The 227,979-nt window shown below is 71.1% G+C and carries 212 protein-coding genes, 4 tRNA genes and 3 pseudogenes (1 of these 219 cut by a window edge); 109 read left to right on the forward strand and 110 right to left on the reverse strand.

Annotated features, from left to right (window positions below; all coding sequences use genetic code 11):
- The 3 genes from PSH03_RS30505 to PSH03_RS30515 form a co-directional block, all read right to left on the reverse strand.
- Positions 1-740, reverse strand: partial view of a DUF1963 domain-containing protein gene (locus PSH03_RS30505; RefSeq protein ID WP_238691135.1) — the 5' portion only. The gene continues 94 nt to the left of window position 1, outside the view; 740 of the gene's 834 nt are visible here — the first part of the coding sequence; it begins with the start codon at positions 738-740; its stop codon lies beyond the left edge, outside the window.
- 139 nt (positions 741-879) lie between these two features.
- Positions 880-1,248 carry a DUF4180 domain-containing protein gene (locus tag PSH03_RS30510; protein ID WP_238691136.1) on the reverse strand — a complete coding sequence of 123 codons (369 nt, stop codon included), beginning with the start codon at positions 1,246-1,248 and terminating at the stop codon, positions 880-882.
- Entirely contained in the window at positions 1,241-1,693 is a 453-nt protein-coding gene (locus PSH03_RS30515) for a helix-turn-helix domain-containing protein (RefSeq protein ID WP_238691137.1), read from the reverse strand. The genes PSH03_RS30510 and PSH03_RS30515 overlap by 8 nt, the downstream gene beginning before the upstream one ends.
- 168 nt (positions 1,694-1,861) lie before the next feature.
- On the opposite strand from PSH03_RS30515, the gene PSH03_RS30520 reads away from it, so the two are divergent.
- The gene (locus PSH03_RS30520; RefSeq protein ID WP_238691138.1) at positions 1,862-5,155 is read left to right on the forward strand and encodes an ATP-binding protein; all 3,294 of its coding nucleotides are present in this window, start codon (positions 1,862-1,864) and stop codon (positions 5,153-5,155) included.
- 118 nt (positions 5,156-5,273) lie between these two features.
- Here the strand turns inward: PSH03_RS30520 and PSH03_RS30525 are convergent, their stop codons facing one another.
- Genes PSH03_RS30525 through PSH03_RS30535 form a run of 3 tightly spaced genes read right to left on the reverse strand, consistent with a single transcriptional unit; the run spans position 5,274 to position 7,723 of the window.
- Positions 5,274-6,131, reverse strand: a complete 858-nt coding sequence (locus PSH03_RS30525) for an ABC transporter permease (RefSeq protein ID WP_238691139.1) — start codon at positions 6,129-6,131, stop codon at positions 5,274-5,276.
- On the reverse strand, positions 6,128-7,141 hold the full coding sequence (locus PSH03_RS30530; protein ID WP_238691140.1) for an ATP-binding cassette domain-containing protein: 1,014 nt from the start codon (positions 7,139-7,141) through the stop codon (positions 6,128-6,130). Before PSH03_RS30530 ends, PSH03_RS30525 begins: the two co-directional genes overlap by 4 nt.
- A 27-nt stretch (positions 7,142-7,168) precedes the next feature.
- Positions 7,169-7,723 (reverse strand): NADPH-dependent FMN reductase, encoded by a 555-nt coding sequence (locus tag PSH03_RS30535; RefSeq protein ID WP_238691141.1) that lies wholly within the window; start codon positions 7,721-7,723, stop codon positions 7,169-7,171.
- Positions 7,724-7,853: 130 nt separating this feature from the next.
- Between PSH03_RS30535 and PSH03_RS30540 the strand changes: the two genes are divergently transcribed.
- Positions 7,854-8,369 carry a GNAT family N-acetyltransferase gene (locus tag PSH03_RS30540; protein WP_210786837.1) on the forward strand — a complete coding sequence of 172 codons (516 nt, stop codon included), beginning with the start codon at positions 7,854-7,856 and terminating at the stop codon, positions 8,367-8,369.
- A gap of 25 nt (positions 8,370-8,394) precedes the next feature.
- Here the strand turns inward: PSH03_RS30540 and PSH03_RS30545 are convergent, their stop codons facing one another.
- Positions 8,395-9,381: an aldo/keto reductase gene (locus tag PSH03_RS30545; RefSeq protein ID WP_238691142.1), complete on the reverse strand. Its 987-nt coding sequence runs from the start codon at positions 9,379-9,381 to the stop codon at positions 8,395-8,397.
- A gap of 82 nt (positions 9,382-9,463) precedes the next feature.
- A complete protein-coding gene (locus PSH03_RS30550) occupies positions 9,464-10,216 on the reverse strand; it encodes an SDR family oxidoreductase (RefSeq protein WP_210786841.1) in 753 nt (250 codons plus the stop codon).
- Between the two features lie 102 nt (positions 10,217-10,318).
- Here PSH03_RS30550 and PSH03_RS30555 point away from each other — a divergent pair, with 102 nt between their 5' ends.
- Positions 10,319-11,161 (forward strand): helix-turn-helix transcriptional regulator, encoded by an 843-nt coding sequence (locus tag PSH03_RS30555; RefSeq protein WP_238691143.1) that lies wholly within the window; start codon positions 10,319-10,321, stop codon positions 11,159-11,161.
- Here PSH03_RS30555 and PSH03_RS30560 read toward each other — a convergent pair.
- Positions 11,119-12,126 carry an ArsR/SmtB family transcription factor gene (locus PSH03_RS30560; protein ID WP_238691333.1) on the reverse strand — a complete coding sequence of 336 codons (1,008 nt, stop codon included), beginning with the start codon at positions 12,124-12,126 and terminating at the stop codon, positions 11,119-11,121. The two genes, PSH03_RS30555 and PSH03_RS30560, sit on opposite strands and share 43 nt — an antisense overlap.
- Positions 12,127-12,255: 129 nt before the next feature.
- Here PSH03_RS30560 and PSH03_RS30565 point away from each other — a divergent pair, with 129 nt between their 5' ends.
- The gene (locus tag PSH03_RS30565) at positions 12,256-12,786 is read left to right on the forward strand and encodes a nuclear transport factor 2 family protein (RefSeq protein WP_238691144.1); all 531 of its coding nucleotides are present in this window, start codon (positions 12,256-12,258) and stop codon (positions 12,784-12,786) included.
- 68 nt (positions 12,787-12,854) lie between these two features.
- On the opposite strand, the gene PSH03_RS30570 is transcribed toward PSH03_RS30565, so the two are convergent.
- Together PSH03_RS30570 and PSH03_RS30575 are read right to left on the reverse strand one after the other, a co-directional pair.
- A complete protein-coding gene (locus PSH03_RS30570; protein ID WP_238691145.1) occupies positions 12,855-13,706 on the reverse strand; it encodes an aldo/keto reductase in 852 nt (283 codons plus the stop codon).
- 96 nt (positions 13,707-13,802) lie between these two features.
- Positions 13,803-14,768 (reverse strand): LysR family transcriptional regulator, encoded by a 966-nt coding sequence (locus PSH03_RS30575; RefSeq protein ID WP_238691146.1) that lies wholly within the window; start codon positions 14,766-14,768, stop codon positions 13,803-13,805.
- A gap of 52 nt (positions 14,769-14,820) precedes the next feature.
- Between PSH03_RS30575 and PSH03_RS30580 the strand changes: the two genes are divergently transcribed.
- Together PSH03_RS30580 and PSH03_RS30585 are read left to right on the forward strand one after the other, a co-directional pair.
- Positions 14,821-15,744 carry a serine hydrolase gene (locus PSH03_RS30580; protein ID WP_238691147.1) on the forward strand — a complete coding sequence of 308 codons (924 nt, stop codon included), beginning with the start codon at positions 14,821-14,823 and terminating at the stop codon, positions 15,742-15,744.
- Positions 15,745-15,897: 153 nt separating this feature from the next.
- On the forward strand, positions 15,898-16,875 hold the full coding sequence (locus tag PSH03_RS30585; protein WP_238691148.1) for an MBL fold metallo-hydrolase: 978 nt from the start codon (positions 15,898-15,900) through the stop codon (positions 16,873-16,875).
- 134 nt (positions 16,876-17,009) lie between these two features.
- On the opposite strand, the gene PSH03_RS30590 is transcribed toward PSH03_RS30585, so the two are convergent.
- Positions 17,010-17,678 carry a response regulator gene (locus PSH03_RS30590; protein WP_238691149.1) on the reverse strand — a complete coding sequence of 223 codons (669 nt, stop codon included), beginning with the start codon at positions 17,676-17,678 and terminating at the stop codon, positions 17,010-17,012.
- The gene (locus PSH03_RS30595) at positions 17,675-18,832 is read right to left on the reverse strand and encodes a sensor histidine kinase (protein WP_238691150.1); all 1,158 of its coding nucleotides are present in this window, start codon (positions 18,830-18,832) and stop codon (positions 17,675-17,677) included. The genes PSH03_RS30590 and PSH03_RS30595 overlap by 4 nt, the downstream gene beginning before the upstream one ends.
- A 169-nt stretch (positions 18,833-19,001) precedes the next feature.
- On the opposite strand from PSH03_RS30595, the gene PSH03_RS30600 reads away from it, so the two are divergent.
- The 3 genes from PSH03_RS30600 to PSH03_RS30610 are packed head-to-tail and all read left to right on the forward strand — an operon-like array spanning position 19,002 to position 23,245.
- Positions 19,002-19,751: an ABC transporter ATP-binding protein gene (locus PSH03_RS30600; protein WP_238691151.1), complete on the forward strand. Its 750-nt coding sequence runs from the start codon at positions 19,002-19,004 to the stop codon at positions 19,749-19,751.
- Positions 19,745-22,168: an ABC transporter permease gene (locus PSH03_RS30605; RefSeq protein ID WP_238691152.1), complete on the forward strand. Its 2,424-nt coding sequence runs from the start codon at positions 19,745-19,747 to the stop codon at positions 22,166-22,168. The genes PSH03_RS30600 and PSH03_RS30605 overlap by 7 nt, the downstream gene beginning before the upstream one ends.
- Positions 22,169-22,210: 42 nt before the next feature.
- A complete protein-coding gene (locus tag PSH03_RS30610; RefSeq protein ID WP_238691153.1) occupies positions 22,211-23,245 on the forward strand; it encodes a hypothetical protein in 1,035 nt (344 codons plus the stop codon).
- Between the two features lies 1 nt (position 23,246).
- On the opposite strand, the gene PSH03_RS30615 is transcribed toward PSH03_RS30610, so the two are convergent.
- Genes PSH03_RS30615 through PSH03_RS30630 form a run of 4 tightly spaced genes read right to left on the reverse strand, consistent with a single transcriptional unit; the run spans position 23,247 to position 26,285 of the window.
- Positions 23,247-23,810 carry an SOUL family heme-binding protein gene (locus PSH03_RS30615; RefSeq protein ID WP_238691154.1) on the reverse strand — a complete coding sequence of 188 codons (564 nt, stop codon included), beginning with the start codon at positions 23,808-23,810 and terminating at the stop codon, positions 23,247-23,249.
- A gap of 32 nt (positions 23,811-23,842) precedes the next feature.
- Entirely contained in the window at positions 23,843-24,592 is a 750-nt protein-coding gene (locus tag PSH03_RS30620; protein ID WP_238691155.1) for a YqeB family protein, read from the reverse strand.
- Between the two features lie 2 nt (positions 24,593-24,594).
- Positions 24,595-25,392, reverse strand: a complete 798-nt coding sequence (locus PSH03_RS30625; protein WP_238691156.1) for an ABC-2 transporter permease — start codon at positions 25,390-25,392, stop codon at positions 24,595-24,597.
- Positions 25,389-26,285, reverse strand: a complete 897-nt coding sequence (locus PSH03_RS30630; protein WP_238691157.1) for an ABC transporter ATP-binding protein — start codon at positions 26,283-26,285, stop codon at positions 25,389-25,391. Before PSH03_RS30630 ends, PSH03_RS30625 begins: the two co-directional genes overlap by 4 nt.
- A gap of 132 nt (positions 26,286-26,417) precedes the next feature.
- Between PSH03_RS30630 and PSH03_RS30635 the strand changes: the two genes are divergently transcribed.
- From PSH03_RS30635 to PSH03_RS30650, 4 genes are all read left to right on the forward strand, one after another.
- On the forward strand, positions 26,418-27,671 hold the full coding sequence (locus tag PSH03_RS30635; protein WP_238691158.1) for a sensor histidine kinase: 1,254 nt from the start codon (positions 26,418-26,420) through the stop codon (positions 27,669-27,671).
- Entirely contained in the window at positions 27,650-28,390 is a 741-nt protein-coding gene (locus PSH03_RS30640; protein ID WP_210787387.1) for a response regulator, read from the forward strand. Before PSH03_RS30635 ends, PSH03_RS30640 begins: the two co-directional genes overlap by 22 nt.
- A gap of 200 nt (positions 28,391-28,590) precedes the next feature.
- Positions 28,591-29,910 (forward strand): ATP-binding protein, encoded by a 1,320-nt coding sequence (locus tag PSH03_RS30645; RefSeq protein ID WP_372494926.1) that lies wholly within the window; start codon positions 28,591-28,593, stop codon positions 29,908-29,910.
- 145 nt (positions 29,911-30,055) lie between these two features.
- Positions 30,056-30,409 (forward strand): hypothetical protein, encoded by a 354-nt coding sequence (locus tag PSH03_RS30650; protein ID WP_225855057.1) that lies wholly within the window; start codon positions 30,056-30,058, stop codon positions 30,407-30,409.
- Positions 30,410-30,510: 101 nt separating this feature from the next.
- Here the strand turns inward: PSH03_RS30650 and PSH03_RS30655 are convergent, their stop codons facing one another.
- On the reverse strand, positions 30,511-31,290 hold the full coding sequence (locus PSH03_RS30655; RefSeq protein ID WP_238691159.1) for a D-Ala-D-Ala carboxypeptidase family metallohydrolase: 780 nt from the start codon (positions 31,288-31,290) through the stop codon (positions 30,511-30,513).
- Positions 31,291-31,595: 305 nt separating this feature from the next.
- Between PSH03_RS30655 and PSH03_RS30660 the strand changes: the two genes are divergently transcribed.
- Positions 31,596-32,234, forward strand: a complete 639-nt coding sequence (locus PSH03_RS30660) for a DUF6642 family protein (RefSeq protein ID WP_091393643.1) — start codon at positions 31,596-31,598, stop codon at positions 32,232-32,234.
- Positions 32,235-32,276: 42 nt separating this feature from the next.
- A complete protein-coding gene (locus tag PSH03_RS30665) occupies positions 32,277-32,741 on the forward strand; it encodes a PPOX class F420-dependent oxidoreductase (RefSeq protein ID WP_112582263.1) in 465 nt (154 codons plus the stop codon).
- A gap of 15 nt (positions 32,742-32,756) precedes the next feature.
- On the opposite strand, the gene PSH03_RS30670 is transcribed toward PSH03_RS30665, so the two are convergent.
- Positions 32,757-33,989 carry a serine hydrolase domain-containing protein gene (locus PSH03_RS30670; protein ID WP_238691160.1) on the reverse strand — a complete coding sequence of 411 codons (1,233 nt, stop codon included), beginning with the start codon at positions 33,987-33,989 and terminating at the stop codon, positions 32,757-32,759.
- Positions 33,990-34,085: 96 nt separating this feature from the next.
- On the opposite strand from PSH03_RS30670, the gene PSH03_RS30675 reads away from it, so the two are divergent.
- The 3 genes from PSH03_RS30675 (at position 34,086) to PSH03_RS30685 (ending at position 36,258) form a co-directional block, all read left to right on the forward strand.
- On the forward strand, positions 34,086-34,679 hold the full coding sequence (locus PSH03_RS30675; protein WP_238691161.1) for a pentapeptide repeat-containing protein: 594 nt from the start codon (positions 34,086-34,088) through the stop codon (positions 34,677-34,679).
- A 199-nt stretch (positions 34,680-34,878) separates the two neighbouring features.
- A complete protein-coding gene (locus PSH03_RS30680; RefSeq protein WP_238691162.1) occupies positions 34,879-35,811 on the forward strand; it encodes a hypothetical protein in 933 nt (310 codons plus the stop codon).
- Between the two features lie 117 nt (positions 35,812-35,928).
- Entirely contained in the window at positions 35,929-36,258 is a 330-nt protein-coding gene (locus PSH03_RS30685; protein ID WP_238691163.1) for a hypothetical protein, read from the forward strand.
- Positions 36,259-36,303: 45 nt separating this feature from the next.
- On the opposite strand, the gene dacB is transcribed toward PSH03_RS30685, so the two are convergent.
- Entirely contained in the window at positions 36,304-37,887 is a 1,584-nt protein-coding gene (dacB, locus tag PSH03_RS30690; protein WP_238691164.1) for a D-alanyl-D-alanine carboxypeptidase/D-alanyl-D-alanine endopeptidase, read from the reverse strand.
- Positions 37,888-37,953: 66 nt separating this feature from the next.
- Positions 37,954-38,670 carry an MIP/aquaporin family protein gene (locus PSH03_RS30695; protein ID WP_091393624.1) on the reverse strand — a complete coding sequence of 239 codons (717 nt, stop codon included), beginning with the start codon at positions 38,668-38,670 and terminating at the stop codon, positions 37,954-37,956.
- Between the two features lie 13 nt (positions 38,671-38,683).
- Between PSH03_RS30695 and PSH03_RS30700 the strand changes: the two genes are divergently transcribed.
- Both PSH03_RS30700 and PSH03_RS30705 read left to right on the forward strand, forming a co-directional pair.
- Positions 38,684-39,853 carry an NAD(P)-binding domain-containing protein gene (locus PSH03_RS30700; RefSeq protein ID WP_238691165.1) on the forward strand — a complete coding sequence of 390 codons (1,170 nt, stop codon included), beginning with the start codon at positions 38,684-38,686 and terminating at the stop codon, positions 39,851-39,853.
- A 192-nt stretch (positions 39,854-40,045) separates the two neighbouring features.
- Positions 40,046-40,327 (forward strand): adhesin, encoded by a 282-nt coding sequence (locus PSH03_RS30705; protein WP_091393621.1) that lies wholly within the window; start codon positions 40,046-40,048, stop codon positions 40,325-40,327.
- Between the two features lie 8 nt (positions 40,328-40,335).
- Here the strand turns inward: PSH03_RS30705 and PSH03_RS30710 are convergent, their stop codons facing one another.
- On the reverse strand, positions 40,336-41,403 hold the full coding sequence (locus tag PSH03_RS30710; RefSeq protein ID WP_238691166.1) for a beta family protein: 1,068 nt from the start codon (positions 41,401-41,403) through the stop codon (positions 40,336-40,338).
- Positions 41,404-41,494: 91 nt separating this feature from the next.
- On the opposite strand from PSH03_RS30710, the gene PSH03_RS30715 reads away from it, so the two are divergent.
- The 4 genes from PSH03_RS30715 (at position 41,495) to PSH03_RS30730 (ending at position 46,473) form a co-directional block, all read left to right on the forward strand.
- Positions 41,495-42,373, forward strand: a complete 879-nt coding sequence (locus PSH03_RS30715) for a sulfotransferase domain-containing protein (RefSeq protein WP_210780938.1) — start codon at positions 41,495-41,497, stop codon at positions 42,371-42,373.
- A 246-nt stretch (positions 42,374-42,619) separates the two neighbouring features.
- Entirely contained in the window at positions 42,620-43,012 is a 393-nt protein-coding gene (locus tag PSH03_RS30720) for a cupin domain-containing protein (RefSeq protein WP_091397116.1), read from the forward strand.
- 37 nt (positions 43,013-43,049) lie between these two features.
- Positions 43,050-44,849 carry a glycoside hydrolase family 15 protein gene (locus PSH03_RS30725; protein WP_238691167.1) on the forward strand — a complete coding sequence of 600 codons (1,800 nt, stop codon included), beginning with the start codon at positions 43,050-43,052 and terminating at the stop codon, positions 44,847-44,849.
- 256 nt (positions 44,850-45,105) lie between these two features.
- Complete coding sequence (locus tag PSH03_RS30730) at positions 45,106-46,473, forward strand: pectate lyase (protein WP_238691168.1); 1,368 nt, start codon at positions 45,106-45,108, stop codon at positions 46,471-46,473.
- A 51-nt stretch (positions 46,474-46,524) separates the two neighbouring features.
- Here the strand turns inward: PSH03_RS30730 and PSH03_RS30735 are convergent, their stop codons facing one another.
- Positions 46,525-47,715, reverse strand: a complete 1,191-nt coding sequence (locus tag PSH03_RS30735; protein ID WP_238691169.1) for a threonine synthase — start codon at positions 47,713-47,715, stop codon at positions 46,525-46,527.
- Between the two features lie 14 nt (positions 47,716-47,729).
- Positions 47,730-48,779, reverse strand: a complete 1,050-nt coding sequence (locus PSH03_RS30740; RefSeq protein WP_238691170.1) for a DNA polymerase ligase N-terminal domain-containing protein — start codon at positions 48,777-48,779, stop codon at positions 47,730-47,732.
- Positions 48,780-48,873: 94 nt separating this feature from the next.
- Between PSH03_RS30740 and PSH03_RS30745 the strand changes: the two genes are divergently transcribed.
- From PSH03_RS30745 to PSH03_RS30755, 3 genes are all read left to right on the forward strand, one after another.
- Entirely contained in the window at positions 48,874-49,662 is a 789-nt protein-coding gene (locus PSH03_RS30745; RefSeq protein WP_238691171.1) for an aldo/keto reductase, read from the forward strand.
- 125 nt (positions 49,663-49,787) lie between these two features.
- Positions 49,788-49,940 (forward strand): hypothetical protein, encoded by a 153-nt coding sequence (locus tag PSH03_RS30750; RefSeq protein WP_238691172.1) that lies wholly within the window; start codon positions 49,788-49,790, stop codon positions 49,938-49,940.
- Positions 49,940-50,905, forward strand: coding sequence for a golvesin C-terminal-like domain-containing protein (locus PSH03_RS30755; protein ID WP_238691173.1), 966 nt, complete (start codon positions 49,940-49,942; stop codon positions 50,903-50,905). The genes PSH03_RS30750 and PSH03_RS30755 overlap by 1 nt, the downstream gene beginning before the upstream one ends.
- 56 nt (positions 50,906-50,961) lie before the next feature.
- Here the strand turns inward: PSH03_RS30755 and PSH03_RS30760 are convergent, their stop codons facing one another.
- Complete coding sequence (locus PSH03_RS30760) at positions 50,962-52,083, reverse strand: glycoside hydrolase family 12 protein (protein WP_238691174.1); 1,122 nt, start codon at positions 52,081-52,083, stop codon at positions 50,962-50,964.
- 299 nt (positions 52,084-52,382) lie between these two features.
- On the opposite strand from PSH03_RS30760, the gene PSH03_RS30765 reads away from it, so the two are divergent.
- Positions 52,383-53,489 (forward strand): FAD-dependent monooxygenase, encoded by a 1,107-nt coding sequence (locus PSH03_RS30765; protein WP_210780946.1) that lies wholly within the window; start codon positions 52,383-52,385, stop codon positions 53,487-53,489.
- 130 nt (positions 53,490-53,619) lie between these two features.
- Positions 53,620-55,380: an aa3-type cytochrome oxidase subunit I gene (gene ctaD / locus PSH03_RS30770; RefSeq protein WP_210780947.1), complete on the forward strand. Its 1,761-nt coding sequence runs from the start codon at positions 53,620-53,622 to the stop codon at positions 55,378-55,380.
- Between the two features lie 421 nt (positions 55,381-55,801).
- On the opposite strand, the gene PSH03_RS30775 is transcribed toward ctaD, so the two are convergent.
- From PSH03_RS30775 to PSH03_RS30790, 4 genes are read right to left on the reverse strand one after another with little or no spacing between them, the layout of a single operon-like run.
- The gene (locus PSH03_RS30775) at positions 55,802-57,049 is read right to left on the reverse strand and encodes an MFS transporter (RefSeq protein WP_238691175.1); all 1,248 of its coding nucleotides are present in this window, start codon (positions 57,047-57,049) and stop codon (positions 55,802-55,804) included.
- Positions 57,050-57,089: 40 nt separating this feature from the next.
- Positions 57,090-57,671, reverse strand: coding sequence for an isochorismatase family protein (locus PSH03_RS30780; RefSeq protein ID WP_112672439.1), 582 nt, complete (start codon positions 57,669-57,671; stop codon positions 57,090-57,092).
- 49 nt (positions 57,672-57,720) lie between these two features.
- Entirely contained in the window at positions 57,721-59,007 is a 1,287-nt protein-coding gene (locus PSH03_RS30785) for a nicotinate phosphoribosyltransferase (RefSeq protein WP_210780949.1), read from the reverse strand.
- A 16-nt stretch (positions 59,008-59,023) separates the two neighbouring features.
- Positions 59,024-61,702, reverse strand: a complete 2,679-nt coding sequence (locus PSH03_RS30790; protein ID WP_238691176.1) for a LuxR C-terminal-related transcriptional regulator — start codon at positions 61,700-61,702, stop codon at positions 59,024-59,026.
- A gap of 194 nt (positions 61,703-61,896) precedes the next feature.
- Here PSH03_RS30790 and PSH03_RS30795 point away from each other — a divergent pair, with 194 nt between their 5' ends.
- The 11 genes from PSH03_RS30795 (at position 61,897) to rdgB (ending at position 71,073) form a co-directional block, all read left to right on the forward strand.
- Positions 61,897-63,447 (forward strand): P-loop NTPase family protein, encoded by a 1,551-nt coding sequence (locus PSH03_RS30795; RefSeq protein WP_210780951.1) that lies wholly within the window; start codon positions 61,897-61,899, stop codon positions 63,445-63,447.
- Positions 63,448-63,595: 148 nt separating this feature from the next.
- Positions 63,596-63,886, forward strand: coding sequence for an ATP-dependent Clp protease adapter ClpS (clpS, locus tag PSH03_RS30800; protein WP_088946433.1), 291 nt, complete (start codon positions 63,596-63,598; stop codon positions 63,884-63,886).
- The gene (locus tag PSH03_RS30805; protein WP_210780952.1) at positions 63,883-64,383 is read left to right on the forward strand and encodes a DUF2017 domain-containing protein; all 501 of its coding nucleotides are present in this window, start codon (positions 63,883-63,885) and stop codon (positions 64,381-64,383) included. Before clpS ends, PSH03_RS30805 begins: the two co-directional genes overlap by 4 nt.
- A 52-nt stretch (positions 64,384-64,435) precedes the next feature.
- On the forward strand, positions 64,436-64,924 hold the full coding sequence (locus tag PSH03_RS30810) for a M67 family metallopeptidase (protein WP_210780953.1): 489 nt from the start codon (positions 64,436-64,438) through the stop codon (positions 64,922-64,924).
- 65 nt (positions 64,925-64,989) lie between these two features.
- Entirely contained in the window at positions 64,990-65,361 is a 372-nt protein-coding gene (locus PSH03_RS30815; protein WP_210780954.1) for a MoaD family protein, read from the forward strand.
- 11 nt (positions 65,362-65,372) lie between these two features.
- The gene (locus tag PSH03_RS30820; protein ID WP_210780955.1) at positions 65,373-66,338 is read left to right on the forward strand and encodes a PLP-dependent cysteine synthase family protein; all 966 of its coding nucleotides are present in this window, start codon (positions 65,373-65,375) and stop codon (positions 66,336-66,338) included.
- A gap of 223 nt (positions 66,339-66,561) precedes the next feature.
- Positions 66,562-67,305 carry an MBL fold metallo-hydrolase gene (locus tag PSH03_RS30825; RefSeq protein WP_030331266.1) on the forward strand — a complete coding sequence of 248 codons (744 nt, stop codon included), beginning with the start codon at positions 66,562-66,564 and terminating at the stop codon, positions 67,303-67,305.
- A gap of 110 nt (positions 67,306-67,415) precedes the next feature.
- Positions 67,416-68,558, forward strand: a complete 1,143-nt coding sequence (locus tag PSH03_RS30830; protein ID WP_238691177.1) for a glycosyltransferase family 4 protein — start codon at positions 67,416-67,418, stop codon at positions 68,556-68,558.
- Positions 68,555-69,724: a glycosyltransferase gene (locus PSH03_RS30835; RefSeq protein WP_238691178.1), complete on the forward strand. Its 1,170-nt coding sequence runs from the start codon at positions 68,555-68,557 to the stop codon at positions 69,722-69,724. Before PSH03_RS30830 ends, PSH03_RS30835 begins: the two co-directional genes overlap by 4 nt.
- 9 nt (positions 69,725-69,733) lie before the next feature.
- The gene (gene rph / locus PSH03_RS30840; RefSeq protein ID WP_238691179.1) at positions 69,734-70,459 is read left to right on the forward strand and encodes a ribonuclease PH; all 726 of its coding nucleotides are present in this window, start codon (positions 69,734-69,736) and stop codon (positions 70,457-70,459) included.
- Positions 70,456-71,073, forward strand: a complete 618-nt coding sequence (rdgB, locus tag PSH03_RS30845) for an RdgB/HAM1 family non-canonical purine NTP pyrophosphatase (protein ID WP_238691180.1) — start codon at positions 70,456-70,458, stop codon at positions 71,071-71,073. Before rph ends, rdgB begins: the two co-directional genes overlap by 4 nt.
- A gap of 61 nt (positions 71,074-71,134) precedes the next feature.
- Here the strand turns inward: rdgB and hutH are convergent, their stop codons facing one another.
- From hutH to PSH03_RS30875, 6 genes are all read right to left on the reverse strand, one after another.
- Positions 71,135-72,673, reverse strand: a complete 1,539-nt coding sequence (gene hutH / locus PSH03_RS30850; RefSeq protein ID WP_210780959.1) for a histidine ammonia-lyase — start codon at positions 72,671-72,673, stop codon at positions 71,135-71,137.
- Positions 72,670-73,857 carry an imidazolonepropionase gene (gene hutI, locus PSH03_RS30855; RefSeq protein ID WP_238691181.1) on the reverse strand — a complete coding sequence of 396 codons (1,188 nt, stop codon included), beginning with the start codon at positions 73,855-73,857 and terminating at the stop codon, positions 72,670-72,672. Before hutI ends, hutH begins: the two co-directional genes overlap by 4 nt.
- Positions 73,854-75,215 carry a formimidoylglutamate deiminase gene (locus PSH03_RS30860; RefSeq protein WP_238691182.1) on the reverse strand — a complete coding sequence of 454 codons (1,362 nt, stop codon included), beginning with the start codon at positions 75,213-75,215 and terminating at the stop codon, positions 73,854-73,856. The genes hutI and PSH03_RS30860 overlap by 4 nt, the downstream gene beginning before the upstream one ends.
- Before the next feature lie 220 nt (positions 75,216-75,435).
- Entirely contained in the window at positions 75,436-76,638 is a 1,203-nt protein-coding gene (locus PSH03_RS30865) for an allantoate amidohydrolase (RefSeq protein ID WP_238691183.1), read from the reverse strand.
- Positions 76,635-78,320 carry a urocanate hydratase gene (gene hutU / locus PSH03_RS30870; RefSeq protein WP_238691184.1) on the reverse strand — a complete coding sequence of 562 codons (1,686 nt, stop codon included), beginning with the start codon at positions 78,318-78,320 and terminating at the stop codon, positions 76,635-76,637. The genes PSH03_RS30865 and hutU overlap by 4 nt, the downstream gene beginning before the upstream one ends.
- Before the next feature lie 17 nt (positions 78,321-78,337).
- A complete protein-coding gene (locus PSH03_RS30875; protein ID WP_112582219.1) occupies positions 78,338-79,189 on the reverse strand; it encodes a MurR/RpiR family transcriptional regulator in 852 nt (283 codons plus the stop codon).
- A 132-nt stretch (positions 79,190-79,321) separates the two neighbouring features.
- Here PSH03_RS30875 and PSH03_RS30880 point away from each other — a divergent pair, with 132 nt between their 5' ends.
- Complete coding sequence (locus PSH03_RS30880) at positions 79,322-80,932, forward strand: DUF6541 family protein (protein ID WP_238691185.1); 1,611 nt, start codon at positions 79,322-79,324, stop codon at positions 80,930-80,932.
- Positions 80,933-81,022: 90 nt separating this feature from the next.
- Positions 81,023-83,002: a trypsin-like peptidase domain-containing protein gene (locus PSH03_RS30885; RefSeq protein WP_238691186.1), complete on the forward strand. Its 1,980-nt coding sequence runs from the start codon at positions 81,023-81,025 to the stop codon at positions 83,000-83,002.
- Here PSH03_RS30885 and PSH03_RS30890 read toward each other — a convergent pair.
- On the reverse strand, positions 82,999-84,027 hold the full coding sequence (locus PSH03_RS30890; protein WP_238691187.1) for an acyltransferase family protein: 1,029 nt from the start codon (positions 84,025-84,027) through the stop codon (positions 82,999-83,001). The two genes, PSH03_RS30885 and PSH03_RS30890, sit on opposite strands and share 4 nt — an antisense overlap.
- A 181-nt stretch (positions 84,028-84,208) precedes the next feature.
- On the opposite strand from PSH03_RS30890, the gene PSH03_RS30895 reads away from it, so the two are divergent.
- Positions 84,209-86,347 carry a sialate O-acetylesterase gene (locus PSH03_RS30895; protein WP_210780967.1) on the forward strand — a complete coding sequence of 713 codons (2,139 nt, stop codon included), beginning with the start codon at positions 84,209-84,211 and terminating at the stop codon, positions 86,345-86,347.
- Here the strand turns inward: PSH03_RS30895 and PSH03_RS32970 are convergent, their stop codons facing one another.
- From PSH03_RS32970 to PSH03_RS30925, 6 genes are all read right to left on the reverse strand, one after another.
- Entirely contained in the window at positions 86,348-87,691 is a 1,344-nt protein-coding gene (locus tag PSH03_RS32970; protein WP_238691188.1) for an O-antigen ligase family protein, read from the reverse strand.
- A gap of 1 nt (position 87,692) precedes the next feature.
- On the reverse strand, positions 87,693-89,054 hold the full coding sequence (locus PSH03_RS30905) for a lipopolysaccharide biosynthesis protein (protein ID WP_210780969.1): 1,362 nt from the start codon (positions 89,052-89,054) through the stop codon (positions 87,693-87,695).
- On the reverse strand, positions 89,051-90,118 hold the full coding sequence (locus tag PSH03_RS30910) for a glycosyltransferase (RefSeq protein WP_210780970.1): 1,068 nt from the start codon (positions 90,116-90,118) through the stop codon (positions 89,051-89,053). The genes PSH03_RS30905 and PSH03_RS30910 overlap by 4 nt, the downstream gene beginning before the upstream one ends.
- A complete protein-coding gene (locus tag PSH03_RS30915) occupies positions 90,118-91,083 on the reverse strand; it encodes a glycosyltransferase family 2 protein (protein WP_210780971.1) in 966 nt (321 codons plus the stop codon). The genes PSH03_RS30910 and PSH03_RS30915 overlap by 1 nt, the downstream gene beginning before the upstream one ends.
- 90 nt (positions 91,084-91,173) lie before the next feature.
- The gene (locus PSH03_RS30920; RefSeq protein WP_238691189.1) at positions 91,174-92,808 is read right to left on the reverse strand and encodes a sugar transferase; all 1,635 of its coding nucleotides are present in this window, start codon (positions 92,806-92,808) and stop codon (positions 91,174-91,176) included.
- Positions 92,809-92,895: 87 nt separating this feature from the next.
- Entirely contained in the window at positions 92,896-94,107 is a 1,212-nt protein-coding gene (locus tag PSH03_RS30925; protein WP_308194410.1) for an LCP family protein, read from the reverse strand.
- A gap of 101 nt (positions 94,108-94,208) precedes the next feature.
- Here PSH03_RS30925 and PSH03_RS30930 point away from each other — a divergent pair, with 101 nt between their 5' ends.
- The 3 genes from PSH03_RS30930 to PSH03_RS30940 all read left to right on the forward strand — a co-directional run bounded on the left by PSH03_RS30930 (position 94,209) and on the right by PSH03_RS30940 (position 96,960).
- Positions 94,209-95,042 carry an O-methyltransferase gene (locus tag PSH03_RS30930; protein ID WP_210780973.1) on the forward strand — a complete coding sequence of 278 codons (834 nt, stop codon included), beginning with the start codon at positions 94,209-94,211 and terminating at the stop codon, positions 95,040-95,042.
- Between the two features lie 4 nt (positions 95,043-95,046).
- Entirely contained in the window at positions 95,047-95,865 is an 819-nt protein-coding gene (locus PSH03_RS30935) for an MOSC domain-containing protein (protein ID WP_238691190.1), read from the forward strand.
- A gap of 111 nt (positions 95,866-95,976) precedes the next feature.
- On the forward strand, positions 95,977-96,960 hold the full coding sequence (locus PSH03_RS30940; RefSeq protein ID WP_238691191.1) for an expansin EXLX1 family cellulose-binding protein: 984 nt from the start codon (positions 95,977-95,979) through the stop codon (positions 96,958-96,960).
- A 4-nt stretch (positions 96,961-96,964) separates the two neighbouring features.
- Here the strand turns inward: PSH03_RS30940 and PSH03_RS30945 are convergent, their stop codons facing one another.
- From PSH03_RS30945 to bcp, 4 genes are all read right to left on the reverse strand, one after another.
- Complete coding sequence (locus PSH03_RS30945) at positions 96,965-97,492, reverse strand: GNAT family N-acetyltransferase (RefSeq protein ID WP_210780976.1); 528 nt, start codon at positions 97,490-97,492, stop codon at positions 96,965-96,967.
- A gap of 109 nt (positions 97,493-97,601) precedes the next feature.
- Positions 97,602-97,675 (reverse strand) — tRNA-Leu (locus PSH03_RS30950).
- Positions 97,666-98,262 (reverse strand): HNH endonuclease signature motif containing protein, encoded by a 597-nt coding sequence (locus PSH03_RS30955; RefSeq protein WP_210780977.1) that lies wholly within the window; start codon positions 98,260-98,262, stop codon positions 97,666-97,668. Before PSH03_RS30955 ends, PSH03_RS30950 begins: the two co-directional genes overlap by 10 nt.
- Before the next feature lie 30 nt (positions 98,263-98,292).
- On the reverse strand, positions 98,293-98,769 hold the full coding sequence (gene bcp, locus PSH03_RS30960; RefSeq protein ID WP_210780978.1) for a thioredoxin-dependent thiol peroxidase: 477 nt from the start codon (positions 98,767-98,769) through the stop codon (positions 98,293-98,295).
- A 200-nt stretch (positions 98,770-98,969) separates the two neighbouring features.
- Here bcp and PSH03_RS30965 point away from each other — a divergent pair, with 200 nt between their 5' ends.
- The 4 genes from PSH03_RS30965 to PSH03_RS30980 are packed head-to-tail and all read left to right on the forward strand — an operon-like array spanning position 98,970 to position 101,648.
- Complete coding sequence (locus PSH03_RS30965; protein WP_238691192.1) at positions 98,970-99,686, forward strand: energy-coupling factor ABC transporter permease; 717 nt, start codon at positions 98,970-98,972, stop codon at positions 99,684-99,686.
- The gene (locus PSH03_RS30970) at positions 99,683-100,108 is read left to right on the forward strand and encodes a PDGLE domain-containing protein (RefSeq protein ID WP_238678332.1); all 426 of its coding nucleotides are present in this window, start codon (positions 99,683-99,685) and stop codon (positions 100,106-100,108) included. The genes PSH03_RS30965 and PSH03_RS30970 overlap by 4 nt, the downstream gene beginning before the upstream one ends.
- A gap of 14 nt (positions 100,109-100,122) precedes the next feature.
- Entirely contained in the window at positions 100,123-100,893 is a 771-nt protein-coding gene (cbiQ, locus tag PSH03_RS30975) for a cobalt ECF transporter T component CbiQ (protein ID WP_238691193.1), read from the forward strand.
- Positions 100,890-101,648, forward strand: a complete 759-nt coding sequence (locus PSH03_RS30980) for an energy-coupling factor ABC transporter ATP-binding protein (RefSeq protein WP_210780981.1) — start codon at positions 100,890-100,892, stop codon at positions 101,646-101,648. The genes cbiQ and PSH03_RS30980 overlap by 4 nt, the downstream gene beginning before the upstream one ends.
- On the opposite strand, the gene PSH03_RS30985 is transcribed toward PSH03_RS30980, so the two are convergent.
- The 4 genes from PSH03_RS30985 to PSH03_RS31000 are packed head-to-tail and all read right to left on the reverse strand — an operon-like array spanning position 101,632 to position 104,597.
- Positions 101,632-102,744: a hypothetical protein gene (locus PSH03_RS30985; protein ID WP_238691194.1), complete on the reverse strand. Its 1,113-nt coding sequence runs from the start codon at positions 102,742-102,744 to the stop codon at positions 101,632-101,634. The two genes, PSH03_RS30980 and PSH03_RS30985, sit on opposite strands and share 17 nt — an antisense overlap.
- Complete coding sequence (locus tag PSH03_RS30990) at positions 102,741-103,457, reverse strand: DsbA family protein (protein WP_238691195.1); 717 nt, start codon at positions 103,455-103,457, stop codon at positions 102,741-102,743. Before PSH03_RS30990 ends, PSH03_RS30985 begins: the two co-directional genes overlap by 4 nt.
- Positions 103,450-103,974, reverse strand: coding sequence for a MauE/DoxX family redox-associated membrane protein (locus PSH03_RS30995; RefSeq protein ID WP_238691196.1), 525 nt, complete (start codon positions 103,972-103,974; stop codon positions 103,450-103,452). The genes PSH03_RS30990 and PSH03_RS30995 overlap by 8 nt, the downstream gene beginning before the upstream one ends.
- A gap of 32 nt (positions 103,975-104,006) precedes the next feature.
- Positions 104,007-104,597: a sigma-70 family RNA polymerase sigma factor gene (locus PSH03_RS31000; RefSeq protein WP_210780985.1), complete on the reverse strand. Its 591-nt coding sequence runs from the start codon at positions 104,595-104,597 to the stop codon at positions 104,007-104,009.
- A gap of 172 nt (positions 104,598-104,769) precedes the next feature.
- Between PSH03_RS31000 and PSH03_RS31005 the strand changes: the two genes are divergently transcribed.
- The 3 genes from PSH03_RS31005 (at position 104,770) to PSH03_RS33125 (ending at position 108,343) form a co-directional block, all read left to right on the forward strand.
- Positions 104,770-106,437: a copper resistance CopC/CopD family protein gene (locus tag PSH03_RS31005; RefSeq protein WP_238691337.1), complete on the forward strand. Its 1,668-nt coding sequence runs from the start codon at positions 104,770-104,772 to the stop codon at positions 106,435-106,437.
- A 17-nt stretch (positions 106,438-106,454) separates the two neighbouring features.
- Entirely contained in the window at positions 106,455-107,189 is a 735-nt protein-coding gene (locus tag PSH03_RS31010) for a YcnI family copper-binding membrane protein (RefSeq protein WP_238691197.1), read from the forward strand.
- A gap of 149 nt (positions 107,190-107,338) precedes the next feature.
- Positions 107,339-108,343 carry a hypothetical protein gene (locus PSH03_RS33125; protein ID WP_372494949.1) on the forward strand — a complete coding sequence of 335 codons (1,005 nt, stop codon included), beginning with the start codon at positions 107,339-107,341 and terminating at the stop codon, positions 108,341-108,343.
- A 120-nt stretch (positions 108,344-108,463) separates the two neighbouring features.
- Here the strand turns inward: PSH03_RS33125 and PSH03_RS31020 are convergent, their stop codons facing one another.
- Positions 108,464-109,747: a glycosyltransferase 87 family protein gene (locus tag PSH03_RS31020; RefSeq protein WP_238691198.1), complete on the reverse strand. Its 1,284-nt coding sequence runs from the start codon at positions 109,745-109,747 to the stop codon at positions 108,464-108,466.
- 72 nt (positions 109,748-109,819) lie between these two features.
- Between PSH03_RS31020 and orn the strand changes: the two genes are divergently transcribed.
- Positions 109,820-110,410, forward strand: coding sequence for an oligoribonuclease (gene orn / locus PSH03_RS31025; protein WP_210780988.1), 591 nt, complete (start codon positions 109,820-109,822; stop codon positions 110,408-110,410).
- A gap of 112 nt (positions 110,411-110,522) precedes the next feature.
- Positions 110,523-110,595: transfer RNA gene (locus PSH03_RS31030), tRNA-His, on the forward strand.
- A 113-nt stretch (positions 110,596-110,708) separates the two neighbouring features.
- Here PSH03_RS31030 and PSH03_RS31035 read toward each other — a convergent pair.
- Complete coding sequence (locus PSH03_RS31035) at positions 110,709-112,001, reverse strand: L,D-transpeptidase (RefSeq protein ID WP_238691199.1); 1,293 nt, start codon at positions 111,999-112,001, stop codon at positions 110,709-110,711.
- A gap of 249 nt (positions 112,002-112,250) precedes the next feature.
- On the reverse strand, positions 112,251-113,513 hold the full coding sequence (locus tag PSH03_RS31040; protein ID WP_210780990.1) for a L,D-transpeptidase: 1,263 nt from the start codon (positions 113,511-113,513) through the stop codon (positions 112,251-112,253).
- A 187-nt stretch (positions 113,514-113,700) separates the two neighbouring features.
- Between PSH03_RS31040 and PSH03_RS31045 the strand changes: the two genes are divergently transcribed.
- From PSH03_RS31045 to PSH03_RS31090, 10 genes and pseudogenes are all read left to right on the forward strand, one after another.
- Positions 113,701-113,776: transfer RNA gene (locus PSH03_RS31045), tRNA-Lys, on the forward strand.
- 64 nt (positions 113,777-113,840) lie between these two features.
- Positions 113,841-114,098: pseudogene (locus PSH03_RS33130) on the forward strand (IS5/IS1182 family transposase); the annotation flags it as partial.
- A 564-nt stretch (positions 114,099-114,662) separates the two neighbouring features.
- Positions 114,663-115,829 carry a nucleotide disphospho-sugar-binding domain-containing protein gene (locus PSH03_RS31055; protein ID WP_238691200.1) on the forward strand — a complete coding sequence of 389 codons (1,167 nt, stop codon included), beginning with the start codon at positions 114,663-114,665 and terminating at the stop codon, positions 115,827-115,829.
- Positions 115,830-115,849: 20 nt separating this feature from the next.
- Positions 115,850-117,154: an aromatic ring-hydroxylating oxygenase subunit alpha gene (locus PSH03_RS31060; RefSeq protein WP_210780992.1), complete on the forward strand. Its 1,305-nt coding sequence runs from the start codon at positions 115,850-115,852 to the stop codon at positions 117,152-117,154.
- Positions 117,151-117,678 carry an aromatic-ring-hydroxylating dioxygenase subunit beta gene (locus PSH03_RS31065; protein ID WP_210780993.1) on the forward strand — a complete coding sequence of 176 codons (528 nt, stop codon included), beginning with the start codon at positions 117,151-117,153 and terminating at the stop codon, positions 117,676-117,678. Before PSH03_RS31060 ends, PSH03_RS31065 begins: the two co-directional genes overlap by 4 nt.
- 233 nt (positions 117,679-117,911) lie before the next feature.
- Positions 117,912-118,298 (forward strand): carboxymuconolactone decarboxylase family protein, encoded by a 387-nt coding sequence (locus PSH03_RS31070; protein WP_210780994.1) that lies wholly within the window; start codon positions 117,912-117,914, stop codon positions 118,296-118,298.
- Complete coding sequence (locus PSH03_RS31075; protein ID WP_238691201.1) at positions 118,288-118,803, forward strand: hypothetical protein; 516 nt, start codon at positions 118,288-118,290, stop codon at positions 118,801-118,803. The genes PSH03_RS31070 and PSH03_RS31075 overlap by 11 nt, the downstream gene beginning before the upstream one ends.
- 144 nt (positions 118,804-118,947) lie before the next feature.
- Complete coding sequence (locus PSH03_RS31080) at positions 118,948-119,895, forward strand: glycosyltransferase family 2 protein (protein WP_238691202.1); 948 nt, start codon at positions 118,948-118,950, stop codon at positions 119,893-119,895.
- A 195-nt stretch (positions 119,896-120,090) separates the two neighbouring features.
- Positions 120,091-121,986, forward strand: a complete 1,896-nt coding sequence (locus PSH03_RS31085; RefSeq protein ID WP_238691339.1) for an ABC transporter ATP-binding protein — start codon at positions 120,091-120,093, stop codon at positions 121,984-121,986.
- Positions 121,922-123,763, forward strand: a complete 1,842-nt coding sequence (locus tag PSH03_RS31090; RefSeq protein WP_238691203.1) for an ABC transporter ATP-binding protein — start codon at positions 121,922-121,924, stop codon at positions 123,761-123,763. The genes PSH03_RS31085 and PSH03_RS31090 overlap by 65 nt, the downstream gene beginning before the upstream one ends.
- A gap of 470 nt (positions 123,764-124,233) precedes the next feature.
- Here PSH03_RS31090 and PSH03_RS31095 read toward each other — a convergent pair whose 3' ends face one another.
- The 7 genes from PSH03_RS31095 to PSH03_RS31125 form a co-directional block, all read right to left on the reverse strand.
- On the reverse strand, positions 124,234-125,172 hold the full coding sequence (locus PSH03_RS31095) for an oxidoreductase (protein WP_238691204.1): 939 nt from the start codon (positions 125,170-125,172) through the stop codon (positions 124,234-124,236).
- A gap of 42 nt (positions 125,173-125,214) precedes the next feature.
- The gene (locus PSH03_RS31100; protein ID WP_210780999.1) at positions 125,215-126,228 is read right to left on the reverse strand and encodes a glycosyltransferase family 2 protein; all 1,014 of its coding nucleotides are present in this window, start codon (positions 126,226-126,228) and stop codon (positions 125,215-125,217) included.
- A gap of 23 nt (positions 126,229-126,251) precedes the next feature.
- Entirely contained in the window at positions 126,252-127,394 is a 1,143-nt protein-coding gene (locus tag PSH03_RS31105) for a glycosyltransferase family 4 protein (protein WP_210781000.1), read from the reverse strand.
- Positions 127,395-127,449: 55 nt separating this feature from the next.
- Positions 127,450-128,562 carry a lysylphosphatidylglycerol synthase domain-containing protein gene (locus tag PSH03_RS31110; RefSeq protein WP_238691205.1) on the reverse strand — a complete coding sequence of 371 codons (1,113 nt, stop codon included), beginning with the start codon at positions 128,560-128,562 and terminating at the stop codon, positions 127,450-127,452.
- Between the two features lie 42 nt (positions 128,563-128,604).
- Positions 128,605-130,422 carry an AfsR/SARP family transcriptional regulator gene (locus PSH03_RS31115; protein WP_238691206.1) on the reverse strand — a complete coding sequence of 606 codons (1,818 nt, stop codon included), beginning with the start codon at positions 130,420-130,422 and terminating at the stop codon, positions 128,605-128,607.
- A gap of 97 nt (positions 130,423-130,519) precedes the next feature.
- Positions 130,520-131,545, reverse strand: coding sequence for a glycosyltransferase family 2 protein (locus tag PSH03_RS31120; RefSeq protein WP_210781003.1), 1,026 nt, complete (start codon positions 131,543-131,545; stop codon positions 130,520-130,522).
- A 203-nt stretch (positions 131,546-131,748) separates the two neighbouring features.
- Entirely contained in the window at positions 131,749-132,852 is a 1,104-nt protein-coding gene (locus PSH03_RS31125) for an endonuclease/exonuclease/phosphatase family protein (RefSeq protein WP_210781004.1), read from the reverse strand.
- Between the two features lie 513 nt (positions 132,853-133,365).
- On the opposite strand from PSH03_RS31125, the gene PSH03_RS31130 reads away from it, so the two are divergent.
- From PSH03_RS31130 to PSH03_RS31150, 5 genes are all read left to right on the forward strand, one after another.
- Entirely contained in the window at positions 133,366-134,397 is a 1,032-nt protein-coding gene (locus tag PSH03_RS31130; RefSeq protein ID WP_210781124.1) for an NAD-dependent epimerase/dehydratase family protein, read from the forward strand.
- 28 nt (positions 134,398-134,425) lie between these two features.
- Complete coding sequence (locus PSH03_RS31135; RefSeq protein WP_238691208.1) at positions 134,426-135,415, forward strand: UbiA prenyltransferase family protein; 990 nt, start codon at positions 134,426-134,428, stop codon at positions 135,413-135,415.
- A gap of 20 nt (positions 135,416-135,435) precedes the next feature.
- Entirely contained in the window at positions 135,436-136,590 is a 1,155-nt protein-coding gene (locus tag PSH03_RS31140; RefSeq protein ID WP_238691209.1) for a glycosyltransferase family 4 protein, read from the forward strand.
- Positions 136,591-136,641: 51 nt separating this feature from the next.
- Positions 136,642-137,604, forward strand: a complete 963-nt coding sequence (locus PSH03_RS31145; RefSeq protein ID WP_210781007.1) for an aldo/keto reductase — start codon at positions 136,642-136,644, stop codon at positions 137,602-137,604.
- A 157-nt stretch (positions 137,605-137,761) separates the two neighbouring features.
- A tRNA-Lys gene (locus PSH03_RS31150) sits at positions 137,762-137,837 on the forward strand.
- A gap of 105 nt (positions 137,838-137,942) precedes the next feature.
- On the opposite strand, the gene PSH03_RS31155 is transcribed toward PSH03_RS31150, so the two are convergent.
- The 6 genes from PSH03_RS31155 to PSH03_RS31180 all read right to left on the reverse strand — a co-directional run bounded on the left by PSH03_RS31155 (position 137,943) and on the right by PSH03_RS31180 (position 141,950).
- Complete coding sequence (locus PSH03_RS31155; RefSeq protein WP_238691210.1) at positions 137,943-139,361, reverse strand: NAD(P)-binding domain-containing protein; 1,419 nt, start codon at positions 139,359-139,361, stop codon at positions 137,943-137,945.
- A gap of 75 nt (positions 139,362-139,436) precedes the next feature.
- The gene (locus PSH03_RS31160; RefSeq protein WP_210781009.1) at positions 139,437-139,928 is read right to left on the reverse strand and encodes a GNAT family N-acetyltransferase; all 492 of its coding nucleotides are present in this window, start codon (positions 139,926-139,928) and stop codon (positions 139,437-139,439) included.
- Positions 139,928-140,278: an ArsR/SmtB family transcription factor gene (locus PSH03_RS31165; RefSeq protein ID WP_210781010.1), complete on the reverse strand. Its 351-nt coding sequence runs from the start codon at positions 140,276-140,278 to the stop codon at positions 139,928-139,930. The genes PSH03_RS31160 and PSH03_RS31165 overlap by 1 nt, the downstream gene beginning before the upstream one ends.
- Positions 140,268-141,521, reverse strand: coding sequence for a M28 family metallopeptidase (locus PSH03_RS31170; RefSeq protein ID WP_210781011.1), 1,254 nt, complete (start codon positions 141,519-141,521; stop codon positions 140,268-140,270). Before PSH03_RS31170 ends, PSH03_RS31165 begins: the two co-directional genes overlap by 11 nt.
- A complete protein-coding gene (locus PSH03_RS31175) occupies positions 141,518-141,778 on the reverse strand; it encodes a hypothetical protein (RefSeq protein ID WP_238691211.1) in 261 nt (86 codons plus the stop codon). Before PSH03_RS31175 ends, PSH03_RS31170 begins: the two co-directional genes overlap by 4 nt.
- A 22-nt stretch (positions 141,779-141,800) precedes the next feature.
- Positions 141,801-141,950, reverse strand: coding sequence for a hypothetical protein (locus PSH03_RS31180; protein WP_210781013.1), 150 nt, complete (start codon positions 141,948-141,950; stop codon positions 141,801-141,803).
- A gap of 85 nt (positions 141,951-142,035) precedes the next feature.
- Here PSH03_RS31180 and PSH03_RS31185 point away from each other — a divergent pair, with 85 nt between their 5' ends.
- The 5 genes from PSH03_RS31185 to PSH03_RS31205 all read left to right on the forward strand — a co-directional run bounded on the left by PSH03_RS31185 (position 142,036) and on the right by PSH03_RS31205 (position 145,532).
- Positions 142,036-142,413, forward strand: a complete 378-nt coding sequence (locus tag PSH03_RS31185) for an ArsR/SmtB family transcription factor (protein WP_210781014.1) — start codon at positions 142,036-142,038, stop codon at positions 142,411-142,413.
- A gap of 195 nt (positions 142,414-142,608) precedes the next feature.
- Complete coding sequence (locus tag PSH03_RS31190) at positions 142,609-143,307, forward strand: arsenate reductase/protein-tyrosine-phosphatase family protein (protein ID WP_238691212.1); 699 nt, start codon at positions 142,609-142,611, stop codon at positions 143,305-143,307.
- Complete coding sequence (locus PSH03_RS31195) at positions 143,300-143,956, forward strand: arsenate reductase ArsC (protein WP_210781016.1); 657 nt, start codon at positions 143,300-143,302, stop codon at positions 143,954-143,956. Before PSH03_RS31190 ends, PSH03_RS31195 begins: the two co-directional genes overlap by 8 nt.
- A gap of 47 nt (positions 143,957-144,003) precedes the next feature.
- A complete protein-coding gene (arsB, locus tag PSH03_RS31200) occupies positions 144,004-145,107 on the forward strand; it encodes an ACR3 family arsenite efflux transporter (RefSeq protein ID WP_308194411.1) in 1,104 nt (367 codons plus the stop codon).
- 17 nt (positions 145,108-145,124) lie between these two features.
- Complete coding sequence (locus PSH03_RS31205) at positions 145,125-145,532, forward strand: arsenate reductase ArsC (RefSeq protein ID WP_238691213.1); 408 nt, start codon at positions 145,125-145,127, stop codon at positions 145,530-145,532.
- Between the two features lie 75 nt (positions 145,533-145,607).
- Here PSH03_RS31205 and PSH03_RS31210 read toward each other — a convergent pair whose 3' ends face one another.
- The 15 genes from PSH03_RS31210 to PSH03_RS31280 all read right to left on the reverse strand — a co-directional run bounded on the left by PSH03_RS31210 (position 145,608) and on the right by PSH03_RS31280 (position 160,731).
- Positions 145,608-145,754 (reverse strand): hypothetical protein, encoded by a 147-nt coding sequence (locus PSH03_RS31210; protein ID WP_238691214.1) that lies wholly within the window; start codon positions 145,752-145,754, stop codon positions 145,608-145,610.
- A 76-nt stretch (positions 145,755-145,830) separates the two neighbouring features.
- On the reverse strand, positions 145,831-146,175 hold the full coding sequence (locus PSH03_RS31215) for a YnfA family protein (RefSeq protein WP_210781018.1): 345 nt from the start codon (positions 146,173-146,175) through the stop codon (positions 145,831-145,833).
- Positions 146,176-146,209: 34 nt separating this feature from the next.
- A complete protein-coding gene (locus tag PSH03_RS31220) occupies positions 146,210-146,659 on the reverse strand; it encodes a MerR family transcriptional regulator (protein WP_238691215.1) in 450 nt (149 codons plus the stop codon).
- A complete protein-coding gene (locus PSH03_RS31225) occupies positions 146,656-146,988 on the reverse strand; it encodes a hypothetical protein (protein WP_238691216.1) in 333 nt (110 codons plus the stop codon). The genes PSH03_RS31220 and PSH03_RS31225 overlap by 4 nt, the downstream gene beginning before the upstream one ends.
- 103 nt (positions 146,989-147,091) lie before the next feature.
- Positions 147,092-147,544 carry a MerR family transcriptional regulator gene (locus PSH03_RS31230; RefSeq protein ID WP_372494932.1) on the reverse strand — a complete coding sequence of 151 codons (453 nt, stop codon included), beginning with the start codon at positions 147,542-147,544 and terminating at the stop codon, positions 147,092-147,094.
- A gap of 1 nt (position 147,545) precedes the next feature.
- The gene (locus PSH03_RS31235) at positions 147,546-149,045 is read right to left on the reverse strand and encodes a SulP family inorganic anion transporter (protein ID WP_210781022.1); all 1,500 of its coding nucleotides are present in this window, start codon (positions 149,043-149,045) and stop codon (positions 147,546-147,548) included.
- 268 nt (positions 149,046-149,313) lie between these two features.
- Complete coding sequence (locus tag PSH03_RS31240) at positions 149,314-149,646, reverse strand: hypothetical protein (protein WP_238691217.1); 333 nt, start codon at positions 149,644-149,646, stop codon at positions 149,314-149,316.
- A 69-nt stretch (positions 149,647-149,715) separates the two neighbouring features.
- On the reverse strand, positions 149,716-152,838 hold the full coding sequence (locus PSH03_RS31245) for a hypothetical protein (RefSeq protein ID WP_238691218.1): 3,123 nt from the start codon (positions 152,836-152,838) through the stop codon (positions 149,716-149,718).
- Positions 152,839-152,911: 73 nt separating this feature from the next.
- Positions 152,912-153,628 (reverse strand): ABC transporter ATP-binding protein, encoded by a 717-nt coding sequence (locus PSH03_RS31250; RefSeq protein WP_238691219.1) that lies wholly within the window; start codon positions 153,626-153,628, stop codon positions 152,912-152,914.
- Positions 153,629-153,648: 20 nt separating this feature from the next.
- Positions 153,649-156,501 carry an FtsX-like permease family protein gene (locus PSH03_RS31255; RefSeq protein ID WP_238691220.1) on the reverse strand — a complete coding sequence of 951 codons (2,853 nt, stop codon included), beginning with the start codon at positions 156,499-156,501 and terminating at the stop codon, positions 153,649-153,651.
- Between the two features lie 87 nt (positions 156,502-156,588).
- Positions 156,589-156,807, reverse strand: coding sequence for a hypothetical protein (locus PSH03_RS31260; protein WP_210781026.1), 219 nt, complete (start codon positions 156,805-156,807; stop codon positions 156,589-156,591).
- 209 nt (positions 156,808-157,016) lie between these two features.
- Entirely contained in the window at positions 157,017-157,763 is a 747-nt protein-coding gene (locus tag PSH03_RS31265) for an AfsR/SARP family transcriptional regulator (RefSeq protein ID WP_238691221.1), read from the reverse strand.
- 20 nt (positions 157,764-157,783) lie between these two features.
- Positions 157,784-159,577: an ABC transporter ATP-binding protein gene (locus PSH03_RS31270; protein ID WP_210781028.1), complete on the reverse strand. Its 1,794-nt coding sequence runs from the start codon at positions 159,575-159,577 to the stop codon at positions 157,784-157,786.
- A 17-nt stretch (positions 159,578-159,594) separates the two neighbouring features.
- Positions 159,595-160,119, reverse strand: coding sequence for a TlpA disulfide reductase family protein (locus PSH03_RS31275; RefSeq protein WP_238691222.1), 525 nt, complete (start codon positions 160,117-160,119; stop codon positions 159,595-159,597).
- Positions 160,120-160,185: 66 nt separating this feature from the next.
- Positions 160,186-160,731: a MauE/DoxX family redox-associated membrane protein gene (locus tag PSH03_RS31280; protein WP_210781030.1), complete on the reverse strand. Its 546-nt coding sequence runs from the start codon at positions 160,729-160,731 to the stop codon at positions 160,186-160,188.
- Positions 160,732-160,892: 161 nt separating this feature from the next.
- Between PSH03_RS31280 and PSH03_RS31285 the strand changes: the two genes are divergently transcribed.
- Together PSH03_RS31285 and PSH03_RS31290 are read left to right on the forward strand one after the other, a co-directional pair.
- Positions 160,893-161,363, forward strand: a complete 471-nt coding sequence (locus tag PSH03_RS31285) for a S26 family signal peptidase (protein WP_255751229.1) — start codon at positions 160,893-160,895, stop codon at positions 161,361-161,363.
- Between the two features lie 197 nt (positions 161,364-161,560).
- Positions 161,561-164,545, forward strand: a complete 2,985-nt coding sequence (locus PSH03_RS31290) for a glycoside hydrolase family 3 protein (protein WP_238691223.1) — start codon at positions 161,561-161,563, stop codon at positions 164,543-164,545.
- A gap of 51 nt (positions 164,546-164,596) precedes the next feature.
- On the opposite strand, the pseudogene PSH03_RS33210 reads toward PSH03_RS31290, so the two are convergent.
- The 4 genes and pseudogenes from PSH03_RS33210 to PSH03_RS31310 form a co-directional block, all read right to left on the reverse strand.
- Positions 164,597-164,965, reverse strand: a pseudogene (locus PSH03_RS33210) (cellulose binding domain-containing protein); the annotation flags it as partial.
- A gap of 84 nt (positions 164,966-165,049) precedes the next feature.
- Positions 165,050-166,690 (reverse strand): annotated as a pseudogene (locus PSH03_RS31300) (CotH kinase family protein); the annotation flags it as partial.
- The gene (locus tag PSH03_RS31305; protein ID WP_210781034.1) at positions 166,687-167,508 is read right to left on the reverse strand and encodes a polyphosphate polymerase domain-containing protein; all 822 of its coding nucleotides are present in this window, start codon (positions 167,506-167,508) and stop codon (positions 166,687-166,689) included. The pseudogene PSH03_RS31300 and the gene PSH03_RS31305, both read right to left, overlap by 4 nt.
- Entirely contained in the window at positions 167,505-168,107 is a 603-nt protein-coding gene (locus PSH03_RS31310) for a DUF4956 domain-containing protein (protein WP_091393400.1), read from the reverse strand. Before PSH03_RS31310 ends, PSH03_RS31305 begins: the two co-directional genes overlap by 4 nt.
- A gap of 945 nt (positions 168,108-169,052) precedes the next feature.
- On the opposite strand from PSH03_RS31310, the gene PSH03_RS31315 reads away from it, so the two are divergent.
- Complete coding sequence (locus PSH03_RS31315; protein WP_372494934.1) at positions 169,053-171,725, forward strand: RICIN domain-containing protein; 2,673 nt, start codon at positions 169,053-169,055, stop codon at positions 171,723-171,725.
- Positions 171,726-171,769: 44 nt separating this feature from the next.
- Here the strand turns inward: PSH03_RS31315 and PSH03_RS31320 are convergent, their stop codons facing one another.
- A complete protein-coding gene (locus tag PSH03_RS31320) occupies positions 171,770-172,960 on the reverse strand; it encodes a DUF1996 domain-containing protein (protein ID WP_210781036.1) in 1,191 nt (396 codons plus the stop codon).
- Positions 172,961-173,149: 189 nt separating this feature from the next.
- Positions 173,150-173,452, reverse strand: coding sequence for an amphi-Trp domain-containing protein (locus PSH03_RS31325; protein ID WP_238691225.1), 303 nt, complete (start codon positions 173,450-173,452; stop codon positions 173,150-173,152).
- A gap of 153 nt (positions 173,453-173,605) precedes the next feature.
- On the opposite strand from PSH03_RS31325, the gene PSH03_RS31330 reads away from it, so the two are divergent.
- From PSH03_RS31330 to PSH03_RS31340, 3 genes are all read left to right on the forward strand, one after another.
- Positions 173,606-173,902, forward strand: a complete 297-nt coding sequence (locus PSH03_RS31330) for a DUF6582 domain-containing protein (RefSeq protein WP_210781038.1) — start codon at positions 173,606-173,608, stop codon at positions 173,900-173,902.
- A 65-nt stretch (positions 173,903-173,967) separates the two neighbouring features.
- A complete protein-coding gene (locus PSH03_RS33135; protein ID WP_372494935.1) occupies positions 173,968-174,636 on the forward strand; it encodes an FUSC family protein in 669 nt (222 codons plus the stop codon).
- Entirely contained in the window at positions 174,524-175,069 is a 546-nt protein-coding gene (locus tag PSH03_RS31340) for a hypothetical protein (RefSeq protein WP_238691227.1), read from the forward strand. Before PSH03_RS33135 ends, PSH03_RS31340 begins: the two co-directional genes overlap by 113 nt.
- Before the next feature lie 178 nt (positions 175,070-175,247).
- Here PSH03_RS31340 and PSH03_RS31345 read toward each other — a convergent pair whose 3' ends face one another.
- Positions 175,248-175,673, reverse strand: a complete 426-nt coding sequence (locus tag PSH03_RS31345; RefSeq protein ID WP_210781040.1) for a VOC family protein — start codon at positions 175,671-175,673, stop codon at positions 175,248-175,250.
- A gap of 165 nt (positions 175,674-175,838) precedes the next feature.
- Between PSH03_RS31345 and PSH03_RS31350 the strand changes: the two genes are divergently transcribed.
- Complete coding sequence (locus tag PSH03_RS31350; RefSeq protein ID WP_238691228.1) at positions 175,839-177,668, forward strand: glycoside hydrolase family 15 protein; 1,830 nt, start codon at positions 175,839-175,841, stop codon at positions 177,666-177,668.
- Between the two features lie 9 nt (positions 177,669-177,677).
- On the opposite strand, the gene PSH03_RS31355 is transcribed toward PSH03_RS31350, so the two are convergent.
- Positions 177,678-178,517: a DUF72 domain-containing protein gene (locus tag PSH03_RS31355; protein ID WP_502361704.1), complete on the reverse strand. Its 840-nt coding sequence runs from the start codon at positions 178,515-178,517 to the stop codon at positions 177,678-177,680.
- Between the two features lie 100 nt (positions 178,518-178,617).
- Here PSH03_RS31355 and PSH03_RS31360 point away from each other — a divergent pair, with 100 nt between their 5' ends.
- Positions 178,618-179,628: a glycosyltransferase gene (locus PSH03_RS31360; protein WP_238691229.1), complete on the forward strand. Its 1,011-nt coding sequence runs from the start codon at positions 178,618-178,620 to the stop codon at positions 179,626-179,628.
- A gap of 61 nt (positions 179,629-179,689) precedes the next feature.
- On the forward strand, positions 179,690-180,418 hold the full coding sequence (locus PSH03_RS31365) for a Clp protease N-terminal domain-containing protein (RefSeq protein WP_238691230.1): 729 nt from the start codon (positions 179,690-179,692) through the stop codon (positions 180,416-180,418).
- A 10-nt stretch (positions 180,419-180,428) separates the two neighbouring features.
- Here the strand turns inward: PSH03_RS31365 and PSH03_RS31370 are convergent, their stop codons facing one another.
- Positions 180,429-180,947 (reverse strand): hypothetical protein, encoded by a 519-nt coding sequence (locus PSH03_RS31370; RefSeq protein ID WP_210781043.1) that lies wholly within the window; start codon positions 180,945-180,947, stop codon positions 180,429-180,431.
- Positions 180,948-181,096: 149 nt separating this feature from the next.
- On the reverse strand, positions 181,097-181,291 hold the full coding sequence (locus tag PSH03_RS31375; protein ID WP_210781044.1) for a DNA repair protein: 195 nt from the start codon (positions 181,289-181,291) through the stop codon (positions 181,097-181,099).
- 169 nt (positions 181,292-181,460) lie between these two features.
- Between PSH03_RS31375 and PSH03_RS31380 the strand changes: the two genes are divergently transcribed.
- The gene (locus tag PSH03_RS31380) at positions 181,461-182,123 is read left to right on the forward strand and encodes a GNAT family N-acetyltransferase (protein ID WP_238691231.1); all 663 of its coding nucleotides are present in this window, start codon (positions 181,461-181,463) and stop codon (positions 182,121-182,123) included.
- 227 nt (positions 182,124-182,350) lie between these two features.
- Here the strand turns inward: PSH03_RS31380 and PSH03_RS31385 are convergent, their stop codons facing one another.
- From PSH03_RS31385 to PSH03_RS31400, 4 genes are all read right to left on the reverse strand, one after another.
- A complete protein-coding gene (locus PSH03_RS31385) occupies positions 182,351-183,049 on the reverse strand; it encodes a TetR/AcrR family transcriptional regulator (protein WP_210781046.1) in 699 nt (232 codons plus the stop codon).
- The gene (locus PSH03_RS31390) at positions 183,012-183,506 is read right to left on the reverse strand and encodes a thiol-disulfide oxidoreductase DCC family protein (RefSeq protein ID WP_238691232.1); all 495 of its coding nucleotides are present in this window, start codon (positions 183,504-183,506) and stop codon (positions 183,012-183,014) included. The genes PSH03_RS31385 and PSH03_RS31390 overlap by 38 nt, the downstream gene beginning before the upstream one ends.
- A complete protein-coding gene (locus PSH03_RS31395) occupies positions 183,503-184,057 on the reverse strand; it encodes a hypothetical protein (RefSeq protein ID WP_238691233.1) in 555 nt (184 codons plus the stop codon). Before PSH03_RS31395 ends, PSH03_RS31390 begins: the two co-directional genes overlap by 4 nt.
- 135 nt (positions 184,058-184,192) lie before the next feature.
- A complete protein-coding gene (locus tag PSH03_RS31400; RefSeq protein WP_238691234.1) occupies positions 184,193-185,647 on the reverse strand; it encodes a glycoside hydrolase family 3 N-terminal domain-containing protein in 1,455 nt (484 codons plus the stop codon).
- Positions 185,648-185,815: 168 nt separating this feature from the next.
- Between PSH03_RS31400 and PSH03_RS31405 the strand changes: the two genes are divergently transcribed.
- Positions 185,816-186,991, forward strand: a complete 1,176-nt coding sequence (locus PSH03_RS31405; RefSeq protein ID WP_210781049.1) for an ROK family transcriptional regulator — start codon at positions 185,816-185,818, stop codon at positions 186,989-186,991.
- 118 nt (positions 186,992-187,109) lie between these two features.
- Here PSH03_RS31405 and PSH03_RS31410 read toward each other — a convergent pair whose 3' ends face one another.
- Entirely contained in the window at positions 187,110-188,123 is a 1,014-nt protein-coding gene (locus PSH03_RS31410; RefSeq protein WP_238691235.1) for an ABC transporter permease subunit, read from the reverse strand.
- Positions 188,120-189,118: an ABC transporter ATP-binding protein gene (locus PSH03_RS31415; protein WP_210781051.1), complete on the reverse strand. Its 999-nt coding sequence runs from the start codon at positions 189,116-189,118 to the stop codon at positions 188,120-188,122. Before PSH03_RS31415 ends, PSH03_RS31410 begins: the two co-directional genes overlap by 4 nt.
- 131 nt (positions 189,119-189,249) lie before the next feature.
- Here PSH03_RS31415 and PSH03_RS31420 point away from each other — a divergent pair, with 131 nt between their 5' ends.
- Both PSH03_RS31420 and PSH03_RS31425 read left to right on the forward strand, forming a co-directional pair.
- Positions 189,250-190,092 carry an ABC transporter ATP-binding protein gene (locus PSH03_RS31420; protein WP_238691236.1) on the forward strand — a complete coding sequence of 281 codons (843 nt, stop codon included), beginning with the start codon at positions 189,250-189,252 and terminating at the stop codon, positions 190,090-190,092.
- Positions 190,093-190,115: 23 nt separating this feature from the next.
- Positions 190,116-191,012: a ribokinase gene (locus PSH03_RS31425; protein WP_238691237.1), complete on the forward strand. Its 897-nt coding sequence runs from the start codon at positions 190,116-190,118 to the stop codon at positions 191,010-191,012.
- 38 nt (positions 191,013-191,050) lie between these two features.
- Here PSH03_RS31425 and PSH03_RS31430 read toward each other — a convergent pair whose 3' ends face one another.
- From PSH03_RS31430 to PSH03_RS31445, 4 genes are all read right to left on the reverse strand, one after another.
- Positions 191,051-191,779, reverse strand: a complete 729-nt coding sequence (locus PSH03_RS31430) for a hypothetical protein (protein WP_238691238.1) — start codon at positions 191,777-191,779, stop codon at positions 191,051-191,053.
- A 47-nt stretch (positions 191,780-191,826) separates the two neighbouring features.
- Complete coding sequence (locus PSH03_RS31435; protein ID WP_210781055.1) at positions 191,827-192,216, reverse strand: DoxX family protein; 390 nt, start codon at positions 192,214-192,216, stop codon at positions 191,827-191,829.
- Entirely contained in the window at positions 192,213-192,695 is a 483-nt protein-coding gene (locus tag PSH03_RS31440) for a DUF6232 family protein (protein ID WP_210781056.1), read from the reverse strand. Before PSH03_RS31440 ends, PSH03_RS31435 begins: the two co-directional genes overlap by 4 nt.
- 412 nt (positions 192,696-193,107) lie before the next feature.
- Positions 193,108-193,587 (reverse strand): DUF6232 family protein, encoded by a 480-nt coding sequence (locus PSH03_RS31445; protein ID WP_210781057.1) that lies wholly within the window; start codon positions 193,585-193,587, stop codon positions 193,108-193,110.
- A gap of 98 nt (positions 193,588-193,685) precedes the next feature.
- Between PSH03_RS31445 and PSH03_RS31450 the strand changes: the two genes are divergently transcribed.
- Together PSH03_RS31450 and PSH03_RS31455 are read left to right on the forward strand one after the other, a co-directional pair.
- The gene (locus tag PSH03_RS31450; RefSeq protein ID WP_210781058.1) at positions 193,686-194,459 is read left to right on the forward strand and encodes an enoyl-CoA hydratase/isomerase family protein; all 774 of its coding nucleotides are present in this window, start codon (positions 193,686-193,688) and stop codon (positions 194,457-194,459) included.
- A 122-nt stretch (positions 194,460-194,581) separates the two neighbouring features.
- On the forward strand, positions 194,582-196,204 hold the full coding sequence (locus PSH03_RS31455) for an acetolactate synthase (RefSeq protein ID WP_210781059.1): 1,623 nt from the start codon (positions 194,582-194,584) through the stop codon (positions 196,202-196,204).
- Between the two features lie 48 nt (positions 196,205-196,252).
- On the opposite strand, the gene PSH03_RS31460 is transcribed toward PSH03_RS31455, so the two are convergent.
- The 3 genes from PSH03_RS31460 to PSH03_RS31470 are packed head-to-tail and all read right to left on the reverse strand — an operon-like array spanning position 196,253 to position 197,391.
- A complete protein-coding gene (locus tag PSH03_RS31460; protein ID WP_238691239.1) occupies positions 196,253-196,669 on the reverse strand; it encodes a PLD nuclease N-terminal domain-containing protein in 417 nt (138 codons plus the stop codon).
- A gap of 27 nt (positions 196,670-196,696) precedes the next feature.
- Positions 196,697-197,002: a DUF202 domain-containing protein gene (locus PSH03_RS31465; RefSeq protein ID WP_210781061.1), complete on the reverse strand. Its 306-nt coding sequence runs from the start codon at positions 197,000-197,002 to the stop codon at positions 196,697-196,699.
- Positions 196,999-197,391, reverse strand: coding sequence for a YidH family protein (locus PSH03_RS31470; RefSeq protein WP_210781062.1), 393 nt, complete (start codon positions 197,389-197,391; stop codon positions 196,999-197,001). The genes PSH03_RS31465 and PSH03_RS31470 overlap by 4 nt, the downstream gene beginning before the upstream one ends.
- A gap of 42 nt (positions 197,392-197,433) precedes the next feature.
- Here PSH03_RS31470 and PSH03_RS31475 point away from each other — a divergent pair, with 42 nt between their 5' ends.
- The 4 genes from PSH03_RS31475 to PSH03_RS31490 all read left to right on the forward strand — a co-directional run bounded on the left by PSH03_RS31475 (position 197,434) and on the right by PSH03_RS31490 (position 200,582).
- The gene (locus PSH03_RS31475; protein ID WP_210781063.1) at positions 197,434-198,231 is read left to right on the forward strand and encodes a GNAT family N-acetyltransferase; all 798 of its coding nucleotides are present in this window, start codon (positions 197,434-197,436) and stop codon (positions 198,229-198,231) included.
- A complete protein-coding gene (locus PSH03_RS31480; protein WP_210781064.1) occupies positions 198,228-198,641 on the forward strand; it encodes a hypothetical protein in 414 nt (137 codons plus the stop codon). Before PSH03_RS31475 ends, PSH03_RS31480 begins: the two co-directional genes overlap by 4 nt.
- Before the next feature lie 187 nt (positions 198,642-198,828).
- Positions 198,829-199,608, forward strand: a complete 780-nt coding sequence (locus PSH03_RS31485; protein WP_124862320.1) for an electron transfer flavoprotein subunit beta/FixA family protein — start codon at positions 198,829-198,831, stop codon at positions 199,606-199,608.
- 14 nt (positions 199,609-199,622) lie between these two features.
- The gene (locus PSH03_RS31490) at positions 199,623-200,582 is read left to right on the forward strand and encodes an electron transfer flavoprotein subunit alpha/FixB family protein (RefSeq protein WP_091393283.1); all 960 of its coding nucleotides are present in this window, start codon (positions 199,623-199,625) and stop codon (positions 200,580-200,582) included.
- Positions 200,583-200,674: 92 nt separating this feature from the next.
- On the opposite strand, the gene PSH03_RS31495 is transcribed toward PSH03_RS31490, so the two are convergent.
- Both PSH03_RS31495 and PSH03_RS31500 read right to left on the reverse strand, forming a co-directional pair.
- Entirely contained in the window at positions 200,675-201,508 is an 834-nt protein-coding gene (locus PSH03_RS31495) for an anti-sigma factor (protein WP_238691240.1), read from the reverse strand.
- Positions 201,462-202,064, reverse strand: coding sequence for an RNA polymerase sigma factor (locus PSH03_RS31500; protein ID WP_210781066.1), 603 nt, complete (start codon positions 202,062-202,064; stop codon positions 201,462-201,464). The genes PSH03_RS31495 and PSH03_RS31500 overlap by 47 nt, the downstream gene beginning before the upstream one ends.
- 230 nt (positions 202,065-202,294) lie before the next feature.
- On the opposite strand from PSH03_RS31500, the gene PSH03_RS31505 reads away from it, so the two are divergent.
- The 7 genes from PSH03_RS31505 to PSH03_RS31535 all read left to right on the forward strand — a co-directional run bounded on the left by PSH03_RS31505 (position 202,295) and on the right by PSH03_RS31535 (position 208,793).
- Positions 202,295-203,125 carry a DUF4397 domain-containing protein gene (locus PSH03_RS31505; RefSeq protein ID WP_238691241.1) on the forward strand — a complete coding sequence of 277 codons (831 nt, stop codon included), beginning with the start codon at positions 202,295-202,297 and terminating at the stop codon, positions 203,123-203,125.
- Entirely contained in the window at positions 203,122-203,775 is a 654-nt protein-coding gene (locus PSH03_RS31510; protein ID WP_238691242.1) for a class F sortase, read from the forward strand. Before PSH03_RS31505 ends, PSH03_RS31510 begins: the two co-directional genes overlap by 4 nt.
- Positions 203,776-203,880: 105 nt before the next feature.
- Positions 203,881-205,056 carry a cysteine desulfurase family protein gene (locus PSH03_RS31515; protein ID WP_238691243.1) on the forward strand — a complete coding sequence of 392 codons (1,176 nt, stop codon included), beginning with the start codon at positions 203,881-203,883 and terminating at the stop codon, positions 205,054-205,056.
- Between the two features lie 178 nt (positions 205,057-205,234).
- Positions 205,235-206,308 (forward strand): tRNA 2-thiouridine(34) synthase MnmA, encoded by a 1,074-nt coding sequence (gene mnmA / locus PSH03_RS31520; RefSeq protein WP_210781070.1) that lies wholly within the window; start codon positions 205,235-205,237, stop codon positions 206,306-206,308.
- A gap of 37 nt (positions 206,309-206,345) precedes the next feature.
- On the forward strand, positions 206,346-207,350 hold the full coding sequence (locus PSH03_RS31525; protein WP_238691244.1) for a methionine synthase: 1,005 nt from the start codon (positions 206,346-206,348) through the stop codon (positions 207,348-207,350).
- A gap of 36 nt (positions 207,351-207,386) precedes the next feature.
- The gene (locus PSH03_RS31530) at positions 207,387-207,752 is read left to right on the forward strand and encodes a VOC family protein (RefSeq protein ID WP_181539234.1); all 366 of its coding nucleotides are present in this window, start codon (positions 207,387-207,389) and stop codon (positions 207,750-207,752) included.
- 30 nt (positions 207,753-207,782) lie between these two features.
- Positions 207,783-208,793: an ADP-ribosylglycohydrolase family protein gene (locus tag PSH03_RS31535; protein ID WP_238691245.1), complete on the forward strand. Its 1,011-nt coding sequence runs from the start codon at positions 207,783-207,785 to the stop codon at positions 208,791-208,793.
- Positions 208,794-208,905: 112 nt separating this feature from the next.
- Here PSH03_RS31535 and PSH03_RS31540 read toward each other — a convergent pair whose 3' ends face one another.
- Positions 208,906-209,442 carry a type II toxin-antitoxin system PemK/MazF family toxin gene (locus PSH03_RS31540; RefSeq protein WP_238691246.1) on the reverse strand — a complete coding sequence of 179 codons (537 nt, stop codon included), beginning with the start codon at positions 209,440-209,442 and terminating at the stop codon, positions 208,906-208,908.
- A gap of 557 nt (positions 209,443-209,999) precedes the next feature.
- On the opposite strand from PSH03_RS31540, the gene ligA reads away from it, so the two are divergent.
- From ligA to PSH03_RS31580, 8 genes are all read left to right on the forward strand, one after another.
- Positions 210,000-212,135 carry an NAD-dependent DNA ligase LigA gene (gene ligA / locus PSH03_RS31545; RefSeq protein WP_210781075.1) on the forward strand — a complete coding sequence of 712 codons (2,136 nt, stop codon included), beginning with the start codon at positions 210,000-210,002 and terminating at the stop codon, positions 212,133-212,135.
- Between the two features lie 156 nt (positions 212,136-212,291).
- Positions 212,292-214,967 (forward strand): GGDEF domain-containing phosphodiesterase, encoded by a 2,676-nt coding sequence (locus tag PSH03_RS31550; RefSeq protein WP_238691247.1) that lies wholly within the window; start codon positions 212,292-212,294, stop codon positions 214,965-214,967.
- A gap of 145 nt (positions 214,968-215,112) precedes the next feature.
- Complete coding sequence (gene gatC, locus PSH03_RS31555) at positions 215,113-215,418, forward strand: Asp-tRNA(Asn)/Glu-tRNA(Gln) amidotransferase subunit GatC (protein WP_091393256.1); 306 nt, start codon at positions 215,113-215,115, stop codon at positions 215,416-215,418.
- Positions 215,415-216,908, forward strand: a complete 1,494-nt coding sequence (gatA, locus tag PSH03_RS31560) for an Asp-tRNA(Asn)/Glu-tRNA(Gln) amidotransferase subunit GatA (RefSeq protein ID WP_238691248.1) — start codon at positions 215,415-215,417, stop codon at positions 216,906-216,908. The genes gatC and gatA overlap by 4 nt, the downstream gene beginning before the upstream one ends.
- Positions 216,909-216,919: 11 nt before the next feature.
- Positions 216,920-218,311, forward strand: coding sequence for an AAA family ATPase (locus PSH03_RS31565; RefSeq protein WP_210781078.1), 1,392 nt, complete (start codon positions 216,920-216,922; stop codon positions 218,309-218,311).
- Entirely contained in the window at positions 218,311-218,940 is a 630-nt protein-coding gene (locus PSH03_RS31570; protein ID WP_238691249.1) for a DUF4276 family protein, read from the forward strand. The genes PSH03_RS31565 and PSH03_RS31570 overlap by 1 nt, the downstream gene beginning before the upstream one ends.
- Before the next feature lie 201 nt (positions 218,941-219,141).
- A complete protein-coding gene (gene gatB, locus PSH03_RS31575; RefSeq protein WP_210781079.1) occupies positions 219,142-220,641 on the forward strand; it encodes an Asp-tRNA(Asn)/Glu-tRNA(Gln) amidotransferase subunit GatB in 1,500 nt (499 codons plus the stop codon).
- Between the two features lie 126 nt (positions 220,642-220,767).
- Entirely contained in the window at positions 220,768-223,125 is a 2,358-nt protein-coding gene (locus PSH03_RS31580; RefSeq protein WP_238691250.1) for a thiamine pyrophosphate-binding protein, read from the forward strand.
- Positions 223,126-223,176: 51 nt separating this feature from the next.
- Here the strand turns inward: PSH03_RS31580 and PSH03_RS31585 are convergent, their stop codons facing one another.
- The 3 genes from PSH03_RS31585 to PSH03_RS31595 all read right to left on the reverse strand — a co-directional run bounded on the left by PSH03_RS31585 (position 223,177) and on the right by PSH03_RS31595 (position 227,918).
- Positions 223,177-224,775 carry a metallophosphoesterase gene (locus PSH03_RS31585; RefSeq protein WP_238691251.1) on the reverse strand — a complete coding sequence of 533 codons (1,599 nt, stop codon included), beginning with the start codon at positions 224,773-224,775 and terminating at the stop codon, positions 223,177-223,179.
- A 60-nt stretch (positions 224,776-224,835) separates the two neighbouring features.
- On the reverse strand, positions 224,836-226,008 hold the full coding sequence (locus tag PSH03_RS31590) for a PQQ-dependent sugar dehydrogenase (RefSeq protein ID WP_238691252.1): 1,173 nt from the start codon (positions 226,006-226,008) through the stop codon (positions 224,836-224,838).
- Between the two features lie 92 nt (positions 226,009-226,100).
- Positions 226,101-227,918, reverse strand: coding sequence for a SpoIIE family protein phosphatase (locus PSH03_RS31595; RefSeq protein ID WP_238691253.1), 1,818 nt, complete (start codon positions 227,916-227,918; stop codon positions 226,101-226,103).
- Positions 227,919-227,979 lie beyond the last annotated feature (61 nt).

Below are 227,979 nucleotides of genomic sequence, written 5' to 3' on the forward strand. Positions count from 1 at the left end.
TGTCTGCCGCCGTGGAACTCGGCCAGTACAACCCAGTCACCATGGTCCGACTCGTCCTGCCCGGACCGGCCCGAGGGGTGGGCACCCAACCACGCGGGGTTGAAACCGTTGCAGTCAGTGCCGTAGCCACCCAACAGCAGCGGCGTCGTCCAGCCTCCGTAGGAGAACGGGCCGTCCGGCACCTTGTCCAGGACTTCCTTCCACACCTCGGTCATCTCTTCGAACGGGGGATCCCCCGGCAGCGGCGGAGACCACGGGGGCCCCGGGATCGTCTTGACGTAGGGCAGAGAGATGTCGACAGTGAGGTGCAGATCGCCCTGCGGGATCTCCGCGTAGACCTCGGCGCACTCCTCGTCGTCCGGAGAGAAGCCCGGCGGATGCTGTTCTCGCTCCTCGACGGCCACGCCCGCCGGCACGTACATCACCTGGCCGTAACCGTGCTCTTCGGGCCAGCCGAACAGCAGCAGTTGGCCGTCGGCCGGTAGCGGAAGGTCGGTCACGTCTGCCGGAAGGGCAGCGCAGTCGATGGTGGCGATCAAGGGGAACTGGGGGTCCTCGGCCTCGGCCGGAAGCATCACCGGCCCACGGATGGCGCCCACGACCGGCCCGTCACCCCCCTGTGTCAGGAGGGCAGACGGCCGGGCGAGTTCCAGCCAGCGCTCCACCTCGGCAGCGGGGATGTCGCGGCGCAGAGCCTCGGCGCGGACCTGATCGATGATTTTCACGTTTCGGGGAAGCACGGGAGCACCGTAGGTCAACAGTGCGACGTTCACGACCCCGCTGGATGCTGGCTGCCCGCAAGGCAGGCGCCCCCGGGCTGTCGATACCGCGATTTGCCGTCGGCGGACGGCGGGCAGAAGTGCCCGACCCGTGAGGTGGCTATCGGGCGGCGCGGAGGCGGGCGTCGAGCGCGTCGAGGTCGGGGACGAACCAGATCTGCCCGCCCTGGTTCGACTCGTGCACCAGGGCGCGCAACGCGGAACTCTCGGCGAGCTGCGCCGAGATGTCGCCGACGACGGCCAGCCGCACCCGGTAGTTGACGAACTTCTGCATCACGTCGCCGGCGAAGCGGGTGCCCAGCGAGAAGAAGCGTTCGTCGAGCCGGTTGGCCGGCACGGCGACCACCTGGGCACCGAGGAACGCCGCCCCGATCAGGTCCAGCGCGTCCTGCTCGGTGGCCACTGGTGGCCCATCCGGGTCGCAGACCAGCACCGGCACCCCGGCGCGTTCCTGGATCTCGTCAGGCATCGTGGACCTCCCGGTCGAGCAGGCCGTTGTCGGCGTTGAGCACGGCGTCGAGCAGGTGCAGCAACTCGGCGGTGGCGGCCGGGTCACCCAGGATGATGATCTTCATGCGGTGGCGTTGCTCGTCGTACACGGTCTGCACCCGCAGCGGGTTGGCCTGGTCGTGGCCGGTGTTGGCGCTGGTGAGCACGAGCGTGCCGAGCCGGTCGGCGGCGGCTCTGTCGACACCGTCGATCTGCACGATGCTCGACACCTCCGCCTGCCTGGCGACGCTGGGCGCGGTCGGGGCCTGGCCGGTGAGCGCGTCGAGATCACCGGCGGCGATCCGGTACTGCTTGCCGATCCGCACGGCGCGCAGCCGGCCCGAGCGGATGTAGCCGCGCACTGTGCGCACGTGCAGGTTGAGCCGGTCGGCTACCTGCTCAACCGAGTACATTTCTTCCGTCATCGCTCCCTACGATACCCCGATAGGGAAGTATGAGGAGCGATGGGGTCGACTCGTTTACGGCATCAGCTCCAAAGGCTCCGAACCCACCTGGGCCGGCGAGGCCCCGCGAGGTGTTCGGGCGGCTAACTCGCTCGCGCTGTCGGACGGGTCCAGTACCGTCTGGAAACCATGGACGCGCTCGGCGACGCCATCATCGGGCGGGATCACCCCGCGGGTCTGCTGCGCGCCGAGTTGGACCGGGCCACCACCAGCCACGGCGGTCTCGCCCTGGTCACCGGCGAGCCGGGCATCGGCAAGACGACCCTCGTCACGTCGGCGGCCCGCGAGGCCCGGCAGCGAGGCGCGCTGGTGCTCGGCGCCGCCTGCTGGGATTCCGACAGCGCCCCCGGCTACTGGCCGTGGGTGCAGGTGCTGCGTGCCCTGCGGCGCTCCGCCGACGACTGGGCGGTGGCGCGGCAGTCCGCCGAGCCGGCCCTCGCGGCCCTGCTCGGGCAGTCCGGCGCCGGCGGTGAGCAGGCCGGTCGCCTTGCCAGCTGGGCCGGCGTCGACAGCGGCCCGGACGCCGCCGACCAGGAGGCGTTCGCGCTGTACGACGCGGTGACCGCCGCCCTGGTCGCCGTCTCCCAGCACCGGCCGGTAGTGGTCGTCCTCGACGACCTGCACTGGGCCGACCCCGCCTCGCTGCGGTTACTGAGCTTCGCCGCCCAGCACACCTGGTTCGAGCGGCTCCTGCTGATCGGCACCTACCGCGACGCCGAGGTCGAGTCGGGCGAGCATCCGCTGCGCCCGCTGCTGATGCCGCTGGTCGCGAAGGCCACCACTATCACCCTCACCGGTTTCACCCGCGACGAGGTGGCCGCACTGATGACCCGGACCGCGGGCCGGGAGCCACAGGCCAGCCTTGTCGACGAGGTGCACCGGCGCACCGGCGGCAACCCGTTCTTCGTGGAGCAGACCGCGCGGCTGTGGCACGCCGACGACGCGATCGGCACCATCGCACCCGGCGTACGGGAGGCGGTGCGCCGCCGCCTGGCCCAACTGCCCGCCGCCGTGGTGGAGGCGCTGACCGTCGCCGCCGTACTGGGTCGCGAGTTCCACCGTCAGGTCCTCGCGGCCTGCGCGGCCGCACCGGCGGCGCAGGTCGACCGGCTGCTCGACCGGGCGGTGACCGCCCGACTGGTGGTCGCCCGGGGCGGTGGCCGCTTCGCCTTCGCCCACGACCTGGTCCGCGAGACCCTCTACGACGGGCTGACCGACGACGACCGGCGGGCCCGCCACGGCGCTGTCGTCCGGGCGGTCGACGACCTGCGGGAGCTCACCGACCGGCTGATCCCGGCCGACCTCGCCCGCCACGCCTACCTGGCCGGCCCGGCGCTCGACCGGGCCCGGGTGGCCACGCTGCTGGTCGCCGCCGGGCGGGACGCGTTCGCCCGGCTGGCCGGCGACGAGGCGGCGGTGCACTTCCGCCGAGCCCTCGAGGTCGTCGAAGACCGGGCACAACGAGTGCGGATCCTGGTCGAGTTCGCCGAGTCGCACTATCACCACGCCGGCCGGGAAGAGGTCACGCGACTGCTGGCCGAGGCCGCCAGGCTGGCCCGATCACTGGACGACCCGGTGTTGCTGGCCCGGGTCGCGCTCACAGTGAACCGCGCCCGCCAGGTGGAGACCGCCCAGTCGATCGAGGCGGCGGAGTTGGTGCGCGAGGCGTACCGCCGGTTGATCGGCGAACCGGACGCCACCGCCACGGTCGGCGCCCTGGTCGCGGACCTGATCACCGCCAGCGAGACGATCGCCCGTCGAGGGCAGGACGACGAGGCGCTCACCTTCAGCCTCTGGGCCCGTCACGACACGACCTGGGGGCTGGGCACCGCCGCGACCCGAGCCGCGCTCACCGTCGAGATCCGGGACGTGGCCCGGCGGACGGGCGACCGGGAGACCGAGCTGTGGGCCACCTCGCTGCGCTGGGTGGCGCTGCTGGAGCTGGGTGACCCTCGCTTCGCCGAGGAGCTCACCACCTTCGTCGACGCCGAACGGCAGGGCGACTTCGCCCGGCACCGGATGGCCGCGGCCGTCGACAGCGGCATCATCGCGGCGTTCCAGGGTGACTTCGCCGCTGCCGACGCGCGGTTCGCGATCCTCACCGACCAGACCGACCCGGGCCACACCGAGTTCGGGTTCATGGGCCACCACCTGCGCTGGTCCCGACTGCTGCTCCAGGGCCGGGTCGCCGAGGCCGCCGCGCTGGTGGACGGGCTGGCCCCGATCGACTACCCCTACCGGGAGCTGTTGCGGGCGATCACCGCGGCGGAGCGGGGCGACGGCGAGACGGCGGTCCGGCTGACCGCCGGCATCGAGGCCGCCGCCATCCGGTACCCGCGCCCGGTGTCACCGCTCTGGCTACGGTTACGCGCGCAGGCCGCCGCCGCGTCCGCCGACCCGAAGCGCTGTGACGCCGCGCGGGCCGCGCTGGCCCCACACCGTGGAGAGTGGACGGTAGGGCTCTTCGGCTGCGACATCAGTGGCCCCGTCGACCACTGGCTGGCACTGATCGACGCCGCCCAGGGACGCTGGGACGACGCCGTCGCCGGCTTCACCGCCGCTCGGGACTCCGCCGACCGGCTGGGCTCGCGGCCCTGGTCGCTGCTCGCCCGCACCGGCCTCGTGAACGCCCTCGCCGGCCGAGGTCACCCGGGCGACACCGCGACGTCGACCGCGTTGCGCGCCGCCGCCGTCCAGGAGGCGACCGCCCTCGGCATGACGCAGGTGCTCCACCGGCTCGCCGCCCCGACGGCCCCCGACGCCGACCTCCCGGACCAGTCCGTCGGGTCGGGCCAGCTTGTGGCGTCGGGCCAGGTTGCTGGGTGGGGTCAGGTTGTCGCGCCCGGCCAGGCCGCGCCGGTCGCGGCTGCGATCGAGGGGTACGAGTTTCGGCGCGACGGGCCGGTCTGGCAGCTCGCGTACGAGGGTGTCGTCGTGCACCTGCCCGACGCCAAGGGTCTGCACGACCTGCATCTGCTGCTCAGCCGCCCGGGCACCGACGTACCGGCGGTCGAATTGCTCGACCCGGCGGCCGGGCCGGAGCTGGTCGCTGCCCGCCGGATGGGTGCCGACCCGGTCCTCGACGACGAGGCGAAGGCCCGCTACCGGCGGCACCTGGCCCGCCTCGACGAGGAGATCGATCGGGCCGCCGCCCGGGACGACGACCGGAAGGTGTCCAAGCTGGACGCCGAGCGGGGTGCGTTGCTCGACGAGCTGCGTGCCGCAGCAGGGCTGGCTGGCCGGAGCCGCCGCCTGGGCGACGAGGCCGAACGGGCCCGCAAGACGGTGACCGCGCGAATCCGCGACACGCTCCGCAAACTCGACGATCGACACCCGGCCCTCGCCGGCCACCTGCGCGACTCCGTCTCCACCGGCACCACCTGCCGCTACCTACCCCCCAACCCCCTGCCCTGGCGGCTCTGACCCCACCCCAGCCCTCCGCGATCTTGCACTTTCGGTCGCCGGTTCAGGTGGATCTGCCACCCTTGTCGGGACAGTAAGTGCAAGATCGCGGAGGTGGGGGCGGGGTGAGGGGACCTGGTTAGCGGCGGTTGTACCTGTACATGGTCAGGGTGCCGAAGACCAGGACGAAGCCGGCGCTCCACAGCAGCAGCCACATCGTGGCCGACGGGTCCGACTCGCCGCTCATCGCTCCGCGGATCGCGGCCACCAGCTGCGTCACCGGGTTGACCTTCACGAACGCCTGGAGCCAGCCGGGCATGGTGCTCGGCTCGACGAAGACGTTGCTCAGGAACGTCAGCGGGAACAGCACCATCATGCTGACGCCCATCACCGACTTCTCGCTGCGCAGGATCAGCCCGAAGAACGTCCACACCCAGGAGAACGCGAACGAGAAGACCACCAGCAGCCCGATCCCGACGACAGCCCCGGTCACCCCGCCTTCGGGGCGGAACCCGAGCACCAGCCCGAGACCCAGGATCACCACGGCGGCGAGGATGTAGCGCAGCACGTCGCCGAAGATCATGCCGACCAGGGCGGCCGGACGCCAGACGGGCAGCGTCCGGAACCGGTCGAAGATGCCCTTCTCGATGTCGGTGTTGAGGCCGATGCCGGTGTACATGGTGATCATGACGACGCTGGTCACCATGATGCCGGGCAGGAAGAACTGCAGGTATTCGCGCGGGCTGCCGGCGAGGGCGCCACCGAACAGGTACGTGAACATCAGCACCATGATGATCGGGAACGCGGTCACGTCGAAGAGCTGCTCCGGCACGTGCTTGATCTTCAGCATGGCCCGCCAGCCGAAGGTGAGCGACGCGCTCAGCGCGCTCGGCCGGGGCGGTCGGGAACCGGGCGCGAGCACTGTCGCCAGCGCCTCGGCGGACGGGACGTAGACGGTCGGCGCCCGTTCGGTAGTGGTGGCCGTGGTGTCGCTCATCGGGCTGCCTCCAGCTCGTCATCGCGCTCGTCGGTCGGCATGGCGGGGTGGTCGGTCAGGGCCAGGAAGACCTCGTCCAGGCTCGGCTGGCCGAGGGAGAAGTTGTCGACAACGATGCCGGCGCGGGCCAGGTCGCTGAGCACCCGAGCGGCCTGGGCGCTGGCGTCGAGGTCGGTGCCGGCGTCGCCGACGCGGGCGGTCAACGCCACCGGATCGGCGGCGAGCTGCACCGGCACGTCGAGCGCCTCCCGGAGCACCCGCTCCGCCTCGGGGCGCTGAGCGGGGTCGCGAAGTCGCAGGTGGACGGTGCCGGAGCCGATCGACGACTTCAACTCACCCGGGGTGCCCTCCGCGATCACCCGGCCGTGGTCGACGACAGCGATCCGCCCGGCGAGCTGGTCGGCCTCGTCGAGGTACTGGGTGGTCAGCAGCACCGTCGTGCCGTGCGACACCACCGCCCGGACGATCTCCCACACCTGGTTGCGGCTGCGCGGGTCGAGGCCGGTCGTCGGCTCGTCGAGGAAGAGCAGATCCGGGGTGCTCAGGATGCTGGCGGCGATGTCGATGCGTCGCCGCATTCCACCCGAATACTTCTTCACCTGGCGGTCGCTCGCCTCGGTCAGACCGAACGCGGCCAGCAGCGCCGCGGCGCGCTCGCGGGCGGCCGGCTTGCGCAGGCCGAGCAGGCGGGCGAGGAGCACCAGGTTCTCCGTGCCGGTCAGGTCCTCGTCGACGGAGGCGTACTGGCCGGTGAGGCTGACCCGGGATCGGACCTTGTCGGCCTCGGTGACCACGTCGTGCCCGAAGACCCGGGCCGAGCCGCCGTCGGGTCGCAGCAACGTGGCGAGCACCCGGACCGCTGTGGTCTTGCCCGCGCCGTTCGGGCCGAGCAGACCGTAGACGGTGCCGGCCGGCACCTGGAGGTCGATGCCGGCCAGCGCCCGGGTGTCCCCGAACGAGCGGGTGAGCCCTTCGGCCTCGATGGCCAGACCGGTGGTGCGTCTACTCATGATCCTTGCCTTTCGTGTTGGACGTGTTCAGGAAACGTAGGGTCGAGCCGCCCGGCCGTCGCGCAGTGCCAGCCCCCACCAGCGCAGCTGGTCGAGCAGGACGCCGACGTCGCGTTGCAGCTCGTCGGTGCACTGGGCGGTCGGCTCGCCGGCGAGCAGGTCGATCCCGACGACGTCGCGCACCGTCGTCGCGTGCAGTGCGGTGAAGACGGTACGTAGCTGGTCGACCGCGTGCAGGCCGGTGGACCGACAGCCGTACGACACGAAGCCGACCGCTTTGGCCTGCCACTCGTCGTACGCGTAGTCGATGGCTTGTTTCAAGGGTGCCGGGAAGCTGTGGTTGTACTCGGGGGTGACCACGACGAACGCGTCCGCGCGGCCCACCTCGCGGACGAACGCCCGGATGGACGCGGTCGGCTCGGCGGGGTAGCTGGCCGGGAAGTCGTACTCGGTCAGGTCAACGACAGTCACCGCCAGGTCGTCGTGCCGCGCGGCGTGCTCGACGAACCAGTGCGCCAGCCGGTCGCCGACCCGTCCCTCCCGGGTGCTGCCGACGATCACGGCGATCCGCAACGGTGCCATGGCCCACCCCCCTTCCACGATGAAGGCGCGAGGTGACGACACGCGCCCGCTAGATCCGATCTAGCGGGCGCGGTTCGGGGCGAAATGTCGGTGGGATCGGCTTGACTGGGGGTCGACGAACGGGGGCGCGATGGCACAGGTACGCATCGAGCCGTGGCACGAGGACGACCTCGACCTGCTGCGGCAGCTCAACTCACCGGACACCCGCAAGCACACCGGCGGCCCGGAGACCGACGAGCAGGTGCTCGCCCGGCACGACCGGTACGTGCACTTCTCCGGCACCGAGCAGGGCTGCATGTTCACGATGGTGCTGCCGGACGGGGTGCGGGCGGGCAGCGTCGGCTACTGGGCCCGCGAGTGGCGTGACCAGCCGGTGTACGAGCTGGGCTGGGCGGTGCTGCCCGCGTACCGGGGGCAGGGGCTGGCGACCGCGGCGGTGCGCGCGGTGGTGGACGTGGCGCGCGCCCGACGGGACCGGCACCACGCCCACGCCTACCCCTCAGTCGACAATCCCGCCTCGAACGCGGTGTGCCGTAAGGCAGGCTTCACGCTGCTCGGCGAGACCGGTTTCGAATACCCGCCGGGGCAGATGATGCGCGCCAACGACTGGCAGCTCGACCTGACCGCCCCACCGACAGTGAGCTGAGGTCGGCGGGGCGGCCGGCGACAGGTCACCAGGTGGTGTCGAGGCGGTGCCGTTGCTCGGCGGTCAGCTCCAGGTCGACCGCTGCCAGGCTCTCCTCCAGTTGCGCCACCGACGAGGCGCCCACCAGCGGGATGGACGGCAGCTCACCGCCCAGCAACCAGGCGAGCACCACCTGGTTGACAGTCGCGCCGCTCTGCCCGGCCACCTCCCGCAGCGCGGCCAGTCGCCGTGGCGCGCTCGGCAGGTCGTACGCCGAGCTGAGCGGCTTGTCCGCCCGGGTGAACGCCCCCTTGAGCAGCGGCGAGTACGCGACCAGGGTCAGCTCGGGCTCGGCACGCAGGTAGCTGAGCAGGTCACCGCTGACGCCGCCCGGCTCGCCGTCCGGGTCCAGTTCGCTGATCAGGTCGGTGCGGTTCGGCAGGTAACTGCGGTGGTACTGGAGCACCTCGTACCCCGGCAGGCCGGCGGCGGCGGCCAACGCGCGGGCCCGCTCCACCCGCCAGGCCCGGTGGTTGCTGGCGCCCAGCAGACCCACGGTGCCCTCGGCGACCAGCTCGGCGAAGCCCTCCACGGTCTCCTGGAGCGGCACGGTCCGGTCCTCGATGTGGGCGTAGAGCAGGTCCAGCCGCTGCACCCCGAGCCGTTCCCGGCTGCGCTCCGCGGACTCGCGGATCACCTTGGCGGAGAGGCCCTCGGCGTTGTCCAGGTAGCTGGTCCCCGGGGCCAGCGGTCGGGCGCCCAGTTTGGTGGCGATGACGATCTCGGCGCCGACGCCCCGGCTGTGCCGCCACCGGCCGAGCAGCTCCTCGCTCTGCCCGCCCTGGCCGCCGTCCACCCAGAACGCGTAGTTGTCCGACGTGTCGATGAACGTGCCGCCGGCCTCGACGTACCGGTCGAGGATCGCGTACGAGGTGGCCTCGTCGGTGGCGCTGCCGAAGAGCATCGCGCCGAGGCTGAGCACGCTGACGTCGCGCCGGGTCGCCGGGTCGGCGCCGATCGTGCGGTACCGCATGGGGATCTCCTCTCGTGCGCCCTACCGGTGGGCGCACAGGTCACCCTGCCGGCTGGAGCGCACTCCAGGTCAAGCGCTCAGGTCACCAGGGCAGCACGCCGTACCCACCGCCGGCGTCCATCTGGAAGCCCCAGAGCAGCCCGCTCGGCCCGTCGGCCGGCAGGGTCGCCAGGTGCACGCTCACCTCGGCGCCCTGCTCGGCCGTGCGGAAGCCGCTGTTGGCGTTCAGGTCGGTGGCGCAGTAGCCCGGGTTCGCGGCGTTCACAGTGATCGGGGTGTCCCGCAGTTCCTTGGCGTACATCGCGGTGAGCATGTTCAGCGCCGCCTTCGACGACGGGTAGGGCACGGAGGTCAGCTCGAACAGCGCGCCGTTCGGGTCGGTCATCACCGCGATCGAGCCGACCTCGCTCGACACGTTGACGATTCGGGCGGCCGGTGCCCGGCGTAGCAGCGGCAGCAGCGCGTTGGTCACCGCCACCACGCCGAAGACGTTCGTCTCGTACAGCCGGCGCAGCGTCGCCACTGTCGTGTCGCTGGGCAGCCCTCGCGCACCGTCGGCGAGGATGATGCCGGCGTTGTTGACCAGCACGTCCAGCCGGCCGTACTCCGCCTCCACCCGCTTCGCGGCGGCCGTCACCGACTCGGCATCGGTGACATCGAGCGACAGGAACACCGCGTCCGCGCCGCCGTCGCGCAGTTCCCGTTCGGCTGCTCGACCCCGCTCGGCGTCCCGGGCGCCCACCAGCACTGTCATCCCGAGGGCGCCGAGCTGCCGGGCGGTGGCGAAGCCGATTCCCTTGTTGGCCCCGGTGATCAGGGCGATCATGTTCGTCATGCCGTCGAGCCTCGCCGGGCTGGCCGCGCCCGGGGAGAGACGGGCCGAGGCTGGGACCGGCGGTACCACCCTCGCCGGCCCGGCCCGGGGCATGCTGGGGGCATGACGAGCAGCGGCCTGCGGCGTGACGAACTGGCGGCGTTCCTGCGTACCCGCCGCGCCCGGCTGCGCCCCGCCGAGGTCGGGCTCCCCGAGGGTGGACGCCGACGCACCCCGGGGCTGCGCCGGCAGGAGGTCGCCCAGCTCGCCGGCATGTCGATCGACTACTACATCCGGCTGGAGCAGGGCCGCGGACCGCACCCGTCCCGGCAGGTGCTCGCCGCGATGGCCCGGGCGCTGCTGTTGAGTCGGGACGAGCGCGAGTATCTGTTCCGGATCGCCGGGGAGAATCCGCTGCCGGCCGGCGGGCCGAGCCGGGAGGTGACCCCCGGGCTGCGGCACCTGATCGACGCGATGACCGAGACTCCGGCGTACCTCGTCGACGCCGCGTACCAGGTGCTGGCCTGGAACCGGCTGGCCACGTACTTCATGGGCGACCTCTCGGCCGTGCCGGACGCGGACCGCAACATGATCCGCTGGACCTTCCGGCATCCGGCGACCGACAGCCACTGGACCGACGCCGAGACCATCTGCTTCGTCCGTAGCACGGTGGCGGACCTGCGGGCCGCCTACGGCCGTTACCCGGCCGACCCGGCGATCCGCGAGCTGGTCACCGAGCTGCTCGGTACCTCGCCCCGGTTCGCGCGGCTCTGGGCGGAGCATGATGTCGAGGAGCGCCGCCCCATCGTCAAGCGGGTGCCGCATCCCGAGCTGGGGTCGTTGGAGTTCGAGTGCCGGGTGCTGCACGTTCCGGAGACCGACCAGCGAATGATCGTCTACGTCCCCGAGCCCGGCTCGCCCACTCAGGCGGTGTTCCGCCGGCTCGCCGAGCGCGTCGCGCCCTGACCTGGCCGGCAGCCGACCAGCCCGTCCCCGTCGTCGGACCGCCGGTAGAGCACGCTGTGCCGCTCCCTGGTGCGCACCACCAGACCGGAGCGCAGCAGCACCCCCAGGTGGTAGGAGATGGTGGCCGGGGCCAGCCGGTGCCGCTCGCTGAGCTGCCCGGTGGACCGGGGCACGTCCAGGTCCGCCAGGATCGCCGCCCGGCTCGCACCGACCAGGTCACCGAGCCGATCCGCCCTGCGCTGGACTGTCGGCCCGGCACCGACCGGGTAGACCAGCACGGCGTTGCCCTCGTCGCACAGCTGGGTGGAGAGCTGGGGCCAGGCCAGCGCCGACGGCGCGAGCACCAGCTCCGCGCCGGTCAGCGCCGTGGTGATCCGGTACGAGCTGTCGATGGTCAGCGACCTGCCGGTCCAGCCGACCTTCGGGTGCAGGCCGTTCAGCATGCTGCCCACTCCGGCGGTGGCCATCGCGGTGGCTCGCACGGCCAGCTCGGCCTCCAGCGTGGCCCGCACCGCCGGCCACTGCTCGGCGAGCGAGGTCTGCCAGAAGTGCCGCAGCCCATCGGTGACCCGCCGGGCGAGGGTGCCGTCCTCGACCGCCGCGCGGACCCGCGCCGGGATCCCGCCCGCCGGAAACCGCTCGTTCACCTGCGCCGCCACCTCGTCGGCGGGCGTTGCGGCCGTGGCCGCCAACTGCTGCTCGAAGGCCGCGTCGAGCGGACCCAGCGGCGGCTTCGGCGTGAGCAGGTCCGGCGTGTAGCCGAGCCGGCCGGGCGGCGTCACCAGCTCCGCGACCAGAGCCACGTCGGGGTGCCGCAGCGCGGCGCGGGCGGCCGGACCGGGATCGCCGTGCACCGGATGCCCGAACCGCGAGAGCGCGGCCCGCAGCCAGGACGTCACCTCCCAGGCCGGCGAGATCGCCAACCGGAGCCGGGCGAGGCTCGAACCGTCCAGGTGCGCGACCATCACAACGCGGATCGTACAAGCGGTGGCATCGATGTGCTGTCGGCATTCGAGCTGGTTCGAATCACTGGCCGACCGCGGGGCGGGCCGGTTTGCTGCGACGGCACAACCACTCGTCCGAAGGAGAACCCGATGCGTCCATCCGCCTCCGCCCGTCCCGCCGGCCGGCTCGGCCGCACGATCGCCCTGCTCGGGCTCACCGCCGGCCTGCTCGCCGCCGCTCCGGCAGCGGTGTCGGCCGCCACCCCCGGTCCGGGCGACACCACAACCGGGGACGCGGCGGCCCGCGGCTGCGAGCGCGCCTTCGACCGCGCCGTCCGGGCGTACGTGGAGACCACCGCCCGGCGCGACCTGGACGGCTTCGCCGCGCTGCTGCACCCCGAGGTCACCTCCGTCTTCGCCTCCGACGGGGAGGTGCTCGACGGCAAACGGGCCACAGTGGACTGGCTGCGCGGGTTCTTCGCCGACGATTCCTGGACCCAGTCGTTCAGTGTGGCGAAGCAGACCGTGGTGGGCTGCCGGACCGGGTTCGTGCTGTTCGACTCCGTCTACGCGGTGCCGGCCACCGGCACCAGGGTGCCGCTGCTGATCGGGGTCAGCTATACCTACCAGCACGGCCGGTGGCTGGTGCTGCAGAACCAGGACTCCGTGGGCCGGATCTGACCAGGGGGTCGTCACCCGGGGGGAGGGCGGGCGTCACCGCGGTGGCGCCCGCCCCTCGGCGGCTCAGGTCAGCTGGGCAGGTAGGCGAAGGTGTCCGGGTTCGGGCCCTGCCGGCCGGCCTCGCCCTTGTCCAGCACGGTGATCCGCTCCATCGCCGCGTCGTCCAACTCGAAGTCGAAGATCCGGGTGTTCTCCTCGATCCGCTTCGGGGTGGTCGACTTCGGGAAGATGATGTCGCCGCGCTGCACGTGCCAGCGGAGCACCACCTGCGCCGGGGTCCGGTCGAGCTGCTCGGCGATGTCGACGACCGTCGGGTCGTCGAGAACCTTGCCCTGCGCGATCGGCGACCACGCCTCGGTGAGGATGTTGTGCTCACGGCCGTAGGCGCGGACCTCGTCGTTTGTGAAGTACGGGTGCGCCTCGATCTGGTTGACCGCCGGCACGACGCTCGCCTCGGCGGCCAGCCGCTGCAGGTGCGACACCTGGAAGTTGGACACGCCGATCGAGCGGGCCCGGCCGTCGCGCTGGAACTCCTCCAGCACCTTCCAGGTCGAGACGTAGTCGCCGTCGTACAGGGTCGGCAGCGGCCAGTGGATCAGGAACAGGTCGATGTAGTCCATCTTCAGCGCCGCGAGCGTCGAGTCGAACGCCCTGCGGGTGTCGTCGGGGCGGTGGAAGCCGTTGTTCAGCTTGCTGGTCACATAGACCGAACCCCGGTCGAGGCCGGACACGCGTACCGCCTCGCCGACCTCGGCCTCGTTGCCGTACATCTCAGCGGTGTCGATGTGCCGGTAGCCCACCTCGAACGCAGTGGTCACCGCCGCGACGGTGTCCTTCGGCTCGATCTGGAACACCCCGAAGCCGAGCTGCGGAATGGTGGTGCCGTCGTTCAGGCTGATGTCGGGAATCGTGATTGCCACTGCGGCTCCTTCGCGTCTTCGTTTCCTGTCATCCATACCCGGGTGGGTGGACGATCCACCGCCCAATCGGGGTGACGGAGGCAACGGCCGGTCGGTTCACCCGGTCGTGTCGAACAGCACCGGCCACGGCCGTGCCGCCGGCACCGACGTCGCGGCCGGCGCGGGCGCTGTGGGCTCGGCGTCGGCCAGCACCTCCGCGGCGAGTTGGCCGAACATCGCCGCCGCCGGGTGCGCCGACCGGTCCGGCCAGGCCGCCGAGGTGCGCTTGGCCAGCGGCGCGTCGCTGATCGGCCGCCAGGCCATCCGGGGTTCCCGGCGGGCCACCGCCGCCGGTTCCACGGCCACCCCGCCGCCGGCCAACACCAGCCCGCACAGGAACTCCGGGTTGCGGGCCGGACGCACCCGGGCCGGGCGCCACCCGTGCTGCCGGCACACCGCCAGCAGGTGGTCGTGCCAGCCGGGGGCGGTGGCGCGGGGAGCGGCCACCAGATCCAGACCGGCCAGCGACGCGAGCGTCACCTCACGGCCGCGGGCCAGCGGGGAGGTCCGCGGCAGCAGCACCCCCAGGGGTACGTCGACCGGGGCGCCGAAGCGCAGCCCGTCTGCCGCCACCGGGTGATGTACGAGCCCCACGTCCAGGGTCCGCTCGGTGAGCATCCGCACCTGCTCGGCAGTGGTCAGCTCGTGCAGCTCCACGTCCAGGCCGGGTGCCCGGGTGGCGAGCCCGTCCAGCAGCGAACGCAGCGTCACGGCGGGCGTCTCCGGTGGCACCCCGGCCCGGAGTACGCCCAGCTCACCGGCGCGGATCTGCCCCATCAGGCTGCGGAGTCGACCCTCGCCGGCGAGCAGCTCCTCCGCCTCGCCGAGCAGCAGCTCACCGGCGGTGGTGAGGCGTACCTGGCGGCGGGACCTGTCGAACAGCTCGACAGTCAGCTCCCGTTCCAGTCGCTGGATCGACTGGCTCAGCGGCGGCTGGGCCATCCCGAGCAGCTCCGCGGCCCGCCCGAAGTGCAGTTCGCGTGCTACCACCACGAAGTGCCGCAGGTGCCGGAGCAGATCCACGGCCGGGACCCTACGCCAGCGCGACCACTGCGGCGCTGGATACCGTGCTGGCGTGGACGTGGAGGAACGGATCGAGGCCATCTTCGCCGCCGTCGGGGTGACAGCCAGCCTGCACGTCGTGGACCTGGACGCCGTCGACCTGAGCGCCGTCGAGGGCGGCGGACCGGTCGATGGCGCTCGTGAGGTCGGGGTGCGGGCCGACGAGCAGGTGGTGATCGCCTCGATCTTCAAGATCCTGTTGGTGTTGGAGTTCGCCCGGCAGGTGGAGGCCGGTCAGGTGGACCCGACCGAGCGGGTGGTGGTCACCGCCGCCGACCGGCTCGGTGGGTGGGGTCTGGCCGGCTGCGACGACGACGCCGAGGTGTCGCTGCGCGACCTCGCGTACTTCGCCATGTCGGTCACCGACAACACGGCAGCCGACCTGCTGCTGCGCCGGGTCGGCCCGGACCTGTTGCCGATGCTCGCCGTCGAGTTGGGGCTGACCCGTACCCGCGTCCTCGGTGGCCCTCGGGACCTGGTCGAGATGATGCTCGCCGACGTGGGCGCCCGGACCGAGGCGGAGTTCGCCCGGATCTTCCCCACGCTGCCGGCGGAGCGGGTCCGGGCGATGCGGGTCTTCGACCCCGCGCACACCACGTCCAGCACCGCCCGGGAGATCACCCGGCTGCTCACGTTGATCTGGCGGGACGAGGCCGGGCCGGCGGCGGCCTGCGCGATGGTCCGCACCTGGATGGCCCGGCAGATCTTCTGGACCCGGCTGGCCGCCGGCTTTCCGCCCGGCGTCCGGGTCTCCGGAAAGACCGGCACCCTGCCCGGGTTCCACCTGGAGGCCGGGGTCGCCGAATACCCCGACGGGGGCCGGTACGCGATCGCCGTCTTCGCCCGCGCGGAACGGTTGACCCCGCGCCGCATCGACGTGGACCTGGCGATGGGGGAGGCCGCCCGGACGGCCGTCGAGGCGCTGCGCGGCGACTGATTTTGCGACCCTCCGGGTGCCGCTACACCCCCGCTGAGCAGCACCGATATCCGCCGGCGTATCGAAGCCGACGGCGCTTGATCTTGGACCGTGGCCGGGTGCCGCTGGTTGGCTCGTGGTCGACACATCACCCGACCACGGGGAGTAATCCGCATGCCCAGTCTCGACCGCCGACGCTTCCTGCGCGACGCCGCCGCCACCACCGCCCTGGTCTCCGCCGGTGGCCTCGCCGCCGGCGTCGCCACCCCGGCCCAGGCCGCGCCCTCGACCGCCGCTCCCACGCCGACCGCTCGCCGCAAGGGCGCGGTCAGCTTCCGCTGGTGGGGTACGGCCGGCTGGCGCGCCGACATCGGCGACCGCACCCTTCTCGTCGACCCGTTCCTCAGCCGGATCGACACCGGGCTGTTCACCGGGGCCTTCAAGACCGACACCGCGTTGACGGTGCGCACCGACGTGATCGACCCGCGCGTCGACCGGGCCACGACGGTGCTGGTCACGCACACCCACTGGGACCACTTCATGGACGTGCCGTACATCGCCAAGCGCACCGGCGCACGGGTGTTCGGCACGCTTACCGCGTACCACCTGGGGTTGGCCTACGGGTTGCCGTCGACGCAGCTCAGCGCCGTCAAGGGTGGGGAGGTGCTGGACTTCGGGGACCACAGCGTCGAGGTGGTCGGCTCGCTGCACAGCCGCAACCCGTCGTACTCGGTGGCCTTTCCCGGGGTGCGGGTGAGCCCGCCGCCGCAGCCGGCCACCATCGCCGACCTGCCGGAGGGCGACACGCTGGGCTACCTGCTGCGGGTCGACGGCGGACCATCGGTCTACTTCACCGGGGCCAGCGACGTCGCCGAGCGGAACCTCACCGGCCTCGCGCCCGACGTGGCGATGGTGGCCATGCAGAACGCCACCACCACGGGCGACTACCTGCCCCGGCTGCTGGCCGGCCTCGACTACCCGAAGGTCGTGGTGCCGGTGCACTACGACAACTTCGAGACGGCGTTGCAGAACCCGCCGCCGGTCGCCCCGACCGACCGAACCCGCCTGAACGAGATGATCGCGGCGGTGCGCCGGATCTCGCCGCGCAGCCGCGTGCTGGTGCCCGAGTACGAGACCGCGTACCACTTCTGAGCAGCGTCGGTGGGGGTCGCCGAGCCGCGGCCCCCACCCCGGTCAGGAGGTGGTCATCTCCGCCAGGGCCCGCACCGACTTCCAGTTGCGGGAGTACCTGGTGATGGCTGCTGCTCGGGTGCGGACCGACCGGCTCAGCGTGGGCCGCCCCGCCCCACCAGGCCCGTCTCGTACGCGACGATGACCAGTTGGGCCCGGTCGCGTACCGCCAGCTTGGTCAGCAGCCGCCCCACGTGCGTCTTGACTGTGGCCTGGCTGAGGTTCAGGTGCGCGGCCAACTCCGCGTTGGACAGGCCCCGGGCGATCAGCGCGAGCACCTCCCGCTCCCGATCGGTCACCCCGTCGAGCTGCCGGGGCAGCGGCCGGGTCGGCTCCGGCTGCCGGGCGAACTCGTCGATCAGCCGACGGGTCACCGTCGGCGCGAGCAGCCCCTCCCCGGCGGCGACCACCCGGATCCCGGTCAGCAGGTCCGCCGGTGGGGTGTCCTTGAGCAGGAACCCGCTGGCCCCGGCGCGCAGCGCCCCGTAGACGTACTCGTCGAGGTCAAACGTGGTCAGGATGATGACCCGGGTGCCAGCCGTCGCCGGGTCGGCGCAGATCCGCCGGGTCGCCTCGATGCCGTCCATCTCCGGCATCCGGACGTCCATCAGCACCACGTCCGGCCGGTGCTGCTCGGTCAACGCGACAGCCTCCACGCCGGTGCCCGCCTCACCGACAGTGGTGCAGTCCGGGCTGAGATCGACCAGCAGCCGGAAACTGCCGCGCAGCAACGCCTGGTCGTCGGCGATCAGCACGCGGATCACGCGGCCACCCGGTAGGGGAGGCTGGCCGTCACCGCGAAGCCACCGTCGGAGCGGGGGCCGGCGCGGAACTCCCCGCCGTGCAACGCCACCCGTTCCCGCATGCCGATCAACCCGTGCCCCTCCCCGCCGAGCAGGACCGGCCGCTGGCCGTCGTCGGTCACCTCCACCCGCACCTCGTCGGGCAGGACGGTCACCGTGGCCCGGCAGGCGGCCGGCGCCGCGTGCTTCACCACGTTCGTCACCGCCTCCTGCACGATCCGGTACACGGCGAGGCCCACCGACTCCGGCACCGCGCCGGCCGGCTCGTCCCGCCGCACGTCGAGCCGCACGTCGACGCCGCCGATCGCCGCCTGACGGGCCAGCAGGGGCAACTCGTCCAGCCCGGGCGTCGGCGCGTACGGGCTGTCCTCGCGCAGCACGCCGAGCACCCGACGTACGTCGGTCAGCGCGGTGCGGCCGGTCTCCTCGATGACCCGGAGCGCGGCACCCGCCTCGCGGGGGTCGGCCTCGGCGACGTGATTGGCGACGGCCGCCTTCACCACGATGAGACTGAGCGTGTGCGCGACCACGTCGTGCAGCTCGCGCGCCACCCGCAACCGCTCCTCGGTGGCGGCCTGACGGACCAGCTGATCACTCTGCCGGGCGGCGAGGGCGCGTCGCTCCCGGATCAGCCAACCGATCACCCAGGCCGGCGCGACCATGACGGCGGCGTAGGCGACCGCACCGGTCCGCGACCAGAGGTCGCCCGCGGTCAGCACCAGGCCGACACTCACCAGCGCCAGACAACCGGCGGCGCAGAGCATCGAGCGGCGGGTGGGCGTCGCCACGGCCACCGTGTAGAAGGACAGGCCGATGGCGAACGCCGGCGCGGCGGCCGCGAAGTTGGGTATCACCCCGGTGATCAGGGCGACGGTGGCGACCGAGCTGATCACGACGGCCACCGCCATCGGCCACCGTCGCCGGACGGCCAACGGCAGCCCGAGGGCCATCCCGACCAGCACCGACACCCACAGCGGTTCGCGTACGCCGCCGTGCAGCGGCGACTCCAGCGCCGCGTACGGGCAGAGCAGCCCACCGACGGCCACCGCCAGCAGGGCGTCCACGGTGTACAGGTCCACCGGCCGCATCCGTCGGGTCAGCAGGAGAGCGGTCACCCGTCGAACGGTAACGGCCGGCCGGGTCGGCCGCGTCCGCCTGCGGGTGGTCATCCCGCAGGACGACGTGCCGGCGCGTGCGGGCCGTCGACTCCACCCGGGGGAGGGGCGGAAAGTGCCAGCCCCGGCACGACGCGCCGCACCCCCGGCATTCGGCACCGTAACGGTCATGACCACAGACACGGTGACCCTGACGGGGCTGCGCGCGGTGTACGGCACCGGAACCCGGCGGGTGACGGCGCTCGACGGCGTGACCACCGCCTTCGCGAGCGGCACGTTCACGGCGGTGATGGGCCCCTCCGGCTCGGGGAAGTCCACCCTGCTGCACTGCGCGGCGGGGCTGGACCGCCCGACCGAGGGGACCGTCACGATCGACGGCACCAGCCTCAACGACCTCGGTGAGGACGAGCTGACCCGGCTGCGGCGGGACCGGATCGGCTTCGTCTTCCAGGCGTTCAACCTCGTGTCCACGCTGACCGCCGCCCAGAACGTCGAGTTGCCGTCGCGCCTGGCCCGCCGCCGCCCGCCGGCCGGGGACGTCGCCGCAGCCCTCGACGCCGTCGGCCTCGCCGACCGGGCCGGGCACCGGCCGAGTGAGCTGTCCGGCGGGGAGCAGCAGCGCGTCGCCGTGGCCCGAGCGTTGATCACCCGTCCGGCGGTGGTCTTCGCCGACGAGCCGACCGGGGCGTTGGACAGCGCCTCCTCCCGGCAGGTGCTCCGGCTGCTGCGGGCGCTCGTCGACGACCACGGGCAGACCGTCGTGATGGTGACCCACGATCCCGCCGCCGCCGCGTACGCCGATCGGGTCCTCCTGCTGGCCGACGGCCGCGTCGTCGACGAGCTGACCGGCCCGATCACCGCCGCCGCCGTCGCCGCCCGGATCGCCGAGCGGGAGACCGTCGCGGAGTCGTCGTGCTGAGCGTCCGGCGATCGGCCAGCGCGTTCGTGGCAGTCGCCATCGGGGTCACACTGGTCGCGGCGGCCACCCTGCTGCTCGCTTCCGGCCGCCCGCAGGTGCCGGACCGGCTGGCGCGGGCGGCGATCGTGGTGCAGAGCCCCGAGGCGGGTGCGTCCGCTGACGAGTTCGTGCCGACCCGCCCCTGGTCCGCCACCACGGCGGCGGAGTTGGTCGGCGGGCTGGCCGGTCTGCCGGACGTGGTGGCGGCGGTGCCGGACCGCACCTTCTACGCGCAGCCGCTCGTCGACGGCCGGCCCTCGGTCGCCGACACCCGGCGGGAGGACGCCTACCAGGGGCACGGCTGGTCCAGCGTCCAGTTGGGTGGGCTGCGCCTCACGGCCGGCGAGCCACCCCGCCGGCCCGGCGAGGTGGTCGTCGACAGCACGCTCGGACTGCGCGCCGGCGCACCGGTCACCCTGCTGACCGCTGTGGGCCCGGAGTCGTACACAGTCACCGGTCTGGTCGACGGACCCGGCGTCCACGTCGCGGACGAGGTCGCCGCCGCGCTCGCGCCCGGTGTGCGGGCCATCGGGCTGGTGCTCGCGCCGGACGCCGATCCCGAGCGGGTCGCCACGGCGGCTCGCGGAGTCGTCGGCGGCGACGGACGGGTGCTCACCGGTGCCGCCCGTGGTGCGTTGGAGCCGCGCGGCGACGCCCGTACCCGGTGGATCGGCATGCAGGTGCTCACCGCCACGGCGGCCCTCGCCGGCTTCGTCACGGTGTTCGTGGTCGCCTCCACCTTCGCGTTCACCATCGCGCAGCGTCGCCGTGAGCTGGGCCTGCTGCGCGCCGTCGGCGCCACCGGGCGCCAGGTCCGCCGCATGGTCTACGCCGAGGCGCTCGCCGTCGGCGTAGCGGCAGGGCTCGTCGGCCTGCTGGTGGGCGCGGCGCTCGCCCCGTTGCTGGGTCGGCTGCTGGTCGACGTCGGCTACGAACCGTCGACCTTCCGGGTCCGCTACGAACTCTGGCCGGTCGCGGTCTCGCTCGCCGCCGGGCCGGTGATCGCGTTGCTGGCCGTCTGGTCGGCGTCCCGCCGAGCGGCGCGGGTCCGCCCGTTGGAGGCGCTACGCGAGGCCGCTGTGGAACAGCGACCGATCGGTCGGCTGCGCGGCGCCACCGGAGTGCTGCTCCTCGCGACCGGGGCCGCTCTCAGTCTGGGCACGGCGACCGCCGACGAGGCGCGGGTGGGGGCGCAGTACGCGCTCTACGCGGTGATGGCGCTGGTTGCCGGCACCACAGTGCTCGCCCCGGTGGTGGTCGGGCCGCTGGTGTGGCTTTTGCGTTCTCCGGTGCGTCGGCCCGGTGGCGCGATCGGGATGCTGGTCCGGGGCGGGGCGTTGACAGCAACCCGGCGGACCGCCGCCATCGCCGCGCCGGTGCTGCTCACTGTCGCGTTCGCGGTACTGGTGTCCGGGATGGTGCGCACCAGCACCGCCGCGTACGCGGCGGGTCGGGCGGACAACGTGAACGCAGGCTGGATCGTCGTGCCGGACCGCGCACCCGGCCTGTCCGACCGGGCCGTCGCCGCCACCGGTGGCACCGCGCTCCTGCCGACCACCGTCTACCGCACAGACCCCGGAACGTCGCCGCAGGACCGGCCGATGACCGCGCTCGGCGTGGACCCGGAGGGCTTCGCCGCCGCGAACCGGGTGCTCACCGTCGTCGCCGGTTCGCTGAACGACCTGAGGGGTGACGACACGGTGGTGGTCGGCGTCTCGGCGAACCGGCTGCCGTCCGAGCCGTACCCGGTGGTGTTCGCCGACGGGACGACGGTGTCGTTGCGCGTCGTCGCCGTGGTCGACGACACCTCGATCCCCGGCGATCTGCTCGTGCCCCGGGCCGTGGTGCGGGCGCACGACCCGTCTGCGCTGACGTCCACCGTGTACGTCCGGGACCGCGTCGATCCACCGCTCGGCGCGCGGATCCTCGACGTCCCGGGCTGGGCGGCCGAGGCGGACGCCGCCGAGGACCGCCTCGTCTGGCTCTTCACACTGCTGCTGATCGGGGTGTCCGCCGGCTACGGGGCCATCGCGGTGGCCAACACGCTGCTGCTGGCCGCCGCCGGCCGCGCCGCGGACCTGCGGCTGATCCGGATGGCCGGGGCGACCCGACGGCAGGTCATCTGGCTGGTCACGGCGGAGTCCGCACTGGTGGTCCTGATCGGCGCGCTGCTGGGTGGGGCTGTCGCGTTCGTCGGTCTGCTCAGCATCAGCGCCGGCCTCGCCGAGCAGGTCGGCGCACCCGTCGACCTGGTGATGCCGTGGTCGGTGGTCGCCGGGGTGGTGGGCCTGTGCCTGCTGCTCGCGGTGCTGTCCAGTGTGTTGCCGACGTGGCGGCTGCTGCGCCACCGTCCCGCCCGGTCACCGGTCGGCGGATGACCGCGCCCCCCGCACGGGCGGTTGGGCCGCTACCGTCCACGGATGCGATCCGCGCGCCCGGTCGGGCTGCTCCTCTCCGCCGCCGCCGTCGTGCTCTGGGCGTACGGCATGACCACGTGGCAACCGCTGACCGAGCCGCTCGGCCCGTGGTCGGAGCACCTGCCGGGCAACAACGCCTACTGGGCGCGCGACCTGCGGTTCATGGCGATCATGGCGGTGCCGCTCGGGTTGGTGCTGGCCGGGCGGGGGCAGATGCGGTGGAGCGGACCGGCGGTGGTGCTGGGCGGCTGCTGGGTCGCCGCCGACGTGGCGATCGACCGGGCCGACCCGATCGGCTCCGACGCGACGGTGCTGCTCGCCGTCGCCGGGTGCGCCGTGCTCGGTGTGGTCGCGGCGCTTCTGCTGTGGTGGGAGCGCCGCACCCCGCCAGCGCGGGAGCCTGACACGTGGTCGGGGCGGGAGCGCGGCACGCCTCCGGCCACCGACCGGCGGGTGCTGACCGGGGCGGCCTGCGTGGCCGGGGTCCTGACACTGGTGGCGGCAGCGATGGAGTCACCGACCGACCGGGAGCCGGAGCTGAACCAGGGCGCCCTGGCCACGGCGGCGCTGCTGGTGGCACTGGCCGTCGGTGCCGCGCTCGCGGCGGCTCCGACGCGGACCCGGGTTCGCGTCGGGCTGGCGGCCGGCCTCACCGTGGTGGCTCTGCTCGGCGTCGGGCTGGTCCGTGCCACAGCGCCCGGCACACGCCTCCTGCCGGAGGTCGCTCTCGGGGCGGTGCTGCTCACCGGGGTCACACTGCTGGCGTGGGACTGGCCCGGTGGTCGGCCGATCTGGTGGCACCACGCCCTGGCCGCGCTCGTCGCGCTCGTGGGCCCGTTGGTGTTTCTGGTGGCCACGGCCATCCCCATGATGATCATGATGCCGATCGGCGCGACGTTCACCGCGCTGGCCGGCAACAGCCCGATCCACGCCGCCGACTCCGATCTGCTGGTCTCCCTGGCCGGGCTGCTCTCCGGGCTGGGTATGGCAGTGTTGCTGGCTCGGCCGAGCGTCGAAGACCGTCGGCGGCTCCGCTAGCTCACTCGACGACCGGCAGCACTACCTCGTTTCGGCGCAGGAACCACGGCTTCCACGGCGGGTCGAAGCGCGCGTACCGGATCGCGCCGGTCGGTTGCAGCCCGGCCGCGGTCACCGACCGGCCGAGCATCGTGGCCCGCTGGCTGAACGCCTGCTCCGTCCACCGCCCGGAGAACCGCATCGCCGCCGCCAGCCGCCCGGGAACCGCGCGGATCCGCACCCGGGCGTCCACCGGCTCGGGCAGGGTGGCGGTGGTGAAGCTGGCCGGCATGACGAACTGGATCAGGTACGCGCCCGGCCACTCACCCTCGATCTGCACCACCGGCGCGGTCATGGCGATCTTCTCCGAGCCGCTGGCCGCCGCCATCGCCGGCGCGGCGGAGCCGATCGGGTGCCGGGCCCGATTGGCGCCACCGATGTACGCGGCCAGCGGCCGGAACGCCTCGATCGGCGCCCGGGTGAACGACGCCTGGATCTGCATCTCGGCCACCAGGTGGGCGGGGTACCGACGCAGCTCGAAGCCGGGGTGTCGGGACACCACCCGGTACGGCTGCTGTTCGGTCATGGCGCGGCTCCCAGGGTCTGCTGGGACAGACGCTACCGCCCGTCCGGCTCCCGCTCGGCCGAAGTGGGCCGCTCCGGCCCGGGGGCGAGGGCCCGGGTGGTCAACCGCCAGTACTGCCGCTTGCCCTCGTCGCGCAGCACCACCCCGATCTGGCCCAGCTCGCGGCGCAACTCCCGGGCGTCGTCGCGGCGGTCCCGCTCGACGGCCCGATCCCGGGCCCGCAGCAGCGCGTCCGCGCCGGCCGGCAACCCGGGCAGGTCCGGAACCCACAGCCGGTACGCCGACCGGTGCGGATCGTCGTCCGCCCAGCCCCAGCCGTGCGCCCGGAACGCCGCGGCCAGTTGGGCGGCCGGCAGGTCCGTCGACTCCCGGACCAGTTCCGCGCCGTCGGCGTCCAGCAGCACCAGGTGCTTGTCGGCGAGGAAGACCACCCGGGTGTCGACCCGGGCGATGGTCCGGTTCTCATCGGAGCGGCGCAGCTGGACCTGCGCCCCGTCGACGGTGACGATCAACCGTTCGGCGGTGCCGATCCCGGCGATGACCAGACCGGCCAGGACGCCCACCCCGATGGTGGCGGCGGTGGCCTGCGGCTCGGGCAGCCGGTCCAACCATTCGATCAGGTCGCCGAACGGCACCCAGGGCAGCCGGGCGAGCCAGCCCGTCGCCGCCGCGAGGAGCCATCCGGCGCCCGCGCCGAGCAGCGGGAAGCCACCCCACATGACCGCCAGCTCCAGCGGGCCGCCGCTGACCACGGTGCGCGGACGGTAGCTGGCCATGTCCATGGTCAGGACACCTCGCGGCGCATCGTCCGGAACAGGCCGGCGGCCAGCGGGAGGACCATCCAGACCAGCAGGGACACGACGATCCGCCCCCACTGCTCCCCGCTGAGCGCGTCGCTGCTGAACAGCGGTTCCATGGTCTTGCTGGTGTCCAGCCATTCGGACGGGCCGCGCAGGGGCCGGACCATCTCGCCCAGCACTCCCCAGACGGTGGGCAGCAGGAAGTAGCCGACGATGGCGAGCGGCGGGTTGAGCAGCAGCAGACCGAAGGCGGCGCCCATCAGCACGCCGGTGACCTGGAGGATCACCGCGTTCAGGATCAGTGAGCCGTCGAGCTGCCAGGTGCCCGCGCCGCCGGTGGCGGAGGCGACCAGCGTCCCGACGGCGGCGAGGGCGAGGCTGGCCAGCACCGAACCGAGCGCCGCCACCATGACCGCGACCAGCTTCGCGGTCACCACCCGCTCCCGGCGGGGCACCAGGGCGTACGTGGTGAGGGCGGTCCGCTGCGACCACTCACTGGTGATCGAGAGGATGCCGAGCACCGGCAGTAGCACGCCCACCGGCAGCAGCGAGGGGACGAAGAAGTTGCCGAACGTCTGGTCGGCCTCGTCGGCGTAGATCAACTGAAGGGTGACGACCACGGCGGCGATCAGGCCGATGGTGATCAACAGCCAGCGGCCGGCCCGCGTGTCGACGAGTTTGCGCAGTTCAACGCCGGTGAGGCGGAGCAGCGACGGTCGGCGTACCGGGGTGTGGTGCCGGGGCGCTACGGCGCCGGCAGCGGGCGCGGTGGTGGTGGTCATCGGACGGCCTCCTTCGTCGATTCGCCGGCGGTCAGGGTGAGGAAGAGCTGTTCCAGGCCGCCGCCGCTGGCGGGGCGCAGCTCGGCCAACGCGACGCCGGCATCGGCGGCGGCCTGGCCGACCGCCTCGGCGTCGGCCTGTACGAGCAGCCCCTCCGAGCTGTCGGCGGCGCTCAGGTCGGCCACCTCCAGCGCCCGGCGCAGCGCCGCGCCGTCGCGGGCCCGGACCACGGTGCCACCGCCGGCCAGCAGCTCGTTCTTGTCGCCCTGGGCCACGATCCGGCCGCCCCCGATAACCACCAGCCGGTCCGCGACCGCCTCCACCTCGCGCAGCAGGTGGGAGGAGAGCAGCACGGTGCCGCCCCGGTCGGCGAAGTCGCGCAGCAGGCCGCGCATCCAGAAGATCCCCTCCGGGTCCAGGCCGTTGGCCGGCTCGTCGAGGATCAACACCCGGGGGTCGCCGAGCAGCGCGTGCGCCAGCCCGAGCCGTTGGCGCATGCCCAACGAGTACGCCCGTACCCGACGCTTCGCGGCCACCGCGTTCAACCCGACCAGGTCGAGCTTCGCGGCGACCTCGCGCCGGTCCAGACCCATGGTGTACGCGGACAGCGTCAACGCCTCGCGGCCGGTGCGCCCGGCGTGCTGGGCGGAGGCGTCCAGCAGCACCCCGACCTCCCGCCCCGGGTTGGGCAGTTCCCGGTACGGGTGCCCCGAGACGGTGGCGCGGCCTGCGGTCGGCGCGGTCAGCCCGCAGATCATGCGCATGGTGGTCGACTTGCCGGCGCCGTTGGGGCCGAGGAAGCCGGTGACGGTGCCCGGCTCGCACTGGAACGACACGTCGTCCACGGCCGGGTGTGGCCCGTATCGCTTGGTGAGGTTCTCAACGGTGATCATGCGGTTGAGCCTGCCCGCGCCGCCCGGCCATCCGCTGCGGCCACCGGTCGGTGCCCCGTCGACCTTGGTCGATCATCGGATCTCGACTTTGGTAGCTGGTTGTCGGGCGCCGATGCTGCCTAGCATGGGCGCGTGACCAGCATCGCCGTCCCGGAGCACCCCTGGCTCTTGCCGGGGGAGCTGGCCGTGCCGGTCGACCGTGCGCGCACCCATCCGCGCCGCACCACCCGGGACTGGCTCGTGGACACCATCGCGTTCCTGGTCTCCCTGCTCTGGGTGCTGTTCGCCACCGCCGACGCCCTGTCGCCCGACCCGTCGATGGCCACCGCGCTGCCGCACGGCTGGATGACCGGCGCGGACGCCCTGATCGGGTTGGTCTGCTGCGGGCTGCTCTGGCTGCGCCGACGGTGGCCGCTCGGGCTGTTGGTGGCCACGACACCTCTGTCGCTGTTCTCGATGGCCTCGGCCATCCCACTGCTGATCTTCTACTTCACTGTGGTGGTGCACCGACGGACCGCCGTGGCGATCGCGGTCACCGGCGTCGGCCTCGTCACCAACATGGTCTTCAGTTGGCTGCGCCCGGACCCAGCCATGTCGTACTGGGCCACCGCGTCCTGGGGCGTGGTGCTCAGCTTCGCCGTGCTGGCCTGGGGGATGTTCGTCCGGGCCCGCCGGCAGTTGATCGTGTCGTTGCGGGAGCGGGCCGAGCGGGCCGAGGCGGAGCAGCAGCTGCGCGTCACCCAGGCCCGCCACCTCGAACGCACCCGGATCGCCCGGGAGATGCACGACGTGCTGGCCCACCGGATCTCGCTGCTCAGCCTGCACGCGGGTGCGCTGGAGTTCCGCCCGGACGCGCCGGCCGACGAGGTGGCCCGGGCCGCCGGGGTGATCCGGGGCAGCGCGCACGCCGCCCTCCAGGACCTGCGGGAGGTGATCGGGGTGCTCCGGGCCGAGGACGACGGTGCCGGCGACGCCCCCGAGCCACCGCAGCCCACCCTCGCCGACCTGCCGGCCCTGATCGCCGAGTCGCGGTCGGCCGGGGTGCGGGTGAACGTCAGCGACAGCGTCGCCAGCCCGGGGGAGGTGCCGGCGGCGCTGGGCCGGGCCGCGTACCGGATCGTGCAGGAGGGGCTGACCAACGCCCGCAAACACGCTGCCGGCGCGGCCGTCACCGTGGACGTGGCCGGCGGGCCGGGCGCCGGGCTGACCGTGGCGATCGGCAACCGGTGGCCGGTCGGGGCGCCGGCCGGCGGCACGCTGCCGGGTGCCGGCACCGGCCTGGTCGGCATCAGCGAACGGGTGACCCTGGCCGGCGGGCGGCTCGCCTACGGTCGGGACGACAGCGGTGACTTCCGGCTGGCCGCCTGGCTGCCGTGGCCGGCGTGACCAGCCCTGCCGGCGCAGCCGGACCGCCGGACGCGACCGGCGCGGCCGCTCCGCCGGTACGCGTGCTGATCGTGGACGACGACGCGTTGGTCCGGGCCGGGCTCTCGATGATCCTCGGCGGTCTGCCGGACCTGGTCGTGGTCGGCGAGGCGGCCGACGGTGGCGAGGTGCCGGCGGCCGTCGCCGCGTACGCCCCGGACGTGGTGCTGATGGACATCCGGATGCCCCGGGTCGACGGGCTGACCGCCACCGAGGCGCTGCGTGCCCAACCGCACCCGCCGGAGGTGCTGGTGCTGACCACCTTCGACGCCGACGAACAGGTGCTGCGGGCGCTCCGCGCCGGGGCGGCCGGTTTCCTGCTCAAGGACACCCCACCGGCGGAGATCGTGCGTGCCGTACGCCGGGTCGCGGCGGGCGAGGCGACGCTCTCACCGACGGTGACCCGGACGTTGATCGCCCACGTGACCGCCGCCGCCCCCGGCCCGGTCGGCCCGGACCCGCGCCGCGAACGGGCGCTGCGGCTGCTCACCGGGCTCAGCGAGCGCGAGCGGCAGGTGGCTGTCGCGCTGGGGCGGGGCCACACCAACGCGGAGATCGCGGGGGAGTTGTTCATGAGCGTGGCGACGGTGAAGGCGTACGTCTCCCGGCTGCTGACCCGACTGGAGCTGAACAACCGGGTCCAGGTGGCGCTGCTCGTGCACGACGCCGGCCTCGTCTGACGAGGCGTTGCCGGGGCCAATGGCCGGACATACCAACGCGGATGAGGTTACACTCATTTTTGGTTGTTTCATCGCTGGTTGTGTCAGGAGTGATCGTGGACGGCTTTGTCGGACGGGACCGTGAACTCGACCTCCTGGGCGGCATGCTTTCTCGGGTGCAACGGGGTGGCCGTGCTGGTCGGCCTGGGCGGGCCCTTCTCATGCGCGGTCGTCGGCGGGTAGGCAAGTCCCGACTGGTCGAGGAGTTCGTGGAGCGGGCCGAGGTGCCGTACCTCTTCTTCACCGCCTCCGCGCAGCCGACCGTCGCAGCCGAGCTCGCTCTCTTCGTGGAGGAGGCGGCCGCCTCGACACTGCCGGGTGCGCAGATCCTTCGGGAGCAGCAACCACAGACCTGGGACGCCGCGCTGACCCTGCTCGCCGCCGCGCTGCCGTCCGACCGGCCGAGCGTCGTGGTCCTGGACGAGATGCCGTACCTCATCGCGGGCGACCCGGGCTTCGAGGGAACGTTGCAGAAGGTCTTCGATCGCGAGTTGTCCCGGCGACCGGTCCTCCTGATCTGCGTCGGATCGGACCTGGCCATGATGGAAGCCCTCAACGACTACGGCCGGCCGTTCCACCAGCGAGCCACGGAGATGGTCATTCCGCCGCTGAGCCCGGCCGACGTCAGCGACATGCTCGGCCTGTCCGCCGCCGACGCGTTCGACGCCTACCTGGTGTCCGGCGGTCTGCCGCTGATCCTCGACGAGTGGCCGACCGGTGCATCCGTCCACGAGTATCTGACCGAGGCGGTACGGGATCCGACCTCTGCCCTGCTGGTCAGCGGCGAGCGGGCACTGGCGGCGGAGTTCCCGCCCCAGTCCCAGGCGGGTCTGGTGCTGCGGGCCATCGGCTCCGGTGAGCGGACCTTCTCGCTGATCTCCCGCGCGGCAGGGAATCTTCCGCAGGCGTCCCTCAACCGCGCCCTGCGCCTGCTGACCCAGAAACGGGCCGTGGAGGTCGCCGTTCCGCTGTCGACCAAGCCGTCCCGGGAGACCCGGTACGCGGTGGCCGATCCGTACCTGCGTTTCTGGTTGTCGTTCCTGGGGCCACACCTCTCCGAGATCGAGCGGGGGCGGGGCGACCTGACCCTGGACCGGATCGACCGTTCGTGGACGTCCTGGCGAGGGCGGGCCATCGAACCTGTCGTCCGGGAGGCGCTGCGCCGGCTGCCCGGTGACCATCTACCGGCGGAGGCGGCGACGATCGGCGGCTACTGGACCCGGACCAACGACCCGGAGATCGACATAGTCGGCGCCGACCGTGCTCCCGTCGCTCGGAGCATCAGCTTCGTCGGATCGGTCAAGTGGCAGGAGAACCGACCCTTCGACGCGCATGACCTGGGCCGGCTGCTCCAGCACCGGTCTCAGCTTCCCGGCGCCGACGAATCGGTGCCGGTCGTCGCCGTGTCGCGCAGCGGCACCGCCGTCGACGGCATCCGGGTGCTGTCGGCGGAGGATCTGCTTACCGCGTACCGGAATTGAACTTTCGTCCGGTGTCCGCCGTACCCATGGCCGAGGATGTCGGTGCGGTAGGTCCGCCGTACCGCTGCCGAACTGCGGGAGGCCTGCCGTGCGAGTTGGTGAGCAGTCGACGGATCCCATCGATCAGGTACTGGGTGAGGTGCCGATGCCGGCACCACTTACCCCGGAGGATGTCCGGCTCGCGGTCCGGGCGGTGGTCGTGCACACCGCCGAGGAGTGGCCCACCGGGCCGCTGTGCCGCAACGACGGCGCTTCCTATCCGTGCCGGCTGCACCGCTGGGGGCGTCGGGTGTTGGAGACACACGGGCTCAACGAGCGGCAGATCGAGGCGTTGATCCGGCATGGCAATCCGTTCGTGCACGTGCCGTTCCCGTTCACGGCGACCGGGCCGTCGCGGCAACAGGCCGCTCGGGTCGTCCCCCAGGGGGTACGGCCCACCGCTGCTGGCCGGCCGGTGACTCCCCCCGTCACCGCGCCGCGCTGGCCCCGGGCGAGCTGAGCGCGCTACCCCTCCGCCCACCCGACCCGGGGCGACACGACGTCGGCCCGACGCGAGGATTCCCCCTCCGCGTCGGGCCGACGTCGCTTCGAGCGGTGGGCTCAGTTGCCGACCCCGCAGTCCGGGGCGGACCAGCTCGTCGTGTTCGAGCTGTCGTCGCTGTTGTTCTCCCGACGCGAGTCGACGTGCACGTGGTCGTCGTGGTCGGGGTAGCCCGGCCCGTAGATCCCACTGAAGCCGTTGTTACGGGCACTGCGGGCGACCTGGCACAGCGAGGACGTCCGTGAGGTCACGTCGGCCGCGTTGCCGTACAGGTGTTGGCTGTCGGACGCGCCGCCGACCTGGTTGTTGCAGGCGCGACTGCGGAAACCGCTCGACACGTTGAGCGGCTTGTCACCAAGGCTCTTGCGCAGCGCCTCCAGCTTCCACATGGTGCGCAGCGCGTTCTGCTTGGTCTGGTTCGCCGACAGCGGGCCGCCGCTCCACCCGCTCCCGCCACACCCGTTGTCCAGCTCGCCGTAGGTGAAGTGCGCGGGCGTGCAGTCGTTGTCCTGGAGTTGGTACAGCTTGGCGAAGGTCTGTGGGCCGGCGATGCCGTCGGCGCGCAGCCCGTACGCCTGCTGGAACCGCTTGACCGCGGCGGCGGTCTTGGGCCCGTAGCGGCCGTCGTTCTCCACGATGTCCCGGTAGCCGGCCCACCCGGCGACCCGGATCTGCAACTGGCGGACGTCGTCACCGGAGCGCCCCTGGGTCAGGGTGCGGTTCCAGGTGTAACAGCCGTCCGCGTGCGCCGCCGGTGCGGCGACCACCGTGGCGATTGCGGCCCCGGGCAGTGCCAGGGCGAATGCGACGGCGACCCGCTTCAAGGTGTTTACGCGCACAGAAGTCCTCCCGATAGGAGAGCGAATGGGGTGGCTCCAGGACATCGACCGAGAAGTCCCGTGATTTCCACCCTCGCACCGATCAGTGCCGTTGGAGGTGATTAACGAGAATCGTGCTCACAATCTGCTGTCCCTGGGTATTGGCTGGGAATTCGGCTGATTTGCGAAACAGCCATTCCCGGCCGATCACCTCTCCTGCGGTCAAGGGCACCGAACGTCGCAATCTGCCACACGGTGGGTGATGTTCCCGGGGTGATGGCGGCCGGTACCGTCAGCTCCGGGGTGGCGGACTGGCGGAGGTGCGCATGGCACGCGGTGGCGTCTTCTGTGTCGAGGGTCAGTGGCACCGTGACCTCAACGAGCGGGGCTCGGTGCTGCCCACGCTGGAGCTGCTGGAGCGGCTGGGCAAGATCCGCTTCATCCACAAGGACGCGGCCACCCGCGACGAGTTGTTCTACTTCCTGGACCGTTGGCTGCTCAAGCAGTACGCCGACCACCGGGTCGGCTTCTTCGCCATGCACGGCGAGCCGAGCCGGCTCTGCCTCACCGACTGGCAGTCGGTGGAGTTGAACGAGGTGGCCGAGCTGATGGCCGGCCGCGCGGAGGGACGGCGACTCTATTTCGGCAGCTGCTCGGTGCTGCGCGCCTCGGACGCGGTGCTGCGCGAGTTCCTGGAGGTCACCGGAGCCGCTCTGATCTGCGGTTTCACCCGCGAAGTCGACTGGGTCGAATCGGCGGCCTTCGAAACCGTGCTCCTCGACGTGCTCGCCAACGGCCAACGACACAACGCCGCCGAGCTGCGGATGGGCTCCGCCCACTGGGCGCCGCTCGCCTCGTACCTCGGCTTTCGGGTGATTTACGCCAACGGTCGGGCCTGGCGTCCGTCCGGCCGTCCCCGGGTGCCCACCCAGGCGGTGCACCGCGCCGCGGCCCGACCCCGCTGACCCGCCGACCCCGCTGCGCCCGCACCCTGGTAGGAACGGGGAATGGCACGCAGCATCGCAAGGAACACCCGGGTCGACCGGGACGGCCTGCTCGACTTCCTCCGGCCGCGACACCGCGTCGTGCTGATGACCACCCGGGCGGACGGGCGACCGCAGTCCTCCCCGGTCTCCGCCGGGGTCGACGGGCAGGGGCGGCTGGTCGTCTCCACCTACCCGGAGCGGGCCAAGGTGAGCAACCTCCGCCGCGACCCCCGGGTCTCGGCCTGCGTGCTCAGCGACGACTGGAACGGCCCCTGGGTGCAGATCGACGGCACCGCCGAGGTGCTCGACCTGCCCGAGGCACTGGAACCGCTGGTCGAATACTTCCGCAGCATCTCCGGTGAGCACCCGGACTGGGACGACTACCGGGCGGCGATGGTGCGTCAGGGCAAGTCGCTGATCCGGGTCACCATCGACGCCTGGGGTCCGATCGCCACCGGTGGCTTCCCGGCCCGCCTCGCCGACTGACCGTTCCGTCAGCGCTCAGTCGACCAGGGCGGCGTAGACGAGCTGGCGCAGCTGGGAGCGGAGCGGGTAGGTGCTCGACGGCATCAGCTGCGTGAACAGCAGCGCGGTGATCTCCTCGGCCCTGTCGACCCAGAACGCGGTGCTGGCCACCCCGCCCCAGTAGTACTCGCCGAGGCTGCTCGGCACCCGGCTGGGGATCGGGTCGTCGACCACCGCGAAGCCGAGGCCGAAGCCGATCCCGTCCAGGGTGGTCTCGGCGAAGCCGCCGGTGGACAGGGTGCCCAGGTCCTGACCGCCGGGCAGGTGGTTGCGGGTCATGAACCGCACCGTGCGCGGCCCGAGCAGCCGCACGCCGTCCAGCTCGCCGCCGCGCAGCAGCAACTGCGTGAATCGGTGGTAGTCGGCGGCGCTGGAGATCAGGCCACCGCCGCCGGAGAGCAGCGCCGGCTTGTTGAACGCGAGCGACCCCAGGCTGTCGTAGCGGACGGCCCGGCCGCTGCGCGGTTCCGGTACGTAGAGCGCGGCCAGCCGGTCGGCCTCGTCGCCCTCCACCCACCAGCGGGTGTCGGTCATGCCCAGCGGGCCGAAGATCCGGTCGGCGAAGAACGCGTCGAGGCTCTGCCCGGAGATCACCTCGACGAGTCGGCCCAGCACGTCGGTGGCGACGGAGTAGCCCCACGCCGAGCCGGGCTGAAACAGCAGCGGCAGCTCGCCGAAGGCCGCGCAGGCGCCGGCCAGGTCGACGTCCGCCGGCGGGTACAGGTCGTAGCCGGCAGCCCGGTAGAGCCCGTCGACCACCGAGGTCTGCATGAAGCCGTACGTCAGGCCGGCCGTGTGGGTGAGCAGGTGCCAGACCCGGATCGGCTCGACCGCCGGCACCGTGTACGGCTTGAGCGCCGACCCCTTGGAGTAGACCCGCAGGTCGGCGAACTCGGGCAGCCAGCGGCTGATCTCGTCGGTCAGCTCGAACCGGCCCTCCTCCCACAGCATCATCGCCGCGACCGAGGTGACCGGCTTGGTCATCGAGTAGATCCGCCAGAGGGTGTCGGCCTCTACCGGTGCGCCCGACTCCCGGTCGCGCAGCCCGTACGTCGAGGAGTGCGCCACCTCGCCGCGACGGGTGACCACCACCTGCCAGCCGGCCAGTCGGCCGTCGTCGACGTACCGGCCGAAGTGCTCGTCGATCCGTGCCAGCCGCACACTGTCGAAGCCGATCTGATCCGGGTCCTTGCTCCGAGCCACACTCACGCCGCCGAACCTACTCGCCGGTAGACCGACACCGGAAGGGGGTCGGCGCCGGCCCGCCGGCCGTCGGCTGTCGGCGGCGCCCACTAGCCTGGCCGGATGCCGGAGTTGACCGAGGACGTGACCTTTCGCAACGAGGACTGGTACGGCGAGGAGCTGACCGACCGGCACTTCGTGGGTTGCGAGTTCTTCGGGATGGACCTGACCGAGGCGGTGAGCAGAGGCGCGGTCTTCACCGCGTGCACGTTCGGCAACGTGGCGTTCAACGCCTCCCGGCATGTCGACTCCGCCTTCACCCGTTGCGTCTTTCGGCGGTGCAACTTCTTCGAGGCCGAGTTCACCGGCTGCAAGCTGGTCGGCAGCACCTTCAGCGAGTGCGATCTGCGTCCGTTGACGGTGGACGGCGGTGACTGGTCCTTCGTCGCGTTGCCCGGTGCCGACCTGCGTGGCGTCCGGCTGACCGGGGTGCGCATGCGCGAGGTGGACCTCACCAGGGCCAACCTCACCGGTGCTACGGTCACCGGTGTCGATCTTTCCGGGGCGCAGCTGACAAACGTCCGGCTCGGCGGCGCCGACCTGCGGGGCAGCGATCTCACAGCGCTGGACCCGACGGTCGTCGAGCGGGCCGGTGCCGTGATCGACGTCGAGCAGGCCGTGGTCGTCGCGCAACTGCTCGGCTTCCGGATCGGCTGACCCGAAAGGCGCTGGTGGTCTGCCCAGGTGCCCGTCCGGGGCGGCCGGGTTGTCCGGCGGCGTCCCATTGTGGGCTGGACACGTCCGGCAGTCCGGATCTAGCGTGTCGTCCACGCCCGGGCAAACGTGAAACTGCCCACAGTGGATGGTGTGGTCCTCGGCGGTCCAAAACGGCCGGGCGGCGGAGTTGGAGGGGTCGGTGGCGGACGAAGACCGCACGCGGGCTGGTTCGAGGGCTGGCGACGAGCCGCCGAAGCACCGTCCGCGTGCCATTGCCGCCGGGACGACCCGCAGCGTGTTGCGCCGCGCCCGACAGCGGCGGCGCTGGGCGGTGGAGGGAGCCGCCGTACTCGTCTGCCTGGTGGTGTTGATCTCATACCTCGCCACCCGGTCCGGTCCGGCGCCGGACGACGACCAGGCCGGTCCGGGCGCTGTCCCCGCCCGTTCCCCCGGTTTTCCGGCCGCCGACGCGCGCACCGGCGAGGCGGGGCCGGCGACGCCCGGCCTGCGTCCGCGCCAGCGCCCACCCTCACCGGACCCGACGCCGTCGGCCAGCGCGCCCGCCCCGCCACCGCCGAAGCCCGGTTCGCCGGCGCTGACGGTGAGCCGGGGCGAGATGCCCGCCATCGTCGACCTCACCGCCGTGGGCGCCCGGGACTGGGTGCACTGGGGGGAGCGCGGCGGCAGGTCGACGAACCGCAAGCGTTCCGGCTCCGGCGAGATCGTCGACCGGGGTGGCCCGGGCCGGCGGGTCGGTTGGGACGGCAACCAGGAGTACGTGCGCTGGGCCGACGGCACGCCGGAGCGGTCGACGAACGGCAGCTCCAACGGCGTCTACGCCTGCGGTGCCGGGAACGGGTTCAGCGTCGCCGTCGCCGGCAGTGGTGAGCCGCGCACGGTCCAGCTCTACGGCGGCATCTGGATGGCGCGGGGGCGACTGGAAGCGCGGCTGTCCACCGGCGGGCCCGCCAGCACCGCCCGACTGGAAGACCCGTACACCAGTCAGAGCGCGCAGTTCACCATCCGCTTCACGGTGCCGAAGGGTGCCCGGTTGCTGCTGAACTGGACCGTCGAGAAGGTCTTCACGCCGCACTGCGGCAACGTCGGCCTCCAGGCCGTGGCGGTGCGTTGACTGACTGACTGATCGCTGTGCGTTCGGACAGCGGGACAGTTTGTCCGTCGCGGACCGTCGAATGCGCCGTAACTTTCTGCTGTCCCCATCCGACCATCCAGTGTGGAGGCAGCGGAGATGAGTAGCAGCACCGCCCACCGCGTCCGTCGTGCCGCTTCGTCCGGCAGCGGTGAAGCGTCCGGGGAGGTTCTTCGCGACATCCCCCTGCCGCCGTACGTGACGGGCGAGGACACCCAGTTCGCCGTACGGGCGGTGGTGGTGCACGCCCCCCGACGGTGGTCCGGGGGCGTGGTCTGCCGTAACGATGCCAGCCCGCACCCGTGCCGCCTGCACCGCTGGGGCACCCGGGTGCTGGCGCTGCGCGGGCTGCGGGCCGCTGAGATCGCCGCGCTCATCGAACGTGGTGACCCGACGGCGGTGGTCCCCCCACCGGACCGTCCGGCCTGAGCGCTCGCCGGGCCGGGAGGCGCGAACGCGCCTCCCGGCCGTCGCTCAGCAGGTGATCGGTTTGACCCAGGAGCACTCGACGCCCTCCGGGGTGCGCGGCGTCTCCGGCACCGCCGGCGCGGCCACCCGAGCCGTCGACGCACCACCCTCGCGGAAGCCGGCCAGTGCCACGGCGATCTGGTCCTCCAACGACTTCACCGACGCTGTGAGGTAGTTGTTCAGCAGGATGGAGAACGCCAGCAGCCGACCATCGGCGCTGGTGACGTAGCCGGAGAGCCCGGAGACACCGGTCAGGCTGCCGGTCTTGGCGTGCACGTTGCCCGCGGCCGGCGTGCCGGCCATCCGGCTGCGCAGGGTGCCGCCGACGAACCGCTCGGGCTGACCGGCGATCGGCAGCGCCGCGTACCAGGTCGCGAACCACGGTTCGGCGCGGACGGCGCTCAGCAGGTCGACGAATTCCGCCGCCGGGATCAGGTTGCGCCGGGACAGTCCTGAGCCGTCACGCTGGCGCAGTCTCCCGGTGTCCATTCCGGTGTCGGCGACGTACTCGCTGATCGCTGTGAGACCGGCCGTCCAGGTGCCTGAACCGGAGAGCACCCGGCCGATCTCCTTGGTCAACACCTCGGCGTGCCCGTTGTTGGACAGCTTCAAGAACGGCGTCATCAGCTCGCCCAGACTCATCGAGTCGTGGCGCGCCACCGGGTCGGCCGTCTCCGGGGTGGGTTGACCGAGCACGGTCCGGCCGAGCACCCGGACGCCGTGTCGGTGCAGCGCCGCCCGGAACACGTCGGCCGCGTAGCCGGTGGGTTCCCAGACGGTGACCCAGTCGCTGGCGGGCTCGTCGCCGACGGCGATCTGACCGGTCACCACGACTGTGTTGTCGCCGTGCTCGCGCTCGATCGAGATCGAGGTGTCGCCGTCGCTGACCGTCTGGGCGCGGTTGTCGACGCGGACGTACCCGGTGGCGGGGGTGGTGGTGACCACCGGCAATGCGCCGGCCCGGTCGGCCGGTGCGGCGTGCACGATCACGGTGCCCGCGTCGTAGTCGGTGTCCGGGGCGACGGTCAGCGCGGAGACCTGGGCGGCGTAGTAGTAGGGCTCGTCGTCCCAGGTCCAGTCGGGGCCGAGCCGGGTGCGGTCGTAGCGGGTGTCGTCGGCGACCAGGTTTCCGGTGACCACCCGTACGCCGTCGGCGGCGACCTGCGCGGCGAGCGCGTCGTAGTCGGCGGCGAGCATTGTCGGGTCGCCCCCGCCGCGCAGGTAGAGGTTGCCGGAGAGCAGGCCCGCCCGGCGCTTGCCGCTGGCCCGTACGTCGGTGCTGAAGCGGTGGCCCGGGCCGAGCAGCTCAAGGGCGGCCGTCGAGGTCAGCAGCTTGGTGTTGGACGCCGGGACCAGCCGGCGGTCACCGTTGCGGTCGTAGAGCGGCTGTCCCGTGCTGGTGTCGACCACGACCACCGACGCCTGCGCGCCGGCCAAGCGGGCGTCGGCGAGGATCGTGTCGATGGTGGCACGCAGGTGGGTCGTCGCGGGGGTGGGCGATTCGGCCGTGGCACCGGGCGCAGCGGCGGTGGCCGCAGTGGCTACCAGCGCGAGCAGCGCGAGGGCCCGGGGAAAGTGACGGCGATGCATCCGCTGATGCTGTCACGGAGATATTCGCCGGAGAAGGCCCTCAGGCGAAAGAAAATGCCGTCTGGGCTACTTCGGCCCACCGACCGTTTTTTCGTGGCCACCCCAGTAGTGCCGCTGCGCCCCCATGACCAGCGGCGCCACCAGTGCGGCGAGTGCCCCACCGAGCAGCGGGAAGACGATGAACACCCAGAGCTGCCGCAGCGCCACGCCGCCCTCGAAGACCGCCGGACCGAACGCGCGGGCCGGATTGACCGCAGCGCCGGTCAGCGTCACGCCCACCAGTTGGGTCACGGCCAGGGCCAGCCCGATGGCCAGCCCGGCGGTGCCCGGATTCTCGCTCCGACTCGTCACCACCAGCACGACCAGCACGAAGAGGAAGGTCAGCACGACCTCCAGCACGGCCGCGCCGCCCCGGTTGATGTGCGCGCCGTAACCGTTCGTGCCTAGCGCCCCGGTCTGGTCCGCGACGTCACCCCATCGGGTCAGCGCCCAGAGCACGAAGCCCGCTACGGTCGCGCCGACGAACTGCGCGATCCAGTACGCCACCGCCCCGAGCACCGAGATCTTGCCGGAGAGCAGCACACCGAGCGTCACCGCCGGGTTGACGTGGCTGCCGGAGAGTGGGCCGATCGTGTAGACGAGGGCCACCATCACGAACCCGAAGGCCAGCGCCACCACCACCACGCCACCCTGGACCCGTGCGGCGACTGCACTGCCCACCCCGAAGAACACCAGCAGCAGGGTGCCGAGGAACTCGCCCGCGTACCGACGGAAGTCGCTCATTCACTCAGCGTAGGTGCAGGTCAGGTGGCCGAAGCCGGAATGGCCGGCTGTGATCGGCGCGACGGTCGAGGACGGGCACAGCGGTGACGGCCGGCGCGTTGTAGCCCACGTGGACACCCACTCCGCGGACGTCGTGGTGATCGGCGCCGGGCAGGCCGGCCTGAGCGCCGGCTACCACCTGCACCGCACCGGCTTCGCGCCCGGCGGCGGCTTCGTCATCCTCGACGCCGACAACGGGCCCGGTGGCGCCTGGCAGCACCGCTGGCCGACGCTGGTCTTCGATCGGGTGCACGGCTTCCACGACCTGCCCGGGCTGCCGCTCCCGCCCACCGAGCCGCATCGCCCGGCTTCCGAGCAGGTCGCCGCCTACTTCGCCGCGTACGAGAGGGCCTTCGACCTGCCGGTGCGGCGGCCGGTACGGGTCCGTGGGGTGCACTCCCGCCCGGACGGACGACTGGACGTGCACACCGACCGGGGCACCTGGACCGCCCGCGCCCTGATCAACGCCACCGGCACCTGGACCCGACCGTTCTGGCCGCACTACCCGGGCCGGTCCACGTTCCGGGGACGCCAGTTGCACACCGCCGACTATCGAGGGCCGGTCGAGTTCACCGGCCTGCGCGTGGTGGTGGTCGGCGGCGGCACCTCGGCCGTGCAACTGCTCGGCGAGGTCTCCACCGTTGCGGCGGCCACCACCTGGGTGACCCGCCGGCCGCCGACGTTCAACGACGAGGAGTTCGGCCCGGAACTGGGCCGCGCCGCTGTGGCTCGGGTGGACCAGGCGGTCCGCTCCGGCCGGCCGCCGGGCAGTGTGGTGGGCGTGACCGGGCTTCCGGTCACCCCGGAGGTACGCCGACTGCGCGAGCGCGGCGTCCTCGACCGGCTACCCATGTTCGACCGGATCACGCCCGACGGGGTGGCCTGGACGGACGGGAGGTTCGTGCCGGCGGACGTGATCCTGTGGTGCACCGGCTTCCGGGCGGCCATCGACCATCTCGCCCCGCTGGGGCTGCGCGCGCCCGGGGGCGGTATCACGATGGACGGCACCCGGGTGGTCGCCGATTCGCGGGTTCACCTGGTCGGGTACGGCCCCTCGGCCAGCACGATCGGTGCCAACCGGGCCGGCCGCGCGGCGGTCAACGAGATTCGCGCCTGGCTGGCGCCGGCCGCCGCTCTCCACTGACCTGGCTCTATTTGACGGATGGTCGGCCAGCGGGCACGGTGGGAGTGACGGGGCCGTCAGCTGCCCCGATTCGATGCGACGGTGATGACCGTTCGCCCCTCTGTCGCCTCCCACGTGTGCTCGTACGCGGGCCGACTGTCCGGTCCGCGCGGTTTCCGACCGCGAGCCGACAATTCACGAGGAGTTCCATAAATGCTCACCATGACCGATAACGCCGTGCTCGTCATCCGTGACCTCGCCAACCAACAGGACGTCGCCCAGGACGGCGGCGTGCGTATCGCCGCCGACACCGAGGCCGGCTCGCTCACCGTCGAGCTGGTGCCCGAACCGGTACAGGGCGATCGGGTGGTCGACAACCAGGGCGCCCGGATCTTCCTGGACGAGGACGCCGCCGAACTGCTCGGCGACGCGTCGGTGGACGCCACCGTCGATGACGAGGGCATCATCCAGTTCGGCTTCACCGAGAAGCAGTAGACCCGGCCTCACCGCAGCGATCGTCCCCGCTGCGGTGGCCCCTGCCCGGGGTGCCACCGCGGCGCGCTCTCCCCAGCCGGGTGCAACAGCGTGGTCAGCACGTGGGCCAGGTGGTGCGAGGTGCTCCACGCCGCCCAGTTGGCGGTCGAGCCGGCCCCGGCGCCCCGGCGGGCCCGGCGCAGCAGCTCATGGTCACCCCAGGAGAAGGCTGCCCCGGTGGTCGGCCAGTGCGGTGCCGACACCAGCGTGCGACACAGGTCGGCGAACCGGTCGTCGCCCCGGCCGCCGCGTCGCGCCCACCGGTAGACCCACCAGCTGCCGTCGTCGGTGTAGCGCACGGTCGGCAGCCGGTCGCCAGGGTCACCGGTGCCCGGCCCTGCCGGGTGGACGCCGTAGTCGCCGTAGTCGACCCCGGCGTCGGCCAGTCGTCGCCACAGTTGCCAGTCCCAGCGGTCCAGCCGGACCGGCTCGTCGGTGGGCAACCGGGACAGCGTCGGCGGCATACCGCCCGCCGCCACCGTCACCGACCGCCAGGCGTGTCGGCGTGCCCAGTCCAGCAGGTGGCGTACCCGGGGCTCGGCGGTCCGTACGTCCGCCGGGCAGCAGACGTCCCCCGCGTCAACCAGCAGGTCGCACTCCTCCGGTGCGAGGCCGGTGAACCGCCAGATTCGTTCCACAGCTGTGGTGCTCGCGTCCGGCCCGGCCCGGTCCCGACCGGCCCGCAGCCGGACGAGCGCGCACCGGCCGTACGCCCGCGCCGCCGCGCCGTGCGCGACCAGCCGGTGGTCGCTCTCGGAGAGCCCGATCACCGGCACCACCGGTACGCCCCAACGGGTCAGCTCCGCCTCGGGGATGTCGGGCAGCGCGCTGACGTCGATGGCGGGCAGCAGGCCGGACGGCAACCGGCGAATGGCGTCCATCGTGGACCGACCGATCGCGCCGATCTCCAGGACCGGGGCGACCAGTGCGGCGTACGCGGGATCGAGGTGGCTCAGGGCCTCAAGCTCGCCTCGTCGGTTGGCGAGGATGGGGCGGTAGACCGGTGTCGCCGCCCGGCCCCCGTGGGCGGGCACCATACTTCAATCTAGCCAGGCATACGCACATGCCCCAGGAATGTAAGCCGGAATTCGGCTGCTCGACTGTCGGTTCGGCGACTACCATCCACCGGTGCCCACGCCGATTCGCCGTTACCAGTCCGACGAAGAGGACAGCGCGCGATGGACCGGTTTCCCGTTCCGCGACGGCGACCTCGTGATCAGCACCCGGTCCAAGAGCGGCACCACCTGGATGCAGATGATCTGCGCGCTCCTGGTGCTTCGTACCCCGGAGCTGCCGGCGCCGCTGACCGTGCTGTCCCCGTGGCTGGACTGGTTGGGCGAGCCGCAGGCCACGGTGTACGCCCGGCTGGCCGCCCAACCACACCGGCGGTTCATCAAGACGCACACCCCGCTGGACGGGGTGCCGCTCGACCCTCGGGCGCACTACGTGGTGGTGGCCCGGCACCCGCTGGACCTGGCGGTCTCCCTCTACCACCAGAGCGCCAACCTGGACCGGGCGCGCATCGCCGAGCTGACCGGCCAACCCGCCCCGGACGGGCCGCCCCGGGAGCGGCCCCCGGTGCGGGAGTGGTTGCTGAGCTGGGTCGACCGGGAGGTGGACCCCCGCGCCGAGCTGGATTCGCTGCCCGGGGTGCTGATGCACCTCAGTGACGGGTGGGCCCGCCGGCACGAGCCGAACGTCGAGCTGGTGCACTACGACGACCTGCTGGCGGATCTGGGCGGTGAGATGCGCCGGCTGGCCGACAGGTGGAGACTCCCCAGCCCGGGGCCGGAGTTGGTTGAGGCCGCCACCTTCGCTCGTATGCGGGAGCGCGCCGACCGGCTCGCACCGGACACGCTCGGCGTGCTGCGTGACCGACAGGCGTTCTTTCGCCGGGGAGGCTCAGGCCAGGGACGCGACCTGCTGGACGAGACCGGTCTGGCCCGCTACCAGCAACGGGTCGCGGCGCTGGCCCCATCCGATCTGCTCACCTGGCTGCACCGCTAGGCCCCAGGCCCACAAGAGCGCACGGCGCCGTTTCGACAGTGGTCGGAACGTCGCCGTGCTCTGGCCGTCTCCCACCACCGCAGCCGTTCGGCGGTACGTCGGCGGGGACCTGGCTCGACCGGCCGTTCGCGCCGGTCAGCGTTGTCGATCCCCGGTCCGGGAGGATCCAAACCCGCCAGCAGTGGGGAATTGCACCATTCGCCAGTCCCGGCGTGACGCGCCCCCGGACGGGGTATGAGCGTGGACATGGAGCATTTCACTATCGCGACTGTCGCCGAGAAGAGCCCGGATTTCCGGCGCGTGCTGTGGACCGGTGAGCACACCCAGCTGGTCATCATGACCATCCCCGCCGACGGCGAGATCGGCGAGGAGGTGCACGAGGACATCGACCAGATCCTCACCTTCGTGAGCGGCGTCGGCGAGGCGCGGGTCGCCGGGGCGAAGCGGAAGGTCGTCGCGGGCGACCTGGTAGTGGTGCCGGCGGGCACCAAGCACAACTTCGTCAACACCGGTCCCAACCCGCTGGTGCTCTACACGGTCTACGGGCCGCCGGAGCACGCCGACAAGGCCGTGCACAAGACCAAGGAAGAGGCCGACGCGGCCGAGGCGGCGGGCGAGGACGAGCCACCGACCGAGTGATCCGTCTGATCCGGGCCGATGCGGGTACCCCCGGCGGGTGGAGCAGCAGCCGCAGATCTCCGACTACGGGTTCCTCTCGGACTCTCGTTCGGGTGCCCTGGTCGGCAAGGACGGCTCGATCGACTGGTGGTGCCCGCACCGGTTCGACGGGTCGTCCGTGTTCGCGCGGTTGCTCGACCCGGGAGCCGGCCACTTCCGGCTGGCGCCGGTCGGGGTCGGCGGCCCGGGTCACCGGATGGAGCGCGCGTACCTGCCGGACACGTTGGTGCTGCGGACGGTGCACCACACCCCGCACGGCAGCGTGGCGGTCACCGACGCGCTGGCCGCCGAGGTCGGTGCCCGCGCCCACGAACTGGGCAAGAACTCACCCGCCGTGCTGATCCGGGTGGTCGAGGGGCTCTCCGGGCGGGTACGGATGGCGTTGGACTTCGCGCCCCGCCCGGAGTACGGCCTGCTCACGCCGTACCTGCACGAGCAGCCGGACGGCGGGGTGCTGGCCGGCGCCGGCCCGGTGGTGCTGATGTTGCGCGCCGCCGGTCTGCACCTGCGGGCGGGCACCGACCGGGTGACCCACGAGTTCGAGGTCTCCGCCGGTCAGGTGATCGGGATGGACCTCGCGTTCGGCGAGGCGTACGGCGACCCGCCGGCCCGGGTGGACCCGCTGACCACCCTCGCCGAGACGACAGAGGCGTGGCAGGCGTTCCGGAAGACGCACGGGTACTCCGGCCGCTACGCCGAACTCGTCAAACACAGCTCGACGGTCCTGACCGGCCTCACGTACGCCCGCAGTGGCGCTGTCGCCGCCGCGTTGACCACCTCGTTGCCGGAGCAGATCGGCGGCGACCGGAACTACGACTACCGCTACTCCTGGTTGCGGGACTTCTCGTTGACCATGCGGGCTCTCTGGGTGGCGGCCTGCCCCGACGAGACGTCCCGCCTGTTCGCCTGGGCGACCCGCTCGATCGGCCGGTTCGGCGATGAGCCCGTGCCGGTGATCTTCGGGTTGGAGGGGGAGCGTGACCTCTCCGAGCACCACTGCGACCACCTGCGCGGCTATCGCGACAGTCGACCCGTGCGGGTGGGCAACGACGCCTGGCGGCAGCGGCAGCTCGACGTGCCGGGTGAGGTGATGTCGGCGGTGTGGCGGTTGCGCGACTATCTGGGCGCGCGGTTCGAGGAGGAGCTGCGGGAGATGGTGCTCGGGCTGACCGAGCAGGTGGCCGCGACGTGGCACCTGCCGGACCGGGGCATCTGGGAGACCCGCGACGAGGAGCGCCACTACGTCTCGTCCAAGGTCTCCTGCTGGTTGACGATGGACCGGGCGGTGGGGCTCGCCGACCGACTCGGTGATCGGGCCGACCTCCATCGTTGGGCGCGGATACGCGACGAGATCCGCGACACGGTGCTGCGCGAGGGGTGGAACGAACGGATCGGGGCGTTCACCGGCGCGTTCGGATCGGCGGAGCTGGACGCCTCGGTGCTCGCGTTGCCGGTCACGCACTTCCTGCCGGCCACCGACCCGCGGATGCGCTCGACGATCGCGATGGTCGAGCGCGAGCTGGGCACCGAGGACGGCCTGCTGCGGCGCTGGACGACCGACCCGGCCGGATTCCTGCTGTGCTCGTTCTGGCTGGTGGAGTGCCTGGTGATGACGGGTGAGCCGCAGCGCGCCGAGGCGCTCTTCGAGCGGGTCGTCGGGTACGCCAACGACGTGGGGCTGTTCAGCGAGCAGATCGACCTCACCACCGGCGCGCAGCTCGGCAACACCCCGCAGGCGCTCTCGCACATCGGGCTGATCAACGCGGCCTGGCGGATCACCGAGCCGGAGAGCTACTGATCGGTCCGGGTTTCGTCCCGGCCGGAATCCTGCAACAGACCTGCAAGCGCCAGGCATTGACGCTTATGGTTGGGCGGTCCTAGCCTCGAAGGAGTGGGAAAGCCCTTTCCCCAGGGCTTTGATCCCACTTCGCTCCGCTTCGGATCCGGGCGTCCGGCGGGGCGCACACCGATCCCGTTCAGCGCAGCACGCCGTGCCGACACGTCTCGGTACGGCCGCCGAGGGATCGCCACCACATGCGTCAAGGAGGACACCTGTGCAGAAAAGACGACTCTCCGGCCGCCGACCACTCCTGCTGGCGGTCGGCGCCGGGGTGACCGCGGCGGCCCTCGCCGCCGGCATGACCTCGGCCTTCGCGGCCACCGTCTTCAGCGACGACTTCACCGACGGCGACACCTCCGGCTGGTCCAAGTCCGGCGGCACCTGGACCGTCGACGGCTCGGGCGTGCTCAACCAGTCCAACGCCGGCAGCGAGCTGGCCCGGCAGTTCGCCGGCCAGACCAGCTGGACCAACTACTCCGTGCAGGCCCGGGTCAGGCCGACGAGCTTCGGCTCGTCCAGTGCCCTGGTCGGGCTCGCCGCCCGCTCCACCAGCAGCACCAAGATGTACCGGCTGGCCCTGCTCGGCTCCGGACGCGCCGAGCTCCAGGCGGTCAACGGCAGTTCCGTCACGGCGATCGGTTCCGCCGCGCTGAGCATCGGCACCGGCGCCTGGTACAACCTGCGCATCGAGACCAGCGGCAGCACCATCCGTGGCTTCGTCAACGGCACCCAGATCGCGTCCGGCAGCAACAGCCTGGCCGGCGCGGGCCGGATCGGCCTGGTCACCGCGTACGCCAGTGGCGGCTTCGACGACGTGCTGGTCGACTCGTCCGGCGGAGGCACCCCGACCACGCCGCCGCCGACCACCACTCCGCCACCCACCACGCCACCACCGACCACCACACCTCCGCCGGCTGGCTGGCCGACGCCCACCGGCAGCCAGAAGGTGGACGCCACGATCCCGGTCTCCGGCTCCTTCGACGGTGGGCTCAAGCGCTACTACGGCATCGGCGACGGCGGGCAGAGCGAGAGCCAGGACCCGATGTTCGAGCTGGCCGCGGGAGCCACCCTGCGCAACGTGATCATCGGTGCTCCGGCCGGCGACGGCGTGCACTGCGAGGGCAACTGCACCCTGATCAACGTCTGGTGGGAGGACGTCGGCGAGGACGCGGCGACCTTCCGCGGCGGCACCACGTACACCGTCGACGGCGGCGGGGCCCGCTCCGCCAGCGACAAGGTCTTCCAGCACAACGGCTCGGGCACCGTCCACATCAAGAACTTCCGGGTGGAGAACGCCGGCAAGCTCTACCGCGCCTGCGGCAACTGCTCCACGTCGTACCAGCGGCACGTGGTGATCGACAACGTGATCGTCCGGAACACCGACGCGATCGCTGGCATCAACACCAACTGGGGCGACACCGCCCGGTTCAGCCGGATCACCATCGTCGGCGACCCGGACCGGGAGACCTCGATCTGCGTGAAGTACAAGGGTGTGCCGAAGGGCAGCGAGCCGACCGAGATCGGCGAGGGCGCCGACGGCGTCAACTGCCTCTACTCACCCTCGGACATCACCTACCAGTAGAGCGGCACGACGGCGCCCCGCGTACCGCCCGGTCCGCGGGGCGCCGCCACCTCACCCCATCAGGGGTACGCCGGAGACGTCGACAGTGTCCGGATACTTCAGCCCGGCACCGGTGTTGAGCACCACCACCCGTTCGCCGGCCCGGATCCACCCGCCCGCGCGCAGTTGCCGGGCCGCCGTCAGGCAGGCCGCCCCCTCCGGGCAGAGCAGCAGCCCCTCCCGGGCGGCGAAGTCCCGCAGATCGGCCAGGATGTCCGCGTCGTCGACGGCGACCGCCGTGCCGGAGGACTCCCGCAGCGCCGCCAGGATCAGCTCGTCACCCAGCGGGGCCGGCACCGTGATGCCGAACGCCACAGTGTGCGCGCCCGCCCACGGCTGCGCCCGATCCTCGCCGGCGGCGAAGGCCCGCACGATCGGCGCGCAGCCGGTGGACTGCACCGCCACCAGCCGGGGCAGCTTGTCGCCGATCCAGCCCAGCTCGCGCAACTCGTGCAGCGCCTTGTGAATGCCGATCAGGCCGACCCCACCGCCGGTCGGATAGATGATCACGTCCGGCGTCTGCCAGCCGAGCTGCTCGACGATCTCGTACCCCATCGTCTTCTTGCCCTCCAGCCGGTAGGGCTCGCGCAGCGTGCCGGCGTCGAAGAACGCCCCGTTCGACTCCGCGATCAGCTCGGCCACCAGCCGACCGGCGTCGCCGATCAGCCCGTCGACCAGGCGCAGGTCGGCACCGGCGGCCACGCACTCGCGCCGGCAGATGCTCGGCGCCTCCAGCGGCATGACGATGGTCGCGCCGATTCCGGCCCGCGCGGCGTAGGTGGCCCAGGCCGACCCGGCGTTGCCGTTGGTGGGCATCGCGATCCGCTCGACGCCCAGCTCGCGGGCCCGGCTCACCCCGACCGCCGCGCCCCGGGCCTTGAACGAGCCGGTCGGGACCAGCCCCTCGTCCTTGACCATCAGGTCCGCGATGCCGATCTCGGTGCCGTACGCCGGAGCCCGCAACAGCGGCGTCCAGCCCTCACCCAGCGTGGTGACGTGCCGAGGGTCGGCGACCGGCAGCACCTCCCGGTAACGCCACAGGTCGGCCGGGCGCAGCGGAAAGCGTTCCGGGGTGACCGCCTTCGCCACGGCCGGCAGGTCGTAGCGGGCCAGCAGTGGCGACCCGCACCCGCAGAGATTCTGTAACCGGTCGGCGGCGTACTCCTTGCCGCAGCGCGGGCAGTCCAGGTGAGTCAGGTACACGTCGCTCCTCGCCGTCACACCGCGTCGATGCTCAGCCAGTGCCGGCTGCGCCGCCCCGGCTGGTAGACCGAGTCCAGTCGCTTGGCGACCACGCCCGGCAGGCCCTGTTCCCGCCCGGCACGCAGGGCCTCGTCGCCCGCGCCCGGGAACCACGGCGGAGTCTGCCAGTGCGTACCGGACAAGACCAGCCCATCGAGCAGCTCCCGGCGTTGCGCGTACGGCACGTCTACGCTGCTCACGCCCTCCAACCAGAGCAGGTCGACGATCAGGTACTGGGCGCCGGCGGGGACCCGGCTGCCGGTGACCGGCCGGACCGGGCGGACCCGCCCGGCGCCGTCGATGCGGACCAGCACACCGTCGAGCACCGCCTCGGTGGGCGCGAGCGCCTCGGCCATCGCGCGTAGCCACTGATACCCGCCGGTGATCTCCTCGTCGGTCTCGGAGAGCAGCCGCAGCCGCCCACCGGAGACGTACGCCATCGCCCGGACGCCGTCCCAGCGCAGCTCGTACCCCCAGGCGGCGCGGTCGCGGGGGAGCCCGGCGGCGGGCGTGGTGTGCATCGGTCGGACCACGTCCGGCATCGGCGTCCAGCCCGGCGGCGCGGGGTCGGTGCGGCGGACCATCCAGTCCCGTCCTCCGGTGGCGAAGAGGACGTAACGGCCGGCGGTCCGCTCTCCGGAGAGCGTCACGATCACCTCGTCGTCGCGCCACTTCTCGCAGCGGTAGGTGCCCCGGTCGTGAATCAGCATCCGGCCGCCGCCGTACTCACCGGCGGGGATCTCACCGGCGAAGTCGAGGTACTCCATCGGGTGGTCCTCGGTGTGCACGGCGAGGTGGTTGCGACCCGGATCGCGGGGCAGGCCGCGTGGCACCGCCCAGGACGCGAGCACCCCCTCGTGCTCCAGGCGCAGGTCCCAGTGCAGGCTGCGGGCGTGGTGCTGCTGGATGACGAAGCGTTCGGCGTCGGCGTCAGCGCCGGACGGCGACGGGCTCTCCGACGGCACCGGCTCGGGTGTGCGGGCCGCGTCCCGCCGTCGCCGGTACTCGTCCAGCCGGTCGGTCACACCCGCATTCTCCGGCAAACCGGACCGGTGCGCTGGACGCCGGAGTGTCCGGTTCGCTCGGCGGCCGGGGGCGCGGCGGGGTAGAACGGACCTCATGGACCTCACCGACCAGCCCACCGCACTGCTCCCCGGTGACGTGCGGATGCCCCTGCTCGGCTTCGGCACCTGGCAGGCCACCGGCCAGGCCGGTTACGACGCCGTGCTGGCCGCGCTCGACACCGGCTACCGGCACCTCGACACCGCCACCGTTTACGGCAACGAGCGGGAGGTCGGCCGGGCGGTACGGGAGAGCGGGCTGCGTCGGGAGGACCTCTTCATCACCACCAAGCTCCCGCCGGACCGGGTGGGCCGGGAGCGCGTGACGCTGGAGGCCAGCCTGGAGGCGCTCGGCGTCGAGCACGTGGACCTCTGGCTGATCCACTGGCCGCCGTCGTCGCCGGGGGACAGCATCCCACTCTGGCGCGAGCTGCTCGCCGCTCGTGACGAGAACCTGGCCCGGGCGGTCGGGGTGAGCAACTACAGCACCGCGGAGATCGACGAGCTGATCCAGTCCACCGAGGAGAACCCGGCGGTCAACCAGATCCGGTGGAGCCCGTCGCTGTACGACCGGCAGCGGCACGCCGAGCACCGGGACCGGGGCGTGGTGCTGGAGGGGTACAGCCCGTTCAAGACCAGCGACCTCAGTGACCCGGTGCTGACCAGGATCGCCGGCGCGCACGGCGTGTCCCCGGCGCAGGTGGTGCTGCGGTGGCACATCGACCACGAGATCGTGGTGATCCCGAAGTCGGTGACCCCGGAGCGGATCACCGCCAACTTCGACGTCCTCCACTTCTCGCTCACGGCGGAGGAGATGCGCGACATCGACGCGCTCGGCGAGGTCTGAATCGGCGAATTCCTTCAGCGCGTGACCCGGCAATGAAGGGTATCGACATCGACGCACGTGACGGTATAGCGTCCCGTCATCACGTTCGTCGATCCGTTCGTACCCGCCGTCGCTGGAGGATCGCCATGGCCCGAACCCCGTCCATCCGTCTGCCCCGCCGAGGGGTGCTCGGCATCCCCGCCCTGGTGGTCGCCGCGCTGACCGTCGTCACCCGACCCGCCTCCGCGAGCGCCGCGCCGAAGGCCGAGTGCCTCGCCGACCTGCTTCAGGACGCCTGATGGCGACCATTCCCTGGCTGGTGGACGTGCTGCGCGCCGCCGGGGTCCAGGTCGTGGTCGAGGGGGACTGGCTCAACCGGATGCGGCCCGGCTCGTTCGACCCGATTGGGGTGCTCTGGCACCACACCGCCTCGACCTCCAGCGCCAGCAACCCGCACCCGGCGCTCGGCATCTGCATCAACGGCCGGTCCGACCTGCCGGGCCCGCTGTGCCAGGCGCTCGTCGACTACAACGGCGTCTTCCACGTCATCTCCGCCGGCCGGTGCAACCACGCCGGGGTCAGCGGCGGCAGCGGGCCGATCCCGGCCGGGGACGGCAACACCCTGATGATCGGATGGGAGATCGACTACAACGGCGTCAACCAGGAGATGACGGCCGCGCAGTACAACGCGTCGCTCGCCGCCACCGCCGCCGTGCTCACCCGGCTCGGCCGGGACAGCAGCTACGCCCGGGGCCACCGGGAGACCAGCACCACCGGCAAGATCGACCCGTCCTTCATCGACCTGAACGTCATGCGCGCCGACGTGGCGGCGAGAATGGCCGGTGGCGGCGCGGCCTGGTCTTCCACTGTGGACAACACGACCACCGGTCGGTTCGCCGCCAGCGCCAACTGGGGCGTGTCGTCGTACTCCAGTCAGCGCTACGGCGCCGACTACCGCTACGCGGATCCGGTCGCCGCCAGCGACGTCGCGTGGTACAGGTTCAACGTCCCGGCCACCGCCAGCTACCGCGTCGAGGCATGGTGGCCGGCGAACTCCGGCTACAACAGCGCCGCCCCGTACATCGTCGCCACCAGCGCCGGCAACCAGACCGTCCGGGTCGACCAACGGGCCACCGGCGGGCAGTGGCGGGTCCTCGGCACGTTCACACTTCCGGCCGGTGACGCCAACCGGGTGGGCGTGAGCCGGTGGAGCAACACCGCCGGCCTGGTCATCGCCGACGCCGTACGCCTCACCCGGGTCTGACCCCGGCCTCGTGAGCGGTGGGGGCGCGACCGGATGGTCGCGCCCCCACCGTCAGTTCACGAGCGGGAGCAGGTTGCCCCGTTGAGCGAGAAGCTGGTCGGCGACGAGTACGAGCCGCTCAGCGTCCCCTGGTAGCCGAAGCTGGCCGTGCCCCCGGGTGCGACCGACCCGTTGTGACCGACGTTCCGGGCGGTCACCGTCGACCCGCTCTGGCTCACCGTGGCGTTCCAGGCGTTGGTGACCTGCTGCCCGCCGGGCAGGCCGTAGGTGAGCGTCCAACCGTTGATCGCGCTGGACCCGGTGTTGGTGATCTGCACGTCGGCCGTGAAGCCGTTGTTCCACGAGTTCGCCGTGTACTTCACAGCGCAGCTCGCGCCACCGCTCGGCGGCGGGGTCGTCGGGTTGGTAGGCGGCTGGCCGCCCCCGTTGACGTTGGCCGAGAACGAGGTCACCGCGAGGCCGACGCCGCCCTGCCACGGCTCGAAGCCGGCCTGGATGCTGGTCAGGTACCAGGAGTTGGTGATCGCGCCCCGGTTGCGGGTGTCGTTGATGAAGTCCAGCACGCTGAAGTTCAGGCTGGAGATCGCCGACGACGCCACGTAGGAGATGACGTTGTTGGAGCCGTTGCTGCCCCGCCAGACCTCCCAGGTGCGGCCGGCCAGGTTCGTGGTGCCGACGACCGAGCCGATGGGCTGGATCGGACCCTGCCGGTTGAGCCAGATCATGATCTCCATCTGGTTCACCCCGTCCCGCTTCGGCGACGGGTCCAGCCAGATGTCGTACGACGCGTTGTAGGTGGCGCCGCTGACGTAGCGGTAGGAGATGCTGCTGGTGGCGCTGCTGATCTGACTGACCTGGATCGGCAGGTTCGTGCCGGGGGAGCAGTTGGTGTAGTGACAACCGAGGAACACCGAGGGGTACGCGGTGGGCGCCCCGTTGGTGGGGCTGCTGCCGTTCTGAGTAATGATCTCGAAGCCGTTGTTGGTGGCGTTGATGCACTGCTGGGCGGTGGTGCCCCAGCGGTTGTTCTGCACCACGTAGCGGCCCTGGATGACTGTCGAGCCGTACTGTTCGCAGATCTGGGTGTCGGCGGAGGCGCTGCCGCCGAGGGCTACTGCCACCAGCGAACTGGCGACCAGCAACCCGGCGGCGGCCAGGGCCCGAAGTTGACGTTTCATGACACTCCTCGACTCGGCGCGTGCCGGGCGCCGGATGTGGTGGGGCAGTGCGGGAGCGCTCCCACGCTCAACGACACATTTACATGTCTGAAACTGCTGCGCAACCGTCCGCGTCGAACTGGTGAATTGTGAGGATTGCCATGCCCCGCCGGACGGCTGGCCACGCACGGCCAGCCAAGCGGCGCGGCCCACCGACGAGCGGCGGGGTACGGGCCGATTGGGCCTGGTGTGCGCCGATCGCTCCGAGTAGCGTGTTGCCTCCAACGCGTGCCGCTCCCCCTCCGGAGGCGTACACCACCATGGGTGGCTCCCCCCTGCGCATCCTCGTCGTCGGCGCGGGCATCGCCGGCCTGGCCGTCGCCAGGGCACTGCGCCTGGCTGGCTTCCGGCCCGACGTCACCGACAAGCTGCCGCCGGGGGAGTCCACCGAGACCGGTCTCTACCTGCCCGGCAACGCCGCCCGCGCGCTACACCGGCTCGACCTGCACGACCCGGTCCGGCCGATCGGTCAGGTGATCCGCCGGCAGCGGTTCTTCGACGCCGCGGGCGCGCAACTCTGCGAGGTCGACCTCGACGCACTCTGGGCCGGCGTCGGCGAGTGCCGGGCGCTGCCCCGGGCCGACCTGTACCGGGTGCTGCTCAGCGGTGCCGGCGGCGCCGTCCGGCACGGCGCCGAGGTCCGCACCCTGGACCTGCTCCCGGGCGCTGTCGGCGTCACCTTCACCGACGGCACCACCACGGAGTACGACCTGGTCATCGGCGCCGACGGGCCACGTTCCTCGGTCCGTGCGCTGGCCGCGCTCGGTGGGCCGCCGCGCCCGGTCGGGCAGGTGGTCTACCGGGCCGTCCTGCGCGACGGCCCACCGGTCACCGAGTGGACCGCACTGCTCGGCCAGCGCTCCGGGTTCCTGATGGTGCCGATCGGTGCCGGGCGGCTGCACCTCTACGCCGACGAGGCCGGCACCGAGGAACCCGCCGACCCGCTGACCCGGCTGCGGGACCTCTTCGCCGACTACCGCGGCCCGGTACCCGAGGTGCTGGCGGCCCTCGACGAGGTGCACGTCGGGATCACCGACGAGGTGGAGTTGGGTCGCTGGCACCGGGGGCGGGTCCTGCTGGTCGGCGACGCGGCGCACGCCACCGCGCCGACGCTGTCGCAGGGTGCGGCCATGGCCCTGGAGGACGCCGTGGTGCTGGCCGAGTCGCTGCGGGCCGCCAACAGCGTGGAAGCGGCGCTCGTGGCGTACGAAAGTCGTCGCCGTCCGCGTACCCGATGGGTGCGGGACCGGACCCGGGACCGCAACCGCACCAGGGACGTCCCGCCGGCGCTGCGCGACCCGCTGCTGCGCGGACGCGGCGACCGGATCTTCGGGGAGCACTACCGGCTCCTGCTCGGCCCGCTGTAGGCCCGTAGTAGATCGTGTCACGCCACCCCACGCGGCGCTGCGACCTGCCGGGGACTATCCTCCTTGCGGATGACGGCCCGCCGATAACCAGCGTGTGCCGAGCGGGACAACCGAGAACCGGAGGCCACTCGTGACCACCGTCGCACCCAAGCCGGTCGTGACCCGGCCCTGGCCGGTCCGGGAGCCGGTCAAGGGGTCGGCCATCGCGCGGCTGCTGCGAACCACGGACGCGAAGCAAATCGGGATCATGTACATGATCACCGCGTTCGTGTTCTTCATGATCGGTGGCCTGATGGCTCTGGTCATGCGTGCTGAGCTGGCCCGACCCGGGCTGCAGTTCCTGTCGCCCGAGCAGTACAACCAGCTCTTCACGATGCACGGCACGATCATGTTGCTGTTCTTCGCGACGCCGATCGTGTTCGCGTTCGCGAACTACATCGTGCCGATCCAGATCGGCGCGCCCGACGTCTCCTTCCCCCGGCTGAACAGCTTCGCCTACTGGCTGTACCTGTTCGGCGGGACGATGGCGACCGCCGGATTCATCACCCCGGGTGGCGCCGCTGACTTCGGCTGGTTCGCGTACGCGCCGCTGAGCAGCGTCGAGCACTCGCCGGGCGTCGGCGCCAACATGTGGATCATGGGTCTGGCCATCTCCGGCCTGGGCACCATCCTCGGCGCCGTGAACATGATCACCACGGTGCTGACCCTGCGCGCGCCCGGCATGACCATGTTCCGGATGCCGATCTTCACGTGGAACATCCTGGTCACCAGCCTCCTGGTGATCCTGGTCTTCCCGCTGCTGGCCGCCGCGCTCTTCGCGCTCGCCGCGGACCGCATCCTCGGCGCGCACGTGTACGACCCGGCAACCGGTGGGCCGATGCTCTGGCAGCACCTGTTCTGGTTCTTCGGGCACCCCGAGGTCTACATCGTGGCGTTGCCGTTCTTCGGCATCATCAGCGAGGTCATCCCGGTCTTCTCCCGCAAGCCGATCTTCGGCTACAAGGGTCTGGTCGCCGCGACCGTCGCGATCGCCGCGCTCTCCATGAGCGTCTGGGCGCACCACATGTTCGCCACCGGTCAGGTGCTGCTGCCGTTCTTCAGCTTCCTGAGCTACCTGATCGCCGTGCCGACCGGTATGAAGTTCTTCAACTGGATCGGCACCATGTGGCGGGGCCAGATCAGCTTCGAGACGCCCATGCTCTGGGCGGTCGGCTTCCTGGTCACCTTCCTGTTCGGTGGTCTCACCGGTGTGCTGCTGGCCAGCCCGCCGATCGACTTCCACGTGTCGGACTCGTACTTCGTGGTGGCGCACTTCCACTACGTGCTCTTCGGGACCATCGTGTTCGCCGTCTTCGCGGGCATCTACTTCTGGTTCCCGAAGATGTTCGGCCGGATGCTCGACGAGCGCCTGGGCAAGGTGCACTTCTGGCTCACCATGATCGGCTTCCACACCACGTTCCTGGTGCAGCACTGGCTCGGCAACGAGGGCATGCCCCGTCGGTACGCCGACTACCTGCCCAGCGACGGCTTCACCACGCTGAACACGATCTCCACGATCGGTGCGTTCATCACCGGTATCTCCACGCTGCCGTTCATCTACAACTGCTGGAAGTCGTACAAGACCGGCCCGGTGGTCGAGGTGAACGACCCCTGGGGTCACGGCAACTCGCTGGAGTGGGCGACCAGCAGCCCGCCGCCGCTGCGCAACTTCGACCGGATGCCGCGGATCCGTTCCGAGCGGCCGGCGTTCGACGCGAAGTTCCCGGAGTTGGCGGCCGGCGGCCAGAGCCTGGCCGGCCCGCCGGAGGGTGGCGCCAAGCCGCTCACCAGCGAGTCGGACGGCGGAGCCAGCTACCGCGAGGACACCGCGAGCGACGTCGACCGGCACTGACGCGCAAAGCTCAGCAGTACGACGGGCGCCGCCCCCGGGACACCGGGAGCGGCGCCCGTCGCCATGTCCAGCCCGCTGTCACTCTCGCGTCTGGCCTCGTTCCCGCAGTTCCATCCCGTTCACCGGCAGCTGCCATCCACCACGCGGGCCCGGCCTGGTCCGCCTGTCCGGCTGCTTGAACCACCGCGACAGGCGCCGGTCGGCGATCACCTCGACCACCTCGACCGCCGCCAGCCGGCACACATGCCCACAACGCATATACCTGTGAGTCATATTTATGCCTCACAGGTATATCGCTCGTCGGCACTACCGCCACCCGGAGATGCGCCCCGCAGGAGCGACGCCGGCTCCGTAAGCCAGGCGGGCCAAAGCAGGCCCAGCCGGACCAGGCGGAGGACAGCCTGCTGCGACGGTGGGGCCGTCAGCGGGCGGTGGGGGTCAGGTCGGCCTCGACGGGCGGCGGGGTGGCCGCATCGGCGATGCGGCGGCGGCGCAGCTCGATCGGGAGCACCACCACTGTGACCAGCGCGCCGAGCGCACCGGTCACCACGAAGCCCCAGAGTGGCGCGCTGGCGTCGATCACCGCGCCGGCGAGCGGCGCGCCGACCGCGATGCCGACGGTGACCGCGGAGCCGTGCAGACCCATCGCCTCACCGCGTACCTCGGCCGGAACCAGGCGGCTGACCGCGTCCGAGCCGGCCGCGATGGTCGGCGCGCAGAGCGCTCCGGCGGGGATCAGCGCCAGGCACAGCAGCCACCAGTGCGCACCGCCCAACCCCACCGGAATGGTGCACACTGCCAGTGCGGCGGTCAGCGTCAGCGGGGAGAACGAGCGGTGTACGGCCCCGTAGGCGAAACCGCCGGCCAGCGAGGCGACCGCCCAGATGGCCAGGACCACGCCGGTCCAGCCGACCTCGCCGCTGGCCCGCAGGACGGCGACCACCGCCACGTCGGTGCCCCCGAGCACCAGGGTCGCCGCCGCGCTGAGCGCCAGGACGGCGAGCAGTCGGGGGGTCAGCCACTCCCGGCGCGGCACCCGGCGTTGTGGGCCGGTGGGCTCGGTGGCCTCCCGGATCGGTGGGTCGACCACCCACAGGGCGATCCCGGCGGCGACGATGCCGCCACCGACCAGGTACATGGTGGTCTGCGCGGAGATCGCGGTGACCAGGGCCACCGCCAACGCCGGGCCGATCATGAAGGACAGCTCCACCGACATCGAGTCCAGTGCGTAGGCCGGTCGGCGTTGGTCCTCGGGGACCAGTGCGGCGATCGACTGACGGACCACGGAGAAGATGGGCAGGGCCAGGGAGCCGGCCACGAAGGCGGCCGGCAGGAGCACGGGGTACGCCAGCGTCGGCGCTGTGGACCAGAAGATCGCCTCGGCGATGGCGGTGAGCACCAGGACCGGGCGCAGTCCACGCCGGTCCACGAGTCGGCCGAGCAACGGCCCGCCGATCGCCGCGCCCACTGTGACCGCCGCACCCACCAGGCCGGCCGCCCCGTAGCCCCGATCAAGATCGAGCACCACGTGGAAGGTCAACGTCACCCCGGTCGCGGTGAGCGGGATGCGGGCGAGGACGGCAACCAGTAGCAGCGACCGCAGACCGGGCAGGGCGAGCGCCCGCCGGTAAGGCTTCATGTTCACGTGGGTCCGTACCTCCGGCGACATCTTCGACCGGTGGCGGCCCCTTGGCCAACCAATTAGCGCCTCATGCGGCCCTGATCACAGGCTGGCCGTGCATGATCACCCCGGCGCCCTCCATCGCGCGCAGGGCCACGTCGGTGGTTGCCGGGGCGACGGCGGCGGTCAGCTCCAGCAGCACGGTGGTGGCGAAACCCTCCCGGGCGGCGTCCAGCGCGGTCGCCCGGACGCAGTGGTCAGTGGCGATACCGACCACGTCGACCCGGTCCACGTCGCGCCGACGCAGCCAGTCGGCCAGGCACTCGCCGTCGTCGGCATGGCCCTCGAAACCGGAGTACGCGGCCGCGTGCTCGCCCTTGTGAAAGATCGCCTCGACCCGGGCGGTGTCCAGTTCCGGGTGGAACTCCGAACCGGTGGTGCCGACCACGCAGTGCCGGGGCCAGGACTCCACGAAGTCCGGCGGATCGCCGAAGTGGGCACCCGGGTCGACGTGGTAGTCCTTGGTGGCGACCACGTGCGTCCACCGGTCCGGCTCGGCGGCCAGTAACCGGGAGATGCCGGCGGCCACCCCTGCGCCGCCGGCGACGGCAAGCGAGCCGCCCTCGCAGAAGTCGTTCTGCACGTCCACGATGATCAGCGCGTTGGCCATCGGGGGGTTTCCTCTCTCCGCACGTCGGTCGGTGGCGCTCGGGGATGACTCAGCCAGCGGGTACGACGGTGACCGGCACGGCCGGGTCGCCGGCCGAGAGCTTCAGTCCCTCCCACGGGATGGAGATCAGGCACTCCCGCAGGTGTTCCCGTGACTCGTCGAGGGTGGGCAGCGACACCGACTCACCGGCGACCACGTACGACTGCTGGAGCACGCGGTCGTTGGGCTGCCGGTCGGGAACGCCCTGCGGGACGATGACCTCCTCGGTGGCGGTGCCGGTCGGCTTGTGCCGGCGGACCGCGACCTTCCGGCCGCCGATGGTGGCCTTGTGCTCGGAGCGTTTCACCACCGGCCGTCCCTCGACCTCGACCAGTTTGTAGACCAGCCCGGCGGTCGGTGCCCCGGAGCCGGTGACCACTGCCGTGCCGGCGCCGTACATGTCCACCGGTTCGGCGGCCAGCGACGCGATCGCGTACTCGTCCAGGTCACCGGAGACTATGATCTTGGTCTCGGTGGCGCCCAGCGAGTCGAGCAACTCCCGGGACTGCTGAGCGATCACCGCGAGGTCGCCGGAGTCGATCCGTACCGCCCGCAGGTCCGGCCCGGCCACCGCGATGGCGTTGCGGATGCCCTGGCTGATGTCGTATGTGTCGACCAGCAGCGTGGTGTCCTTGCCCAGCGTGGCGACCTGCGAGGCGAACGCCGCCCGCTCGTCGTCGTGCAGCAGGGTGAACGCGTGCGCCGCCGTGCCCGCCGTCGGGATGCCGTAGCGCGCGCCGGCGGCGAGGTTCGACGTGAACCGGAACCCGGCCAGGTACGCGGCCCGCGCCGCGGCCACCGCCGCCTCCTCGTGTGCCCGACGCGACCCCATCTCGATCAGCGTCCGGCCCCGCGCCGCTGTCACCATCCGGGCCGCCGCGGCGGCCACCGCGCAGTCGTGGTTGAGCACTGACAGCGCCAGCGTCTCCAGCACCACACACTCGGCGAAGCCGCCGGAGACGGTGAGGATCGGTGAACCGGGGAAGAACAGCTCACCCTCGGCGTACCCGTCGATGTCGCCGGTGAAGCGGTAGTCGGTGAGCCACGCCGCCGCCGTCTCGTCGACCACCCCGGTCCGCAACAGGAACTCCACCTCGGTGGGGTCGAACCGGAAGTCGCGGATCAGCTCGATCAGTCGGGCCGTCCCGGCGACCACGCCGTACCGGCGCCCGCTGGGCAGCCTGCGGCTGAACACCTCGAAGACACACCGGCGGTCGGCGGTGCCGTCCTTCAGTGCCGCGCTGACCATTGTCAGCTCGTAGTGGTCGGTCAGGAGCGCGGGGCGGTGGATGCTCACCGCCCCAGCCTAAGGTTCAGCTCGGGTCGCCGCCGTCGTGGCCCGGGATCGAGCGCAACGCCGCCCACAGCTCGGCCCGGCCGGTGACGCCGAGCTTGGCGTAGATCCGCTGGAGGTGGTTCTCCACGGTGCGCGCCGAGAGGTAGAGCCGTTCGGCGATGGCCCGGCTGGGAGCGCCGTGCGCAGCGAGTCGCGCCACCTGCCACTCCCGTTCGGTGAGCACTGGCGCGCCGGCCTGGAGCGCCGGCGTCCGGATCAGGTCACAGCGCCCGAGCAACCCGGCGAGGCGCTCCCGGGCGTCGTTGGCGGCAACCGAGTGCTGCCGGCGCAACCGCTGGACGGCCTGGGAGCTGGCCTCGGCGGCGTACACGGTCAACTCCAGGGCGGCATAGTCGTCGGCGACCGCGAGCAGATCGGTGGGAGAGTCGGTCACCGCGGCGCGGGCGTGCCGCGCCAGCAGCGGCGGGAGCACCCCGTCGACCCGCTCGGAGAGCTCGGCGAGGCGCTGCGCGACGGTGCGCCGACCACCGTCGGAGCAGGTGGGGCCGACCGCCATTCCTGCCTGGTCGAGTCGGACGAGGTCGTGCAGGACGTGCACCTCGTGCCCGGCGAAGCCGTCCGAGCGCAGCCGATCCACCAGGTCACCGAGGTGTTTGACAGCGCCCGGCAGGTCGCCCGAGGCGGCGAGCGACGCGCCCCGGGCCTGCTCCAGCCACGGGTAGAGCACCGACATGCCCGGCGCGTGGGTGCGGTCGGCTTCGGCCATCGCCGCAACCGCCTGCACGGCGTCACCACGCAGCGCCGCCGCCTGGGCGCGTTCGGCCTGGGCCAGACCGGCGTAGACCCGACTCGTGGCCAGCACCGCGCAGGCACCCAGGGAGGTCCGCATGGCCGCGTCGCTCTGCCCGCGCAGCCGAGCCGCGTACGCCTGGAGGATGGCCAGGTAGCCGGTGCCGAGGCGGAAGTCGCCGGCTCCGGCGAGATCGGCGAACTCGTCGGCCACTATCGAGTCGATCCCGGCGAGGTCGCCGGTGAGCATGAGCCGGGTGCCTCGGGCCAGCTCCAGGGCCAACTGGAGGTACGGCATGTCGGTGCGCCAGCTCGCCGCGGCCGAGTGCACCTGGGCGATCGCCGTACCGCTGCGGGTCAGCTCGCCCTGCGCGGCCTGGACGTACGCGATGGTGGAACGGGCCAGCTCGCGGGCGGCGACGCCGGCCGCCGGCCGGTCCAGTACTCGTCGGCTGAGCTGTACCGCGGTGGCCGTGTCCAGTCGGTGCAGACGCATGATCGCCTCGAACGCGTGCACCCGGGACCGGTCGGCGGAATCGCTGAGCTGCTCGACCCGGCTGGCGATCTCCTCCACCGTGGACTCCCGGCTCAGTCCCCAGTAGCTGACCATGCCACGTACGGTCAGCCAGCGGCAGAGCCGCCGCTCGTCGCCGGGCTCGGGGGTGACCGCGTCGAGGACGTCGATCGCCTCGTCGGGGCGGTCGGCGAACATCAGGATGGTGGCCAGCAGCTCAGCCGCGTCGTAGCCGCCGTCGGCGTGCAGCGCGGCCCGCGCCAGGCGGGTCGCCAGCGGCACGTCGTAGCGGGTGAACGCCTGCACCGCGGCGTCCAGCAGCAGAGCCGGATCCTGTGCCGTGCCCGAGTCGAGTCGCCAGACGGCCACCCGCAACAGGTCGTCGCGTCGGCGTTTGCCGACCTGCTCGAGCAGCTCGGCGAGGTGTGCCTGAAGTCGGCGGGTGCGGCTGACCGGGCAGCGACGGCGCATCACCTCGCCGTAGAGCGGGTGCGCCAGCCGGACGTTGGTGCGCCGGTCGTGCTGATCGACGGTGATCAGCCCGCGTTCCTCGGCGGTCTCCACGTCCGACTGCTCGGCGGCCTGTCTGAGGAGGTGCAGGCCCAGTGGTTCGCCGAACGCGACCAGCTCGACGACCGCGCGGACGCCGTCGGTGAGCTTGCCGACCCGGGTGTCGATGAGGTCGGTCAGGCTGGGCGCCAGTTCCAGTCGCCCGGTCCACTTCCAGATCCCGTACGTGCGCTTCAGCTCGGCGCTGCCGTTGGCGGCGTGCACCAGCTCGCGCAGCAGCAGGGGGTTGCCGGCCGACAGCTGGCCGAGCCGGTCGGCGGAGCCGGCGTCGACCGGGCCGCCCAGCATCGCCGCCAGCAGGTCGGTGGTCTCCTCCTGCGGCATCGGGGCCAGCTCGACGTGCTCGACCAGGTCGTCGGTCCAGAGTGCGCGGATCGGCAGCGGGATCTGCTCGCCGTCGCGCAGGGTGCCGACCACTGTGGCGTTCTCGGCGCGGGCGACCAGATGCACAAGTGCGGCCGAGGGGGGATCGAGCAGGTGGGCATCGTCGATGGCGAGCACGATCCGCCGGCCGGCCGCCTGCTGTTGCAGCACGTTGAGCGCCCAGCGCAGGATGCCGGCGGGGGAGAGGCCCTGGGGTTGCTCGGCGGGGAGGACCTGGACCAGCCCACCGAACGGCAGCGCCGCGGTGGTGGCGCTGGCGGCGATGGACCAGATCGCGAACCGGTCGGTGGGCAACGCGCCCACGCCCTCGCGCAGTAGGCGACTCTTGCCGATGCCAGCGCTGCCGCTGAAGAAGAGCCCTCGGCCGGCCTCACCGGTCACCGCCTCCAGCAGGCGGTTGAGCTCAACCGTGCGGCCGACGAACTCCCATCGACTCATTCGCGCAGCATATCGATCGGAATCCGTCCGCGCCCGTACCGTCACCGTGCGAAGTTGAGTAATCGCACAATTACCGGTGAGTATTCGAGGTGTTCCGCCCGGTTGCCAGCCCGCCCGTAGTCTTCCGACATCCGGGTTGACGTACCGGAATTTTCGCGACCGGATCCCCGGTCACCTGCAACGGGAGGCACCTGATGATGCAGGGCCCTCTCCCCTCGGTCGATTCGCCGGACGACATGACCGGCCCAGCCGACCTACCCACCTGCGGCCCTCTTCCCACCCGGGTCGGCGTGTCCGGCGCCGCCCCGGACGAGCCGCTCGGTGTGGTCGCCGTCGGCCCGGCCGGTGCCGAGCGGCGTGCCGTGCTCGCCACCCTGCTCGGGCTCGACCCGGTGATGCTGACCGTGCCGGCGGGCAGCTGGCTGGTGGTGCGCGACGCCAAGGTGCCTACCCGTGCGGCGTTCGTTCCCGGTTACCGCCAGCCGCACTCGTACGGCGCGGACCGGGACGCCGCCGGTCCGGCGTTGGCCCGCCCGCCCCGGCGTGTCGAGCTGAGCGTGCCCCAGCCGCTGCTGCGGCACTTCACCCTGGTCGACGTTCCGGACACCGCCACCCTCGGCGTGTCCGGCACCCGGGTGCTGCTCGAGGCGGCGGGCCGAGCCGGCGCGCTGCTCTTCGTGATCGCCGCCGACCAGGCCTTCACCGCCGCCGAGTTGAACCTGCTCGCCGAAGTCGCCCCGACCTCGGTGGAGGTCGTCTTCGCGGTCACCCCCGGCGCGGCGGGGTGGGCTCCGCTGTCCGACGGCACGGCGACTACGGAGGGCGCGGGGGCGTCCGTCCCGCCGGTCGGTGGTGCGGAGACCGAGGTGGATGCGGTCGCGGTGACGGTGGAGGCACATCGGGCGGCGCTCCTGGCCGCGGTGCCGGCGCTGGCCGGTGCGCGGTGGTTTCCGGTCGACGGTGCCGACACCGCCGCCGACCTGCGGCGGGCGCTGGTGGGTTGGGCGTCGCGTGAGGGGTTGCAGCGGGCCAGTGTCGACCCACCGGTCCTGCCGGGCCAGCAGGGCCGCGTCGCCGTGGCCGCCGATCCGGGTGACTGGTCCGAGCGGCTCGACCGCCAGGCCCGCTCGTGCGCCCAGCGGATCCGCCAGCACCTCGCCCTGGAGTTGGCGAACATCCACCTTCGGGCCGTTCAGGAGATCGTGTTCGGCGTCGGCTGTGCCGGCCTACCGGATCTCCTCGACCGGGAGATGGCGGCGTTGTCGCTGTTGGCCACCGCGCAGTGCGACCAGGCGGTGCGCGGCATCGTGATCGACGCTGCGTCCCGGGTGCTCGGCGCGCCGCCGTCCGAAGGCGTGCGACGTCGGATCGCCGCCGCCGTGCAGTACGGCCTGGCCGATCACCGGCCCGGCCACGAACTGGACAAGGTGCTGTTGATCACCAGCACGGCCGGCGTGGCCGAGTTGACCGGCCTGGAGGCGATCGACGCGGCCGCCAGCTATCCGGCGGCGTCCCGGGACGAGGTGCTCCCGCCGATCGCGGTGGCGCTCTCCGGCGGGTGCTGGCAGCAGTGGCGTACGCCCGGCAAGGACGACCACAGCGCGGCGCGGGCCTGGTCCCAACGGGCGGTGCGCGAGGTCGAGTTGGGGTTGTCCAGGGAGATCTCCCGACGGTTCGAGGTGATCCGCCTCTCGCTGGGCGTGGTGCTCTCCGATGCAGTCGATCACGGCATTCTGCTCGCCTGACGGCGCGCCCACCGGTCGGTCCGGGTCCGGGCCGGACCCCGCCTCCGATGGCGTCCGAGGCGGGTCGGGAGGGCCCGGGGTGGGTGATCCGCGCCGGGCCGGCGTTCCGGTTCCTCGGTTCCGGGAAACCGGTGGCACGATGGGGGGCATGGCGGCTCCGCAGGTTGCACCGGTCGAGACGCCGGACACTGACGAGGTGCCGGCGTCCGACCGGCAGTGGGTGACGATCGTGTGGGACGACCCGGTCAATCTGATGACGTACGTGACCTGGGTCTTCCAGAAGCTTTTCGGCTACAGCCGGGAGAGGGCCGAGCAGCTGATGCTGGACGTGCACCACAAGGGTCGCGCCGTGGTCTCCACCGGTGCCCGCGAACGGATGGAGCACGACGCGTCGCAGTTGCACGCGTACGGGCTGTGGGCGACGGTGGACAGGTCATGAGCATGTTCCATCGCCAGGCCGGTCACTACGTCGCCGTCTTCGCCGTCGACGAGGTGCGGGTGCTGCGCAAGGTCGCCTCCGAGGTGGTGGGTCTGCTCACCGACGGCTTCGACCACACCGACCCGGTGGTCGGTCGGCTCTTTCCGGCGGTCTACCCACAGGACGCTCCGGGCACCGCCGAGTTTCGCCGCTACACCGAGGGTGACCTGAAGACCGCGAAGATCGATCAGGCGGGGGCGATCCTGGCCGCGTTGCCGGACGAGGCCGGTGGCGAGGTGCGGCTGGACGCCGAAGCCGCCGAGGCGTGGTTGCGGGCACTGAACGACGCCCGGCTCGCGATGGGCGTCCGCCTGGAGATCAAGGACGGCACGGATCTGGGCGAGGAGTTGGACGACGCGGTCGCTGAGGACCCGGGTTCCAGCCGGGTGTTCCAGCTTTCGGTCTACGCCTATCTCGGGTATCTACAGGAGTCGCTGCTCAACGCCTTGATCGACTAGGGGTGACCGGCACCACTTCGGCCCGTGCCCGGCAGGCGTTAGGCTGGTGCACGTGCTGAGCATCGACCGGTCGATCATTGACGCGATCGTCGCCCACGCGCGCCGGGATCACCCTGACGAGGCGTGCGGCGTGGTCGCCGGTCCCGTCGGCAGCGACACCCCGACCCGGCACATCCCGATGGACAATGCCGCGCGGTCGATGACCTTCTACGAGTTCGACTCGATGGAGCACCTGCGCGTGTGGCGGGAGATGGACGACCGGGACGAGGAGCCAGTCGTCATCTACCACTCGCACACCGCGACCGAGGCGTACCCGTCGCGGACGGATGTCTCCTTCGCCGGTGAGCCGGGGGCGCACTACCTGCTCGTCTCGACCCGCGAGACCGACTCGGAGGAGATCCGGTCGTTCCGGATCGTCGACGGCGTGGTCACCGAGGAGCCGGTCCGTGTCGTGGAGGCCGGTGTCGACCCGCACGCCGTCCAGTCCTACATGTTCGGGCAGAGCCCGGCGACGGTCGATTACGAGTGTTCCGGCCGCTGACCTGTCAGCGCCGCAGCCGTCTCGTCCCGTCACCGTAGGCACACCCGATCGAGGAGTTCCCCATCATGGCTATTGAGGTTCGCATCCCCACCATCCTGCGCAGCTACACCGGCGGCGCCAAGGTCGTCGACGGCACCGGCGACACGCTCGCCGACCTGCTCAACGACCTGGATTCCCGGCACGGCGGTCTGCGCGGCCGGCTGATCACCGACGCGGGCACGCTGCACCGCTTCGTCAACGTCTACGTGAACGACGAGGACGTCCGCTTCCTCGGCGCGCTCGACGCGAAGCTCTCCGACGGCGACAGCGTCACCATTTTGCCGGCGGTGGCGGGCGGCGCGTTCGGCTTCGCCGCCGCGGCGGCGATCAGCTCGCACAGCATCAGCTCGCAGGGTGCCGCCGCCGCGCTGGCCCGCGACGCCGTCGCGGCTCGCTGAGGTCGGCCGCCATGGCGCGGTACGACAGCCTGCTCGACGCCTGCGGGGGTACGCCGCTGGTCGGCCTGCCCCGACTCTCTCCGACGGTGCCCGAGGGGGCCCCTCCGGTGCGGCTCTGGGCCAAGCTGGAGGACCGTAACCCCACCGGCAGCATCAAGGACCGCGCGGCGCTGTTCATGGTCCGGGCGGCGGAGGAGGCTGGCCGGCTCCGCGCGGGTGACACCATCCTCGAGCCGACGAGCGGCAACACCGGCATCTCGTTGGCCATGGTGGCGAAGCTGCGCGGCTACCGGTTGGTCTGTGTGATGCCGGAGAACGTCTCCACCGAGCGGGTGCAGCTGCTCCGGATGTACGGGGCCGAGATCATTTTCTCGCCGGCGGCGGGTGGTTCCAACCAGGCGGTCGCCACGGCGAAGCAGATCGCCGTCGAGCACCCCGACTGGGTGATGCTCTACCAGTACGGCAACGAGGCGAACGCGCGGGCGCACTACGAGACGACCGGGCCGGAGCTGCTGCACGACCTGCCCAGCATCACCGACTTCGTGGCCGGGCTGGGCACCACCGGCACCCTGATGGGCACCGGGCGTTACCTGCGGGAAAAGGTCGAGGGCATTCAGATCGTGGCCGCCGAGCCGCGCTACGGCGAGTTGGTCTACGGCCTGCGCAACATCGACGAGGGGTACGTTCCGGAGCTCTACGACGCCTCGGTGCTCTCCCGGCGGTTCTCGGTCGGCACCCGGGACGCGGTGCTGCGCACCCGTCAGCTCGTGGAGGTGGAGGGCATCTTCGCCGGGTTCTCCACCGGTGCGATCCTGCACGCCGCGCTGGCGGTGGCGCACGAGGCGGTGCGCGACGGCCGGCGGGCCGATGTGGCCTTCGTGGTCTGTGACGGCGGGTGGAAGTACCTGTCCACCGGCGCGTACGGCGGCACACTCGCCGATGCCGAGGACGCCCTGGAGGGGCAGCTCTGGGCCTGACCGATCTGGTCTGCCGACTACGGGCCGTCGACATTCGTCGGCGGCCCGTACCCGTCCCGACGTACCGCGAGCGGGTGTCACGTTCGTGACAACTTCCGTTGGATGATTCTTGCTGCCGGGTGCGCCAGCGTAGGCTGCGCAGCGTGGCGTACGCGTCGGTAGAGATCATGGCCGGGACCATCGCCGGCGCGGGTGCTACTGATAGTGACAGCGAGACCACTCGATGCGACTGACCGTTCTGGGAAGCGCCGGCAGTTTCCCTGGCCCCGAGTCGCCCTGCTCGGCCTACCTCGTCGAGGCCGACGGCTTCCGGCTCCTTGTCGACTTCGGCTCGGGGTCGCTGTCCAGCCTCCAGCGGTACGCGGGGTTGCACGCCCCGGACGCCATCCTGCTGACCCACCTGCACTGCGACCACATGTTCGACGCAGTGCTGTACGTGGTGGTGCGCCGGTACGCCCCGGACGGCCCCTACCCGGCGCTGCCGGTGTACGCGCCCGCCGGCGCGCCGGACCGGCTCAGCGCCGCGTACGGCGACGACGGCTCGGTGGAGGACGTGTACCAGTTCTACGCGCTCCAGCCGGGCACCTTCCCGATCGGCCCGTTCGCCGTCACCGTCGACCGGGTCAACCACCCCGTCGAGACGTACGGTGTGCGGCTGGAGCACGACGGCCGTTCGCTGTGCTACTCGTCGGACACCGCGCCCTGTGAGGCGCTGCTGCGGCTGGCCCAGAACGCCGACGTGTTCCTCTGCGAGGCCAGTTACCTCGACGGCATGGACAATCCGCCGGATCTGCACCTGACCGGTCGGGAGGCCGGCGAGGCGGCGACAAAGGCCGCTGTGGGTCGGCTGCTGCTCACCCACCTGGTGCCCGCCTGGGGCAGCGAGGCGCACACGTTGGAGTCGGCCGCCTCCGCGTACACCGGGCCGCTCGAGGTGGTCCGGCCCGGCGCCAGCTACGACGTCTGACGCACCGAGTCCCGGTTCGCGGGGCCGGGCCGCGGTGTTGTGCCGTACTGTTCGCCGGCCGGTCAGCGGACGGTCGTCTGGCGCACCAGTGGCACCCGCACGGTGTGGGCATGCGGATCGCCATCGTGACCGAGTCGTTCCCACCGGATGTGAACGGCGTCGCGCACTCAGTGGTGCGGACGGCGGAGCACCTGCTCGACAGTGGCCATCAGCCGGTGGTCATCGCGCCCGCCCCGCCCGGTGGCCGGCAGGACGTCGACCGGCTGCCGTACCCGGTGGTGCGCATTCCGAGCGTGCCGCTGCCCCGCTACCAGGGCTTCCGGCTGGGCGTACCGACCAACGCCCGACTGACCGGGGCGCTGCTCTCGGCCGAGCCGGACGTGGTGCACCTGGCCAGCCCGTTCGTCCTCGGCGCCCGGGCAGCCATGCTGGCCAGCCGGAACCGCCTGCCCACGGTGGCCGTCTACCAGACCGATGTGGCCGCGTACGCCCGGGCGTACCGGGTGAGTTGGGGTGAGGCGGCGGCCTGGCGGCGGATCCGCGAGATCCACAACTCGGCGCAGCGCACCCTCGCCCCCTCCACCCGGGCCGCCGCTGACCTGATCGCCAACGGTGTGCAGCGGATCTGGCTGTGGCGGCGCGGTGTCGATGCCGTTCGCTTCGACCCGGCCAAGCGGTGCGCGGCGCTGCGGGACCGGCTGGCGCCCGGCGGTGAGCTGCTGGTCGGCTACGTCGGGCGGCTCGCCCCGGAGAAGCGGGTCGAGTTGCTGGCGGCGACGTCCCGACTGCCCGGGGTGCGGGTGGTGGTGGCCGGCGACGGCCCGACCCGCCGCCAGTTGGCCCGCGAGCTGCCCGGGGTGACCTTCCTGGGCGTGCAGCAGGGCGAGGACCTGGCGCGGCTCTACGCCAGCCTCGACCTGTTCGTGCACACCGGACCGCACGAGACCTTCGGCCAGACCATCCAGGAGGCGCTGGCCTCCGGGGTGCCGGTCGTGGCGCCGGCCAGCGGCGGCCCGGTCGACCTGGTCGACGAGGGCGTGACCGGGCTGCTGGTGCCACCGAACGACGGCGACGCGCTCGCCGCGGCGGTGGCCGAACTGACCGCTGACGACGACCGGCGGCGGGCCTACGGGCTGGCCGCCCGCGTCGCGGTCAGTCGCCGCAGCTGGGCGGCGGTCGGCGACGAGCTGATCGGGCACTACCACGCGGTACGCGCCGTCGCCGCCACCGTCGGCCTGCCGGCCGCCTCGTGACCGGGGCCACCGGCGGGCTGCGGATCGTGCGGCTCGCCAACTTCGTCACGGAACGCTCCGGCGGCCTGCGTACCGCGCTGCGGCACCTCGGTGTGGGCTACCGGGCGGCCGGCCACGATCCGGTGCTGGTGATACCCGGTCAGCGGGCCGCCGACGAGACGTACCCGTGGGGGCGGGTGATCACAGTGCCCGGGCCGCGGCTGCCGGGCAGCGGTGGGTACCGGCTGCTGGCCGGCCGACGCCGGTTGGCCCAGCTCCTCGACGACCTGACACCGGATCGGTTGGAGGTCTCCGACCGGTCGACACTGCGGTGGACGGGCCGGTGGGCGCGAGCGCGCGGGGTGCCGTCGGTGATGGTGTCGCACGAGTCGCTGACCGGGCTGCTCGGCCAGTGGGGTGTGCCAGACACGCTGCGCCGGCCCATTGCCGACCGGCTCAACCGGGCGACGGCTCGGGCGTACGACCGGATCGTCTGCACGACCCGATGGGCTGCCGAGGAGTTCGACCGGATCGGCGTCGACAACCTGGACCTGGTGCCGCTCGGGGTGGACCTGGACACCTTCTCCCCGTGCCGGGCCGACCCGCTGGTGCGCGAGCGGTACGGCGACTCCAGCGAAATGCTGTTGGTGCACTGCGCCCGGCTGTCAGCGGAGAAGCGGCCGGAGTTGGCCGTGCAGGCCCTCGCCGAGCTGCGCCGCGAGGGCGTGCCGGCGGTGCTGGTGATGGTCGGCGACGGCCCGTTGCGCGGCGCGCTGGCCCGGCGGGCGGCGGGGCTGCCGGTGACGTTCACCGGTTTCCTGCCGGACCGCAGCGCGGTGGCAGCATTGCTGGCCAGCGCGGACGTGGTGCTGGCGCCCGGCCCGGTGGAAACCTTCGGCCTCGCCGGCCTGGAGGCGCTGGCCTGTGGCACTCCGGTGGTGGTCAACGCGGCCAGCGCGCTGCCCGAGGTGGTCGGCGAGGCGGGGCTGGCCGCGTACGGCTCCGGGGTGTCGATGGCGGCGGCGGTTACCCGCCTGGCGGCCCGGCCGGAGGCGCAGCGGCGGCAGGCCGCCCGGGCGCGGGCCGAGGAGTTCGGCTGGCCGGCCGCGGTCACCGGGTTCCTCGGTGTGCACGGCGCGGACGTTCCCCGGGGCACCGCGAGCGAGGTGGATCGCCGCACCGCATAGGGTGCAGGGATGGTGCGACCTGACGGGCGAGGGCCCTCTCAACTTCGACCGGTGACCCTGACCCGAGGCTGGAGCACCCATCCGGAGGGCTCGGTGCTCGTCGAGTTCGGCGGCACCCGGGTGCTCTGCACGGCGAGCGTCACCGAGGGGGTGCCCCGCTGGCGCAAGGGTTCCGGGCTCGGTTGGGTGACCGCCGAGTACGCGATGCTGCCCCGGGCCACCAACACCCGCTCCGACCGGGAAAGCGTCAAGGGTCGGGTCGGTGGCCGTACCCACGAGATCTCCCGGTTGATCGGCCGTAGTCTGCGGGCCAGCATCGACCTCAAGGCGCTCGGCGAGAACTCGATAGTGCTCGACTGCGACGTGCTCCAGGCCGACGGCGGCACCCGCACGGCCGCGATCACCGGCGCGTACGTCGCGTTGCACGACGCGGTGGGCTGGCTTGCCGCCCGCAAGTCGTTGGCCGGCAAGCCGGACAAGGTGATGCACCGCTCGGTGGCCGCGGTCAGCGTGGGGGTCATCGCCGGGGAGGCCCGGCTCGACCTCTGCTACGAGGAGGACGTCGCCGCCGAGGTGGACATGAACGTGGTCTGCACCGGTGCGGGCGACTTCGTCGAGGTGCAGGGCACCGGCGAGGCGGGCGTGTTCGCCCGCGACCAGCTCGACGCCCTGCTCGACCTGGCCGTCGCCGGCTGCGCCGAGTTGGCCGAAGCCCAGCGGAAGGCACTCGCATGAACAAGGTCCTGCTCGCCACCCGTAACCGCAAGAAGCTGGTCGAGCTACAGCGGATTCTCGACGGCGCGCTCGGCGCGCACCGGATCGCCCTGCTCGGGCTGGACGACGTCGAGCAGTACGCGGAGCTGCCGGAGACCGGCCTGACCTTCGGCGAGAACGCGCTGATCAAGGCGCGGGAGGGCTGCCGGCAGAGTGGGCTGCCGACCATCGCCGACGACTCCGGGCTCGCGGTGGACGCGCTGAACGGGATGCCGGGCGTGTTCAGCGCCCGCTGGTCCGGCCAGCACGGCAACGACCGGGCCAACCTTCAGCTGGTGCTGGACCAGATCGGCGACGTGCCGGACGAGCAGCGGACGGCCTCGTTCGTCTGCACCGTGGCGTTGGTGCTGCCGGGCGGCAAGGAGCACCTCGTCGACGGCCGGCAGTCCGGGCGGGTGCTGCGTGCCCCGCGCGGTGACGGCGGGTTCGGCTACGACCCGATCTTCCTGGGCGACGGACAGGACCGGACCAACGCGGAGCTGACCCCGGCGGAGAAGGACGCCATCAGTCACCGGGGCAAGGCGCTGCGCGAGCTGGCCAAACTGATCGCCAAGGTGCTGCCGCCCGCCGCCTGACGGCGCGAGGTGCTGTCGCCCGCCGCCTGACCCGCGGCGGACGACAGCGACCCGCTGGAGATCAGCCCAGCGGGCCGACCTCCCGTTCGATGGCGGCGCGCAACTCCGGCCCGGCGACGACGGCACGGGCCGCCTCCATCACCGGGGCGAGGAACACGTCCGGACCGGGTTCGCCGGCTGCCGCACCGAGCGCGGCGACGGCCGCCCGGCCGGCCGGGGACGGCTCCAGCGGGGCGCGCAGCTGGAGGCCGCGTACGCCGGCCAGCAGCTCCACCGCGAGCAGGCTGGTCAGGTTGTCCAGGACGGTACGCAGCTTCTTGGCCGCCGCCCAGCCCATCGAGACGTGGTCCTCCTGCATTCCGCTGGTGGGCAGCGAGTCCACCGAGGCGGGGGCGGCCAGTCGACGGTTCTCGGCGACGATCCCGGCCGCAGTGTACTGGGCGATCATCAGCCCGGAGTTGACCCCGGCGTCGGGGGAGAGGAACGCCGGCAGCTCCCGGGAGCGGGTGACGTCGAGCAGCCGGTCGACCCGCCGCTCGGCGATCGCGCCCACCTCGGCGGCGGCGATGGCGAGGAAGTCCGCGGCGAAGCCGAGCGGCGCGCCGTGGAAGTTGCCTGTCGACTCGACCCGGCCGTCCGGCAGCACCACCGGGTTGTCCACAACGGAGACCAGCTCCCGGCCGGCGACGGTGCGGACGAAGTCCAGGGTGTCGCGGGCCGCGCCGGCCACCTGCGGCGCGCAGCGCATCGAGTACGCGTCCTGCACGGCGTGCGCCAGGTCGTCGCGGTGCGAGTCCATCACCCGGGAGTCCTGCAACAGGCGGTGGATGTTCGCCGCCGACGCCGCCTGACCGGGGTGTGGCCGGATCGCGTGCAGCTCGGGCAGGAACGGCCGCTCCGAGCCGAGCATCGCCTCGATGGCCAGCGCTGCCGTCACGTCGGCCATGGCGAACAGGTGCGCCGCGTCGTGGATGGCCAGCAGCAGCATGCCGAGCATGCCGTCGGTGCCGTTGATCAGTGCCAGCCCCTCCTTGGCGGCCAGCTCGATCGGCTTGAGCCCGGCGGCGGTCAACGCGTCGGCCGCGTCCTGCCGCTCGCCGGCCGGGCCGAGCACCCAACCCTCGCCGAGCAGCACCAGCGCGCAGTGCGCCAGCGGCGCCAGGTCACCGGAGGCGCCCAGCGAGCCGTGCTCCGGCACCCACGGGGTGATGTCGTGGTTGAGCAGGTCGACAAGGGCCTCCGCGACCAGCGGCCGGACCCCGGATCGGCCCAGGGCGAGGGATCGGACCCGCAGCAGCATCATGGCCCGGACCACCTCGCGCGGCATCGGGGCACCCACCCCGGCGGCGTGCGAGCGGATCAGCGCGTGTTGCAGTTCGGCCCGCCGCTCCGGTGCGATGAAGGTGTTGGCCAACGCGCCGAACCCGGTGGAGACCCCGTAGACGGGACGGCCCGACGACTCGATGCCGTCCACGATGGCCCGGCTGGTCGCCATCGCGTCGACGGTGGCAGGGGCGAGGACGACAGTGGCGGTGCCGCGGGCCACCGCGAACACGTCGTCGGCGGTGATTCCGGTGGGCTGGATGGTCACGTGCGTCATTGCGGTGCTCCGTTGCGTATTACCTGGCGGATCAGGGGGACACCGGGCCGGTAGGCCAGGTGCAGGTACGACGGCGCGTCGAGGACGACGAGGTCGGCCCGCGCGCCGGGGGTGAGCACACCGATGTCGTCGCGGCGCAGCGCCCGAGCGCCACCGGCGGTGGCGGCCCAGACCGCCTCCGCCGGGGTCATCCGCATCTCGCGGACCGCGAGGGCCACGCAGAACGGCATCGACGAGGTGTACGACGAGCCGGGGTTGCAGTCCGTCGCCAGCGCCACCGTGACGCCGGCGTCGAGCAGCCGGCGGGCGTCCGGGTACGGCGAGCGGGTGGAGAACTCCGCGCCGGGCAGCAGTGTCGCCACCGTGCGGGTGCCCGACCCGTCGCTGCGGGCCGTGTCGGCCAGCGCGGCCACGTCGGCGTCGCTCAGGTGGGTGCAGTGGTCGACGCTGGCCGCGTCCAGCTCCACGCCCAGCTGCACCCCGGGGCCGGGGCCGAGCTGGTTGGCGTGCAGCCGTACGCCCAGCCCGGCGGCCTGACCGCAGGCCAGGATGGCGCGGGCGTGGTCCACGTCGAAGGCGCCCCGCTCGCAGAACACGTCGATCCACTTCGCGTGCGGGGCGGCGGCGGCCAGCATCGGCCCGCAGACCAACCCCACGTAGTCGTCGGGGCGGTCGGCGTACTCGGCGGGCACCACGTGCGCGCCCAGGAAGGTGGTCTCGGTGCTGGTCTCGGCGGCGATCCGCAGCGAGCGGGCCTCGTCGGCGACGGTCAGGCCGTACCCACTCTTGATCTCCATGGTCGTGGTGCCCTGACGCAGCGCCTCCCCGCGCAGCCGGCGCACTGTGGCGCGCAGTTCGTCGTCGGTGGCGGCCCGGGTGGCACCGACAGTGGTCCGGATGCCGCCGCCGGTGTAGGGCTGACCGGCCATCCGGGCGGCGAACTCGGCGGCCCGATCCCCGGCGAAGACCAGGTGGGCGTGGCTGTCCACGAAACCGGGCAGCACGGCGGCCCCACCGGCGTCGACGTGATGGTCGGCGGCCGGCGCGTACGCGGACGCGCCGACCCAGACCACCCGGCCCTCCTCGACCAGCACCGCGGCGTTGCGGCGGATGCCGAGCGGGCCCTCGCCGGCACCGTTGGTGACCAACTCCCCGATGTTGTCGACCAGCAGGCTGCCGCTCATGCGGGCGTCACCGCCTCGATCGCGGACGACAGTTCGGTCGGCACGTCCACTGTCAGATGTCGGCCCTCGGCCACCACCACCCGGCCGTCCACCACCACCTGATCGACGTCCGCCGCGCCGGCGGCGAAGAACGCGCCCACCGGCGGCACCCCGGCGGTGCGGGCGCTGTCCAGGCGTACCGTCACCAGGTCGGCGCGGGCGCCCACCGCGATCCTTCCGGCGTCTGCCCAGCCGAGCGCGGCGTGCCCGGCGACGCTGGCCGCGTTCAGCAGGTCGAGCGGCGCGAAGTGACCACGCCGGCGGGTACGCAGCCGCTCGTCCAGCTCCACCGCCCGAGCCTCCTCGAACAGGTCGATCACGGCGTGGCTGTCGCTGCCGAGGCTCAACCGGATGCCCGCGTCGGCCATCAGCCGGGCCGGGCCGATGCCGTCGGCGAGGTCCCGCTCGGTGGTCGGGCAGAGGCACACACCGGTCCGGCTGTCGGCGAGCACTGACAGGTCCGCGCTGGTGGGGTGGGTGGCGTGGACGGCGGTGGTGTGCGGCCCGAGCACGCCGTGCTCGGCGAGCAGGGCGGTGGGCGAGCGCCCGTGCACGGCGCGGCACTCGTCGTTCTCGGCGGGCTGCTCGGAGAGGTGCACGTGCAGCGGCGCCTGCCGCTCCCCGGCCCAGTCGGCGACAGTACGCAACTGATCGGCCGGTACGGCCCGCACCGAGTGCACGGCCGCGCCGACCCGGACGTGCGGGTCCGTCGGTTGGAACGCCGCGGCCCGCTCGGCCCAGCGGGCCGCGTCGCCGTCGCCGAAGCGGCGCTGCGGCCCGGCGAGGGGTCGACCGTCCACGCTGGAGGTCAGGTAGCAGGTGTCCAGCACTGTGAGCCGGATCCCGGCGTGCGCGGCGGCCTCCACCAGCGCTGCACCCATCGCGTTCGGGTCGTCGTAGGCGCCGCCGTCCGGCCGGTGGTGCAGGTAGTGGAACTCGCCCACGCAGGTGATCCCGGCGAGCGCCATCTCGGCGTAGACGGCCCGGGCCAGCGCGAGGTAGGTGTCCGGGTCCAGCCGGTCCGCGACGGCGTACATCTGGTCCCGCCAGGTCCAGAAGTCACCCCGTCCACAGTGGGTACGCCCGCGCAGCGCCCGGTGGAACGCGTGCGAGTGCACATTGGCCAGCCCTGGCAGGGTCAGGCCGGGCAGCCGGGTGGCGTCGCCCAACACCTCCACGCCGGCGGCCGGGCCGCCAGCCCCCGCCAGCGGTGTGAGTGCGGCGATCCGCCCGTCCTCGACCTCGATGAGCACGTCGGGCGTGGGCTCGGCGTGCTCGGGCAGCCAGGCGTATTCAGCGAGCCAGCGGGCGGTGGTCATACTCCTCGCCTCCTTTGGAGCTGAATCGTCTGCGACATCAGCGGCCGGGGTGACACCGGCGGCCGGGGTGACGCCGACAGTTGGGGCGCTTCGGCTGATTCGTTTACGACATCAGCTCCAAAGGACGACAACAGGAGATGCCGCACCTCGCCACGCCGGAGACTCCGCACCCACCGACGCCGCAGCTCCGTGCCGTCCGCGGAGCGGCTCGCGACGTCGTTCACCGGCATGTCAGCTCCTCCAGCACTCGGGCCAGCGCCCGTACCCCGGCCGCGCAGTCGTCGTCGGTGGCGGCCTCGGCGGGGGAGTGCGAGACGCCGGTCGGGTTGCGGACGAAGAGCATCGCGGTGGGCAGGTACGCGGCGAGCACCCCGGCGTCGTGCCCCGCGCCGGTGGGCAGCACCGGCGCGTCGAGCAGGGTGGCCAGGCGGTTGGCCAGCCCGCCGTCGAAGGCGACCACCGGGGTGGCCGACTCCTCGGTGACGGTCACCGTCGTACCGTCGCGGCGGGCCCGCTCGGCGAGCTTGCCGCGTACCGCGTCGACCAGCCCGGTCAGCGTCTCCGGGTCGGCCGCCCGGGCGTCCAGCCAGCCGGTCACCTTCGACGGGATCGCGTTCGTGGCGTTGGGTTCGACGGCGACCCGGCCCACTGTGGCGTGCGCGCCGCGCAGCCGGGCCTCCTTGTTGGCCGCCAGGACCGTGAACGCGTAGGTCAGCATCGGGTCGCGGCGGTCGGCCATCCGGGTGGTGCCCGCGTGGTTGCCCTCGCCGACGACGTCGAAGCGCCACCGGCCGTGCGGCCAGATCGCGCTGGCCACCGCGACCGGCGCGTCCGTGTCGACGAGCGCGCGGCCCTGTTCGACGTGCAACTCCACGAAGGCGCCGAACCGGCCCAGCAACTCCGGGCGGGCACCCGCCGGCCGGTCACCGAGCGCCTCGGCGAAGCTCACCCCGGCCGCGTCGCGCAGGACGGCCGCGCGCTCGGGCGGCAGCGCCCCGGTGAGCAGCCGCGACCCCAGACACGGTACGCCGAAGCGCGCTCCCTCCTCCTCGACGAAGGCACCCAGCACCAGCGGCCGGCCGGGGGTGACGCCCGCGGCGCGCAGCTCGTCCACGGCGAGGAACGCGCTCACGATGCCGAGCGGCCCGTCGTACGCCCCGCCGTGCGGCACCGAGTCGAAGTGACTGCCGGTGAGCACCGCGTCGGACGCTTCGGGGTCACCCCAGTGGGCGAAGAGGTTGCCGTTGCCGTCCTCGGTGACCGGCATGGCACGGCGCTCGGCCTGCGCCCGGAACCAGGCGCGCAGCTCCCGCTCCGGCTCGGTCAACGCGTACCGCAGATAGCCGCCGCTGTCGGCGTCCCGCCCGACCGGCGCGATCTCGTCCCACATCGCCCGGAACCGGTCGGAAAGGTCGTCGCTCATGCGGGTCCCTCCGTCATGGGGACCCGGACCCCGGTGCGGTCGGCGACCTCGCGGGCGCTCTCGTAGCCGGCGTCGACGTGCCGGATGACGCCCATCGCCGGGTCGTTGGTGAGCACCCGCTCGATCTTCTGACCGGCGAGGGCGGTGCCGTCGGCCACGCACACCTGCCCGGCGTGGATCGACCGGCCGATGCCCACCCCGCCGCCGTGGTGGATGGACACCCAGGAGGCCCCGCTCGCCGTGTTGACCAGGGCGTTGAGCAGCGGCCAGTCGGCGATGGCGTCGGAGCCGTCGGCCATCCCCTCGGTTTCCCGGTACGGGCTGGCGACGCTGCCGGTGTCCAGGTGGTCCCGGCCGATCACCACCGGGGCGGAGAGTTCGCCGGCGGCGACCATGTCGTTGAACCGCACGCCCGCCCTGTCCCGTTCGCCCTGACCGAGCCAGCAGATCCGAGCCGGCAGGCCCTGGAAGGCGACCCGCTCACCGGCCAGCTTGATCCAACGGGCCAGCGACTCGTTCTCCGGGAACAGGTCGAGGATGGCCCGGTCGGTGGCCGCGATGTCGGCCGGGTCGCCGGAGAGCGCCGCCCACCGGAACGGACCCCTACCCTCACAGAACAACGGCCGGATGTACGCGGGCACGAAGCCCGGGAAGTCGAAGGCGCGCTGATAGCCGCCGAGCTGCGCCTCACCCCGGATCGAGTTGCCGTAGTCGAACACCTCGGCGCCGGCGTCGAGGAAGCCGACCATCGCCTCGACGTGCGTCGCCATCGACGCGCGGGCCCGGTCGGTGAACTCGGCCGGCTTCGCGGCGGCGTAGTCCCGGGCCTCGGCCAGTTCCACCCCCACCGGCAGGTACGCCAGCGGGTCGTGCGCGCTGGTCTGGTCGGTCACGATGTCGATCTCGACGCCCCGGTTGAGCAGCTCCGGGAAGACCTCGGCGGCGTTGCCGACCACACCCACGCTCAGGGCCCGGCGCTCCCGCTTCGCGGCGCGGACCCGAGCGATCGCGTCGTCCAGGGAGTCGGCGACCTCATCCAGGTAGCGGTCGTGCACCCGACGGTCGAGCCGGGTGCGGTCCACGTCAACGATCAGGCAGACGCCGCCGTTCATGGTGACCGCGAGTGGCTGCGCGCCGCCCATGCCGCCGCAGCCGGCGGTCAGCGTCAGCGTGCCGGCGAGGGTGCTGTCGCTCTGCCCCTGCCCGTCGCCCCGGGCGTCGGCGATCTTGGCGGCCACCGCCGCGAACGTCTCGTAGGTGCCCTGGAGGATGCCCTGGGTGCCGATGTAGATCCACGAACCGGCGGTCATCTGCCCGTACATGGTCAGGCCGAGTTGTTCGAGGCGGCGGAACTCCGGCCAGGTCGCCCAGTCGCCGACCAGGTTCGAGTTGGCCAGCAGCACCCGGGGCGCCCACTCGTGGGTGCGCATCACCCCGACCGGGCGGCCCGACTGCACCAGCATCGTCTCGTCCTCGCGCAGGTCGGTCAGCGTGCGGACCAACGCGTGGTACGACGGCCAGTCCCGCGCCGCCTTGCCGGTGCCGCCGTAGACCACCAGGTCGTCGGGGCGTTCGGCCACCTCGGGGTCGAGGTTGTTCATCAACATCCGCAGGGCGCCCTCCTGCTGCCACCCGCGGGTGGTGAGCTGGCTGCCCCGTGCGGCACGAATGGGTCGGGTCATCTCTGGTTCTCCTCCGGTCAACCGAGGAACAACTGTCGGCGGGCCGCGGAGGCTTCGAACGCCTCCAGTCGGCGCTGGGTGTCGGCCGGCGTGGCGTCGCAGATCGCCTGCAACAGCACCATGGCCAGGGTCATCGGGGCGGTGTGCAGGTCGAAGACGAGCTGCGCGCCGACCGCGGCGGCGAGCACCACGTCGGCGTGCTCGGTGGCCGGGCTGACCGGCGAGTCGGTGATCGCCACCACTGTCAACCCGGCGTGGCGGGCGTCGCGCAGCGCGTCAAGGGTCTCCCGGGGGTAGCGGGGCAGCACGAAGGCCAGAACGGCGGACGCCCCGGCCTCGGCCGCCTGCTCCAGGCGATCGGTGAGCAGGCTGCCGCCGTCGTCGAGGACCCGTACGTCCGGGTGCACCTTCGCCGCGAAGTAGGCGAAGTACGCGGCCAGCGGCGCGGCGGCGCGCAGGCCGAGCACCGGCAGTGGGCGACTCTCGGCGAGCAGGCGCCCGGTCTCGGCGATCCGGTCCCGGTCGGCGAGCTGACCGGCCAGTCGGTCCAGGTTGCCCATCTCCGCGCGTACCGCCTGCTGGAGTTCGTTGCCGGCGTCCGTCGATCCGCCCGGAGTCGAGCCGGTGAGGTCCCGCAGCCGGCGGCGCAGCGCCGGGTAGCCGTCGTGGCCGAGCGCGACGGCGAACCGGGTGACCGACGGCTGACTCACGCCGGCCAGCTCGGCGACCTCGGCGGCGGACAGGTATGCCACGCCGGGGGCGTGCTGCACCAGACAGTGCGCGATTCGGCGCTGGGTGGGGGTGAGCCGCACCCCTTGGAACAGGTCGAGCACCCGGTCAGCGGGTGCTGCGACAGCTCCTTCATTCATGAGCTGACTCTATGCATAGAAACTTTCATAGACAACCACCTCGGGTCACCCCCGCCCCCCGTTCAGCCGTCGCGACTCGTAACATGCGGGCGTCCAGCGCGAGCAGGATTCGCGTCGTCGAGAAGGAGCGCCGTGGTCGCAGTCGAGGACGCCCCGCCCATTCGCGCCTCTCGTCCGTCGCCTCCTCGACGCGTCCGGGCGGCGGTCGGGGAGACGCTGCCGGTCATCGCCCTTCTCGGGGCCTTCTTCGTCGTCAACGACATCCGGTCCTGGCTGACAGCCCAGTACTGGGGCGACGAGGCGTGGGTCGCGCTGTCGGTCCGTTTCCCCCTCGCCGACCTGCCGGTGACGACCTCGTCGAGCCCGATCGGGTGGAGTTTCCTGCTCCGCCTGGTCCCGGACATCGACCACCTCCGGGTCGTACCCCTGGGTTTCCAACTGCTGGCCGTCGTCGCGGCCTACCTTCTGGGCCGCTCGCTGGCGTCCGAGCGCGCTCGGGGCATCCTCATCGGTGTCGTCACCGGGATCGCCGTCCTGCTCCTGCCGGTCCAGCAGACCCGCCACGACCTGAAGCAGTACACAGCGGACGCCGCCGTGGCGGTCTGCCTGCTCGCCCTGGCCACCTGGACGGAACGCTCCTGGTCCCGGCGACGACTCGCGGTGGTGGTGGCCGCTGTGGGCGTGGGCATGCTGCTGAGCCACACCACCGCCATCGTCGCGGTCTGCGTACTCGGCGGGCTGCTGGTCTCCGTCGCCGTGCGCCGGGAGTGGGCGAGGACGGTCGAGGCGACCGTCGCCGGTCTGGTCGCCGGCGCGCTGGTCGCCGCCGTCTACTTCGGAGTGTCCGCCCGGGGCAACAGCGATGCCATGCGCGACTACTGGGACGCTTTCCTGCCGAGCGTCTCCGAACTGCCCGCACACCTCGTGCGGCAGACCAAGGCCCTGTCGCCGATGCTCGGCGCACCCGTGTCGATCCTCGCCGTCCTCCTCGTGCTCGGCGTCCTCACGCTGTTCCGACGCGGACACGCCGCCCCGGCGATCGCCGTCCTCCTGCTGCCGGTGGCGGCCATCGGGCTGGGCGTCGCGGGGATCTACCCGCTGCTCGACCCGCGCACGTCCCACTTCCTGATCGTGGTGGCGGGCCTGGTGGCCGGCATCGGCATCATCGGTCTGGCCGACCTGACCGTCGCCCTGGTCCGCCGCGGGCTGCCCCGGCTACCACCGGGCGTGGTGGCCGCCGTCACCTGCGCCGTCCTGCTCGTCAGCTTCGCCGCCGTCAACCACCGCTGGTACCGCACGGACGGCAACGAACCCGGGGTCTGGCTGGCACACCAGGCCATTACCGACATCGGATCGTCGACCCGGTACGTCGCGGCGCACAAGGGGCCACACGACCTCGTCGTGGTCAGTGGGCCCGCCTGGTTCGGGTTCACGCTGTACTCCGACAAGGATCCGCTGAAGCTGGTCGCGCCGGTCACCGGCACCGTCGGTTGGACCCTCACCATGCCCACCCGCGCCGACGTGATCCTCCCGAAACCCGCCGCCGCCGACAAACAGTCCATCAAGGACGTACTCGACGAGATTCTGGCCCGGGCCGCGAAACGGCCGCCCGGCACCCGGGTCTGGCTGGTCCGCACGTACACCCACCCGAGTGAGCCGGTGTGGCAGGCGGCGCTCGCCGACTATCGCGTGCAACGCGTCACGTCCGGACCGGAGCCAGTGGTCGTGATCAGCAAAAGGTGACGGCGGCGACGAGCTGACGGGTGACCGCCGGGCGACTGACTGTGGCACCGGTCGGTACCATGCGCCTGGCGGTCGAGCGGAGGAGTTGGCATGCAGCCGGAAGGCCCCTACAGGTTCACCCACTTGCTGGGCGGTTCACCGGTGGGCAAGGCCTGGGCCGCCATCGACGAGCAGGGCCGGTTCGTGAGCGTGGCCGTGCTGGACGCGACGGTTGCCGCCGCCCCCGGTTGGCGGGAGGCGTTCGCCGAGGTCGCGAACGCGCTCGCCCAGTCGCCCGACGGGCCCCCGATCACGTACGCCGACTTCTCGGCCGCCGCGCCCTGGGTGGCGTACGCCGCCGAGGCCGGACCCGCCCCGGAGAAGCTGTTCCGCGCGCTCGGCGTGGAGTACCAACCGGTGCCCGCCGCCCCCCGACCCGTCTCCGCCCCTCCCCAGCCGGTGTCCGGTGTGCCGCAGCCGGTGTCCGGTGTGCCGCAGCCGGTCTCTGGCGTGCCGCAACCCGTGTCCGGTGTGCCGCAGCCGGTCTCTGGCGCGCCGCAGCCGGTCGTCGACATGCCGCATGCCCCGTGGGCGGTGCAGTCGGCCGCGATCCCGAACCAGCCGCCGGCCCATCCCGTCTCGGCCGCGCCGGTGTCGAGCGCACCCGCCTCGCCGGCCGGCCACGATGGCGCACCGACGCCGGCCACCGTGTCGGGCCCGCCGGCCGACGTGCCTCCGTTCGACCCGTACGCCGCCCCGGTACGACGGATCAAGCCCTCGGCGCCGCCCAAGCGGCGTACCGGCCTCTGGGCCGGTGTGGCCGCGCTGGCCCTGGTGGCAGTGGTCGGTGGCGGCGCCGGCATCTACGCCCTCAGCTCGGATGAGCCCGACGAACCGGACACCCCGCCGACCGCCACCTCCAGCGGCTTTCCCGCCGCGACCCCGCTCGCCCCCGGCCTCAAGCCCTGGGCGCAGGCCGCCCTGCGCAGCCCCGAGGAGCGCGCACTGGCCGTCGCCGGTCCGTCAATGGTCTTCGTGGAGGTCATGTTCACCGGGTACGTCCGCAACAAGGCCGGTGGCGCCCTGCTGGACAAGGCCCCGGTGACCTTCAGCCGGCGCTGTAGTGGCGTGGTCGTTCAACACGAGGGGTACGTCCTCAGCAACAGCCAGTGCGTGCAGCCCACCCCGGACGTCCTGGTCGGGGGTGCCCTGAACGCCGTGGCGAACCGGCTCGTCGCCGAGGGCAGCCTGCAAGCCAAGGACATCAGCACCTACACCCGCAGCCGGTTGAGCACCTCGGTCCTGACCGGCGCGAATGCCGGCGATCAGCCGGAGACCCGGCTGTACGGGCAGCTCAACATCGCCAAGGGCGAGGTGACGGACAGCCCGGCGATTGCCGGCACCGTCGTCCGGGCCCTCCCGATCGAGGCGGGGAACGTCGCCCTGATCAAGCTGGAGCAGAAGAACCTGCCCACGTCGGAGCTGAACACGTCGGCCAGCGTCAGCCCCGATACGTCACTGCTCGTGCTGGGCTATGGCACCACCGACACCAGCTTCCGCGCCGCCACCTACACGGTGGTGTCGAAGACGGTGACAGTGACCGGGATCGACTCCTCGACTCCGCTGAACCCGTACCGGATCAATGAGGATCTCGGGCTCTATTCACGAGGCGGGATCGCCATCGACCCGAGCGGCCGGGTGGTCGGCATGCTGGACAACGACGTTCTGCGGCCCGACAAGGCGAACCGCCTCGTCGTGCCGGTCTCCGCCATGACCGCCCTACTCCAAGCTGCCGGCGTCACGAACGCGCTCGGCAAGGCCGACAACCAGTACCGCAGCGGCCTCGACGCGTACTTCGCCGGAGACGAGTCGACAGCCATCGCCCGATTCGACGAGGCCGCGCGGAACTCCCCGACCAACCTGCTGGCCCAGTCGTATCGACAGGCGGCCGTCGACAGCCGGGGGTCCGGCGATTCAGGCGGGTCGAGCTGGGCCGTGCCGGTGATCGCCGCAGCCGGAGGCGCGCTCGCGGTGGCCATCGTGGTGGCGGTGGCGATGCTCCTGGCGCGGCGGCGCAACAGCCGTTTCTAGTGCGTCTGCGCGGCGCCTGGCCGAGAAGCGACGCCGCTGGCGGCCCGCGCGGACCCGCCGATCCGGGTGCCGGTCAACCACGGCCCCAGCGGCGTGCTGATGACGATCCACGCGAACGCCCAGGGGACCACGAGAGCGGCGCCCAGGTCGACCACCCCACCGGACCTGGGCGTCTTCAGCACCCACAGGATGCCTGCGTGACTGAGCACGACGGCGATGCCGCAACCGGCCAGTCGACTGATCACCCCCGACGCCCGCGCGCCGATGCGCAGGTCGAGTTCCTCCGCGAGCCGGATGAGGCCGACGCTGATCAGGATCGCGGTCAGCACCCCCAGCACCGGGGAGCCGAAGTCGCCGGCCTTGAGGTCCAGGTCCCGGTTGAGGCCGAGCAGCACGAAGCCGACGCCGATCGAGAGTGACGCCGCACCGGCGCTGGCTGGAAGGCGCGGACGGAGTCGCCGCAGCAACCGCCCCGCCAGCACGAAGACCAGGCACGCCGGGACCAGGAAGAGCCCGAGCGGGCCGGCGGTGACAACGCCGGGCGCAAGGTACGCGGTGACCAGGCCGACCACCGCGACCGTCCAGGCCACCGCGGCGGGGAACCGCTCCAGCCACCGGAACGCGACCGCCGCGATGAAGAGCACCGAGACGAACCAGAAAGCGGAGAACGGTCGGACCGCAGCCGTGCCGCCGTAGAGCGCGTCACCGATGGTGCCCGGTGCGACCTGGCCTGTCGCGGCGTCCGCTGCGAGCAGTGCCGCTACCAGGATGAGGAACCACACCACGTAGGGCACGCCCAGGGTCGTCCACCGCTTGCGCAACTCCCCGCCGAGCGGTCGACCGGGCGACCAGAAGTAGCCGGTCAGGACGAAGAACACGGGCACGTGCCAGGTGTAGATGGACGCGCGGGTCAGGCTGTCGCTCCAGACGTGGCCCGCGACAACCGCGGCGATTCCGACAATCCGGAGGAGGTCGACACCGGCGGAGCGGTTACCCGCCGCCGTTGTCGTGCTCGTTGCGGCCATGGCGGGCATCATTTCAGACAGCGGGGCCGACCTACGCCCCGGATCGGCACCGGTTCGGCCGGAGGTCGTGCCGGCGTCGTCGGGTATGGCGCATCGCCTAATCTGGGCACGACACGCTGCCCACACTGTGGAGGTTTCCCGGGTGTCTCGTCCCCACCCTCCGTGGGCCCGCCTCCGATCGGTGCCCCGACCGGCCTGGATCGGCTTCGGGGTGGTCGTCCTGCTCCTGGCGGCCGTCCCCCTGCTCGGCTGGTCGCCGTCGAGGACCGGCGCACCGGACGCGGCCTGGTCGGCCGCCGACGTGGACACCCCGCCGCCCGTCGCGCCGATAGACGGCACCACCTGTGCCGCCAACGCGCACGGTATGGCCGGCTTCACCCCGGTCAGCGCCCTCGACCTGCCCGAGCGGAACGACCCCAAGAGGCCGCTTGCCCTCTCGTTCGACAGGGCCGGCACTGTGGCCCGCGGGTTCGACCGGATCGGCTACTGCCTGGAGTTGACCAGCCCCACCGGTACGCAGTGGGTGTGGACCGCCATGTCGCCGTTCACGACCGACGCCCGACGCCTCGGCCCACCGACCCGGGCCGGTCAGATCGTCCGGCAACGGATCGCCGATCTGGAGGTCGCCACCAACGCGCCGGGCCTGGCCACCGGCACCGGTCTCACCGGCTATCTGGAGATGTGGCCGAACAAGTACGGGCCGGTCAACTCCGGCCAGGTCCCCGGTGCCGCCGCCGACCGGTTCGACGCCGACGACGACGTTTACTCGTCGATCGGGTACGGCTCTTTCCAGGTCCACACGATCGCGGCCACCCGCCCGGCCACGGCGGCTCCGCAGACGGTTCTCGCGGTCAATGGCTTCACCTCGGACGTCCAGCCGCTGTCGGTGGGCATCGGGACCGCCCCCACCGGTCAGCCCGACTGGACGGCCGCCGGTAACGCCGGCACGTACACCCAGCGTCGGCTGACGGTCTACGCCCGCGCCTCGGTCCTCACCGTCGGCCAACACCCTCGGGATCGGCAGTTGTACCCCCGGGACGCGGCCGGCGGCGCGGTCGTGCCGGTGGCCGGCAAGGCGACCGACCCACGGGTCAAGGCCGTACGCCTCAAGGTCGTCAGCGGGGCTGACGCCTGGGACGAGACGGTGCCCGTCGGGGCCGGCGGGGACTTCGCGTTCCGGCAGCGGATCACCGCCGCGCTGCGGGAGTACCGATTCGAGTTGCACGTGCTCGGCGACGGCGTTGCCCGACGGGCCGCCCTGTGGGAGGGCGTGGTGTCCGGTGACGTGTACGTCATCCAGGGCCAGTCCAACGCGGTGGCGGCCAGTTACCGGGGATCGTCGATCGGCGAGGAGTCCCCGTACGTCCGCAGTTTCGGCTCGACGACCGGGGACCGGGTCCTCTCCGGCGCGGACCGTACCTGGAACTACGCCGTCTCGGGTACGGTCCGGCAGCCCGGCTCCGTCGGCCAGTGGGGGATTCGCGCGGCCCACCGACTCATGGACACCTACCAGGTGCCGGTAGCCGTGATCAACGGCGCGGAAAACAGCAAGGTCGTGTCGTTCTTCCAACGCAACGACGGCAACCCCGGTGACCTGCGCACCAACTACGGCCGCTTGCGGCAACGACTCACCGCCGCCAACGTCATCGGCGAGGTCCGGGCGGTGTTCTGGTACCAGGGCGAGGCCGACAACAACGACGCCACCGGGCATGTCGCCGGGTTCACCGCGCTGTTGACCGACTGGCGCCGGGAGGTGGGCTTCCGAGTCGACGGAGGCACCCGATACTACGTCGTCCAGGTCGGCAGCTCACCGTGCGGAAACACCTCCGCCGGCCCGCTGCGTGAGGCGCAACGGCGGATGGCCGACACTCTCAAGGTGACGCTGCTGTCCACCAGCGCTCTGACCGGCCGGGAGGCGTGCCACTTCGCCTGGGAAGAGGGCTACCGCGAGTTGGGCGATCAGGCGTTCGCCGTGTTGGCCCGCGACATCCACCGCGGCCCCGGCGGGGGCGTGTCTGCCCCGAACCCTCGGTCGGCCGCCTTCACCGACGCTCGGCGTACCCAGGTGGTGGTTCAGCTCCGTAGCGTTGACCCGCTGACCGTCCGGGCTGGCGCGGGCACCGACTTCACGATCGACGGCAGCACCGCCACCGTCACCGGCGTCGAGTACCGCGAGGGCGGGCGGCTCGTGCTGAGCCTGTCCGGCCCGGCCGACGGCGCAACCGGGCTGAGTTACCGGGGCGACGCCGGGCCCTGGTGCGTCAACGCCACCGGGGTCGGTCTGCTGGCCTTCAAGGGCCTGCCGATCGGTGCCGCCTAGTCACCACGGCGCGACGGCGGCGGCGTCGTGCCGTCCCGTCAACCTTTTGAGGGTGGCGAACCGAACTGGACGGTCCGCCAAATCCACCGGTCCCGGTGCCGGGGTGCGGGCCGGGGCGGCGGACGCCGACACGGTGAGGGCCAGCAGCACGACGATCCAGGTCAGCCCGTCCACCGACAGCGGGTTCCAGACGACCTCGGTGAACGAGTAGACGACGAGGAGCACCACCGGTGCCTTGGCGGTGAAGGCGTGCCCGTCCTCGACACTGCGGTGCAGCAGGGTGGCCATCCACAGACCGAACAGGGTCAGCGCGATCAGCCCGCCGGAGAAGATGACCAGAACGTACCCGGAGTGGAAGAAGTGGGTCGGTGCCTTCTCGATGTCCTGCAGGTAGTACCACTTCGAGACGCCCACGCCGACGGCCTCCCGGCCGCTGAGGTACTCGCGGGCGGCAACCCAGATGTTGCCGCGGTTGCTCAGCGTGGTCTTCGACGCGCTCCACATCAAATATGTGGCGGCTGTCAGTGCGCCGACGACGAGCGCCACGCAGAGCGCGAAGGGGATCCGCGGGCTCGGTCGCAGACGCTGCACGAGCAGTGCGCCCAGCATCCAGACGGCTACCGCGCCGACAGCCAGGTAGCTGGTGCGGGAGCCGGTGGCGACGATCACCAGCAGGCAGAACGACGCCGTCGCCACCAGTTCGACGCGGCGCATCGCGCAGAACGCGGCGACCAGGGTGAACGACGCCAGCATCGCCGCGTAGTTCTCGGAGTTGTAGAAGCTCTTGAACAGCGCACCGGCCAGAGAGCACTTCTCCAGCTTCCCGCCGGTGCACGCCCGCCACGCCTGCCCGTACACAGCGGTCGGAATGGTCAGCAGCGCCAGGACCGCCAGCCCGGTGTAGGCCATCGCCCGCACGCTGACGGTGGTGCGGGCGGCCATCATCCAGAGGGCGATCAGCAGGAGCCCGGCTGCCCCGTACGCCGGCAACCGCGACCCGTAGATCCCGGTGCCGGTGACGACGTCGATGAAGGCGCACCAGACGAGCAGGCCGCCGGCCATCGCCAGCGAGATCCGGAGCCACAGGTCGGACGGGCCGCGGAGGACACCACGGCCAGAGAGCACCAGCCAGCCCAGCAGGGCGACCACCAGCACGCCGATCAGCATCGAGCTGTGGCTGCCGGCGAGCGCCGGGGCCGCGTTGGTGAGCACCGCGAATCCGACCAGGGCGACCGCCGATGCGGGGTCGCCGAATGCGGTGGCGACGGACCGCCGTGTTCGGATCAACCACAGAGCCACCGCTACGCCACCGACGGTCAGTAGGACACCGAAGATGGTGGTCACGTCAGACCCTTTCTCGGTCAGGTACCGCTGCCGGTTCGACGACGGCATCGCGGTGCGGGTGTCGCCGCAGGGCGATGACGAGGCACCCCCACAGCAGCATGCCGAGCAGAGCGTCGCACAGGAGGCTCGACACGACCGCGCCCTGCCATCCGTAAGCGGGGATGAGCCACACGTTGAGCCCCGCGTTGACGACGCCCACCGCGATCTGGCACACCGTACGACGGCCCTGGAGTCGGCTTCCAGAGAGGGCGTCCGCGGCCAGGTAGTGGATCGACTTCAGCACCAGGATCGCGCTGAGGCCCTGCAGCGCCAGGGTCGCCGCCTCGTACTCCGGTCCGAAGATCAGCGGCATGGTCCAGGCCATCGCGACCAGCAGCAGGCTGCTCGGCACGCTGAACATCAGGAAGCGAGGCAGAAGGCGACGGGCGAGCCCGAGCGCCGCCCGGGGTCCCTCGCGGCCGACCTCGAAGAAGCGGGGGTAGGCGACCGCCGACATCGACCGGGCCGGCGTGTACGCGAAGTCCACCACCCGGTAGGCCGCCGCGTAGATCGCCGCAGCCTCGGTGGTGCCGATCCGGGACAGCATGACCTTGTCGATGTCGTTGTAGACCGTCTGGGCGGAGAGGCCGACGGCGAACAGCAGTCCGCTGCGGGCCTGGTTGAGCGCCGGCCCGACGGACCAGGAACCGCCTCCGCCGCCGCGCAATCCGTACCAGGTAGTCAGCAGGCAGACCACGACGGAGACCGCCAGCGCGGTGAGAGCCCAGTTCCGAAGGGAGATCGGCTCGTCCGCCGCGGCGAGGACCAGTGCGCCGACCAGCCGGAACACGTGCAGTAGGGCGGGGATGACCGACGCGACGAAGACCTTGCCCCGGGCCTGCACCGACGCGGCCACGGCCTCGATGAGCCGCCAGGCCACCAGGTCGGCGGCAGCGAGGCAGAGCATGTCGACAGCACCGATCTCGCTACCCCAGATCGCCACCCCGGCCGCGCTCACCACCACGGTCGCGCCCACACCGAAGACGACGGTCAGGACCAGGCCCCGCGTGAGGTGGCGGGCCCACTCGCCGGGGGCCTCGGCGTAGCTTTGGAAGATCAGACTCGGTGCGCCGGCGGACGCGAACGGGGAGACCACGGCGACGAGGGCGGTGACGCCGACGAAGAGCCCGTAGGTGTCGATCGACATCTCTCGGGCCAGCAGGACGAAGAGCACGCCCTGCGCGAGGGTCCGTAGCAGTGTGCCGGTGAAGAACTTCCCGGACCGCTTCAGGAAGGTGTCGCGTCCGCTCGGGGGACGCCGATGCGACCGTGGCCGCGGTGCGGTCGGCTCTACGGAGCCGACCGCGCCGGAGGGCGTACTCACCGGTTCAACGCCTCCACCCACTGGCGGCCGACCTCGGCGGGATCCAGTGCCGCGCAGCGGGCGTGCCAGGACTTCTCGAAGTCGGCCAGTGTCGGCCGCTGGGCACCGGTCAGCCGGAGCACCGCGTCCGCGAGGGCGGCCGGCGACGTGTCCGCCGCCAACGCGCCAGGCACGAAGGTCGGGATCATCTCGTCCAGCGCGGGCACCGGGAGGGCCGCCACCGGCAGGCCCGCCTCGGCGGCCTCGACCAGGCTGAACCCGAAGGTCTCCGCACGAGACGGGTGGACCAGGAGATCCGCTTCGGCAAGTAGCTGGGCGACACCCGGCACCCGTCCGAGGAACGAGGTCCGGTGTTGCACACCCAGTTCCTGGGCCTTCGCGTGCAGCAGATCCCGCTCCTCGCCGTCGCCGGCGAGCGTGAGGTGGTACGCCTCCGGCAGCAGGGCCAGCGCGGAGATGGCGCAGGAGTGGTTCTTGTACGGGCGGAAGGCGGCCGTGGTGAGGAGGTTGATCCGCCGGTGGTCCACCACCTCGCGCGGTGCGACGAAGGGCCGAGGTGGCATCGGGTTGGTGATGGTGACCACCGGCTGCCCCGGCGCCAACTGCTGGACCGTGCGGGCGACACCGTTGGAGACGGCGACGACGAGCCGTGGACGCAGACCTTTGAGCCGCGAGAACCGGGCGAGCGTGCGCACCCGTCGGTCGATCCGCAGACGTTCCGGCAGCAGGGAGTGCTCCCAGGCGACGTAGCTGCGGCCGGACCCGGCGAGAGCGGCACCGACGGGCACGCTGCCCCACAGACCGCTGGCCACGATCTGGACGTCCGGTGCCAGGTTCTGCAGGCGCCGCCGCAGCGGCGGGACAGACTCCATCAACCGGGTGATCCGGGAACCGAGGCCCAGGGTGTCGACGGCCAGGTCGGCCAGTTCGGCGGGAACCCCCCGGGAGACGACGGTTGCCGAGACCTCGACGCCCCGGGCCTGGAGGCCACGGATCAGCAGCGCCGCCGCCAGTTCCATGCCGTAGAGCGGTTCGAGCTGCGGCAGTACGAAGTGCAGACGCATCAGTGTGGCCGTTCGGTCTCAAGCGGTCGAGTGGGGCTGCTGGGGGCCTTCGACTTGCGCATGGCGACCCGTTCCAGGGTCGACCGGGGTACCAGCCCGAGCGCCGCCAGCACCGCGTTCCGGGCGGACGGAGGTGAGTTGCGGCGGATCGCCCGCACCATCTCCCGCACGCCCTCCCGGTCTCGGGCCTGCAGAGCGTAGCGGAGGGTCTGGGCCGCGATGAAGTCCGAGAAGGTACCCGGTGCCCACACTCCCTCCCAGCGCTGGGCCCAGTGCCACGAGGTACGCCAGTCCGCGCCGGCCGAGATCGACCCGGGGCTGCCCACCGTGTAGACGGCCGTCGCCTCCTCCACCTGGACGATCTTCACCCGGGGCAGCCGGGCGACCCGGACCAACCAGTCCCAGTCCTGGTGCCGGGGGAGGGTCTCGTCCCAGCGGCACTCGGTCGCCAACTCGTACGTGGTCAGGAGCGTCGACGTGGGCAGCGACTGCCGACCGATGCCGAGGTGACGGCGGCGGAACAGGTAGTCCTCCGGCAGCATGCCGTCGGGGATCACCTCGGCGGGGGCCGGTGTCGGCAGCGGCTCGGCGCCGTCCTTGCGTTGCAGGATCCGGGATGACACGACGGGGCGGAACCCGGCCGCCGCGACCCGCTCGAGCGCGGGCACCTGTGCCGCCAGCTTGGTCGGCAGCCAGGTGTCGTCGTCGTCGAGGAACGCGACGTGGCTGCCCGGGATGGCGTGGGTGACGCCGAGGTTGCGGGCGTACGACCCGCGTCGGCCGCCGCCGGTGCAGACCACCCGGTCGATGTGCTGTCCCAGGTTCCGCACCGTCTGCGGCACCTCCGGGGTGTCACAGACGACCACGATGTGTACGGATGCGCCCTGCTGGGATCGGGCGGAGAGCACCGCGTCGGCGATGCTGGGGCGGCCCGTGGTGGGGATCACGACGGATACGTTCGGCATTGCGTTCTCCATGCGTTGGGGGTACGCCCGGCACACCGCCGCCGGGTACGGCCGTGGCCGTACCCGGCGGAGTGCCGGTGCGTGGGCGGATCAGCGGCCGCCGGCGCGGAACACCTCGGTCACCGTACGGAGCACCACCTTGACGTCGAGCCAGAGGGACCAGTTCTCGATGTAGAAGTTGTCGAAGCGGGCCCGGTCGGAAATCGGGGTGTCGCCGCGCAACCCGCTGACCTGCGCCAAGCCGGTGAGCCCGACCGGGACGCGGTGGCGCATCGCGTACTGGGGGTATTCGGCCGAGAACTTCTCGACGAAGTAGGGACGCTCGGGTCGGGGGCCGACCACGCTCATGTCGCCACGGAGGATGTTCCAGAGCTGCGGAAGCTCGTCGAGGGAGGTCCTGCGCATGATCCGACCGATCGGCCCCACCCGCCGGTCGTTGGCGATGGACCAGTTGGTCTGCGACTCGTGCTCGTCGACGGGGCGCATGGACCGGAACTTGATGATGTTGAAAGGTCGGCCGTGCCGACCGATGCGCTCCTGGTAGAAGAAGATGCCGGGGCCACCGTCGATGAGCGTGGCGACCGCGCAGATGAGGAGCACCGGGCTCAGCAGGAGCAGCGCCACCGAGGCGAACGCGATGTCCGACGCGCGCTTGAGCGCGGACTGTGGGCCGGAGAGGGTGATGTCGCCGATGCTGACGACCGGAACCGCGCCGATGTGGTCGCCGTGCGAACGGGACCCCCAGAGGGGGGTGGCAGCCCACAGGTCGCACTCCGCCGTCCGAGGCCGGGCCAGGATCTCCATGAGTGAGGTCTCGGAGCAGCTCGCGTCCGCGACGATCACCACGTCGCACTCGCGCAGCCGTACGAGACTGTCGAGGTCGTCGAGGGATCCGATCAGCGGCAGCGCCGACGGGCCGTCCGGGGTGTCGACACAACCCACGAAGCGCAGGCCGTACTGGGGGTAGCGGCGCAGGAGCCGGGCGAGTTCCACTGCGGTGGGGCCACTGCCGACGATGATGGTGTTGTGCTCGACCCACCGGCGCTTGCGGGCGACGATGGCGAATTCGCGGGTGACAGCCCGCCCGAGGATGACCAGCCCCGCCGACGCGGCGACACCGCGGGTGAAGCTGAAGACGTACTCGGCGGATTCGTGACGCATCGCCGCGACGATGGCCACAGCGGACGCCGCGGCCAGCAGGCGCCCGCAGAGGCTCGGCACCTCGTCGAGGAAGCTCACGTGCCGTCGCGCCCGGTAGAGGCCGCCGCTGGCAAAGATGATGACGGTCAGGACCGTCATGGCCAGGGTGCCGCGCCAGTACTGCTGAGTGACAAGCAGGGGCGTGAGCAGTGCCAGGACGTCGACCGGCGCGGTCATCATCCAGGCCCGCAGCCACCGGGTCCGGGTCGAGGCGCGCGAGCCGGCGTACGGCAGGACAGCGGTCGTGTCCAGGCCGGCGCGAGGCTCGTGCTCTGCAGGCGCAGGCGCAGGTGCCGGTGCTGGCGGGGTCGAGCGCCGGTCGGCGGGCGACGGGACGGCCGGGGTCTGGTAACCGGAAGTCTGGTAGCCGGCAGGCTGGTAACCGGGGAATTGGTAGGCGGGAGGGCGACTCCCGCCGCGGCTCCCCTCGTCGTCCCCCTCACCGTCGCCCGGGGCATCGGTGGCATTGCCGTCGCGGTCATCGACCGGTACAGGTCGATGCCACATGGCGGGCTGATTGGACATGGTGGACCTCCCCGTGAGGGCCGGCTGACCTGGCCGGTCCGTAACTCGAGACAAGGCAGCGGCCGGTAACAGCCACCGGCCCGGGTGTTACTTGGCGCTGGCGAGAATCTCGTCGACGGAGTCCCGGCGCACGGCATCGTAGAAGGTCTTTGCCTTCTCGGTGTTCGCGAAGACGACGCTCTCGCTGCCCACTCGACCGGTGCCCTTCGTCGGGCTGGTGACGAAGGTGAGATTACGGCCGCGGAGGCCCCGCAGGTCTGTCGCCATACTGACGAGCGACATCTTCTCGTCCACCGACACTGCGCTCGAGGTCGCCTTGACGAAGGAGTTGAGCCGCCCGGGGTTGGTGACGATGCCGCCGGACACGGCCTTGTCGAGGATGGCCTTGATGACCTGCTGTTGGTGACGGATGCGGGCGAAGTCGCCGTCGGCGAACTGTTTGCGCTGGCGGGAGTAGTCCAGGGCCGTCTCACCGTCCATCCGCTGCATGCCCTGCTCGAACTTGCGGAACGGCGGGTGGATCGACGTGAACGACTTCTCCGCGTTGATGTCGACGCCGTCCAGGGCGTCGATGATTTCCTTGAAGCCGGCGAAGTCGACAATCATGACGTGGTCGATTCGCACCGTGGTGAACGATTCGACTGTTTGCACCATCAGCGGAATGCCACCCCAGGCGTACGCTGCGTTGATCTTCGCATCGCGGCCGCCGTTCTGACCGTTCTTGGCCTTCGGCACGTTCACCCAGGTGTCCCGAGGGATCGAGACGAGTTGCGCGCTGGCCCGGTCCTTCGGGATGTGCGCGACGATGATGGTGTCCGTGCGCGAGCCGCCCGTGCTCTCCGGGTCGCGGGAATCGCTTCCCAGGATCAGGATGTTCATCGCACCGTTTGCCACCGCCTGCGGACGCCCCTCCTCGGGCACGTCGGCGAAGGCGTCCACCCGGTCGATGTCCTTCTCGACCGAGCGGAGATAGAGGGCACCACCGATCATGCTGCCGCCGCCCAGGATCGCTGCGACTACCAGGCAGATGACGAGGACGCGACGCCAGCGAGGGCCACGACGTCGCCGCTTGCCCCCGGCCGGGACATCCTCGTGCGGATCGACTGAATGTGGATCGACGAACTCGGTGTCGGCATCGGTGTACCGCTGAGCACCAGACATGCCGGCGATGCTACTGATTGCGTGCGCCTGACGTGCACCCTCGTCCTTTCGGGTATCGCATGCCTGCCGACCGGCGTGGCGAACCCGCCCCTGCGTTCGGACGGACTGCCGGTAACGCCGGCCCGGGAGCGCTTTCAAGGCCCTATTCTGCTGCCCCGGCATGAGGGCGGAAACACCGTGACCATCGGCTTTCGCGAGGACCCTCCCGCTGCCGCCCGAACCCTGCTACAACGGCACCCGTGGATCGAATCAAGCTCCGACGGGCCGTCGCGCGTACCCCACTCGCCCCGATTGCCGCCTTTCCCAAGAGGCTTCGCACGATCGCACGGCACGACGCGAAGGTGCTGCGCCGCTCGGCGCGCTGGCTGCTGACCTCCCGCGAGCACCACAACTACACGTACGACCTCACCTCGTTGAGCCGCAACCACCTCTCCTGGTTCGTCAGCGTCGTCTGCGACATCCCGGTCAAACAGGTACGGGCGTACCTCGGTGAGATCGAGTCGGACGACAGCCTGCGCCAGCACCTCCTGGCGGCGATCGCCGCCTCCGACCGGCGCGGCCTCGCCGACAAGGAGATCCGCTACGCCCGGCGGATCGGCTGGTACGCCATCGTCCGTGCCACCCGCCCCACCCACGTCGTCGAGACCGGTGTCGACAAGGGACTCGGCAGCGTCGTCCTGGCATCCGCCCTGCTGCGCAACGCCCAGGAGGGACACCCGGGCCGGGTCACCTCCCTGGACATCAACCCCGAGGCCGGCTACCTCGCCCGGGTCGCGCCATGGTCGGAGGTCGTCGACCTGGTGATCGGCGACTCGATCGCCTCGATCGGCGCACTGGACCGCCCGGTCGACCTGTTCCTGCACGACAGCGACCACAGCCGCGCCCACGAGAAGCGTGAGTTCGACGCCGTGGAGCCGAAGCTCGCCCCCGGCGCGATCCTGCTCACCGACAACGTCACCAGCACCAACGTGCTCGCCGAGCACGCCGAACGCACCGGCCGGCGGTTCCTCGCCTACCGGGAGAGCCCGGCCAACCACTGGTACCCGGGCGACGGGATCGGCGTGGCATGGTAGCCGGGTGCGGCTGACCTCGATTCACACGTACCCCATCAAGGGCTGTCACCGGCTCGACCACGACGGCGCGTTCGTGCACCAGTGGGGCCTGGCCGGCGACCGGCGTTGGATGGTCGTGGACGCCGACGGCGTCGGCGTCACCCAGCGGGACACGACCCGGCTCGTCACCCTGCGCGCCGCCGTGCGCCCCGGGGGTCTGTCGCTGCGCGCCGACGGGCAACCCGACCTCGACGTGCCCGAGCCGGCCGGCGGCGAACCGGTCGCGGTCCGTACCTTCCGCAGCCGCACCTTCCCGGTCCCCGCGCTGCCGGCCGGTCAGGCGGCCGACGACTGGCTCGGCGTCCTGCTCGGCCGACCGGTCCGACTGGTCTGGCTGGCCCAGCCGACCCGCCACCTGGCCGCCGGGACCCGCGAACACGACACCGGTGACCAGGTCAGTTTCGCCGACGCCTACCCGGTGCTGCTGGCGAACGCCGCCTCCCTCGACGCCCTCAACGACTGGCTGGCCGAGGCGGGCGAGGAACCGGTGCCGATGACCCGCTTCCGACCCAACCTGGTCGTCGACGGTGCGCCGGCCTGGGTCGAGGACGACTGGGTGGGTCGGCGGCTGCGCATCGGCGACCGGAATTTCCAGGCCGCCGGGCCGTGCGACCGCTGCGTGGTGACCACCACCGACCAGGAGACCGGGGTACGCACCAAGGAGCCGCTGCGCACCCTCGGGCGGCACCGCAACGTCAAGCAGAAACTCCTCTTCGGACTGAACCTGGTGCCACTCGACAGCGGACCGCTGGCGGTGCACGCCCCGATCGTCGTCGCGCCCTGACCGGGCCGCCGACCAGCAATCGGCACCCCACGGTCACCGTCCGTCGATGCTGTCTTAGCTTTGGCTTAGCCCGCTTGTCGGCACCCGACCGGGTCCGGCAGCATCGCCGTCGTGACGGACGGAAGCGCTGTCGACATCAACATCGACCTGGACCATCCTCCAGAGGACCGGCCCGCGCCGTCGTCCGGCGCGAAACCCTGGCTGGTCGCCACCGGCGTCACAGTCCTCGCGGCGACGCTCGGACTCACCCTCACCCTGCGCTCCGGCTCCACCCCGGCCTGCGCCGCCGGCCGGACGCTGGCCGCCGCGCCACCCACCGGCAACGCCACGCACACCGGCAAGGCCACCTTCTACGACTCCAAGGGCGCCGGCGGCAACTGCTCGAACCCGGCTGCCCCCGCCAACCGGCTCTACGTCGCGCTCGGCCCGACGGAATACTCCGCCGGTGCCGCCTGCGGCGGATTCCTCGACGTCGTCGGCCCCAAGGGCAGCGTCCGGGTGCTCATCATGGACCAGTGCCCGGAGTGCGAGCCCGGCCACCTCGACCTGTCCCGCGAGGCGTTCGCCCGGATCGCCGACCCGGTCCAGGGCCTCGTTCCGGTCACCTACCGCGCGGTGGTCAACCCGCCGCTGCCCGGACCACTCACCTTCCGGATCAAGGAGGGCGCGTCGCAGTGGTGGTTCGCCGTCCGCGTCGGCAACCACGGCAACCCGCTGCGGTCCGTCGAGGTCCGGCAGCGTGACAGCGACCCCTGGCAGTCGGCCGCCCGGCAGGACTACAACTACTGGCTGATCGCCTCCGGCGCCGGGCCGGGCCCGTTCAACGTCCGGGTCACCGACGTGTACGGCAACCGGGTCACCGTCGGGGGCATCCGGATGGCGCCGGGCCAGGTGCAGAACAGCACGGTCCGGATGTACGCACCCGGAGCCGCCACACGTCGTCCGTCCGCGTCGGCCCGACCGTCGAGCAGCCGACCCGCCGTCACGCCGACGCCGACCCGTCGCTCGGTCGAGGTGGCGAGGACGAGCGCTCCGGCCACCGACGCGCCGACCACCAGCTCGGCCCGCGCCAACGCCCGCTGGTGCGAGGGCTGACCGCTCAGTCGGCCACCGTCAGATCGAGCCACATCAGAATCTCGTCCCGGTCGTCATCGGGGGCCACCCGCAACGCGCCCGGCAGCCGGCCGATCTCCCGGTACCCGAGGCGGCCGTAGAACTTGTCCAACCCCAGGCCGTCGCGCACCGTGACGTGCAGCGCCTCATGGCCCAACGCCCTGCCCAGCCGGGCGGCCTCCACCATCAGCGCCGAGCCGTAGCCGGTGCCCTGGGTGTCCGGGTGGACCATCACCCGCTTCAGCACACACCAGTGCGCCGTGAGCGGGAAGCGGTTGTCACTGAAGATCAGCATTGCCGCCAACCGGTCCCCGGAGTAGCCGACCAGCAGCCGGTCCGGTCCGTCGGCGATGCCGGCGAAGGTCGGATCGGCGGTGACGTGCACGTCGGTGGCGGTGACCGGTGGCACGAAACCGACAGCGCCGCCGGCGTTGCTGACGTCCACCCAGAGGTCGACGATCTCGGCACGCAGCTGCGGGGTCAGGTCAGGGTCGAGGACGAAGCGCAGACTCACGCTCGCCATCCTGACCCAACGACCAGGCCCACGACCCGCGACAGTGACGCGCCCGACAGCCGATCCTGGCTCCGACCGAGCCAGGATCCGCCGCGACTCAATGGCGATGTGGGGCCGACGGGATTCGAACCCGCACTGGTGCGGACCTAAACCGCATGCCTCCTGCCGTTGGGCTACGGCCCCTTGAAGCTGTACTCCACCAGCGTCCACGGCGACTCCAGCCGACGCGGCAGTCGCCTGCCTATTGGAAAGCCGGTCGGAGTAACCGCATCAGGATCGTAGACCACCTCGGGCTCCACGAGTGCAGGCCGTCGCTGACCAGCGTATGTAGAGGTCTGGCTGTGGCAATTGGGGCAGAGTAGGCGAAGGTTGCGCGGCCGGTTGTCGAGAAAATCGCCATTGATGTGATCCACGTGCAGCGTCAATCTGGCACCTTGCCACGTTGACCCGGTGCCGCACACCTCGCAGGTCTCGGGCAGGCCGATTGTCGCCAAGGCGCGTTTGAGGCGGATCCCCGGGATTCGGCGGGAACCGGCCGGCAGCACTACCAGCAACTCGGTGGGGGACATGCGCCGCCAACGCACGCCTCGATTGTGTGCCTGGCCAGTGAAGTGCGACGTGTCGATGCCGAACCTCTTGAGCTGTCGGCTGATGTGCGCGTGCGAGCCACCGCTGACGCGTACGCCGAGCAACCGCATCACCTCGGTGATGTTGCGGGCGACGGCGGCAGCGGCGGCCAGCGCTTCGGGCGTGTACTTGTATCGAACCACTGACGGACCGTAGCGATCCGGTACGACAGGTCAGTCCAGGCCGAGGTCGCGGCGGAGCTTGGCGACGTGCCCGGTGGCCTTGACGTTGTAGAGCGCCCGCTCGACCTTGCCGTCGGCGTCGATCACGAACGTCGAGCGGATCACGCCGGTGACGGTCTTGCCGTAGAGCCGCTTCTCGCCGTACGCGCCGTAGGCGGTCAGCACCGACTTGTCCGGGTCCGACACCAGCGGGAAGGTGATGGCGTCGCGCTCGCGGAACTTCGCCAGCTTCTCCGGCTTGTCCGGGGAGATGCCGACGACCTCGTAGCCGGCGGCCTGGAGCGAGGCGAGCGAGTCGCGGAAGTCGCAGGCCTGCTTGGTGCAGCCGGGGGTCATCGCGGCCGGGTAGGCGTACAGGACGACCTTGCGACCTCGCAGGTCGGCGAGGGAGAGCTGGTCGCCGGTGTCGGTGGCGAGGGTGAACTCGGGCGCGGGGTCACCGGGGGAGAGGCGGTCGGGCGAGGTCATGGCCTCGACCCTACCGCCGTGCCGGCGAGCGCCGCCGTCGGCGCGACGCGTCGGCCGGTGGGGGCACGGCGCGGGCCGGCGGGGTCTGACCTGGAGTGATCAAGCCCATGCGTTGTTGCCAGAGTCTGGCAACAACGATGGTTGGGAAATAGGCTGACCCACGCCGGCCCGGTCGGGCCCGCTGACGCGTGGGAGGTCGCGTGGAGACACTGGCGATGCACATCTCGAACGGGATCATCGACGGTCCCGTGGCAGCGATCTTCGCTGCGCTCGCTCTTGCCGCGCTCACCGCCTGCGTGCTGCGCGGCCGGCGCGACCTGGACGACCGGCTGGCCCCGATGGCCGGCCTGGTGGCGGCGTTCATCTTCGCCGTCCAGATGCTCAACTTCCCGATCTTCACGGCCGGTGTCAGTGGTCACCTGCTCGGTGGCGCGCTCGCCGCCATGCTGGTCGGCCCGTGGGTCGGCGCGCTCTGCGTGGCGGTGGTGCTTGTGGTACAGGCACTGATCTTCGGTGACGGCGGCGTGGCGATGCTCGGCCTCAACATCACGAACATGGCGTTGCTCGGCACCGCCGCGGCGTACGCGCTGATCGCGCTGCTGCTGCGGGTGCTGCCCCGCACGCGGGCCGGTCTGGCCGTTACCGCTTTCGTCGCCGCGACGCTCAGCGTGGTGGTGGCGTCGCAGGGCTTCGTCCTGGAGTACTGGCTGGGTGGCACCACCGACCTGGGCAACAACCTGGGTGGCCTGGCCGGCACGATGGCCGGCGTCCACCTGCTGATCGGCGTCGGCGAGGGCCTGATCACCGCGACAACGGTGCTCACCGTCGCGAAGGTACGCCCCGACCTGGTGTACGCGCTGCGTTCCCTGCGCGCGCCCGCCGCCCCCGCCGTCCCGGTCGCCGGAGGTGCCCGATGAAGAACCGCTCCTGGGCCTTCCTGGCCGGCGGCCTGCTGGTCGCCCTGCTGCTCGCCGGCGTGGTGAGCAACTACGCCTCCTCCCACCCGGACGGGCTGGACTCGTCCCTGCTCAAGGGCTGCACCGTCGACGCCGACGACAACATCGTCGGGGGGAGCTGCCCGGCCCAGCAGGCCCGTGACCACGAGTTGGCCGACAGTCCGCTCGCCGACTACGGCGTACGGGGCGTGCGGAACAGCTTCGTCTCCACCGGCCTCTCCGGGGTGCTCGGGGTGCTGGTCACCTTCGCGATCGGAGCCGGCGGGTTCTGGCTGCTGCGCCGTCGAGGCGGCACGCCGACCGACGCTGACGCGGCGACGCCCACCGAGGGCGACCCCGCGACGTCCGGCGACGTCCGGCGCCGCGCCGACGCGGCCAGCTGAGCAGGGGTACGCGGATGGGGGCCGGTCACGGGCACGTGCTGTACCGCGAGTCGGGCTCGCCGGTGCACCGGCTCCCGCCCGAGGTCAAGATCGTGGCGATGGTGGTCTTCACCCTCGCCGTGGTGGCCACTCCACGCGAGGCGTTCTGGGCCTTCGGCGCGTACGCCGTGCTGGTGGCGGCGGTGGCGGCGCTGGCCCGGGTGGGCCCACGGTGGTTGCTCAGCCGAGCGTTGATCGAGCTGCCGTTCGTGCTGTTCGCTGTCGCCCTGCCGTTCCTCGGTAGCGGCGACCGGGTCGAGGTGCTGGGCCTGCGGCTGTCCGAGGACGGGCTGCACGGCGCGTGGAACATCCTGGCCAAGGGCACCCTGGGGGTGCTCGCCTCGCTGCTGCTCGCCGCGACCACCACCACCCGGGACCTGATCGTGGGGCTGGACCGGCTGCACTGCCCGCAGGTGCTCACCCAGATCGCCACGTTCATGCTGCGTTACCTCGACGTGCTGGTCGGTGAGGCGCGGCGGATGCGGGTGGCCCGGATCTCCCGGGGCGACGACCCGCGCTTCCTGTGGCAGCTGCGCGGTTTCGCCGCCGGGATCGGGGCGTTGTTCCTGCGCGCCTTCGAGCGTGGCGAGCGGGTCTATCTGGCGATGCTGTCCCGGGGCTACACCGGGCGGATGCCCGCCGTGTGGCAGGGCGAGGGTGCGGCGAGCGCCGGTCAGTGGCTGGTCGCGGCGACCGTGCCGGTGTTGGCGGCCTCCATCGCCGCCACCGCCGTCGTGCTGTCATGATCGGTGTCGTGCAGACCGCTGTCTCGCTGGACGTTCGGGGCGTTCGTTACGCGTACCCGGACGGGCACGTCGCCCTTCAGGGGGTCGACCTGAACGTGCCGCGTGGCGAGCGGGTGGCGCTGCTCGGGCCCAACGGCGCCGGCAAGACCACGCTGGTGCTGCACCTCAACGGCATTCTCACCCCGACCGAGGGCAGCGTGAGCGTCGGCGGGCTGACGGTCACCCCGGATCGGGCCACCCTGGCCGAGGTGCGCCGCCGGGTGGGCATCGTCTTCCAGGACCCGGACGACCAGTTGTTCCTGCCCACTGTGGCGGAGGACGTGGCGTTCGGGCCGGCGAACCTGGGTCTGCGCGGGGCCGAGTTGGCCGCCCGGGTGGACGAGGCGCTCGCCGCGGTGGGGATGAGTGAGCACCGGGACCGGTCCCCGCAGCACCTGTCGTTCGGGCAGCGCCGCCGGGTGGCGGTGGCCACAGTGCTCGCCATGCATCCGGAGATCCTGGTGCTCGACGAGCCGTCGTCGAACCTGGACCCGGCGGCCCGCCGGGAGCTCGCCGAGATCCTGCGCGGCCTGCCGGTGACCCTGCTGATGGTCACGCACGACCTGCCGTACGCGGCGGAGCTGTGCGAGCGCTCGGTGATCCTGGACAACGGCCGGATCGTCGCCGACGCCCCCACCAACACCCTGCTCAACGACGCTCCCCTGCTGGCACGACACCGCCTGGAACTCCCCCGAGGCTTCACCCCGCACCCGTAGACCCACTCTCGGCGGTCTCCACTCGAGGTGCTGCTGCGGTGGTGCGGGAGGTGGCGTGTAGGCGCAGGATGCCGGCGGCTGTCGCACCGGCGCCGGTGATCAGGAAAAGCGCCACCATCACCCGGGCGGCAGCGGGTGACCAGGGCACCGGGGCGATGGCGCGGGCGAAGACGGCGGCGTTCGACGCTCCGGCGAAGAGCGCCAGGCAGGCCCCGGCCAGCGCGACCACGAAGTCGGCGGCCGGGCGGCGGCTCAGCGCGTACCAACCGGCGCCGATCGCGCCGAGGCCGGTGAACAGGGACCAGATCTGCCCGGAGAGCAGCCCCACCAACACCCCGCCCACGCCTTGGGCGCCCGCGTCCAATTCCCGTCCCACCGGGTACCCGACGGCCAGCACGCCGCCGACGATCAGCAACACGCCGAGCGCGGACAGCGCGCGGCCGCCGGCCGGGGCGGTGGCGGCGAACAGGCCGAGGGCGCCCACCGCGAGCAGCCCCACGATGGTCACGGCCCACCAGGTGTACGCGTCCGGCGGCGGCACCCAGTCCAGCGTGCCGCCGATCACCACCGGGTCGGTGCCGTCACGCAGTGGGATGGTCCAGTTCCGGACCCGGTGCTCGCGGTCCGGTGCGGCGCGTACCGCGGCCGGTGGTGCCGACTCCTGCCACAGCGCGCGCTGGTCGTGCCAGCGCGCGGTGGTGCCGTCGTCGATCCGTTGCCAGGAGGGTGCGGCTGCCGGGTCCGCCTCGGCCGGGAGCGTGGTGTCCCCGGCGATGGTGCGGTTCAGGTACGTGGCGGGGGAGTGGCTGTTCTCGAAGACCCCGTCCGGGCCGACGCGCAGGTACGGCTCACCGGAGTAGCCGATGACCTCGATGGTGCGGCCGGTGCGGTTGGTCAGCTCCAGTCGGGCGCCCGCCTCGATGACGCGTACCTCGAGCCCTGGCCGCGCCGGTGCGACCCCGGTGGTCCGGGTGCGGTAGTCGGTGCCGTCAGGTGCGTCCGCGCCGTGGGCGGCGGCGGGCGCCGCGCTGATCAGCGTCACGAGGCCGGCTGCGGCGGCGACCAGGCCGGTGCGGCCCAGCAGGGTACGGATCACTTGCCGGCCGCCGCCACGGCTGCGGTGAGAGCGTCCGGGGTGGGGTTCTCGACGGGCTGACCGTTGACCTTGACGGTCGGCGTGCCGGTGACGTTGCTCTGGCTGGCGTCCTCGGTGACGTGTTCGGTCCAGGTCCGGTACGTCTCGTCCTTCACGCAGCTTCCGAAGGAGCCCCGGTCGAGGCCCACGCTGGTGCCGATGTCGATGAGCTTGTCGTCGGTGAGCCCGGCGCTGCCCTCCGGCGGCTGCTGGGCGAAGAGCGCCTTCGCGTACTCGTGGTACTTGCCGCCCGCCGCCGCGCAGCCGGAGGCGGCCGAGGAGCGGGTGGAGTAGTCGGTGGTGGAGAAACGGTTGAGGAACGCGACCGGGTGGTAGACCACCTTCGCCTTGTTCTCGGCCACCAACTGTTCGAGCGTTGACCCGCTGGTCTGCTCGAACTGTTTGCAGGCCGGGCAGAGGAAGTCCTCGTAGACGTCGACGGTGACCGGCCCGCCGCCGGTGACGATGCCGGTGCCCTCCGCGTTGGCGCCGGGCGGGGTGGTGAAGCTGTCGGAGCGCTGGCTGGACCAGACGGCCCAGCCGATGCCGCCGGCGATGACCAGGACGAGGACCGCGGCGGCGGAGACCCAGATCGTGCGGCGGCGGCGCCGCTCGCGGGCCAACTGCTCGCGGACCACCCGGGCGGCGTCCCGCTGCCCCTTGCGACTACTCATCCTCGTCCTCCACAACGGGTTCGCCGGACAACCATCCGTCCACCGATACCGGCGTACGCGGCCAGATCAGCAGAAATCCGGCCAGAACCAAGAATCCCAGGTCCCGGAGGATCTCCGGGAGGTAACTGGGTGCCTGCCCCGCGGCCAACTGCCCGCCGCTGCCGAAGCAGCCGCAGTCGATGGCCAGCCCACGCGCCCACGCCGAGACGATCCCCACGATGAAGACCACCAGCAGCGCGGCGGACACCCCGGCGACGAGCCGGGTGGCCAGCCCGAGGAGCAGCAGCACGCCCAACGCCAGCTCGACGAAGGGCAGGGCCGCGCCGATCACGGTCGCCACGTCGTACGGCATCACCTGGTACGCGTTGACCGCCCGCCCGGAGGCGGCGAGGTCGCTGACCTTCGACGCGCCGGCGACCAGCCAGACGGCGGCGAGGCCGAGTCGGGCCGCGATGCCGAGCCACGGGCGGACCACTGGCCAACGGCCGAAGCGGGTGGAAGGTGCTGTCACGCTCATTTGTCGTCCCGTCCGCACCGGAAGTTCCGGGTTCAGCCGGTCAGGGCGTCGCCGACCGCCTCGACCAGGTCGTCCCGGGCCCGGGCGACCCGGGACCGGATGGTGCCCACCGGCACCCCTTCGACGGCCGCGGCCTCGGCGTACGACAGGCCGAGCAGTTGGGTGAGCACGAAAGCGGAGCGCCGCTCGGGGCCGAGGCGACGAACGAGGTCGGCGGCGCCGAACTGGCCGGCCGGGTCCGGGTGCGGTCGGTCGGTGTACGCGTTCGCCGCCAGGCGTTCGTCGAGCCGCCGCCGCCTGATGACAGTGCGCAGGTGGTCGGCGCAGGCCCGCCGGGCGATGCCGAGCAGCCAGGTGCGGGCGCTGGAGCGTCCCTCGAAGGCGGGGAGTGCCCGGAACGCCCGCAGGTAGGTTTCCTGGGTCAGATCGTCGGCGCTGTCCGGGTCGACCAGGGCGGCGGCGAACCGCCAGACCTCGGCCTGGGTCAGCCGGACGAACGCCGCCTGGGCGGTGGGGTCACCGTCGCGGGCGGTCAGCGCCCACCCGGTGGCCGGGTCCCGGGCGACCTCGTCGACCGGCTCCGCCGGACCGGCGGCACCGGAGTCACGCGGGACAGGGATCACGACACATCAGGTTACGCGGCGGTCGGCGGCGCGTCAGGGCCGTTCGGCCCTTGGATGGTCTGCGCCACGTCGGGAACTTTTTTCCGACCCGGGCCGACTACCAGTTCATGACGTGCGACCACAGAAGCGACCACCCCCCTCGGGTCGCCGAATGGGACACCCATCGGCGACCATGGCCGGCATGACTGTCGCCCCCCACCGCTGGGCCGCCAGGCTGGCCGCAGCCGCCGGCCTCCTGGTCACCGTCGTCGCCTTGTTGATCGCGCCGGCCACCTCCGCCAGCGCCCACGCGGTGCTGGAGAGCAGCAGCCCGGCCGCCGCCTCCATCGTGCCGAGCGGGCCGTCCGAGGTGGTCCTCACGTTCAGCGAGTCGGTCCGCAAGGTGCCCGGCAAGATCCGGGTCATCGCTCCGGACGGTTCCCGGGCCGACCGGGGTGAACCGGCGTTCAGCGGCGGTGTGGTGACCATCCCGGTGGACCCGGCCGGTGCCCGCGGCACCTACCTGGTCAGCTTCCGGGTGATCTCCGCCGACAGCCATCCGGTCTCCGGGGCGTACACCTACTCGGTCGGCGCACCCTCGACCCCACCCGTCGACTCCGGCACGGACAGCCGCGCGAACCCGGTGGTGGAGACGGCGGTGAAGGTGGCCCGCTTCCTCGGCTACGCCGGCCTGGTGCTGCTGGTGGGACCGGCGCTGGTGCTCGCCGCGCTCTGGCCACGGCGGCTCTCCCGGCGGGGGCCGACCCGGCTGGCCTGGACCGGCCTGGCTCTGGTGGCCGTCGCCACCCTCGCCGACCTGTGGTTGCAGGTGCCCTACACGGCCGGTGGTGGTCTCTTCGACGTCACCGGCGAGGGGTTCGGCAGTGTGTTCGGCAGCACCTTCGGTGCCGCCCACCTGGTCCGACTCGGCCTGCTGGCGGCATCCGTCTTCCTGCTCCGCCCGCTGCTGGCCCGGCCCGCCGGGCGCGCGGACGCGATCATCCTGGCCGTGCTCGGCGGCGCCGCCCTGCTGACCTGGCCGCTGGCCGGGCACGCGGCGGCGTCCCCGGCGCCGGCGGTCTCCGTGGTGGTCGACGCGGTCCACCTGGGCAGCATGGCGGTCTGGCTGGGCGGTCTACTCATGCTCGCCGTCTTCCTGCTGCGTCAGGCCGACGAGCGGGAGTTGGGCGCGATCCTGCCGATCTGGTCGCGCTGGGCGGCGCTCGCCGTCTCGGCGCTGCTGCTGGCCGGCACCGTCCAGGCGCTGATCGAGGTGGCCACCCCGCAGGCGCTCTTCGACACCACGTACGGGCGCTTGCTGCTCGCCAAGATCGGGTTGTTCGCGCTGGTCATCGCCGTTGCCGCGTACTCCCGGAAGTTGGTGCGCAGCCGCGTCGCGGCGCAACGCCCGGTGCCGGTGCGCCGGGCGGTCCTGGTGGAGTTGGCCGTCACAGTGGTGGTGCTGGCCGTGTCCGCCACACTCGTGCAGACCACGCCCGCGCGCACCGCCGCGGCCGGCCCGTCCGCCGGGGCCGAGGCCGGCCTCTTCAGCACCAGGCTCTCCAGCCCGCTCCTGTCCGTCGAGGTCGAGGTGAGCCCGGCCGAGCGGGGCAACAACTCGGTGCACCTGTACGCGTACGACAAGGCCAACCAGCCACTGCTGGTCGCGGAGTGGAAGGCGACCGTCGCGCTGCCCTCGGCCGGGATCGAGCCGATCGAGGTGCCGTTGCTGCGGTTGACGGACAGTCACGCCTACGGCGACATCAGCCTGCCGACCCCCGGCGAGTGGCAACTGAAGATCACCGCCCGAACGACCGACATCGACCAGGCCACGGTGACCGCCACCGTGCCCATCCGTTAGAGAGGTTCGCGAAACCCATGACCCGATTCCGGCGTACCGCAACCGCCGCTGCCGCCCTGGCGTTCACCGCCGCCGCCACCGCTGTGCTCGGCTTCGCCGGACCGGCGTCGGCACACGTCACGGTGAACCCGAAGGAGGCGACCCAGGGTGGCTACGCCCGGGTGGCGTTCCGGGTGCCCAACGAGAGCGACACCGCGTCGACCACCAAGCTTGAGGTGGTACTGCCGGAGAACGCCCCGGTCGGCTCGGTGTCGACGATGCCGGTGCCCGGCTGGACGGTCACCACGGAGAAGCGCAAGGTGGACCCGCCGATCGAGGTGCATGGCAGTCAGCTCACCGAAGCGGTCTCCAAGATCACCTGGACGGCCTCCGGCGACGCGGGGGTGAAGCCGGGTCAGTTCCAGGAGTTCCCCGTCTCGATGGGGCCGCTGCCGCAGGTCGACTCGATGGTCTTCAAGACCCTGCAGACCTACTCGGACGGCAACATCTCGCGGTGGATCGACGACCCGGCGCCGGGTGCCGAGGAGCCGGAGCACCCGGCTCCGGTGCTCACCCTGGCCGCCGCCGCGGCGCCGTCGGGTTCGGCCTCGCCGGCCGCAGCCGTCGCCTCGCCCGACGACGATGACGACGACGACGGCAACGGGCTCGCGGTCGGCCTCGGTGTGGCCGGTCTCGTCGCCGGTCTGGCCGGTCTGGTGCTGGGCGGTCTCGCGTTCACGCGTACCCGCCGGGAGCCGGTCGCCAAGGCCTGACCATGTTCCACCCGCTGGCCCGCCGGATCTTCCGGCGGGCCAGCGTGCCTTCCGGAGTCGATGCCGACCGTGCCGTGGATATCCCCTGATCAGACGGTGTACGTCGGTAAGGTCGGCCGGGTATTTGGCTACGGAGGGGGACGGTGCGGATGCGGTTCGTGCGGATGATCGCCGGAGTGCTGCTGTTGGTAGTGGGAATTCCGGCGCTGTTCGCCGGTGGCGGGCTGTGGCTGGTGACCCGACACGCCGACCCCGGCGGGTCCTTCGCCGCCCGTTTCGAAACGGTCCGCACGCCCGGTCACGCGATCGTCGTCACCGACCTCGACCGGTTGCTGCGGCAGGAGGCGCCCTTCGCGCGTACCGCGCAGACCCGGCTGCGCCTGGACGCCCGCACCACGGGCGGGCCGGCCTTCGTCGGACTGGCGCCCACCGCCGAGGTGCGTGGCTGGCTGGAGGCGGTGCCGCACGCCACGGTCCGCCGGGTGGCGCTGGCCCGGGGTCCGCTGCCGGTCCGGCTCGATCCGGCCGGACCGGCCGCCGACACCCCGGGCGTCGGGACGACCGACGGGCCGGTCACGCCGCTGGGGCGGCCCTTCTGGGTACGCGAGGGGATCGGCTCGGTGGAGTGGAGCGCGGACGACCTGGCCGGCGCACCCATGAGCCTGGTGGTGATGCGCCCCGACGGCGAGGGCGACCTGGCCCTGGACCTGCGCGCGGAGTTGCGGGCCGGGTGGACCGCCCCGGCCACCTGGGGTCTGCTGACCGTCGGCGTGCTGCTGGTGGTGTGCGCGGCGCTGCTCCTGCTACGGCCACTACGGCCACGCGAGGTGATCTTCGTGGTCGAGCCGGACCAGGTGCCGGTGCTCGCCGGCCGGCTCGGGGTCACCTCGCTGAGTGGCCTTGGCGCTCGCCAGCTCCATCCGACCCCACCGTTGCCGGCACGACAACTCGCCCCGGTCGGCTCCGCAGTTCCGGAACCCGCGCGCTCGGCGATCGGCGCGGCACGCGCGGCCACCCTCGCCGACCTGGACGAACCGGTCCGGCTGCCCCGCCGGCCGGAGGTGACGCTGAGTCTCGCCTGGCCGCCGGCCGACGTGGACGAGCCCACGGCCCGACCGGTGGCGGCCGCACCGGATGACGGCCCGGTCGGATGACGGCCCGGCCCGTGGCAGTGGGTGAGACGGCGAGTGGCCCTCCGCGCTGCCGACGCGGAGGGCCACCCTCACCGGGGGATCGGTGCTACCCGAGCGGCGCTTGAGGTAGATGAGGACAGATTAGCGCCGAACATGGTTACTCGGGAGGTCTGTCCAATTGGTGCGATTTTCCGCCGCGAGTCCCGAGCGCACCGGCAACGCCACCAACAGCAGCAGGCTGAGCAGCACGTAGGTGTTCTGCACGACGAAGTCCACCGGATCGTGAGTGCGGACCGCTCCCGCGCCCCAGGCCTGGAACGTCACCACGCCGTAGATGGTCACGGCGGTGATGCCCAGCGCGAGCCCGGCCAGCCACCGACGCCGGCGTGCCTCCTCCGGGCGGTCCGCGCTCAACGCCGCGTCGGCGAGCAGCACCACCGCCGGCACGAACCAGTAGATGTGATGGGTCCAGGTGATCGGGCTCGCCAGGGAACCGACCAACCCGGTCAACGTCAGGCCGGTCAGCGGGTCACCGGCCCGCGCCGCGCGGGCGGCCCGCCACAGCCCGTAGCCGGCGACCGCGGCGACCAGCAACACCCAGAGCAGCCGGTCCGGCTTCTCCGGCTCGGTGAACCGGCTGAGCAGGCCGAACAGCGACTGGTTGCCGACGATGTCGGTGCGTCCCACCCGCTCGGTGGTCCACAGCTCGTGTGTCCAGAAACGCCACGAGTCACGAGGGGCGATCGCTGCCGCGAGCAGGGTCGCCGCCGCCGCGGTCGCGCTCGCCACCGCCGCCGCCCGCCACCGCCGGGTGGCCAGCAGGTACACGATGAAGATGCCGGGAAAGAGCTTGAGCGCCGTCGCCAGCCCCACGCCCACCCCGGCCCAGCGTCGCGCCTGCGGTACCGCGAACAGCAGATCGGCCAGGATCAGCACGATCAGCAGCATGTTGATCTGGCCGAAGGTGATCGTCTCGCGGATGCTCTCCACCGCCAGCACCAGCAGTACGGCGGCGACCAGGGTGAACGTCCGGGGCAGGTCGTGTCGGGCGATCACCGGCGCCACCAGCCACCGGGTGGTCAGCACCACGGCCAGCACTGTGAGCGCCGTGAAGATCGCGACGGTGGCGCCGAGCCGCAGCAGACCGAACGGCCACAGCAGCAGCGCGCTGAATGGTGGGTAGGTGAAGTACAACTCGCCCTGCACCCGGTCGGGCTGGACGTAGTCGTAGAGCGGGTGGCCGACGCGCCACCAGTCCATCGCGGACATGTAGATCTTGAGATCGAAAAAGTTGTGCACGAGGCCGGGCAGGTACAGCGCTGGCAGCACAGCGCCGAGGGCCACCACCGCGACCAGACGACGGACCGTACGGCCGCCGGGATCGTCTTCGGTGACGGCGGGCGGTGCGACGGGTTCTGCTGGCACCCCGAAACCCTAGCGGTCCGGTCCGCCGAGAGCGCGCAGCCGCCGGGCGTGGGCTGCGCGTAGGCTGTCCCGGTGGCTGATCTCCTCGTCTGGATCGACTGTGAGATGACTGGGTTGGACCTCGGCAGGGACAAACTGATCGAGGTTGCGGCACTGGTCACCGATCCCGACCTCAACGTGCTGGGTGACGGTGTCGACGTGGTCATCCACGCCGACGAGGCGGCGCTGGAGGGGATGCCGGAGATCGTGCAGACCATGCACGCCAAGTCCGGCCTCACCGAGGAGGTCCGTCGTTCGGCGGTCACCCTCGCCGAGGCCGAAGACCTGGTCCTGGACTACGTCCGCACGTTCGTCAAGGATCCGCGTACCGCTCCGCTCTGCGGCAACTCGATCGCCACCGACCGGAGCTTCATCGCCAGGGACATGCCCCGCCTCGACGCCCACCTGCACTACCGGATGATCGACGTGTCGTCGATCAAGGAACTCTGCCGCCGCTGGTACCCCCGGGTGTACTTCGGCCAGCCGCAGAAGGGTCTCGCGCACCGGGCGCTGGCCGACATCCGGGAAAGCATCCGGGAGTTGGAGTACTACCGGCGCACCGTCTTCGTTCCGCTGCCCGGCCCGGATGTCGAGACCGCCAAGGCCATCGCCGCCGAACTCTGACCGCGCCGCCTCGTCCCGGGGAGCAGGGAACCCGCTGGACGAGGTGCGTCGCGGTGTGGCTATTATTGGTCCGCACCCCGCCCGGAGCGATCGACCGGGCGACGGCGGCATGGTGGCTGTAGCTCAGTTGGCAGAGCACCGGGTTGTGGTCCCGGTTGTCGTGGGTTCAATTCCCATCAGTCACCCAGCGGTTTCACTGCTCAGGCCCCCTCCTCGGAGGGGGCCTGAGTCGTTGTGGGGGCGAAACAGGGGGACCACGCGAAAGCCCCCTCCGAAGAGGGGGCTTTCGTCGGCTGGCTCAGGCGGTCGGCGTGGGGGACGGGGTGACCGTCCCGTCCGGGGTCGGGGTGGTGGCGTCCGGGTCGGCCGGAGGCTCGTACGGAAGGGCGCTGCCCTTGACGTACTCGTCCCAGCTCATGTTCCAGTCGGTCCAGCCGTTGCCGTTCTGGAGCTTGCGCTCGGTGCCCTTGACCGTGATCGGGTCGCCGATCTGGGTGTTCTTGAAGAGCCAGTCGCCGTTGGTCATCGACACGTTGACGCAGCCGTGCGACACGTTCGTGGTGCCCTGCTGCCCCTCGGACCAGGGTGCCGCGTGGATGAACTCCCCGCCCCAGGTGAGGCGCTGCGCGAAGTCGATCTTGGTGCGGTAGCCCTCCTCCGGGCCCAGCTCCTCGAACGTGTCGAAGACCGTCTTGCGCAGCTTCTCGATCACGACCATCGTGCCGCTGGACGACGGTGTGCTCTTCTTGCCCAGGCTGACCGGGATGGTCTTGATCACGGAGCCGTTGCGGGTCACCGTCATCCGCTTGGTCTTGTTGTCCACCGTCATGACCACCGCCGCGCCGATCTTGACGTCCACCGAGAGGTCGGCGCGGCCGTACCAGCCCGCACCCATCGGCAGACCACCGGCCTGCACCCGGTAGGAGACCTTGCTGTTCGACTTCCAGAACTCCTTCGGCCGGTATCGGATCTCGGTGGGGCTGACCCAGTGCCAGATCCCCTCCTGCGCCGGGGTCGAGGTGACTGTCATCCGGCGCTGCACGTCGTCGCGGTAGTCCTCCGGGATGGCGCGGCTGAACTTCACGATCAGCGGCATGCCCACCCCGACCACCTGGTTGTCACCGAGGAAGCTGCTCACCCGTACCTGATTGCCGGGCTTGGCCATCGTGGTGAAGGTGCTCGTCGCGGTGGCCGGGCGTCCGTCGTCGCCCTTGGCGGTCACGGTGGCCGTGTAGCTCGTGCCGTAGGCCAGCGCGCCGGTCGGCAGCCACGACTTGCCGTCCTTGGCGAGGGCGCCCTCGACCGCCTTGCCGGCGGCGTCCTTCAGCTCGACAGCGGTCTCCACGGCGTCCTTCGTGGTGAAGGTGATGCCGGTGGACGCGGGCACGTCCTTGGCGTCGGCCGCCGGCTCACTGATCGTCGCGGCGGCCTTCGGTGCCGGGTTCTCGCCGCCGCCGTGCCACGAGGACGGCTTGCCGCCGTCGCCGTCGGTGCAGGCCGAGGTGAAGGCCAGCGCCACGGCGAGAAGCCCCGCCGCGAACACGCGGCGTCGCCCACCGGGCCTGATCAGCTGGTCCTGGCTAGCTCGCATGAATTCCCTCACAGTTGTGGTCGCTGCCCCATCGTCTCTTACTGACGCGCCAGAGCCGACCCCGGTTGCCGAGGGTGAACCGAAACACGCCATCAATTGTGCCCGAATCCTGCTACTATCCGGCGTTTCGTGAGCCTGGTTCGTCTCCGTACCGGGAGCGCGGGGGTCGCCGCGCCGTCATCGAGCGGCGGGAGTGCAAGGGTACGCCGGCCCGGCCAACGGCCGAGCCGGCGCAACGAGGCCGACGGCTCAGACCGCCGGGCCGGCCCCACCACTGGGCACCGGCAACGCGCTGCCCTTGATGAACTCCGACCAGCTCAGGCTCCACGCCGTCCAACCGTTACCGGCGGCGATCCTGCGCTCGGTGCCCTTGATCGTGATCGGGTCACCGATCCGGGTCTTGCCGAACAACCACCTGGCGTTCGCCATCGACACGTTCACGCAGCCGTGCGAGACGTTCTGCCGCCCCTGCACGTGCTCCGACCAGGGCGCGGCGTGGATGTACTCGCCACCCCAGGTGAGCCGCTGGGCGAACTGGATGTCGGTCACGTAGCGGTTGGCCGGATCCGGGTCGTCGCGGGTGTCGAAGACAGTGGCTTCCTTCTTCTCCATCACCACCATCGTGCCGCTCGACGACGGTGTGCTCTTCTTGCCCAGGCTCACCGGAATGGTGCGTACCGGCGCGCCGTTCTCGTACACCGTCATCTTCTTGTTGGCGTTGTCGACCTTCATCTCGAACGACCGGCCGATCTTGGCGGTGGCCTTGCGGTCGATGTCGCCGTACTTGCCGTTGCTCAGCGGCACCCCCGCCAGCGCGATCCGCACGGTGATGGTGGTGCCCGGCTTCCAGTACTCCGGGGCCCGGTAGTAGGCCTGCGTGCCATTGCTGACCCAGTGCCACGCGCCCGGCTGCGGCGGGTCGGTCCGGACGAACATCCGCTTCTGCACCGCCGCCCGGTCCTTCTTCGGGATACCCGGGTGGAACTCGGTGACCACCGGCATGGCCACCCCGTAACTCTTGTCGTCGAAGAGGTACAGGCCCGAACCGATTGTCGACTTCGGCTTGGCCATCGTGGTGAAGCTGCTGGTGCCCTGGCTGCTCGTGCCGTCCGACGCGCTCGCCGTCACCGTGGCCGTGTAGCGGGTGCCCCATTTCAGCGGAGCGGATGGCACCCAGGACGAACCATCGGTACGCAGCTTGCCCTCGATCGAGCCGCCGCCGTCCGCCGTCAGGGTGACTGCGGACACCTTCCCGCCGTCCGGGAGCTTCGCGCTGATCTCCGTGCTCACCGGCCGATTCTTCGTGCCGTTCGCCGGGCTCAGCGTGAGCGCCGGCCCACTCGGTGTGCTCGGCGTCGAAGGTGCGGCTGAGCCAGGGGTGGCGCTCACGTCCGAGGACGCCCCGCCAACGAATTCCGGCTTCTTCTCGTCGCCGCCGCATCCGGTCAGTGCCAGCGACGCCGCCAGAGTCAGGGCGCCCACCACCGCCCCGGCTCGCGTGAACCGTGCCATGCCCACCTCTGTTCTCGCGTACCTGGCGGACATCGTGCCGCATCACCGCCGCAACCCACGCCCCGATCTTGGTGGCGGTGGCCGGTTTGGGGCTTTTTGCCGGCAAAGCTCGACCGAAGGGGGGACCCGGGGAACCGAATTGGAGCCCGTGTTCCAGGGGTGCTAATGTTCTCTCCGTTGCCGACGAGCGCCGCTAGCTCAACTGGCAGAGCAGCGGACTCTTAATCCGCGGGTTCGGGGTTCGAGTCCCTGGCGGCGCACCAACGATCAAGGCCCTGACCTGGTGGTTCACACTGGGTTAGGGCCTTTTTCGCGTACGTCGATGGTGGGTGGATGCTCGGGAGCCGTTGGACCCGGCGACCCGGCGGCGAGCACGACACCACCGCTGCGCGTACCCATCCGGAGACCCTCCCGGCGCTGCGAGCCGCCGCCGACGACCTGCGCGCCATCGGTGAACGCGGAAACTCGCTGCTCAAGACCACATTCAAGGCACTCCGGAACGTCAGCCTCAACCCATGGCGCATCGGCGAGATCGTGGCAGCCGCCCTCGCCCTGCTGCACTTCGACCATGCCCGAACCACATGATCACCACCCGTGATCAAGTCCTTGCACGGAATGGCTCAGTAGCCTCGGTCTTTCAAAGCTCATCGACACCATTGCATGAAATCCGGCGACTCGGCCGGAATGGTTGCGAAACCGTGGCCTCCACGCCTCCACGCCTTCGCGCCGAGGAACCGGACCTGCGTGCCGCGGGTCGAGGTGGAGTCCGGTCAAAGTGGGCAGAGTTGTGGATGTGCCGACAAATTCAAGGCATTGACAATGATCACGGCTCGCGGCACACTTTTCGCAGCCGCCGGGCGCAGGCGTCGGGTCCTTTATTGCAAGTTTGTTTCCGAGTAGTAAACGTAGATTGGTCCGCGTCCCCACAGCGATGGTGGGGAATGCGTAGATCCTCGTAAGAGTATCTGGACGTTGATGGTTACTTCGCCCTGCCGGGCGTTCTCGCGTGCCTGCGGGCGGATTTCTGCCGCTCGTGCCTCGCGGTCTCGACTCGTCACTGAAGGCCGGGTGTCGTAATCGTGGACGATGCAGTTGACCCCGGCCCAAATCCTGAGTTGGCCTGTTCGTTTCCCTTGGATCGGAGATCTAGTGCGCATCGCCTTCCTCACCACAACTCAGCATGGTCACCTCAACCCGTACATTCCGGTGGTCAATGCGCTCCAAGCCGCCGGTAATGAGGTTGTGCTGCTGTTGTTGTCTGCGGACGGTGGCGCGCTCGGCGAGCAGCGTCGCCAGGCCCTGGGTGCGGCGGAGGTCCACCTGGTCGGCCAGGTCGAGATGGCCCCGTGGAGCGACGATCCGGCAAAGATCGGTCCGATGCTCGAATCGTCACCGGTGGCGGACCAGGTGGCTGATGCGCTGCGGGCGACGGCACCGGACTTCGCGCTGCTCGATTCGCTGCCGGTATTGGCGGCAGCGATGGCCGGGGCGCAGGCATCGGGTGTGCCGTACGGGATGATCTGGGCAAACCTGGGCGGGGTATGCCCGAAGGAGCGTCGCCAAGGTCGCTGGCTGTATGACGAACAGGTTGGCGACTATCTGACCAGGCGCGGGGTGTTGTGGTCGACCCGGACTCATTCGGCGCGTTCGCCGCTTCTCAATCTGATGCCGACGATTCCCTCGCTCGTCGGGGATGAGGCGGTCACCGACGACGGTGTGCAGCTGGTCGGGTTGCCGGGTGCGGCAGGCAAGCGCGGTGACGAGGTCGCCTTTCCCGGCCTGGAGGAGATCGGCCCCGGTCGCCCGCTGGTGTTCGTCTCCTTCGGCACGATCTTCTTCAGGCGGCCCGACCTCCTACGCACGGTGATCATGGGAGCGGTGAAGACCGGTGCGCAGGTGGTCGCCGCGGTGGGAGATCTCGCTGAGGAACTCGCGCTGCCCGCCGACGTGCTTACCGCCCCGTACGTGCCACAACGTGAGGTGCTTGAGCGCGCCGACGTGTTCATCACCCATGGCGGCTACAACTCGGTGGCGGAGTCGATCCGGGCGGCGACACCGATGCTGGTGATCCCGCTAGCTGTGGATCAGCCAATCCAGGCGTACTTCGTGGAAACCGCGGGCTTCGGGACGGCATTGGAGCCGGCCGACGTCTCAGAACAGGCGGTCGCTGACGCTGTCACCGATCTGCTTGATCCCGACCGGAGCTACCGGGCGCGGCTGCGCGCGGCGCAGCCCGAGTGCGGCGATTCCGCCGCGCGCACGGCAGAGATGGTCATCAGCACGGCCGAGAAGCTACAGCGAAAGGGGGAGCAGTGACGATAGAACTGCAGCGGCCGGTGGCCGACCAGATCGTGTTCGATGATCTTGAGAGCTTCTCATTCCGGGTGGACCGCCGGGCCTACACCGACGACGACGTGGCCGCACAGGAGATGACCAAGATCTTCGATCGCTGCTGGTTGTACGTCGGGCACGAATCCGAGGTGCCCGCGCTGGGCTCCTACGTGTCACGTGATGTCGGAGGGCGCCCGGTGGTCATGGCGCGCGGCTCCGACGGGGTGATTCGAGTGTTCGCCAACAGCTGCCCGCACCGCGGGGCTCTGATCTGCTCGCAGTCAGCCGGGCAGGCCAGATCTTTCCGGTGCCCGTACCACGACTGGACATTCTCCAACCAAGGCGACCTGGTCGGAGTTCCGCTTCCGGACGGGTACGGCCCAGGCTTCCGCAAGTCCGACTTCGACCTGGCACGGCACCGTAGCGACAGTTACCGGGGTTTCGTGTTCGCGACCTTCGATCCTGAGCAGCCACGCACCTTGACCGGATATTTGGCGGGCGCGACGGAGTACCTCGATCTGGTCGCCGACCAGTCCGAAGTTGGAATGGAGGTGATCCAAGGTGCGCAATTGCACGGGGCTCGGGCCAACTGGAAGCTCATGATGGAGAACAGTGTCGACATCTACCACTTCCGCGCCCTGCACAAGCGTTACGTGAGCTACATCGAGTCGCTCGGGACAATGGCGCCGCGACGACGTGGCGGGTTCGCCCGCGCTCTCGGCCGGGGGCATGGCGCCAATGAGTTGGTACCGGCGGCAGCTCGACCGCTCGCCTATTGGACGCCGATGTTTCCCCCTGAGGTCAGGTCGCGGATGGAGGCGACGGCCGCACGGTTCGTCGAACGGTTCGGCGCCGAACGCGCCCAACGGATCACCGGCGCCAACAGGGCGTTGATGATCTTCCCCAATCTGATGATCATCGACGCGATCGGGATAACCATCCGCAAGATCGACCCGGTCGGCGCCGGCCAGATGTCGATCACCTCTGTCGCGCTGGCCCCCAAGGACGAGGATCCGGACATACGGGAACTGCGGAAGAGTCACTACCTGACCTTCCTCGGTCCCGCCGGCTTCGCCACCCCCGACGACATCGAGATCATCGAGTCATGTCAACGGGGCTACCTCAATCGCACGCTCCGCTACTCGGACCTGTCACGCGGTATGGCCAAGGAGGTCCCCGAGACCACCGACGAGCTCCCAGCCCGCGAGTTCTGGCGGCAGTGGGACCGGCTGATGTACGACGGCGACGACCACGAGGAAGCTCACCACGTCACTCAGCGGGCCGAGAGGCAAGGGGCGCAACGGCGATGACCACCGACACGATCAACACCGAACTGGTGGTTGACGAGACGGCCCAGATGCGGTTGTGGCACCGGGTGAGCCAGTTCCTCTTCCGTGAGGCGCGGCTGCTCGACGAGTGGCGCCTGCGCGAGTGGTACGACGAGATGTTGACCGACGACATCCGCTACCTGGTGCCGGCCACCGACGTTCGGGGCGAGTCGGCCGATGCGCTCGGGCTCATCGACGACAACGCCGCCCGGCTGCGCCAGCGGATCGAGCAACTCCTCAACGGCGAGGTGTGGTGCGAGAACCCCCTGTCGCGGACAAATCGGATGATCAGCAACGTGGAGGTTCTGGCTGATCGGGGCACGCACCTCGATGTGGCGGCGAATGTCGTCGTGTACCGGTTCGGGCACGGGCGCTCTGACTCTTACGTCGGAAAATGTCGGCTCGAACTCGCCGTCGAGGGCGAGTCGTTCCGGGTCCGGCGACGTCTCGTGGTGCTCGACCACGAGAGTCTTCGCGAACACGGAAAGCTCAGCATCATCCTCTGAGATCTGACAGAGACACGGCCCTGCTCGCAGCTTTGGCGCAGGGGTGGGTCTAGTTCAGGCTGCGCCGCACCTGCCGCGCTGATCGGTGACGTCGGTGGCGGCGCGGGCCGGCTGGTCGCTGCCTTCTCGATGGGTACTGACATCTGCGCCCGCGCTGCTGCTCGTCGTCTCCGTGGCGTCGTAGGAATCCACCACTGTCCGACAGGCCACCTGGCAACACGAAGGAGTGATCGATGAACCAGCCGCTTGCCCGACATGAGCGGGGTGAGGCCATGTTCAAGCACGTCTTCGGCCGCGAACCCCGCCCAGGCTCCTACCCCGATTTCCTGCAGCTCACCATCGACCACTTGTTCGGTGAGATCTGGACCCGCCCGCACCTGAGCGTCGAGGAACGCGAATTGATCGCGCTGACCGCGGTCACCCTGGCCCGGACCGACTGGGAGTTGCGCGGCCACATCGGCGCCGCCCTGCACCTCGGGATGCCACCAGAGAAGATCATCGAGATCATCATCCAGCTCGCCTACTACGGGGGCTGGCCGGTAGCCAACAACGGGCTGCGGATCGCCCAAGAGGTATTCGCCGAGCTCGCCCCTGGCAAGGACACCGACCATGACCAGTGACCCTGCTTCCCTCGACGCCGCAGTCAAGGTCGATCTCTGGCGCCAGCGGTTCTTCGAGGCCCAGGCGGCCGCCGAAGAGTTCATTCTAGGCGTGCACGGCGATGAGGGTGTGTCCGCGTGGATCCAGGCGAACTCCCGCATCACCGCCGACCTCCTGCAGTCGCAGCGGCCCGCCGGAGAGTCTGCCACCGTCCACTTCATGAACCGGCTGCAGCGCCAACTGCTGCTCTACGACTCGGCAGTGACCAGCGAGCCCCAGCCTTCTGGCACCGTCCTGCGCAACGCCGAATGTGGGATCCTGCGGTACCGCAAACAGGCCGCCGCTGCCGGCGTCAAACTGACTTTCGCATCACCATGCCCGTACTGTCAGGAACTCAACACCGCCATCGCCGCCCGTTACGTCGAATCGGACGTCACAGTGTCGTGCGAACAGGCAGGCGACGGATGCACCTGGCGCGCGGAATCCCTTCACGCTTCAGGGGGGCGGCGCGGCCGAGTCACCTGACCGGGGCGGCATCTCAGATTAAAACGACAGCAGCGCCGCCGGTCGTCGGCTGTCGGCCGGCGGTTCGACATCGAATCTTGGAGAACCCGCTGCTCGGCTTCCCACGTTGGGAATCCGGTTTCTGCTCTGGAATGGAGACCGCCGATGAAGGCATCAGTGGTTGTGCCGACATTCAACTCGTCCGTGTTGCTGGACAGATGCCTTCGCACGTTTCGTGCACAAACTCTGACTGTCTCCGATTCCTTCGAAGTGCTCATCGTCGATGATGGATCAACCGACCTGACTGCGGAGACGGCGCAGCGTCACGTGACAGCGGACTCCCGGTTCCGCTACCTGCATCTGCCTCGTTCGGCAACGTCGTCCAGAAGTGCCGCAAGAAATCGTGGTGCAGAAGAGGCGACCGGCGACATCCTGATTTTCGTGGACGGCGATCAACTGGTTCCACCCACCTTCGTCGATCGGCATCTTCGTCACTACCGAGTCATTGGCGCCAAGAAGGCCGTCATCGGCTTCAGAAAGTACCTGCGGACTCCGGAAGCGTTCGACGATCGCTTTATGAGAGACGGCGGTGAGGAATTCCTTGGCGGCATAATCAAGAGCGACATCAGGCTGGACGTGCTGAGTCGCCTGAGTGATATCGGTGTCGGCGATCTGAAGACCTCGTGGCATCTGTTCTTCACCTGCAACGTCTCTGTTCCACGCGTCGACTACAAGCGCGTCGGTGGATTTAACGAGGGATTTCGAGGATGGGGCCTGGAGGATTCCGAGTTGGGGTACAGGCTGGGCCGCTCCGGCACCCAGCTCGTCTTCGACGAAGAAAGCTTCGCCTACCATCAAGGGCCACCGCTGAGCCCCAACATGTCTGTATATGAGGGCTGGCTGAAGAACTTGAGCCTATTCATCGCGCTGCACAAGGAAGTTCCCGAGGTGATCCTGCAGGCCATGCTTGCGCCAATCTTCAACCCTGCGGTCGGCGCCAACTGGATCGATCTTTACGAGCAGTTCGAACTTTGCGCAAGGTCGACCCCAGCGGCCTTTCCTGGTTCACGGGTTGAGGTTAAGGAAGGTGAATTTTCTGTTCCTGTCGCGTAGGCAGGGTTGGGGTACGGGTCCGGGGCGAATCCATCAACGTCTGCGCCTACATGTCCCTACGTCATTCAAGAGTGATGAAGTACAAGTTGGACCCACAGTCGTCGATGTTGCCGGCCCCGGTCAGCGCGTCGCGTGCAGGGCTCTGCCATGCGCCGATAGGGTTCACAGCCGCACGGGAGGCGCCTGGTGGTGACGATGCACGAAAGGTCTGTGTGGGCGGAACTTGTCCACGGCCACAGATCGCGCCTCGGCGGGCGAATGAGAATCTTGCACCTGGTGCCCAAAGCCGGCTCGTCGCTGGTCTCGTCCGCCGTGATGATCCAGATTGCCGCAGGGATCCTGCCGGTCGCGTTCATCCTCGCCACCTCGGCCGTGGTCGCCCGAGTGCCGGACGCAGTAGCCGGCGGGCTCGGCTCAGCGGCCTGGAGCGATCTTCGGACCAGATTGATTCTGGCGGCGGCCGCGTTCTTCGGAGTGCAGTTGCTGCTGCCGGTACAGGAACTGCTCGGCAACCTGATCCGCCGTCGCCTTGACGATCTCGTCCGTGACCGGTTGATGGCGGCCTCCCAGGCGAGCGGTGGCGTGGCCGTCATGGAGGATCCGGAGCTGCTCGATCACGTCGCTGACGCCACGGACCGGCTGCGGACCGAGATGTGGTCGCCGGGTGCCGCGGGTGCCGGTCAGATCGCGCTGATCTCGCGGTACCTGCAGACCGTGCTCGCCGCCGGGGTCACGTCGGTCGCCTTCGTGTGGTGGGCCGGGCCGGCTCTGCTCGTCGCGGCCCTGACGATCCGCTTCGGCTACCGGCTCGGCCTGTCGGTGTTCACCGAGGTCTTTCGGAGCACCGCCCGGCTGCGGCGCCGCGGCGAATATCTCCGTACCATGCTGCTCCAGCCCGCGGCGGCGAAGGAGTTGCGGGTCTTCGGCCTTCTACCTTGGTTGAAGCAGGAGTACACGACGGCCGCCATGGACGCCGTGCTCCCCGTCTGGCGGGCCCGGCGCCGGCTGTTCTACGGCCCCTACATACTCTATGTTCTTGTCGCCTTCGTACTGCTGGGCGTGCTGCTGACGGGAGCGGCTCAGGCAACGGCGGCCGGACTGCTCGGCTTGGGCGGGTTAATACTCGTGTTCCAGGCGTCCCTGGCCGCCATGAGGATCGGCGGGTTCATCGCCGAGTCCGATGTGGCGACCGAGCAGGGCCTCAATGCCTACCGGTCGGTGGAGCGGATCGAGAGGATGAGCGAGGCCGACGCCCGCACCACCGAGAGCGGCAGGGGCGATCCGGCTGGACTGCCCAGGACGGTGCTGCGATTCGACAAGGTGTCCTTCGCCTACCCGGGCGGGCCGCCGGTGCTGAACGGCCTCGACCTCACCATCGAGGCGGGCCGATCGCTGGCGATCGTCGGCCTCAACGGCGCAGGCAAGACAACCCTCGTGAAACTTCTGGCCCGGCTCTACGAACCGACGGCCGGGGCGATCACCGCTGACGGCGTCGACATTCGGACCTTCCCGGCAACGGCGTGGCAGCGCCGGGTTGCCGCGATCTTCCAGGACTTCACCCACTTCGAGTTGCCGGTGCGCGACAACATCGCTTTCGGCGCGATCGAGATGCTCGCGGAGCCGGAGCGTGCCGACAAGGTGGTCCGGGCTGCCCTGGAAAAGGCCGGCGCGGCGGATTTCGTCAACCATCTCCCCCGCGGCCTGGAGACTCCACTGTCGCGGCGATACGCCGGCGGCGCCGAACTGTCCGGCGGGCAGTGGCAGCGCATCGCCATCGCCCGTGCTCTCGTCGCCGTCGACGGTGGCGCCAGCATTCTCGTCCTCGACGAGCCGACCGCCAACCTGGACGTGCGGTCGGAGGTGGCGTTCTTCGAGCGATTCCTCGACCTGACCCGGGGCGTCACCAGCGTAGTCATCTCGCACCGGTTCTCCACGGTGCGTCGAGCCGACCGGATCGTCGTGCTGGAACACGGTCGCGTCGTCGAGGAGGGCACCCACGAAGAGCTGCTCGCCCTCGACGGTCGCTATGCGGAGCTGTTTCGGCTGCAGGCTGCGCGGTTCACCGAGGAGGAGGTCGAAGGCTGTGAATAGAATACTGCGCAGTGCCGGCGCGACGCTGGCCTCGGCGTGGCGACTCAGCCCGGGAAGGCTGATCACCGCCGCCCTGTTGATGATGCTCGGCGCCGTGAGTGGACCGCTGCTGGCGCTTTTTCTGGGTGTGGCGGTCGACGCGGCCCTCGACCGGCGGACCGATGTCGCGGTCTGGACGGCAGCGGCTGCCGCCGTGAGTGTCCTGCTCAGCCTGACGATGGAGCACTTCGCCCACATCTTCTTCTTCGAGCTCGGTGATCTGCACAGGCAGGACACCGAACGTCAGCTCGGCGACCTGGCGCACGGGCCGGTCGGGCTGGCGCTGCACGAACGGCGGGACGCCGCAGATCGCTTCGAGCTGCTCCGACAGCAGTCGTGGACGCTGGGTCAGAGCGTGCAGACCGTCCTGACGATCGGGGTGCTACTCACCCAGATCACGCTGACCGCCGTGCTCCTCGCCCGCATCGAGCCGTGGCTGCTCCTCCTGCCGATCTTCGGTGTCCCCCCGCTGATCGCCGGGCGGCTGGCCGAGAAGCGGCTGGGACGCGCCGAACTCGTGACCGCCGAGTCGACCCGCATGAGCTGGCACCTGTTCGATTTGGCCCTCAGCTCGATCGCCGCCAAGGAGATTCGGCTCTTCGGGCTCGGCGGAGAGCTCCGCCGCCGCCATGGGGTGGTCCGCCGCGAGGTGGACAGCCGCCTGCGCCGGGCTGAATTTGCCGGCGCGGCCCTGCGGTTCACCGGTCAGCTGATCTTCGCGCTCGGGTACATCGGCTCCATCGTCCTGGTCGTCCGCGCCGCTATCGGCGGCGAGCGCACCGTCGGCGACGTGGTCCTCGCCATCACGCTGGCCGTGCAAACCAACGCGCAGGCCGCCGGCGCTGTCGCGCTTGCCCAGGCGCTGCAACGCAACGCCCGCGCCTTCGGCTGGTTGAGCTGGATCCGCGATGCCACGCCGCCGGAACCCGGCCCGCCGGCTGACCAGACACCGCCCGCCGTCCTCACCCACGGCATCGAGTTGCGTGACGTCGCGTTCCGCTACCCGGGCACCGACACCGACGTGCTGCAGGGCCTCAGCCTGCGCATACCTTCCGGCACGATCGTCGCCATCGTCGGCGACAACGGTTCCGGCAAGTCCACCCTGGTCAAGCTGCTCTGCCAGTTCTACCGGCCGACCGCAGGCGAGATCACCATAGATGGCGTCGACCTGCGGCGGCTCGACCCGCTGGGATGGCGCCAGCGGATCTCCGCCAGCTTCCAGGACTACCTCCGGCTGGAGCTGCGGGCCAGAAGCAGCATCGGCCTCGGTGACGTGCCTCGACTCGACGAACCGGGGGCGGTGGAGCGGGCGATTCGGCGAGCAGACGCCGGGGAGGTGATCGACCGGCTGCCGATCGGCCTGGAGACCTATCTTGGCAAGTCCTACGACAACGGCGCTGAACTGTCGGGCGGGCAGTGGCAGCGCATCGCGTTGAGCCGGTCGATGATGCGCGACGATCCGCTGCTGCTGTTGCTCGACGAGCCCGCCGCCGCCTTGGACCCGCTGACCGAACACGCCTTGTTCGACAGGTACTCCGACGCGGCGCGTGACGTGGGAATCCGTACCGGCGGCGTCACCGTCTTCGTGTCACACCGGCTCTCGACCGTCCGGATGGCGGACTTGATCCTGGTCGTGTCGGACGGGCGGATCGCAGAGTCCGGCAGCCACAACGAACTTCTGGCGCTCAACGGGATGTACGCGGAGTTCTTCAGCCTGCAGGCGGCCGCATATCGCTGATCACCACGGCTTCGCAGATGTCGCCGTACACGGAGAGTGGTCGCACTCTGTCGGGAGGCGAACGCCGCGACGCTCACCCGCAGTGACCCGTCCATGGTGCGGCTGGTCGGCACGTTGGAGGACCGGGTGCGCCGCGACGTGCCGCACTGTGCCTTGTCAGCGCTGGGCATCCGGGTGGTTGTCGCGACGGGTGGTGCCTGGTCGGGCTTGCCGGGTCGTCCCGCAAGCCTGACCCAGGTCACCGGAGCCAGCGGATGCGTTCTTCGACTCCGCGCAGCGCTCGCCGCCATACGGTGCAGGCCTTGCTCCCGACAGGGACACCAGTTGGCGACGTGCGCCCCGCCCGGCCGCAGCGTCGCGCCGGCACGTTGGTGTGGCGGCGGGTGTCGGGTCGAACGGGGTGGACCCGGCCGGCCGGGTCCACCCCACGTGTCATGTGCCGGCGGGCCGGCGGCCGGCCCGCCGCTCCACTACTCGGACTTGCCGAACGCGTCGACGTCGGTCAGCTCGGCCGACAGGGCCCAGAGCCGCTCGGCCGCCTCGCGGTCGGCGGGGCCATCGAAGGTCTTGACCACCGCGCACGCCTGGCAGTAGCCGCCGCCCGCATCCGCCAGTCGCGGTGCCGTCGCGGCCCAGACCTGGGTCGCGGCGCCCTGCTCGGGTGCCCGGAACTCGGGCAGCAGTGGGGCGCCGTTCTCGTCGATCCAGCCGGCACCGACCATCTCCTCCTTGGAGAGGTGCCGCTGCAACGGGGTGAGGATGTAGCCGGGGTTCACCGAGAAGGCCCGCACCCCGGCTGCCCGGCCCAGCCTGTCGAGTTCGGCGGCGAAGAGGATGTTGGCCGACTTCGACTGGCTGTATGCCGCCCACTTGTCGTAGCCGTTCTCGAAGTGCACGTCGTCCCAGTTGATGCGCGGGGTCTCCCCGGCGCCCGAGGCGACGACGACGACGCGCGCGCCGCCTTCCGCGGTCAGCGCCGGCCAGAGCCGGTTGACCAGGGCGTAGTGCCCCAGGTGGTTGGTCGCGAACTGGGCCTCCCAGCCCTCGCCCACCCGGGTCAGCGGGGCAGCCATGATGCCCGCGTTGTTGATCAGGATGTCGATGGGGCGGCCCGCGTCGAGGACGCGGTCGGCGAAGCGCTGGACGCTGCCGAGGTCGGCGAGGTCGAGTTCGTCGACCTCCACGCCGGCGATCCCTGCGACCGCCTCCCGCGCGACGTCCGTGCGGCGGGCCGGAACGAGGACCCGGGCGCTGGCGGCCGCGAGGGCGCGGGTGGTCGCCAGGCCCAGGCCGGAGTATCCGCCGGTGACGATGGCGAACCTACCGGAGAGGTCGATGCCGGCGAGTACCTCGGTCGCTGTGCTGTCGATCCCGAAACCCAGGTCGTCAGGCTGATCAGAAAGGGTCATGTTCAACTTTCCGGTCGGGCACCGCTACTGCTGGCGCGTGGGTCAGGCGGGGTTTTCGACGCGGTAGAGCCGCTGCGTCATGCGTGGGAACAGCAGTCCCTGCAGAATGCCGATGCCGGCCGCCACCGCCGAGGTGAGCGTCACCAATAGGTGAAGCACCGTGAATTGTAGTCCAAAAAGGATCCCGTGGTGACGATAGGCGTAGCCGTAGGTGCGCTTGTCGAGCCCGATGCTGATCCCGGTCAGCACCGCGGCGGCGAGGAGAGCCCACGGGCCGAGGACCACCGACGAGACCAGCGCGATCACCGCGGCGAGAAGGAAGGCACTGCCCAGTGCCCGATATCCGGTGCCGGCACCCCCCGGAAGCTTGTTCAGCCGCAGCCAGTTCGGCGCGCCGAGCCGGGTGCGGTTGAACACCTTGGTCAGCATCACCCGCAGCGTGCCGTCGTGGTCGTGCCGTCCCCGGATGGTGGGTACGGCCTTGACCTCGTACCGGGCGTTGAGCCGGAAGCCGTAGTCCTGCTCCTCGGTCCATCGGAGTCGGTCGTTGAACTCGCCGATCTCCAGGAACGTCTCCTTCTTTATCGCGAACAGAGCCGAGTGCAGACCCGGGATGGCGCCCTCGACCTCGCAGAACCAGACGTACTGCTGGATGGCGCGGTAGCGCTTGACCAGGCTGTCGGGAAACATCGGCTCGGCCCGGTACATGCCGCAGATCGCGCCGAGTCGCGGCTCCTCCCGCAGGTGGTCCACCGCCCGCTCGACCGCGTCGGGATCGAGCGCGACGTCCGAGTCGACAAAGAACAGCACCTCACCCTTGGCGTGCCGGGCGCCCAGGTTCCGCGCCGTGGAGACCCCACTGTTGACCGGCACCTGCGACACCGTGACGTCGAGCGCCCGCGCGATCGCCACCGAGTCGTCTGTGCTTGCGTCGTCGGCCACGATCACCTCGACGGCCGGGTACGTCTGGTTCTTCGCCGCTCTGATGCACTCGCCGATGGTGCTGGCGTAGTTGTAGTTCGGAATGATCACGGAGACGAGTGGCTGCTCGTTCATCGGGCTCCAACCTTTCTTTCTTCTCATCGGTGTTGCCGTGCCGCAGTGCGCCCGCGAAGGGTGGTGAAGAGAACCTCGTACGCGTCCAGCGACGCCGCCATCGAGAAACGCGCCCGTGCCGCCCGGGCCTTCTGCTCCTTCCAATGCCGCGGCACCGCCGCCAGTTCGGAGATGGCCCGTTCCAGCGCTTGTGGATCCCGAGGCGGGACCACTCGGCCGAATCCGGTCGCGGCCACGGGGTAACGGTTGCCGGGAAGATCGGTCGTCACCGACGGGATGCCGCTCATCATCGCCTCGGCCAGTACGGTGCCGAACGAACTGGCGACCGCCGGCAGCGCGAACACGTCGACCGAGGCGTAGAAATCGTTGACCTCCCGGCCGCGCAGCTCGCCGAGGATCCGTACCCGGCTGTCCCGGTCGATCTCGGACTGCACCGCCGTGAGATCGCCACCGGTCACCTCGTGGTAGTTGCCCGCGATCAACAGCCGGGCGTCGGGGTCGGCGATCCGCTGGAACGCCCGGACCAGATAGCCGATCCCTTTGTCCGCCACGATCCGGCCCAGGAAGCCGACGTGCAGGCGGCCGGTCTCGCGGTATCGGGGCTCACCGCCCCGCCGGTCCAGGCACGGCGGCGCGATCGGGGTGAAGTTGCGGTTGCGGATGACCGGCCAGAATCGCGAGGCGTGTGCCTGGTCGTGGCTGCTGGCCACCACGGCGGCGGAGCGGCGGATGGCCGCTCGGGAGGCGACGTCCGAGGCGCGTGCGAGGGCCCGGCCCGACCAGCCCGCCGGCTGGTGCGGGTCGCTGTGCAGCATGCTCACCACCGGTACGCGGCGGGCCAGTGGCATCAGCAGGGCCGCCTCCGGCATCGGCAGGTTGAGGTGCAGCAGCGACGAGCTGCGTGCCAGCTGGCCAGCCAGGATCGGGTAGCGAGGGGCGAAGATCGCCTGCCTCGCCCGCATCAGCACCGGGGAGCGGTAGATGTCCACCCCGCCGACAGTGTCCCGCAGCGGCAGTTCGGGATCGTGCTGGGCGGTGACGACGGCGACCCGCCAACCCCGATTGGCCATTCCCTCGGCGATGCTGCGTGCGGTCTGCGTGAATCCACTGACGTACGGCTCGTAGTGGGTGGCCGCTAGCGTCAGATCGTATTTCCTGTCCGGCATGGGTACCGCATTCTCTGAGGTATCGCTACGGCCGATTACCTAATCCCTGAGCACATTAGTGGTTCGCCTGTGACCAGCTTCTTGGCGATTTCTTGGGGGCCGGTGAGTCGGCATTCGTGGGCTCCGGACCCGTCGCCGCCACCGCGGGCAGGGCGGGAGCTGCCGCGGCCGGGTGCCGCCGGATGACCGCCGCGGTCACCAGCAGGCCGACCCCGGCGGTGGCGAGTTCGCTCAGCGTCACCACGACCCGGCTGATCAGCGCCACCACCCCGGCCACCGGAATCGGCAGGATGACACTGAGCGCGGCCGTCACCACCACCTCTCGGACGCCGATGCCGTCAGGGGCGAAGACGGCGATCACCCCGGCGACCGCGCCGAGGCCGAACGCGCCCAGGCAGAGCGGCAGCGCACGCAGCGGCGGCGCCCCCATCGCCACGGCGAGGACCCACAGGTGGGCGCCCCCGATCACCCACGCCAGCAGTTGGGCGACGACCGCCTGCCGGATGCCGGTGCCGCAGATCGCCGTCGGCGGCTCCGGGCGGCGGCGCAGCCGGCCGAGCAGGGACGCCGCCCCGCCCACCAGACCGGGGCGGATCAGGACCGCGGCCACCGGCAGGACGGCCAGCAGGAGCCAGCCGGACGACGCGCCGAAGACCTCCGGCCCGGCGGCCAGCCCCACGGTGGCGCCGGTCAGCAGGCTCACCACCAGGGCCAGCAGCCAGGCCGCGCTCATCCGGCCCGCCGGTACGCCGATGGCCCTGCCCATCTCGACGCTGACCAGGAAACCCATCACCTTGCCGGGCACGTACTTGACAAGCTGTCCGAAGTAGAAGATCCGGGCCGCGTCCACGGCGGAGACCCGCTCGCCGACGCCGGCGAGCATGGCCCGCCAGGAGACCATCGTGGCGACCAGACCGGCGGCATTGGCCAGGACGGCCAGCGCCGCCATCGTCACGACGAAGCCGGGCCGCTGCCCGCGTAGCGTGCCCGCGACCGTGGACCAGTCCTGACCGCGCAGCGCGAGCACGATGAAGACCACGGTCACCGCCAGCAACAAGCCGATGAGCACCCGCCGGGCCGCCGAACGCCAACGCTTCCGGGGCACGGCGGTCACTGTCACGTTGATTCCGGGGAAGGCCTGCGGTGCGTCCAGGTCTTTTGTTGACAAGCGACACCTTCTCCGATCGTGGAAAGGAATCGAGCTGGTGGCTCACGCTAACCGCGAACCGCTTGCTTCTTCCTTGTCCGACGGTTCGCCGGTCATTTCTCCCTCGGGCCCGGCAAAGCGTTCCCGGGCGTACAGCCGCAGCAGTTCACCCATTCGGTAACTGCCCGGCGTCGAGGTCTCCAACAGCTGCGCGTCGACCAGACGCTCCAGGATGCGTTCGGCGTGTGCCTCCGAGCGGGCGAGCACCTGAGCGGCGGTCGACCGGCTGAGCTCCGTCATAGGCGACGTGCCCAGCAGCTTGAATGCCTCGGCGATGGCGCGCTCGGAGCGGTCCGAGCTGCCGGAGAGACGGTCGTAGGAGCCGGCCATGCTGGTCCGCAGGCCGACCCCGTCGAACTCGAGATTGTCCAGCCGGCGGCGCTCGTCGGCGAGCCGGTCGCGCAGCTCGGCGAGCGGCCATCCGGGGCGGGCCACGAGGCGGGCACCGACGATACGTAGCGCCAGCGGCAGGCACTCGCACCACTCGGCGATCGCGGTCGCGGCCTCGGGCTCCGCCGCCACCCGTTCCGCCCCGACCCAGTGGCTCAGCAGCGCGATGGCGTCCGGGACGGTGAGCGGTCCGACGCGTAGCTGGCGCACGTCGCTGAGCCCCGCCAGCGGCTGTCGGCTGGTCACCAGCGTCCCGCAACCGGCGCCGCTGGGCAGCAGCGGGCGCACCTGGGCGGCGTCGACGGCGTTGTCGAGCACCAGTAACAGCCGCCGCCCGGCGACGACAGAGCGGAACAGGGCCGCGGCCTCGTCGACCTGCTCCTGGTCGTAGCTCATGCTGACCCCGAGGGTGCGCAGCAGCCGGGCGAGCGCGTCGACCGGCGTCAGTGGCTTCGCGTCCACGCTGGTGCCGCGCAGCGCGATGTACAACTGGCCGTCCGGGTACCGGCCGCTGAGCTTGTGCGCGGCGTGGATTGCCAGGGTGGACTTCCCCACCCCGGCGGTCCCGTAGATCGACACCACCGGGGCCGAGTCCCCCGTGCTGGCGAGGTTCAGCCAGTTCAGGATCGGCGCGAGGTCGTCGTGCCGGCCGGAGAATCGGGCGATGTCGGCGGGTAGCTGCCGCGGCACGTGCCGGATCGGCGTGGCGACCGGGCCGACGTTGCCCGGGTACGGCTCGTCGAGTTCGCCGCGGAGGATGGCGACGTGAAGGTTGCGCAGCTCGGGGCCGGGCTCGGCGCCGAACTGCTCGACGACCTGGGCGCGGGTGTCGACGTAGTACTGCAACGCCTCGGGGGTACGTCCCATCGCGCAGAGCGCCCGCATCTGCAGCGACACGAGCGGTTCGGCGAGCGGATACGAGCCGAGGATCCGGGCCAGCCGCTCGGCGACCGCCTCCGGGCTGCCGAGCCGTAGCTCCTCGGTGCCCCAGGCGCCGGCCAAGCTGATCAATTGCGATGCCACGCTGCGCCTGACCCGGTTGGCCCAGTCGCTGGCCAGGGTGGTGAGTGGATCCCCCCGCCACAGGTCCATCGCCTCGCGCAGCGCGGCGATCCGCTCTTCGTCGCTGATCCGAGTCGCCGCGCGGCCGGTGTCGATGAGGCCGTTCAACCGGTGCAGGTCCACCTGTTGGCGCTCGACGTTCAGCACGTAGCCGTCCCCGTGGCGACTCAGGCCGATGGGTTTGCCGGAGCCGTCGTCCACCTGCGCCAGGGCCCGGCGGAGCCGGGCGACGTGGGCGTAGAGGGCGCTGCGGGGCGCCTCGGGCGCCGCCGGCCCCCACACCCGTTCGGTCAGGGTGTCGATCGACACGGGTGTGCCGGCGTCCACGGCAAGGGCCGCCAGGACCGCACGACGCTGACGTGGACCCACGTCCAGCGGGCCCCCCGCTGACTCCACCTCGATGGGTCCCAGTAGTCGGATCCTCACATGCTCTCCCCGGTCATCACGTCTGACGACGGCCGGCGTACTAATGGACGCCGGCCGGTGTCCGGTACCTCTGTCGGAAGCGCGCGTCGAGTACGTAGCGCAGGCCACCACTCAACGCGCCCGCGGAAATCGCGAGACTGTACAGAAAACTGAGTAGCGCGCTCGGCGGCACCATCCGCCAGCCCGCGGTGCGTCGGACGTAGTTCAACAGGGGGAGGTCGACGCCGATGAACCACGTCAGGAAGGCGACCGGAACGGCTGCCAGGTAGGGGGAGAGCAGCGCCAGGGGGAGGCTGATGGTGGCCAGGAAGGCGGCCGCGACCTCGGCGGGCCGGTGGGTGGCCTCTCGCTCGGGCTTCAGCTCGCGTTGCTTCAGGACGAGGGGAACCAGTGAGCCGGCCCGCCGGTACAGCTTCCGCAGGATCGAGGACAGCTGGTCGTCGTCGTCGTGGTACCCGACCACGGACAGGGTGCGGATGACCGGGTGGTGCTCCGCGATCCGGAGGCTGAACTCGTGGTCCTCGTTGGCGTACTGGCCGAGCAGCCGCTCGTCGAACGCCCCGATCTCGTCGATGACCCAGCGGGGCACGGCGCCGCTGGCGAAGTGGCCGGTCCGGGCCGGCCCGAGCTTGCGGGTGGCGCGGTAGTGGCCGTAGAGCACCTGCACCCACTCCACCACGCCGTCGTCGATCAGGGGGCGGTCGCCGTAGACGCCCCAGACGGCTCCGTAGGACGGGTTCTCCTCGAAGATCTTCACGGCGTTGGCGACCGCGTCGGGGGCAAGGGCGACATCGGAGTCGAGGAAGAAGAGGATGTCGCCGCTACTCGCGGCGATGCCGCGGTTGCGGGCGGGGCCGGCGCCGACGTTGTCGGTCAGTTCGATGAGTGTGCAACCGAGTTTTCCGACGATCTCCGGCGTCTCGTCGGTGCTGGCGTCGTCGACGACGATGACCTCGACCGACGGGTGGGTCTGGTGCAATGCCGAGAGCACGCTCAGGGCGATGGTCTTTCGGCCGTTGTGGCAGGGGATTACCACTGACACCAGTGGCGTCTTGGCGGGCTTCATTGATGCTCCTCGGGCAGGAATTCGGCTGCGCTGGGAGGTGGACGATCGCACCTACTCGCCGGTTTCTCGTCGTCGAGAAGACCCGTCGACCACCTTAGTGCCTGATCGACACCGGTAGACAGCTGTCGATTGATTTCATGCTCGTTAAATGCTCGGGTTGTCCCGCCCCCGCATGTTTCGCGCGGATGTGACGCTCATCTCGGTCAGGGTGCCGAGATGACGAACTGCTGGGCCTTGTGGTCGGACAGGCCCTTGGGGAGGGTCAGGTCGTAACTGTGCACCTTGATGTCCGGAGTGGTGAAGAGCCAATCGATACGCCACATTAGTGGCTTGTCGCCCACCGGCCAGGTAGCCGGATAGAGAGACGAGAGTGCCCTGCTCTGGTCGACCAGCCGGTCGGAGACCATGTCGAGGAGATTCATCGACGGTGAGGTGTTGAGGTCGCCGGCCATCACCGCCCGGTTCGGGTTCTTCTCCAGGTCGGCGGCGATGGCCTGGTAGCTGGCCTGCCGGATCTCGAAGTTGAACCGATCGATCTCGAACATGTTCCGGTCGTCGTCGCTACGCAACAACAGGATCCGGACCGGCGGCTGGAAGATGTGCGAGTTGTAGAACGACACGACCTGGCCGTTGACCCGGATGTCGGTACGCAGCGCCTGTGACGTGTAGAACAGCGGTCGGTCGACGAGGGCCGGCGGCACCGGCTTCAGATCGTCCGGCAGGTACGGCTGGGAGTCGAGCCACGCGTGCCCGACCACCGGCAGCCGGGTGAGCGTGACGTTGCGCCCCTCGCGGACGATCGTGTAGCCGGGGAACGCGGCCGTCAACTGCGCCGTCTGGTCGATCTCGTACGCCTGCGCGAAGATGTCGACCAGCGAGTCGTCGACGTTGGCGTACTCGTGCAGCATGTAGACGTCGGCGTCCATCTCCCGCAGGAAGTCGTAGAACTGCCCCGTGGTGGTGCGCTGCTCCCCGCCGTTGCGCCGGTCCTGGTCCCAGTACTCGGTGTTCCAGGTCACCACTTTGACGGCGTCGGCGGGCGCCGGCGGCGGGGTGTAGAGCACTGTCGCGAAGTTGATCCCGCTGTAGCCGAGACCGAGCACCAGTGCGAGCAGTGCCGCCCCGACCAGCCGCCCGCGTATCGGCCGCGCCAGCCAGGCGACGGGCAGCAGCAACACCGGGACCGCCGCCCAGGCGATCGGCGGGAGCAGGTCCACCGGTCCCCATACGTAAGTCCGGGCACTGAGCAGGTGGTGCAGCACGACGAGGACCAGCCAACCCACGCAGGCCACGGCCGCGAGACGCACCCCCCAGCGGGCCCTCCGGGACCGGGCAGAAGGATCCGGCGACAACTCCGGATCCTTTTCGTCCATTATTGCGGTCGTTCTCGCCGCCGCTTCCGTCATGGCAACTCCTTTACGTGGCTCCGGTTCCCGCCGAGGTCGGTGCCGGCCGGGAAAAAGGTATCGATCGACACCTTGCTCGAAGCTTGTTCCCGACACCAAGGAGGGGGCAATCGTCGCTCACTAGCGTCACGAGCGCCAATACCGGATTCACCACCGAGGAAGGGGCCGCCGAATGGATCAGGCGCAGCATTTCGACGCTCGCCCGGAGTTGGCGTCGGCGGGCGGGGCGGGGCTGGTCGGTCCGACATGCGACTTGCCCGGCATTTGGCGGGCCGGCCCGACTGGTCGGTAACTGTGGCCGGTGGACGGTCAGTCGGTATATATCCGATAACGGCGAATGCCGGAAACGTGGCCGCCTTGCAGTCGTGACACTGCCGTCGAGAGCGCGGCATCTTTTCGAAACGGGAGGTGGAAGTGCACGTTGTGGTGACCGGAGCCGCCGGCATGTTGGGCACCGCGCTGTTGGCGCGCCCCTGGCCGGGAGTGACATGGACCGGAGTGGACATCCGTCCACTCGCGCCTCGGGTGCGAGAGCGGGCGACCTTCGTCCGCGCCGACGTCCGGGACGTCGAAGCGATGACCCGCGCCTTCCGCTCCGCCGACGTGGTCATCCATTCCGCCGCCGCGTTGCCCAGCCACCGGGCGGCGGAGATCCGATCGGTGGACGTGGACGGCACCGGTTCGGCGCTGGCCGCGGCGCGGCGGGCCGGTGTGGACCGGTTCGTGCACATCTCGTCCACCGCCGTCTACGGACTGCCCCGGGACTGCCCCACGCCGGAGGACTACCCGTGCGAACCGGTGGACCCCTACTCGGCCGCGAAGCTCGGCGCCGAGACCGCCGTGCTCCGGCAACGCTCACGGGGCCTCTGCGCCCCGATCCTGCGGCCCAAGACCTTCCTCGGCGAGGAGCGGCTCGGTCTTTTCGCCATGCTCTTCGAGTGGGCCGAGGAGGGCCGGCACTTCCCGCTGATCGGCGGCGGCGAGGTCGCCACCCAGATGCTCGACGTCGAGGACCTCTGCGCGGCGATTCAGCTGATCTGCGAGGCGCCCGACGACAGGGCCAACGACACGTTCAACATCGGCGCGCGCGAGTTCCGCACGCTACGGGAGGACTTCCAGGCGGTCCTGGACGCCGCCGGCCACGGCAGGCGGGTCCTGGCCATGCCGGTGGGGCCCGCCGTCGCCGCGCTGCGCGTGCTCGCCGCGACGCGCCTCTCTCCGGTCTACAAACGACTCGTACACAAGCTCACCCGAGACTCGTACGTCTCGATCGACCGGGCGACCCAGCGGCTCGGGTTCAATCCGCGGTTCAGCAACGAACAGGCGTTGTTGAAGACGTACTCGTGGTGGCGGGCGAACGCCGCCGGGGCGCGACGCAGCGCCGGACGTACCCACCGCGACCCCTGGAAGCAGGGCGCCCTTCGCCTGGCGAAGGCGCTGTTCTGACACTCCACGGAGCAAGGAGAGGTCCGCCATGAATCACGCCCTGGAAGTCCCGAACCCCACCTCGTCGGACCTGCCCCTGGTCTCCGTCGACCCGGCCGTCGCCGTGCAGGCGCTGAAACCGCTGGCCCGCGTCACCGGACTGCTCGTCCTGCTGCGGTCCCGTCAGTGGGTCAAGGGCGGCCTGGTGCTGGCGGCGCCGCTGGTGGCGGCCCCCGGCGCCGCGGTGACCCATATCGTGCCGCTGCTCGGCACGCTGCTGAGCTTCCTGGCCGCCGCCTCGGCCGTGTACGTCTTCAACGACCTGAGAGACCGGGAGCGCGACCGGCTACACCCGGTCAAACGAAACCGTCCGCTGGCGAGTGGGCGGGTGAGTACGACCGCCGCGGTCATCCTCCTCGTCGGCCTGCTCGCCGGCACCGCCGCCCTGGCCACCCTGCTACCCGCCCTGACCGGCGTCGTCGTCGCCGGCTATCTCGCCCTCAACCTCTGGTACTGCCTGGCGCTCAAGCACCAGCCCCTGGTCGACGTGTCGGTCGTCTCCATCGGCTTCGTCCTGCGGGTGCTGGCCGGCACCGTCGCCGTCGGCGCGGCCGTTCATCCGGCGCTGCTGATCGGGGTCTACTGCGCGTGCCTCGCGCTCTCCCTCGGCAAGCGACGCCACGAACTCGCCGCCCTGTCGGCCGCGGGCGGCGAGGCCGGCGATCACCGGCCGGCGCTGCGCGCGTACTCGGTCCACTTCCTGGACCAGGTCGTGGTGGTGAACCTGGTGGCGGCGCTGATCGGCTACGTCGGCTTCGTCTGGACCCAGACACCGCCGTACGGGCCGGTCACCGCGGGGCTGACCTTTCCGTTCGCCGCGTTCGCGGTACACCGCTACCTGCAGATGATCACCATGGGTGGATCCGGTGGTGATCCGGTCGAGGACCTCGTCCGGGACCGCGCGATGCTGGTCAATCTCGGCCTCTGGGCCGCGGTGCTGGCGCAGGCGATGGTGGCCAGCGCCTGGCCCGTCTGGTAACCGATCGACACCCCTTGGAGATGCGCGTGAGCAGCAAAGACTCCTACGAATACGACCTCTGCGTCGCGGTCAACTACTACTCGCCCTACGTCAGCGGGCTGACCGAGGTGGCCCGGGTGCTCGCCGAGGGCCTCGCCGGGCGGGGCTGGCGGGTGGCGGTGGTCGCCGTCCGGCACGATCCGGCGCTTCCGCTGAGGGAGATCCGCAACGGCGTCGACGTCTACCGCAGCCCGGTGGTCGCCTCGGTCGGCCGTGGCCCGGTCAGTCCCGGCTTCCCGTCGCTGGTGCGCCGGGTCGCCCGGCGTTCGCGGGTGGTCAACCTGCACCTGCCGATGCTGGAGGGAGCGCTGATCACCGCCCTGCCGCTGCGGGTGCCGGTGGTGACGACGTACCACATCGACCTCTGGCTGCCGCCCACCCTGGTGACCCGGGCGGCGATGGCCGCGGTACGGGTGTCGTCGCGGGTCACGCTGCGCCGCTCGGACGCCGTCGTCGTCAACAGCGACGACCAGGCGCAGTACTCGGAGCTCTGGTCGATCCTGCGGTCCAGCCAGCGGTCCGCGATCCCGGCGCCCTGCCTCGACCGGCGCGGCGGGGAGGCCGCATACCGGGAGACCGGCGGCCCGCATATCGGCTTCCTCGGCCGGATCGTGCCGGACAAGGGTCTGGACTACCTGGTCGCCGCGTTCGCCGAGATCCCGGATCGTGAGGCGCGGCTGCTGATCGGCGGCGACTATCTGACCGTCGAGGGCGGTAGCGTGATCGCCCGGATCCGGGCGGCCGCCGAACGGGATCCCCGGATCCGGATCCTCGGGCTGCTCCGCGGCCGGCAGATCAGTGATTTCTACGCGTCCATCGACGCCTTCGCCCTGCCCTCAGTCGCCGAGTCCTTCGGTATCGCGCAGGCTGAGGCGATGATGTGCGGTATCCCGTCGGTCACCACCGACCTGCCCGGCGGCCGGTATCCGGTCCTGGCAACCGGGATGGGGAGGGTCGTCCAGCCGCGGGACCCGGCCGGACTGCGCGTGGCCCTGCTGGACGTGCTCGGCTGGGCCGCCGACACCCGACGCGAGGGTGCCAAGCGGGCCCTTGAGGAGTTCAGTGTGGACGGATGTCTGGACCGGTACGCGGCGCTGTTCCGGGTCCACGGGGCGCGAGCCGGCGCATTGATGTGAGTGCTCATCCGGTCAGTAGGATGGCGGCAACGTTCCGTCACGGAGGTGCAGATGCATAGCAGGGATTTCGGTCGTCTCGGCACTGTCAGCGCGCTCACCCTGGGCGGTGGCGGGATCGGCGGTGTCTGGGGGGCGACCGACCGCGCCGAGGCGGTGGCGACCGTGCGGGCGGCGGTCGACGGTGGCATCACGATGCTCGACCTGGCCCCGACCTACGGTGACGGCTACGCGGCCGAGAACGTCGCCGGTGCCGCCCTGCGCGCCATTCCGGCCTCGGACGTCCTCGTCACCAGTAAGATCGAATTGCCCGAGCAGGATGGTGGTGATCTCCCGGAGAAGATGATCCGCAGCCTGCACGCCACCCTGAAGCGTCTCGGCCGCGAGCAACTGGATCTCTTCCTGCTCCACTCCCAACTACACCCGCGCGGCTGGACCGGTCCCACTCCCCGGACTCTCGGCTGGGACCTGTACCGCGACCAGGTGGTGCCGACCTTCGAACGGCTGCGGGACGAGGGCAAGATCCGGGCCTGGGGGTTGACCGGTGTAGGCCACCCGCAGACCGTGATCGACGCCATGCACCAGCAACCGCGCCCGGATGCGGTCCAGGCGGTGGTGAACGCCCTTGACCTCAGTGGCGACATGTGGCTGCTCGGCGCGTCGGCCGCGCCTCGGAATGACGAGATCCGCCGAGCCGCGGTCGACGACGGCGTCTGCGTGATCGCGATCCGTGCCGTGGCGGCGGGAGCGCTCACTGGGGAGATCGACCGGTCCGTGGCGGACGACGCCCCGGTCGCGGTCGACTTCGCCCGGGCGGAGCGGTTCCGCGCGCTCGCCGCCGAGTTCGGCGAGTCGCCCGCCTCGTTGGCCCACCGGTCCGCGCTGAGCGTCCCGGGCGTGGCGACCGTGGTGCTCGGCGTGAAGAACCGCACCGAGTTGGCCGAGTGCCTCGCCGCCGAGGCCCGTGGGCCGCTGACCGAGGTCGAACGGAAGGCGCTCCTCGACCTGCGGAGCTGAGCGGACGGTGGGCCGGAGCGACGCGTGATGCTCCCGAGGCGGCCCCCGGCCCGCCATCGTGCCGAGCCGGGAAACATATCGGACCGATGCACGTCGGGGGTAGCCCCGGTCGTCGAGGGGTGGGGGCGAACCAGTACGGTCCTCCCGTTGCCGACGAGCGCCGCTAGCTCAACTGGCAGAGCAGCGGACTCTTAATCCGCGGGTTCGGGGTTCGAGTCCCTGGCGGCGCACCAGCGATACCCAGGGGACATAGCTGACTAGCTATGTCCCCTGCGGTCATGCGTGGGGCGCGGGTGGGGATCCCCTGCTGCCCCACGTCATCCGGATCGAATCCCAGCTCAGACCTGCGGAAGGCCGCCGGTCTGGGGGTCGGCGGGTGCGGCGTCGAGGACGAGCAGGCTCACGGGTGCGGCGAGTAGGCCGCCGGAGATGCCGGTGGCCAGGCCCCGGCCGGAGGCATGGGCGGCCGGGGCCGGCCCGCAGCAGCTGTCGGTGTTGGCGGACTCGTCCGGGTTGCTGTTGCACACCCCGGTCTCGGGTAGGTCGAGTTGGACGTCGCGGGCGGCGGCCCAGTCGCCGGCGAGGGCGGCGACGACGGAGCGGACCTGCTCGTAGCCGGTGGCCATGAGGAAGGTCGGCGCTCGCCCGTAGGACTTCATCCCGACGGCGTAGTAGCCCGACTCGGGATGGGTGAGCTCGGTGACGCCGTGTGGGGGCACGGTGCCGCAGGAGTGCTCGTTGGGGTCGATCAGCGGGGCCAGGGCGCGGGTGGCGCCCATCACCGGGTCAAGGTCGAGGCGCAGTTCGGCGGCGATGGAGTGGTCGGGGCGGAAGCCGGTGGCCGCGACGATGCGGTCCACTGTGGTCTGCTCTTCGCCGCCGTCGGCGTGGCGCACGACCACGTTAACCCGACCGTCGGTGGGGGTGAGGGCGTGCACGGCGAACCCGGTGAGCAGGCGGATCTGGCCGGCGTCGACGTGCGCGCGTAGCCGGGAGCCGAGCGCGCCGCGGGCGGGCAGGGCGTCGGCGTCGCCGCCGCCGTAGGTGCGTGCCGGTGAGCTGGTGCGGATCGCCCAGGTCACCTCGGTGCCCGGGGCGGATTCGGCCAACTCGGCGAGGGAGAGCAGGGTGTTGGCGGCGGAGTGGCCGGCGCCGACGACGAGGGTGTGCCGGCCGGCGAAGCGGTCCCGGTCGACGCCCAGGACGTCGGGCAGGGCGTGCTCGAGGTGCGCCGCGACGGCGGTCTCACCTCGGGCGGGCAGTCCGGAGGAGCCGAGGACGTTCGGGGTGCCCCAGGTGCCGGAGGCGTCGATGACCGTGCGGGCGAGCACCTCCTGGCCGTCGGTGAGGCGGATCAGGAACGGCGTGCTGTCGCGGCCGACGGTGCGTAGGCGGTCGAGGCCGAGGCGGCTGATCGCCTCGACGCGGGCGCCGTAGCGCAGGTGCGGCTTGAGCTGCGGCACCACCGCCAGGGGTTGGAGGTAGTCGTCGGCCAACTCGGCGCCGGTGGGCAGGGCCTCCAGGTCGGGGGCGACCCACCCGGCCTCGTCGAGCAGGCGGCGGGCGGCGGGGTCGATGTTGTACCGCCAGGGAGAGAAGACCCGGACGTGGCCCCACTGCCGCACCGCGGCGGCGGGGGTGTCACCGGCTTCCAGGACCAGGAACGGTAGGTCACGCTCGTGCAGGTGCGCGGCGGCGGCCAAGCCGACCGGTCCGGCGCCGATCACCACGACGGGCAGATCGTTCAGGGTGCTCATCAGCTATCTCCTCTGTGTCGAGAATTGTCGAATCAAGCAGGTGGACAGCGGCCGTGCGTCGGGGCCGAGGGTTGGTCAGGTGATGACGGGGCTGCGGCGCTCCAGCAGGATCACGTCGCGCCACCGGCCGTGGTGGCGGGCGACCCGCTCGCGTACGCCGATGACCCGGAAACCGGCGCGCTGATGCAGGCGGAGGCTGGCGGTGTTCTCGCCGAAGACACCCGACTGGATGGTCCAGACGCCGGCTGCTTCGGTGGAGGCGATCAGGGCGTCCAGCAGGAGGCGGGCGACGCCGCGGCCTCGGGCGGCGGGGTCGACGTAGACGGAGTGCTCGACCACGCCGGCGTAGACCGCGCGGGTTGAGGTGGGCGAGACGGCGACCCACCCGATCACCGTGCGGTCGACGGCGACGAGGCGGTGCTCGGGCAGTTTGCCGGCGTCAAACTGCGCCCAGGTCGGTGCCGTGGTCTCGAAGCTGGCGTCGCCGCCGTCGAGGCCGGCCTGGTAGATGGCGAGCACCCGGGCGGCGTCGTCGGCCGTCATGGGGCGAACGGTGATGTCGACCATCAGCACGCTCCGTTCGGGTGGGGGGCAGGTCGGCCCATGACGACGTCGGCGGCGGAGGGGAGGCAGTCGACGCAGGCGTCGTTGGTCCGGTAGTGCCGGGCGGTGCCGACCGCCTCGACGAGGACGAACCGCACGTCGGTGAGGATCTTCAGATGTTGGGAGACGGTGGACTGGGCCAGGCCGACGGCGGCGACGATCTCGCCGACGCTCATCGGTCGGGCGTGACGGGCGAGGTACTCGACGATCTGAACCCGGGTCGGGTCCGCGAGGGCCCGGAACCACGACGCGTACTGCTGCGCGGTGCTCCGGTCGAGCAACTCGTCCACGACTTCACCTCTTCTATCGTTCATCGCCGATCGGCGATGAAACTGTAGCGGGTGCGGAGGCGGCCAGGCCGACGGTGGCGACAACGAGGCGGGCGATCGCGTCGAGGGTGTGCGGGTTGACGCGGTCCGGGGTGTCGGCGGGGCTGTGGTAGCCGGCCATGCCGGCGCCGATGCCCACCGCCGCGAGCCCCGCGGCGGCGTAGCGGCGGTTGTCGGAGGCGACCGGCCCGGCGGCGAGCGGAAGGCCGGTGTGCCGCCCGGCCTGATCGAGCAGCGCGAGCAGCGCGTGGGCCGGCCCGCCAGCCTCGACCGCGGCGGCCCGGTCGAGCAGCCCGGCACCGTCGACGTTGATGACCAGCGGCCGAATGTCGCCCGCCTGCAACTGCTGGCTGTGGTGGGCCGAGCCCAGCGCACCAACCTCCTCGGCGTCGAGCAACGCGACCGCCACCGCGACCCCCGCAGGGCGGGCGGCGGCAAGGATTCGGGCGGCTTCCAGCACCACCGCGACGCCGCTGGCGTTGTCCGACGCGCCGGGTTGACGCAGGCCGGGATGGTCGCCGACGCCGTCGTAGTGCGCGGTCAGCAACACCTCGGTCCCGCCCGGCGCAACCGCCGGGAACCTCGCGTGGATGTTGGCGCCGGTAACGTCGCGGCGGCGCAGCGGGGTGTTCGCGCTCCACCAACCCGCACCGGTGGCGGCGGCCAGGACGGAGCGGTGGGTGCCCGCGTCGAGGGTCAGCATGGGCAACGGGCCCGGGTCCGGGCCGGCGAGGACGGTGTACTGCCAGCCGCCGGCGTCGACAGCCCGGCTCACCAGCAGACCCGCGGCGCCCGAGGCGTCGCGGGCGGCGTCGAGAGGGTTCCCGCCCGCGGGCACCACCAGCCACCGGCCGGTCGGGTCCCCGCTGCCGGTCACACCCAACGGGCCACGCCTGACCTCAGAGGTGTCGGCCGAGGCGGAGTGGACCGCGACCTCGCGGCCGAACGTCAGCCGCGTCGAGGTGTCGCCGTCGCCCCAGACGACGGTCGGCGCCGCGTACAGCTCGGGCACGTTGCGGACCCGGAAGTCGTCGGTGTCGACCGCCGCGCCGAGGTCGGCGAGGTGCGCGACGAGCCAGGCGCGGGCGGCGGCGCCGCCGGCCGTGCCGACCCGCCGGCCGGTGAATTCAGCCGAGGCGAGAGCGGAGATCGTGGCGGCCATCCGCTCGGCCGAGACCAGGCGAAGTGTCGCGTCGAGGTGGGCGACCGATCCCGATCCGGCGGTCATCCGCAGCACCCCTGACCCGTCGTGACGGCTTCGGTCTTCGCCTCGGTGCCGCAGCAGGAGCCGGCCGCTTCGGCGGCCTGCTGGCTGCCGCAGCACGGTCCCGCCGTCGGCGATTGCCCGGCGGGCGGGAGGACCGAGCCGACCGCCTGCGCGGGGCTGCCGCAGCAGGAACCGGAGCCGGTCACGGCCAGGGCAGCCCCCGGATCACCGGCGAACCCGCCTCCCGTCGCGGGGTTGGTCTGGGTGTTCTCGCTCATCACACAACCTTTCGATCAGGGGTTATCGGACGCCGATCAGGGCAGGGGCCGTGTCACGGACCTGGTCGTAGCGCCGCTGCGCCCGCTGTGCCGCGGTGGACACCCGGGCGCAGGAGTCACAGAACCGCGCTGCCGCCTGAGCCTGCGCTGAACGCCGTGTCGTGCCGAACATGCCGACTCCTTCCCCGCGACGCCTGTCTTGACGTTCGTCGAATCAGAGAGTTGCACGCTGCTTAGACACCTGTCAACCTAGAGGCATGTCAAAGCAAGCCGGGCTGCTTCCCGTCATCGACCTCACCGCCGACACGCCGTGCTGCCCGCCGCTGGCGCAGAGCCCGGTGCCGGCGCAGACCGCCGCGGTGCTCGCGCCGGCATTCAAGGCGCTCGGCGACCCGGTGCGGCTGCGGCTGATGTCGATGATCGCCTCGGCGAAGAGCGGGGAGGCGTGCGTCTGTGACCTGACCCCGGCGTTCGACCTGACCGGGCCGACGATCTCGCACCACCTCAAGACGCTGCGCGAGGCCGGCCTCGTCGACGCCGAACGCCGCGGCACCTGGGTGTACTACCGGGCCCGGCCGGCCATCCTGCGCCAGCTCGCCGGGCTGCTCAGCGTCGAACCGGCCGCCGTGGCCTGAGGTCTGGCCGTCGACCCGGGTCGGCCAGGGTGGTTGCGACGTGGGTGGCTCAGGCAGCGCTGGCCGAACTGCAGTCCTACCTCAAGACCTGCCGCTGCACCGACCCCCGCCCCGAGGGGGCTGCGGACCGCCCCGCGCCGCCACCCAACCGTCGTTTGACACTCCCACGATCGCTCAGTAATCATTGAGTCAATGATGACTGAGCTTGCTTCCTTGCGGGGGCGCGCCCGGATCCACGCCGCGCTGGGCGACCCGGCGCGCCTGGCGATCGTGGACGCGCTCACCCTCGGCGACGCCTCGCCCGGAGAAATCGCCCACGACCTGCAGATACCGACGAACCTCGTCGCCCACCACGTCAAAGTCCTCACCGACGCGGGCCTCGTCGTGCGTGGCCGCTCCGAGGGTGACCGGCGCCGCACCTACCTGCGGCTGCGTCCGGAAGCCCTCACCGCACTGCGCCCCACGCCCCTGACCGGCGTGGGACGGGTGGTGTTCGTGTGCACCCGCAACTCCGCCCGCTCGCAACTGGCCGCCGCTCTCTGGTCCGAGCGCACCCACACCCCGGCCGCGTCCGCGGGGACACAGCCCGCCGAGCGGGTCCACCCCCGTGCCGTCGCCGTCGCCCACCGGCACGGTCTGGCCCTCGACCCGAGCAGCACCAACCGTGTCGCGGACATCGTGCGCGACGACGACCTGGTCATCGCCGTCTGCGACAACGCCCACGAGGAACTCACCGCCCCAGCCCAGCCCCGGCTGCACTGGTCGGTGCCCGACCCCGTCCGCCTGGACACCGACGACGCCTTCGAGGCGGCGTTCGCCGACCTCGCAGCCCGCGTCGACCGGGTCGCCCCCGTCATCACCCCCGCCATGAGCTCGCGAGGACCCCATGACTGACACTCACGCCCATCCGCAGCTGTCCATCGACCAACAGCTCGCCCTGCGCACCGCCGCCACCCGCCTCGCCGAGGAGTTCACCGGCGTCTACGGCACCGAGACCATCGAGCGGTTCCTGCACACCAGCTACGACCAGTTCGCCACCGCCGGCAGCATCCCCCACTACCTGCCGCTGCTCGCCGAACGCTTCGCCCGCCAGCGCCTGCAGGCCCTCGCCCGCGTCGAGGGCCACCACCGCGACGGCCGCCCCGTCGCCCTGTTCCTGTGCACCCACAACGCCGGCCGCTCGCAGATGGCGTTGGGGTTCTTCACCCACCTCGCCGGCGACCAGGCGGTCGCGTGGTCCGGCGGCAGCGAACCCGGCGCCGAGGTCAACCCCGCCGCCATCGCCGCGATGGCCGAGCGCGGCATCGACATCGCCGCGGAGTTCCCCAAGCCGTGGACCGACGAGGTCATCCGCGCCGCCGACGTCGTCATCACCATGGGCTGCGGCGACGCCTGCCCGGTCTTCCCCGGCACCCGCTACGAGAACTGGGACCTCGACGACCCCGCCGGGCGCGACCTCGCCGACGTCCGGCCGATCCGCGACGACATCGAACGCCGCGTCCGGCGCCTCCTCGACGACCTCCACGTCGCCCACCCGGCATGACAGACCCGATCCACACCACCAGCGACCGAGAACCGACGGGAGTGCCCGTGAGCACCCGCACCGCCCCTGACATCGACTCCGGCGAGAACGCCGTCGTCGGCCGCCTCTCCCGACTCGACCAGTTCCTCCCCGTGTGGATCGGGCTGGCGATGGTCGCCGGCCTGCTCCTCGGTCGGCTGATCCCCGGGTTGAACAGCGCCCTGGACGCGGTGCAGATCGGCGGGATCTCGCTACCGATCGCGGCCGGTCTGCTGATCATGATGTACCCGGTGCTGGCGAAGGTCCGCTACGACCGGCTCGACACCGTCACCGGCGACCGCCGGCTGCTTATCTCCTCGCTGGTCCTCAACTGGGTCGTCGGCCCCGCCGTGATGTTCGCCCTGGCCTGGCTGTTCCTGGCCGACCAACCCGCGTACCGCACCGGCCTGATCATCGTCGGCCTGGCCCGTTGCATCGCCATGGTCATCATCTGGAACGACCTCGCCTGCGGTGACCGGGAAGCCGCCGCCGTCCTGGTCGCGCTCAACTCGGTCTTCCAGGTCATCGCCTTCGGCCTGCTCGGCTGGTTCTACCTCGCCGTGCTTCCCCAGTGGCTGGGGCTCTCCGGCGCCGAGTTGACGGTTTCGGCCTGGGACATCGCCGCTAACGTGCTCATCTTCCTCGGCATCCCACTGCTCGCCGGCTACCTCACCCGCCGCGTCGGCGAACGCGCCAAGGGCCGCACCTGGTACGAGGCCCGCTTCCTGCCCCGCATCGGCCCGGCCGCCCTCTACGGGCTGCTGTTCACGATCGTGATCCTGTTCGCCCTGCAAGGCGACGCCATCACCAGCCGACCCCTGGACGTCGTCCGCATCGCCCTGCCCCTGCTGGTGTACTTCGCACTCATGTGGGCCGGCTCCTACGCCCTCGGTCGGGCCATCGGCCTCGGCTACCAGCGCACCACCACGCTGGCGTTCACCGCCGCCGGCAACAACTTCGAACTCGCCATCGCCGTCGCGATCGGCACCTTCGGCGTCACCTCCGGCCAAGCCCTCGCCGGCGTCGTCGGCCCCCTGATCGAAGTGCCCGTCCTCGTCGGCCTCGTCTACGTCTCGCTGTGGGCACGCCGCCGCTTCTTCACGTCTACGCCTTCCGCCACGACAGCCGCCTAACCGGTAAGGGAAACACCGTGAGTGACAAGCCCAGCGTCCTGTTCGTCTGCGTCCACAACGCCGGCCGCTCCCAGATGGCCGCCGGCTGGCTGCGCCACCTCGCCGGCGACACCGTCGAAGTCCGCTCCGCCGGCTCCGCCCCCGCCGACACCGTCAACCCCGCCGCCGTGCAGGCCATGCGCGAGGTCGGCATCGACATCACCGACCAGACCCCGAAACTTCTGGAGTACGAGACCGCGGAGTCCTCCGACGTCATAGTCACCATGGGCTGCGGGGACGCCTGCCCGGTCTTCCCCGGCAAGCGCTACGAGGACTGGAAACTCGACGACCCCGCCGGCAGGGGCGTCGACGCCGTCCGCCCGATCCGCGACGACATCCGGGGGCGGGTGGAGAAGCTCCTCATCGAGCTGCGCCCAAGCGCCTGACGCCGCCCTCGTCGCCGCCCGCCGGGCCACCCACGACCCAGGCCACGACACACGGGCCGCGGTTTTCCTCCCGGGTTACCCGGCGAGTCGGGCGCTGATGTCGGCGACCGTGGCCTTGGCCGTGCGCCCCGCGTCCACCAGTGTCGCTGACGCCGACCCGGTGAGGTGGGCGGCTCGGATGAGCCGCTGATCGTGCGGGCGGCCATGTTGGGGTGCTGCCACCCCGCCACGCTACGGCGCGGTGCCAGGCGTGCGCCTCGACGAGGCGCCTGAGCGTGCAGGGTCGGCTCCGTGACGATCAGGAGCCGCCTGCCGAACGCGGCGCGTACATGATCAGGGCGACGCCGATCAGGCAGATGCCGGCGCCGATGACGTCCCACCGGTCGGGTCGGAACTTGTCGACGATCACCCCCCAGGCGAGGGATCCGGCCACGAACACGCCGCCGTAGGCGGCGAGGATGCGTCCGAAGTTCGGGTCGGGCTGGAAGGTGGCGACGAATCCGTACGCGCCGAGGGCGATGACGCCGGCGGCGATCCACCACAGGCCGCGGTGCTCGCGCCAGCCCTGCCAGATCAGCCACGCCCCGCCGATCTCGAACAGGGCGGCGACGATGAACAGCAGGATCGAGCGGACGACGGTCATCCGTGGACCGTACCGATGTGCCCGCGGACCCCGATCATGCCGGTGACCCGGTCGAACAGGCACCTCCTGGAGCGATGGTGGCGAAGGGGATGGGACAGCACGGCTGGCCGGCGCACTCGACGAGGTCGTCGCAGCCGGCCTTCACTGCGGCGCGCAGTGTGCCGGCGATGACCTGCAAATCAGCGATCTTCGCCTCGACCTCGGCGAGCTTCGCTTGGGCGCGGACCCGCAGGCCGGCATCGGTGTGGCGGCCGTGACGGTGCCGGCCCGCGTCGAGCAGCTCGGCGACCTCGTCGAGGGTGAACCCGAGCCGCTGCGCCGCTTTGATCACCCTCAGCACGGTGACCGCTTCGGCTGGGTAGAGGCGGTGCCCGCCCAGGCTTCGGTCCGGTTCGGCGAGCAGTCCGCGGCGTTCGTAGTAGCGCAGTGTCTGCGGGTGCACCCCGGCTGCGGCGGCGACCTGGCCGCTGCGCAATCCGCTCACGCCGTCATCCCGGCGGCGGCTCGCAGCGCGAGCGCGTCGAGGACGTCGACGTGCTGGGCCGGCACCCGCACGTCGAGACGCAGCGTGCCGGTGTCGGCGGCGAGGGTGAACGTGAAGAACGAGCAGCAGGAGCTTTCCCGGCCGATCAGGTCCCGTGTGGTGGCCTCGGCGGTCGGGTCGAGACGCCACCGCATCTCGGTGGGGGACAGCCGCTGCTGCGCCAACAGGGCGGTGGCGAACAGGTAGTCGAATTCGGCCAGCCGCAGCGGCCGTTGCCCGCTCGGCAGGGTGCACGACTCGGGCACCCACGGCTGGGAGTCAGTGGTCATACCAACGACGGTAAGCGTGTACCTGAGTACCGGATGCAAGCCCAACGCTCAGCAAGCTTGTCGACCGGTCACCGCCGTTCGGGTGCCACCCATGCGGGGCCGTTCAGACAGTTGGGCCTTGGTGGTGGTCGAGTTCGGCGCGGAGCGTGTCGGCGAAGCCTTCGGCCATGGCGAGTTGGTCGCGCAGGGCGGTGACGCGGGTGGTGGCGGCGGTGTGGAACATGGCGAGCCGGTCGAGCAGGGCTGCGCGGTCGGCGCCGGTGGCGGTGTCGAGGGCGTCGAGGACGGTGAGGAGGTCCCGCATCTCGTCGAGGGTGAAGCCGAGGGGTTTCATGCGCTTGACGACGGCGAGGCGGTCGAGGTCGGGCTCGGTGTAGAGGCGGAAGCCGCCCTCGCTGCGGGCGGAGGGCACGATCAGGCCGGCTTCCTCGTAGTGGCGGATGGTGCGGATGCTCAGCCCGACCCGTTCGGCGGCCTCGCCGATCTGCATGAGCCGGCCGGTGGCCGAGCCGGAGCCGTGCTGCTCCGGCCCGGTCTCCCGGGTGGTGGTGGCCATATCAGTGGCCGACGCCGAGCTGGCCGGCGAGGGTGTCGTGGATGCGGGCACTGGGCTTGTTCAGTTCGATGATCTCGACGGTCTTGCCGCGGGTGGCGTACTTCTGCGTGATGGCGTCGAGGGCGGCGACGGATGAGGCGTCCCAGACGTGGGCGTAAGTCATGTCGATGACCACCGTCTCGGGGTCGTTCGCGTAGTCGAACTGGCCCACCAGGTCGTTGCTGGAGGCGAAGAACAACTCGCCGCGCACCGAGTAGATCCGTGTGGTGCCGTCCGGGTCCAGGACGCTGGTGACCTCGACCAGGTGGGCCACCCGCCGGGCGAAGATCACCATGGCGGTGAGGACGCCGACCACGACGCCGATGGCGAGGTTGTGGGTGGCCAGGGTGGTGGCGACGGTGGCGACCATGACGGTGGTCTCGCCGTACGGCATCCGCTTCAGCGTGGCCGGGGCGACGGAGTGCCAGTCGAAGGTCGACACCGCCACGATGATCATCACGGCGACCAGGGCAGCCATCGGAATCACCGCCACGACGTCGCCGAGCGCGACGACCAGGACCAGCAGGAACACGCCGGCCAGGAACGTCGACAGCCGGGTACGGGCGCCGGACGCCTTCACGTTGATCATCGTCTGTCCGATCATGGCGCAGCCACCCATGCCGCCGAAGAAACCGGTGACGATGTTGGCCACGCCCTGGCCCCAGGACTCGCGCGTCTTGCTGGAGGGGGTGTCGGTGATGTCGTCGACCAGCTTGGCGGTCATCAGCGACTCCATCAGCCCGACCAGCGCGATCCCCAGGGCGTAGGGGGCTACGAGGGTGAGGGTGTTCATGGTCCAGGGGATCTGCGGAAGGCCGAGGGTGGGCAGGCTGTCCGGCAGGGCGCCCTCGTCGCCGACGGTCGGCACCGCCACGCTGGCGAAGACGGTGACCAGGGTCAGGACCACGATGGCGACCAGCGGTGCCGGGATGGCGCGGGTGAGCCGGGGGAGCCCCACCATGATCGCCAGGGCGACGGCGACGAGCGGGTAGACCAGCCACGGCACGCCGAGCAGGTGCGGGACCTGGGCGGCGAAGATGAGGATGGCCAGGGCGTTGACGAAACCCACCATGACGCTGCGCGGGATGAACCGCATCAGCTTCGCCACGCCGAGCACGGCGAGCAGGATCTGGATCGCGCCGCCGAGGATCACCGCCGCGATCAGGTAGTCCAGCCCGTGTTCCTTCGCCAGCGGCCCGACGACGAGGGCGATGGCTCCGGTCGCGGCGGAGATCATCGCCGGACGCCCACCGCAGATCGCGATGGTGACTGCCATCGTGAACGAGGCGAACAGCCCCACGCGGGGGTCGACACCGGCGAGGATCGAGAACGAGATCGCCTCCGGGATCAACGCCAGGGCGACGACCAGACCGGCGAGGACCTCGGTGCGGAACACCTTCGGCGACAACCAGGACGGACGGGACAGACGCGGCCGGTTGACCGCGGACAGCACAGAAGACATACAGCCATTTCCACTCGGGCGTCCCGTGGACGCGCTCAGCTCCGCCCTGGATCGGGGCAGCTACCCGACGATCAGCGACAGCCGGTCGAGCGGCCTCAGGGCGTCATTGCCCGGACACGTCACGGTCGCCGGGGGAGCCATCCGGCCTCGCCCTGATAGCCGACAGCGAACCTACCCTTCCGTCAGAGGAGAGTTCACCGAAGGTGGTGATCATCACTCGGCCGTTGCGGGTACTTCCCCGTTCGCGCCCGGACGGCCAGCGCCAGAGCTAGCGGGCGGCCCTGTCACCGGTGGGTCGCGAATGCCGGAAGGCGCTCAGCAGGGCCGAGACCACCGCAGCCACCAGCAGGACCATCACCACGTTGAACAGCACCGTGTCGCCGGTGGAGCGGGGCGGGAAGATGTCCTTGGCGAGCCAGCCGACGCCCGTCCCCAGCCCCAGGCAGACGTGCATCATGGCCCGCAGGCGCGGCTGGGGCTGAGGGCGGCCGAAGATCCGGGGCGCCGTCGTGCCGCCACGGCTCTTGTGGAACAGCACAGTGGCGAAAGCCACGTTGGCTGCGGCGGCGATGACCGCCAAGACCACGTCCACGGATCCCATGGCCCGAACGCTATCTGAACCTGACACCAGGCGTTGCCGGCGCCCGCAGACGCCGGCAACGCCCCTGGTTCAGTTGGCGTGGGTCAGGCGGGTGGTGATGCGCAGGCCCAGAAGGGTGTCGTTCATCCACGGCACCCGCTCGCGGTGCAGACCGGCGGTCATCTGGTCGGCCCAGACCTCGTACCGCTGCATCAGCGTGTTGGCGCGGGACCGCGCGCTGGTGATCAGGCAGTCGCCCAGTGGGTCACCGGGCAGGTTGGACGAGTCGACAGCGGGCTCGCAGGGCACCTTGAGGCTGACCTGGTCGCGCAGTGGGCGGCTGGAGTCGGGCGAGCACGGCGTGGGCCCGCACTGGGCGTAGTTTCCGCTCGCCGTGGCGTAGGCATTTCCGATCTTGGCGTCCGTCGGCATGTTCACCGGCATCTGGTACTGCCCGAACAGGTTCGCGGACAACACGTCGTCCGAGTCGAGGGCGTTGGGCAGACCCAACCGGGTGTACGCCTGGAGCAGCCGCGCCGCCGTGTTCACCTTCTTCAGGGCGGTGGGCACCGCCCCGCTGACCTGGGTGCTCTGGTCCCGTACCCGGTCGTACATGGACTTCTGCCGGGCCTGGAGGAAACCGCGCAGGGTCGGCGTCAGCGTGGCGTCCAGTGCCGTGTTGTTCACGGCCGTCGCGCCGCTCGCGAAGGCGTACCGGCCGGACGGCCACTTCTGGGTCAGGGCCTGTTCGGGCGTGGTCTGGCTGCTACAGCTGAAGAACTCGCAGTAGACCTGGTAGACCTGCTCGTCCGGCCAGGTGTAGTCGGCGGTGCGCGAGTTCTGCCAGGCCACGGACGAGTTCAGCCGGAACCGGCTGTGGACCTGCAACCGCAGCTTGCCGTAGGAGCGGATCACTCCGCTCCCGTTGCCGGTCGTCCGGGTGTGGACCCAGCTCGGCGTGTAGCAGTGGCCGACCTCGGGCAACTCCCGTACCCCGGCCGGCGGCTCGTCGTGGCGCGGTGTGTACGCGTACTGGAGTGCCCGCACCATGTTCGACATCAGCTCGTAGCGAACGTTGCTGGGCCGGTCGATCTGCCTGCTGCCCTCGCACGCGGGCACCGTCGCCTCGTCTGCCTTCGCCGGCGCCTGGGCGAGCGGCTTGTCGGTGTCCCAGAACAGGTCGTAGTTCTTGGGCGTCTTGACCTGTACGCCGTTGGCGTCCGGCTCGTAGCGGACCTGGACCTCGTTGGTCCGGAAGGCGGCCAGCGCGGTCGACAGTTCGTTGGTGGCGGCGACGTACTCGTTGACCAGCCCGGTGATCAGCCCGTTGGCGTTGCCGTCGACCGGTCGGCCGAAGCTGGCCGCGAGGTCGGCGATACGGGTGCCCTCCGCCTCGATCTGCGCGGCCCGGCCGGCGCTGACCTGGGCGGCGTACGTCGGGTTCTGCAGCATCAACATGGCGTACGACTGCGCGCCGAGGTTCCACACCGTCGGGTTGCCGACCGGTGTCGACGGTTCGACCATCGAGGGGTCACGTCCGCTGGCGACCCGAGCCAGGTAGTTGATCGACCGGGCCTCGCCGAAGCTGTTCAGTACTGTGGTCGGGTCGACCGCCGGGTTGTCGGCGTCGGTCCTGGGCACCACGAAGGCGGCGCCGCTGGCCAGCTGTGTCGAGGTCAGGTGGAATTCGTTCTCCGGGTCGACGAACTTGCCGTACGTCGGGATCGGTTGACCGAAGTTCTCCAGATAGCCGACGTACTTGTTGATGTCGGCGCGGGCGTCGTGCAGGGTGGCGTCGCCGATCGCGGCCAGCACTGTGGCGGCGATGTCCTCCAGGCGCAGGCCGAGCTGGGCGACCTGCTGCTGGACGAGGGTGATCTGCGCGGTGTTGCCGGCGATCGCGGCGTTCAACTTGCCGAACTGGGCCATCATGTTCGCGTACACCGTGTTGATCTGGGCCTCGACCCGCGCGAAGCTGGCCCGCATCTCGTCGCCGAGGGCCCGCACCTCGTCGCGCAATGCTTTCACCTGGGCCAGGATCTGTGCGTCCAGCGACGGTCCGCTGCTGCCGAAGAGACCGACGATCGACATCACGGCACCGAAGACGTTGCCGGTCATCGCCAACGTCGCGGTGCTGAAGATCGAGCCCGCGAGGCCGCGGCCGGTGATCGCCGCCGCGTACTTGGAGATCGCGCTGATCGTGGTGAGGACCGCCTCCCCGATCACCTTGGACTTCTTGCCGGCGGCCGGGTCGGCGAACCCGATGATGGTGGAGACCATGCCGACCCCGGCCTTGATGTCGGAGATCGTCTGCTGCCGAGCCGTGTCCCGGTCCTCCGCCGCCTTCTTGGCCGCCGCGGTGCACGCGGCGCTCGGCGGCCCTTCCGGCGGACACTTGCTGTTGTTCTCGCCGACCTCGAGACGGATCTCCAGGCTCAGGCCGAGCAGCTCCGCGTGCAGGGAGGCAAGCTGCTGCTTGGCCGCCGCGACGTACGCCGTCGAGTCGTCCCGCAGCGCCAGGATCGCGTCGAGGTCGACATGTGAAAGTCCGGGATCCTGCTGGAGCTCCTCGTAGGTGCTGGTGATGTCCACCCCGACCGGCTCACCGAGGACGGCGTTCCAGGCGGTGGCGACGGGCACGCTGGCGGCCCCCGCCTGTCGGGTCGCGGACCACACCGCGGCGAGGGCGTCGTCGCGGCCGCGCAGCCACTGGGCGGTCCGCAGCGCGCCGGAGGCGAGTTCCTCGCGGGTGTCCCACGGCTCGACCGTCTTGCCGATCACGGCCCCGACCAGGCCGGTGATCTCCGGCGAGGTCCGGGTGTCGCCGCCGGGAGCGCCGAGCAGGATGTCGACGGACTTGAGCAGCAGGTCCTGTTCGGGCAGCAGGAGGTCGAACGCGGTCAGCGAGCCGTCGAGCAGCTGCTGGCGTGCGGTGAGCTGGGTCTGTGCCTGTTCGGCAGTGGCGTTCGGGTGCAGCCGGTGCCACTGGACGAACTCGGCCGACAGCACGACGGTGGTGATCCGAGCGGCGCCCTGGAGATGGATCTCGGCGACCTGGCCGAAGGCCCGGTCGGTGAGCGCTGCCTGAGGGACGGGGACGGGGACGGGATCGGCCGACGCGGGCTCGCCGAAGAGCACGCTCGCCGCGGTGACCGCGATCATCGCCAGCGCGGCAGTCCCGCGCCTGGTGCGCGTGGAACGTTTGGATGTCATGGCGCGAACGTATTGAGCGGCCGGAAAGGGCGCTGAAACCGTGCTGATCCGGGCCGGCTGCCCGGTCCGCGCCTCAGCCGTCCAGGCTGGTGAGGCGCCCGTCCCGCATCTGGACGGCTCGGTCGCAACGCGCGGCGATAGCGGCGTCATGGGTGGCCATGATGAGAGTCGTGCCCTGCTCGTCGCGCAGCCTCAGCAACAGGTCGACGATCGCGGTGCCGGTCTGACTGTCGAGATTGCCGGTGGGTTCGTCGGCCAGCAACAGGGCAGGTTGGTTGATCAGCGCGCGGGCGATGGCGACCCGTTGCTGCTGCCCCCCGGAGAGCCGCGACGGCAGGGCGGCGGCCCGGTCGGCGAGCCCCACCATCGCCAGCAGTTCGTGGGCACGAGCGACCTTGTCGAAGTCGGTGCGGAACGGAATCAGGGGTGCCACGACGTTGTCCAGGGCGGTGAGCGTGGGCAGCAGGTGGAACCGTTGGAACACGAAGCCGACCCGTCGCCGGTAGGCGGCCAACCCCCGGCCGGCCAAGCCGGTCACCTCCTGGCCGCCGACCTCGATGGTGCCACCGTCACTTCGTTCGATGGCACCGATGAGGTGCAGGAGCGTCGACTTGCCCGAGCCGCTCGGCCCGGTCAACGCGATCGCGGTGCCGGCGTCGATCTCCAGGCTGACGTCGTTCACCGCGACCAGCGGTGCGCCGTCGGGCAGCGGAAAGGACTTCCGTACCCGGGTGAGACACACCAGGGGCACGGTGACGGTGCTCGACGGCGCAGCTGACGTCCGTTCCATCGGACCTACTCCTTTGCCGCTCACCCCTCGGCGAGCAGGTGGGCGGTGGGCAGTCGGCGGAGCACGGCGATCGGCACCACCACGGACAGGGCGGAGACGGCGACGCCGAACACCAGGGCGGCTCCGGAACACCAGAGGATTCCAGCGGTGACGCCCCCGGCGAAGGTCGCCGCCGCGCCGAGGCCGGCAGCGGCGCCGAGCGTGCCACCGATGGCACCCATGCCAATGGCCTCGATGATGACCAGCCGGTTCAGCATGGCGTCGGTCCAGCCGACGGCTGCGAACAGGGCGAACTCGGCGGCGCGCTCGGAGATGTTGAGATAGAGCACGTCAGCGACCGACACGATGCCCAGCACGATCGTGACCGCCACGGCGATGTGATCGACGGTGCGGGCCTGGATGGTGACGGCATCACCGAGCAGGGTGCCGGTGATCGCACCACGGAACGCGAACGTGATCGCCAACAACATGGTCAGCGCGGCCACCCCGATCGTCAGACTCAGCGCGCCGAGCGCGGTCCGACCGGGGGTGCGGGCAAGGTTGGCCAGCGCGAGGGTGCCCAGCCGGCGCGGCGCCTGCCGGCGGAGGGCGAAACCCGAGACGGCGGGCCTGATGATCTCGCCGGGATCCGGCCGGGCGGCCCGCCAGGCCGGCCAGCCGCCGGCGAGCAGGGCCAGGGCCACCGCTGCGGGTACGGCGAGCACTGTGTGGCTCCACGCGATGTTCAGCCCGAGACCGAACGCGATCCCGAGCGCCAGCCCGGTGCCGGCGATGCCTGCGGCGAGGCCGATGCCGACGATCTCGATGAACATCAGATGGAGGAGGTGCCGGCGGCCCCAGCCGAGGCAGGTGAGGATGCCGAACTCGGTGCGTCTGGCGCGGATGGCGGCGGTGTTGGCGTTGAGCACTGCCAGCGCGCACACCGCGAGCACCAGGACGGACAGCAGTACGCTCTTGCGGTCGGCCGCGCGGACCAGCACGGACGCGACGCCCTTCTGGACCCAGGGCTCGGCCACGGCGAGGTCGGGCCGGCCGTAGTTGCCCGCCGGGTAGTGCACAGTCATCGCGGTGGGCGACGACCCCAGGGTTATGTCGACCTGGAGGCCGGTGCGTTGCGCGATCTCCTCGGCGATCACCCGTACCCGCTCCCGGGAGACCGGGTCGATGCCGACGTCTCCGGCCAGTCGGACTCGTACCACGCTGATCGGTGCGGTGGTGTTGAGCTGGTACTCCGGGTAACTGGGCTCGGTGCTGTACGCGCCGGGGTCGAAGATGGCGGGCAGGGCCGCCATGGTGGTGAGCATCAGCGGAGGTTGGCTGAGCAGGCCGGTGACGTTCGAATTCGGGGTCAGTCGTCGGCCGCCCAGTGCCCGCCGTGACGCTTCGTCGGCACCCTCGGCGCCCGGGTTGAAGTACGTGTCCATGGGCACCGCTGACAGCGCGCTGCCCAGCGAAACCTTGGCGGGGTCGAAGGTGCCCACCGCGCCCAGCGCGGCGTCGGGCATGCTCACGTCCCCCGGCTGCTCCTGGTAACCGTGCGCCAGGTTCCGATGGACGGCCACCTCGCTGCGCACGCTGGTGTCGGCGAACTCCATCGGCACGTGCCGGGACGACCCGCCGTCGTCGGCGCCCTGACCCCAGATCTTCAGGTCGTACGGATCTGGCTGGGCCCGCAGACCGTCCCCGGCCCGTACCCTCTTCGGCGGTCCGACGGTCCAGAACTGGTCGAGCCACCTGGTGTTCGACGTTGCCAGGTCGTACTCGACACCGAGGTCGTCGGGGCGGAGCATCCGGTCGAGCAGGTTCTGGTACGGCTCTTCGAACGACATCGCCCGTTGGGCGACCGGCGTGCCGGACTCGTTGACCAGAGCGGCGCGGAGCCGCTGGTCGTCGGCGGATCTCCGGACCAGCTCGGGCGCGTCGGAGTTCAGGCGCTGCACTGTGACGTTGAGCGTCCTGTCGACCTGGGGTCGGTCCGCGACGAGGATCGGGAGCACCGAGTAGGGGTACGGCATGCCGTCCAGCCGCCGTGAGGTCGGCGCTTCGGCCGAGGTGAAGTATCGGCCCGAGGTGACGGCCTGGTCCAGCCCGGCCAGCGTGGCCTCCGACTCCGGGTCGACCGCGGCCATCAGGAACGGCACCGTCCACGCCAACGTGACTGTCGGCCGCGTCGCCTTTCCCTCGCGATCCGTCGAGCCCATGCCGCCGACACACGTCAACGACGATCGGGCTCGGAGGTCGGTCGGTGCGAGCCAGTCCTCAGCGGTGATGGCCGGAGCCGCTGGGCAGATCTTCACCCGCTGGCCGTCGGCGTCGACCTCCTCCGGCGGCGGCAGGCCCCCGCCGCTCTTCAGTTCGCTGTTCGGCACCACGTCCAGCCGGTTCCGCGTCGCGTAGAGGAACGCCGGCCCGTCCGGGATCTGGCTCAGCCCCGCGTCTGTCGCCCAGGTCGGCTGGACCCGCAACACCTGACGCTCGGCGGTCGGGTCAAGGTGTTCCGACAGGTCGACCGTCACGGGCACTGTGCGCATCACGTACCCGATCATCGCGACCGGTGCCGCCACCGACACCCCGCGCACCGCCTGGATCTCGCGCCACTGATCGTGGGTGATGCCGCCACGCATGCCCGCCAACTGGCCCGACTGGACCAGATTGCGCTCCTGCTCCAGCGGCAGCACCGCGTCCCGGGGGCGTACCAGGAGGTCGTAGACCGGGCGGTAGTTGGCGCTGACCGCGCCGACCGCTTCCAGCCGGGAGGTCACAGCGGCCCCGGTGAGCACCGTGAACCCGGCTACCGCGACGGCGATCATCGAGAGCAGGGCCAGTGACCGGCGTAGTCGCACCCGCCACTGCGACGCGGCTATCCCCAGCATCGACGCACCGTGCCCCGCATCGTTGGTCCTCCAGCATGAGGCCGTCGGTCGGATGGTGACATCCGACCGACGGCCGCGAATCGACGATCAGCAGCAGCCCGTGGAGTAGCTCACGTAGGACGCGTTGCAGTCTCTCGCCGTGTTGGCGTAACAGCGGACCTGCCCCGCGACCACCTTGTTGTAGTAGTAGTAGCAGAAGGGCCCTCCACACCCGACATAGGCGAGAGAGCAGACGTTGCACGCGGACGCCGTGGCCTTCGGCAGCAGCGTGGCCAGTAGCTTGTCGGCCAGCTTGTTGATAATCATACGACCTCTCTCCTTCTCCGTCGGTACGACGGTTTGTCGACAGAGGCCACGATGTCATCGACCGCTTACGATTCGCTAACGGTGCGCTAATGCCCCCGGCGAGCGGCTGCGGATCGGCATTCGCACTGGTCACGACCGCCCACCGCACGACGACGGCGGCCATGCCGCCGCCTCGTGCGGTGGGCGTCGGTGGCAGGTGGGCGACGGTGCTACCGCTGACCGCTCGCGCGGATGATGCCGACCAACCGGCCGATTCGTTGACCGGGCGCGACGCCGAGGTCCCCGGCCAGGATTTCGCACAACTGGTCGTGAGCGGCCAGGGCGGACGCGACGTCACCACGCCTCACGTGTGCCTCGATGAGGTGCTCCCAGGCCCGTTCCCGGTACGGCCACCGGCGTACGAGTGGCTCCATCGCGTCGATGACGGAGTTGTGGTCGCCGAGGACGAGTTGCGCCTCGGCGAGGTCCTCCATCGCCCGCCACCGTCGCTCGTCCAGTGACGCCGCCACGACCGCCACCCCAGCTGACCGGGCGTCGACGCAGGCGTCCCCCCGCCACAGCCGCAGTGCCGCGGAGAGGGCGGCGACCCGGCGTTCGGCACCTTCGGGGAGCCGAGCGCCGGCACCCCCTTGCGTCAGGTCGTCGAAACGGGCGAGGTCTGTCGACGCGAGGCGGGCGCACAACAGGTAACCCGGCGGACGGGTCTGCAGGATGTTCACGGCGTCCGGCCCGCCGAGTCGCACCAGGCTTCGCCGCAGGGCCCAGACGTGGCCCTGTAGTTTCGTCGTCGCCGTCGCCGGCGGGTGGTCGTCCCAGATCACCTCGATGAGACGGTTGACGGCGACCACAGTGCCCAGGTTGAAGGCGAGCGCCGCCAGCAGTGCTCGCCGGCCCAGGCCGCCGACGGCCATCGGCTGCCCGCCGACGGTTGCCTCGATCGGACCCAACAGTGACACTCTGAGCAGGGTGTTAGCGTTCACATCGAGGTCCGAGTGGTGATCGCGTCGTCGTAACCGGATGCCTGGAGTTGGAACAACTCGGCATAGCGCCCTCCCGATGCCATCAGCTCGTCGTGGCTGCCCTGTTCGAGGATGCGGCCGGCGGCCAGCACGGCGATGCTGTCCGCCTCCCGGACGGTGTTGAGCCGGTGCGAGATGAGCAGGCTGGTGTGTGTGCGGCGCAGCGACATCAGCCGCTGGTTGATCTCGTGCTCGGTCGCCACGTCGAGACCTGACGACGGTTCGTCGAGGATCAACACGTCCGCGCCCTCCCTGAGCAGGGCTCTGGCCAGCGCCAGCCGCTGCCACTGCCCCCCGGACAGCACCACCCCCACCCCGGGCAGATCCCCGTCGCTGAAGGTTCGCGTCAGCATGGTGTCGTACCCGTTCGGAAGCGCAACCAGGGTGGCGTCCATGTCCGCCGTCGCGGCTGCTGCCCGTACGCGGGCCCGGTCGTCCAACGCGCTGATGTCGCCGACCGCGATGTTGTCGTGGGCGGAGAACTCGTAGGTCATGAAGTCCTGGAATGTCGCCCCGAGACGGGCGCGGAGCGAGGCCGGGTCGATGGTGGTGATGTCGACGCCATCCCACCGAATGACGCCCTTGTTCGGGACGTGGAAGCCGCAGAGAAGTTTGACCACTGTCGACTTTCCGGCGCCGTTGTCGCCCACCAGGGCGAGGGACGAGCCGCAGGGGATCCGTAACGTGAGACCGCGCAGGACCCAGTCGTGCTCGGGGGCGTACCGGAACCAGACGTCGTCGAACTCCAGACCTCGCCTCAGTGGCGGCAGGGCGGGCAGCGGAACGGCACGTCGGGCCTCGCGGATCACCGCGGTGATGTCGACGTAGTGGCCGAACACGATCAATGTCTCGCCGAGCATCGCGATCTGTCGGACCAGGCTCGACGCGGACATCTGCAACGCGGTCAGTGCCGCGATCACGAGCACGAGGTCGCCGACGGTGCCATGTCCGTCGACCACCCGTGCGACGAAGACGGCCAGAGCGACAAGCGAGACGATGCCGGTCAGCGTCGCGAGGGCGCTGTCGACCCACAGGGCCAGCCGGTCCTGGTGACGTTCCTGTCCCTGTGCCGCGCGCAGCTCGCGCAGCAGGCGACCCTGGAAGAACTGGCCGAGCCCGAACAGCCGGATCTCCTTCGCGGCGCGCATGTCGAGCAGGAGTGCCGCGTAGAACGTCTGCCGGCGGAACATCGGCACGGTGCGTTCCAACATCGCCCCGCGCATCCGAGCCAACCGGATCTGGGCCACGAGAGTGGGCAGCACCGCCAGCATGACCAACGCGCTCACCAGGGGAGACCAGCGCACCAGCGTCACGCCGAAGGCGACGATGGTGATCATCTCCTGCCCGATGCCCAGGACCATGCTGTTGAGCTGGGTCGGCGCGAAGCGACTCGCCTCGTGGGCGAGCCGGAGCCGATCATGAAACTTGCTGTCCTCCAACTCCGTCAGCCGAGGATGCGCCGACACCGCGGTGAACAGTTCCTGCTGCGTGCGTATCGTCACCCGGCGTTCCGCGTCCCGCTGTACGTACTGCGAGACGTGCAGGATGACCGGCGACACGATGGCCAGCGCGCCGAAACCGACGACACCGAGCCAGATCGTCGACGTGGCGTCGGCGGAGAGACCGTCGATGAGGGCTCGGGTGAACCATGCGGTGGCTACCGCGGTCAGACCACCCACCACCATGATCACGACGCTCACCGCCGCCGCCCAGGGCGCGGCGCCGAAGTAGATCCCGAACGCGCGACGCATCAACGCTGCCGACCGCCTCATCGGCTGCCCAATACCTCGCTCAGGTCATGCCCGCGTGCCGCCAGTCGTCCGTCCGCGCCGAAGAGCACAAACGATGGAGTGCCCTGCACCTGGAAGGCGGCCATCACCGCGCTCGGGCTGTCGTCAATGACGAGGAGGCCGGCCTTCCGCAGCGTCGGGCCAAGCTCGTCGGTCATGCCCTCACCCACCGTGAGGAAGCTGACCACCCGTACGCCCGTGCCGCCGAACTCCTCGGCCCGGTCGGCCAACCTCTCCGCCTGCGTGGGGCAGTGTCGGCATCCGGCGGAGAAGAACCCGACGAGGGTCGGGCTGCCCGCGAGGTCGGCGCTGGAGACCTGGCCGTCCGGTGACACGAACTCCGGCAGGGTGGCGCCGACCGGCAGCCCCGAGGCGGGCGGCGAGTTCATCTCGATGAGTTTCGCCTCCGTCTCGCGTAGCCGCCTGATGACCGCGGCGCTCAGCGCGAGATCGACGAGAACGAGCGCCGCGAGTATGCCGACGGCGGTGGACAGAAATAGCACTGTGGGCTCCTTGGATCGGGGCGTCGAAGCGCAGCGCACGAGAAGTGCGCGATCGATTGGAGAGATTCAGCGCGCGTGAGACGCTCCACGAAGGAGCCAGGTGAGGTCGTCAAGCCTGACCAGCGTCGTGACGATGAATCCCGCTAGGGAAAGAGCCAATATGAGGTGCGGCGGCTCTAGACTTCTGAGCGATATGGCGGGCAGGGTGATCGCGCCAAGAAGGGCGCCGGCGGCCGTGCTGGCGAGGAAACCACTGCGAGCGACGTGCCGCCACGCAACGGGCGTGTCCGTCGGGCCGAAACAGTGGCACCCCGCCGTGGACCCTTGTCGGACGGCCCGCGCGAGCACGACGGTGAACGCGCCGAAGAGCAGCACGGCCGCGGTCAGGCCGATGACAGTGCCCTTGGGCCACAGGACGAGCGCCAGTACGGCTACCTCGGACCCGATCGATGCCACCGCCACCGGGCGGGACCAGCGCACGGGGGCGACCCGCAGTTGGGCAATGGCGTCGGCGAACGCGCGATAACTCATTCGACTACGCACTTTTCCGATGACAGATATCGCAAGAACGCCGGCCAGCGTCAAAATGGACGCGACAACAGCGACACCCACATAGTCCCCCATTCCCCGTGGTGCCCATGTGCCGAGGTGCGAGTCGCACAGACCTCAAGAACCCCGGCTGGGAAACCCGAGATTATCGGCGTGCTTCGATGCTGTCAACGGGTTGATTTGCCGACGGAAAGATGAGAGTAATACCCCTCGAAGGGGGTCTTATGACCGACGAGTCACAATTCCTGCTCACCGTCCTGGGTGGGTTTGCCGCGCTTGCGGCACCCGTCGTCGGCGTTGCCCTGGCACGTCAGCGACTGATGATAGTCGATGTGATGGGTGACAGCATGGCCCCCACCCTGGCGCACGGCGACCGCCTCGTGGTGCGCCGAACGCGCCGACTCCGGGCCGGCGGCATCGTCGTCGCGCGCCATCAGGAGGGTGGTCCCCGGGGTGTCGTCGCGGGCTCTCCCGCGTCCGGCTGGCTGGTCAAACGCCTCGTGGCGCTGCCGGGCGACGCCGTCCCGGACGTGGTCGCCCCGGCCGTCGGTGCCGAGGTGCGGCAGGTGCCGGCCGGCATGGCGGTGCTGCTCGGCGAGCATCCGGGCAGCGTTGACTCGCGTCGGTGGGGATTCGTGCCGCTGAAAGACATCGAGGGCGTTCTGGTCAAGCGGCTGGGGTCTACCGGCCGGTAGGGCAGGCGACTATTGCCCGGTCATTGGCGCGCATCTATAGTTGCGCGGATCACAACAATCATGGCCGTGGTGACGCGGCCGGGTCGTCGAAGCGCTTCGACGATTCGTCGTTCAGGCCCGTCAGCCGGGTGTCGAGCCTGGTCACGCCGGTCTCGGCGCCCCGCTGGGCGTCTGTCGTACGACATGAGGAGAAACGCATGCGGAACTGGCGCCTTCGGCGCGGAATCACCGCGCTCGCGCTCGCCCTGCTAGCCCTACCGGCCGTCCCCGGCACCGCGCTCGCCGAGCCAACCTACCCGTTCCGAGATCCCCACCTGCCCGTGAACGCCCGGGTCGACGACCTACTCGGCCGCCTCACCCAGGACGAGAAGATCTCCTGGTTGCACCAGTACCAGCCGGCCATTCCCCGGCTGGGCATCGGCCTGTTCAAGGCCGGCACCGAGGCGCTGCACGGGGTGGCCTGGTCCACCGACATCGACAACAACGGCGCGGTGGTCAAGGCTCGTGGCACCGTCTTCCCCCAGCCGGTGGGCATGGCGAGCACCTGGAACACGGACCTGATCCGGCAGGTCGGTTCGGCCGTCGGCGACGAGGCGCGCGGCTACCACGCGCAGAATCCCCGGGTCTGGGGGCTCAACCTCTGGGCGCCGGTGGTCAACCTGCTGCGCGACCCCCGGTGGGGCCGCAACGAGGAGGGCTACTCCGAGGACCCGCTGCTCACCGCCGCGATCTCCACCGCGTACGGGTCGGGAATGACCGGCGGGGACCCGAACCACCTGAAGAGCGCACCGACCCTCAAGCACTACCTGGCCTACAACAACGAGGTCCGGCGCGACGTGACCTCGTCGAACGTGCCGCCCCGGGTGCTCAACGAGTACGACCGTGCCGCCTTCAAGCCGGCCATCGCCGCCGACGCGGCGACCGGAATGATGGCCGCGTACAACCTGGTCAACGGCCGTCCCGCCACTGTGGACCCGGATCTGGCCACCGTGGTCCGCGACTGGACCGACCAGCCGCTGATGAACGTCACCGACGCCTGGGCGCCGAACAACCTCGTCGCCTCCCAGGGGTACTACGCCACCCAGGCCGAGGGAAACGCCGCGATCATCAAGGCCGGCCTGAACAGCTTCATCACCGACGACACGAACGCGCAGCCGACCATCACCGCCATCAAGGAGGCGCTGGCGACCGGCCTGCTCACCGAGGGGGACATCGACGCCCGGATCCGCGAGATCCTGAACGTCCGGTTCCGGTTGGGTGAGTTCGACCCGGGCGGCGGCCGGTACGGCGGCATCACCCCGGACGTCATCAACAGCCCCGAACACCAGCGACTCGCTCGGCAGGCCGCCGGGGAGGCGATGGTGCTGCTGAAGAACGAGCGGCAGGCGCTACCGCTGGACCCGGCCCGGACCCGTAAGGTGGCGGTGCTCGGCCCGCTGGCCGACACCCTCTACTCGGACTGGTACGGCGGCGACCTGCCGTACCAGGTCACGGCGCTCGGCGGCATCCGCGAACGGCTGGGCAGCTCGGCCAGTGTGAGCGGGCTCGACGGGGCGGACCGGATCGCGCTGAAGGACGTGTCGACCGGCCGGTACGTCACTGCCACCGGCACCACCGACGCCAACCCGGTCACCGCTACCGGTGCCACCGCCTCGCTCGACGCCCAGTTCGACGTTGTCGACTGGGGGCAGGACGTGGTGACGCTGCGCAACGCCGCCAACGGCCGCTACCTCGGCTACAACTGGGGGCCGTTCCTCACCCGCGACGAACAGCCGAACGGCTGGTACGTCCAGCAGCAGTTCAAGCTGGAGCCGCAGGCCGACGGGACAGTGGTGCTGCGCTACGTCGGCTACGAGACCAAGGAGAGCTGGTTCGGCGCCGACACGTACGTGACCATCGGTGACGACGGCGCCCTCAAGCTCGGCGCATCGACCCCGGCCGCCGCGACCCACTTCAGTCGCGAGGTGATCAGCAGCGGAATCGACCGGGCGGTGGCGGCAGCGAAGGCGGCCGACACCGCCGTGCTTGTGGTCGGCAGCAACCCGTTCATCAACGGCCGCGAGGCGCACGACCGGACCTCCACCGCGCTGAGCGCCGGCCAGGAGGCGCTGGTCAAGGCAGTGGCCAGGGCCAACCCACGGACCGTCCTCGTGCTCCAGACCAGCTACCCGGTCACCATCCGGTGGGAGCAGGAGCACGTACCGGCAATCGTCTGGACCACCCACGCGGGCGCGGAGACCGGTCACGCGGTCGCCGACGTCCTCTTCGGCGATCGCAACCCGTCCGGCCGGCTCACCCAGACCTGGTACCGCTCGGACTCGCAACTACCGCCGGACCTGCTGGAGTACGACATCATCTCGTCCGGGCAGACCTACCTGTACAGCCGCGCGAAGCCGCTCTACCCGTTCGGCCACGGGCTGTCGTACACCCGCTTCCGGTACGGCCAACTGCGTACCGGTGCGCAGTCGGTGGCGGCCGACGGCACCATCACGGCCAGCGTCGACGTGACGAACGTCGGCAGCCGGACCGGGACCGAGGTCGTTCAGCTCTACACCCACCAGCGCACCTCGCGGGACACCACTCCGATCCGCCAGCTCAAGGCATTTGAGCAGGTGAAGCTCGCGCCTGGGCAGACCCGTACGGTGACCCTGCGCCTGCCCGCCGCGGACCTGGCGCACTGGGACGTCACCCGCAGCCGGTGGGTGGTCGAGTCGTCCGTCCACGACCTGATGGTCGGGGCGTCCGCCGAGGACATCCGGGCCCGCGCCGCGGTCCGGGTCCGCGGCGAGACGATCCCGGCCCGTGACCTGTCCCGTCCGACCAGGGCGGAGAACTTCGACAGGTACGCGGGGGTCCGGCTCGTCGACGAGTCGAAGCCCAGCGGTACGGCGGTCGGTGCCACCGCGCCCGGTCAGTGGATCTCCTTCGACGGTTCCGCGCTGCGAGCCGGCGCGCGCACCTTCACCGCGACTGTCGCCAAGGCCGGTGCGGGCGTCGGCACGGTCCAGATCCGGTTGGGGTCGCCCACCGGCCGGCTGCTCGGCACCGCCACAGTGCCCAGCACCGGCGACGACTACCGGTACGTCAGCACCAGCACCGAGTTGGCCCGGGCCGTCGGCACCCACGACGTGTACCTGGTGTTCGACTCCCCGCTGCGGTTGGCGGAATTCTCGGTCAGCTGACCGGAAGCCCGGGCCGGGTCGATCGTCGACCCGGCCCGGGCCGGTTGTTGGTCAGCTCGCCGTGCAGGTCAGCGTCGGTGTACTGGGAGTGCCGGTGGACGAGCCGAGGAACCCGAACGCGGTGCTCGCGCCGGCGCCGAGTGCCCCGTTGTAGGCGACGTTACGGGCGGTGACCGCCGACCCCTGGCTCGTGACTGTCGCGTTCCAGGCCTGGGCGACGCTCTGGCCACCGGCGAAGGTCCACGTCACTGTCCAGTTGCTGATCGCCGAGGTTCCCGCGGTGACCCGTACCTCGCCCTGGAAGCCTCCGGTCCACTGGCTGGTCACCGCGTACGTCGCGGTGCAGCCGGCCGACGGCGGTGGCGTGGTGGGCGGTGGCGTGGTGGGCGGTGGCGTGGTGGGCGGCGGTGTGGTGACGGGACCCCCCCAGCCGGCGGTGGAGTCCAGCCAGGCGGCCCGGCGCAGCATCCAGTCCCGCATCACCTGGACCTGCCCCTGCCAGGTGGGCGAGGTCGGGGTGCGGAAGAAGCTGACCGTCGGTGCCGTCAGGTTGGGCCAGCGTTGGAAGTTGCGCTGGGCCGCGTTGGTCAGCGGGGTCGCGAGAGCATTGATCCGGGTCTGGAGCGCGGCGTCGGAGAGCAGACCCCGTCGCAGCGTCTGCCAGCGCGATCGGGCCTGGTTGACGAACGCGGGGTCGCGTAGCAACTGGGCGAACCAGTCGTTGGCCGACGGCTGCCGGGTCTGCTGGTGCTGCCAGCCCGACACCTGGTCGTTGGCGAAGAATCCACCGACACCGAAGCTGAGGTCGAAGTCCCACAGCGGACCCGCGAAGATCTTGCTGTCCCGGTCCTTGTAGAAGTGCGAGCTGCGGACGTAGGCGTCCATCTCCCGACTCAGCTCGTTGACGATCATGAGGTTGACGAAGGAGTCGACGTCGATGTACTTGCGGTATCCGGTGGTCGGGTCAGCGAAGTTCGACGAGTGCAGCACGTCGTTGAACTCCTGGAGGTGACCGCGCAGCCAGTCCCGTTGCTGCGGTTGCAGGGGCGACGGGTCGGCGACCTCAAGGTAGTTCCAGCAGGTGGCCGCCGGCCCGGTGCACGGCAACGTCGGCTCCTCGGCCGCCATCCACTCGAATTTCCAGATGTACCCGCCCTGGATCTTCGGCAGGGTCACGTCGTCGGAGTCCAACTGCTTGAGGTCGAGGCGGTCCTTGGAGTTCTTGATCGTCTCCATGAACATGTAGACGCCCATGTAGTCGCTGGCACCCACCGGTGCCGCGTCCGTGTTGAGGTAGAACTCGGCGAACGCGTAGCGCGGGGCGGGCAGCCCCATCTCGCGCCCGAGGTCGTAGACGAGCGCCTCACGGATCAACGCCTTGTCGGGGAACGGGCCGCGCAACACCCAGTCGGAGTCGGCGGGCATGCCCAGCACCGGGTGGTCGGCGTCGTCGTTCTCGTTGTCCCAGAACTCGACGCGGAACGGCGTCTTCTCGAACGTCGCCGACGAGTTGCCGCGCAGCCGGAATCCCGCCCGGGTGCTGAGCGTCGGGGCGGCCGCCAACGATGTGGTGCCGCCGCCCGCCGGTTCGAAGATCATGGTGGTGGCGTCGAAGTACTCCCGGTCGGGCCGGCCGGCACCGTACGAGTCGATGAGTACCACCGGCAGGTCGTGGGCGGTGGTGACGTTCTGGGCGGCGTACATGGCGGTGCCGGGCGCACCCGTCGGTGTCTGGCCGACGAACGCCTGTGCCCGTAACTGGGTGGTGCGGGTGAAGCGCAGCGCCGAGCCCGAATAGAGCGACGACTGGGCGGTGGGCGGCTGCCCGTTGGTGGTGTAGCGGATCTGAGCGCCGCTGACCGCGCTGCTCAGCGTCACCGCCACCTCCCCCTGGAAGGTGCCGCTGGGCACCGAGAAGGTGATGTCGCCGACCAGGTCGTCGTCCGCGGCGGCCGGTGCGGCGGCGGCGGCCTGGTTGCCGGCGAGGAGTTCGGTGACCGGTTGCGCGGCCTGGACGGCGGCGACGGGTTCGGCACCGGCCGGTGGCGAGGACACCACGAGGAGGCCTGCGACGAACACGGCGGTGGCGGCGATCCCGGTGGCACGAAGGGCCGCCACCGGAAGACCGGTGTTTCGGGTGGTCATGCGCACGATGCCTCCTGTTCTGATCGGGTGGGGACTGTCAACTCCAGGAGCGCCGAGGACGGGTCGGCGCGGAAATGGCGGCGTAGCGTCCGTCGCCACGGCACATCTGGAAGGTCCAGGCGGAGAGCCGCGAGACCGGTGGCGTACTTCGAGATACGTACGGGCCGGGTCCCGCGCTGCCACAGCGCGCGGTCGACCAGCGAAGGGGCCGAGCTGGTCTTGGTCTCGACCACGGCGATGCCGGGCAGCCGCAGTGCGCGGTCACCGTCCTGCCAGGTGAGCCCGGTGTCGATGGTGACCCGGCTCGCCGTCGCCGGCAGCAGCAGAGTGGAGCGACGGTAGCTGGTGACCAGTACCGGCTCGAGCGGACTGCCGGTGAGATTGGACAGAATCGACTCCCGGTCGAGCACATCGTCGACGAACCCGCGCCCGGACCGGACGGTGCGGCGCTCCTCGGCCAGATACGGCAGTCGGTGTTTGGTGACCCGTCCGCGTGCTCCGCTGATCTTCACTTCCAGCCAGCACTGGGCGGAGTCGAGGTAGGTCCGGGTCCGTACCTTGAAGCGCCTGCGCCGCCGGTATGCGGCGCAGTGGTAGCTGGCCAGGCAGGGCGTGTCGAAGTACACCGACTCGTATCGGAAGCTGCGCTCACCGTCGATGTCCAGCACCCGGGCGTACGGGGTGAGCTGGTCCAGCAGGTGCGGCAACGCGTCCACCGTGATGACGTACTTGCGGTCAACCCTGCACTGCAGCGCCGCCCGGTCGATGACCTCGGCGAGTGCGATCGGCGTCAACGTCGCCAGCGGTGCCGTGCTCATCGGAGCGCCCCGGCCCGTACCGACTTGCTGGTGCCGGCCGCCGCGCTGCGCCGGGCGACCGAGTATCGGACGTCGACCACTGTGGTCTCGTTGACCATGTCGAGCCGCTGGACGATGGCGTTGTGCACCCGGGCGTTGAGCAGCTGCTCCAGTTGGGCGACGAGAGCGACGTGATCGGTGACGGCGGAGTCGAGCACCATGATCTGGTGCCGGTAGTGCCGGAGCAGGCGTCGGTGATCGCCGACGAACATCACCGCGACGATGAGTGCCATCAGGCCGCCGCTGAGCCAGACCGAGGTGGTGCTGAGTGCGCCGAGAATGCCCAGCGCGAGAGCGGAGAAGTAGTACGCGACCTCGTGCTGGTCGAGCTCCGTCGACCGGAGTCGGATGATGGAGAGTACTCCGAACAGCGCCAGCCCCAGCCCGAGCCCGGCGCCGACGTCGCTGGCGCTCAGCGCGCTCGCCACCGCGAGGACGCCGACGTTGACCCCCAGGTAGGCGACGACCAGGTCGCGCCGGCGGTGCCGGGGGAAGTAGAGCCCGAAGACGAGCAGCGCCACCGCGCAGATGTCGATCGCGAACAGGACGAGCTGCGACATCGCTGGGGTTCCTCCTGGTTCACGCCGGAGCGGACCGACGCCAGGCCGCCGTCGCTGCGTGGCGACCTGCGGAAGGTGGCCGGACCTCCGGGCTACTTTTCGGTAAACTTTCGGTATTTCGTTGGTGACTGTAAGCAGAACATCAATGGAAGTCAATGTGTGATCCGTGCTCCCATCCGGGTCGCAGGGCCGGCTGGCGAGGGTTCTGGGTGCCTGACGTGGGCATGCCCGGGACGCTGCCTCGGCTGGTGAATCCGCCGAAACTTTCGGAGTCTTTCGGACCCCGAAGCCTCTCGATGATCGGGTCCTGGTCGCGGGTTGATCGTTGGTCCGGCCCGGGGTCGCTGAGCCCTCTCGGGACCCGCCCGGATGGGTGGGCTCAGCATCTGCGGCGCCTATGGAGCTGATGCCGCAAACGAATCAGGCAAGGGGGTCGGCTGTCGGTGATGTCGTAGGCGATTCAGCTCCAAAGGAGGGTCGGGCCACCGGCACTCCCTGGCCCGGCACCCGCTGGGTCGCCCTGATTGCTCGCGAAGTTCAGCGCCCCGGCACTGCGGGCTAGCCCCATGCCACCGCCCGGTTGCCGATCGCCGAGGGGTGTGCGAGTGGTCGCGGGCCTGCACGACGAGCCCCGCGGCGTCGTCGCTGCGGATTCGTCGGACGACGTATGCGGGGGTCCGCAGCCGGCATGGTTGATCTGCCCGATCCGAGGGCATTTCGGCATAGACGCCCTCCAATTGCCGGTTGCATTGGTCAGACGTGTGACCTACGCTCCCAGTAAGAATTTCGGGGCGGTTAACAAAGAGTGCGGTCGGGGCGACGGAAGTCCCCGCCGGCCCTTAGTGGCGTCGCTGTTCCGTACTCGTCGCTCGATACGCACTTTGGGCACCACATCGACGACCAGTGAGAGGAACAGACGTGAAGTCAGCCATATCCACCGCGCGAATGTCAGTGTTGGCGGTGGCGGCGCTTGTCGCCGCCACACTGCCGGCAGTGTTGACAAACCAACTACCGGCCTCGGCCGCAGTACAGGCGACCTACTATGTCGCCCCGGACGGTAACGACGCCAACCCGGGGACGATTCAATCGCCGTTCAAGACGGTTGAACGCGCGCGGGACGTGGTTCGTACGATAAATTCGACCATGAGTGGTGACATCAACGTGTATCTCCGCGGCGGGAGATACCCGGTCACCAGCACCGTCGAGTTCGGTGCCAGCGACTCCGGAAACAACGGGTTCCGGGTCGCCTACGCCGCCTATCCCGGCGAGACACCGGTCCTCGACGGCGGCGTCCCGGTGACCGGATGGTCCCAGCACAGCGGCAATATCTGGAAGGCGCCACTGGACCGCGCCAACAAACTGCGGGCGCTCTACGTCAACGACAAGCGCGCGTACATGGCGTCGAAGACGATCGGCTCGGCGGGCTGTTACGGCACGTACAACATCACGGCCAACCAGGCCGCGTGGGCCTGGGAGTCGGGGTCGCAGTGTGACGGCGCGAAATACAGCCTGAACGATTTCCCTGCCGTCGCCCGCAACCAGGACGACATCGAGATCGAGACCGGAACGACCTGGACCACTGCCATCGTTGGCGTCCGCCAGGTGACCACGAGTTCCGACGGCGCCAACCGGGTAGCGCTCTTCCAGCAACCGGGCGCGGCCATCGCGCAGGGCGCGTTCAACGGCAACGCCCAGGTGGGTGGCACGCACAAGCTCATGAACGCCTACGAGTTCCTGGACGCCCCCGGTGAGTTCTACTTCGACAAGGGCAGTCGGACGCTCTATTACTACAAGGCCAGCGCCGAGAACATGTCGACCGCGACGGTCTACGCGCCGAACAACGTCTCCACAGTGCTGCGGGTGGCCGGCACCTCGACGAGCAGCCACGCGCGCAACATCACGTTCTCCGGCCTGACGGTGCAGCACTCCGACTGGAACCTGGTCAACGTCGCCGGCTCGTCCTTCAAGCAGGCGCAGCAGGGCAATCTGAGCGCGAACGTGTACGCCAAGGGCAACTTCCACGTCTACCACTACCGCAACGTGGACGTGGTTCCCGGCATCGTCCAGGTGCAGAACGCCGACGGGATCCTCCTGCAACGTAACCGGATCCAACACACCGGTGCCGACGGGATCAGCATGGTCAACGACGTGCAGGGCACACAGTTGATCGGCAACCACACCAACGACATCGCCGGGTCCGCGATCCTCGTGGGCCATCCGCAGCACGTCTACATCGGGGACGGCACGTCGACCAACCGCGAGAAGTACTCCGCGTCGGTCGAGGGGCTACCGAAGAACATCGACATCAAGAACAACTACCTCTACGACAGCGCGGTCCTGTTCAACGGGCACAGCCCCATCTCCGCGTACTTCGCCGACACCCTCACCATCCAGCGCAACCGGATCGAGAAGACCCCGTGGTCGGGCATCACGCTCGGCTGGGGCTGGTGGAACTTCGACGGATCGTCGGGCTCGATCGTGCCGAACCGGCCGACCACCACGGCGAGAAACAACACCATCAGCTACAACCACATCATCGACACGGTGCAGCGCCTCAGCGACACGGCCCCCATCTACACACTCGGGAGCCAGCCCGGGACCACCATCACCAACAACTACCTCCAGGGCGTGCCGTCGGGCCACAAGTACGGACTGCACCCGGACGAGGGATCGGCCTTCATCACGTTCCGCGACAATGTCCTGAGTATCGACAAGAACGTCACCTGGATGATCAACTCGGACGACTTCGGGCGGAAGCACGATCTGAGCATCACGCAGATCTACGGCCCGATCAACAAGGTCTCGAACAAGAATCTGCCGAACAGCACGGTCGCCGACATCCTCGTCTCCTCCGACTATGTCTGGCCCGCGGCGGCGTACGGCATCGCCGCGAACTCCGGCCTTGAGGACGCGTACCGGGACATCATTCCGGCGAGCAATTTCTCCGCACCGAACTATGTGCTGCCGGCCAGCACCTTCGTCACCAGTGCCACCGCGACGATCCCGATCCGGAGCATCGGCGACGCCACCAGGTCGGTCTGGTTGGCGCCGTCCGGCACGACCACCTTCACCGCCGGGCCGACGATGACCAGGGCCGCCGGCACTGCCACGTCCATCGCCGTGCCGGCTACTCAGGGCGAGTACCGGCTGTACGTCGTCGACGCACAGGGCAACCGGTCGGCCGAGTCGACAGCGATCGTCCGGCAGCAGCAGGGCGGCGGCAGTACGGGGAGCGGACAACTCGTGGGTGGCCAGTCCGGCCGCTGTGTCGAGGTGCCCAACTCCTCGACCACCAACGGCACTCAGACCCAACTCTGGGACTGCTCCACGGGCACCAACCAGCGGTGGACCCAGACCGCCAGCAAGCAGCTGACCGTGTACGGCAACAAGTGCCTGGACGCCTCCGGGGCGGGCACTGCGAACGGCACTGCGGTCATCATCTGGGACTGCCATGGCGGGCTCAACCAGCAGTGGAACGTCAACAGCAACGGCACCGTGACGAACGCCCAGTCGGGGCTCTGCCTCGACGCCAACGGCGCCGCCACTGCCAACGGCACCAAGCTCATCCTCTGGTCCTGCAACGGCGGCACGAACCAGCGGTGGACGCTGCGTAGCTGACCCGATCAGACCCCGGGGCCAGGCCGACACGGGCCTGGCCCCGGCTACTTCTGGTAGCCGTAGTTGTCGCAGGTCCGGCGTCCCTGCACGCAGTTCTTCGTGCGCTTGTTCATGGTGTCGACGTCCCACATCACGAACGCGTCGCCGTGCATCGACGAGGCGCTCTTGCCCTCCTTGTCCGAGGACAGGTAGTAGCCGGCCGGGGTGCCCTTGGCCGGGTACTGGATGTCGAAGGTGATCGCCGGGATCCGGACCGGGTGACTGGTCGGGCAGGAGTTGCCGCTGCCGTACGCCACGTGGTCCTTGTGGTTGGGGCTGTCCAGGTGCTTGCCGTCCCAGCAGTCGGGGAACTGCATCATGAAGTGCAGCGTCGCGTCGCCCCCGCAGATGGGCCAGTTGCCGTTGGTGCTGCGGGCGATGCCGTCGAGGTCACCGGGACCGTAGAAGGCGCAGTAGAACTGGCCGGTCGCGCCGCGCGGGGTCGGCTTCTTCTTCCTGGCGTCGCCGGAGATCATGCGCAGGCCGTTGGGCATCGGCATCTGGCCTGTCGAGTTCTTGGCGAGCGAGCGGTAGTAGACCCGGAACCCGGTGGTCTCGACCGGCTTTCCCGTCGCGTTGTCGTAGAGCGTGGGCACCCAGTAGGCGGAGTGGTCCTGGACGGGCTTGCAGGAGGTGGCAGTGAACTTCGTCAGGTCGCCGGCGACGGTGTTCGCGTCGACGGCCTTGTTGCCGACGAACGAGTGCATGTGTGACGCGCCCGGTAGGCCGGGGGCGACGATCGGGTCGTCCGGTAGCCGGTGGCTGTACTGGCAGTCCGCCCGGAACTCCGGGAGGTTACCCACTCCGGACGGGACGGGGTCGGTCTTCAACGCCCGGTACGCGTCGGCCTGCGCCTTCCAGGTCGCCCGGTCGACCGGAATCCAGCCGGTTGCCGGGACCTTCGGCGCGGCAGCGGTCGACGGTGTCGCGCCGGCCGACGGGGTAGTGGCGGCCGACGGCGTCGCGGAGATCGACACCGCCACGCCGGGCGCCGCCGGCTGCCCGGCCGGTGATGACGGGTATTCGAGGGCGTTGGCCGCGTTCGACGCCTCGGGCTGCGCCGCGCCGTTGCCCAGGTACACGCCCCCGGCCGTGATGACGAGTACGGCCGCCGCGCCGACGGCCACGCCGAGCCTGTTGCGGCCGAGCCAGCCCGGAACGCGATGACGGGGCGGCGGCGGGCTCTCGTACGACACGGGTCACTCCCAACGAGTAGACGCCAGGATGACCCGAACGGCCACGGCGGCCGAATGGTAGGCGCTTACGGCCCGCGCTCGGAAGGTCTTTAAACCTTCCTTAAAGTACGCGGGCTGGCCGCGTCCGTGAGTACCGTCCGCCGGATCCGACGGACGGTGCCCACGCTCGATCTCGGGTCGACGACGTCGCTAGGAGGCGGCCGGCGGCGTGGTGTCGGTCGGCTCGTCGGCCTCGTCGTCCTTCGAGGGCTCCTCCTCGTCCGCCACCGTGACGCGCGCGGGCTCGGTCCAGGAGAACTCGATCTCGACGGACACCTCCGTCTCGCTCTCCCGCTCGATCTCCAGCTCGCACCGCACCGTGTCCGCGACCGTCACCGCACCCGCCGCGCCATAGAAGAGCCGCCCGTCAGACTCCAGCTGGTTCGCCAGTTGGCGCAGCCAGGCAGCCAGGTCGGAGCGTGAAACCGTACGGGAGTCCTCATAGATATCCATGCCGGCCATGCTCGCACTCCACAAAGGACGAGGTGTGCGGGGCTTCGGCCTCGCCCGGCCGGGTCGGCATGATATGGATCTTGCCGGTGGTGGTGGTCCGGAAAATGTCGGCTTCGGAGGTGCTGCCGGACGGTGCACGGGTAATGCTGGGCGATGACATCAACCTGGAAGCCCCACGAGAAGCACGGCGGCCTGTCGGACAAGGACAAGCGCGAGCTGCCGGAGACCGTCTTCGCGTTCCCCGGCAAACGCAAGGAACCGATGACCGATGCGAGCCACGTCCGCAATGCCGTCGCCCGGTTCGATCAGGTGCAGGGCGTCACCGACAAGGACCGCGACCTGGCCTTTCAGAACATCCTCGCCGCCGCCAAGCACTACGGTGTCGACGTCGCCGAGACGAACTGGCGCCAACTCGGCAAACTTCCGCACACGCCGAACCCCGCCCACTGACGGGGCACCCGCACGGTTCGTCTCGTTCACCGGATAGGTTCGCCTCCGCTGGGTAAGCGGCGCAGATGCCCGCCAAACAGGAGCCGGCAGCCGACAACGACCCGCCCTCGCGCGGGGTGTCAGGGGCCGACCGAACCTGGGCCGGCCTGCCCGAGCGGGTGCGGCACGGGTTGCGCTCCCGCGCCTGGCGGTTCCGCCTCTTCGGGCTGCTCGCCGTGCAGGCCGGCGTCGCGGCGACGATCGCCTGGTTCGTGGGAGCCCAGGTCCTGGACAATCCCACCCCGGTCCTCGCGCCCACCACAGCTGTCGGCATCGTGGCCGCCGCGATGGGCACACGCCTGCGGCGCACCATCGAGCTGCTGGTCGGGGTCGTTCTCGGGCTCGCCGTCGGTGACGCGCTCATGCCACTGTTCGGCATCGGGGCCTGGCAGACCGGCCTGGTCGTCGTACTGGCGATCATCGTCGCCATCCTGCTCAAGGGCGGTGGCTCCCTGCTCACCCAGGCCGGTGGCACAGCGGTGCTCATCGCCACCCTGGAACCGCCAGTGCGTGACCTGTCCGTTCCTCGCTTCGTCGATGCCGCGGTCGGCGGACTTGGTCGGGTTGGCGGTCGGTCTGCTGGTGGTGCCCATCCACCCGCAGCGGACGGTGCAGCGGCTGGCCGAACCGGTTCTCGACCCGGCCATCGCCGCCCTGCACAACCTGGGCGCGGCGCTGCGCCGTCGGGACCTTGACGGCACCGAGCAGAGTCTGACCGGCCTGCGGATCCTCGGATCGCGGGTGACCGCGCTGGACGAGGGGCTGGGGGCAGCCCAGGAGGTGGTGCGACTGGCGCCGCTACGGTGGCACCAACGCAGGTCCCTGGTCCGCTACACCCAGGCCGTCCGACATCTCGAGCGCAGCCTCTACGGTTGTCGGGCCGTCGCGCGGAGACTCACCAAGGCTCTCCGGGAGGATGAGCCGATACCGGAGGAGTTCGCGGCCGCCATCGAGCTGCTGGCCACCAGCATGCATACGCTGAGACGTACCACCACTCCTGAGCGGGCGGATCCGCAGGAGGCGCGCCGGCAGATCCTGACCCTCTCGAGCTGGTCGGAGAGGCGCAGGGGGAGGCCGCGCCGGATCCCACCCGTCCACACTCCCACCGGTTGGGCTACTCCGGGATGATCGCCGCGGCTGAGTTCCGCATGGCCGCCCAGGACCTGCTCATCGCCAGTGGGTTGGACACCGACGAGGCGGCAGCGCTGGTGCGGCAGACGTCGGGTCGGGACGAGTGGGACTGAACCGCGCAGCACCTCCGCCACTGTCGCTGAGCCGCCCGTCGGGAACGTCGGGCGCGCCCACCTCAGGTCGCCTTCAGCGACGCGAGGACGTCGAGGTAGTGCGGGTTCTTCATGACCCCCAACACGTTGCCGAACGGGTCGACCACCGCCGCGGTGATGAACCCCTCGTCCCCGTGCGGAGTGATCGGCTGGTACTCCGTGGCACCCAACGCCAGCAGCCGCTCGACTGTCGCGTCGAGGTCGTCGACGCACCAGTGCATGACCACGCCGCCGGGCCCGGTCGCCGCGCCGGCCGGTGCGTACCTACTGTCGATGATGCCCAGCTCGGCCTGGTAGTCCCCGATGCGGAACTCGGTGTAGGCCGGGCGTCCGTCGGGGCCGGGGCGCATGAAGTACGCCTCGATGCCGAGGAAGTCCGCGTACCAGGCGGTGGCTGCCGTCACGTCGTCCGCCCAGATGTTCAGGGTGGCGAATCCTCGCAGGCTCATCAGGTGTCCTCTCGTCGATGTCGTCGGTGTTGACGCTATCGACGATTGCGGAAGGTTAGCTTCCGCAATCGGCCGCGCGTCTCGACGGTGTCGAGCCACGGGCCGCATTTTTCCCCTGCACCCGGGTAGTCGCCGCCATTGCCAGTACGAGTGGCGGGGGACAGCGTGGACAGCTACCCGGCAGTCGAGGACCACGGTCTGATCGGTGATCTACAGACCGCGGCACTGATCAGCACGGACGGTACGGTCGACTGGTTCTGCGCGCCCCGCTTCGACTCGCCGAGCGTCTTCGGCGCGCTGCTGGACCGCCGCAACGGCGGCCACTTCCAGCTCTCGCCCGACGGCGTCGACTACACGAGCAAGCAGCTCTACCTGCCCGGTACGCCGATCCTGATCACCCGCTTCCACAGCGCCGACGGTGTCGGTGAGCTGTTGGACTTCATGCCGGTCACCGGTGCCGAGGCCACCGACCGACACCGGTTGATCCGGCTGGTCCGGATGGTCCGGGGGAGCATGCGGTTCCGCTTCCACTGCCACCCACGGTTCAACTACGGGCGCGATCCGTACGAACTGGAGGTGCACCCCGAGGGCGACGTCTTCCGGAGCCCGACGATGGCCCTCACCCTGGCCGCCTTCAAGAACTCGCTTCGCGAGTTCGACGCGAGGGACATCAAACGGGACACCGATGGCGTGTCCGCGTCGTTCACCCTGCACGCCGGTGACATCGGCGGGGTGGTCCTGGAGACTGCCTGTCCGCACGCGCCTCGCGCACTCAGCACCGACGAGGCGTGCGATCTGCTCGCCGAGACCCGCGACTACTGGCGGCGGTGGGTGGGCGGTTCCCGGTACAAGGGGCGCTGGAGGGAGGTGGTCGAGCGGTCGGCGATGACCCTCAAGCTGATGACGTACGCACCCACCGGCGCCCTGGTCGCCGCGCCCACCGCGGGACTGCCCGAACAGGTCGGCGGGCAGCGGAACTGGGACTACCGCTACACCTGGATCCGGGACGCGTCCTTCTCCGTGCACGCGCTGCTGCGCCTGGGCTTCACCGACGAGGCCGAGAAGTATCTGCTCTGGCTCGACGCGCGCATCCGTGAGGCACGGGACGGCAACCTTCCCCTGCAGATCATGTACCGCATCGACGGCTCACCGGACCTCCCCGAGGAGGTGCTGGGTTACCTGGAGGGGTACCGCGGCTCCGCGCCGGTGCGGATCGGCAACGGCGCCGCGGGCCAACTCCAGCTCGACATCTACGGCGAGGCGCTCGTCTCGTTGGAACTCGCGGACCGCAACGGGCTGATCGCGCCGTACGAGGGGTGGCGCAAGACGGCCGGGCTGATGGACTGGCTCTGTGCGCACTGGGACCAGCCCGAGGACGGCATCTGGGAGACCCGTTCCGGCCGGCAGGACTTCACCTACGGTCGAGTGTTGTCCTGGGTCGCGCTGGACCGGGCCATCCGCATCGCGCGTCGCCGGGGCCGTCCCGGCGACATCGCCCGCTGGTCGGCCGAACGTGACGCCATCTACGAGCAGGTGATGACCCGCGGGTTCAACCAGGAACGTGGCGCGTTCGTGCAGCACTACGGGTCCGACATCCTGGACGCGTCGCTGCTGGCGATGCCGGGGCTGAACTTCATCTCGCCGACCGACCCGATGTGGGAGTCGACGCTGCGGGCGATGGACACCGGCCTGGTCTCCGACAGCCTGGTCTACCGCTACGACCCGAGGGCCTCGCCGGACGGTCTCGCCGGCACCGAGGGCACCTTCAACATGTGCACCTTCTGGTACGTGCAGGCGCTCGCCCTGGCCGGCCGGATCGACGACGCCCGGTTGACCTTCGAGAAGATGCTCACCTACAGCAACCCGCTCGGCCTCTACTCCGAGGAGATCGCGCCGACCGGTGAGCAGATCGGCAACTTCCCGCAGGCGTTCAGCCACCTCTCGCTGATCAGTACGGCGGCCCACCTCGACGACCTGCTCGACCAGCAGGGTTGACCCGTCGGGTCAGAACAGCGTCAGCGGCTCGACCGGGATCGGCTCGGGCAACGCGTCGAGCCCGGGCACGCGTGCTCGTACCTCGTCGTGGAACCGGCGGGCGAGCGCCGGCGCGTCGGCGTTGTCCGGGGTGTGGATGAACATCGTCGGCGAGCGCCCCTCGCGAAGCCAGGTGACCGTCACGTCGATCCAGCGCTGCCACCCCTCGACAGTGCGCGTCGAGTCGTCGCGACCGAGGTAGCGGACGATCGGCCGGTCGGTCAGCGCGACGGACCTGAGCGGCACGCGGGGCTTCTTGGTCCAGGCGTCCCGCTCCGGGTCGCTGGTCGGCGGGCTCGCGAAGAAGGCGGTCGTGTCGAAGGGGATCCACTCGGCCCGGGTGGCGGCGAGTGTCGCCCCGAGCAGTCGGGTCGCGTGGGCGTCGGTGAAGAACGCGGGATGGCGGACCTCCACCGCGTACCGGTGGGACCGCGGGAGCTGCTCCAGGAAACGGCCCAGGGCCGGGACGTCGGCGGGCGCGAACGAGCCGGGCAGTTGGATCCAGAGGGCGTGGGCGCGCGGGCCGAGCGGTTCGATGGCGTCCAGAAAGACGCGCAGCGGTTCGTCGACGTTGGTGAGGCGGCGTTCGTGCGTGATGACCTTGGGAAGTTTGAGGACGAACCGAAAGTCGGGACCCGTCTGGGCGGCCCACGAGGCCGCGGTGTCCCGGGCCGGGGTCGCGTAGAACGTGGTGTTGCCCTCCACGGCGTCGCACCAACTGGCGTAGTGCCGCAGGCGCTCGGTGGGCGGCAGCCGGTGGCCCGGCCACGACCGGTGACTCCACATCGCGCACCCCACGTGCAGACGCATGACCGCCCTTCCCACTGGTGACCGCGCTCGACCGGAGCCCACCGTATACGGGCCGGCGGACCCGGCCGGGCCCACGGTGCGGCAGGTAGGGTCCGACGCCATGCGTGTGCTGTTCGCCAGTCTTGCGTCCGTCGGTCACACCTATCCGCTGATCCCGCTGGCGATCGCCGCCCGAGAGGCCGGGCACGAGGTCCACTTCGCCGCCGGGACGGAGGTGCACCCGCCGCTCGCCGCGCACGGCCTGCGGCCGTTCCGGCCCGGCGACGCCTTCTACGAGGTGTACGCCGAGGATCTCGCGCCGGAGCTGGCGCGGCTGCGGCCCGACCTGGTGGTGCACGAGTGGGGGCTGCCGGGGGCGGCCGTGGCGGCTCACCGGGCCGGGATCCCGGGCCTGTGGCACGGGTTCGGCCGGATGTTCCCCGAGGGCATCGGCCTGGAACTGCCCACCAGGAACGCCGAGGTCGTCGGCCGGCCGCACCTGGACATCTGGCCGCCCTCGCTGCAGGACACGAACTTCCTCGCCACCGAACGTCGGATCGAGCTGCGACCTGTCGCCTTCTCCACACCGGCCCCGCTGCCTGAACGGGTGAGCCGTCGCACGTTCCGGCCGTTGATCTATCTGAGCCTCGGCACCGCGTTCGGCACGCCGGAGCTGCTGCGCACCGCCATCGCCGGCCTGGCGGCGCTGGACACCGAGGTGGTGGTCGCGGCCGGCCGGGTGCCTCTGGAACAACTGGGCGAGTTCCCCGACCACGTCAGCGTGCACCAGTGGGTGTCGCAGGCGGAGTTGCTGCCGCTCGTCGACCTGGTGGTGCACCACGGAGGTAGCGGCACCACCCTCGGGGCGCTCGCGGCCGGCGTACCGCAGTTGCTGCTGCCGCAGGGCGCCGACCAGTTCGCCAACGCCGACACGCTCGCCGCCGCCGGTGTCGCGGTGCGGCTCCTTCCCGGCGAGGTGGACCCGAGCGCCATCGCCGAGCAGGCGCACCGCCTGCTGCCGCGGCGGGGCCAGGTCGAGCAGCGCGACGCGGCCCGCCTGATCGCCGAGGAGATCGCCGGCATGCCCTCGCCGGCGGCCGTCGCCCGACTCCTGCCGGAGTACGCCGCCTGATCGGACGCAACATCGTCAACTCAGGGTTGACGATACGCATACGTCAACCTATGGTTGACGCATGACAGATCCTCTCCAGATGAGTAACACCGTCAAGCTCGACGACCTGATCCAGGCGATCAAGACGGCGCACACCGACGCGCTCGACCAACTCACCGACGCGGTCATCGCCGCCGATCACCTCGGCGAGGTCGCCGACCACCTGATCGGCCACTTCGTCGACCAGGCCCGGCGCTCCGGCGCCTCCTGGACCGACATCGGCCGCAGCATGGGTGTCACCAAGCAGGCCGCCCAGAAGCGCTTCGTGCCGAAGGCGACCGAGGCGGCAGCGCTCGACCCCAACGCCGGCTTCGGTCGGTTCACCCCGCGTGCCCGCAACGTGGTGATGGCCTCGCAGGAGGAGGCCCGGGCCAGCGGCAACGCCGAGATCGGCCCCGAGCACCTGGTGCTGGGCCTGCTGGCCGAGCCGGAAGGGTTGGCCGCCAGGGTGATGGCTGGTCGTGGCGCCACCCCCGAGGTGGTACGGGAGGCGGTCGGTGCCGTCCTCCCACCACGGGCCGAGCAGGTTCCGGACCTCATTCCGTACGACGCGCGCGGCAAGAAGGCGCTGGAGCTGACCTTCCGGGAGGCGCTGCGCCTCGGGCACAACTACATCGGCACCGAGCACATGCTGCTCGCGCTGCTGGAGCAGGAGGACGGCGCAGGGGTGCTCACCAACCTCGGCCTGGACAAGGCGACGGTCGAGGCAGACCTGGCCGCCGCCCTCGCCGCCGCCGTCGGAAAGAAGTGAGAACCCGGGGTCAGGACGCCTCAGGGAAGCCGTAACGCAGGGCGTGCTCCGGATCGGCCGGGTCGATCTGGCGTACGCCCGCGTCGGCGAGGCGCTTGTTGACCTCGTCGAGTTGCTCACGCACCAGGCGGGCCTCCTCCTCGGTGACCCGGCCCCGGTGTGGCTTGCCGGCGTGCTCCAGCGTGCCGTAGTCGATCTTCTCGGTGCTCTTGCGGGCCTTGGGTGGGCGAACCCGCTCGGCCGTCTTCAACAGCTGCGCCATCGGCACGTCGGTGGCCATCGCGTCGAACTCGCTGGCGGTCAACACCACCCGGCGGGGCTCGCCGCCACCGTGCCGATCGTGGATCTCCACCACCGCCACGTCCAGCGCGGCGTCGTCGATGTTCTCCACCTCGCCCGGGGTGGCGTCCAACTGCACGGGCCCGGCGACCAGGTCCGGGTGCTCCAGCACGACGATGCGGACCACCTCGTCGTCCTGCTGCAGAACCGTGCCGGTGAAGTCGGAGACGTGGATCGTCTTCTTGCCCATGCGCGGAGTTTCTCCTGTCGTAGGCCGGGATGGCGGACCACAAGAAATTACCCGACAGGTGTGCGAAAGCCGCCGCTGGACCTCCTCCGGTGTGTCGCCCCGGGCGAACGTCAGAGACTGCCCTTCGGCGCCACCGACTCGGCGGTGCGTCAGTGGTTGTTCAGACGGTGCCTACTGGAGTTGCCGACGGACAGCTTGTTCAGGCCGGCCCACGACAGGGCTCCGCCGCCGATCGTCCGCGGGTTCCGGTAGCGCGGCTGGGGCGGATTGCCTCCGACGGCCTCCGCCGCCTGCCAGAGTCGCTCGGGGTCCTGCTGGTAGTGGTCGCTCGGCTGAATCGGCATGCGTTCACCGTCCCAAACAAAGGTGTCCAGATATGGAAATACATATGACGGTCGATTCATGTGCCTGGTTCCCGCACCCCTTTCCCGCTCGGCCCTGACGTATCCTGCGCCCGGCCCCGCCGTCCGGCGTACGGTGATCGACAACGGGTCGGGTGACGGGGAGGTGCGCATGCTCGACCGGCGACTTCACCTGCACCTGGCCACCTGGCTCGGCCAGTGGCCGGCCGGGCCTGGGTTGCACGTGGTCGCCTCGCACCGGCGGGCCGAACCGGCCTGGGACGGCCGGCTACGCCCCGCGCTCGCCGTGGACACCGGGCAGAGCGCCGTGCTCTCCGTGGCGCCGGACCGTGTGGCGGCGATCCGCGCGTTGGTTCGCCGTACGCCGGCTCGCTTGCTCGCCGCGCTGCCGGAGGCCGTCGGCCGACCCGATTTCTGCGTACACGACGGACCCTTCCGGTGGAGCCTGGCACCCGCCCCGTTGCCCGACGTGGGGGAGTGGACCGAGCCGACCGCCACCGGGCTGCCGCCGTGGCTGCGACTCTTCGACCGACCGGTGCTGGTGGTCCGTGACCCGGACGGCGTCTACCTGGCCGGCGCCGGGATCAAACGGCACGACGCGTACGGGCACGAGTTGGCCGTCGGCACCGTGCCGGCCGCCCAGGGGCGCGGCCTGGCCCGTCGACTGGTGGCCCAGGCGGCGAGGCGGGTGCTCGACGAGGGGGCGGTCCCCACCTACCTGCACGAGCGGGACAATCACGCCTCGGCCCGGGTCGCCGAAGCGGCCGGTTTCCCGGACCGGGGCTGGCGCGCGTACGGCGTCTATCCGCGCTGAGACAGGGCGGGGCTGGGCGCGGACCGTGGATCCCGGGCCGGATCCACGGTCCGCAACCTCCCCCCAGGCCCCGGTTCCGGGTGTAGCGGCTGTCGCCGGCGGCGTGCCGCCACGTGTCGATCACGCTACGTATCGAACAGGCTTGGGGCAAGGTTGACGCTGTCGGTTCGGAGTGTCGAAAAGCGGACTTGACCTGCTGCTTCGCTGGCCGAAGGAGGTCGGCCGGATCAGTGACGGAGCGTGCGAATCAGGTCGAGCACCTGTCGGGTCACCGGCCGCAGGACCCGGAGCCGGGACAGCGTCACGAGCCGGTCGACCAGTGGTACGGCCCCGTCGATGAGCTGGCGGGTCTTGGTCTGGCCCGGTGATCGGTCGTGCACCCAGTAGAGGATCACGCCCATGTACGCGAGCCAGAGCAGCTCGGGCAACTGCGGGCGCAGCTCGGCGTCGACAGTGGCCGTCGATCCGGTCAACACCTCGCCGAAGAGGTCGATGGCCGCCTGCCGGGGGCCGGAGGACTCCGCGGAGAAGGGGCTCAACGGGGAGGTGGGCTCCGCCGCCGTCTTGAAGAAGGTCGCCGCGAACCCGTGTGAGGGCGTCAACACGTCGATCCCCGCGTGCAGCACTCCGGCGAGCCGGGGACCGAACGCCTCCTCCCGATCGAGCACTGGCTGCGCGGCGGCCCGGTGCTCGACCTGGGACTGGGCGTAGAACTCCTGAATCAGATGGTCCTTGGAACCGAAGTAGTAGTAGGCGTTGCCGACAGCGACGCCGGCCTCCTGCGCTATCGCCCGCATGGTGGTCTGGGCGTATCCGCGTTCGCGGAACAGCCGCATCGCGGTGTCCCGGATCAGCTGCCGGGTCTGCTCGCCTCGGGCGGTGGCTGGGTCACCCGCAGTGGTCGTCTGCGCAGGCTGCTCGGTCATCGAGGTCACCGTATCCCGCCGGTTCGTCGGTCGGCTCGGCCCACGGGTCGCGGATCCGCTCCCGGATCGCCGAGGCGGCGGCCACCGTCTGCCGGGCGAGGGGCAGCAGGTGCGGTCGGGCCAGCCGCTCGGCAGTGGACCGATGGTCGGTCAGTGCCCAGAGGCAGGCGAACCAGGCGCCGTCGCCCGCGTACACCTCGCCGGTGTCGGCGATCACTGTGAGATCGCGCAGCGTCGCGTCGTGGTCCAGGCCGGGGAAGCGCCGCCGGGCCTCGGCGGACCCGGCCGGCACGAACTCCAGAGGTACGAGTTGGGCGCGGGACGACAACCAGCGGCGGGCGGCGCGGCAGAGCGGGCAGGCCGCGTCGAACAGGACGGTGAACCCCCGGATCCCACCGCCGGAGTGAGCGGTGGGATCCGGGAGCCGACCGACGCCACCGGTCGGGGGCACTGTCATCGGGTTGGTGGGTTGGTCGTCGGGCCGCCGCCCGGCTGCGGGCCACCCGGCTGGGGTCCGGCCGGGTGCGCGCCGGTCGGCTGCGGTCCGCCCGGGTACGCGCCGACCAACTGCGATCCGGGAGGGGCGGATGGCATGGGGAGTCGGCCGATCGGGGCGAGCGGGGGGTGGGTGGCGAGCTGGCGGAGTCGGTTTCGGCGGTAGCGACCGAGCGCGAAGACGTTGAAGAAGTGCAGCGCGCCGAGGACCAGCAGCACCAAGCCGATTTTGAGAGACAGCTCCTCCATGGCCTGGCTGGTCGAATCGACTGGGTCGGGGTGCTTCATCGCCACAGTGACGTAGCCGAGGTTGAGCAGGTAGAAGCCGACCACCAGGAGGCTGTTGACCGCTCGGGCGAGTCGTTCCTCGGCGAACACCTCCTCCAGGAAGACCTGCCCGTTGCGGGACAGCGCTCGCGCCACCCAGATGGTCAGGCCGACGCTGACCGCGAGGTAGATCACGTACATCCAGACCTTGATGTCCATGTGGACGCCCTTCTTGAACGTGTTCAACTACCGACGTCATCAGACTAGGGCTGATATTGAACATGTTCAAGAAGTGGCGACCAGTGACTGTGGACACTCTGGTGCGGCGCTGAGGGCGCGCCATCCGGCCGAGCGTCTCAGCCCGGCCGGATGGCGCCCTGCTCAGCCGGCCAGGCCGAGCACCTCGGCCGCCGCGCGACCGTTGGCGTGGCTCGCGCCGAAGGTGGTGACGAAGGCGCGCACGCCCGCGGGCCGCCACTGTGCCGGCCAGCCCATCTCCACCACTGTCACCGGGTGCTGGGCCGCCAGGTCGGCGATCAGCTCCGGGCCGCCGGGCAGCCGGTGCAGGTGTCGCCCGACCAGCACGATGGGACGGTCGCCCGCCAATCCGCGCAGCGTGGCCGGGTCGGTCTCGGCGGCGATCGCCCGGATCTCCGGCACCCCGTGCAGGTGCGGACCCAGACCCCACGGCACCCGACCCTCGGCGATCGTCGACTCGGTGTGCAGTTGCACAACCAGTGGCTGGTTCAGGCCGGTGAGCAGACCGTCCACCCGGACCGCTCGACGCGCTGCCGCGTACCCCAGCTCGGGGTCGCCGGTGGTCGGCGACCCGCTGGCGGCCCGGGTCCAGGCGGCGAGATCGGCGGCGCGGCCGGCCGCCTCCTCGACCCGCGCCCTCGCCAGCCGGCCGTCGGCGAGCGCGTCGACGATCTCGGCGGCCACCCGCTCGACCAGTTCGGCGTCGACCTTCGCGCCGATGCAGAGCAGGTCGGCACCCGCGCTCAGGGCCCGGACCGCAGCCGGCCCGACCCCGCCGGCGGCCACCGCGGCGCCCCTCATCTCCAGCGCGTCGGTGATGACGGTGCCGGTGAAGCCGTACTCGGTGCGCAGCAGGTCGACCAGGACGGCTCGGCTGAAGGTGGCCGGGTCGGCGCCGGTGAGCGCCGGCACCCGGATGTGCGCTGTCATCACGGCGCGCGCCCCGGCGGCGACGATGGCCGCGAACGGCGGTAGGTCCCGCTGGCGGAGCAGGCCCAGCGGAGCGTCCACCGTGGGCAGTTCGTGGTGGGAGTCGGTGACGGTGGCGCCGTGCCCGGGGAAGTGCTTGGCGCAGGCGGCCACGCCGGCGGCCTGCAACCCGGCCACGGCGGCGGCCGAGTGGGCGGCCACCCGCACCGGGTCCGCGCCGAAGGACCGGGTGCCGATCACCGGGTTGTCGTCGGCGGTGTTGACGTCGACGGTGGGGGCGAGGTTGACGGTGATGCCGAGCGCGGCCAGTTCGGCGCCGATCGACTGGTAGACCCGTCGGGTGAGGGCCACGTCGCCGATCGCGCCCAGGGCGGCGTTGCCGGGGTACGGGCTGCCGGTGGCGTGCGCCAGCCGGGTCACGTCGCCACCCTCCTCGTCGATCGCGATCAGCGCGTCCGGCCGACCGGCGCGCAGCGCGGCGGTGCTCGCCGCCACCTGCGCGGGATCATGCACGTTGGTGCCGAACAGGGTGTACCCGGCCAGCCCGTCGGCCAGCAGGTCGACCGCCCAGTCCGGCGGGACCAGTCCCGGGTACGCGGCCAGCAGCGTGCCCAGCGCGAGCCGGCGCAGTCCTGGATCCAACCCCACGTGCTTCCCCCTTCGGTGCCCCCGCGGGTACGAAACGTCGTACCGGTGGTGGTCTTGGCCCTGCCGACTCGGCGGAGCGTCCCACCGTCGAGTGGCCGTTACGCTACGGCTACCCGTTCGCAGGTCGGTTTACAGTTAGCAAAGTTTACTAAAACTAGAGGACGTGTCATGAGTGCGACCCGGCTGCCCGGCACCCCCCGCCTGTTGCGGGCGCTCAACGACCGTGCCGCGTTGGAGCTGCTCCTCGAACGCGGCCCGCTGACCCGGGCTCGACTCGGCGAGCTGACCGGGCTGTCGAAGGTCACCGCCTCGCAACTGGTCGAGCGGCTGGAGGAGCGCGGCCTCGTCGCGCGGGTCGGCGAGCAGGCCGGCGGGCGAGGACCGAACGCCCAGCTCTACGCCGTCCGCCCGAGCAGCGCGCACGTGGTCGGCGTGGACGTCGGTCCGGACCGGGTGGTTGCCGCCTGCGCCGACATCACCGGTGCTGTCATCGGCCGGGTGGAGCAGTCGACCCGGGACACCGACGACCCGGTGGGCGTGGTGCACAACGCCGTCGTGCAGGCGGCGAGCAGCGCCCAGGCGCAGCTGAGCAGCGTACGACGGATCGTGCTCGGCACGCCGGGCCTGGTCGATCCCGGCACCGGCGACATCACCTTCGCCTTCAACCTGCCGCGCTGGCACAGCGGTCTGCTCGCCGCGTTGCGGGACGACCTGCACACGCCGGTGGTCTTCGAGAACGACGTCAACCTGGCCGCGGTGGCCGAGGCGCAGTCCGGCGCAGCGCAGGGGCTGTCGGACTTCGTGCTGGTCTGGGTGGGCGCCGGCGTCGGCCTGGCGATCATGCTGGGCGGGCGGTTGCACCACGGCAGCACCGGCGCCGCCGGCGAGATCGGCTACCTGCCGGTGCCTGGTGCTCCCATCCCGCGTGACGTGTCCCGCCGCGCCAAGCCGGCCTTCCAGCAGTTGATCGGTGCGGACTCGGTGCGCGCGGTGGCCCGCGAGCACGGCTACCCGGACGCCGACGCCGCCGAGGCGGTCCGCACGGCCGTCGCGGCCGGCGCCGACGGCGGCCCGATGCTCGACGAACTGGCCCGTCGGCTCGCGCTCGGCGTGGCCAGCACCTGCGTGGTGCTGGACCCGCCACTGGTCGTGCTCGCCGGCGAAGTCGGCCAGGCCGGTGGCGCGGCGCTCGCCGACCGGGTGCAGCAGGAGGTCGCGGCGATCACCCTGGTCCAGCCGCGAGTGGTGCCGACCGGGCTGACCGAGGAGCCGATCCTGCACGGCGCGCTGCGCACCGCCCTGGACGCGGTGCGCGACGAGGTGTTCGGCTCCACCGTCGGCTGAGCCCGCTGCGGCGGTCATGTGAAGGAATATTTCACCGCGTGTCTGTGCGGTGCAAGCTCTTGCCGCGTACCGGCCTGCTCCGGGCCGCCCATCGCAGGACGGGCGGCCCGTTACAACCTCAGATCAGGTCGCGGCGCCGGAACACGGCGAACGCCGCCGCGGTCAGCCCGCCGGTGATCGCCAGCAGCACCAACAGCGCCGGCAGCCAGGTCAGCGTGTAGAACCCCTCGCAGTAGGGGAATTCGGTGCTGCCCCGGCAGAGCTGCTCGTCATAGAACCGCGCCTCGCCGTTGAGCCACGCCCCGATGTGGCTGGAGAGCATGAACAGGTCCGACTTCCGCGCGTCGACGATCTCCAGGACCAGCCGGGCGCCCAACTCCCAGACCACCGCGTACGCGGCGAACACGCCCAGCGCCGCCGACGTGTGCCGACCCAGTGTGGCGATCGCGAAGCCCAGTGCGGAGGCCAGCAACACCAGCACCAGGCCACGGCCGTGCACCGCGCCGAGCGAACTCCAGAAGTCGCCGTCCAGCCGGCCCGGCAAGCCGGCGGTCTGCCCGATCACCCAGAACGTGCCGAGATAGGCCACCGACGCCAGCAGGGCAAGGACCAGCACCGTGCCGAGCAGGGTGCCCAGCTTGGTCGCGAGAACCGTCAACCGGCGCGGTCGCCAGAGCAGCAGGTTCACCACCCCGCCGGAGTTCAGGTCGGCGCCGATGTAGGAGGCACCGACCAGGAACCCGAACAGCACCAGGAACGCGATGAGGAAGTACAGCAGCGGCTCGGCCTGCTCGGCGAAGCTGAACACCCCCGGCAGGAAGTCGGCGGCGATCGGTAGCCGGTCCTGCCGGATTGGGTCGATGTCCGAGCAGTCGCTGGGGAAGTACCTGTCCGTGTCGGACTGCAAGGTGCCGTCCTGACGGGCCAGGCACTCCTGGTGGGTGGCCTCCAGGTCGCGCCGCGCCTCGGCGGCCTGGGCCCGCGCCGAGTTCAGCTCACTGACGCTCGGCTTGTGAGAACCGGCCAGCGTGGTCGCCGCCGTGACGGCGAACGCCAACACCAACAGGACGAGCATGAGCTGCACGAAACGACGCGCGGACAGTCGCTCCAACTCGGCACGCACCAGGTTCACGCGTCCACTCCCCGATCGAGGTCGATCACAGCTTCGCCCTGCGGCAGCGACGAGTCGCCGACCTGCCGGGGCACCGACGGATGCTCGTACGCGCCGGTCAGCTCCAGGAAGACGCTCTCCAGATCCGGCCGCAGCGGCGTCAGCTCGCCCACCCACAGACCCTGCTCACCGAGCACCCGGCTGATCGCCGTCGGGTCGCTCACCCCGCTCACCACCAACGCTCCGCCGTCCACCGCCGCCGTCAGCTCGGCCGCGTGCAGCAGCTCGACGGCCCGCTCCGGTTCGGCCACCCGGACCAGGAACTCGTGCCGGTCGTGGCCGGCCAGCACCTCGTCCACCCGACCGGTCGCGACCCGCCGCCCCCGCGAGATGATCGTGACGTGGTCGCAGATCAGCTGGATCTCGCCCAGGATGTGACTGGACACCAGCACTGTCACCCCGTTGGCCGCCAGCGACCGCATCAGGTCCCGCATCTCCCGGATGCCCGCCGGGTCCAGTCCGTTAGCCGGCTCGTCCAGGATGAGCAGACGCGGGTCCTTCAACAGCGCGGACGCCACCGCCAGACGCTGCTTCATGCCCAGCGAGTAGCCCTTCACCCGTTCATCGCCCCGGTCGTGCAGGCCCACCAGATCCAGCACCTCGTCCACCCGCGAGACCGGCACACCACCGGCGCGGGCCAACAACCGCAGTGTCCGGTAGCCGGTGAAGTTGCCGAAGAACTGCGGGCTCTCCACGATGGCGCCGACCTGACCCGCCACCCGGGGCAGCAACTCCGGCGACGGTTCGCCGAGCACCGTCATCCGGCCGCTGTCGGCGCTCACCAGCCCGAGCAGGGCCCGCAGGGTGGTGGTCTTGCCCGAGCCGTTGGGGCCCAGGAAGCCGTGGACCTGACCCGCCTCGACCAACAGGTCGAACCCGTCCACCGCCACCCGTCGGCCGCTCCGCAGGCTGCGGAAGGTCTTGCGCAGACCCTCGATCTCGATGACCGCGCTCATCCGCGCGGCTCCGTACGTCGGCGGGGCATGGGCCGTCCTTCGGGCTTGGTGATCAATGACACGGCGCTTCACCCTATGGCCGAGGTGCCGCCCATGGGGGGCACCCCGGCGCTGCGTGGTTGGATGGTGTGGTGACTGGTGACCTGATCCCCGGCGCTGCCGGCGCCGCGCCTGCCGCCGCTCTCGTGGACCCGGATCTGGTGGTCAGCCTCGACGGCGTCGGCGTACGCCGCTCTGGCACCGCCCTCCTACAGGACCTGACCTGGCGCGTCGAACTGGACGAGCGGTGGGTGGTGCTCGGCTCCAACGGCGCCGGCAAAACCACGCTGCTCAACCTCGCCGCCGGTCGGCTGCACCCCACCACGGGTGTCGCGCACGTGCTCGGCGAGCGAATCGGCCGCACCGACGTCAACGAGCTGCGTACCCGGATCGGGCTCACCACCGCCGCGATCGCCGAGCGGCTGCCCGCCGACGAGCGGGTCAGCGACGTGGTGGTGACCGCCGCCTGGTCGGTGGTCGGCCGCTGGCGGGAGAACTACGACCGTGGCGACGAGGCGCGTGCGCGGGCCCTGCTGAGTCAACTCGGCGTCGGTGGTCTCGCCGAACGCCGCTACGGCACCCTCTCCGAGGGTGAGCGCAAGCGGGTGCAGATCGCCCGTGCCCTGATGACCGACCCGGAGCTGCTGCTGCTCGACGAGCCCGCCGCCGGGCTGGACCTGGGCGGTCGGGAAGACCTGGTCGCCCGCCTTGCCGAGCTGGCGTACGACCCCGACGCCCCGGCGATGGTGCTGGTCACCCATCACGTCGAGGAGATTCCGCCCGGCTTCACCCACGCGATGCTCCTGCGTGAGGGCGGGGTGGTCGCCCAGGGCCTGCTCGCCGAGACGCTGACCGGTGACAACCTCTCCAAGACCTTCGGGCTGCCACTCGTGGTCGAGCGGTCGGGCGACCGCTTCACGGCTCGCGCCGCCTGAGCGTCGGACAGGCGGAGACGGCCGTGCCGCAGACCCGGGTTGCCGTGGTGGGCAGCGCCAACATGGACCTGGTCGCGATGGCACCCGCGCTGCCTCGACAGGGCGAGACCATGCTCGGCACCGACTTCGTGATGGTGCCCGGCGGCAAGGGCGCCAACCAGGCCGTGGCCGCGGTCCGGGCCGGCGCCTCCTGCGCCTTCCTCGGCGCGATCGGCTCGGACGCCTTCGGCGTCACCCTCAAGGCCCGCATCACCGCGGCCGGCGTGGACACCAGTCAGCTTCGCGTGGTCTACGGCACCTCCGGAGTGGCGCTGGTGATGGTCAACGCCCAGGGGGAGAACGCCATAGTGGTCACCCCCGGCGCGAACGACGCCCTGGTCGGCCTCACCGAGGAGGAGCTGACCACTGTGCGCGCGGCGGACGTCCTCGTCGCCCAACTGGAGATCCCGGTGCAGACCGTGACGGCCGCCGCCGTGGCCGCCCGCGAGGCCGGCACGAGGGTCATCCTGAACGCCGCCCCGGCGCGGGACCTCCCACCCGAGCTGCTCGCCGCCGTGGACCTGCTGGTCGTCAACGAGGGCGAGGCGCAGGCGCTCGCCGGCCGGGGTCGGGAGGAGCCGCGCGCGCTGCTCGACCTGACCCCCCGGGCCGTGCTCACCCTCGGCGGTGAGGGCGCCTGGTACGTCGACCGGGACGGCACCGAGGTGCACGTGCCGGCGGTACGTGTCGACGTGGTCGACTCCACCGCCGCCGGTGACGCGTTCACCGCCGCGCTGGCCGTCGGCTGGGGCGAAGGGCGCGACCTGGTCGACGCGGTGCGCTGGGCGTCGGCGGCCGGCGCTGCCTGCGTCCGCAAGCTCGGCGCCTCGGTGGCGCTACCGCGACGCGCCGAGATCGACGAGCTGTACGTACCGGCCTGACCACACCGGCTCGCTCGCTCGTGCGGGCCGGCCGGCCGTCAGCTGACGGGTTCGTCGGTGAGCTTCTCGCCGCGTCGGCGCAGCATGCCCAACCCGGGGATGCCGGCCACGGCGAGCTTGAGGTCGCGGGTCACGTCCAGCAGGTCGTGCAGGTCGGGGCCGACCCGGTCCAGCGTGGCCAGGATCGGCAGGATGTCCGCCGTCAGGTGTTCCTTGAGCTTCGGCAGCTCGTCGATCAGGTGGATCGCCGCGCTGATCTCCTCGTGGCTCAACTCCTTCACGAACCGCCCGGCCATCGGCGCGGCCCGGCGCAGCGCCGGCTCGTATGCCGCCAGCAGCTCTGCCGCGGTGGCGGCGGCCTCCGTCGCGGTGCCCACGGTGGTGGCGGCGCGGTTCGCGACCCGGTCGGCCTCGGCGACCACAGTGCCCGCGGCCCGGGAGACCCGTTCGGCCTCGGCGACCACCACGGCGGCGGCGGTGGCCACCTCGGTGGCCGTGTCGATGGCGGTGGTCGCGGCGGCGCTGATGACGGCCACCTCGCGGACCGCCGCCTCGGCGTCGGTGAGCACCTGGTCGGTCCGGTCCAGGGTCGTCTCGATCCGGTCGACCACGCCGTTGATCCGGGCCACCAGCGCCTCCACCCCGTCGAGCACGGCGAATGCGCGGGCGGGCACGGCCGCCATCGAGGCCGCGGAGCCGAGCGCCTGTTCGAGAGCGGAGCGGGTCAGACCGACCACGGCGGCCGGGGTGGGGAGGGGAATCGCCATGGGATCAAGTGTGCGTCGGCTGTGCCACAACCGCCCGACGGAGCCGGTCAGCGGGCCCGTCGGCCGGCGGTGTCGGCGCGGGCCACCCGCAGCGCCCACCAGATCAGCGGCACCTGCAACGGCAGCCGGCCGTACGCGATGGCCCGCTTCGTCGGGCGGCGCTGGCGCCAGTCCACGGCCATCTTCACGTTCGCCGGTAGGACGGCGACGAAGAGCGCGGCGGCTGCCCGCCCGCCGGCCCGCCGGGTGGTCGGGTTGGCGACCGCCGCCGCCACCGCCAGTTCGGCCACGCCGCTGGCGTACGTCCAGAATCGGGGCGGGCCGGGCAACGCGCGCGGCACTATCGGGTCGTAGACGCCGGGTCGCAGCAGATGGGTGACGCCGGCCGCCGTGAGCAGGCCGGCCAGCGCGACGGCCTCGCCGCGGCGGGTGGTCATCGTTGGTCCCCCTGCTGTTCGACGGCGCGCTGCACGGCTCGGTAGATCTGCCCGAACCGTAGCGCGTCCGGGGTGCGCACCAGCAGGTCCTCCCGGCCGTGGTGCTGCACCCACAACTCGTGCACATGGTTGCCGCGCTCGTAGGAGCGGTCCAGCCAACCCAACGGGATTTCCAGGAACGGCATCAACGCGAGCGCCCCCACCGCGCAGGCGGCGAGGATGATCAGCGCCAACTGCCAGTTGCCCCGGTCCTGTGCCGACCAGGCCAGTGACAGCACGCAGACCACCGCGACCAGCGGCGGCAGCGAGAGCAGCAGGACCAGGACACCGCGCCCCAGCACACGGCCGCGTACGGCGAGGGTTTTCTGCCCCCGGTCGTGCCAGACGAACGTCACGTCGGACAGGGCGATCACGTGACCGCCCGCCCGGATCGACTCGGAGGTCACCTGCACCGCGTCGTCCCGGTAATAGAGGGTCATCACTAAGCCTAACCACCGCCAGGCAAACCGCGCCTCGCTCGGACCTTGGCAGGTGGCTTCTTTCGCAGCGGATCGGCCAGCCTGCGCAGAGGTTTCGACGGAGGCCGTCCGGCGGGGTGGAGGTGATGGTGCAGTGGTCCTTTGGAGCTGAATCGTCTGCGACATCACGCGTCGCGCCGCGGCCTTGCGGCCTTGCGGCACAGCGGCACAGAGGCACAGAGGCACAGAGGCACAGAGGCGCCGCAAGGCCAACGGTCCGATTCGTCTGTGATATCAGCTCCATAGGCACTGCAGGAAGGTTGCGCCGGCGTCCGCTGCACCCCGCCTGGCTCGGCGAGCCCGGTCGCTGCGCAGGTCCCACCGGTGACGACCGGCCCCGGTCGGGTAGGGACGTGAAGCGGAACCAGGCCGGCTAGCGGCGCGTGACGGGGCGGGCCGGCTGGCTGTGCTCGACCGCGCGCTGCACCGCCCGGTAGATCTGCCCGAAGCGCAGCGCGTCACCGGTGTGCAGCAGACGCACCGGCTGACCCCGCCAACGGGCCCAGATCTCCAGTTGGCGGCTACCCCGGGCGTACGAGCGGTCCAGGTGTTCGAAGAGGAAGTCGGCGACCGGCCCGACGGCCAACCCGACCAGCACCGACGCGCCGACGATAGCGATCGTCACTGTGGGTGAGCGGTGCAGCCAGACGGCCACGCCGATGCCGAGCACCGCCGCGACCAGCGGGCCGGCGAGAGCTGCGCCGATCGCACCCCGTCCGACCAGCACGCGCCAGGAACGGGTGCCCCGCCGGTGCCAGATCATGGTGATGTCGGCCAGCTTGTAGCTGCGACCGTCGACACTGACGGTGGTGGAGGTGACCTGCACCGACCTGTCGTCGTAATACGTGATCATGGCTGGACTCCCGCCCACGGGGCTGACACCACACTACTTACCCAAACGAGCCGGGTCGTAAGGTTGGCACGCGACTTCGACGAGGAAGTGAGGGCAGCGTGGGCGAGTTCGTTCGGCTGGAGACCACTGACGGCATCGGCACGATCCGGCTGGAGCGGCCGCCGATGAACGCGCTCAACACCCAGGTCCAGGAGGAGTTGCGCGCCGCCGCCACGGCGGCCACCGCCGATCCCGAGGTCCGCGCCGTCATCGTGTACGGCGGGGAGAAGGTCTTCGCCGCCGGCGCCGACATCAAGCAGATGGCCGACATGTCCTACGTGGACATGGCCGACCGGGCGGCGAACCTGTCCAGCGCGCTCGGCGCGATCGCCCGGATCCCCAAGCCGGTGGTCGCCGCTATCACCGGGTACGCCCTCGGCGGCGGCTGTGAGCTGGCGTTGGCCTGTGACTGGCGGGTCGTCGCCGAGGACGCCAAGCTCGGCCAGCCGGAGATCAAGCTGGGCATCATCCCGGGTGCGGGCGGCACCCAGCGGCTGGCCCGCCTGGTCGGCCCGGCCCGCGCCAAGGACCTGATCATGTCGGGGCGGATGGTGGACGCGCAGGAGGCGCTGCGCATCGGCCTGGCCGACCGGGTCGCCCCGGCCGCCGAGGTGTACGACACGGCCGTCGCGCTGATCACTCCGTACCTGACCGGTCCGGTGCAGGCGCTGCGCGCGGCGAAGCTGGCGGTCGACGGTGGCCTGGACATGGATTTGAACTCGGGCCTGGCCTGGGAGAGTCAGCTCTTCGCGGCGCTGTTCGCCACCGACGACCGGCGTGAGGGCATGGCGGCCTTCGTCGAGAAGCGCAAGCCGGGCTTCACCGGCCGCTGATCCGTCGCCTCCCGCCCCGACGGCCCCCTGACCTCGGCAGCGTCTGCTGGCCGGGGCCACGGTCGCACTGCCAAGTGACTGGCCGGTAACCTGTGATCCCGGCCACGGACGATGGGAGCGACATGACGGAGCGGATCGAGGGTCACGGCGGCGAGTTGGCGCTCGCGGCACTACGCGCGCACGGCGTACGGGAGATGTTCACGCTGTCCGGCGGGCACGTCTTCCCGCTCTACGACGCCGCGTACAAGACCGACTTCCCGATCTACGACGTCCGGCACGAGCAGTCCGCGGTCTTCGCCGCCGAGGCGGTCGCCAAGCTCCAGCGCCGCCCCGGTCTCGCCGTGCTCACCGCCGGGCCCGGTGTCACAAACGGCATCTCCGGCATGACCAGCGCGTTCTTCAACGCCTCGCCGGTGCTGGTGCTAGGCGGGCGCGCGCCCGCGTTCCGCTGGGGCTCGGGCAGCCTCCAGGAGATGGACCACCTGCCGCTGGTCGCCCCGGTCACCAAGCACGCCGAGACGGTGTTCAGCACCGACGACATCCCGCGTGCGGTGGGTGCGGCGCTCAACGCCGCGCTCACCCCGCACCGCGGCCCGGCCTTCCTCGACTTTCCGCTGGAGACGGTCTTCTCGGTCGCCGAGGCCGACTTGCCCACCGTGACGGGTGTCGACCCGATCGCCCCGGACCCGGAGGAGGTCGGCCGCGCGGCGATGCTCATCGCCGGGGCGCAGCGGCCGGTCATCATCGCCGGCTCCGACGTGTACGCGGGCGACGCGGTCGCCGCGCTGCGCGAGGCGGCCGAGGCGTTGCAGGTGCCGGTCTTCACAAACGGCATGGGTCGCGGCTCGCTCCCGCCGGAGCACCCGCTGGCGTTCGCCAAGGCTCGTCGGGCCGCGCTCTCCGGCGCCGACGTGGTCGTGGTGGTGGGCACCCCGCTGGACTTCCGGCTCAGCTTCGGCGACTTCGGTGACGCCAAGGTGGTGCACATCGTCGACGCCCCCAGCCAGCGGGCGACGCACGTGCAGCCGGCCGCCGCCCCCGCCGGTGACCTGCGCCTGATCCTGTCCGCGCTGGCCGATCACTCCGGTGACCGGGCCGACCATTCCGACTGGATCGCTGACCTGCGCGTCGCCGAGGACGCGGCGAAGGCTCGCGACGCCGCGGAGATGGCCGCCGAGACCGACCCGATCCGCCCGGCCCGGATCTACGGCGAGCTGCGTCGGGCGCTCGCCCCGGACGCGATCACCATCGGCGACGGCGGCGACTTCGTGTCGTACGCCGGGCGGTACCTGGAGCCGGCCCAGCCCGGCACGTGGCTGGACCCGGGCCCGTACGGCTGCCTGGGCACCGGCATGGGCTACGCGATGGGCGCCCGGGTCAGTCACCCGGACCGGCAGATCTGCGTGTTGATGGGCGACGGCGCTGCCGGCTTCTCGCTGATGGACGTCGAGTCGCTGGTCCGCCAGAAGCTGCCGGTGGTGATCGTCGTCGGAAACAACGGCATCTGGGGGCTGGAGAAGCACCCGATGCGGGCCATGTACGGCTACGACGTGGCCGCCGACCTCCAGCCGGAGCTGCGGTACGACACGGTGGTCAGCGCGCTCGGCGGGGCGGGGGAGACGGTCGCCAAGGCGGCCGACCTGGGCCCGGCGCTCCAGCGGGCGTTCGACTCCGGAGTGCCGTACCTGGTGAACGTGCTCACCGACCCGACCGACGCGTACCCCCGGTCGTCGAACCTGGCCTGAGTCGCACCCGCCGCCGTCGTCGCTCCTGCGCCGGCGGCGGCGGCGCGTTCACACCTCCGGTCGGTCGCCCTCGCGCGGCGGCTCACCGTCACGGCGGCGCAGGTCGTCCTCGCGCCGCCGCAGGTCTTCCTCCCAGCGCTGGAACAGCTCCTGGTCCTGCTGCTGGGCGCGTTCCTCGACGGAGCGCAGGAACTCCGGGTCGTCGTCGGGGGCCACCGGCCGAGGGCGCTGCCGTTCGCCGCCGCCGGTGCCGCCCGGCCAGCCCTTACGGGTGCCGGGGCTGGGCTCCCGGCCGACGATGAACCAGGCGATCGAGCCGACCAGCGGGAAGAACAAGATGATCAGCACCCAGGCGATCCGGGGAAGGGCGCGGATCTTGCCCTCGTCGGCGGAGAGACAGCTGATCAGCGCGCAGACGGCGAGGACAATCTGCACCAGGAAGAGGAGTACGCCAAGCCGGGCCATGCACCCATGATGACGCACCGGCGCGCGTCACCACAGTCCGCGCAGCACCAGCAGCACTCCCAGTAACGCCAGCACCACAGTGCCCACCGTGACCAGGGGAAGTGTCCGGCCGCCGGTGCGGGCCGGACCCGTTCCGGTACCCCGTGGCCAGCAGAGCACCAGCAGGGCGCCCCACACCAGAACGGTGCCGCCGGCGATCAGCGCACCGGTCGCGTCGCCGGTCGACGCCAGCCGGACGGCGAGCACGCTCACCACGGTCACCGTGAGCAGGGTGCGCCGCCAGGCCAGCCGGGTCCGCTCCGGTTGCAGCCCCGGGTCGCGTCCGGTGCTCACTGCTCGCCGACCGCCCGCATCAGGACGGCGACCACCAGCAGCAACGCGCCGACGCCGACGGCGAGCGCCAGGACGGCGGGGAACCGGGACGCGGGCAGCTCTTGACCGAGCCGGATGGCCCGCTCGGTACGCGACCAGTGGTCCACCGCGCGGATCGCGACCGCCGCGCCGAGCAGCAGCAACGCCACAGCGATCACCTCCCGCAGGTGGCTCATCGGCAGGGGTGGCAGGAACTGCGCGGCGGCCAACCCGCCCCCGACCAGCGCCAACCCGGTGCGCAGCCAGGCGAGGAAGGTCCGTTCGTTGGCCAGGGAGAAGCGGTAGTCCGGTGTTTCACCGACCGAGCCCAGCTCCGCCGGGTCGAACCACCGCCTGATCGCCTCCCACACAGTGGGAGATTATCCGCTTCCCATCCCGCTTAGCCTGGGCCGGTGACTGATCTCGACGTACAGACGCTCCGGGCCGCCTACGACAACCAACTCCGTCCGGAGATCCCCGACCCGGTTCCGGCCGGGGTGACGGTGGAGCGGGACGGGCCGCTGGTCCGGATCTCCGGGCTCGACTCCGGTGGCTTCATCACCTACCGCGACCTGGGCGGGTTGACCGGCGACGCGCTGGACGAGCTGATCGCCCGGCAGGTGCGGTTGTGCAGCGAGCGGGGCGAGTCGGCGGAGTGGAAGCTCAACGAGCACGACGAACCGGCGGACCTGGCGGACCGGCTGCGGGCGGCCGGCTTCGTGCCGGAGGACCGGGAGACCGTCGTGGTCGGCCCGGTCGCGCCGCTCGCCGCCGCGCTGCCGGTCGTCCCCGAGGGGGTACGCCTGCGTGAGGTGACGTCCCGGGAGGACCTGGAGCGGATCGCCGCCATGGAGGAGGAGGTCTGGCAGGAGGACCGGTCGCACCTGGTGTGGGGCCTGGCCAAGGAGATCGACGCCGACCCGCACTCGATCACAGTGGTGGTGGCCGAGGCGGACGCGACGGTGGTGAGCGCCGGCTGGGTGCGCTTCGCTCCGAACACCGGCTTCGCCACCCTGTGGGGTGGGTCCACACTGCCGCAGTGGCGTCGCAAGGGCATCTACCGGGCGCTGGTCACCTACCGGGCCCGGCTCGCCGACCAGCGGGGCCGGACGCTGTTGCAGGTCGACGCCTCGGAGGACAGCCGGCCGATCCTGGAGCGACTCGGTCTCGTCCCGATCACCACCACCACCCCGTACGTCTACACTCCGTGATCATGGAACAGCGGTTGACGGACGAGGAGCGGCTGACCCTCAAGACGGGTGCCTTCGGCGCGGTCTTCCTGGTCTCCAACGCCGACCCCGGTGTGCTGGGGGTGATCCGGGAGAGCATCGCCGCCTCCGGCGCGCTGGCCGACGCCAGTGGCACGGTCAAGGAGGCGCTGACCACCGGCCCGCTTCCGCGACTTCCCCGGGACTCGCAGCTGGAGATCGAGTCGGTGGTACTGCCGGCGCTGGGGCAGGCTGTGCGGATCCTGCGTGAGAAGTCCCCACGGGACGTGGACGCGTACCGCGAACTGGTGTTGGCCGCGGCGGACCAGGTGGCCCGGGCGCACGACGGGGTGGCGCCCGCCGAGGCGGCGGCCATCGACCAGATCCGGGTCGCGTTGGCCGAGCCGGCCTGACCGGCCACGCGTCGGTGAGCTGTGTCACTCTGAGTGCTGCGGGAGCGCAACCTACTGGCAGGTAACATTGCGCCGTGGGCAACTGCACAACCGCCCTCGGTTGACCTGGCGTCGACCGACGCGCGACGCTGCGCCCCAGACCGGGCGAGCGAATCGCAACACCACACAGGAGGGTCGTCGAAGCGCGATGAACATCGTCGTACTCGTCAAGCAGGTGCCTGATTCGGGCGCGGACCGCAACCTGCGCAATGACGACAACACCGTCGACCGCGGTTCGGCGAACAACGTGATCAACGAGATGGACGAGTACGCCATCGAGGAGGCGCTGAAGATCAAGGAGGCGCACGGCGGCGAGGTCACCATCCTGACCATGGGTCCGGACCGGGCGACCGAGTCGATCCGCAAGGCGCTCTCGATGGGCCCGGACAAGGCCGTGCACGTGCTGGACGACGCCCTGCACGGCTCGTGCGCCGTCGCCACCTCGAAGGTGCTCGCCGCCGCGCTCGGTCAGCTCAATGCCGACCTGGTCATCTGCGGTGCCGAGTCCACCGACGGTCGGGTCCAGGTCATGCCGCACATGATCGCCGAGCGGCTGGGCGTCGCGGCCCTCACCGGTGCCCGCAAGCTCACCGTCGACGGCGCCACGCTGACCGTCGAGCGGCAGACCGAGGAGGGCTACGAGGTGGTCACCGCTGCCACCCCGGCCGTGGTCTCCGTCTGGGACACCATCAACGAGCCGCGCTACCCCTCCTTCAAGGGCATCATGGCCGCCAAGAAGAAGCCGGTGCAGACGCTCTCGCTGGCCGAACTCGGGGTCGCGGCCGATGAGGTGGGCTTCGACGGCGCCACCAGCGCCGTCGTCGAGCACACCAAGCGCCCCCCGCGCTCCGGCGGCGCCAAGATCACTGACGAGGGCGAGGGCGGCGTCAAGCTGGTCGAGTTCCTCGCCACCGAGAAGTTCGTGTGAGAGGGGGGTCTGACATGTCCGAGGTTCTCGTCGTCGTCGAAGCCACAAAGGAATTCGGCGTCAAGAAGGTCACCCTGGAAATGCTCACCCTCGCGCGTGAGCTGGGCACCCCGAGCGCTGTGGTGCTGGGCGGCGCCGGCGCCGCCGAGGCGCTGAGCGGCAAGCTGGGCGAGTACGGCGCGGAGAAGATCTACGCCGCCGAGGGTGACGAGATCGACGGCTACCTGGTGGCCCCCAAGGCGACAGTGCTGGCCGAGTTGGTCAAGCGGGTGCAGCCGGCCGCCGTGCTGCTGGCGTCGGCCCAGGAGGGCAAGGAGATCGCCGCCCGGCTCGCCGTCAAGCTCGACAACGGCATCCTGACCGACGTGGTCGGCCTGGACGCCGACGGCACCGCGACCCAGGTCGCCTTCGCCGGCTCCACCATCGTCAAGTCCAAGGTCACCAAGGGCCTGCCGTTGGTCACCGTCCGGCCCAACTCGGTCACCCCCGCCCCGGCGGCGGCCACCCCGGCGATCGAGCAGCTCAGCGTGTCGGTCACCGACACCGACAAGCTGGCCACTGTCGTCGAGCGGGTCGCCGAGCAAAAGGGCTCCCGCCCCGAGCTGACCGAGGCCGGCGTGGTCGTCTCCGGCGGTCGGGGCGTCGGCAACGCCGACAACTTCAAGCTGGTCGAGGAGCTGGCCGACCTGCTCGGCGGCGCCGTCGGCGCGTCCCGCGCGGCCGTCGACTCCGGCTTCTACCCGCACCAGTTCCAGGTGGGCCAGACCGGTAAGACGGTCTCCCCGCAGCTCTACGTCGCCCTCGGCATCTCCGGCGCCATCCAGCACCGGGCCGGCATGCAGACCTCGAAGACCATCGTCGCTGTCAACAAGGACGGCGAGGCGCCGATCTTCGAGCTGGCCGACTTCGGGGTGGTGGGCGACCTGTTCAAGATCGTCCCGCAGGCTGCCGAGGAAATCCGCAAGCGCAAGTAAGCCAGCGATACGTCAGTGGCCGCCCGTTCGCACGGGCGGCCACTGCCGTTGGGAGCTGATCGGCGAGCCGGGGAGCTGAGCCGGCCCGCCGATCAGCCCGTCAGAGAGCCCCTCAGCAGACTGTCGCCGGAGTGGCGGGTGTTGTTGTCGTACTGCTCGGCGGAGACGTCGACCACCGAGTAGCTCTTGAGGTCGACATTCGGGGGCAGGGGTAGCAGCGCGTCCGAGCCGCTACCAAGGGTGCCGACCGAGAACATCTCCATCGTCGTCGGATTGATGAGCCAGACCTCGTAGTACCCCGCGACGCTCGGGAGATTCGCCACCTGCAGATGTAGTTGGCCGTCCTTCAAAACCCGGGCGTCACCCTTGGCCGTCGGCGGGGTCGACCCGTACGCCGCCAGGGGCGCGCTCGCCACCACCGCCGGCGGCGGGGTGGGCGTCGGATCGTCCGGTCGGAGCACCGAGACGGTGCCCACGACGCCGACCGCCGCGGCGGCGGCCGCGGTCACCGCGGTGGCCACCCAACCGGACCAGCCGCGACCTCGGCGGGATTGCCGCGCCGGGTCCAGTCGGGTCACCGTCGACTCGGCCGCCGCGCCGAAGGTCTGCTCGGCCGTCGTTGTCTCGGCCTGCTCGGCGGTCGTGGTGTCGGCCTGCTCGGGCACCCGGTGTCGACGGGTCTCGGTCAGCAACGGCCCGGCCTCCGCGGCCCTGACCTGGGCTTCGATGCCCTGCCAGACGTGCTCCGGCGGGTCGGGCAGGTCAGCCAGGCCCTGCGTCTCGGTGCCGAGCCCCGCCACCTGTCGAAGGCTCGCGACCTCCGCGCGGCAGAGCGCGCAGGTGCCGAGGTGGGTGCTCTCCCCGTCGTCCGCCTCGCTCTCACCGAGTGCCAGAAATACCAGCCGGTCGTGGTCCAGGTGCTGCACCGTCCACCTCCCATCTGCGTTTCAAGCTCGCCATGCCGCGTCGGATGTGACTCTTCACGGTGCCCAACGGCACGCCGGTCACAGTGGCTATCTGCTGGTGTGTCAGGTCGTCGTAGAAGGCCAGCTCCAGCATTCGTCGCTGGTCGTCCGGGAGACGAGCCAGCTCGTCGGCGATCACCAACCGGTCCACCACGCGGTCCGGGTCCGGTTGGGTCTGCGCCGGCTCGGGCAGCTGTCGGACCGTCTCCACCACCCGGCTCTCCCGGGCCGAGGCGCGCATCCGGTCGATCACCTTCCGCCGGCCGATGCCGAGCAACCAACCGATCAGCGACCCCTTGGCCGGGTCGAACGTGTCGCGACCCAGCCAGGCGGCGACGAACGTCGCCTGGGTGACGTCCTCGGCGTCGCTGCGGTTCGCCAGCATGGACGTGGCCAGGTGGAGCACGGCACGACCGTAGCGGTCGTACGCCTCGCGGAGCGCCACGTCGTCGCCGTCGCGGAACCTGCGGTCGAGGTCGTCCACCGGAGGGTCCGGTTCCTGTCGTAGCGCCGTCATCGGGCGGCTCGCCTTCGATGGGGCATGCCCGACTGTAGCTGCCACAGTCCCCGCCCCACTTCCCCGGTCGATGTCATCTCACCAGCTCTTCGTCTCCCGACCCCGTTCCGGATGCGGTCGGGGCCGGAAAAGAAAAGCGCTTCCCGGGCGCATCCACCCGTCCGACAGCCGGCGTAACCCGTTCTGCAAGCCAGGCCTGACGAATCAGCACCAAATATCAGGAGGCAGACATGCAGCTCTCGTACTTCCGTCGGGTCGCCGCGGGCGGCGCGGTCGCCGCGCTGGCCTTCGCCGGCGTCGGCGCCCTCACCGCCGGCCCCGCGTACGCCGCCACGTCGAAGGTCTCCGTCGTGCACGGCATCCCGGACACCCCGGTCGACGTCTACGTCAACGGCAAGAAGACGCTGGACAACTTCAAGCCCGGCGACGTCGCCGGCCCGCTGAACCTGGAGGAGGGCGACTACGACATCGCGCTCACCAAGCCGGGCGAGCCGATCGGCAGCGCGATCCTCACTGTCGACGACGCAGCGGTGCCGGGCGGTGCGAACATCAGCATCGCGGCCCACCTCGACGCCGCCGGCCAGCCGAAGATCACCCCGTTCGTGAACGACGTCTCGAAGGTCGACGCCGGCAAGGCGCGGCTGATCGTCCGGCACACCGCCGCCGCCCCGGCGGTCGACGTGCGCGCCGGTGGCACCCCGGTCTTCGAGGACCTCACCAACCCGAACGAGGCCAAGGGCGACGTCGACGCGGGCGAGGTGAAGGCGGACGTGGTGCTGGCCGGCACCGACACCGTGGCCATCGGCCCGGCGGATCTCAACCTCAAGGAGGGCACCGCCACGATCGTCTACGCGATCGGCTCCGCCGAGGGCAAGACCCTCGACGTGGTGGCCCAGACCATCACCGGCCTGCACTCCGCACCGGGCGGCGTGCCCAGCGGTGACGGCGGCCAGGCCGGCACGGGCGTGGACACCTGGTGGTACGTGCTCACCGGTGCCGGCGTACTCCTGCTGCTTGGTGGTGGGGTGCGGATGGCGACCGCGCGGACGGGCCGCACGTGACGGTGCGCAATCGCGGCGCGCTCGCGGCCCTGGCCGCCGGCGTTGCCGCGCTCACCGCCGCCGCCCTGGTGGCGTGCGCCAACCAGCCGGCCGGGACGGTGGGGGCCGAGGAGGCGAGCACGCTGGCCAGCCCCGCACCGACCGCCGCCAGTGCCCCGTCTGTGCCGGTCACCGCTGGTGAACTGCCCGCCGGCCCGAAGATCATCCCGCCGGTGCGGCTGCTGATCCCGGAGATCGGCGTCACCGCCACCGTCAACGCAGTCGGCATCAATGAGCGGACCAACGAGTTCGAGGTGCCGCCGAGCGTCGACCAGATCGGCTGGTACCGGTACGGCCCCGGCCTGGAGGCGGAGGTCGGCTCGGTCGTCATCGCCGGTCACGTGGACAGCGCCAAGCAGGGCAAGGGGGCGTTCTTCCGGCTGCGTGAGCTGGACCAGGGCGACACGTTGACAGCGACCGGCAGCGACGGCGAGGCGCGGCGCTACCGGGTCGTCGCCCGGGAGGAGTACGCCAAGACCAAGATCCCACTGGACCGGTACTTCGCCCGCGACGGCAAGCCGCGGCTGACCCTGATCACCTGTGGTGGGCCGTTCGACGCCAAGGCGCGCAGGTACCGCGACAACATCGTCGTCACCGCGGTGCCCGCCTGACCGGGTCCGCGCGCATCGGGCCGGGGTGGAGTTCCGCCCCGGCCCGATGCGCGCAGTCCCCTCCGGCATCCGGTCCCCAAGGTGTCGGCCGTACGCTGAACGGCGATGGCTTACCTGGATCACGCGGCGACGACTCCCATGCTCGATGAGGCACTGGAGGCGTACGTCGCTACCGCCCGCGAGGTCGGCAACGCGTCCTCCCTGCACGCGGCGGGCCGCCGTGCCCGCCGCCGGGTCGAAGAGTCACGCGAACAGGTGGCCGCGGTGTTGGGCGCCCGGCCCTCTGAGGTGATCTTCACCGGTGGTGGCACGGAGAGCGACAACCTCGCGGTCAAGGGCATCTTCTGGGCCCGCCGATCAGCCCGGCCCGACCGCCGCCGGGTGGTCTCCAGCGCCATCGAGCACCACGCGGTGCTGGACGCCGTCGACTGGCTGTCCCAGCACGAGGGCGCCGAGGTCGGCTGGCTGCCGGTGGGCGCCGTCGGTCGGCTCGACCCGCAGACCCTGCGCGCCGAGTTGGCCGCGCACGCCGACCGGGTGGCAGTGGTCACCGCGATGTGGGCGAACAACGAGGTGGGCACCGTCCAGCCGGTGGCCGAGTTGGCCGCCGTCGCCGCCGAGCACGGTGTGCCCTTCCACACCGACGCCATCCAGGCGGTCGGTCAGGTGCCCGTCGACTTCGGCGCCAGCGGGGTCGCCGCGCTGACCGTCACCGGGCACAAGTTGGGCGGCCCGACCGGGGTGGGCGCGTTGCTGCTCGCCCGGGACGTGCCGGCCACGCCGCTGCTGCACGGCGGCGGCCAGGAACGCGACATCCGCTCCGGCACCCTGGACACCGCCGGCATCGTCGCCTTCGCGGTCGCGGTGGAGACGGCAGTGAAGGGCCAGCAGGAGTACGCGGCCCGGGTGGCCGCGCTCCGCGACGACCTGATCGAGCGGGTCCGCCAGGCGGTGCCCGAGGTGATCTACAACGGTGACCCGACCGATCGGCTGCCCGGCAACGCGCACTTCTCCTTCCCCGGCTGCGAGGGTGACGCGCTGCTGCTCCTGCTCGACGCGCAGGGGATCGCCTGCTCGACCGGCTCCGCCTGCTCGGCCGGCGTGGCCCAGCCCTCGCACGTGCTGCTGGCGATGGGCGCCGACGACGACCGCGCCCGCTCCTCGCTGCGCTTCACCCTGGGGCACACCAGCACCCAGGCCGACATCGACGCCCTCATCGCGGCCCTGCCGGCAGCTGTCGACCGAGCCCGCCGGGCCGCCGCCCTCCGCACCCCCCGCTGACCCGGGCCCAACCCCCGCGATCTTGCGCTTTCGGTTGGCCTTTCGCGCCTTGCGCGGCATATGTCGGCGCAGAAACTGCAAGATCGCGAAGGTTCGTGGGTGGGGCGGGCACGGGTTCGGGGGGTTCTCGGGGCTGGTGGATAGGGTTGTGGTGGGGACGGGGAAGGGGAGTGGGTCGGTGAGGGTTCTGGCGGCGATGTCGGGTGGGGTTGACTCGGCGGTGGCGGCGGCGCGAGCGGTGGCGGCCGGGTACGACGTGACAGGCGTGCACCTGGCGCTGGCCCGCAACCCACAGACCTATCGGACCGGCGCGCGCGGTTGCTGCACCCTGGAGGATTCCCGGGACGCCCGGCGGGCGGCCGACGTGATCGGCATCCCGTTCTACGTGTGGGACATGGCCGACCGCTTCCACGAGGACGTGGTCGACGACTTCGTCGCCGAGTACGCCGCCGGTCGTACGCCGAATCCCTGCCTGCGCTGCAACGAGAAGATCAAGTTCGCGGCGGTGCTGGACCGGGCGGTGGCCCTGGGCTTCGACGCGGTGGTGACCGGGCACCACGCCCGCCTCGGCGCGGACGGGCTGCTGCGGCGCAGTGTGGACCTGGCCAAGGACCAGTCGTACGTGCTCGCCGTGCTCACCCGTGAGCAGCTCGACCGGTCGATCTTCCCGCTCGGTGACTCGACCAAGGCGCAGGTCCGCGCCGAGGCCGCCGAGCGTGGCCTGGCCGTGGCCGACAAGCCGGACTCACACGACATCTGCTTCATCGCCGACGGCGACACCCGCGGCTTCCTGGCCGGCCGGCTCGGTGAGGCGCCCGGCGAGGTGGTGGACGCCTCCACCGGCGCGGTGGTCGGCAGTCACAGCGGCGCGTACGCGTACACGGTGGGGCAGCGCCGCGGGCTGCACCTGGACCGGCCCGCCCCGGACGGCCGGCCACGCTACGTGCTCTCCATCACGCCGAAGACCAACACGGTGACTGTGGGCCCGGCCGAGGCCCTGGACGTGTCCGACGTGCACGCCGTACGTCCGGTCTGGACCGGCGGCGCCCGTCCGGACGCCCCGGTCGAGTGCGAGGTGCAGTTGCGCGCGCACGGCGACGTGGTGCCGGCGACAGTTGCCCTCGACGGTGACCGGCTGCACGCCGAGCTGCGCCGACCGGTACGCGGCGTCGCCGCCGGTCAGGCCGTGGTGGCGTACCGACCGGACCCGGCCGGCGACGTGGTCCTCGGCTCCGCGACCATCACCGGCTGACCGCACGGCCCGGGTGTTCGCGGGATAGCCTTCGCCCGTGACAGATCAGGCGTGGCCCTGGCCGGCCGGCGCGGCAACCGGAATTGGTTCGCTGCCCGGCACCGACATCGGCGAGGCTCAGCGGGTGGTCCTCGGTGAGCTTCCCGAGCTGCCCCACCTGCCCGAGTTGCCGGCCCGTGGCCCCGGAGCGGACATGATCGGCCGGTCCGCCGGGCTGCTCGTCGAGGTGCCCGTCGAGGTGTACGCGGGGCGGTGGCGGGTCGCCCCACGCCCGGGCCGCGACCTGCGCCGGGCCCGTGACCTGATGGAACGCGACCTGGACCAGCTCGCCGAGCAGGCCGAGGGGTACGCCGGGCCGATCAAGGTGCAGGCCGCCGGCCCGCTCACGCTGGCTGCCTCCCTGGAGTTGCCGATCGGTGGCCGAATGCTGCGCGATCCCGGCGCGGTCCGCGACCTGACCGGCTCCCTCGCCGAAGGGCTGCGCGCGCACGTCGCGGCGGTCGCCCGCCGACTGCCCCAGGCATCGGTGCTGCTGCAACTGGACGAGCCGTCACTGCCGACAGTGCTGGCCGGGCGGGTGCCGACCGAGAGCGGTCTGGGCGCGTACCGGGCGGTCGACTCGGTGGACGCCGCCGCGCTGCTGCGCACTGTCGTCGAGGCGGTCGGCGTGCCGACCCTGGTGCACTGCTGCGCCCCGGAGGTGCCGCTGGAGCTGATCCGCTCCACCGGCGCCGTCGCTGTCGCCCTCGACCTGGACCTGGTCACCAAGCTCGACCCGCTGGGCGAGGCGATCGACGCCGGCCTCGGGTTGCTGGCCGGGGTCGCGCCGACCCGGCCGCCGTCGGCCGGTGGCGCGCCGACCTCCGCGCAGATCGCCGATCGGGTACGCCAGGTCTGGGACCGCCTCGGCTTCCCTCGTCGCCAACTCGCCGAGCAGGTGGTGGTCACCCCGGCCTGCGGCCTCGCCGGCGCCACCCCGGAGTACGCGCGGGCGGTGCTCGCCGCGTGCCGGGACGCCGGCCGGCGCCTCGCCGAGGACTGAGGTTTCCTGTCGTACCCGGTGGGCAGGATGACGGTCATGATTGGACAGCTGCGTTCAGTGGTGATCGACTGCCCGGATCCGCGGGCGTTGGCGGCGTTCTACGCCGAGCTGCTCGGCGTGCCGCTCGCCGAGGGCGACTCCGATGACGACTGGGTGGTGCTGGGCGGCCCGCCCGGTCACCAGCCACGCCTCGCCTTTCAACAGGCGCTCAACCTGCGCCCACCGGCCTGGCCGGATCCTGAGCGCCCACAGCAGTTCCACCTCGACGTGACGGTGGACGACATCGAGGCCGCCGAGAAGGCAGCGCTCGCGCTGGGTGCTCGGCGGCTGCCAGGCGAGGGTGAGGGCTTCCGGGTCTACGCCGATCCGGCCGGCCACCCGTTCTGCCTCTGCTGGGACTGACCCGGCCGTGGGTTGCGGCGGCCAGGCATCATGGCCGCCGTGATCCACACCTCTGCGCTTCGCGCCTCCGGTTCGCTCTTCGGCCTCGCCTACGGTGACGCGTTGGGCAAGCCGACCGAGTTCCTGACCGTCGCCGAGATTGAGCGCCGGTACGGCCCGACCGGTCCACGGGAGCTGTCCGGCGAGCCGGCACTGGTCACCGACGACACCCAGATGGCACTGGCGGTGGGTTGGGCGCTGCACGAGGCGCCGTCGTTCACGCCGGAGGCGGTGGAGCCACTGCTGCGGCGACGCTTCCTGGCCTGGGCGGTCAGCCCGGACAACAACCGCGCCCCGGGCATGACCTGCCTGCGCGCCTGCGCCGAGCTGAGCCGTGGGGTGCGCTGGCAGGAGGCGACGGTGGTCGGCTCGAAGGGCTGTGGGGCGAACATGCGGGTCACCCCGGTCGGGTTGCTCGACGTGGACCTCGACACGCTCGCCGGGTTGGCCCAGTTGCAGGCCGGGCTGACCCACGGCCACCCGACCGGGCTGGCCGCCAGCGAACTCACCGCGTACGCGGTCTTCGTGCTGCGTGCGGGCGTTCCGCTGCCCGACCTTCCCGCGGTGCTCACCGAGCGGGCCCTGTCCCAGCGCCGGGTCTACTCCGAGCGGTGGCTGGGTGACCTCTGGCAGCGCGCCGGTTCCGGTTCTCCGCAGGAGTTCATCGTCCAGGGCTGGGACGAGTGCCTGGCGGTGCTGGGCCGACTGACCAGAACCCTGGCGCAACCCGACGACGGTGGTGACCCGTGCCGGGCCACCGGGGAGGGCTGGGTGGCCGAGGAGGCGCTGGCCACCGCGCTGCTCTGCGCCGTACGGCACGCCGACGACCCGGTCGCGGCGCTGGCCCGGGGCGCGACCACCGCCGGCGACTCCGACTCGATCGCCGCCCTGGCCGGCGCGTTCGTGGGCGCGGCCGTCGGCATGACCGCCTGGCCGCGCGAATGGGCCAACCGCATCGAGTACGCGGACCAGTTGGCCACGCTCGGCGCGATCTGGGACTGATCCGGCCCGGCTCGGCTCGGGTTTCTGTAGACCGGGGCATCCGGGAGCTCAGGACACCGCGACTTTCAGGAACCCGAGTGGATCATGACCGATGAGCGGCCACGAGGGGTGGTCAGGAGGTGGGGAGGTGGCGCAGGCTGCGGACCTTCCGCCACAGGTCGGCGTCGCAGCGGCCGGCGTGGTCGGCGAAGGCGCCCGAGCTGAGTCGGATCGGCTCGGTGAGGCTGAGGTAACTGTCGTGCTCCGCGCCCGGGTCCCAGTCCCGGGTGGGAATCCGCACGTGGTCGTCCCGGTCGCTCTTGTCCTGGCTGGTGATCTTCAGGACGTCGGCGCCCCGGGAGTCGGCGCGCAGCACCAGGCACGGACGCACCTTCGACCCGCTGCCGTCGGCGTACGGCACGTCGGCCCACCAGATCTCGCCGGGCGCCGGGGCGTCGCCGTGCCGGTCGGTGTCGCGCGAGCGGGGTTTGGTGGACGGCCGTTCGGCGCCACGGGGCCGCGGCGGGGTGGAACGACGGCCACCGGTGCCGCCCCGACCCGGCCTGGTACCCGGACGCCGGTTGGCCACCCGGTGCCGCCAACTGTTCCACGCCCAGCCGGCGGCCACGGCCAGCAGGATCGCCACCGCCCAGAGCAGTGCCTCGGGCATCAGTACCTCCGCGTCCCGGCGACCCGCCGGTCGCGCCGTCCGGCGATCCTTGCACGCCGCCGCCGGTGCCGCTCGCCAACCACACCGCAGCCGCCTCGCCGCCCCGAGTCACCCCACCGTCACCCTCGATCACTTGATGCTGAGTAGCACCGTTGGGTCGGCGGCCCGGTTGGTGGCCGAAGGACCCGCCGCGCCGATCTTGCACTTTCGGTCGCCGTTATGCGCGTAATTCCACCTAATGTCGCGACAGGAAACGCAAGATCGCGGAGGAGGGCGGTCCGGCTTCGTCGATCATGGACTTCTGGTGCCTGTTCTGGCGCGATTGAGGCGCTTTGTCGCCCACCACTACTCCATGATCGGCGGGGCAGGGCGGGGTTGACGAAGAGTCACTCTGTCTGACGCGCCGGTGTCGAGCTACCCAGCATCAAGTGATCAAGGCAGGCGGGTGAGGGCGGGGTCGCTTCGGGCGCGGGTGGGCGGCGGATTGTCCCACCGGCCCGATACGGTGCCGGAGTAGCGTGATCAGGGAGGTCGCAGGCGTGTCCGAAGGTGGCGGTGTGTCCGAGGAACAGATCGGTCAGCAGGTCAGCCCGGCGCAGGAGGCGGCGGCCGGGGCTGAGCCGACGCCGCAGGCCCGGGAACGGCATGCCGTGCTCAGTCAGGAGTTGACCGAACACCAGTACCGCTACTACGTGCTGGACGCGCCGACCATCCCCGACGCCGATTTCGACAGGCAGTTGCGCGAGCTGGAGGCACTGGAGGAGGAGTTTCCGGCGCTGCGCACGCCCGACTCGCCGACCCAGCGGGTGGGTGGCACGTTCTCCACCGACTTCACAGCGGTCACCCACGCCGAACGGATGTTCTCGCTCGACAACGCCTTCGCCGACGAGGAATTGGCGGCCTGGGCCGAGCGGGTCGAACGGGACGCGGGCGGCCCGGTGCCCTACCTGTGCGAGCTGAAGGTCGACGGGCTGGCGATCAACCTGACCTACGAGAACGGCCGGCTGGTCCGGGCCGCCACCCGAGGCGACGGGCGTACCGGTGAGGACGTCACGGCGAACGTGCGCAGCATCCGGGACGTGCCCAGCCAGCTCGTCCCGTCCGCCGAATTCCCGGACGTTCCCGAGTTGGTGGAGGTCCGAGGCGAGATCTACTTCCCGATCGCCGCGTTCGCCGATCTCAACGCGGGTCTGGTCGAGCAGGGCAAGGCTCCCTTCGCCAACCCCCGCAACGCAGCCGCCGGCAGCCTGCGACAGAAGGATCCACGGGTCACCGCCACCCGGCCGCTGCGCCTGGTGGTGCATGGCATCGGCGCCCGCCGTGGGTTCCAGCCCACGGCGCAGTCCGAGTCGTACGCCGCACTGAAGTCGTGGGGGTTGCCGACCAGCGACCGGTGGCGGGTCGTCCCGGACCTGGCCGGCGTGGCGGAGTTCATCGCCTACTACGCCGAGCACCGGCACGACGTCGAGCATGAGATCGACGGCGTGGTGGTCAAGGTCGATCCGGTCTCCATCCAGGGCCGGCTCGGGTCGACCAGTCGTGCCCCGCGCTGGGCGATCGCCTTCAAGTACCCGCCGGAGGAGGTCACTACGAAGCTGCTCGACATCGAGGTCGGTGTCGGACGCACCGGGAGGGTCACCCCGTTCGCGGTGCTGGAGCCGGTGCACGTGGCGGGCTCGACGGTCGCCCAGGCCACTCTGCACAACGCCCGCGAGGTGAAACGCAAGGGCGTGTTGATCGGCGACACGGTGGTGTTGCGCAAAGCGGGCGATGTGATCCCCGAGGTGCTCGGCCCGGTGGTCGACCTGCGTCCCGCTGACGCGCGCCCGTTCGTGATGCCCACCACCTGTCCGTCCTGCGGCACGCCACTCGCCCCTGCCAAGGAGAGCGATGTCGACATCCGCTGCCCCAACGCGCGGACCTGCCCGGGGCAGATCCGCGAGCGGGTCTTCTACCTGGCGAGCCGCAAGGTGCTCGACATTGAGGCGCTCGGTATGAAGAGTGCCGCCGCGCTGCTGGACGGGCAGATCATCACCAACGAGGGCGACCTCTTCCAACTCGACGCCGAGCAGTTGTCCCGGTCGCCCTTCTTCGTCAACAAGGACGGCAGCCTGGGCAGCAACGCCACCAAGTTGCTGGACAATCTCGCGGTCGCCCGGGAACGGGACCTGTGGCGGGTGCTGGTGGCGCTCTCCATCCGGCACGTCGGCCCGACCGCGGCCCAGGCGCTCGCCCGGCACTTCCGCTCGATGGACGCCATCGACGCGGCCACCGAGGAGGAACTGTCCTCCGTCGACGGGGTCGGGCCGACCATCGCTGCCAGCATCCGGGAGTGGTTCGCTGTGGACTGGCACCGCGAGGTGGTCCGCAAGTGGGCCGAGGCCGGCGTACGGATGGCCGAGGAGGCGGTCGACGAGGGGCCTCGCCCGTTGGAGGGGTTGACGGTGGTGGTGACCGGCACCCTTGCCGGCTATTCGCGTGACCAGGCCGCCGAGGCCGTGCAGAGCCGGGGCGGCAAGGTCAGCGGGTCGGTCTCCAAGAAGACGAGCTTCGTGGTGGTGGGGGACAACCCCGGGTCGAAGGCCGACAAGGCCGCCAGTCTCAAGGTGCCGGTGCTCGACGAGGACGGGTTCCGGCTCCTGCTGGACGCGGGCCCGGACGCCGCCCGGGAGGTCGCTCAGCTCGGCGGTTGACCCCGCCGACAGCTTCCGCGGCGACTGGCCGCGTATACCAACTTAATTACGACTACGACCGATTCGTGACTGTCATACCGGGAAACTGGGGGCCGAGGGCGTTTCATTGGGTCACGGCGCGCGCACCGGCACGCCGATGGTCGGTCGGGAGGTGTGGTGGAGGTCGCCGACCCACGCAACTCGCTGCCTGCGGGACGGGTCGCACCGTTCGCCGCCTTCGTCGCCGGCATCCTGGCGGTCGCCGCGCTGACCGCCGCCGTTCCACTCGCGACGCTCCCCGGCGAGTTGTCCGAGTTGCCGGTGGCGTTCTGGACGATGGCCGCGCTCGCCGTGGTCTGCGACGCGCGCCCGTTCGTGCCACCGGGGCGCCGGCAGACGTCGGCGGTCTTCCCGTCCACCTGCTTCACCTTCGCGATCCTGCTCGGCTGGGGTCTCGGCCCGGCTGTGGTGGTGCAGGCGGTGGGTGTCGTCGTCTCGGGTTGGCGGATGCGGCACGCCGCGTGGCGCACGGCGTTCAACGTCGGCCAGTACGCGTGCGCCCTCGCCGCCGCGTACGGGGTGATCCAGCTCGGCTCGGGCACCATCTTCTCCGGTGGGCGGTTGCACTGGACCGACGTGGCCGCCGTCGGCGGTGCCGCGCTGGCCTGGTTCGTCGTCAACTACGGGCTGGTCAGCTGGGCGGTGCGGCTGCGGTTCGGGGACCGTTGGTGGCCCACCGTCCGCCAGGGCCTCGGCTTCGAGTTGCTCTCCACCGGCTCACTGCTGCTGCTCGCCCCGGTGCTGGTCGCGGCGGCGCGGGTCAGCGCCGCACTGATCCCGCTGGTGCTGGTGCCGCTCTTCGCCGTCTACCGGATGGCACGGTTGACAAACGAACAGCAGCACCTTGCCGCCGCCGACCCGCTGACCGGGCTGCCCAACCGCAAGGCCCTGCTGGCCGAGGTGGCCGAACAGGTGCACCTGCATGCCGAGCGGACCGCCCGTGGTGAACCCGACGGGCAGCTCGCGCTCCTGCTGATCGACCTGGACCGTTTCAAGAACGTCAACGACGCCCTCGGGCACGCCGTGGGCGACCGGCTGCTGGTCGAGGTCAGCGCCCGGCTCACCGACATGCAGCCCCGGCCACAGATGATCGCCCGGCTGGGCGGTGACGAGTTCGCCATCGTGATGACCGGGCTGACCGACGTCGGTCAGGCGCGGGAGTTGGCCGACCGGGTGGTCCAGGCGCTGGCCGAGCCGGTGCCGCTCGACGGGCTGCCGTTGGACGTGGGCGGGTCGATCGGGATCGCCCTCTTCCCGGAGCACGGCGAGGACTTCGCCACTCTGATGCGCCACGCCGACGTCGCGATGTACGACGCCAAACACCGCAACGACACGGTGGCCGTGTACGCCCCGGAGTCCGACCACAACTCCGCCGAGCGACTCGGTCTCCTCGCCGACCTGCGCCGCGTACTGGAGGCCAGCCCCTCGACCGAGGGGCCGTTCGAGGCCGACGCCGACGCCGAGTCGGCAGTGCAGGGCCAGGGCGAGGGTGCGGAGCCGGACGGGAACGGCCGGCACGGCGTGCCGAGCGACGCCGAGCGGACGGCCGACGTACCCCTTGTCGCGTCGGGGGAGGTGCGCGGCGGTGACGGGGCGGCGCTGCCCACCGGCGCCCCGGCTGAGAGCGCGCTGCCCACCGCGGCGTCGGACCGGTCCGCAGCAGCGGCGGGCCCGGCGTCGGCGGTCGCCACACGGCCGGGAGCTGCCCGGTGGTGGGCACGCCGTCGGCGCGCCGACGCCGAGCTGGTGCACTCCGATGAGCTGATCAACCGGATCGCCACCGGAGCCGACCCGATCCGGGGCCGCAACACCCGTGCCACTGTCGCCGGCACCCGTTCCGGCCCGGTCCGGGAGCGGCGCGCCGGCGGCGGGATCGGTCGGCGGTCCCCGAACGGGAGCGCGGTGGGCAAGGGGCGCAGCGGGGCTCGGCGGGACGTCGGGCCGGGTACGCCTGGGCAGCCACTCGAACCGACCGGGTGGGCCCACGCGGACGACGAGCCGGCCGACGACGCCGGGGAAATTACCATGTACTACCAGCCGCAGATCGCCATCGCGACCGGCGAGGTGGTCGGCGTGGAGGCACTGCTGCGGTGGCGGCACCCCCGGCGGGGCATGGTCGACCCGGAGGAACTCATCCGGGTCGCCGAGCAGAGCGCCGTGATGCGACTGCTCACCCGTCGTGTCGTCGACGACGTGGTGGAGCAGCTCGCCAGGTGGTCGGCGGCCGGCATCGGCCTGCGTGCCGCGCTGAACGTGAGCGTGCGTGACCTGCACACCGGCGAGATCGCCGACCAGATCGCCGACCGGCTGGCCCGCCACGGGGTTCCGGCCGAGCGGCTTCAGGTCGAGATCACCGAGGGCGCGTTGATGGCCGATCCGCGTCGGGTGCTGGCCACCATCTCCCGGCTGCACCGGATCGGGGTGGCCATCGCGTTGGACGACTTCGGCACCGGCTACTCCTCGCTCCAGCACCTACGCCGACTGCCGCTGGCGGAGGTGAAGGTGGACCGGTCGTTCGTCCTCGGCATGGCCGACGACGCCGACGACGCGGCGATCGTCCGGTCGATGATCGAGCTGGCCGGCGCGCTGGGGCTGCGGGTGGTGGCCGAGGGTGTCGAGGACGAGCGGACCTGGCGGATGCTGCACGCCGCCGGCTGCGACGCCGCTCAGGGCTGGTTCTACGCCCGGCCGATGCCGGCCGAGGAGTTGGTCACCTGGCTGGCCCGGTACCGGCCGGTCCGCCCGACCGGCGGGCACCCGCAGCCGGATGTCGCTCGCCGTCCCACCCGCTGACCCGGCACGAGGGTCGCTGGAGGGGGAGTCGGGGACGCGGCACCGGAGCGGAACAATAGACTCGCTCCGGTCACCGCGTGTCACGCTCCACCTGTCGCGCGGCCGGCACACCGCCCGACCAGCAGGAATTCAGAAGGGGGCACGGATGGCCGCCATCTCCCGCGAGGAGGTCGCGCACCTGGCGCGCCTGTCGCGGCTCGCCGTCACCGAGGAGGAGCTGGACACGTTCGCCGGCCAGCTCGACGTGATCCTCCAGGCGGTCGCCCAGGTCGGCGAGGTCGCCGCCGCGGACATCCCGCCGACCTCGCACTCGGTGCCGCTGACCAACATCTTCCGCGAGGACGTCGTCACGCCGTGCCTGACCCCGGAGGAAGCGCTGTCGGGCGCGCCCGACGCCGAGGACCAGCGGTTCCGCGTACCGCGGATCCTGACCGAGGATGTGGCCTCATGAGCGAGCTGACCGGCAAGAGCGATCTGACCAGAATGACCGCGACGGAGATCGCGAGCCTGGTCGCCGGAGGCGAGACCTCCGCCGTCGAGGTGACCCAGGCGCACCTGGATCGGATCGCCGCGGTCGACGACCGGGTGCACGCCTTCCTGCACGTCGACACCGAGGGCGCGCTCGCCGCGGCCCGCGCGGTGGACGAGCGCCGGGCCGCCGGCGAGGAGCTGGGCCCGCTCGCGGGTGTGCCGGTCGCGGTCAAGGACGTGCTCGCCACCCGGGGTGTACCGACCACCGTGGGGTCGAAGATCCTGGAGGGCTGGCGCCCGCCGTACGACGCGACGATCGTGCAGCGGCTGCGGGAGGCCGGCACCGTGATGCTCGGCAAGACCAACATGGACGAGTTCGCGATGGGCTCCTCCACCGAATACTCGGCGTACGGCCCGACGCACAACCCGTGGGACCTGAGCCGGATCCCGGGTGGTTCGGGTGGTGGCAGCGCCGCCGCGCTGGCCGCGTACGAGGCGCCGCTGGCGATCGGCTCGGACACCGGCGGCTCGATCCGCCAGCCCGGCGCGGTCACCGGCACCGTGGGCGCCAAGCCCACCTACGGCGGCACCTCCCGTTACGGGCTGGTGGCCTTCTCCTCGTCGCTCGACACCCCCGGCCCGTGTGCCCGTACGGTGCTCGACGCGGCACTGCTGCACCAGGTGATCGGCGGGCACGACCCGCGCGACTCCACCTCGATCCCGCAGCCGGTGCCGGACGTGGTGGCGGCGGCGAAGCTCGGCGCTAGCGGTGACCTGACCGGTGTGCGGCTCGGCATCGTCAGCGAGTTCGTGGGCGAGGGCGCCGAGCCGGGTGTGATGGCCGCGTTCCGTGAGTCGGTGGACGCGCTGACCAAGATGGGTGCCGAGGTCGTCGAGGTGTCCTGCCCGACGTTCGCGTACGCCCTGCCGGCGTACTACCTGATCGCCCCGAGCGAGTGCTCCTCCAACCTGGCCCGGTTCGACGGTGTCCGGTTCGGCCTGCGGGTCGGCGACGACGGCAACCGGTCGTTGGAGGAGGTCATGTCGCTGACCCGGGAGGCCGGCTTCGGCCCTGAGGTCAAGCGCCGCATCATGATCGGCACGTACGCGCTGTCGTCGGGTTACTACGACGCGTACTACGGGCAGGCGCAGAAGGTGCGGACGCTCATCACCCGGGACTTCACCGCCGCGTTCGAGCGGGTCGACGCGCTGATCTCGCCGACCACCCCGTCGGTGGCGTTCCCGATGGGCGCGCGGACCGCCGACCCGTACCAGATGTACCTGGCCGACCTGTACACGATTCCGACAAACCTGTACGGCGGGCCGGGCATCTCGGTGCCCTGTGGGCTCTCCGAAGGGCTGCCGGTCGGTCTGCAGGTGATGGCCCCGACGATGGCCGACGACCGGATGTACCGGGTCGCCGCCGCGTTGGAGTCCGCAGTCGGCACGTTCACCCCGCCGGCGCTCTGAGGGCGGGCGGGATGCTGACGCGGATCGAGATTGACGGGTTCAAGTCTTTCCGTGATTTCTCGTTGGACATCCCGCCCTTCCTTGTGATCATCGGCCGGAATGCGGCAGGCAAGTCGAACTTGTTCGACGCCATTCAGTTCCTCGGTCGGCTGGCCGGCGACCCGGTTCTTGAGGCCGCCCAACACATGCGTGGCGACATCGTGGATCTGTTTCACAAGCACACCGACGGATCCTCGGTCGAGGTGATGTCGTTTGCCGTGGAAGTGCTGCTCGACAGATCGGTTACCGATGCGTTTGGTGACACGGCCGAGGTCAACCACTCGCGGCTTCGTTATGAGCTGACGCTTGAACTCAGGTCGACCGGCCACAGCGGGACGCAGCGGCCGTATGTCGTCCGTGAGGCGGTTCGGAGAATCCGTCGGGCGGACGACACCTGGGTCGCCCGGTTCGACGCCGAGCAGCGTAAGCGGTTGGCGGCCTACCGCACCGGTGCCGATCCGTTGGAGACGGAGCAGGACGAGCAGAACAGGCCCGTCTTCAGCATCAGGCAGCAGGGCAATCAGGGGCGCAAGCGTCGGCTTCCTGCAACGGCTGCCACCGCCACAGTCTTGTCCAGCCTGACCACGGCCACCGACTTCCCCCTGCTGTACGCGCTCAAGCGGGAGATGCAGTCGTGGCGTCTGCTGCACCTGGATCCCAGCGCGCTCCGTGCCCCTGATTCCTACGACGACCCCGATGGCCTCGCGGCTAACGGAGGTCACCTGGCCAACACGCTGCGGCGGTTGGCGGATGAGACCGGCAGTGACGACAGGCCGGAAGGGGCGCTGAACGACCTGTCCGCTGACTTGGCCGCCGTCATCCCGGGTGTCATCCGGGTTCGCCTTGCTGAGGACGAGGCCCGCCGACAGCGGCAGGTGGAAGTGCTGACTCGGGAGGAAGCGCCGTTCTCCGCCAGGGTGGCCTCGGACGGAACCCTCCGGGCGATCGCCCTGCTGGCGGCACTTTACGATCCCAGGGGTGCCGGTCTTATCTGCTTCGAAGAGCCTGAGAACGGCATCTTCCCGCAACGGCTCGCGCAGTTCGTCAGGTACCTCCGGAACCTCGTCGATAGGGCCATCGACGCTAGAGCCGAGGGCACCGCTCTTACTCAGCTCATACTGAGCAGTCACTCGCCGGCGATCCTGCGGGCGTTGGAACCCGCCCACGCCCGGCTGCGGACCGACGCGGTCTTCATGGACGTCGTCAGTCGCGTGCAACGCGGCCAGGCCCGCAGCCGGGTCAGTCGGTGGAGGGCGATTGCGGGGGCACGGCAGCTCACGATCGAGGACGCGTTGGATGTCGGGAGTGTGGTGAGCCCGAGAGAAATCGCTGAGTTCGAGGTCATGGCGGAGTTGGACAACTGATGCGTTACCTGTCGTCCGCGTTGGTCTCCGAGGGCGTCACCGATGACCAGTTTCTTCCCAGGCTGCTTGCCAGGGCGTTGACCGAGATCTGCTTGACGGAATTCGAGGACGCGGTCGAGGTCGCTGACGTTCAGCCGTTACGCGATCGAAGAGGGCCGTGCTCGATTGCTGATGTCATCGGACTCGTCGAGCAGAATCCGGCGAGCTTCTCCCTGATCTTCTTTCATCACGATCAGGGCGCCAACGCCGAGCGGACCGCTGCGGAGTGGCTGCGACCGCTGCGTGAGTTGTGGGGGGAGCGTGCGGAGCAACTGGTAGCAGTGGTTCCGGTGCGTGAGACGGAGGCCTGGCTTCTGGCGGACGGTGACGCACTGCGAAGTGCGCTCGGTGTCAGATGGGCCGATGCGGAGATGGGACTTCCCGCACAGCCGCGACAGGTGGAGCGAGTGGCCGATCCGAAGAGCGCTCTGAACAGCGTGATGCAGCGAGTGAGTCGATCGACCACCGACCACTACGGTCAGCTCGGCGAGTTGGTTTCGCTGGCTCGGTTGAAGGGTGTGCCCGCGTACCAACGGTGGTGGACTGACACCCGCGACGCGCTGGTGCGGCTGGGTTACCGCTCAGCTTGACCTGCCACCATCCGGTTCCCCGTCGGCCAGCAGTGTCCGATGTCGCACGCGGCCGGAACGTTCTCTCCCCGTGTTCGCCATGGTCGCTCGTACCCCACCGTCGGTGACGCCACGCCGGCCGGACGAAACCCGGCCGAGGATTGATCGGGCAACCCCATTAGGCTGGACAGGTTCTGTCCCGGATCGCGCCTGGAGCGTCTCATGACCACGACACTGCCCGCGTACGACGAGGTCGTTGCACGCTTCGAACCGGTGATCGGCCTGGAGACCCACGTCGAGCTGGGCACGAACACCAAGATGTTCTGCGGTTGCCCGACCGACTTCGGCGGCGAGCCGAACACCCGGGTCTGCCCGGTGTGCCTGGGTCTGCCCGGTTCGCTGCCGGTGGCCAACAAGGCGGCCATCGAGGCGATCATCCGGATCGGCCTGGCGTTGAACTGCTCGATCGCCGAGTGGTGCCGGTTCGCCCGGAAGAACTACTTCTACCCGGACATGCCGAAGAACTTCCAGATCAGCCAGTACGACGAGCCGATCTGCGTCGACGGTTACCTGGACGTCGAGGTCAACGGCGAGACGGTACGGATCGAGATCGAGCGGGTGCACCTCGAGGAGGACACCGGCAAGACGCTGCACGTCGGCGGTGCCACCGGCCGCATCCACGGCGCGACGGAGTCGCTCGTCGACTACAACCGGGCCGGCATCCCGCTGGTCGAGATCGTCACCAAGCCGATCACGGGCACCGGTGCGCTCGCCCCCGACGTGGCCAAGGCGTACGTCGCCGAGCTGCGCGACGTGATCCGCACCCTCGGCGTCTCCGACGTGCGGATGGAGGAGGGTTCGCTGCGCTGCGACGTGAACACCTCGCTCAACCTGCCGGGCGCGGAGTGGGGCACCCGTACCGAGACGAAGAACGTCAACTCGCTGCGGTCGGTGGAGCGGGCGGTCCGCTCGGAGATGCTGCGGCAGGCGTCGGTGCTCGACGCGGGCGGCCGGATCACCCAGGAGACGCGGCACTTCCACGAGGACACCGGTGACACCACCCCGGGTCGCTCGAAGGAGACGGCCACCGACTACCGGTACTTCCCCGAGCCGGATCTGGTGCCGATCGCCCCGGACCCGGCCTGGGTCGCCGAGCTGAAGGCCGCACTGCCGGAGCTGCCCCGGGTGCACCGGCGTCGGCTCCAGGAGCAGTGGGGCCTCTCCGACCTGGACATGCAGTCGGTGCTGAACGCCGGCGCGGTCGAGCTGATCGAGGCCACCGTGGCCGCCGGCACCACCCCGGCGGCGGCCCGCAAGTGGTGGCTGGGTGAGCTGTCCCGCCGGGCCAACGAGAGCGGCGTGGAGCTGGCCGAGATCGGTGCCACCCCCGCGCAGGTCGCCGAGCTCCAGGGGCTGGTCGACGCCGGCAAGCTCAACGACAAGATGGCCCGCACGGTGTTGGAGGGCGTGGTCGACGGTGAGGGATCGCCCACCGAGATCATGACCAACCGGGGCCTGGAGGTCGTGTCGGACACCGGCGCGCTCACCGCCGCCGTGGACGAGGCGATCGCCGCGAACCCCGGCATCGCCGACAAGATCCGCAGCGGCAAGGTCGCGGCGGTCGGCGCGCTGGTCGGCGCGGTCATGAAGACCACCCGTGGTCAGGCCGACGCGAAGACCCTGCGTGAGCTGATTCTGGAGCGCCTCGGCGTCCAGGGCTGAGAGACCCACCCGCAGCAGGCCGCCGCCGCGACCCGGCGGCGGCCTTCCGCAACCCCCCCTGTCGACTACGCGGCCACCCCGCACCCCTCGCGAGGGCGTCAACGGCGACGCCTGGATGGAGCCACCGTGACCGAGCACGACCTCGATGTCCTCGACGAGATCCAGCGGCGGGTGCTCTGGCTCGCCACCCGGATCGTGGACGCCGCCAACCATGACCGGGCCACCGGCGACGGTGTGAAGGTCGGCGGCCACCAGGCGTCCAGCGCCTCCCTGGTCACGGCGATGACAGCGCTCTGGTTCGCGCACCTGGACGCCGAGGACCGGGTCGCCGTGAAGCCGCACGCGTCGCCGGTGTTCCACGCCATCCAGTACCTGCTCGGCAACCTGGACCGCTCCTACCTGCCCCGGCTGCGGGCCCGAGGCGGCCTCCAGTCGTACCCGTCGCGCACGAAGGACCCGGACGAGGTGGACTTCTCCACCGGTTCGGTCGGCCTGGGCGCGGCGGCGCCGCTCTTCGCCGCCGCCACCCGGCGGTACGTCGACGCGCACTTCGGGGCCCGCCCGCACTCCCGGTTCGTGGCGTTGATCGGCGACGCCGAGCTGGACGAGGGCAACATCTGGGAGGCGGTGGCCGACCCGGCGACCACCGGGCTGGGCAACGTCATGTGGCTCGTCGACTTCAACCGCCAGTCGCTGGACCGGGTGGTCCCCGGCATCCGGATCAACCAGTGGCGGGGCCAGTTCGAGGCGGCCGGCTGGCACGTCGTGGAGGTCAAGTACGGCCGCCGGCTCGCCGAGGCGTACGCCCGGCCGGGCGGCGAGGCGCTGCGCGACTGGATCGACGCGATGCCCAACGAGCAGTACCAGTCGCTGTTCGGGTTGGCCGGGCCGGCGCTGCGCAAGCAGTTCCTGGACGGCGCTCCGGCCGGCATCGCCGAGCTGATCGCCGACGTCTCCGACGAGGATCTCGGCCCGCTCGTCACCGATCTGGGCGGGCACGACCTTCAGGCGATGCTGGACGCGTACGCCCAGTGCGACGCGGTCACCGACCGGCCCAGCGTCGTCTTCGCGTACACCGTGAAGGGTTGGGGGTTGCCCATCGCCGGCAATCCGCGCAACCATTCCGCGCTGCTCAGCTCGGAGCAGGTCGACACGCTACGCGCCGCGCAGGGGTTGACCGCCGAGACCGAGTGGGACCGCCTCGACCCGGCGTCACCCGCCGGGATCCGGGCCGGCGCCCGCCGGGAGGCGCTGTCCCGCGCGCCGCGCGAGCGTGCGCTGGGGGTCACCGTCCCGGAAAGCACTGGAGTACGCGCCAACAAGCCGATCTCCACGCAGGAGGTCTTCGGTCGGGTGCTGGTGGACCTGGCGCGGGACCGGGAGGTGGGCCGCTACCTGGTCACCACCGCCCCGGACGTGGCCACCTCCACCAACCTCGCCGGGTTCATCAACAAGACCGGGGTGTTCGCCCCCACCGAGCAGCGTTCCTGGACCGAGGACCGCATGCTGCGCTGGACGGAGAGCCCCGCTGGGCAGCACATCGAGCTGGGCATCTCGGAGATGAACCTGTTCCTGCTGCTCGGCCAGCTCGGGCTGTCCTGGGACCTGTCCGGGCAGCCGCTGCTGCCGGTGGGCACTGTCTACGACCCGTTCGTGCTGCGCGGCCTCGACGCGTTCCTGTACGGCACCTACTCCGGCTCCCGGTTCGTGGTGGCCGGCACCCCGTCCGGCATCACCCTCGCCCCCGAGGGCGGCGCCCACCAGTCCACTATCACCGCGTCGGTCGGCCTGGAGCTGCCCGGGGTGACCTTCATCGAGCCGGCGTACGCGGCCACCCTCGACTGGCTGCTCTGCGACGCGCTCGGTCAGATCGCCGGTGGCTCGGTCCCGGCCGCGACCGCCGCACCCGCCGAGGACGGCGCGTACTACTTCCGGTTGAGCACCCGACCGCTGGACCAGGCGCCGTTCGAGGCGGCCCGGGCCCGGCTCGGCGACGCGGTGCTGCGCCGGCAGGTCGTCGCCGGGGCGTACCGGCTGGTCGACGCGCACCAGGCGTACCCGCACCTGGTCGACGCCCCGGTGGTGCAGTTGGCCGCCTCCGGTGCGGTGCTGCCCGAGGTGCTGGCCGCCGCGGCGGAGCTGGCCGACGAGGGCATCGCCGCGCACGTGGTGGACGTGACCTCGCTGGACCGGCTCTACCGGGCCTGGCAGCGCACCCTGCGCCAGGGCGTACGGACGGCCACCGTACCCAGCGTGCCGGGCGCGCTGCGGTCCGCGTTCGCCGATCGGGTGCCGGTGGTGAGCGTGCACGACGCGGCGTCGCACGCGATGGCCTGGCTCGGTTCGGCGGTCGGCGCGCCGGCGGTGCCGCTCGGCGTGGACGAGTTCGGCCAGTCCGGCAGCGTCGCCGAGCTGTACGAACTGCACGACCTGCTGCCGGGCAGCATCGTCAACGCCGCACTGGCCGCCATCGCCCTGCGCTGACCCGTCGACCGTCGACCGCCCGCCGGTCCGCAGGCGGGCGTCGACGTCGGCTCAGCCGGTCGGCGTGGGCGTGGGCGTGCCGGGGACACCGCCGCTCGGCGTGGGTGTGGGTGTGGGTGGGGCGGCCGGGTTCTCCACCAGACGTCGTTCCAGGTTGACCTGGGCCTGCCCGGTGCCGCCGACGGTGATGGTGTCGTACGCCTGGAGCATCTTCTGCTGGTCGAAGTAGAGCACGCTCATCGACAGCGGGGTGGGCTTCTCGCCCTCCAGGCCGCGCAGCCCGGCGCCGCCGGTGGAGCCCTCCACCATCAGCGTGGTGGGCTGCTGCCCGGGTGCCTGTGGCAGCTTGGAGACCTGCCGGGCGTGCGTGTGCCCGGCCAGCACCAGCGGGCAGGTGCCGGCGAGCGGCCCGGCCGACGCCGGGTCGTGCACGAGCGCGATGTTGACAGGTCGCGGTGAGCTGCGGACCGTCGCGGCAAGCTGGTTGCCGACCCCGATCACCTGGTCGGCCACCTGCTGGGTCAACCCGCTGCCGGCCGGGGAGGTGTTCTTGTCCGGGGTGAAGCGCGGGTCGCCGATGCCGGCGATGGTCAGCCCGGCGACCGTCGTGGTGGTGTTGTTCAGCACGATCGCGTTCGGCTGACGGGCCACCGCGGCGGCGGTCTTGCCGGAGTCGTGGTTGCCCCGGATGAAGACGTACGGCTTCTTCAGCAGGCCGATCGAGGCGACGAAGGAGGCTTCCGGTTCGCTGCCCCAGTCGGTGATGTCCCCGGTGTCGATCACCACGTCGATGCCGAACTGCTCCACGACCGTCCGGATCAGCTGCCACCCGGTGGGGTTGAGGTGCATGTCGGAGACGTGCAGCACCCGGGTGGTGCCCGGGGTCGGCTCCAACAGCGGAAGCGCCGAGACGGTGGTATAGAGCTGGCTGACGTTGCCGACCAGGCGCTGCAACTGCTCCGCGTACTTGGTGTAGTCGTTGGCGATCCGGCGGGCGTCACCGACGATGGCCGGCGCGTTGACCAGCAGCCCCTCGTAGCGTGGTTCCTCGATGGCCTGCGGACGAAGGGTCGCCGCCGCCGTGCCGAGGCTGCTGGCGGTGACCAGCAGCGCCAACCCTCCCGCCCAGGCGGTGCGCCGGACGTCCCGGAAGATCAGCCCGGCCAGGATCAACGTGACGAGCACCGACGCGCCGAGGGTACGCAGGCCGAGGCGCATCACCCCGGAGCGGACGTCCTCCACGGCGCTCTGACTGGCCCGGCTGATGCTGGCCGGGTCGTCGATCAGTGCCTCGGTGCGCCCCTGGTCGAGGGCGCCCAGCCGAACGGTGAGATGGGTCGGCCCGTCGTGGCTGTCGAGCAGCAGCGCGCCGAGCGGCGGGATGTCGACTGTGGTGCCGCCGTCCCGAGCGGGGGAGATGCTGAGACTGGCCCGGAACGGGCCGATGTCGGTGCTCACCTGGCCGCCGGCCAGCACCCCGAGCACCGCCCCGGCCAGGGCCACGGCGAGGACGGCGACGATCAGCCCGAGGCGGCGCAGCGGGCCGGCCGCGCCGACCCACCAACCCGCCGGGCGTGGTCGATCGTCACCGGTCACCGGGTCGTCCCGGTCATCGGCGTCGTCGTGCCGCTCGTCGCGTTGCCCGTCCATGCTGAAAGTCTGACCTGCCCGTCGGAAGATCTTGGCAAACCTGAACGGATGGTGACGCAATCAGCTGCGTCCGCCGTCACCACCCGCGAAGACCACCCGCAGGAGCCGGTCGTCGTCGCCCGCCGGGTCACCCCGGCCGTCGTGGTTGGAGGTGCTCACCCAGAGCGACCCGTCCGGTGCCGCGGCCACCGCACGCAGCCGACCGTACCGGTTGGTGAGCAGCTCACTGGGCTGACCGAGCAGGGTGCCGGTGTCGGTCAACTCCATCACCCAGAGGCGTTTGCCGCGCAGACAGCCGGTGACCAGCAGCCGGTCCGTGGCGGCCAGACCGGAGCAGGACGCGTCCGACGTCGCCCACTGCGCGATCGGGTCGGTGAACCGCCTGTCGCCGGCCCGACCCTCGACCTCCGGCCACCCGTAGTTGCCGCCCTTGGTGATCTGGTTGATCTCGTCCCAGGTGTTCTGGCCGAACTCGACGGCGTACATCCGCTTCGCGGCGTCCCAGGCGAGACCCTGGACGTTGCGGTGCCCCATCGACCAGACCGGGGAGTTGGGGTACGGGTTGCCGGCGGCGGGCCTGCCGTCCGGGGTGATCCGGAGGATCTTGCCGCCGAGGCTCTTCACGTCCTGGGAGAGGGGGCGCTGACCAGCGTCACCCGTGCTGACGTAGAGCTGCTTGTCGGGGCCGAAGCCCAGCCCACCGCCGTTGTGCACATTGGCTTTGGGGATGCCGGTGAGGATCGGGGTGGGCTGCCCGCCGAGTTGCAGCCGGGCGACCCGGTTGTCCCGCTCGGCGGTGTAGTAGACGAACACCGTCCGGTCCCGGGCGTAGTCGGGGGACACGGCGATGCCGAGCAGGCCACCCTCACCCGCCGCCGCCACGTCGGTGATCGTCTGCACCGGGCGGACCCGCAGCCCGTCCGGCCCGGACTCGGGCCCGACCTGGAGGATCCGGCCGTTGTCCCGCTCGGTGACCAGCGCGCCGCCGTCCGGCAGGAAGGCGATCGCCCACGGCACCCGCAGGCCCTTGGCGAGTACTGTCGCCACCGCCTGCTGGCCGGCGCCGCCGGGGCTCGCCGACGTGGACGGGGTCGGCAGGTTGGGCGGTTCGCCGGCCGGGTCGGGCTCCGGCTCACCGAAGCTGCAACCGGCGGTGAACAGCAGCGCCGCGCAGGACGCCGCGAGGGCCACCCGGAGGCGGCGGATGCGAGGGTACGGGGGACGGGCGTTCACCCGGCCCAGGGTAGCCCGCCGCGCGACCCGGCCGGGCCCGTCGAGGTGCAACGGGTGCCGATGGACCCGCCCGATCATCCCCGGTGGACCACTCACCGAGCCCGTACGGCCAGCAACGCGGTGTCGTCCTCACGGTGCCGGATCGAGGCGAGCAGCAGGTCGCACAGGCCGTCGAGGGGCAGCGTGTCGGTGCCGGTCAGCAGGCCCACCAGCTCGGCCAACCCCTCATCGATGGAGCGGTCCCGCCGTTCGATCAGCCCATCGGTGTAGAGCAGCAGGGTGTCGCCGGTCGCCAGGACGGTCGACTGGCTGCTCCGGGGCGACGGGCGGGCCAGGCCGAGCAGCGGCTCCGGCGTCGCCTCCAGGGCCTCCACCGCCCCGCCGACCCGGACCACCAGGGCCGGTGGGTGCCCGGCGTTGGACCAGGTCACCTCGTGCACACCGGCGCGTTGCGGACAGATCCGCACCAGCGTCGCGGTGGCGGCGATCGGCAGCCGCAGGCCACGGATGGCGCCATCCAGGTTGCTCATCAGTGACCCGACCGCGTCCGGCCGGCCGAAGGCATTGCCCCGCACCAGGTTGCGTAGCTGGCCCATGGTCGCCGCCGCCTCGATGTCGTGCCCGGCCACGTCCCCGATCGCCACGATCACGTCGCCGTCGGGCTGCACGAAGGCGTCGTACCAGTCACCGCCCACCTCCACCCGGTCGGCCGCCGGCTGGTAGCGGGCCGCCAACTCCAGCTCCGCCACCACCGGCAGTCGGGGCAGCATGCTGTGTTGCAGAACCTCGGCGACGTGCCGTTGCTCGCCGTACATCGAGCTGTTGCCGACGGCCTGGCCGGCCCGTCGGCCGATGTCGACAGCGGTGAGCAGGTCCCGGTCGTCGAACTGCTGACGTTGGCCACCGTTGACGAGCGTGATCGCCCCCAGCACCGTGCCGCCGACACCCCGCACCGGCACGCTCAGGTAGGAGGCGATGCCCAGCCGACTGGCGATGGAGGCCATCTCCGGGTGGGTGGTGCCCCTCGTGACGTCGGCCAGGGACGCCACGCTGCCCAGCCGGGGCTGGCCGGTCCGGAGCACCGTCCGGATGACCGACTCGGGGCTCAGCCCGGTGCGCAGCAGATCGCCGAAGCGGTCGACGTCCGCCGCGCGGGCCGGGTCCCGGTGCACCGAGACCACCTCGCGGGGCAGGCCGGTCGGCCCGATCAGGGTGAGCAGGCACCAGTCGGCGAGCAGCGGCACCATGGTGGCAGCGAGCCGGCGCAACGCGGTGCCCACGTCCAGGGTGCCAGCGAGGGTCTCGCTCACCCCGGCCACAAGCTCCAGCCGATCGTGCGCCTGCACGACCCGCCGCCGGGCCTCCTGCGCGCCGTCGAGCGCGATCCGCAGCCGCAGCTCGGACGAGCAGGCGGCGGCCAGGTCGGCCAGGGTCCGCAGCTGCGCGGCCGTCCAGGCGCGAGGTTTGCTGTCGATGGCGCAGAGCGAGCCGAGCACCCGGCCGGAGAGGTCGGTCAGCGGCATCCCGGCGTACGCGACCACGCCGAGGTCGTCGATGGCCAGGTTGTCCCGGACGTGGGGGTAGAGCCGGGCGTCCGGCAGCACCATCGACACCTCGGTGTCCACCACGTGCTGACAGAACGAGTGGCTCAGCGGAGTCTGCCGGCGCTGCGACCAGGGCTCCGGCAACCCGACCGCGCCGGGGAAGAACTGCCGGTCGGCGGAGACCAGGGAGACCAGCGCGACCGGCACGTCCAGCAGGTCACTGACCAGCCGGGCGAAGCGGTCGAACGCCTCGTCCGGGGCGGCGTCCAGCCCGGTGTCGGCGAGCGCGCGCAGCCGCTCCGGGTCGCCGAGCACCGAAGGAGGCGCGATCGAACGCCGGGCGGGGCCGGGGGAGCCGTCGGTCATCGAGCACCTGTCTGCCGGGGCGGAGGCCGACCGGCCCTCCGACCCTTCGTTATACCTCGTT

It is taken from the genome of Micromonospora salmantinae (assembly GCF_022230905.1).
Lineage (GTDB): Bacteria > Actinomycetota > Actinomycetes > Mycobacteriales > Micromonosporaceae > Micromonospora > Micromonospora salmantinae.

Bases quoted from the DNA above. Each gene is read 5' to 3' on its own strand.
- PSH03_RS31540 (WP_238691246.1), bottom strand. From the start codon at position 209,442: ATGCCCGAGGCACTGCTCTGGGCGGTGGCGATCCTGCTGGCCGTGGCC.
- PSH03_RS30995 (WP_238691196.1), bottom strand. From the start codon at position 103,974: ATGAGCGTGACAGCACCTTCCACCCGCTTCGGCCGTTGGCCAGTGGTC.
- PSH03_RS31310 (WP_091393400.1), bottom strand. From the start codon at position 168,107: ATGTCGCAGCTCGTCCTGTTCGCGATCGACATCTGCGCGGTGGCGCTG.
- PSH03_RS30780 (WP_112672439.1), bottom strand. From the start codon at position 57,671: ATGGCCAACGCGCTGATCATCGTGGACGTGCAGAACGACTTCTGCGAG.
- PSH03_RS30565 (WP_238691144.1), top strand. From the start codon at position 12,256: ATGCGTCCATCCGCCTCCGCCCGTCCCGCCGGCCGGCTCGGCCGCACG.
- PSH03_RS31490 (WP_091393283.1), top strand. From the start codon at position 199,623: ATGTCCGAGGTTCTCGTCGTCGTCGAAGCCACAAAGGAATTCGGCGTC.
- PSH03_RS31355 (WP_502361704.1), bottom strand. From the start codon at position 178,517: ATGCGTCTGCACGTGGGGTGCGCGATGTGGAGTCACCGGTCGTGGCCG.
- PSH03_RS30705 (WP_091393621.1), top strand. From the start codon at position 40,046: ATGCTCACCATGACCGATAACGCCGTGCTCGTCATCCGTGACCTCGCC.
- PSH03_RS30775 (WP_238691175.1), bottom strand. From the start codon at position 57,049: ATGTCGCCGGAGGTACGGACCCACGTGAACATGAAGCCTTACCGGCGG.
- PSH03_RS31035 (WP_238691199.1), bottom strand. From the start codon at position 112,001: ATGCGAGCTAGCCAGGACCAGCTGATCAGGCCCGGTGGGCGACGCCGC.
- gatC (WP_091393256.1), top strand. From the start codon at position 215,113: ATGGCCGCCATCTCCCGCGAGGAGGTCGCGCACCTGGCGCGCCTGTCG.
- PSH03_RS31175 (WP_238691211.1), bottom strand. From the start codon at position 141,778: ATGAGCGAGAACACCCAGACCAACCCCGCGACGGGAGGCGGGTTCGCC.
- PSH03_RS31105 (WP_210781000.1), bottom strand. From the start codon at position 127,394: ATGCCGGACAGGAAATACGATCTGACGCTAGCGGCCACCCACTACGAG.
- PSH03_RS30695 (WP_091393624.1), bottom strand. From the start codon at position 38,670: ATGAGCGACTTCCGTCGGTACGCGGGCGAGTTCCTCGGCACCCTGCTG.
- PSH03_RS31065 (WP_210780993.1), top strand. From the start codon at position 117,151: ATGACCACCGACACGATCAACACCGAACTGGTGGTTGACGAGACGGCC.
- PSH03_RS30860 (WP_238691182.1), bottom strand. From the start codon at position 75,215: ATGACCACCGCCCGCTGGCTCGCTGAATACGCCTGGCTGCCCGAGCAC.
- PSH03_RS31485 (WP_124862320.1), top strand. From the start codon at position 198,829: ATGAACATCGTCGTACTCGTCAAGCAGGTGCCTGATTCGGGCGCGGAC.
- PSH03_RS31290 (WP_238691223.1), top strand. From the start codon at position 161,561: ATGCGGAACTGGCGCCTTCGGCGCGGAATCACCGCGCTCGCGCTCGCC.
- PSH03_RS30555 (WP_238691143.1), top strand. From the start codon at position 10,319: ATGACGAGCAGCGGCCTGCGGCGTGACGAACTGGCGGCGTTCCTGCGT.
- PSH03_RS30520 (WP_238691138.1), top strand. From the start codon at position 1,862: ATGGACGCGCTCGGCGACGCCATCATCGGGCGGGATCACCCCGCGGGT.
- PSH03_RS30620 (WP_238691155.1), bottom strand. From the start codon at position 24,592: ATGGACATGGCCAGCTACCGTCCGCGCACCGTGGTCAGCGGCGGCCCG.
- PSH03_RS31180 (WP_210781013.1), bottom strand. From the start codon at position 141,950: ATGTTCGGCACGACACGGCGTTCAGCGCAGGCTCAGGCGGCAGCGCGG.
- PSH03_RS31160 (WP_210781009.1), bottom strand. From the start codon at position 139,928: ATGGTCGACATCACCGTTCGCCCCATGACGGCCGACGACGCCGCCCGG.
- PSH03_RS31585 (WP_238691251.1), bottom strand. From the start codon at position 224,775: ATGGACGGGCAACGCGACGAGCGGCACGACGACGCCGATGACCGGGAC.
- PSH03_RS30650 (WP_225855057.1), top strand. From the start codon at position 30,056: ATGCCGGCACCACTTACCCCGGAGGATGTCCGGCTCGCGGTCCGGGCG.
- gatB (WP_210781079.1), top strand. From the start codon at position 219,142: ATGACCACGACACTGCCCGCGTACGACGAGGTCGTTGCACGCTTCGAA.
- rph (WP_238691179.1), top strand. From the start codon at position 69,734: ATGGTGCGACCTGACGGGCGAGGGCCCTCTCAACTTCGACCGGTGACC.
- PSH03_RS30525 (WP_238691139.1), bottom strand. From the start codon at position 6,131: ATGAGCGACACCACGGCCACCACTACCGAACGGGCGCCGACCGTCTAC.
- PSH03_RS31155 (WP_238691210.1), bottom strand. From the start codon at position 139,361: ATGAGCACCCTGAACGATCTGCCCGTCGTGGTGATCGGCGCCGGACCG.
- PSH03_RS33135 (WP_372494935.1), top strand. From the start codon at position 173,968: ATGCCCGCCAAACAGGAGCCGGCAGCCGACAACGACCCGCCCTCGCGC.
- PSH03_RS30795 (WP_210780951.1), top strand. From the start codon at position 61,897: ATGATGCAGGGCCCTCTCCCCTCGGTCGATTCGCCGGACGACATGACC.
- hutU (WP_238691184.1), bottom strand. From the start codon at position 78,320: ATGACCCGACCCATTCGTGCCGCACGGGGCAGCCAGCTCACCACCCGC.
- PSH03_RS30825 (WP_030331266.1), top strand. From the start codon at position 66,562: ATGCGACTGACCGTTCTGGGAAGCGCCGGCAGTTTCCCTGGCCCCGAG.
- PSH03_RS30665 (WP_112582263.1), top strand. From the start codon at position 32,277: ATGGCACGCAGCATCGCAAGGAACACCCGGGTCGACCGGGACGGCCTG.
- PSH03_RS30830 (WP_238691177.1), top strand. From the start codon at position 67,416: ATGCGGATCGCCATCGTGACCGAGTCGTTCCCACCGGATGTGAACGGC.
- PSH03_RS31100 (WP_210780999.1), bottom strand. From the start codon at position 126,228: ATGAACGAGCAGCCACTCGTCTCCGTGATCATTCCGAACTACAACTAC.
- PSH03_RS31435 (WP_210781055.1), bottom strand. From the start codon at position 192,216: ATGACCACCCGCCGCGGCGAGGCCGTCGCGCTGGCCGGCCTGCTCACG.
- PSH03_RS30750 (WP_238691172.1), top strand. From the start codon at position 49,788: ATGGCCCGAACCCCGTCCATCCGTCTGCCCCGCCGAGGGGTGCTCGGC.
- PSH03_RS31460 (WP_238691239.1), bottom strand. From the start codon at position 196,669: ATGGCCCGGCTTGGCGTACTCCTCTTCCTGGTGCAGATTGTCCTCGCC.
- cbiQ (WP_238691193.1), top strand. From the start codon at position 100,123: ATGGGGGCCGGTCACGGGCACGTGCTGTACCGCGAGTCGGGCTCGCCG.
- PSH03_RS31330 (WP_210781038.1), top strand. From the start codon at position 173,606: ATGACATCAACCTGGAAGCCCCACGAGAAGCACGGCGGCCTGTCGGAC.
- PSH03_RS31245 (WP_238691218.1), bottom strand. From the start codon at position 152,838: ATGACATCCAAACGTTCCACGCGCACCAGGCGCGGGACTGCCGCGCTG.
- PSH03_RS30530 (WP_238691140.1), bottom strand. From the start codon at position 7,141: ATGAGTAGACGCACCACCGGTCTGGCCATCGAGGCCGAAGGGCTCACC.
- PSH03_RS30610 (WP_238691153.1), top strand. From the start codon at position 22,211: ATGCGATCCGCGCGCCCGGTCGGGCTGCTCCTCTCCGCCGCCGCCGTC.
- PSH03_RS31095 (WP_238691204.1), bottom strand. From the start codon at position 125,172: ATGACCCTTTCTGATCAGCCTGACGACCTGGGTTTCGGGATCGACAGC.
- PSH03_RS30885 (WP_238691186.1), top strand. From the start codon at position 81,023: ATGCAGCCGGAAGGCCCCTACAGGTTCACCCACTTGCTGGGCGGTTCA.
- PSH03_RS31040 (WP_210780990.1), bottom strand. From the start codon at position 113,513: ATGGCACGGTTCACGCGAGCCGGGGCGGTGGTGGGCGCCCTGACTCTG.
- PSH03_RS31090 (WP_238691203.1), top strand. From the start codon at position 121,922: ATGCGGAGCTGTTTCGGCTGCAGGCTGCGCGGTTCACCGAGGAGGAGG.
- PSH03_RS30875 (WP_112582219.1), bottom strand. From the start codon at position 79,189: ATGAATGAAGGAGCTGTCGCAGCACCCGCTGACCGGGTGCTCGACCTG.
- PSH03_RS30660 (WP_091393643.1), top strand. From the start codon at position 31,596: ATGGCACGCGGTGGCGTCTTCTGTGTCGAGGGTCAGTGGCACCGTGAC.
- PSH03_RS31070 (WP_210780994.1), top strand. From the start codon at position 117,912: ATGAACCAGCCGCTTGCCCGACATGAGCGGGGTGAGGCCATGTTCAAG.
- PSH03_RS31430 (WP_238691238.1), bottom strand. From the start codon at position 191,779: ATGGCGATTCCCCTCCCCACCCCGGCCGCCGTGGTCGGTCTGACCCGC.
- PSH03_RS31135 (WP_238691208.1), top strand. From the start codon at position 134,426: ATGAATCACGCCCTGGAAGTCCCGAACCCCACCTCGTCGGACCTGCCC.
- PSH03_RS30585 (WP_238691148.1), top strand. From the start codon at position 15,898: ATGCCCAGTCTCGACCGCCGACGCTTCCTGCGCGACGCCGCCGCCACC.
- PSH03_RS30600 (WP_238691151.1), top strand. From the start codon at position 19,002: ATGACCACAGACACGGTGACCCTGACGGGGCTGCGCGCGGTGTACGGC.
- PSH03_RS30915 (WP_210780971.1), bottom strand. From the start codon at position 91,083: ATGCCGAACGTATCCGTCGTGATCCCCACCACGGGCCGCCCCAGCATC.
- PSH03_RS30625 (WP_238691156.1), bottom strand. From the start codon at position 25,392: ATGACCACCACCACCGCGCCCGCTGCCGGCGCCGTAGCGCCCCGGCAC.
- PSH03_RS30630 (WP_238691157.1), bottom strand. From the start codon at position 26,285: ATGATCACCGTTGAGAACCTCACCAAGCGATACGGGCCACACCCGGCC.
- PSH03_RS31235 (WP_210781022.1), bottom strand. From the start codon at position 149,045: ATGTCTTCTGTGCTGTCCGCGGTCAACCGGCCGCGTCTGTCCCGTCCG.
- PSH03_RS31255 (WP_238691220.1), bottom strand. From the start codon at position 156,501: ATGCTGGGGATAGCCGCGTCGCAGTGGCGGGTGCGACTACGCCGGTCA.
- PSH03_RS31535 (WP_238691245.1), top strand. From the start codon at position 207,783: ATGGCCGCCGTGATCCACACCTCTGCGCTTCGCGCCTCCGGTTCGCTC.
- PSH03_RS31500 (WP_210781066.1), bottom strand. From the start codon at position 202,064: ATGACGGCGCTACGACAGGAACCGGACCCTCCGGTGGACGACCTCGAC.
- rdgB (WP_238691180.1), top strand. From the start codon at position 70,456: ATGAACAAGGTCCTGCTCGCCACCCGTAACCGCAAGAAGCTGGTCGAG.
- PSH03_RS31085 (WP_238691339.1), top strand. From the start codon at position 120,091: ATGCACGAAAGGTCTGTGTGGGCGGAACTTGTCCACGGCCACAGATCG.
- bcp (WP_210780978.1), bottom strand. From the start codon at position 98,769: ATGACCTCGCCCGACCGCCTCTCCCCCGGTGACCCCGCGCCCGAGTTC.
- PSH03_RS30645 (WP_372494926.1), top strand. From the start codon at position 28,591: ATGCGCGGTCGTCGGCGGGTAGGCAAGTCCCGACTGGTCGAGGAGTTC.
- PSH03_RS31345 (WP_210781040.1), bottom strand. From the start codon at position 175,673: ATGAGCCTGCGAGGATTCGCCACCCTGAACATCTGGGCGGACGACGTG.
- PSH03_RS31250 (WP_238691219.1), bottom strand. From the start codon at position 153,628: ATGGAACGGACGTCAGCTGCGCCGTCGAGCACCGTCACCGTGCCCCTG.
- PSH03_RS31370 (WP_210781043.1), bottom strand. From the start codon at position 180,947: ATGGGCAAGAAGACGATCCACGTCTCCGACTTCACCGGCACGGTTCTG.
- PSH03_RS30510 (WP_238691136.1), bottom strand. From the start codon at position 1,248: ATGCCTGACGAGATCCAGGAACGCGCCGGGGTGCCGGTGCTGGTCTGC.
- PSH03_RS30790 (WP_238691176.1), bottom strand. From the start codon at position 61,702: ATGAGTCGATGGGAGTTCGTCGGCCGCACGGTTGAGCTCAACCGCCTG.
- PSH03_RS30545 (WP_238691142.1), bottom strand. From the start codon at position 9,381: ATGCGGTACCGCACGATCGGCGCCGACCCGGCGACCCGGCGCGACGTC.
- gatA (WP_238691248.1), top strand. From the start codon at position 215,415: ATGAGCGAGCTGACCGGCAAGAGCGATCTGACCAGAATGACCGCGACG.
- PSH03_RS33125 (WP_372494949.1), top strand. From the start codon at position 107,339: ATGCGGTTCGTGCGGATGATCGCCGGAGTGCTGCTGTTGGTAGTGGGA.
- PSH03_RS30535 (WP_238691141.1), bottom strand. From the start codon at position 7,723: ATGGCACCGTTGCGGATCGCCGTGATCGTCGGCAGCACCCGGGAGGGA.
- PSH03_RS30760 (WP_238691174.1), bottom strand. From the start codon at position 52,083: ATGAAACGTCAACTTCGGGCCCTGGCCGCCGCCGGGTTGCTGGTCGCC.
- PSH03_RS31215 (WP_210781018.1), bottom strand. From the start codon at position 146,175: ATGACCGTCGTCCGCTCGATCCTGCTGTTCATCGTCGCCGCCCTGTTC.
- PSH03_RS31595 (WP_238691253.1), bottom strand. From the start codon at position 227,918: ATGACCGACGGCTCCCCCGGCCCCGCCCGGCGTTCGATCGCGCCTCCT.
- PSH03_RS31505 (WP_238691241.1), top strand. From the start codon at position 202,295: ATGCAGCTCTCGTACTTCCGTCGGGTCGCCGCGGGCGGCGCGGTCGCC.
- PSH03_RS31405 (WP_210781049.1), top strand. From the start codon at position 185,816: ATGAGTGCGACCCGGCTGCCCGGCACCCCCCGCCTGTTGCGGGCGCTC.
- PSH03_RS30685 (WP_238691163.1), top strand. From the start codon at position 35,929: ATGAGTAGCAGCACCGCCCACCGCGTCCGTCGTGCCGCTTCGTCCGGC.
- PSH03_RS31190 (WP_238691212.1), top strand. From the start codon at position 142,609: ATGACTGAGCTTGCTTCCTTGCGGGGGCGCGCCCGGATCCACGCCGCG.
- PSH03_RS31305 (WP_210781034.1), bottom strand. From the start codon at position 167,508: ATGAGCACGGCACCGCTGGCGACGTTGACGCCGATCGCACTCGCCGAG.
- PSH03_RS30990 (WP_238691195.1), bottom strand. From the start codon at position 103,457: ATGAGTAGTCGCAAGGGGCAGCGGGACGCCGCCCGGGTGGTCCGCGAG.
- PSH03_RS30515 (WP_238691137.1), bottom strand. From the start codon at position 1,693: ATGACGGAAGAAATGTACTCGGTTGAGCAGGTAGCCGACCGGCTCAAC.
- PSH03_RS31120 (WP_210781003.1), bottom strand. From the start codon at position 131,545: ATGAAGCCCGCCAAGACGCCACTGGTGTCAGTGGTAATCCCCTGCCAC.
- PSH03_RS31325 (WP_238691225.1), bottom strand. From the start codon at position 173,452: ATGGATATCTATGAGGACTCCCGTACGGTTTCACGCTCCGACCTGGCT.
- PSH03_RS31375 (WP_210781044.1), bottom strand. From the start codon at position 181,291: ATGCCGATTCAGCCGAGCGACCACTACCAGCAGGACCCCGAGCGACTC.
- PSH03_RS31315 (WP_372494934.1), top strand. From the start codon at position 169,053: ATGTCAGTGTTGGCGGTGGCGGCGCTTGTCGCCGCCACACTGCCGGCA.
- PSH03_RS31565 (WP_210781078.1), top strand. From the start codon at position 216,920: ATGCTGACGCGGATCGAGATTGACGGGTTCAAGTCTTTCCGTGATTTC.
- PSH03_RS31365 (WP_238691230.1), top strand. From the start codon at position 179,690: ATGACAGATCCTCTCCAGATGAGTAACACCGTCAAGCTCGACGACCTG.
- PSH03_RS30560 (WP_238691333.1), bottom strand. From the start codon at position 12,126: ATGGTCGCGCACCTGGACGGTTCGAGCCTCGCCCGGCTCCGGTTGGCG.
- PSH03_RS30675 (WP_238691161.1), top strand. From the start codon at position 34,086: ATGCCGGAGTTGACCGAGGACGTGACCTTTCGCAACGAGGACTGGTAC.
- PSH03_RS31570 (WP_238691249.1), top strand. From the start codon at position 218,311: ATGCGTTACCTGTCGTCCGCGTTGGTCTCCGAGGGCGTCACCGATGAC.
- PSH03_RS31080 (WP_238691202.1), top strand. From the start codon at position 118,948: ATGAAGGCATCAGTGGTTGTGCCGACATTCAACTCGTCCGTGTTGCTG.
- PSH03_RS31145 (WP_210781007.1), top strand. From the start codon at position 136,642: ATGCATAGCAGGGATTTCGGTCGTCTCGGCACTGTCAGCGCGCTCACC.
- PSH03_RS30815 (WP_210780954.1), top strand. From the start codon at position 64,990: ATGGCTATTGAGGTTCGCATCCCCACCATCCTGCGCAGCTACACCGGC.
- PSH03_RS30980 (WP_210780981.1), top strand. From the start codon at position 100,890: ATGATCGGTGTCGTGCAGACCGCTGTCTCGCTGGACGTTCGGGGCGTT.
- PSH03_RS31270 (WP_210781028.1), bottom strand. From the start codon at position 159,577: ATGCGTCGCGCGTTCGGGATCTACTTCGGCGCCGCGCCCTGGGCGGCG.
- PSH03_RS31230 (WP_372494932.1), bottom strand. From the start codon at position 147,544: ATGGCCACCACCACCCGGGAGACCGGGCCGGAGCAGCACGGCTCCGGC.
- dacB (WP_238691164.1), bottom strand. From the start codon at position 37,887: ATGCATCGCCGTCACTTTCCCCGGGCCCTCGCGCTGCTCGCGCTGGTA.
- PSH03_RS31170 (WP_210781011.1), bottom strand. From the start codon at position 141,521: ATGACCGCCGGATCGGGATCGGTCGCCCACCTCGACGCGACACTTCGC.
- PSH03_RS31285 (WP_255751229.1), top strand. From the start codon at position 160,893: ATGACCGACGAGTCACAATTCCTGCTCACCGTCCTGGGTGGGTTTGCC.
- hutH (WP_210780959.1), bottom strand. From the start codon at position 72,673: ATGACGCACGTGACCATCCAGCCCACCGGAATCACCGCCGACGACGTG.
- PSH03_RS30745 (WP_238691171.1), top strand. From the start codon at position 48,874: ATGGACCTCACCGACCAGCCCACCGCACTGCTCCCCGGTGACGTGCGG.
- PSH03_RS31240 (WP_238691217.1), bottom strand. From the start codon at position 149,646: ATGGGATCCGTGGACGTGGTCTTGGCGGTCATCGCCGCCGCAGCCAAC.
- PSH03_RS31165 (WP_210781010.1), bottom strand. From the start codon at position 140,278: ATGAACGATAGAAGAGGTGAAGTCGTGGACGAGTTGCTCGACCGGAGC.
- PSH03_RS30720 (WP_091397116.1), top strand. From the start codon at position 42,620: ATGGAGCATTTCACTATCGCGACTGTCGCCGAGAAGAGCCCGGATTTC.
- PSH03_RS30550 (WP_210786841.1), bottom strand. From the start codon at position 10,216: ATGACGAACATGATCGCCCTGATCACCGGGGCCAACAAGGGAATCGGC.
- PSH03_RS31225 (WP_238691216.1), bottom strand. From the start codon at position 146,988: ATGACCACTGACTCCCAGCCGTGGGTGCCCGAGTCGTGCACCCTGCCG.
- hutI (WP_238691181.1), bottom strand. From the start codon at position 73,857: ATGAGCGGCAGCCTGCTGGTCGACAACATCGGGGAGTTGGTCACCAAC.
- PSH03_RS31260 (WP_210781026.1), bottom strand. From the start codon at position 156,807: ATGATTATCAACAAGCTGGCCGACAAGCTACTGGCCACGCTGCTGCCG.
- PSH03_RS31360 (WP_238691229.1), top strand. From the start codon at position 178,618: ATGCGTGTGCTGTTCGCCAGTCTTGCGTCCGTCGGTCACACCTATCCG.
- PSH03_RS31185 (WP_210781014.1), top strand. From the start codon at position 142,036: ATGTCAAAGCAAGCCGGGCTGCTTCCCGTCATCGACCTCACCGCCGAC.
- PSH03_RS30970 (WP_238678332.1), top strand. From the start codon at position 99,683: ATGAAGAACCGCTCCTGGGCCTTCCTGGCCGGCGGCCTGCTGGTCGCC.
- PSH03_RS30805 (WP_210780952.1), top strand. From the start codon at position 63,883: ATGAGCATGTTCCATCGCCAGGCCGGTCACTACGTCGCCGTCTTCGCC.
- PSH03_RS30755 (WP_238691173.1), top strand. From the start codon at position 49,940: ATGGCGACCATTCCCTGGCTGGTGGACGTGCTGCGCGCCGCCGGGGTC.
- PSH03_RS31005 (WP_238691337.1), top strand. From the start codon at position 104,770: ATGGCCGGCATGACTGTCGCCCCCCACCGCTGGGCCGCCAGGCTGGCC.
- PSH03_RS31010 (WP_238691197.1), top strand. From the start codon at position 106,455: ATGACCCGATTCCGGCGTACCGCAACCGCCGCTGCCGCCCTGGCGTTC.
- PSH03_RS31380 (WP_238691231.1), top strand. From the start codon at position 181,461: ATGCTCGACCGGCGACTTCACCTGCACCTGGCCACCTGGCTCGGCCAG.
- PSH03_RS31515 (WP_238691243.1), top strand. From the start codon at position 203,881: ATGGCTTACCTGGATCACGCGGCGACGACTCCCATGCTCGATGAGGCA.
- PSH03_RS31445 (WP_210781057.1), bottom strand. From the start codon at position 193,587: ATGATCACGTATTACGACGACAGGTCGGTGCAGGTCACCTCCACCACC.
- PSH03_RS30920 (WP_238691189.1), bottom strand. From the start codon at position 92,808: ATGTCCAATCAGCCCGCCATGTGGCATCGACCTGTACCGGTCGATGAC.
- PSH03_RS31530 (WP_181539234.1), top strand. From the start codon at position 207,387: ATGATTGGACAGCTGCGTTCAGTGGTGATCGACTGCCCGGATCCGCGG.
- PSH03_RS31075 (WP_238691201.1), top strand. From the start codon at position 118,288: ATGACCAGTGACCCTGCTTCCCTCGACGCCGCAGTCAAGGTCGATCTC.
- PSH03_RS30710 (WP_238691166.1), bottom strand. From the start codon at position 41,403: ATGGTGCCCGCCCACGGGGGCCGGGCGGCGACACCGGTCTACCGCCCC.
- clpS (WP_088946433.1), top strand. From the start codon at position 63,596: ATGGCGGCTCCGCAGGTTGCACCGGTCGAGACGCCGGACACTGACGAG.
- PSH03_RS30820 (WP_210780955.1), top strand. From the start codon at position 65,373: ATGGCGCGGTACGACAGCCTGCTCGACGCCTGCGGGGGTACGCCGCTG.
- PSH03_RS31455 (WP_210781059.1), top strand. From the start codon at position 194,582: ATGACGGAGCGGATCGAGGGTCACGGCGGCGAGTTGGCGCTCGCGGCA.
- PSH03_RS30540 (WP_210786837.1), top strand. From the start codon at position 7,854: ATGGCACAGGTACGCATCGAGCCGTGGCACGAGGACGACCTCGACCTG.
- PSH03_RS30615 (WP_238691154.1), bottom strand. From the start codon at position 23,810: ATGACCGAACAGCAGCCGTACCGGGTGGTGTCCCGACACCCCGGCTTC.
- PSH03_RS30865 (WP_238691183.1), bottom strand. From the start codon at position 76,638: ATGAGCGACGACCTTTCCGACCGGTTCCGGGCGATGTGGGACGAGATC.
- PSH03_RS30890 (WP_238691187.1), bottom strand. From the start codon at position 84,027: ATGGCCGCAACGAGCACGACAACGGCGGCGGGTAACCGCTCCGCCGGT.
- PSH03_RS31440 (WP_210781056.1), bottom strand. From the start codon at position 192,695: ATGACCCTCTATTACCGGGACGACGCGGTGCAGGTGACCTCCGAGTCG.
- PSH03_RS31140 (WP_238691209.1), top strand. From the start codon at position 135,436: ATGCGCGTGAGCAGCAAAGACTCCTACGAATACGACCTCTGCGTCGCG.
- PSH03_RS31415 (WP_210781051.1), bottom strand. From the start codon at position 189,118: ATGAGCGCGGTCATCGAGATCGAGGGTCTGCGCAAGACCTTCCGCAGC.
- PSH03_RS31390 (WP_238691232.1), bottom strand. From the start codon at position 183,506: ATGACAGTGCCCCCGACCGGTGGCGTCGGTCGGCTCCCGGATCCCACC.
- PSH03_RS30765 (WP_210780946.1), top strand. From the start codon at position 52,383: ATGGGTGGCTCCCCCCTGCGCATCCTCGTCGTCGGCGCGGGCATCGCC.
- PSH03_RS31195 (WP_210781016.1), top strand. From the start codon at position 143,300: ATGACTGACACTCACGCCCATCCGCAGCTGTCCATCGACCAACAGCTC.
- PSH03_RS30910 (WP_210780970.1), bottom strand. From the start codon at position 90,118: ATGCGTCTGCACTTCGTACTGCCGCAGCTCGAACCGCTCTACGGCATG.
- PSH03_RS31385 (WP_210781046.1), bottom strand. From the start codon at position 183,049: ATGACCGAGCAGCCTGCGCAGACGACCACTGCGGGTGACCCAGCCACC.